Origin of the sequence: Prochlorococcus marinus str. MIT 0918, assembly GCF_027359415.1 — a bacterium.
Lineage (GTDB): Bacteria > Cyanobacteriota > Cyanobacteriia > PCC-6307 > Cyanobiaceae > Prochlorococcus_E > Prochlorococcus_E marinus_C.
The window spans coordinates 1140415-1371100 of sequence record NZ_CP114780.1 but is presented as its reverse complement, the minus strand read 5'-3'; the positions used below and the strand labels follow the sequence as shown (position 1 = coordinate 1371100).

212 protein-coding genes, 3 tRNA genes and 1 pseudogene (2 of these 216 running past the window's edge) are annotated in these 230686 nt (G+C 34.8%); 88 read left to right on the top strand and 128 right to left on the bottom strand.

Features of this window, described 5'->3' with window-relative positions; translation table 11 throughout:
* Positions 1 to 406, bottom strand: the 5' end (the start) of a protein-coding gene (locus O5636_RS07400; protein ID WP_269622168.1) for an ABC-F family ATP-binding cassette domain-containing protein. It extends 1319 nt beyond the left edge of the window; 406 of the gene's 1725 nt are visible here — the first part of the coding sequence; the start codon lies at positions 404 to 406; the stop codon falls past the left edge of the window.
* A 92-nt stretch (positions 407 to 498) separates the two neighbouring features.
* On the opposite strand from O5636_RS07400, the gene O5636_RS07395 reads away from it, so the two are divergent.
* Positions 499 to 648 (top strand): hypothetical protein, encoded by a 150-nt coding sequence (locus tag O5636_RS07395; RefSeq protein ID WP_269622167.1) that lies wholly within the window; start codon positions 499 to 501, stop codon positions 646 to 648.
* Here O5636_RS07395 and O5636_RS07390 read toward each other — a convergent pair.
* Both O5636_RS07390 and O5636_RS07385 read right to left on the bottom strand, forming a co-directional pair.
* Positions 645 to 875, bottom strand: coding sequence for a hypothetical protein (locus O5636_RS07390; protein WP_269622166.1), 231 nt, complete (start codon positions 873 to 875; stop codon positions 645 to 647). The genes O5636_RS07395 and O5636_RS07390 overlap by 4 nt on opposite strands.
* A gap of 35 nt (positions 876 to 910) precedes the next feature.
* On the bottom strand, positions 911 to 1267 hold the full coding sequence (locus tag O5636_RS07385) for a hypothetical protein (protein ID WP_269622165.1): 357 nt from the start codon (positions 1265 to 1267) through the stop codon (positions 911 to 913).
* A 192-nt stretch (positions 1268 to 1459) separates the two neighbouring features.
* Here O5636_RS07385 and O5636_RS07380 point away from each other — a divergent pair, with 192 nt between their 5' ends.
* Positions 1460 to 1759 carry a ribbon-helix-helix domain-containing protein gene (locus O5636_RS07380; RefSeq protein ID WP_269622164.1) on the top strand — a complete coding sequence of 100 codons (300 nt, stop codon included), beginning with the start codon at positions 1460 to 1462 and terminating at the stop codon, positions 1757 to 1759.
* An 8-nt stretch (positions 1760 to 1767) separates the two neighbouring features.
* Here O5636_RS07380 and O5636_RS07375 read toward each other — a convergent pair whose 3' ends face one another.
* The 5 genes from O5636_RS07375 to O5636_RS07355 all read right to left on the bottom strand — a co-directional run bounded on the left by O5636_RS07375 (position 1768) and on the right by O5636_RS07355 (position 8201).
* On the bottom strand, positions 1768 to 2907 hold the full coding sequence (locus O5636_RS07375; RefSeq protein WP_269622163.1) for an anhydro-N-acetylmuramic acid kinase: 1140 nt from the start codon (positions 2905 to 2907) through the stop codon (positions 1768 to 1770).
* Positions 2908 to 3612: a potassium channel family protein gene (locus O5636_RS07370; protein ID WP_269622162.1), complete on the bottom strand. Its 705-nt coding sequence runs from the start codon at positions 3610 to 3612 to the stop codon at positions 2908 to 2910.
* 24 nt (positions 3613 to 3636) lie between these two features.
* Positions 3637 to 5040, bottom strand: a complete 1404-nt coding sequence (locus tag O5636_RS07365; RefSeq protein WP_269622161.1) for a TrkH family potassium uptake protein — start codon at positions 5038 to 5040, stop codon at positions 3637 to 3639.
* A 55-nt stretch (positions 5041 to 5095) separates the two neighbouring features.
* Positions 5096 to 6919: an SLC13 family permease gene (locus O5636_RS07360; protein ID WP_269622160.1), complete on the bottom strand. Its 1824-nt coding sequence runs from the start codon at positions 6917 to 6919 to the stop codon at positions 5096 to 5098.
* Positions 6920 to 7016: 97 nt separating this feature from the next.
* Positions 7017 to 8201 (bottom strand): NAD(P)/FAD-dependent oxidoreductase, encoded by a 1185-nt coding sequence (locus O5636_RS07355; RefSeq protein ID WP_269622159.1) that lies wholly within the window; start codon positions 8199 to 8201, stop codon positions 7017 to 7019.
* Positions 8202 to 8257: 56 nt separating this feature from the next.
* Here O5636_RS07355 and O5636_RS07350 point away from each other — a divergent pair, with 56 nt between their 5' ends.
* Together O5636_RS07350 and O5636_RS07345 are read left to right on the top strand one after the other, a co-directional pair.
* On the top strand, positions 8258 to 9013 hold the full coding sequence (locus O5636_RS07350; RefSeq protein ID WP_269622158.1) for a phosphoadenylyl-sulfate reductase: 756 nt from the start codon (positions 8258 to 8260) through the stop codon (positions 9011 to 9013).
* Between the two features lie 19 nt (positions 9014 to 9032).
* Entirely contained in the window at positions 9033 to 9725 is a 693-nt protein-coding gene (locus O5636_RS07345) for a type III pantothenate kinase (protein WP_269622157.1), read from the top strand.
* Here O5636_RS07345 and bcp read toward each other — a convergent pair.
* Complete coding sequence (gene bcp, locus O5636_RS07340; RefSeq protein ID WP_269622156.1) at positions 9722 to 10189, bottom strand: thioredoxin-dependent thiol peroxidase; 468 nt, start codon at positions 10187 to 10189, stop codon at positions 9722 to 9724. The two genes, O5636_RS07345 and bcp, sit on opposite strands and share 4 nt — an antisense overlap.
* Here bcp and O5636_RS07335 point away from each other — a divergent pair.
* Complete coding sequence (locus O5636_RS07335; protein WP_269622155.1) at positions 10162 to 10845, top strand: 4'-phosphopantetheinyl transferase family protein; 684 nt, start codon at positions 10162 to 10164, stop codon at positions 10843 to 10845. The two genes, bcp and O5636_RS07335, sit on opposite strands and share 28 nt — an antisense overlap.
* A gap of 99 nt (positions 10846 to 10944) precedes the next feature.
* Here the strand turns inward: O5636_RS07335 and O5636_RS07330 are convergent.
* The 5 genes and pseudogenes from O5636_RS07330 to O5636_RS07310 all read right to left on the bottom strand — a co-directional run.
* Positions 10945 to 12264, bottom strand: a pseudogene (locus O5636_RS07330) (AAA family ATPase); the annotation flags it as partial.
* Positions 12265 to 12305: 41 nt separating this feature from the next.
* Positions 12306 to 13967, bottom strand: coding sequence for an alpha-D-glucose phosphate-specific phosphoglucomutase (locus O5636_RS07325; RefSeq protein ID WP_269622154.1), 1662 nt, complete (start codon positions 13965 to 13967; stop codon positions 12306 to 12308).
* 57 nt (positions 13968 to 14024) lie between these two features.
* Positions 14025 to 14195 (bottom strand): hypothetical protein, encoded by a 171-nt coding sequence (locus O5636_RS07320; protein ID WP_269622153.1) that lies wholly within the window; start codon positions 14193 to 14195, stop codon positions 14025 to 14027.
* Positions 14196 to 14212: 17 nt separating this feature from the next.
* The gene (locus tag O5636_RS07315; protein WP_269623556.1) at positions 14213 to 15322 is read right to left on the bottom strand and encodes a DUF4912 domain-containing protein; all 1110 of its coding nucleotides are present in this window, start codon (positions 15320 to 15322) and stop codon (positions 14213 to 14215) included.
* 299 nt (positions 15323 to 15621) lie between these two features.
* A complete protein-coding gene (locus O5636_RS07310) occupies positions 15622 to 15975 on the bottom strand; it encodes a hypothetical protein (RefSeq protein ID WP_269622152.1) in 354 nt (117 codons plus the stop codon).
* Between the two features lie 81 nt (positions 15976 to 16056).
* Here O5636_RS07310 and sufB point away from each other — a divergent pair, with 81 nt between their 5' ends.
* The 4 genes from sufB to O5636_RS07290 are packed head-to-tail and all read left to right on the top strand — an operon-like array spanning position 16057 to position 20760.
* Positions 16057 to 17499, top strand: coding sequence for a Fe-S cluster assembly protein SufB (gene sufB, locus O5636_RS07305; RefSeq protein ID WP_269622151.1), 1443 nt, complete (start codon positions 16057 to 16059; stop codon positions 17497 to 17499).
* A gap of 39 nt (positions 17500 to 17538) precedes the next feature.
* Positions 17539 to 18309 (top strand): Fe-S cluster assembly ATPase SufC, encoded by a 771-nt coding sequence (sufC, locus tag O5636_RS07300; RefSeq protein ID WP_269622150.1) that lies wholly within the window; start codon positions 17539 to 17541, stop codon positions 18307 to 18309.
* On the top strand, positions 18309 to 19493 hold the full coding sequence (sufD, locus tag O5636_RS07295) for a Fe-S cluster assembly protein SufD (RefSeq protein WP_269622149.1): 1185 nt from the start codon (positions 18309 to 18311) through the stop codon (positions 19491 to 19493). The genes sufC and sufD overlap by 1 nt, the downstream gene beginning before the upstream one ends.
* Positions 19494 to 19506: 13 nt before the next feature.
* Complete coding sequence (locus O5636_RS07290) at positions 19507 to 20760, top strand: SufS family cysteine desulfurase (RefSeq protein ID WP_269622148.1); 1254 nt, start codon at positions 19507 to 19509, stop codon at positions 20758 to 20760.
* Here the strand turns inward: O5636_RS07290 and O5636_RS07285 are convergent.
* Positions 20757 to 22718, bottom strand: a complete 1962-nt coding sequence (locus O5636_RS07285; RefSeq protein WP_269622147.1) for an alpha/beta hydrolase family protein — start codon at positions 22716 to 22718, stop codon at positions 20757 to 20759. The genes O5636_RS07290 and O5636_RS07285 overlap by 4 nt on opposite strands.
* A 61-nt stretch (positions 22719 to 22779) precedes the next feature.
* On the opposite strand from O5636_RS07285, the gene def reads away from it, so the two are divergent.
* The 4 genes from def (at position 22780) to O5636_RS07265 (ending at position 26257) form a co-directional block, all read left to right on the top strand.
* Positions 22780 to 23385, top strand: a complete 606-nt coding sequence (gene def, locus O5636_RS07280; RefSeq protein WP_269622146.1) for a peptide deformylase — start codon at positions 22780 to 22782, stop codon at positions 23383 to 23385.
* A gap of 149 nt (positions 23386 to 23534) precedes the next feature.
* On the top strand, positions 23535 to 23876 hold the full coding sequence (locus O5636_RS07275) for a histidine triad nucleotide-binding protein (RefSeq protein ID WP_269622145.1): 342 nt from the start codon (positions 23535 to 23537) through the stop codon (positions 23874 to 23876).
* A 133-nt stretch (positions 23877 to 24009) separates the two neighbouring features.
* Positions 24010 to 25998, top strand: a complete 1989-nt coding sequence (locus O5636_RS07270) for an ABC transporter ATP-binding protein/permease (RefSeq protein WP_269622144.1) — start codon at positions 24010 to 24012, stop codon at positions 25996 to 25998.
* A gap of 10 nt (positions 25999 to 26008) precedes the next feature.
* Positions 26009 to 26257, top strand: a complete 249-nt coding sequence (locus O5636_RS07265; protein ID WP_269622143.1) for a chlorophyll a/b-binding protein — start codon at positions 26009 to 26011, stop codon at positions 26255 to 26257.
* Between the two features lie 29 nt (positions 26258 to 26286).
* On the opposite strand, the gene O5636_RS07260 is transcribed toward O5636_RS07265, so the two are convergent.
* The gene (locus O5636_RS07260) at positions 26287 to 27330 is read right to left on the bottom strand and encodes a Ycf66 family protein (protein WP_269622142.1); all 1044 of its coding nucleotides are present in this window, start codon (positions 27328 to 27330) and stop codon (positions 26287 to 26289) included.
* A 95-nt stretch (positions 27331 to 27425) separates the two neighbouring features.
* A complete protein-coding gene (gene psbX / locus O5636_RS07255) occupies positions 27426 to 27602 on the bottom strand; it encodes a photosystem II reaction center X protein (protein WP_269622141.1) in 177 nt (58 codons plus the stop codon).
* A gap of 97 nt (positions 27603 to 27699) precedes the next feature.
* Here psbX and O5636_RS07250 point away from each other — a divergent pair, with 97 nt between their 5' ends.
* Entirely contained in the window at positions 27700 to 28008 is a 309-nt protein-coding gene (locus tag O5636_RS07250; protein ID WP_269622140.1) for a YggT family protein, read from the top strand.
* A gap of 17 nt (positions 28009 to 28025) precedes the next feature.
* Here O5636_RS07250 and accC read toward each other — a convergent pair whose 3' ends face one another.
* A complete protein-coding gene (accC, locus tag O5636_RS07245) occupies positions 28026 to 29369 on the bottom strand; it encodes an acetyl-CoA carboxylase biotin carboxylase subunit (RefSeq protein ID WP_269622139.1) in 1344 nt (447 codons plus the stop codon).
* A gap of 108 nt (positions 29370 to 29477) precedes the next feature.
* On the opposite strand from accC, the gene O5636_RS07240 reads away from it, so the two are divergent.
* Positions 29478 to 29559, top strand: a tRNA-Leu gene (locus O5636_RS07240).
* A gap of 12 nt (positions 29560 to 29571) precedes the next feature.
* The gene (locus tag O5636_RS07235) at positions 29572 to 30858 is read left to right on the top strand and encodes a glycosyl transferase (protein WP_269622138.1); all 1287 of its coding nucleotides are present in this window, start codon (positions 29572 to 29574) and stop codon (positions 30856 to 30858) included.
* A 57-nt stretch (positions 30859 to 30915) separates the two neighbouring features.
* Here the strand turns inward: O5636_RS07235 and O5636_RS07230 are convergent, their stop codons facing one another.
* The 4 genes from O5636_RS07230 to O5636_RS07215 form a co-directional block, all read right to left on the bottom strand.
* Entirely contained in the window at positions 30916 to 32010 is a 1095-nt protein-coding gene (locus tag O5636_RS07230; RefSeq protein ID WP_420063761.1) for a PRC-barrel domain-containing protein, read from the bottom strand.
* 61 nt (positions 32011 to 32071) lie between these two features.
* Positions 32072 to 35671 (bottom strand): chromosome segregation protein SMC, encoded by a 3600-nt coding sequence (gene smc, locus O5636_RS07225; RefSeq protein ID WP_269623554.1) that lies wholly within the window; start codon positions 35669 to 35671, stop codon positions 32072 to 32074.
* A gap of 77 nt (positions 35672 to 35748) precedes the next feature.
* On the bottom strand, positions 35749 to 36114 hold the full coding sequence (locus O5636_RS07220) for a hypothetical protein (RefSeq protein ID WP_269622137.1): 366 nt from the start codon (positions 36112 to 36114) through the stop codon (positions 35749 to 35751).
* A gap of 271 nt (positions 36115 to 36385) precedes the next feature.
* Entirely contained in the window at positions 36386 to 36517 is a 132-nt protein-coding gene (locus O5636_RS07215; RefSeq protein ID WP_269622136.1) for a hypothetical protein, read from the bottom strand.
* 243 nt (positions 36518 to 36760) lie between these two features.
* Here O5636_RS07215 and O5636_RS07210 point away from each other — a divergent pair, with 243 nt between their 5' ends.
* Together O5636_RS07210 and O5636_RS07205 are read left to right on the top strand one after the other, a co-directional pair.
* A complete protein-coding gene (locus O5636_RS07210) occupies positions 36761 to 37225 on the top strand; it encodes a DUF883 family protein (protein ID WP_269622135.1) in 465 nt (154 codons plus the stop codon).
* On the top strand, positions 37225 to 37614 hold the full coding sequence (locus O5636_RS07205; protein ID WP_269622134.1) for a phage holin family protein: 390 nt from the start codon (positions 37225 to 37227) through the stop codon (positions 37612 to 37614). The genes O5636_RS07210 and O5636_RS07205 overlap by 1 nt, the downstream gene beginning before the upstream one ends.
* Here the strand turns inward: O5636_RS07205 and O5636_RS07200 are convergent.
* The 11 genes from O5636_RS07200 to O5636_RS07145 form a co-directional block, all read right to left on the bottom strand.
* Positions 37611 to 38735, bottom strand: coding sequence for a THUMP domain-containing class I SAM-dependent RNA methyltransferase (locus O5636_RS07200; protein WP_269622133.1), 1125 nt, complete (start codon positions 38733 to 38735; stop codon positions 37611 to 37613). The genes O5636_RS07205 and O5636_RS07200 overlap by 4 nt on opposite strands.
* Positions 38736 to 39142: 407 nt before the next feature.
* Positions 39143 to 39979, bottom strand: coding sequence for a glycosyltransferase family 10 domain-containing protein (locus tag O5636_RS07190; RefSeq protein WP_269622132.1), 837 nt, complete (start codon positions 39977 to 39979; stop codon positions 39143 to 39145).
* A 30-nt stretch (positions 39980 to 40009) separates the two neighbouring features.
* Positions 40010 to 40933: a glycosyltransferase family 2 protein gene (locus tag O5636_RS07185; RefSeq protein WP_269622131.1), complete on the bottom strand. Its 924-nt coding sequence runs from the start codon at positions 40931 to 40933 to the stop codon at positions 40010 to 40012.
* A 7-nt stretch (positions 40934 to 40940) separates the two neighbouring features.
* Entirely contained in the window at positions 40941 to 41873 is a 933-nt protein-coding gene (locus O5636_RS07180) for a hypothetical protein (protein WP_269622130.1), read from the bottom strand.
* Positions 41874 to 41934: 61 nt separating this feature from the next.
* Positions 41935 to 43053, bottom strand: a complete 1119-nt coding sequence (locus O5636_RS07175) for a hypothetical protein (RefSeq protein ID WP_269622129.1) — start codon at positions 43051 to 43053, stop codon at positions 41935 to 41937.
* A 122-nt stretch (positions 43054 to 43175) separates the two neighbouring features.
* Positions 43176 to 44201 carry a GDP-L-fucose synthase family protein gene (locus O5636_RS07170; RefSeq protein ID WP_269622128.1) on the bottom strand — a complete coding sequence of 342 codons (1026 nt, stop codon included), beginning with the start codon at positions 44199 to 44201 and terminating at the stop codon, positions 43176 to 43178.
* Positions 44198 to 45322 carry a GDP-mannose 4,6-dehydratase gene (gene gmd / locus O5636_RS07165; protein ID WP_269622127.1) on the bottom strand — a complete coding sequence of 375 codons (1125 nt, stop codon included), beginning with the start codon at positions 45320 to 45322 and terminating at the stop codon, positions 44198 to 44200. The genes O5636_RS07170 and gmd overlap by 4 nt, the downstream gene beginning before the upstream one ends.
* A gap of 45 nt (positions 45323 to 45367) precedes the next feature.
* Positions 45368 to 47797, bottom strand: a complete 2430-nt coding sequence (locus O5636_RS07160; protein ID WP_269622126.1) for a hypothetical protein — start codon at positions 47795 to 47797, stop codon at positions 45368 to 45370.
* Positions 47798 to 47815: 18 nt separating this feature from the next.
* Complete coding sequence (locus O5636_RS07155) at positions 47816 to 48766, bottom strand: lysylphosphatidylglycerol synthase transmembrane domain-containing protein (RefSeq protein ID WP_269623553.1); 951 nt, start codon at positions 48764 to 48766, stop codon at positions 47816 to 47818.
* Positions 48767 to 48770: 4 nt separating this feature from the next.
* Positions 48771 to 50159 carry a glycosyltransferase gene (locus O5636_RS07150; RefSeq protein ID WP_269622125.1) on the bottom strand — a complete coding sequence of 463 codons (1389 nt, stop codon included), beginning with the start codon at positions 50157 to 50159 and terminating at the stop codon, positions 48771 to 48773.
* Between the two features lie 83 nt (positions 50160 to 50242).
* Complete coding sequence (locus O5636_RS07145) at positions 50243 to 51826, bottom strand: ArnT family glycosyltransferase (RefSeq protein WP_269622124.1); 1584 nt, start codon at positions 51824 to 51826, stop codon at positions 50243 to 50245.
* A 347-nt stretch (positions 51827 to 52173) separates the two neighbouring features.
* On the opposite strand from O5636_RS07145, the gene O5636_RS07140 reads away from it, so the two are divergent.
* From O5636_RS07140 to O5636_RS07120, 5 genes are all read left to right on the top strand, one after another.
* A complete protein-coding gene (locus tag O5636_RS07140) occupies positions 52174 to 52791 on the top strand; it encodes an alpha-1,2-fucosyltransferase (protein ID WP_269622123.1) in 618 nt (205 codons plus the stop codon).
* Between the two features lie 149 nt (positions 52792 to 52940).
* Positions 52941 to 54794, top strand: a complete 1854-nt coding sequence (locus O5636_RS07135) for an ABC transporter ATP-binding protein (RefSeq protein WP_269622122.1) — start codon at positions 52941 to 52943, stop codon at positions 54792 to 54794.
* A 105-nt stretch (positions 54795 to 54899) separates the two neighbouring features.
* Positions 54900 to 56264 carry an HAD hydrolase-like protein gene (locus O5636_RS07130; RefSeq protein WP_269622121.1) on the top strand — a complete coding sequence of 455 codons (1365 nt, stop codon included), beginning with the start codon at positions 54900 to 54902 and terminating at the stop codon, positions 56262 to 56264.
* Positions 56261 to 56734 carry a hypothetical protein gene (locus O5636_RS07125; RefSeq protein ID WP_269622120.1) on the top strand — a complete coding sequence of 158 codons (474 nt, stop codon included), beginning with the start codon at positions 56261 to 56263 and terminating at the stop codon, positions 56732 to 56734. The genes O5636_RS07130 and O5636_RS07125 overlap by 4 nt, the downstream gene beginning before the upstream one ends.
* A 31-nt stretch (positions 56735 to 56765) precedes the next feature.
* The gene (locus O5636_RS07120; RefSeq protein ID WP_269622119.1) at positions 56766 to 57818 is read left to right on the top strand and encodes a hypothetical protein; all 1053 of its coding nucleotides are present in this window, start codon (positions 56766 to 56768) and stop codon (positions 57816 to 57818) included.
* A gap of 435 nt (positions 57819 to 58253) precedes the next feature.
* Here O5636_RS07120 and argJ read toward each other — a convergent pair whose 3' ends face one another.
* A complete protein-coding gene (gene argJ, locus O5636_RS07115; protein WP_269622118.1) occupies positions 58254 to 59507 on the bottom strand; it encodes a bifunctional glutamate N-acetyltransferase/amino-acid acetyltransferase ArgJ in 1254 nt (417 codons plus the stop codon).
* A gap of 27 nt (positions 59508 to 59534) precedes the next feature.
* Here argJ and coaE point away from each other — a divergent pair, with 27 nt between their 5' ends.
* Positions 59535 to 60182, top strand: coding sequence for a dephospho-CoA kinase (gene coaE / locus O5636_RS07110; protein ID WP_332299718.1), 648 nt, complete (start codon positions 59535 to 59537; stop codon positions 60180 to 60182).
* An 8-nt stretch (positions 60183 to 60190) separates the two neighbouring features.
* Here coaE and gatB read toward each other — a convergent pair whose 3' ends face one another.
* Positions 60191 to 61666, bottom strand: coding sequence for an Asp-tRNA(Asn)/Glu-tRNA(Gln) amidotransferase subunit GatB (gene gatB / locus O5636_RS07105; protein ID WP_269622117.1), 1476 nt, complete (start codon positions 61664 to 61666; stop codon positions 60191 to 60193).
* A gap of 108 nt (positions 61667 to 61774) precedes the next feature.
* Here gatB and thiO point away from each other — a divergent pair, with 108 nt between their 5' ends.
* On the top strand, positions 61775 to 62884 hold the full coding sequence (gene thiO / locus O5636_RS07100) for a glycine oxidase ThiO (RefSeq protein ID WP_269622116.1): 1110 nt from the start codon (positions 61775 to 61777) through the stop codon (positions 62882 to 62884).
* Between the two features lie 51 nt (positions 62885 to 62935).
* Here thiO and ndk read toward each other — a convergent pair whose 3' ends face one another.
* Positions 62936 to 63391: a nucleoside-diphosphate kinase gene (gene ndk, locus O5636_RS07095; RefSeq protein ID WP_269622114.1), complete on the bottom strand. Its 456-nt coding sequence runs from the start codon at positions 63389 to 63391 to the stop codon at positions 62936 to 62938.
* 146 nt (positions 63392 to 63537) lie between these two features.
* Between ndk and speA the strand changes: the two genes are divergently transcribed.
* Positions 63538 to 65484 carry a biosynthetic arginine decarboxylase gene (gene speA, locus O5636_RS07090; protein ID WP_269622113.1) on the top strand — a complete coding sequence of 649 codons (1947 nt, stop codon included), beginning with the start codon at positions 63538 to 63540 and terminating at the stop codon, positions 65482 to 65484.
* 1 nt (position 65485) lies between these two features.
* Here speA and alaS read toward each other — a convergent pair whose 3' ends face one another.
* Complete coding sequence (gene alaS, locus O5636_RS07085; RefSeq protein ID WP_269622112.1) at positions 65486 to 68164, bottom strand: alanine--tRNA ligase; 2679 nt, start codon at positions 68162 to 68164, stop codon at positions 65486 to 65488.
* A gap of 190 nt (positions 68165 to 68354) precedes the next feature.
* Here alaS and O5636_RS07080 point away from each other — a divergent pair, with 190 nt between their 5' ends.
* The 6 genes from O5636_RS07080 to O5636_RS07055 all read left to right on the top strand — a co-directional run bounded on the left by O5636_RS07080 (position 68355) and on the right by O5636_RS07055 (position 77098).
* On the top strand, positions 68355 to 71525 hold the full coding sequence (locus O5636_RS07080; RefSeq protein WP_269622111.1) for a DEAD/DEAH box helicase: 3171 nt from the start codon (positions 68355 to 68357) through the stop codon (positions 71523 to 71525).
* Between the two features lie 19 nt (positions 71526 to 71544).
* Positions 71545 to 72402, top strand: coding sequence for an SWIM zinc finger family protein (locus O5636_RS07075; RefSeq protein ID WP_269622110.1), 858 nt, complete (start codon positions 71545 to 71547; stop codon positions 72400 to 72402).
* 124 nt (positions 72403 to 72526) lie between these two features.
* Complete coding sequence (locus O5636_RS07070) at positions 72527 to 74299, top strand: diflavin flavoprotein (protein ID WP_269622109.1); 1773 nt, start codon at positions 72527 to 72529, stop codon at positions 74297 to 74299.
* Entirely contained in the window at positions 74299 to 76098 is a 1800-nt protein-coding gene (locus O5636_RS07065; protein ID WP_269622108.1) for a diflavin flavoprotein, read from the top strand. Before O5636_RS07070 ends, O5636_RS07065 begins: the two co-directional genes overlap by 1 nt.
* A 47-nt stretch (positions 76099 to 76145) precedes the next feature.
* Positions 76146 to 76673: an NAD(P)H-dependent oxidoreductase gene (locus O5636_RS07060; RefSeq protein ID WP_269622106.1), complete on the top strand. Its 528-nt coding sequence runs from the start codon at positions 76146 to 76148 to the stop codon at positions 76671 to 76673.
* Positions 76674 to 76870: 197 nt separating this feature from the next.
* Complete coding sequence (locus O5636_RS07055; protein ID WP_269622105.1) at positions 76871 to 77098, top strand: hypothetical protein; 228 nt, start codon at positions 76871 to 76873, stop codon at positions 77096 to 77098.
* Between the two features lie 15 nt (positions 77099 to 77113).
* On the opposite strand, the gene mrdA is transcribed toward O5636_RS07055, so the two are convergent.
* The 10 genes from mrdA to O5636_RS07005 form a co-directional block, all read right to left on the bottom strand.
* Positions 77114 to 78904, bottom strand: a complete 1791-nt coding sequence (gene mrdA / locus O5636_RS07050) for a penicillin-binding protein 2 (protein ID WP_269622104.1) — start codon at positions 78902 to 78904, stop codon at positions 77114 to 77116.
* A 22-nt stretch (positions 78905 to 78926) separates the two neighbouring features.
* Positions 78927 to 79292 carry a hypothetical protein gene (locus O5636_RS07045; RefSeq protein WP_269622103.1) on the bottom strand — a complete coding sequence of 122 codons (366 nt, stop codon included), beginning with the start codon at positions 79290 to 79292 and terminating at the stop codon, positions 78927 to 78929.
* Positions 79293 to 79299: 7 nt separating this feature from the next.
* Entirely contained in the window at positions 79300 to 79914 is a 615-nt protein-coding gene (locus tag O5636_RS07040) for a hypothetical protein (protein ID WP_269622102.1), read from the bottom strand.
* A gap of 282 nt (positions 79915 to 80196) precedes the next feature.
* A complete protein-coding gene (locus O5636_RS07035) occupies positions 80197 to 80403 on the bottom strand; it encodes a hypothetical protein (protein ID WP_269622101.1) in 207 nt (68 codons plus the stop codon).
* A 240-nt stretch (positions 80404 to 80643) separates the two neighbouring features.
* Positions 80644 to 80814 carry a hypothetical protein gene (locus tag O5636_RS07030; RefSeq protein ID WP_269622100.1) on the bottom strand — a complete coding sequence of 57 codons (171 nt, stop codon included), beginning with the start codon at positions 80812 to 80814 and terminating at the stop codon, positions 80644 to 80646.
* A 405-nt stretch (positions 80815 to 81219) separates the two neighbouring features.
* Positions 81220 to 82023 (bottom strand): potassium channel family protein, encoded by an 804-nt coding sequence (locus tag O5636_RS07025; RefSeq protein ID WP_269622099.1) that lies wholly within the window; start codon positions 82021 to 82023, stop codon positions 81220 to 81222.
* A gap of 607 nt (positions 82024 to 82630) precedes the next feature.
* A complete protein-coding gene (locus O5636_RS07020) occupies positions 82631 to 82894 on the bottom strand; it encodes a hypothetical protein (protein ID WP_269622098.1) in 264 nt (87 codons plus the stop codon).
* The gene (locus O5636_RS07015; protein WP_269622097.1) at positions 82887 to 83063 is read right to left on the bottom strand and encodes a hypothetical protein; all 177 of its coding nucleotides are present in this window, start codon (positions 83061 to 83063) and stop codon (positions 82887 to 82889) included. The genes O5636_RS07020 and O5636_RS07015 overlap by 8 nt, the downstream gene beginning before the upstream one ends.
* Positions 83060 to 83263, bottom strand: a complete 204-nt coding sequence (locus tag O5636_RS07010; protein ID WP_269622096.1) for a hypothetical protein — start codon at positions 83261 to 83263, stop codon at positions 83060 to 83062. Before O5636_RS07010 ends, O5636_RS07015 begins: the two co-directional genes overlap by 4 nt.
* Complete coding sequence (locus O5636_RS07005) at positions 83260 to 83841, bottom strand: recombinase family protein (RefSeq protein ID WP_269622095.1); 582 nt, start codon at positions 83839 to 83841, stop codon at positions 83260 to 83262. Before O5636_RS07005 ends, O5636_RS07010 begins: the two co-directional genes overlap by 4 nt.
* A 623-nt stretch (positions 83842 to 84464) precedes the next feature.
* On the opposite strand from O5636_RS07005, the gene O5636_RS07000 reads away from it, so the two are divergent.
* A complete protein-coding gene (locus O5636_RS07000) occupies positions 84465 to 84764 on the top strand; it encodes a DUF1651 domain-containing protein (RefSeq protein ID WP_269622094.1) in 300 nt (99 codons plus the stop codon).
* Positions 84765 to 85001: 237 nt separating this feature from the next.
* On the opposite strand, the gene guaA is transcribed toward O5636_RS07000, so the two are convergent.
* Entirely contained in the window at positions 85002 to 86588 is a 1587-nt protein-coding gene (gene guaA / locus O5636_RS06995; RefSeq protein WP_269622093.1) for a glutamine-hydrolyzing GMP synthase, read from the bottom strand.
* A 36-nt stretch (positions 86589 to 86624) separates the two neighbouring features.
* A complete protein-coding gene (cbiD, locus tag O5636_RS06990) occupies positions 86625 to 87791 on the bottom strand; it encodes a cobalt-precorrin-5B (C(1))-methyltransferase CbiD (RefSeq protein WP_269623551.1) in 1167 nt (388 codons plus the stop codon).
* A 75-nt stretch (positions 87792 to 87866) separates the two neighbouring features.
* Here cbiD and O5636_RS06985 point away from each other — a divergent pair, with 75 nt between their 5' ends.
* Positions 87867 to 89015: a pyridoxal-phosphate-dependent aminotransferase family protein gene (locus tag O5636_RS06985; RefSeq protein ID WP_269622092.1), complete on the top strand. Its 1149-nt coding sequence runs from the start codon at positions 87867 to 87869 to the stop codon at positions 89013 to 89015.
* Between the two features lie 54 nt (positions 89016 to 89069).
* On the opposite strand, the gene O5636_RS06980 is transcribed toward O5636_RS06985, so the two are convergent.
* The gene (locus O5636_RS06980) at positions 89070 to 89363 is read right to left on the bottom strand and encodes a chemotaxis protein (RefSeq protein ID WP_269622091.1); all 294 of its coding nucleotides are present in this window, start codon (positions 89361 to 89363) and stop codon (positions 89070 to 89072) included.
* Between the two features lie 706 nt (positions 89364 to 90069).
* Between O5636_RS06980 and O5636_RS06975 the strand changes: the two genes are divergently transcribed.
* Both O5636_RS06975 and O5636_RS06970 read left to right on the top strand, forming a co-directional pair.
* A complete protein-coding gene (locus O5636_RS06975; RefSeq protein WP_269622090.1) occupies positions 90070 to 90435 on the top strand; it encodes a DUF6554 family protein in 366 nt (121 codons plus the stop codon).
* Positions 90436 to 90552: 117 nt separating this feature from the next.
* Complete coding sequence (locus tag O5636_RS06970; protein WP_269622089.1) at positions 90553 to 90963, top strand: HNH endonuclease; 411 nt, start codon at positions 90553 to 90555, stop codon at positions 90961 to 90963.
* Between the two features lie 4 nt (positions 90964 to 90967).
* Here the strand turns inward: O5636_RS06970 and O5636_RS06965 are convergent, their stop codons facing one another.
* The gene (locus tag O5636_RS06965; protein ID WP_269622088.1) at positions 90968 to 91222 is read right to left on the bottom strand and encodes a hypothetical protein; all 255 of its coding nucleotides are present in this window, start codon (positions 91220 to 91222) and stop codon (positions 90968 to 90970) included.
* Here O5636_RS06965 and O5636_RS06960 point away from each other — a divergent pair.
* Positions 91221 to 92114: an SDR family oxidoreductase gene (locus O5636_RS06960; protein WP_269622087.1), complete on the top strand. Its 894-nt coding sequence runs from the start codon at positions 91221 to 91223 to the stop codon at positions 92112 to 92114. The genes O5636_RS06965 and O5636_RS06960 overlap by 2 nt on opposite strands.
* Before the next feature lie 13 nt (positions 92115 to 92127).
* Here the strand turns inward: O5636_RS06960 and O5636_RS06955 are convergent, their stop codons facing one another.
* Positions 92128 to 92325, bottom strand: a complete 198-nt coding sequence (locus tag O5636_RS06955) for a 4-hydroxythreonine-4-phosphate dehydrogenase (RefSeq protein ID WP_269622086.1) — start codon at positions 92323 to 92325, stop codon at positions 92128 to 92130.
* Between O5636_RS06955 and pdxA the strand changes: the two genes are divergently transcribed.
* Positions 92324 to 93349 (top strand): 4-hydroxythreonine-4-phosphate dehydrogenase PdxA, encoded by a 1026-nt coding sequence (gene pdxA, locus O5636_RS06950; RefSeq protein ID WP_269622085.1) that lies wholly within the window; start codon positions 92324 to 92326, stop codon positions 93347 to 93349. The two genes, O5636_RS06955 and pdxA, sit on opposite strands and share 2 nt — an antisense overlap.
* A gap of 7 nt (positions 93350 to 93356) precedes the next feature.
* Here the strand turns inward: pdxA and accB are convergent, their stop codons facing one another.
* Together accB and efp are read right to left on the bottom strand one after the other, a co-directional pair.
* On the bottom strand, positions 93357 to 93875 hold the full coding sequence (gene accB / locus O5636_RS06945) for an acetyl-CoA carboxylase biotin carboxyl carrier protein (RefSeq protein ID WP_269623550.1): 519 nt from the start codon (positions 93873 to 93875) through the stop codon (positions 93357 to 93359).
* Complete coding sequence (gene efp / locus O5636_RS06940; RefSeq protein WP_269622084.1) at positions 93875 to 94435, bottom strand: elongation factor P; 561 nt, start codon at positions 94433 to 94435, stop codon at positions 93875 to 93877. The genes accB and efp overlap by 1 nt, the downstream gene beginning before the upstream one ends.
* A gap of 63 nt (positions 94436 to 94498) precedes the next feature.
* Between efp and O5636_RS06935 the strand changes: the two genes are divergently transcribed.
* Complete coding sequence (locus O5636_RS06935) at positions 94499 to 95575, top strand: peptidylprolyl isomerase (protein ID WP_269622083.1); 1077 nt, start codon at positions 94499 to 94501, stop codon at positions 95573 to 95575.
* A complete protein-coding gene (thiL, locus tag O5636_RS06930) occupies positions 95568 to 96569 on the top strand; it encodes a thiamine-phosphate kinase (protein ID WP_269622082.1) in 1002 nt (333 codons plus the stop codon). The genes O5636_RS06935 and thiL overlap by 8 nt, the downstream gene beginning before the upstream one ends.
* Positions 96570 to 96576: 7 nt before the next feature.
* Here thiL and gap read toward each other — a convergent pair whose 3' ends face one another.
* Complete coding sequence (gene gap / locus O5636_RS06925; RefSeq protein ID WP_269622081.1) at positions 96577 to 97599, bottom strand: type I glyceraldehyde-3-phosphate dehydrogenase; 1023 nt, start codon at positions 97597 to 97599, stop codon at positions 96577 to 96579.
* A gap of 181 nt (positions 97600 to 97780) precedes the next feature.
* Between gap and murC the strand changes: the two genes are divergently transcribed.
* The 3 genes from murC to O5636_RS06910 are packed head-to-tail and all read left to right on the top strand — an operon-like array spanning position 97781 to position 100490.
* Positions 97781 to 99217 carry a UDP-N-acetylmuramate--L-alanine ligase gene (gene murC, locus O5636_RS06920; RefSeq protein WP_269622080.1) on the top strand — a complete coding sequence of 479 codons (1437 nt, stop codon included), beginning with the start codon at positions 97781 to 97783 and terminating at the stop codon, positions 99215 to 99217.
* Positions 99207 to 100106: a UDP-N-acetylmuramate dehydrogenase gene (murB, locus tag O5636_RS06915; RefSeq protein ID WP_269622079.1), complete on the top strand. Its 900-nt coding sequence runs from the start codon at positions 99207 to 99209 to the stop codon at positions 100104 to 100106. Before murC ends, murB begins: the two co-directional genes overlap by 11 nt.
* A gap of 33 nt (positions 100107 to 100139) precedes the next feature.
* Positions 100140 to 100490: a YbaB/EbfC family nucleoid-associated protein gene (locus O5636_RS06910; protein ID WP_269622078.1), complete on the top strand. Its 351-nt coding sequence runs from the start codon at positions 100140 to 100142 to the stop codon at positions 100488 to 100490.
* On the opposite strand, the gene rsgA is transcribed toward O5636_RS06910, so the two are convergent.
* From rsgA to msrB, 5 genes are all read right to left on the bottom strand, one after another.
* Entirely contained in the window at positions 100471 to 101358 is an 888-nt protein-coding gene (rsgA, locus tag O5636_RS06905; protein ID WP_269622077.1) for a ribosome small subunit-dependent GTPase A, read from the bottom strand. The two genes, O5636_RS06910 and rsgA, sit on opposite strands and share 20 nt — an antisense overlap.
* The gene (locus tag O5636_RS06900; RefSeq protein WP_269622076.1) at positions 101348 to 101575 is read right to left on the bottom strand and encodes a sulfurtransferase TusA family protein; all 228 of its coding nucleotides are present in this window, start codon (positions 101573 to 101575) and stop codon (positions 101348 to 101350) included. Before O5636_RS06900 ends, rsgA begins: the two co-directional genes overlap by 11 nt.
* A complete protein-coding gene (dnaJ, locus tag O5636_RS06895; protein ID WP_269622075.1) occupies positions 101568 to 102701 on the bottom strand; it encodes a molecular chaperone DnaJ in 1134 nt (377 codons plus the stop codon). The genes O5636_RS06900 and dnaJ overlap by 8 nt, the downstream gene beginning before the upstream one ends.
* Positions 102702 to 102742: 41 nt before the next feature.
* Positions 102743 to 103486 carry a nucleotide exchange factor GrpE gene (gene grpE, locus O5636_RS06890; RefSeq protein ID WP_269622074.1) on the bottom strand — a complete coding sequence of 248 codons (744 nt, stop codon included), beginning with the start codon at positions 103484 to 103486 and terminating at the stop codon, positions 102743 to 102745.
* 93 nt (positions 103487 to 103579) lie between these two features.
* Positions 103580 to 104086, bottom strand: a complete 507-nt coding sequence (msrB, locus tag O5636_RS06885; RefSeq protein WP_269622073.1) for a peptide-methionine (R)-S-oxide reductase MsrB — start codon at positions 104084 to 104086, stop codon at positions 103580 to 103582.
* Between the two features lie 44 nt (positions 104087 to 104130).
* Here msrB and dusA point away from each other — a divergent pair, with 44 nt between their 5' ends.
* Positions 104131 to 105132, top strand: a complete 1002-nt coding sequence (gene dusA / locus O5636_RS06880) for a tRNA dihydrouridine(20/20a) synthase DusA (protein ID WP_269622072.1) — start codon at positions 104131 to 104133, stop codon at positions 105130 to 105132.
* A 6-nt stretch (positions 105133 to 105138) separates the two neighbouring features.
* On the opposite strand, the gene O5636_RS06875 is transcribed toward dusA, so the two are convergent.
* The 6 genes from O5636_RS06875 to O5636_RS06850 all read right to left on the bottom strand — a co-directional run bounded on the left by O5636_RS06875 (position 105139) and on the right by O5636_RS06850 (position 111600).
* On the bottom strand, positions 105139 to 105870 hold the full coding sequence (locus tag O5636_RS06875) for an RNA recognition motif domain-containing protein (protein WP_269622071.1): 732 nt from the start codon (positions 105868 to 105870) through the stop codon (positions 105139 to 105141).
* A 122-nt stretch (positions 105871 to 105992) separates the two neighbouring features.
* Entirely contained in the window at positions 105993 to 107381 is a 1389-nt protein-coding gene (argH, locus tag O5636_RS06870) for an argininosuccinate lyase (protein ID WP_269622070.1), read from the bottom strand.
* Positions 107382 to 107463: 82 nt separating this feature from the next.
* On the bottom strand, positions 107464 to 108840 hold the full coding sequence (locus tag O5636_RS06865) for a PP2C family protein-serine/threonine phosphatase (RefSeq protein ID WP_420063760.1): 1377 nt from the start codon (positions 108838 to 108840) through the stop codon (positions 107464 to 107466).
* A gap of 58 nt (positions 108841 to 108898) precedes the next feature.
* Positions 108899 to 110173, bottom strand: a complete 1275-nt coding sequence (gene ftsY, locus O5636_RS06860; RefSeq protein ID WP_269622069.1) for a signal recognition particle-docking protein FtsY — start codon at positions 110171 to 110173, stop codon at positions 108899 to 108901.
* 21 nt (positions 110174 to 110194) lie between these two features.
* Positions 110195 to 110830: a transcription antitermination factor NusB gene (gene nusB, locus O5636_RS06855; protein WP_269622068.1), complete on the bottom strand. Its 636-nt coding sequence runs from the start codon at positions 110828 to 110830 to the stop codon at positions 110195 to 110197.
* A 20-nt stretch (positions 110831 to 110850) separates the two neighbouring features.
* Positions 110851 to 111600: a DUF502 domain-containing protein gene (locus O5636_RS06850; protein ID WP_269622067.1), complete on the bottom strand. Its 750-nt coding sequence runs from the start codon at positions 111598 to 111600 to the stop codon at positions 110851 to 110853.
* A 136-nt stretch (positions 111601 to 111736) separates the two neighbouring features.
* Here O5636_RS06850 and queG point away from each other — a divergent pair, with 136 nt between their 5' ends.
* The 3 genes from queG (at position 111737) to O5636_RS06835 (ending at position 116157) form a co-directional block, all read left to right on the top strand.
* On the top strand, positions 111737 to 112684 hold the full coding sequence (gene queG / locus O5636_RS06845) for a tRNA epoxyqueuosine(34) reductase QueG (RefSeq protein ID WP_269622066.1): 948 nt from the start codon (positions 111737 to 111739) through the stop codon (positions 112682 to 112684).
* A 4-nt stretch (positions 112685 to 112688) separates the two neighbouring features.
* The gene (locus O5636_RS06840) at positions 112689 to 113579 is read left to right on the top strand and encodes a tetratricopeptide repeat protein (RefSeq protein ID WP_269622065.1); all 891 of its coding nucleotides are present in this window, start codon (positions 112689 to 112691) and stop codon (positions 113577 to 113579) included.
* An 82-nt stretch (positions 113580 to 113661) separates the two neighbouring features.
* Positions 113662 to 116157, top strand: a complete 2496-nt coding sequence (locus O5636_RS06835) for a DNA gyrase/topoisomerase IV subunit A (protein ID WP_269622064.1) — start codon at positions 113662 to 113664, stop codon at positions 116155 to 116157.
* Positions 116158 to 116163: 6 nt separating this feature from the next.
* On the opposite strand, the gene purF is transcribed toward O5636_RS06835, so the two are convergent.
* The 7 genes from purF to O5636_RS06800 form a co-directional block, all read right to left on the bottom strand.
* Complete coding sequence (gene purF / locus O5636_RS06830) at positions 116164 to 117621, bottom strand: amidophosphoribosyltransferase (RefSeq protein WP_269622063.1); 1458 nt, start codon at positions 117619 to 117621, stop codon at positions 116164 to 116166.
* 38 nt (positions 117622 to 117659) lie between these two features.
* Positions 117660 to 120065 carry a phosphoribosylformylglycinamidine synthase subunit PurL gene (gene purL / locus O5636_RS06825; RefSeq protein WP_420063759.1) on the bottom strand — a complete coding sequence of 802 codons (2406 nt, stop codon included), beginning with the start codon at positions 120063 to 120065 and terminating at the stop codon, positions 117660 to 117662.
* Positions 120056 to 120787 carry a PRC-barrel domain-containing protein gene (locus O5636_RS06820; protein WP_269622061.1) on the bottom strand — a complete coding sequence of 244 codons (732 nt, stop codon included), beginning with the start codon at positions 120785 to 120787 and terminating at the stop codon, positions 120056 to 120058. The genes purL and O5636_RS06820 overlap by 10 nt, the downstream gene beginning before the upstream one ends.
* A gap of 1 nt (position 120788) precedes the next feature.
* On the bottom strand, positions 120789 to 121943 hold the full coding sequence (gene dnaN / locus O5636_RS06815; RefSeq protein ID WP_269622060.1) for a DNA polymerase III subunit beta: 1155 nt from the start codon (positions 121941 to 121943) through the stop codon (positions 120789 to 120791).
* A gap of 361 nt (positions 121944 to 122304) precedes the next feature.
* Complete coding sequence (gene thrC, locus O5636_RS06810) at positions 122305 to 123420, bottom strand: threonine synthase (protein WP_269622059.1); 1116 nt, start codon at positions 123418 to 123420, stop codon at positions 122305 to 122307.
* Between the two features lie 2 nt (positions 123421 to 123422).
* Positions 123423 to 124004: an alpha/beta hydrolase gene (locus tag O5636_RS06805; RefSeq protein WP_269622058.1), complete on the bottom strand. Its 582-nt coding sequence runs from the start codon at positions 124002 to 124004 to the stop codon at positions 123423 to 123425.
* A complete protein-coding gene (locus O5636_RS06800; RefSeq protein WP_269622057.1) occupies positions 124005 to 125864 on the bottom strand; it encodes an ABC1 kinase family protein in 1860 nt (619 codons plus the stop codon).
* A gap of 76 nt (positions 125865 to 125940) precedes the next feature.
* On the opposite strand from O5636_RS06800, the gene recN reads away from it, so the two are divergent.
* The 3 genes from recN (at position 125941) to O5636_RS06785 (ending at position 132203) form a co-directional block, all read left to right on the top strand.
* A complete protein-coding gene (gene recN, locus O5636_RS06795) occupies positions 125941 to 127635 on the top strand; it encodes a DNA repair protein RecN (RefSeq protein ID WP_269622056.1) in 1695 nt (564 codons plus the stop codon).
* A gap of 57 nt (positions 127636 to 127692) precedes the next feature.
* Positions 127693 to 130620 (top strand): excinuclease ABC subunit UvrA, encoded by a 2928-nt coding sequence (gene uvrA, locus O5636_RS06790; RefSeq protein WP_269622054.1) that lies wholly within the window; start codon positions 127693 to 127695, stop codon positions 130618 to 130620.
* 185 nt (positions 130621 to 130805) lie between these two features.
* Positions 130806 to 132203: a glycosyltransferase gene (locus O5636_RS06785; RefSeq protein ID WP_332299704.1), complete on the top strand. Its 1398-nt coding sequence runs from the start codon at positions 130806 to 130808 to the stop codon at positions 132201 to 132203.
* Here O5636_RS06785 and O5636_RS06780 read toward each other — a convergent pair.
* The 3 genes from O5636_RS06780 to O5636_RS06770 all read right to left on the bottom strand — a co-directional run bounded on the left by O5636_RS06780 (position 132176) and on the right by O5636_RS06770 (position 133787).
* Positions 132176 to 132418, bottom strand: a complete 243-nt coding sequence (locus O5636_RS06780; RefSeq protein WP_269622053.1) for a hypothetical protein — start codon at positions 132416 to 132418, stop codon at positions 132176 to 132178. The genes O5636_RS06785 and O5636_RS06780 overlap by 28 nt on opposite strands.
* 11 nt (positions 132419 to 132429) lie before the next feature.
* On the bottom strand, positions 132430 to 133428 hold the full coding sequence (gene mraY / locus O5636_RS06775) for a phospho-N-acetylmuramoyl-pentapeptide-transferase (RefSeq protein ID WP_269622052.1): 999 nt from the start codon (positions 133426 to 133428) through the stop codon (positions 132430 to 132432).
* 107 nt (positions 133429 to 133535) lie between these two features.
* Positions 133536 to 133787: a DUF3134 domain-containing protein gene (locus O5636_RS06770; protein WP_269623548.1), complete on the bottom strand. Its 252-nt coding sequence runs from the start codon at positions 133785 to 133787 to the stop codon at positions 133536 to 133538.
* 56 nt (positions 133788 to 133843) lie between these two features.
* Here O5636_RS06770 and O5636_RS06765 point away from each other — a divergent pair, with 56 nt between their 5' ends.
* Together O5636_RS06765 and O5636_RS06760 are read left to right on the top strand one after the other, a co-directional pair.
* Positions 133844 to 134032, top strand: coding sequence for a hypothetical protein (locus tag O5636_RS06765; protein WP_269622051.1), 189 nt, complete (start codon positions 133844 to 133846; stop codon positions 134030 to 134032).
* Between the two features lie 26 nt (positions 134033 to 134058).
* Entirely contained in the window at positions 134059 to 135267 is a 1209-nt protein-coding gene (locus O5636_RS06760) for an argininosuccinate synthase (RefSeq protein WP_269622050.1), read from the top strand.
* Between the two features lie 24 nt (positions 135268 to 135291).
* Here the strand turns inward: O5636_RS06760 and rpsF are convergent, their stop codons facing one another.
* The 3 genes from rpsF to O5636_RS06745 form a co-directional block, all read right to left on the bottom strand.
* A complete protein-coding gene (gene rpsF, locus O5636_RS06755) occupies positions 135292 to 135774 on the bottom strand; it encodes a 30S ribosomal protein S6 (protein ID WP_269622049.1) in 483 nt (160 codons plus the stop codon).
* 83 nt (positions 135775 to 135857) lie between these two features.
* Positions 135858 to 136316, bottom strand: a complete 459-nt coding sequence (locus O5636_RS06750; RefSeq protein WP_269622048.1) for a Tic20 family protein — start codon at positions 136314 to 136316, stop codon at positions 135858 to 135860.
* Positions 136313 to 137230: a shikimate dehydrogenase gene (locus O5636_RS06745; protein WP_269622047.1), complete on the bottom strand. Its 918-nt coding sequence runs from the start codon at positions 137228 to 137230 to the stop codon at positions 136313 to 136315. Before O5636_RS06745 ends, O5636_RS06750 begins: the two co-directional genes overlap by 4 nt.
* 112 nt (positions 137231 to 137342) lie before the next feature.
* On the opposite strand from O5636_RS06745, the gene dnaK reads away from it, so the two are divergent.
* The gene (gene dnaK / locus O5636_RS06740) at positions 137343 to 139247 is read left to right on the top strand and encodes a molecular chaperone DnaK (protein WP_269622046.1); all 1905 of its coding nucleotides are present in this window, start codon (positions 137343 to 137345) and stop codon (positions 139245 to 139247) included.
* A gap of 6 nt (positions 139248 to 139253) precedes the next feature.
* Here dnaK and O5636_RS06735 read toward each other — a convergent pair whose 3' ends face one another.
* Complete coding sequence (locus O5636_RS06735; protein ID WP_269622045.1) at positions 139254 to 140360, bottom strand: NAD(P)/FAD-dependent oxidoreductase; 1107 nt, start codon at positions 140358 to 140360, stop codon at positions 139254 to 139256.
* Between the two features lie 77 nt (positions 140361 to 140437).
* Here O5636_RS06735 and purU point away from each other — a divergent pair, with 77 nt between their 5' ends.
* Together purU and O5636_RS06725 are read left to right on the top strand one after the other, a co-directional pair.
* Complete coding sequence (gene purU, locus O5636_RS06730; protein WP_269622043.1) at positions 140438 to 141292, top strand: formyltetrahydrofolate deformylase; 855 nt, start codon at positions 140438 to 140440, stop codon at positions 141290 to 141292.
* Entirely contained in the window at positions 141289 to 142590 is a 1302-nt protein-coding gene (locus O5636_RS06725; RefSeq protein ID WP_269622042.1) for an O-antigen ligase family protein, read from the top strand. The genes purU and O5636_RS06725 overlap by 4 nt, the downstream gene beginning before the upstream one ends.
* Here O5636_RS06725 and O5636_RS06720 read toward each other — a convergent pair.
* Genes O5636_RS06720 through acnB form a run of 3 tightly spaced genes read right to left on the bottom strand, consistent with a single transcriptional unit; the run spans position 142559 to position 148162 of the window.
* Complete coding sequence (locus O5636_RS06720; RefSeq protein ID WP_420063792.1) at positions 142559 to 144118, bottom strand: B12-binding domain-containing radical SAM protein; 1560 nt, start codon at positions 144116 to 144118, stop codon at positions 142559 to 142561. The two genes, O5636_RS06725 and O5636_RS06720, sit on opposite strands and share 32 nt — an antisense overlap.
* 59 nt (positions 144119 to 144177) lie before the next feature.
* Complete coding sequence (locus O5636_RS06715; RefSeq protein ID WP_269622040.1) at positions 144178 to 145548, bottom strand: ClC family H(+)/Cl(-) exchange transporter; 1371 nt, start codon at positions 145546 to 145548, stop codon at positions 144178 to 144180.
* A 4-nt stretch (positions 145549 to 145552) separates the two neighbouring features.
* Positions 145553 to 148162, bottom strand: coding sequence for a bifunctional aconitate hydratase 2/2-methylisocitrate dehydratase (acnB, locus tag O5636_RS06710; RefSeq protein ID WP_269622039.1), 2610 nt, complete (start codon positions 148160 to 148162; stop codon positions 145553 to 145555).
* 154 nt (positions 148163 to 148316) lie between these two features.
* On the opposite strand from acnB, the gene O5636_RS06705 reads away from it, so the two are divergent.
* Positions 148317 to 149390: a 3-deoxy-7-phosphoheptulonate synthase gene (locus tag O5636_RS06705; RefSeq protein ID WP_269622038.1), complete on the top strand. Its 1074-nt coding sequence runs from the start codon at positions 148317 to 148319 to the stop codon at positions 149388 to 149390.
* A 2-nt stretch (positions 149391 to 149392) separates the two neighbouring features.
* On the opposite strand, the gene O5636_RS06700 is transcribed toward O5636_RS06705, so the two are convergent.
* From O5636_RS06700 to O5636_RS06685, 4 genes are all read right to left on the bottom strand, one after another.
* Entirely contained in the window at positions 149393 to 149995 is a 603-nt protein-coding gene (locus O5636_RS06700) for a dolichol kinase (RefSeq protein ID WP_332299703.1), read from the bottom strand.
* A 57-nt stretch (positions 149996 to 150052) separates the two neighbouring features.
* A complete protein-coding gene (locus tag O5636_RS06695; protein WP_269622037.1) occupies positions 150053 to 151078 on the bottom strand; it encodes an RpoD/SigA family RNA polymerase sigma factor in 1026 nt (341 codons plus the stop codon).
* 168 nt (positions 151079 to 151246) lie between these two features.
* Positions 151247 to 153364 (bottom strand): polyphosphate kinase 1, encoded by a 2118-nt coding sequence (gene ppk1 / locus O5636_RS06690; protein WP_269622036.1) that lies wholly within the window; start codon positions 153362 to 153364, stop codon positions 151247 to 151249.
* A gap of 86 nt (positions 153365 to 153450) precedes the next feature.
* Positions 153451 to 154713 carry an MFS transporter gene (locus O5636_RS06685; RefSeq protein ID WP_269622035.1) on the bottom strand — a complete coding sequence of 421 codons (1263 nt, stop codon included), beginning with the start codon at positions 154711 to 154713 and terminating at the stop codon, positions 153451 to 153453.
* A gap of 53 nt (positions 154714 to 154766) precedes the next feature.
* Between O5636_RS06685 and O5636_RS06680 the strand changes: the two genes are divergently transcribed.
* On the top strand, positions 154767 to 155246 hold the full coding sequence (locus tag O5636_RS06680; protein WP_332299702.1) for a GNAT family N-acetyltransferase: 480 nt from the start codon (positions 154767 to 154769) through the stop codon (positions 155244 to 155246).
* A gap of 10 nt (positions 155247 to 155256) precedes the next feature.
* Here O5636_RS06680 and O5636_RS06675 read toward each other — a convergent pair whose 3' ends face one another.
* Positions 155257 to 156315 (bottom strand): anthranilate phosphoribosyltransferase family protein, encoded by a 1059-nt coding sequence (locus tag O5636_RS06675; RefSeq protein WP_269622034.1) that lies wholly within the window; start codon positions 156313 to 156315, stop codon positions 155257 to 155259.
* Here O5636_RS06675 and cobA point away from each other — a divergent pair.
* Positions 156314 to 157099, top strand: coding sequence for a uroporphyrinogen-III C-methyltransferase (cobA, locus tag O5636_RS06670; RefSeq protein WP_269622033.1), 786 nt, complete (start codon positions 156314 to 156316; stop codon positions 157097 to 157099). The genes O5636_RS06675 and cobA overlap by 2 nt on opposite strands.
* On the opposite strand, the gene O5636_RS06665 is transcribed toward cobA, so the two are convergent.
* The 7 genes from O5636_RS06665 to gcvT all read right to left on the bottom strand — a co-directional run bounded on the left by O5636_RS06665 (position 157096) and on the right by gcvT (position 165467).
* Complete coding sequence (locus O5636_RS06665; RefSeq protein ID WP_269622032.1) at positions 157096 to 157926, bottom strand: aminotransferase class IV; 831 nt, start codon at positions 157924 to 157926, stop codon at positions 157096 to 157098. The genes cobA and O5636_RS06665 overlap by 4 nt on opposite strands.
* A 6-nt stretch (positions 157927 to 157932) precedes the next feature.
* Positions 157933 to 159255 carry an anthranilate synthase component I family protein gene (locus O5636_RS06660; RefSeq protein ID WP_269622031.1) on the bottom strand — a complete coding sequence of 441 codons (1323 nt, stop codon included), beginning with the start codon at positions 159253 to 159255 and terminating at the stop codon, positions 157933 to 157935.
* A gap of 12 nt (positions 159256 to 159267) precedes the next feature.
* The gene (gene queC, locus O5636_RS06655) at positions 159268 to 159939 is read right to left on the bottom strand and encodes a 7-cyano-7-deazaguanine synthase QueC (RefSeq protein ID WP_269622030.1); all 672 of its coding nucleotides are present in this window, start codon (positions 159937 to 159939) and stop codon (positions 159268 to 159270) included.
* A gap of 66 nt (positions 159940 to 160005) precedes the next feature.
* Complete coding sequence (locus O5636_RS06650) at positions 160006 to 160686, bottom strand: 7-carboxy-7-deazaguanine synthase QueE (RefSeq protein ID WP_269622029.1); 681 nt, start codon at positions 160684 to 160686, stop codon at positions 160006 to 160008.
* Complete coding sequence (locus O5636_RS06645) at positions 160683 to 162347, bottom strand: CTP synthase (RefSeq protein WP_269622028.1); 1665 nt, start codon at positions 162345 to 162347, stop codon at positions 160683 to 160685. The genes O5636_RS06650 and O5636_RS06645 overlap by 4 nt, the downstream gene beginning before the upstream one ends.
* A gap of 93 nt (positions 162348 to 162440) precedes the next feature.
* On the bottom strand, positions 162441 to 164276 hold the full coding sequence (gene aspS, locus O5636_RS06640) for an aspartate--tRNA ligase (protein ID WP_269622027.1): 1836 nt from the start codon (positions 164274 to 164276) through the stop codon (positions 162441 to 162443).
* A gap of 72 nt (positions 164277 to 164348) precedes the next feature.
* Positions 164349 to 165467, bottom strand: coding sequence for a glycine cleavage system aminomethyltransferase GcvT (gene gcvT, locus O5636_RS06635; protein WP_269623545.1), 1119 nt, complete (start codon positions 165465 to 165467; stop codon positions 164349 to 164351).
* A 126-nt stretch (positions 165468 to 165593) separates the two neighbouring features.
* Between gcvT and O5636_RS06630 the strand changes: the two genes are divergently transcribed.
* A complete protein-coding gene (locus tag O5636_RS06630) occupies positions 165594 to 165824 on the top strand; it encodes a metal-binding protein (protein WP_269622026.1) in 231 nt (76 codons plus the stop codon).
* 61 nt (positions 165825 to 165885) lie between these two features.
* On the opposite strand, the gene speB is transcribed toward O5636_RS06630, so the two are convergent.
* From speB to O5636_RS06615, 3 genes are read right to left on the bottom strand one after another with little or no spacing between them, the layout of a single operon-like run.
* On the bottom strand, positions 165886 to 166776 hold the full coding sequence (gene speB, locus O5636_RS06625) for an agmatinase (RefSeq protein ID WP_269622025.1): 891 nt from the start codon (positions 166774 to 166776) through the stop codon (positions 165886 to 165888).
* Positions 166773 to 167651 carry a polyamine aminopropyltransferase gene (gene speE, locus O5636_RS06620; protein ID WP_269622024.1) on the bottom strand — a complete coding sequence of 293 codons (879 nt, stop codon included), beginning with the start codon at positions 167649 to 167651 and terminating at the stop codon, positions 166773 to 166775. Before speE ends, speB begins: the two co-directional genes overlap by 4 nt.
* Before the next feature lie 10 nt (positions 167652 to 167661).
* Positions 167662 to 168402: a MazG family protein gene (locus tag O5636_RS06615; protein ID WP_269622022.1), complete on the bottom strand. Its 741-nt coding sequence runs from the start codon at positions 168400 to 168402 to the stop codon at positions 167662 to 167664.
* Positions 168403 to 168556: 154 nt separating this feature from the next.
* Between O5636_RS06615 and O5636_RS06610 the strand changes: the two genes are divergently transcribed.
* Positions 168557 to 168628: transfer RNA gene (locus O5636_RS06610), tRNA-Val, on the top strand.
* A 425-nt stretch (positions 168629 to 169053) separates the two neighbouring features.
* On the opposite strand, the gene O5636_RS06605 is transcribed toward O5636_RS06610, so the two are convergent.
* Entirely contained in the window at positions 169054 to 169308 is a 255-nt protein-coding gene (locus O5636_RS06605) for a hypothetical protein (protein WP_269622021.1), read from the bottom strand.
* A gap of 69 nt (positions 169309 to 169377) precedes the next feature.
* Here O5636_RS06605 and O5636_RS06600 point away from each other — a divergent pair, with 69 nt between their 5' ends.
* From O5636_RS06600 to O5636_RS06590, 3 genes are all read left to right on the top strand, one after another.
* Complete coding sequence (locus O5636_RS06600; RefSeq protein WP_269622020.1) at positions 169378 to 169836, top strand: protein phosphatase; 459 nt, start codon at positions 169378 to 169380, stop codon at positions 169834 to 169836.
* 85 nt (positions 169837 to 169921) lie between these two features.
* Entirely contained in the window at positions 169922 to 172696 is a 2775-nt protein-coding gene (locus tag O5636_RS06595) for a valine--tRNA ligase (RefSeq protein ID WP_420063791.1), read from the top strand.
* A 58-nt stretch (positions 172697 to 172754) separates the two neighbouring features.
* Positions 172755 to 173318: a TVP38/TMEM64 family protein gene (locus O5636_RS06590; protein WP_269622018.1), complete on the top strand. Its 564-nt coding sequence runs from the start codon at positions 172755 to 172757 to the stop codon at positions 173316 to 173318.
* Here the strand turns inward: O5636_RS06590 and O5636_RS06585 are convergent.
* Genes O5636_RS06585 through O5636_RS06575 form a run of 3 tightly spaced genes read right to left on the bottom strand, consistent with a single transcriptional unit; the run spans position 173315 to position 175980 of the window.
* A complete protein-coding gene (locus O5636_RS06585; protein WP_269622017.1) occupies positions 173315 to 173482 on the bottom strand; it encodes a hypothetical protein in 168 nt (55 codons plus the stop codon). The genes O5636_RS06590 and O5636_RS06585 overlap by 4 nt on opposite strands.
* Positions 173475 to 175535 (bottom strand): NAD-dependent DNA ligase LigA, encoded by a 2061-nt coding sequence (ligA, locus tag O5636_RS06580; RefSeq protein WP_269622016.1) that lies wholly within the window; start codon positions 175533 to 175535, stop codon positions 173475 to 173477. Before ligA ends, O5636_RS06585 begins: the two co-directional genes overlap by 8 nt.
* A gap of 22 nt (positions 175536 to 175557) precedes the next feature.
* The gene (locus O5636_RS06575) at positions 175558 to 175980 is read right to left on the bottom strand and encodes a hypothetical protein (RefSeq protein WP_269622015.1); all 423 of its coding nucleotides are present in this window, start codon (positions 175978 to 175980) and stop codon (positions 175558 to 175560) included.
* A gap of 120 nt (positions 175981 to 176100) precedes the next feature.
* On the opposite strand from O5636_RS06575, the gene O5636_RS06570 reads away from it, so the two are divergent.
* Together O5636_RS06570 and O5636_RS06565 are read left to right on the top strand one after the other, a co-directional pair.
* A complete protein-coding gene (locus O5636_RS06570; RefSeq protein WP_269622014.1) occupies positions 176101 to 176649 on the top strand; it encodes a SprT family zinc-dependent metalloprotease in 549 nt (182 codons plus the stop codon).
* Between the two features lie 95 nt (positions 176650 to 176744).
* Positions 176745 to 177257 (top strand): RNA helicase, encoded by a 513-nt coding sequence (locus tag O5636_RS06565; protein ID WP_269622013.1) that lies wholly within the window; start codon positions 176745 to 176747, stop codon positions 177255 to 177257.
* A 15-nt stretch (positions 177258 to 177272) separates the two neighbouring features.
* Here the strand turns inward: O5636_RS06565 and O5636_RS06560 are convergent, their stop codons facing one another.
* The 5 genes from O5636_RS06560 to O5636_RS06540 form a co-directional block, all read right to left on the bottom strand.
* Positions 177273 to 177827, bottom strand: a complete 555-nt coding sequence (locus tag O5636_RS06560; RefSeq protein WP_269623544.1) for a chorismate lyase — start codon at positions 177825 to 177827, stop codon at positions 177273 to 177275.
* A 36-nt stretch (positions 177828 to 177863) separates the two neighbouring features.
* A complete protein-coding gene (gene mnmG / locus O5636_RS06555; RefSeq protein ID WP_269622012.1) occupies positions 177864 to 179867 on the bottom strand; it encodes a tRNA uridine-5-carboxymethylaminomethyl(34) synthesis enzyme MnmG in 2004 nt (667 codons plus the stop codon).
* Positions 179868 to 179902: 35 nt separating this feature from the next.
* Positions 179903 to 181318, bottom strand: coding sequence for a replicative DNA helicase (dnaB, locus tag O5636_RS06550; RefSeq protein WP_269622010.1), 1416 nt, complete (start codon positions 181316 to 181318; stop codon positions 179903 to 179905).
* A gap of 60 nt (positions 181319 to 181378) precedes the next feature.
* The gene (gene rplI / locus O5636_RS06545; RefSeq protein ID WP_269622009.1) at positions 181379 to 181837 is read right to left on the bottom strand and encodes a 50S ribosomal protein L9; all 459 of its coding nucleotides are present in this window, start codon (positions 181835 to 181837) and stop codon (positions 181379 to 181381) included.
* A gap of 73 nt (positions 181838 to 181910) precedes the next feature.
* On the bottom strand, positions 181911 to 182843 hold the full coding sequence (locus O5636_RS06540; RefSeq protein WP_269622007.1) for an acyl-CoA desaturase: 933 nt from the start codon (positions 182841 to 182843) through the stop codon (positions 181911 to 181913).
* An 85-nt stretch (positions 182844 to 182928) separates the two neighbouring features.
* Here O5636_RS06540 and O5636_RS06535 point away from each other — a divergent pair, with 85 nt between their 5' ends.
* From O5636_RS06535 to O5636_RS06515, 5 genes are all read left to right on the top strand, one after another.
* Entirely contained in the window at positions 182929 to 183645 is a 717-nt protein-coding gene (locus O5636_RS06535; RefSeq protein WP_269622006.1) for a hypothetical protein, read from the top strand.
* Positions 183646 to 183663: 18 nt separating this feature from the next.
* Positions 183664 to 184953 carry an aminotransferase class I/II-fold pyridoxal phosphate-dependent enzyme gene (locus O5636_RS06530; protein WP_269622005.1) on the top strand — a complete coding sequence of 430 codons (1290 nt, stop codon included), beginning with the start codon at positions 183664 to 183666 and terminating at the stop codon, positions 184951 to 184953.
* Between the two features lie 33 nt (positions 184954 to 184986).
* Positions 184987 to 185376: a glycine cleavage system protein GcvH gene (gcvH, locus tag O5636_RS06525; protein ID WP_269622004.1), complete on the top strand. Its 390-nt coding sequence runs from the start codon at positions 184987 to 184989 to the stop codon at positions 185374 to 185376.
* Between the two features lie 91 nt (positions 185377 to 185467).
* Positions 185468 to 188362, top strand: a complete 2895-nt coding sequence (gene gcvP, locus O5636_RS06520; RefSeq protein WP_269622003.1) for an aminomethyl-transferring glycine dehydrogenase — start codon at positions 185468 to 185470, stop codon at positions 188360 to 188362.
* A 135-nt stretch (positions 188363 to 188497) separates the two neighbouring features.
* Positions 188498 to 188755 (top strand): hypothetical protein, encoded by a 258-nt coding sequence (locus O5636_RS06515; RefSeq protein ID WP_269622002.1) that lies wholly within the window; start codon positions 188498 to 188500, stop codon positions 188753 to 188755.
* Between the two features lie 6 nt (positions 188756 to 188761).
* On the opposite strand, the gene O5636_RS06510 is transcribed toward O5636_RS06515, so the two are convergent.
* The 7 genes from O5636_RS06510 to rpmI all read right to left on the bottom strand — a co-directional run bounded on the left by O5636_RS06510 (position 188762) and on the right by rpmI (position 193530).
* Positions 188762 to 189910: a glycosyltransferase family 4 protein gene (locus tag O5636_RS06510; protein ID WP_269622001.1), complete on the bottom strand. Its 1149-nt coding sequence runs from the start codon at positions 189908 to 189910 to the stop codon at positions 188762 to 188764.
* Between the two features lie 5 nt (positions 189911 to 189915).
* Positions 189916 to 191112 (bottom strand): NAD-dependent epimerase/dehydratase family protein, encoded by a 1197-nt coding sequence (locus tag O5636_RS06505; protein ID WP_269622000.1) that lies wholly within the window; start codon positions 191110 to 191112, stop codon positions 189916 to 189918.
* Positions 191113 to 191170: 58 nt separating this feature from the next.
* Entirely contained in the window at positions 191171 to 191338 is a 168-nt protein-coding gene (locus tag O5636_RS06500) for a DNA-binding protein (RefSeq protein ID WP_269621999.1), read from the bottom strand.
* 66 nt (positions 191339 to 191404) lie between these two features.
* Complete coding sequence (locus tag O5636_RS06495) at positions 191405 to 192226, bottom strand: thiazole synthase (RefSeq protein ID WP_269621998.1); 822 nt, start codon at positions 192224 to 192226, stop codon at positions 191405 to 191407.
* Positions 192227 to 192246: 20 nt separating this feature from the next.
* Positions 192247 to 192804, bottom strand: coding sequence for a hypothetical protein (locus O5636_RS06490; RefSeq protein WP_269621997.1), 558 nt, complete (start codon positions 192802 to 192804; stop codon positions 192247 to 192249).
* 119 nt (positions 192805 to 192923) lie between these two features.
* Positions 192924 to 193271, bottom strand: coding sequence for a 50S ribosomal protein L20 (gene rplT / locus O5636_RS06485; protein ID WP_269621996.1), 348 nt, complete (start codon positions 193269 to 193271; stop codon positions 192924 to 192926).
* Positions 193272 to 193332: 61 nt separating this feature from the next.
* Positions 193333 to 193530 (bottom strand): 50S ribosomal protein L35, encoded by a 198-nt coding sequence (rpmI, locus tag O5636_RS06480; protein ID WP_269621995.1) that lies wholly within the window; start codon positions 193528 to 193530, stop codon positions 193333 to 193335.
* A gap of 107 nt (positions 193531 to 193637) precedes the next feature.
* Between rpmI and O5636_RS06475 the strand changes: the two genes are divergently transcribed.
* Positions 193638 to 195164, top strand: a complete 1527-nt coding sequence (locus tag O5636_RS06475) for a SpoIID/LytB domain-containing protein (protein ID WP_269621994.1) — start codon at positions 193638 to 193640, stop codon at positions 195162 to 195164.
* A gap of 46 nt (positions 195165 to 195210) precedes the next feature.
* Positions 195211 to 196521, top strand: coding sequence for a glycosyltransferase (locus O5636_RS06470; RefSeq protein WP_269621993.1), 1311 nt, complete (start codon positions 195211 to 195213; stop codon positions 196519 to 196521).
* A 10-nt stretch (positions 196522 to 196531) separates the two neighbouring features.
* Here the strand turns inward: O5636_RS06470 and O5636_RS06465 are convergent, their stop codons facing one another.
* The 4 genes from O5636_RS06465 to tig form a co-directional block, all read right to left on the bottom strand.
* Complete coding sequence (locus tag O5636_RS06465) at positions 196532 to 198226, bottom strand: DNA polymerase III subunit gamma/tau (protein WP_269621992.1); 1695 nt, start codon at positions 198224 to 198226, stop codon at positions 196532 to 196534.
* A 75-nt stretch (positions 198227 to 198301) separates the two neighbouring features.
* The gene (clpX, locus tag O5636_RS06460) at positions 198302 to 199654 is read right to left on the bottom strand and encodes an ATP-dependent protease ATP-binding subunit ClpX (protein ID WP_269621991.1); all 1353 of its coding nucleotides are present in this window, start codon (positions 199652 to 199654) and stop codon (positions 198302 to 198304) included.
* Between the two features lie 113 nt (positions 199655 to 199767).
* Entirely contained in the window at positions 199768 to 200418 is a 651-nt protein-coding gene (gene clpP, locus O5636_RS06455; RefSeq protein WP_269621990.1) for an ATP-dependent Clp endopeptidase proteolytic subunit ClpP, read from the bottom strand.
* Positions 200419 to 200475: 57 nt separating this feature from the next.
* Complete coding sequence (tig, locus tag O5636_RS06450) at positions 200476 to 201894, bottom strand: trigger factor (RefSeq protein ID WP_269621989.1); 1419 nt, start codon at positions 201892 to 201894, stop codon at positions 200476 to 200478.
* A gap of 149 nt (positions 201895 to 202043) precedes the next feature.
* On the opposite strand from tig, the gene O5636_RS06445 reads away from it, so the two are divergent.
* The 3 genes from O5636_RS06445 (at position 202044) to O5636_RS06435 (ending at position 206018) form a co-directional block, all read left to right on the top strand.
* Complete coding sequence (locus tag O5636_RS06445; RefSeq protein ID WP_269621988.1) at positions 202044 to 203072, top strand: aspartate-semialdehyde dehydrogenase; 1029 nt, start codon at positions 202044 to 202046, stop codon at positions 203070 to 203072.
* Positions 203072 to 203980, top strand: a complete 909-nt coding sequence (dapA, locus tag O5636_RS06440; RefSeq protein WP_269623543.1) for a 4-hydroxy-tetrahydrodipicolinate synthase — start codon at positions 203072 to 203074, stop codon at positions 203978 to 203980. The genes O5636_RS06445 and dapA overlap by 1 nt, the downstream gene beginning before the upstream one ends.
* 79 nt (positions 203981 to 204059) lie before the next feature.
* Positions 204060 to 206018 (top strand): ribonuclease J, encoded by a 1959-nt coding sequence (locus O5636_RS06435; protein ID WP_420063758.1) that lies wholly within the window; start codon positions 204060 to 204062, stop codon positions 206016 to 206018.
* Positions 206019 to 206022: 4 nt separating this feature from the next.
* Here the strand turns inward: O5636_RS06435 and tilS are convergent, their stop codons facing one another.
* Positions 206023 to 207054, bottom strand: coding sequence for a tRNA lysidine(34) synthetase TilS (tilS, locus tag O5636_RS06430; protein WP_269621986.1), 1032 nt, complete (start codon positions 207052 to 207054; stop codon positions 206023 to 206025).
* A gap of 84 nt (positions 207055 to 207138) precedes the next feature.
* On the opposite strand from tilS, the gene O5636_RS06425 reads away from it, so the two are divergent.
* Both O5636_RS06425 and uvrB read left to right on the top strand, forming a co-directional pair.
* Positions 207139 to 207927, top strand: coding sequence for a DUF561 domain-containing protein (locus O5636_RS06425; RefSeq protein WP_269621985.1), 789 nt, complete (start codon positions 207139 to 207141; stop codon positions 207925 to 207927).
* Positions 207928 to 208015: 88 nt separating this feature from the next.
* Complete coding sequence (gene uvrB / locus O5636_RS06420; RefSeq protein ID WP_269621984.1) at positions 208016 to 210049, top strand: excinuclease ABC subunit UvrB; 2034 nt, start codon at positions 208016 to 208018, stop codon at positions 210047 to 210049.
* A 22-nt stretch (positions 210050 to 210071) separates the two neighbouring features.
* Here uvrB and O5636_RS06415 read toward each other — a convergent pair whose 3' ends face one another.
* On the bottom strand, positions 210072 to 211832 hold the full coding sequence (locus tag O5636_RS06415; RefSeq protein ID WP_269621983.1) for an aspartate kinase: 1761 nt from the start codon (positions 211830 to 211832) through the stop codon (positions 210072 to 210074).
* A gap of 49 nt (positions 211833 to 211881) precedes the next feature.
* The gene (gene holA, locus O5636_RS06410; protein WP_269621982.1) at positions 211882 to 212880 is read right to left on the bottom strand and encodes a DNA polymerase III subunit delta; all 999 of its coding nucleotides are present in this window, start codon (positions 212878 to 212880) and stop codon (positions 211882 to 211884) included.
* A gap of 64 nt (positions 212881 to 212944) precedes the next feature.
* On the opposite strand from holA, the gene O5636_RS06405 reads away from it, so the two are divergent.
* Entirely contained in the window at positions 212945 to 213577 is a 633-nt protein-coding gene (locus tag O5636_RS06405; protein ID WP_269623542.1) for a precorrin-8X methylmutase, read from the top strand.
* A gap of 21 nt (positions 213578 to 213598) precedes the next feature.
* Here the strand turns inward: O5636_RS06405 and mutS are convergent, their stop codons facing one another.
* A complete protein-coding gene (gene mutS / locus O5636_RS06400; protein ID WP_269623541.1) occupies positions 213599 to 216343 on the bottom strand; it encodes a DNA mismatch repair protein MutS in 2745 nt (914 codons plus the stop codon).
* A gap of 160 nt (positions 216344 to 216503) precedes the next feature.
* On the opposite strand from mutS, the gene psbZ reads away from it, so the two are divergent.
* The 3 genes from psbZ to O5636_RS06385 all read left to right on the top strand — a co-directional run bounded on the left by psbZ (position 216504) and on the right by O5636_RS06385 (position 217390).
* The gene (gene psbZ, locus O5636_RS06395) at positions 216504 to 216701 is read left to right on the top strand and encodes a photosystem II reaction center protein PsbZ (protein ID WP_269621981.1); all 198 of its coding nucleotides are present in this window, start codon (positions 216504 to 216506) and stop codon (positions 216699 to 216701) included.
* Between the two features lie 54 nt (positions 216702 to 216755).
* On the top strand, positions 216756 to 217232 hold the full coding sequence (ribH, locus tag O5636_RS06390; RefSeq protein ID WP_269621980.1) for a 6,7-dimethyl-8-ribityllumazine synthase: 477 nt from the start codon (positions 216756 to 216758) through the stop codon (positions 217230 to 217232).
* Between the two features lie 86 nt (positions 217233 to 217318).
* Positions 217319 to 217390, top strand: a tRNA-Gly gene (locus tag O5636_RS06385).
* A 114-nt stretch (positions 217391 to 217504) separates the two neighbouring features.
* Here the strand turns inward: O5636_RS06385 and O5636_RS06380 are convergent.
* On the bottom strand, positions 217505 to 217963 hold the full coding sequence (locus O5636_RS06380; protein WP_269621979.1) for a GNAT family N-acetyltransferase: 459 nt from the start codon (positions 217961 to 217963) through the stop codon (positions 217505 to 217507).
* A 146-nt stretch (positions 217964 to 218109) separates the two neighbouring features.
* Here O5636_RS06380 and secA point away from each other — a divergent pair, with 146 nt between their 5' ends.
* The gene (gene secA / locus O5636_RS06375) at positions 218110 to 220950 is read left to right on the top strand and encodes a preprotein translocase subunit SecA (protein WP_269621978.1); all 2841 of its coding nucleotides are present in this window, start codon (positions 218110 to 218112) and stop codon (positions 220948 to 220950) included.
* Here secA and epsC read toward each other — a convergent pair.
* From epsC to miaA, 4 genes are all read right to left on the bottom strand, one after another.
* Positions 220947 to 221696: a serine O-acetyltransferase EpsC gene (gene epsC, locus O5636_RS06370; RefSeq protein WP_269621975.1), complete on the bottom strand. Its 750-nt coding sequence runs from the start codon at positions 221694 to 221696 to the stop codon at positions 220947 to 220949. The genes secA and epsC overlap by 4 nt on opposite strands.
* Positions 221697 to 221720: 24 nt before the next feature.
* Positions 221721 to 222707, bottom strand: coding sequence for a GntR family transcriptional regulator (locus O5636_RS06365; protein WP_269621974.1), 987 nt, complete (start codon positions 222705 to 222707; stop codon positions 221721 to 221723).
* Between the two features lie 129 nt (positions 222708 to 222836).
* Entirely contained in the window at positions 222837 to 223445 is a 609-nt protein-coding gene (infC, locus tag O5636_RS06360) for a translation initiation factor IF-3 (RefSeq protein WP_269621973.1), read from the bottom strand.
* Positions 223446 to 223508: 63 nt separating this feature from the next.
* On the bottom strand, positions 223509 to 224408 hold the full coding sequence (miaA, locus tag O5636_RS06355) for a tRNA (adenosine(37)-N6)-dimethylallyltransferase MiaA (protein ID WP_269621972.1): 900 nt from the start codon (positions 224406 to 224408) through the stop codon (positions 223509 to 223511).
* A gap of 168 nt (positions 224409 to 224576) precedes the next feature.
* Between miaA and gyrB the strand changes: the two genes are divergently transcribed.
* From gyrB to O5636_RS06325, 6 genes are all read left to right on the top strand, one after another.
* Entirely contained in the window at positions 224577 to 226553 is a 1977-nt protein-coding gene (gene gyrB, locus O5636_RS06350) for a DNA topoisomerase (ATP-hydrolyzing) subunit B (protein WP_269621971.1), read from the top strand.
* Positions 226554 to 226561: 8 nt separating this feature from the next.
* Positions 226562 to 226891 (top strand): SH3 domain-containing protein, encoded by a 330-nt coding sequence (locus O5636_RS06345; RefSeq protein WP_269621970.1) that lies wholly within the window; start codon positions 226562 to 226564, stop codon positions 226889 to 226891.
* Positions 226884 to 227279, top strand: coding sequence for a fluoride efflux transporter FluC (locus tag O5636_RS06340; RefSeq protein ID WP_269621969.1), 396 nt, complete (start codon positions 226884 to 226886; stop codon positions 227277 to 227279). Before O5636_RS06345 ends, O5636_RS06340 begins: the two co-directional genes overlap by 8 nt.
* Positions 227280 to 227325: 46 nt before the next feature.
* On the top strand, positions 227326 to 227640 hold the full coding sequence (locus O5636_RS06335) for a fluoride efflux transporter FluC (RefSeq protein ID WP_269621968.1): 315 nt from the start codon (positions 227326 to 227328) through the stop codon (positions 227638 to 227640).
* 35 nt (positions 227641 to 227675) lie between these two features.
* The gene (mgtE, locus tag O5636_RS06330) at positions 227676 to 229088 is read left to right on the top strand and encodes a magnesium transporter (RefSeq protein WP_269621967.1); all 1413 of its coding nucleotides are present in this window, start codon (positions 227676 to 227678) and stop codon (positions 229086 to 229088) included.
* Between the two features lie 66 nt (positions 229089 to 229154).
* Positions 229155 to 230195 (top strand): RpoD/SigA family RNA polymerase sigma factor, encoded by a 1041-nt coding sequence (locus tag O5636_RS06325; RefSeq protein WP_269623540.1) that lies wholly within the window; start codon positions 229155 to 229157, stop codon positions 230193 to 230195.
* Here the strand turns inward: O5636_RS06325 and O5636_RS06320 are convergent.
* Positions 230180 to 230686 carry the 3' portion of an alpha/beta fold hydrolase gene (locus O5636_RS06320; RefSeq protein WP_269621966.1) on the bottom strand. Its footprint extends 405 nt past the window's final position, so the window shows 507 of its 912 coding nt (coding positions 406-912); the start codon falls outside the window, past its right edge; the stop codon is at positions 230180 to 230182. The genes O5636_RS06325 and O5636_RS06320 overlap by 16 nt on opposite strands.

Below are 230686 nucleotides of genomic sequence, written 5' to 3'. Positions count from 1 at the left end.
GTAAAGCCTCAAACTGAAGCTGCAATTCTCCTAACTTTTTAATCAAAAAATCAAGATGTGTAGCATCTGTTTTAGCTTTAATAGAACCCATTAAAAGCTCTATTTCACGGATCTGATTTAATACTTCAGAGGCATCTGCAAATGCTTTGAAAAGTTCTTCTCTTACTGTTTGGTTGACATCAACATCAAATTCCTGCTGTAAATAAGCTATTCGAGGCTCACCTTCATATATAACTTCACCTGACGTGACTTCCTCTAAACCTGCAATGATCTTTAATTGAGTTGATTTTCCAGCGCCATTGACACCCACCAAACCAATACGTTGACCAGCTTTCAACTCCCAAGTTATGTCTTTGAGAACCTGAGCAGTAGGATAAATTTTACTAACCCGCTCAAGTCTGATCACTAATAATAAAGCTGAAGAAATACATAAAATTTACAGTGCTATAGGATAAAGAACTTAAAAGACCAACACTCCAAGTTTCCTGATCTTAAATAATGATTAGACTGGAACATATTACTGCTTTAGTTTTGGCAGCAGGATTGGCAATACCAAGCTACTGGTTCTTTTGGACTTTAGCTGGTGGTGGTGGGTATGAACAAAGAGAAATCAAAGAAATTCCTTTTAAATTAAAAAAAGAAAACTAAAGACCTCCTCTAGCTTTTATAAGCCATTGCTTCGTGTCTTTATCATCCAATTGTGAAAGATAATTTTTTACTTCTTGAGAAGTAACTGGTAAACCAAGCTCATCACCTAATTTGCAAATTGTTTTAAGCGCTCCATCTGGATCCTGAAGTGCCTGACGAAAAAGAGCTCGTCTATAAGTAGACTCTCCTTCAATACGTTTATAAAGTTCTGCAGCGTTGCTGCTCATTAGATTTGTTTTAACTCTTTTTACACACTATTCAATTACGCCACTTTTGGGCCAAAGTTTGAATCATGAAACTTAACTGATTCGGCATCTTTCATTCCTAAAGCAGAAGCATCTTTCATACTTCTTGCATCCATGCACAAAACTTTCCTTAATTGCGCAAAGTTTTCAGCTTGAAAAGCGCGACCTTCCTGATTAGCTGAATACTCTGCTTTTTGAAGTACGTGATGTAAATGGGTTAGAAGGTACGAGTCAATTACTGCAGAAACTAATACATCACTATTTTCTTTTCTTTGTCGGCATCTATTTCTAGAAACTTGATTGTTGAGTTGGTTCTCAACGATTTTGTTCTTCTGCGATCTCGTAGATGGAGGAAGAGTTGGTTTTTTAGTCATTGAAAGCTAGGAAGTGTGAGGAGCTTTTAAAGAAAAAGTTTTGCTAAATAGGCAAGACTTAAAAACTAAGGGATCAACCAATAGCGCTGAAAATCAAAAGCTAAAGTCATTGATCTTAAAATAATCATACTAAAGGATAGTATCCTTGACTATAAGTGTACACTAATTAGTACCGGTTACATTATTTGTGTCATGGCTACCCGGCAAAATTCATCCAACGGGAAGCCTAAATCTCCTAGGGTGCAAGTGGTACTTCCTGAACAATTATGTGAGCGACTAACTTTCTTAGCAGAACAAGAGTCTCGAACAGTAAGCAATATGGCAAAAGTACTCATACAAGAAGGCATAGAAAAAATGGAATCAGAAAATCTCGCCAAAAAAGAAAATATCAGCATCGAACGCAAGACCGATCAATTCCGATCATCACTCGAATCACAACCAGCACGACGACTCAGAGGAGCGCCAAAAAGAATCAGAATATATAAATCCTAAAAAAATTTTCAGTATGGATGTACCGCAATCCCAAGAACAGATGGTTTTTTTGCTCCAGTAATTGCAGAGGTCACGCAAGGTTTATTAAGAGTATGCCACCAAGCCAATAGAGCAAAGCCTATAGCTTCTCTAAATTGAACTGGAATACCAACTTCTTCAGTAGAAACAACTCTAATCCCCCTACATCTCTTTACAATTTCACTCATCAGAAAAAGGTTTTTACTTCCCCCTCCAGCCACGAACATTTCACCAGGTCTAATCAATTTCTTATTAAATAATCTTTCCAAGTCTTGAGCAACAATAGAAGCAGTAAAACTAGTAATAGTAGCTATTAAATCATTTTGATGAGATGAATTAATCACATCAATTCTACTTTCTAAATCTTTCAATCCAAATTTTTCTCGACCAGTTGATTTAGGTGGTAAAAGCTGAAAAAAAGGTTCCTGAAGCCAAGTATTAATTGCGTTCTCATCTGGAATCCCTTGTGAAGCAATCTTTCCATCACAATCATAATTTAATTTATTATGACTAATTTTCTGCACCGCAAGGTCTATCAAAGTATTTGCGGGGCCAATATCCCAGCCCAAAACTGCAGATGTAGATCCAAAACCAGATTTAGGTGGAATTAGGGAAAGATTCGCTATGCCTCCCAAATTCAGAACTGCTCTCCAAGTATTTCCTCTCCCTATTAACGAAGCATCCGATAATGGAGTCAACGGAGCACCTTGTCCACCTAAGGCAAGATCTTTAGCTCTAAAGTCATAAACAATAGTTTTCCCAAGAAGAATTGCTAATAAAGGAGCTTGGAGCATCTGCAAACTCGCTCCCCTATACAAATCTTTTGGCGGTCGATGATACAGAGTCTGTCCATGGCATCCAACAACGTTGGAAATACCAGATTGATCACAACTCTTGGCTGCTAGACAATAAGTCTCCGTAATACTCTCTGAAATTTCAAGCCATTGAGAGGATTGCAATTGCAGGCCTTGACCTACATCAATAATGGTTTTTTTTAAATTAGAAGGATATTTCAGTGAAACTGTATTGATTAATTTCCATCGTGGATTATTTGCATTGCCTTCAAAATGTACTAAAGCAGCATCTACACCATCAGCACTTGTGCCACTCATTAAACCCAAAAAATACATTCAGACTTGAGGTAATTTCTGTAAATCTTCCATTAATCCCATTACAACCAATACATGGTCTTTTTCTAAAATATATTTTGCTGGAGGATTTACTGTTAATCGTTTCGCTGGTCCCGCAGCTAAAACATTCACTAAATAATTTTTACGAAGATTTAAATCTCTTAAAGAACAGCCTACAAAGATTTCTGGAACCTTAATTTCATCTATTCCTGTTTGATCATCTAGTTCTAACCTTTCAATTAAATTCGGCCGAACAAGTTCTAACCCTAATCGCTCACCTTGCATTCTAGAAGGGAAAACAACTCGGTCTGCACCGACCCTTTTCAACATTTTTTCATGCAAATCACTAGTTGCTCTGGCAATTACTTCATTCACTCGACTGCCTTCTGTATGTTTCGCAATCAGAGTCGTAGTAATACTTGCTTCTATTGGCTCACTAATCCCTACAACTACTGTTCCCATTTCAAGAACACCTGCTTCTCTCATAGAATCTTCATCAGTTGAATCAACTACCCTGGCTTCAATCGAAGGTTCTAATTGACGTAGATCATCTATTGCTTTCTCTGAAGAATCAACAGCAAGAACCTCTGCACCATTAAGAATTAATTCTCTACAAACAGCTGTACCAAAACGACCCACACCAACAACAGCAAATCCAAGAGCATCGCCCTCTTTTCTAGCCAACCATTGCCACCATTCACTCATCGTCTTGCCTCAAAAGTAAAAGATTTAAACATAAAGATCCTCACGTGGGTAACCGATGCGATTTAGATGTTGATTTTTTCCTCTGTTCAGAGCTTGCCAAATCGCACTTAATAATAAGAGTATGCCTAATCTTCCTACAAACATACCAATAACTAATATTAATTGACCAAAATAACCCAAATTTTTCGTAACACCAATATCAAACCCCACTGTTGCAAAAGCTGAAATGCAGGTAAATAAAATTTCAAGAAAAGAAAAATCTTGATTTACATCAAAACTACTAGTCATGGTAATCATCAAAGCCATTAATAAAACAAATAAAATCGAACCAACTGTAATTCCTACAGCCTTTAAAACTATCTTGTCAGAAATTTTTCGATTCCGAATTACTACATTATCTTGTCCCCTTAAAGTTGATCTAGTTGCAGCCATCAAAGCGGCTACTGTTGTTGTTTTAATTCCTCCCCCTGTTCCTCCTGGACTGGCTCCTATAAACATTAATGTCATCAAGAGCAGTAAACCTGAATCAGAAATGGTATGAATAGAAATAGGCATGCTTGTAAAGCCTGCTGTTCTTGCACTTACAGCTGCAAACAATGCAGTACTGATTCGATTAGGGAAATCAATGCTACTAAAGAAAGCACCTTGTCCAATAGATTCAGTAATTAGCAATCCAAAACTACCCAAAGCTATAAGAAATATTGAGGTTCTTATTACTAAACGTGTATGAAGACTAAGTTTACGAAAATGCAAATTTCTTCGGTTCATCCACAAATCACTCGTCACTCTCCATCCCAAACCTCCTAATAATATTAAAAAAATAATGACAAAATTAACTACTCCATTAGTTCGATAACCTTGCATACTTTCAGACCAAAGACCAAAGCCTGCATTGTTATATGCAGAAATGCTATGAAAAAATGCTGCCCATAATCTTTCGCCAAAATTGGGTATATCAGTGAAGCCAAAATAAAAAAGAATCAAGGCTCCAAAAACAATTAATATTGTTGCCGTAAGAGCAATACCTCGAAAAGTTCTCCCTACTCCTCCAACTCCAAATTCATCAAGAGTTTTTCCACGATCTAAGCGAGTACGCAACTCTGTTCCGCTTACAACAAACCCTTGCAAAAATGTAGTAATTGCCATTAATCCTAAACCTCCTATAAGGAGCATCAAAGCCAAAACAACTTGACCAAAGATAGTTAAATCTTTACCTATATCTATAATGGTCAACCCTGTGACAGTTACAGCAGAAGTAGCAGTAAAGAAAGATTCCCAAAGCCCAACATCTAAGTCAGAACAAATAGGTGTTGCTAGAAGAATCGTACCCAAAAGTATTACCAAAATTCCTGTTAGAACAGTAAATTGAGGAACAGTTAATCTGCGGTACCAAGCAAGTTTTCGACTGACTGAATTAGAAAATGACACAGATCAATAACTATCTAAGAATTAATCAATGAATACACATAATGATTGGTCTAATTCAAATGCCACCATATTGCCAAATTATTAATAAAGGAATAACTAATGTCATGATGAACGTAAGACCAAATCCATACCTTGTTACATCAAGAAATCGATAACGTCCTGGTCCAAAAACCATTAAGTTTGTCTGATAACCCATAGGAGTAAGAAAAGACTGGCTTGCACCAAATAAAACTGTCATCAAGAGAGCAGTGGGAGGTAAGTTCATTCCTGGAGCAAGTTGTACTGCAACTGGAGCCAATAAAGCTACAGAAGCAGCATTACTAATAAGTTGAGTGAATATAGTCGTTGAAAAGAAAACTACTAATACCCCCAAATATGTAGGTAAACCAACTAACCAATAATCAAGAGCACCAGCAAAAGCATCTGCAAGACCAGTAGATTGCATTGCGACGCTGAAACTAGAAAGAGAACCCAACAAAAGAATTACATCAAGACGTATAGAACGTTGAACTTCAGCAGGCCTTAAACATCCACCAACCACCATTGCTATTACAGCAATTAAGACCGAAGCGACTAAAGGTAGCTTGGTAATAGTAGGCAATACAATCATTGCCATTGCTATTGCAATAGCAATGGGTTTTCGTTGCACAGTTGGCAAATCATTCTCAAGTTGATCAAGAACAAGCAGATCATTACTTGCTTGTAATCCACGAATCGAGTCAATTGGTGCCTGTAAAAGCAATACATCGCCTTCATGCAAAATGGCTTGTCCAAGACGTTCTTGCACAGTCTGTTGGCCTCTTCTTAATGCTAAAACAGTCGCATTATGACGCTGGCGAAATCTTAATTCTCTCAAGCTAGCACCAGCCAATGTTGAGCCAGCTGGAAGTAAAACCTCTACAGTTTTCTGTCCTTCAGCCAGAATTGGTTCAAATGCACTTTTAGAAGGATTATTTAACGAGCGCTGAGCTAATTGAATTGTATGTTCTTGCTGCAATCGTAAAAGATCAGAGCGAGTTACACGTAATAACAATCTATCTCCTGGTTCAATTGTTCGATCTGCAAGAGGGGGGAGAAGCCGTTCTCTTCCTCTTTGTAATTCAAGTACATCAACATCAAAGCGACGTTGTAAGCGACTGTTACGCAAAGATTGCCCTACCAATTCTGAATGATCAGGAATTGTTACCTCTGTAAAGTAGCCAATTTGATCAGGTCTACTACCAAACTCAGTACTTTCCCTACCTCTATCAGGCAAAAGCCAATCAGGGGCTAATAATAAATAAGATGTTCCTATCAACCATATTGGAACCCCTATTGCGGTAAAACTAAATAATTCCAAAGAACCATACCCAAGCTGAGCACTAATATCACTAACTAAAAGATTGACCGAACTTCCAAGTAACGTCAAAGTACCACCTAATAAAGTCGCAAAAGACAGTGGTAATAGAACCCTAGATGGAGAAAGATTGCGCTTAACACACCATGCTTCAATCACAGGTAACAAAGAAGCAACCACAGGTGTATTTGGAACAATCCCTGAAATAGGAGCGACAACGAAACCCAAAACCCCAATTAAACGTCGCGGTGTATTAATAGTTTCGAAAGATATTACTTCTCTCAGTCGATCTAAAGCACCACTTTTAAATAAAGCAGCAGAGACGGCAAACAAGCCCATCAAAGTAATAAGAGCAGGGCTACCAAACCCTGACAAAGCCTTTTGAGGTTCTAAAACCCCTGTTGCCATTAAGAGAGAAACACTTAAAAGTCCGGTCAGCTCAGGAGCAAGAAAACCACTAATAAAAAGCAATACAGCTAAAAATAAAACCCCTAAGGTAATTAGTGCTTGAGGATTCTCTAAAACAGCACTTAATTCATTCATATTGGTCTGATTGCATTTTGTGCATCAATGAGTATTCCTTAAGAAATGAAACTAGAAGTGAAACATAAGAATTCATCCTTAATTAATATTCTCTCAACTAAATTGATTTCTCACCATGGCTTAGTAACCAAGCTCCCACAGAACGAACGCTCAAAGATAGATTGGGCATTTTGGATAAATACGCCATACGTCGAATTTTAAAAGCAAGGGATCCAGAAAGTGTAAAACCCATTCCAGTAATCGTGGCTTCACCAATGCCTAAACTAAGCATTTCTCCACGATCAACATATTCAAAAGATTTTGAAGATTTACCTTCATTATTAGCAATAATATTCTGTGCAACTAGTTCGCCTTGTTGCATTGCAATCTGAGCATTAGATGGAAGCGTACATTCTTCACTCAAAGCAACATCACCAATAGCAAAAACATTGTCATGACCGGAAATTCTTAATGTCGAATCTATACACAATCTCCCATCCTTCGATAAAAATTTATTTAGTCCATCAGGCAAAGAAGCCTTGACACCAGCAGTCCAAAACAAACCTTGATGCCTTAAACAAGAAATTTCTGGAGGGTTAATATCACATTTTTCCATCTCGACCATATTTTCACTTAGCTTCAAAACACGTGTATTTAAATGTAATTGAATCGATCTTTTCCTTAAAGCCTGTTCCGCTTGATCCTGATTAAAAGATTTTCCATTCAGTAATACTCGTTCACTAATATCGATTAGATGAATAGTAATACGATCCTCTAAAAGATCTGATATCTTACAAGCCAGTTCAATTCCTGTTGCTCCAGCACCGACAATTACCAAATCCTGTGAATAATTTGTAGAATTGTTTATTTTGGAAATTAATTGTTTAATTTCAGATACATCTTCATATCTATTAAACGTTGAACTATATTCATTCACTCCTTCAATACCATAATTATTAGGCTTTGCACCAGTAGCAAGAACTAACTGTCCATAAGCTATCTTCTCACCAGAACTAGTTAAAACAGAATTATCTATCAAATCAATTTTCTCAACAAATTGTTCAACTAATACAATACCTCTCTGTGAAACTAAAGTTTTATAAAAAGGTGCGACTTCCCATGCTTTCAATTCATCGCTTAAGAGTTCATATAATAACGGTAAAAAGATGAACCTCTTACGAGGTTCAATCAAAATTATAGGAGGACGTTCTGAATAATTACTTAAAGTCAATGCTGTAGTTAACCCACCAAATCCTCCACCTACAACTACAACAGGATTACTATAAGAAGCATTATTAGTCATCTGAAGAATACCTAAGATGATTGAGAGAACCTAATTGAGGCTCATTGCAAGCAACAATGAATGATGATACTGACATGACACCTGATAAATCGAAAGAAATGGCATTCTCATGCATTCCCTTAAAAGATGCTAGAGAACATTTAAAACAAGTATCTCCCATAAAACGCCTAGCATGGGGTATTGAGCAATATGGAACAAAGCTTGCTTTAACTACAAGTTTTGGAATTCAATCATCTGTCTTACTACATATGGTTCATTTACTCAAAATGGGTAATCAAATAAAAATAATTTGGGTAGATACGGGATATCTTCCACCAGAAACATATCAATATGCAGAAGAGCTTATTAATTTACTTAAAATAGAGGTCACAGTTGTTCAAAGCAAACTTTCTCCGGCTAGAATGGAAGCTTTATATGGTCAGCTTTGGCAAACAAATTCTTCAAAAGATCTAGAAAAATATCATCAAATACGCAAAGTAGAACCATTAGAAGAGGCGCTAGAAGCATTTGGTATTAAATGCTGGGCCAGTGGAGTGAGAAGCAATCAAACTAATACTCGAAGTGCCATGACTCTTTTAGATCCAATTAGAGAACGTCTTTCACTAAGGCCAATTTTAGAGTGGTCTCAAAAAGACGTTTTTTATTATATGAAAGAGCATAATTTACCTGAACACCCTTTATTTAAAAAAGGATTCTCAACTATTGGTGATTGGCATTCAAGTGCACCAGATGGTCCGAATGTCACAGGGAGACAAACAAGGTTCGGAGGGCTCAAACAAGAATGTGGTATTCATATCTCAGAAAAAAAATAAAGAAGTCAAACAAAAGAAAGTGAATACTAAAAAGCATTGTCTTCTAATTGGTAATAGTCGTTGGCATTGGGCAGTCCAAAAGAACGAACATTGGCATTTCACCCATACCGCACCAGATATAAATAAAATCAATAATCTGAAAACATCCTTATGGAAATGGGCAGCAGTAGGTCCTATTCCGAAGTCCTTATTTTTAAATCCCAGTCAAGAAGTACAAATTGCAGATATTCCTCTTTTAAAGCCACCGAAATGGCTAGGTGTCGATAGAGCACTAGCAAGTTGGGCTGCATTCACTAAAGCGAAATCTAAAAACCTACATTCCAAAGGATTACTAGTTGCAGATGCAGGGACAATCTTAAGCCTGACAAAGATCACATCCAAAGGAGAGTTTGCAGGAGGCCAATTAGTTGCAGGATTAACATTACAAAGGTCTGCCATCGCATATGGCGCTGAAAAACTAAATCCAGTTACAAAAGAACACCTACCAAACAAAAAATTTCCTACATCGACAGAAGAAGCAATATTAAGAGGTAGTTTTCAAGCTCTCTTAGGAACACTCTTAGAAGCACAAAAAGACTCTCAAATGCCTCTTTGGTTATGTGGAGGAAACTCAAAAGAGCTTTTTGAAGCTCTAAAAATGCGCAATCTTGAGGTATATCATTTCCCCAACCTTGTTCTTGAAGGAATGGTCAACGTTAAAAATCTGAATTAATTCAAATTCAAATCAGAAACTATCTCATCAGCCATAGTAGCTGCTTTAACTTTTAAATAAATTAATTCCAAATTACCTTGATCATCTATGACAAACGTTTGCCTTTTCATTCCCATATACTCTTTTCCCATAAATTTTTTCAAGCCATAGCTGTCATAAGATGAAGCCACTGGACAAGGTTCTAAATCAGTAAGCAAAGTAAAAGGCAACTGATATTTATCAATAAACTTTGAATGTTTATTTGCAGGATCTTTACTAATTCCAAGTACTTTTATTTGATGTTCCTCAAAGAGGTTCCACCTATCACGAAAATTACAAGCTTCCTTCGTACAGCCTGGAGTATCATCTTTTGGATAAAAATAAACAACAACTCTCTGACCTTTAAATGATGACAGATTTACTACATTGCCATCTTGATCAGGGAGACTAAAATCCGGTGCTTTTTCACCAACTTGAAGAGACATTGCCATTAACTGAGGTATTAAACTCAAGAGTACTGCCTCTTTGGCTTATTCCTATAGAGTCCACAGCACAAGAAATTACTCCAGAGGAAACGAAAATAGCCAACTCTCTCTCTACAAAGCGGTCAAAAGAATATAAAATTACCAGAGGTTATGCACGTTTAATCTTATCTAAACTATTTAATATAGATCCTTTAAAAGTTCCTTTAAAAGCTTATCCAGGAAAAGCACCTAGTTTGCCAGAAGGGTTTGGATATATAAGTTTTAGTCACTGCAGAGATGCACTTCTAATAGCTTGGTCTCCTGAACAAGTAGGTGTGGATATTGAAAATAAGAATAGAAAATTTTCAAGGAAACTCATCGCAAGTCGATTCTATACTGATAAAGAAAATAATGCACTAATTCAATTAGAAAATAGTTTCTATGATTTAGAAGTTTTAAATATATGGGTAATGAAAGAAGCCTTGATAAAATGGCAAAGAGGGCGTTTATCTAAAGATTTAGGAGAATGGGAAATTGAACGAAAAACTAATATTGCAATTCACAAAAAACTAAATCACCATGTCAATGTATATCTAAAATCATATAAAAATTGGACAATTTCTACTGCATCTAATCAAAAAATATATAAAACTCAACCAATGCTATGTACATTTTAAATGATTGAATTCTAAATTATTGAATCAACAAAATGTATGACGTTATTTCTTATCAGACCAATGCTAAGTATTTATAAGTAAATATTAAGTTCCATTTTCTAATTGAATAGACTTCCTTTCATTTAACAGACTTTTTCTTTGCCCTTCCCAACCATTGGAACTAGGGTTCCAGAATCTTTTTTGATATAAATCTTCAGGTAAATAATTCTGAGCCACCCAATTATCTTTATAGTCATGAGGATATTTATAAATATTATCAGTTAATTTAGATTCATCTCTATGAAGATCACGAAGATGCTTTGGAACAGATTGATCATGAGCTTCTCTAACTATATTTTGCGCATCACGTATCGCCAAGACGCTATTACTTTTTTCCGTCGAAGCTAAATAAAGTGCTGCCTCAGTTAACAAATAAATTCCTTCAGGCAAGCCAACTCTATCAAAAGCACTAGCACAAGCCTCAACAACTACAATTGCATGAGGATCTGCCAAACCAATATCTTCCGCTGCGGAGATCAACATCCTTCTAAAAATATAATTAGGATGTTCTCCTGCTTCTAACATCCGAGCTAACCAAAACAAGGCTGCATCAGGATCAGAACCACGTAAAGATTTAATAAATGCGCTTATTGTATCAAAATGAGAATCTCCTTTCTTATCATACAAAATAGCCCTTTGTTGAATTGATTCTTCAGCAATTTGAAGGTCAATTTTAATGAGGCCATTTTGATCAGAAAGAGTGGTCTCCACTGCTAATTCAATAGCATTAAGTAAAGATCTAGCATCACCATTAGCAAATTCAACCAAATGATTTGCCGCATTCTTTGTAATCTCAATATTCTTATTTCCATAACCCTTATCTTCATCTTTTAAAGCTCGATCTAAGAGCCTATGAAGATCTTCTGGCTGTATCGCTTTCAAACGAAAAATTCTAGCTCGACTTACTAAAGCCTTATTAACTTCAAAATATGGATTCTCTGTAGTAGCTCCTATCAAAGTAAAAGTTCCATTTTCTACCCAAGGCAATAATGCATCTTGTTGAGCACTATTAAAACGATGAACCTCATCGAGAAACAAAATAGTCTTTACACCATATTTGCCTAATCTATCCTGTGCAGATTCAACTTCTTGTCTAATCTCCTTGACACCAGCTAAAACAGCATTCAATACACTTACATGAGAACGAGTATTAATAGCAATAATTTTTGCAAGAGTAGTTTTTCCCACACCAGGAGGTCCATGAAGAATAAGATTGCCCACTCGATCTGCTTCTATTGCCCTTCTTAAAAGGCGGCCTTCAGCAAGAATAGAGTTTTGACCGACAAATTCTTCAATGTTCCTCGGTCGAAGCCTATCGGCAAGAGGGGCCTCATTCTGAATGACTTGATCACGAGAAAAACTAAATAAATCGTTATCCAAAACAATTAAAAAAAGATCAAAAAGTAAGAACTGCTGTTAATTCAAGTAATAACTGTAGGAACCTGCATACCAGTTCTTTCCGTGATTTCTGCAAAAGAATCAATAGCCTGAATCATATCTGAAAGCGCATTTTGAGGATTTTGGTGCAAATTTCCCTGTGGAGATACATAACTTTCTAAATAGACTCGTAAAGTTGCACCTTTTGTGCCTGTACCAGATAAACGTAAAACTACTCTACTACCATCATCTAATAGAATTCTCAAACCTTGGCGAGTAGTAATTGAGCCATCCACAGGATCTTTATAAGTAAAGTTATCTGCTAATGAGACATTACGACCAGCAAAGGAACCTCCGATTAATGCAGGTAATTTGAATTCAGCTGTCTCATATAAATCATTGGCTATGTCATTCGAAATTGATTCATAATCATGTCTAGAATAATAATGACGTCCAAAGCGTCTCCAATGTAGATTCATTAGATCTTTTACAGAACACTTTTTCTCAGCCAAAATTTGCAACCAGAAAAGCACTGCCCATAACCCATCTTTTTCTCGCACATGATTGCTACCAGTACCAAAACTTTCTTCTCCACAAAGATTAATTTGGCCTGAATCTAAAAGATTCCCAAAAAATTTCCAACCAGTTGGAGTTTCAAAGCAGTCGATCCCTAAGTGCTTTGCAACAATATCTACAGCCGAGCTAGTTGGCATTGAACGAGCTACTCCTACTAATTTATTGGCATAAGCAGGAACGCAATGAGCATTCGCAGTTAATACAGCAAGACTATCACTGGGATTTACAAAACAATTGCGTCCTAAAATCATGTTCCTATCACCATCGCCATCACAAGCAGCTCCAAATGAATATTGTTCTCCATTAAGCAATAAATCAGCTAATTCTTTTGCATAAGTTAAATTAGGATCAGGATGACAACCTCCAAAATCTTCTAAGGGTATTGCATTTCTCACCGTCCCAGGCGAAGCACCCAAAATATCTTCAAACAACCTTTTAGCATAAGGCCCTGTTACAGCATTTAATGCATCAAATGCAATGCAAAAGTCATTTTTCAACAAAGAGCTAATTTTATCAAAATCAAAAGTCTTTTGCATTAACTCAATGTAATCGTCTATGCCATCAATCACGTCTATAGTCATTGAAGAAATATGATATTGGCCAGGCAAAGCAAGATCAATTGGCTGATGATTAATTATGTGATATGCATCCAGTTTTTTTGTATATGCATAAATTGCGTCTGTTAAAGATTCATTAGCTGGTCCTCCATTAGAACCATTAACTTTTACACCAAAATCCCCATCAGGGCCTCCTGAGTTATGACTAGCAGAAAGAATTATGCCGCCGACTGCTTGATGCATTCTAATTAAATTAGAAGCAGCTGGAGTAGAAAGAATGCCATCAACAGTTGTAATTATCCTTTTAACTTGATTTGCAGCTGCCATTCGAATAATGACATCAATAGCACTTCTATTTCCAAATCGACCATCCCCACCAATTACTAATACTCCTCCCTTAACCCCAGGAAGAGTTTGCAAAATTGACTCAATAAAGCTTTCTAAGTAATGAGGTTGTTGAAAATACTTTGTACTCTTACGTAAACCTGAAGTACCAGGCTTTTGATCATTAAAAGGAGTATTTAAAACTACCTTAAATTGATTATTGTCTAATGAAGAATCTTGAACAGGCATTAGAGAAAAAACATCTTACGATTAAATGAACTACTGAGAACCTTACTCAGCTTGATTTCAATGAGGCATCTCTGAGGTTCGAAGCATTGCTACAAACCATAGGATACTCAGAAACAGAGCAGCAAGAACACCAGAACTGATTCCAAAGCGACTAATAGTAATAGGTATTAGTAAAGGAAAAAGTATTGCACCTGCAAGAGGTGTAACTGCCACAAACCAACGCGCCATTTTACAGAATCAAAGCTTTAAAACCATTCTGACTTAGCCTTATCAATTGGATTTGTATTGTCTTGAGGAGTTACACGTTCAAACTTCATATTAATATTTCGCTTTTGTTCACCTTTCGCATCAGTGGCTTCAATTAGATAATTTTGTAATCCATCTCTAAAAGGAACTTGTAATCTAAAAGTTCCATCAGAAGCCAATGGAATATCTTCTCCACCTATTTTTAATTTCGCTGATGGATCTGTAGAACCATAAACAATTAATTCTGCATCTGCTATTAGCCAAAAAGACCTTTCTCTTGGTTGAACACCACCTACTCCAGATTCGTTGTGACCACTTGCCCAAAGTCCAGAGCCAGAATCACTTAATTCTGACAGAGAATCCTCAAAGGCACCGCGCTCTTGGAACTCTTCTGAACCTATACGAGATTTACGGAAATTAGTTGTAGCTGTTTTGTATAAGCGCTCATGTAATCCACTATCTCTTTGATCAGAAAAGAAATTATTTTCTTCCTCAACTACATCTTGGCTAGGAGTTGCATCCAAACTAAATGGAACAAATTGATCTAAGACCTGTTGACTAGGGTGCAATGAAGGTACTCTTGCAATTGAAGAAAAAGCTAATGAAATCCATTGTGATGAATGACGATACCCAAGCTCTACTTGATAATCCCTATCCCCAAGAGGAATAGGTAAATACCATTCAGTACTATGACTATCAACAATAATTTCTCTTAAAGTTCCTTTATTACTAAAGCCATTTTTTGTTCCAGTAGCGTCAGACAATCTTAAACAAAGTCTACTTGCACCTTGAGATTGAGCTTTTTTACGATCAGATTCTGAAATTTCCCAAAAAACATAGGCCCATTCAGGATCTCTAGGTAGAAACACAACCCTGGTTTCTTTCTTGAATTGAGAAAATGAATGGGATCCTAATTTTTCCTTTAGAGGATTTAAAGAAGAAAGAGATAATAATTTTTTTTCTGCTTGCTCTCTATCAGAATAAGCAGTGATTTCCTTAATTAATGAAGCTTTGGACTTACGACTATAAAGAGGGATCTTTAAATCACTCGCTTTAATCCGCAATTGACGAAGGGTTAAACGTGACAATAATTCTTTATCTTGGGCCACGTCTGTAGAACCTCCGTTTTTGTTCGGGATCAGTATGTTCTGATTTTCCTCATATTGGAAGTTTTTCGTGGCTGTGGTCAGCATCTACTGACTACAACAACAGATGGGGAAATTATGCAAGATCAGGAAAAGTCTTGCTATGAAAGAAGAGTTGAAAAAATCATTCAAAAAGAATAAATGAGTTTTTATAATTTATAAATAGGATCACAATCCTCCTGGAAAAGGAATTTTACTAGGAATTTTCCATATGTTTTCTTTGGGATCAATATAGAAATTTCCCTTCCTGTGCAGTATTCCGATCAATGAAGAAAATTAATTAAATGGTCAATTGTTAATTCCAAAGGAGAAATTTGATATCTCTCAGCTAATTCTTCCAATTGAGTCGCTGCTGAAGCAAATTGCTCTAGTAACAAAGCAACAAAAGGATCGTCTGGCTTGTAAGAAGTGCTAGCTAGCAACCATTCACAACGTTCTAGCTCACTAGGAAGTGCTCCATTTTCTAAGTCAGTATTCATTTCCTTGAAACAAGCGAGGCAATGTCCAAGAATTCTAAGAAAATGCTTATCACGTGAAGAAAGACTAGTATTATCAATCCGTTTAAGTTCTTCCAAAGTCAAAGGACTATTACTATAATCTTCTGACTGTTCGTACATTCTAGATCGTATCTTTGTATACTATGTAACCTAAGGTATTTATGTCATTTTTACCCCTTTTGGGTAGTGCTTTCGATAGCCATGACTAGCAACAAAACCATCTCCCAAGTTCTAGAGAAATCATATCAATATGGTTTCTTAACGGACATCGAAAGCGAAAAAATACCCAAAGGTATTAATGAAGAAATTATTCAACTAATTTCTAGAAAAAAAAATGAGCCAAGTTTTTTATTAGATTTTCGTCTAAAAGCTTTTCAAAAGTGGAAAAGCATGGAAGAACCCAAATGGGCAGACTTAGGTTATCCAGCTATTGATTATCAGGATATAATTTATTATGCAGCACCAAAAAATATTGAGAAAAAAAATAGTCTTGATGAGGTTGACCCTAAAATATTAGAAACATTTGATAAGCTTGGTATACCACTTACTGAACAAAAACGTCTATCTAATGTAGCAGTAGATGCTATTTTTGATAGTGTTTCAATTGCAACTACATTTAAAAAAAAGCTAGGTGAAGTTGGAGTTATATTTTGCTCAATTAGCGAAGCAGTACAAAATCACCCAGATCTTATACAAAAATATTTGGGCTCAGTCGTACCAATTAATGATAATTATTTTGCAGCACTAAATTCTGCCGTATTTAGTGACGGTTCATTTGTCTATATTCCTAAAGGTATAGAATGCCCAATGGAATTATCCTCATATTTCAGAATTAATTCAGGAGATACAGGACAATTTGAAAGAACATTAATCATCGCTGAAGAAAAGTCCTCAGTAAGTTATTTAGAAGGTTGTACTGCTCCAATGTTTGATACTAATACTCTGCATGCTGCAGTAGTAGAACTAATTGCATTAGATGAAGCAACAATCAAATATTCAACCGTCCAAAATTGGTATGCTGGGGATAAAAATGGTATAGGAGGAATATATAATTTTGTCACTAAAAGAGGGAGGTGTAAAGGTAAGAAAAGCAAAATCAGCTGGTCACAAGTTGAAACAGGGTCTTCTATAACCTGGAAATATCCAAGCTGTATTTTAGAAGGTGAAAATTCTATAGGTGAATTTTATTCTGTAGCATTAACTAATAACAAACAAATAGCAGATACTGGCACTAAAATGATCCACATAGGCAAAGGTAGTAAATCAACTATTATCAGTAAAGGAATAAGTGCTGGCAACTCAAAAAATAGCTATAGAGGTCTGGTTCATATTGGAAATAAAGCGGAAGGTGCAAAAAATTATAGTCAATGTGACTCACTATTAATTGGAAGCAAAGCCAAAGCAAATACCTATCCCTATATACATTCATACCAAAAAAACTCTTCTATAGAGCACGAAGCAAGCACCTCTAAAATTTCTGAAGAACAACTTTTTTATCTAAAAAGTCGAGGAATAGATTCAGAAGAAGCAATTTCAATGATGGTTAGCGGCTTTTGTCGTGATGTATTTAATGAATTGCCTATGGAATTTGCTTCTGAGGCAGATAGCTTACTAGGCTTAAAGCTAGAAGGTACTGTTGGATGAGTATTCAATTTTGTTTAATTTACTAAAAACGCTACCAAAATGACTCAAAAAAAGATCATCTTAGAATTAAAAGATCTACATGTAGGAATAGAAGGTAAGACCATATTGAATGGTTTGAATCTTCAAGTATTTGAAGGAGAAATTCATGCAATTATGGGAAGAAACGGTAGTGGTAAAAGTACATTATCTAAAGTTATTGCTGGCCACCCTTCGTATTCCATTGAATCAGGAGAAATCTTATATGAAGATACAAATATAAGTGAATTGGAACCTGAAGATCGTTCTAAGAAAGGTATTTTCTTAGGTTTCCAATATCCAATAGAAATACCAGGTGTTAAAAACATTGATTTTCTTAGAGTTGCTGTGAACGCTAAAAGAAAAGAAAAAAATGAAAGTGAACTAGATATTTTTGAATTTGAAGAATGGATAGAACATAAACTAGAAATAGTAAAAATGAGCAAAGACTTCCTCGAAAGAGGCTTAAATCAAGGATTTTCTGGAGGTGAGAAAAAACGAAATGAAATCTTGCAAATGGCAATATTGGAACCTACTCTGTCAATCTTAGATGAAACAGATTCAGGGTTAGATATAGATGCTCTGAGAACAGTAGCAAATGGAATTAATCAAATACATTCTAACAATAAAGCGACAATACTAATTACACATTATCAACGCCTTTTAAATGAAATACAGCCTCATTTCGTTCATATTATGAAAGATGGGGAAATTATAAAAACTGGTTCAAAAGAATTAGCAATAGAACTAGAAAGCAAAGGTTATGAAGAATTTGAAAATAATAGGACCGAATAATGAAAACCAACATGTTTGAAATATGGCTGGACACCCTGCCTGATAATGATGGTTATTTAAAACAAATACAAGATCAAGCTAAAGATTTACTCAAAAAACATGGACTACCAAAGAAAAAACTTGAAGGGTGGAGATTAACCAATAGAGAAAATCTTAAAGAGCTATTTAATGTGCCTTTAAACCCTCAAGGTCAGTTCATTGAAATTAAATTAGATTCACAAGAGATCTCAAATAAGTTAGATCAAAAGCCCCAAAATATTGAACAGTTAGAACCACTAGAAATTAAGCAAATCTTATACAATAAGAAATCTCTAATAGAAAATTCAGACCATGATTTTCTCAAGAATATCAATGAAGCTACGGCAAATAATATAATTGGACTAAAGATAAAGAAAGGTACAAAGTCATCATTGGAAGTAATAATCAAAGATTCGCAAGAATTATTAAGTTCATCAAGAATAATATTAATAATCGAAGAAGGAGCTTCCATTGATATTACAGAACATTTAGAAGGAGAGAAAGGATCTTCTCATAGTCACTTAATAGAAATTTTTGTTGAAAAAAATGCAAAAGTTAATCATAGGGTAATTGCTATTGGCAAAAGCTTATCAAAATTACTAGCAACAATATCAGTTGAGCAAAATGAAAAAAGTAGTTATAAATTAACTTGTTTTCAAGAAGGTTGGCAATTAAGTCGCATAGAAGAACATATAATTCAAATTAAAGGTAATGCAAAAAGTGATATTAAAGGATTACAACTTGCCAATAATAGTGAACAACTATCTACTTATTCATTTATTAAATTTAATGGTCCTAATGGGTCTGTTAATCAAACACAAAAGGCTATTTCAAGTGACAGGGCACACTCTATTTTTCATGGATTAATTGACGTTCCTGAAATAGCACAGAAAACAGAAGCATCACAATTAAGTAAAAATCTTTTACTATCCTCAACAGCTAAAATTGACACTAGTCCTCAATTGAAAATCATTGCTGATGATGTGCAATGTAGTCATGGTGCAACAGTTAGCCAATTAGAACAAGAAGAACTTTTTTATTTACAAAGTAGAGGTATTAAATGTAATGAAGCACAGGAACTACTAATTACAGGTTTCTGCGAAGAAATCATCAAAGATCTTCCTTTTAAAATTGAAAGATTTTCTTTTCTAGATAATAATTTATAGCAATACAATTAACATGAATCAAAAAAATAATTTAGCAGAAATAACCAGAAAAGATTTTGCTCTTTTTTCAGATATCAATAATCTACAGACAAATTTAATTTATTTAGATCATGCCGCAACCAGTCAAAAGCCAAAACAAGTAATTGATAAATTAATACATTATTACCAATATGAAAATGCAAATGTTCATCGAGGAGCACATCAATTAAGTGCTAAAGCTACTGAAGCTTTTGAAGAAGCTAGGCAAATAACATCTGACTTCATTCAAGCAAAATCCAATAGAGAAATTATTTTCACACGTAATGCAACAGAAGCTATAAATCTAGTAGCAAACTCTTGGGGAAGCTCACAACTAAAAGAAGGCGATGAAATCTTAATTACTTTAATGGAACACCATAGCAATATTGTTCCATGGCAAATTCTTGCAGAAAAGAAAAAGTGCAAACTTAGTTATATAGGACTAACAGATACTGGAGAGCTAGATATTAATGATTTACGTCTTAAAATCAATGAAAAAACTCGTCTGGTAAGTTTACTTCATATAAGTAATACACTAGGAACCTGTAATCCTATTCAAACAATTACTGAAATTGCTCACAGTGCAGGAGCATTAGTATTACTTGATGCATGTCAAAGTCTCGCACATAAAGAAATAAATATCAATGAATTAAATATAGATTTTTTAGCTGGATCTTCCCATAAAATTTGTGGCCCAACTGGTTGTGGTTTCTTGTGGGCGCGAGAAGAAATATTAGAAATAATGCCACCTTTCCTAGGTGGTGGAGAAATGATCCAAGATGTTTCCCTTTATAAAAGCAACTGGGCAGACTTACCATTTAAATTTGAAGCAGGGACACCGGCGATTGGAGAAGCAATTGCAATGGGCGAAGCTATTAAGTATCTTCAAAACATAGGTTTAAAGAATATTAGTGCTTATGAAAAAGAACTAACTGAATATCTTTTTAACAAGTTGGAAAAAATCGAGGGTATTAAAATTTTAGGTCCATCACCAATTCAACAAGAAAATAGAGGCTCATTAGTAACTTTTTCTATAGATGGTATACATTCAAATGATTTATCTGAGTTGCTAGATCTTAATAATATTTGTATTAGAAGTGGACACCACTGTTGCCAACCTCTGCATAAATATTATGGTTTAAATTCATCTGCTCGTGCTAGTCTTAGCTTTACAACAACGAAAAAAGAAATAGATTTATTTTCTAAAGAACTTGTTAATTCGATTTCATTGTTAAGAAAACATTCTTAAATTCCTAAATGATTAACAAAGAATTTTTCAGTAAGAGTTAGAACCTTAATATTACTAGATGCTTCTTTAAAACCATGTCCTTCGTTTGGAAAAGTATGAAGTTCAACAGGAACACTTTTTCTTTTTAGCTTAAGAGAAAAATTAGTTATCTGATCTAATTGAATAACCTTATCTTCTAAACCATGGAAGATAATAACTGGACTATTAATTTGATCAATATTATTAATTGGAGAACGACTTTTGTATTCCTTATTATTGACTGAAAAAGTACCTAATAAATAATCTAAATAATTCTCCTCAAAGCGATGGGTTGATTTTTGCATGGCTAATAAATCACTAACAGGGTATTTACATGAAGCTGCTTTGAAAATAGGGAACAAGGATAAACAACTTAAAGCTGTAAAACCTCCTGCGCTAGAACCTTCAATCGCAATATATTCTTTATCTACTTTACCTAAACGTATGAGTTCCATCGTTGCTAAATAACAATCAAAAACATCTGTTCTACCCCATTCTGCTTTTAGACGATCACGATAACATCTCCCAAATCCAGTGGATCCTCCATAATTTACATCTAAAACTGACCAGCCTCTAGAAGTCCAAAATTGAATAGATAAATTTAACCCTCTAGAGGCCATTGCTGTGGGACCACTATGAATTTTAAGTAATAGCGGTTTCTTTTCAGAAATCTCTCGAGATGGTGGATAAAACCAAGCATGAGTCAATTTTGAGTTATAACCTTTAAACCAAATAGATTCTCCTACACTAATTTGATTATCCACTAAAGCTATAGGTCTACTTTTTAATTGATGATTCCAATTCTTATTAGTTAAATCAACTTCCAAAATAATCGGTTCTTGGAAAGAATTACTAGCAACCATAACTCCCCTACCTTGATTAACATCCAAATATGCAAGATCATCAAAAGGTAAATTAATTTTTTCAACAGTTCCGTTTGGCTGCATAAAATTAAGATTCCATTGAGATTCCTTACAACTTAAAGCTAAAATTAGACCATCAGAACAAGATATTGTCGACATTCCTGCAACCCATTGAGGCATAGCAGTTTCAGCTTTTACATCCCAAGTCTTTTTGTATTTCTCAATTAATTCATTAATAATATCTACCTTTAATAACTTTAGATTCCACCATCCATTACTATCATCAGAGACTAATAAATGATAATTATCCAACCAAATTGGTTGAAAAACTGATAAGGGATTTGAAGATGAACTTTTAATCAATGATTTGATTAAATTAAAATCTCCTGACTTTGATAAAGAAGCTGCCATCAGATCACTTTGATCCCAAGGCATAAAAGGTTCTTTCCACTCCACCCATGCTAATTGCATGTTGTCAGGACTTAACTTTGGATATCCTAAAAATCCCAATGCTTCATATATAATTCTTGGATTCTGAAATTCTTTTTCCAAAGATAAAGTCACTAAATAATCTCTTCCTTCTCTTTCCATCAACCCTAACCAAAGCATCCTTTTTAGATCAATTAAACCATCTCCAAAGAATGATTGATCTTTTTTTGAAATACATAATGGCTCATTAATCGGAATTAATTGAGAGTCATTAAATGGAGAGATATCATTAATTCCTTCCCATATTTGTGACCATAAACACCCAGTAGAATCTTCTACCCAAACTAAAAGCAACCTATCTAAATAACAGGCAGCTGCCAAAGCACCACCACCATAGCCATGAACTCGACTTCTTATATTCCAAGGAGAAGGTGTTAACTCTTGCGGGGTAACGCCAAGTTGACCCCAAGGTCTTGCGAGAACTGTTGTTCGACCTGAGTCATTAGTTCTTTGCTCTTGCCAAACTACCCATTTACCTAAAATTTTAGGTTCTTTAGGCTTTGGAGAACAACTAACCACACTTGCAGCATTTAATGGATGATTGTGAATTATTTCACTGTTAGAAACTTGTTTATCTCTGAATGTCATACGAAAATTTTCTAATAGTTCCTAAAATAGGTAAAATAAATCATCTTGAAATCAATCCTCCTTGGCTAGAAGTTTTACACAACTTGCTATTAATGCTGAAAAGAAGAGGACTTCTCTTGCTATATCAAAGAAGCCAATAGATAAACCTGAACTGCAAATCCACACTCTTGGAAATTCTGCCCTTCGGCAAAATGCTCAGCGAATTAGCAAAGTAGACTCAAGCGTTAGAGAATTGGTAAAAAAAATGCTACATAGCATGTATTCTGCCAAAGGTATTGGGCTTGCTGCACCTCAAATAGGAATTCAACAGCAATTATTAGTTATTGATTTAGACATTGAAGACTCAACTTCTCCTCCAATGGTATTCATTAATCCTGAAATAACCGATTTTAGCGCATCAATAGATACTTATGAGGAAGGTTGTTTAAGTATTCCAGGAGTATATTTAAATGTTATTAGGCCTTCATCAATAAAAGTGAATTACAGGGATGAAATGGGGCGGCCAAAAAAACTAAATACGGACGGCCTATTATCAAGATGTATTCAACATGAAATGGACCATTTAAACGGTGTACTTTTTGTTGATAGAGTTACTAATAGTCAAGACCTTAAACAAGAACTGAAAGAAAATGGATTTAATGAAAAAGATGTTTTAGCAATAACATAAAATAAACTAGTTTGAATGATTTAAATGGCTATTAATAATTTCATAATGAAAATTTTTAATAATTAAAATTAACAAATATGGTTCTTAATTACAAAGTTAATTAATCACTATTCACGTTAGAATCTTAGAAAGAAAAGCAACATTCAATTATGACCCAAGAAACAGTTTTCAGCCAAATTATCAAAGGAGAAATACCTTGTGATGAGGTTTATAGCGATGAACAATGCCTAGCATTTCGCGATATTCAACCACAAGCACCTGTTCATATACTAATTATCCCTAGAAAGCCTCTAAAGAGTATTAAGGATGCAGAAGTGGAAGACAAAGAAATGCTTGGTCATTTACTGCTAGTTTCTGCACAAATAGCTCAACAAGAAGGTTTAAAAGATTGGCGAACAATTATTAATACAGGTTCTGAAGCTGGTCAAACCGTCTTTCACTTGCATATACATGTAATTGGAGGAAGAAAATTAACTTGGCCTCCTGGATAATTCTAGCGTTACAAAATAAACTAATGATCAGAGAATTTGATGAGAATTTGAAGCTTTTTCAGATTAATCTGGCTATTAACAATATAATTGGATCTATTGTATTTTTGCATAAATAAAAGCTTATGGTATTGCTATGAATGAAAAAACTATTGCTAATAATAAAAGGTTTCAAGATCAGCTAACAAGTTTAAGAAAATTAGCTCAGCCTTTTTTTCTACCACTTGAACAAAGCAGTGGATGGAATTTTATATGGCTTCTAATTTCATTACTATTTTGTGTGGGTGGCCTAGTACTGTTTTTTTTAACTACTTTAATACAAATCTTTGAAAGACTACAACCCATTCTGTTAGAAAAATATTTTGGAGGAGTCGTTGGAACAGTTGAATTTATATGGGAAAGTTGGTGGGGGGTTTTCTTTATAGGGATCTTTCTTATTGGAAGCTTAAATTTTTTCAACTTTAGACATCAATTAAGAAATAAAAGATGGGTTCATTGGGTTCTATTAGGTGTAATTGTATTAATGCTTTTAGCTGTAAATGGAATAAATGCTGGTATTGGTTTTATAGCTAGAGATTTAACAAATGCTTTAGTAGAAAAACAAGAGACAGGATTTTATAGAATTTTAGGAATCTATGCTTGTTGCTTTGCTATAGCATTACCCATTCGGGTCTCTCAAATATTTTTTACTTATAAACTTGGCATTATTTGGAGAGAATGGCTTTCCAACAGTCTGATATCAGATTATATGAAAAATAAAGCCTATTATATTCTCAATCCAAATGATGAAGAAGCAACGGATGTAGACAATCCAGATCAAAGAATTACAGATGATACTAAAGCATTTACAGGTCAAAGTTTGTCTTTCACATTAGGTATCTTCGATGCTTTTCTTACTTTCTCACTTAATATAATTATCTTATGGACTATAAGTAAAACACTTACCTTATCTCTTTTTGGATATGCAGCTTTTGCAACAAGTGTATTAATTATCGCAGGGAAGAATTTAGTAAGAATTGATTTTGATCAACTTAGATTCGAAGCTGATTTTAGATATGGTTTAGTTCATATTAGAGATAACGCTGAATCAATTGCTTTTTATTCTGGAGAAGAACCTGAGAAAGCTGAGACCAACAGAAGGCTTAATGAAGTCGTTGAGAACTTTAATCTTCTGATTATATGGAGAGTAATTATTGATGTAATGAGAAGATCCATTAATTATGCGGGTAATTTCTTTCCTTATTTAATTATGGCAATCCCTTATTTTGCAGGTGAAATTGATTATGGAAGATTCATTCAAGCAAGTTTTGCTTTCAGCATGGTAGAAGGATCTTTATTCTTTGTTGTTAATCAAATTGAAGAATTAGCTAAATTCACTGCTGGCATTAGCAGATTAGAAGGATTTCAATCACAAGTTGAAACCATTAGTAAAAAAACTGAAGAACCTTTTAAAAATTCATACTTATCAAATCAATCAATCTTAATTAAAAATGCAAACCTTTATCCACCTGGTAATAATAAACCAATAATTAATGATTTAAGTTTAAGTATTAATCAAAATGATAGCTTATTAGTTGTAGGGCCTTCAGGTTGTGGAAAAACATCTCTTTTGAGAATGATTAGTGGCTTATGGCAGCCTGCTAATGGGACAGTTGAACGGCCAAAAACAGGTGATCTTTTATTTATTCCTCAAAAACCTTATATGATTTTAGGCTCATTAAGGGAGCAACTTTGTTATCCAACTGATCAAGATAAATTTAGTGATGAGCAACTTAAATCAGTTCTCAATGAAGTCAATCTTTCCTCACTAATCAAGCGTTATCCTGATCTAACTATTAAGCAAGATTGGCCAAGAATCCTCTCGCTAGGGGAACAACAAAGATTGGCATTTGGTAGATTACTTTTAAATTCTCCAAGATTTGCAGTTTTAGATGAAGCAACTAGTGCTTTAGATATAAATACAGAAGAGCACTTATATAGTTTGTTAAAGAAAAGAGATCTTGCTGTCATTAGTGTTGGGCATAGGCCAACACTAATCGACTTTCACGAATCAATCCTGAAGCTATCAGGAGATGGTTCATGGAGTCTCAATTCATCATCCAACTACGAGTTCAATAGAGAGTAATTTCCCTTTTATGACATCCAACAATTCAGAATTATCACAAGTGGAATCTTCCAACAAAAATGCTCAAGAAAAAATTGAGCGCAATAAGAAGATTAACGAAACGCCTAGTGCAACTACTACAGATATTCCTTCATTTGGTTGGAGTGGATATGCAGAAAGAGTTAATGGTCGTTTTGCAATGATTGGTTTCACAGCAATTTTGCTAATAGAAACTTTTAGTCATTCAGGCTTTCTCCATTGGGCTGGATTAATTCCTTAATTGAAGTTTGCTTAAGGTGAATAAGCTTTCTAATCATCAAACCTTGAAGAGTTATCTCGTGGTCTAGAACGTTGCCTTGTATTCGAATTAGAAGAAGGTCTCCCTGAGCGTTGAATATTTTGATTAGATTTAAACTTGTCTGAACTATCACTCTGAACACTTCGTCTGCGTAATGATGGAGAGTTAGGAGAAGAAAACGCAGCATCTTCAGCTTTATCAGAAATAGGGTTTCCTTTAGGAGCAGAATATCTATCTGCAGTTGATTTAAAATCTCTTTCATTTCTTCTCATACCTTCATTTCTTCTAATACCTTCATTTCTTCTAATACCTTCATTTCTTCTCATACCTTCATTTCTTCTAATGCCTTTAGGAGATTGTGATGAATCATTTCTGGGTCTTGAAGTTTGAGTATTAGCTCGAGGCCTACTTCCTCGTTTACCTTCTTGACGAACTGTTCTGCGCTCACCAAAGGTCGATCGGCTTCCAATCTCGTCCTCAGTTTTATCATTTTGAAATCTGGCCATGCGTCTAGAAGCAATTCCATCATCTCTCATAGAATCCCTCTGAGATCTCATTCTTCTGCTAGCAGCCTGTTCAGGAATTGCTGGTCTAGCAGTTCTTCTAGACCGATAAAAATCTTCTTCTTCTTCCTCATAATCTTGTTCATCTCTACCTGAGAAACGACGATTTATGGGCTCTTCCTGAAATTGTTCAAAATCGTCGCCTCTTCTAGATCTAAATCCTGAATTGGGAATAGGGTTAGAATCCAATTCATCATCAAAATAGGATGATCTCCTAGCTTGATCAGTAGCAATTCCTCGAAGGCGAACACTCTCATAAGCAAAGAAAACTGTAGTGCCAGCTAACAAAAATTGTCCAAATTGCAGAATGGGATCTAATCGCCATCCCTGGAAAAACAATATGCCTCCACACAGCAAACCAATTGCTGCAAAAAAAACATCGTAATCGCGAGCAAGTGCTGGCTTAAAGGATCGTAAGAAATAAAGGCCTCCGCCACATATGGCCAAGGCAATCCCTACAATGCTGGCCCAATTCAGACTGGCATTGACCAAAGTAAAACTCCACGAAAAAATCCATAAGTGAAATAGAAAACTACGTCACTTGTTTTCAGTCTAAGAAATAAGCAGGAATTGCCTAGCCCTAGCCTTTACCTATTTCGTTGAAGTTGATCTTTCTGAGAAACCCAAAGCAAAGCAAATGCAGCAGGAACAACAATCAAGGCACCAGCAGCTAAAAAGCTGCCAATCATGCCTACAGCTGAGTTAGTCGCAGCCTGACTTGAGACAGAAGCACCGAAAATTAGATTTGACAAAATAAAAGCCATTACAGCGCTTATAAAAGCAAAAACATAATAATCTTACGAAGTAAAAGCATCTTTATACGATAGATGCACAGATGCTTAGAGCTTTGTGACGCCAATCATGATAGAAAAACTCCCAATCATCCATTTCTTAATGGGTTTTCTTTTAGCTGGATGGAGTCTGACCTTCTTGATGAGAATAGTCCTTACCTGGTATCCACAAGTCAATGTCAGTAAAGGATTTTGGGTTTTCTTTTACCTTCCTACTGAAGTGTTTTTAGCACCTACACGTCGTTGTATTCCACCAATCGGTGGGGTTGATATTACGCCAGTTATTTGGTTCGGTGTAATTACTCTTATTAGAGAATTATTAGTTGGGCCTCAAGGAATAATTGCTCAAATAGTTATCAAACAAACAATGCAAGCATAATTAAAAACCTTTTTCAATCAGATCATTTCCTGCTCTACAAATTTTGTATGAACATCACCTTTCAAAAACTCATCCCGATCAAGTAATTGCAAGTGAAAATCTATGGTGGTGGGTATCCCAGTAACAGCACATTCATTCAAAGCTCTCTTCATTCTTTTTAAAGCAGTTTCACGATCACGACCCCAAACTATTAATTTTCCAATCAAAGAATCATAAAAAGGTGGTATGTCATATCCAGTATATACATGGCTATCAACTCTTACTCCAGGTCCTCCCGGGGGCAACCAGCCAGTAATTCTGCCTGGAGAAGGTCGGAAATTATGTTGTGAATCCTCTGCATTAATCCTACATTCAATAGCATGGCCTCTGAGTTGGATTTCTTGTTGAGAGCAAAGAAGACGTTCCCCGCCAGCAATTCGAAGTTGTTCTGCCACTAAATCAATTCCTGTAACCATTTCAGTTACAGGATGCTCAACCTGAATACGTGTATTCATTTCCATAAAATAAAAATTTCCTGAACGATCAAGCAAAAACTCAACTGTGCCAGCACCTTCATAATCAATACTTTTTGCCGCTGAAACTGCAGCCTCTCCCATACGAATTCTTAAACCGTCATCCAAGGCAGGGCTTGGAGACTCTTCTAATAATTTTTGATGTCTCCTTTGAATCGAACAATCTCTTTCTCCAAGGTGAACAACATTACCAAAACTATCTGCCAAAATCTGTACTTCAACATGCCTTGGTCTTTCAATAAATTTTTCCATGTATAAACCAGAATTTCCAAATGCAGCTTCTGATTCACCTTGAGCAGCCTTGAAAAGCTCTTCAATAGATTCAGAGCTATTAACTAATCTCATACCTCTTCCACCGCCGCCTGCAGTGGCCTTAATCATGACTGGATAACCCATTTCACTTGCTAATGATGCAGCTTCTTCCCAGTTCGCCAATAATCCTTCACTCCCAGGCACCGTTGGCACTCCTACCTTAACCATAGTGGATTTAGCAGTTGCTTTATCCCCCATTGATCTAATTGCATGTGGGGAAGGACCAATAAAAACAATGCCATGGTCTTTACATATTTCTGCAAAACGATCATTTTCAGCCAAAAAACCATACCCAGGATGAATTGCATCTACACCACGTGAAGTTGCAGCAGCCAAAATATTTGGAACATTTAAATAGCTTTTATTACTTGGAGAATCCCCGACGCATACAGCTTCATCAGCAAGTTGGACATGCAAAGCATTTCTATCGGTAGTGCTATAAACAGCAACTGTTGCAATGCCTAATTCTCTACAACTACGTAGAATTCTTAAGGCAATCTCGCCACGATTAGCAATTAGGACTTTGCCTAGAGACACTATTGCAATTACTAGATAAAACGATCGTATCAGTGCTTAGCCCCATACTTTAAAAAAGCGATACGGTATATGATCAACTTTGACTTAGTTTCAAACTTTGTTTCAACTGCGGATGTGGTGGAATTGGTAGACACGCACGTCTAAGGAGCGTGTGGCTTCGGCCTTGCGAGTTCAAGTCTCGCCATCCGCATAATTAAAAACCTTGACTTCCATAAGACCTCCTACAGATCACAAACCTGCTCAAGTAGTGGTGATTATTTCTAATGGACCAGGTGAACTAACAACATGGGTTAAACCCCTAGTCGAGAGCTTACATAATCAATTAGCAATGAGACCTTGCGAAAAATTTGCCAGAATTAGCCTTAGGCTAGTTCTAGTTCCCTGTCCAAATGCAACGGGAAACGAACAAAAGGCCGCTGAAAGTTGGAATAAGTTCGAAACAATTACTTCAGCTAAAAATTTCTGGAACCTGATCTTTAATCCTAAAAAATATGGCTTTTGGCCAAATCAAGGTGTGGTTGTCTTTTTAGGGGGCGATCAGTTTTGGAGTGTTCTACTCTCCGCAAGACTTAAATATAAAAATATTACTTATGCCGAATGGAAAGCAAGATGGCCTTTTTGGAATGATCGAATTGCGGCAATGTCTCCCCAAGTCAAACAACTTCTGCCCAAAAAACTGAAACAACGTTGCGTTGTCGTAGGAGATTTAATGGCAGATCTTCAAAAAGAAGCTAAAAATAATAATCCTCTTCCAAAAGGTAAATGGATAGCAATCTTACCTGGATCAAAAAAAGCTAAGCTTTCAGTTGGAATACCATTCTTTTTAGAAGTTGCAGATCATTTATTGAGAGAAGTACCATTCTGCAATTTCATTATTCCAATAGCACCAACAACAAGTATTAAAGAAATAATATATTTTAGTGGTTTAAATAATCCTATTTCGAAACAATATAATTCTAAAATAAAAAATATAGAACAGGCTACGGGAAAACTGCCATGGAAAAAACTAATCACTAATCAAGAAACTAAAATATATTTAATTGAGGAACATCCTGCTCATGAATTTATAAGTCAATGTGATTTAGCCTTAACTACAATTGGAGCAAACACCGCGGAGCTAGGAGCACTTGGGACACCAATGATTGTTGTTGTACCTACACAACATCTACATGTAATGGAAGCATGGGACGGTCTGCTTGGAATTATTGCAAGACTCCCTATACTAAAATGGTTCTTAGGCCTACTTATTGGGCTTTGGAGATTAAGAAAAAGAAATTATATGGCCTGGCCAAATATAAGTGCTAAAAAGATGATTGTTCCTGAAAGAATTGGCAAAATTAATCCTATAGAAATAGCAATAGAGGCAAAAGGATGGTTATCTTCTCCTAAAAGATTAAAAGGGCAAAAAGAGGATTTAAGAGCTCTAAGAGGTGAAGAAGGAGCTATAACAAAAATGACAGAAGAAATTATAAATCTACTAGAAAATTAAAAAAATTCATAAGGGGTATTATTCTCGCTATTTCTTTTAAAAAGTAATTGAATCTCTTTACCATGGATCTTCGATATCATTAGAATTAGATAATTTATCATAATTAATATCATCTTGTTCTTCTCTCTTTATTTTAATTGGTTCAACATCTAAAGGATCTTCTAAGTTTTTAATTGCCTTTCGATTACTGGCTCTATTTCTTCCTTTAGAGAAATTTGAGGTCAAATCAGAAGTACTTTGAGAAGAATAATTTTCTTCCTGAGGCTCTAATTGATTATCTTGTTCAGGATAAGAATCTGCAAAATCAGAATTATTTGATCGAGGAAAATCTTCTAAATAACGTGCTTGTTTACCATAACTTTTTCTTTCATCTTCTAATTCAACATATTCCAACTCTTGCTCTTCCTCTTCCTGTTGCTCTTGCTCTTCCTCAATCACACTTATATCTTCGGAAGCTGATAAAAACTTTTGATTTTGCTCAAGTTCTTCCCCTGCAGTGAGTTGGTTTTCTACAGGCACTAAATTAACTTTATAACGCTCTCTTTCTCTTTCGTCCCATGAAGAACCACCAACTCCAATTTTTTCAAGCAAACCACTACTTAACTGCTTTAATTTCTCTTCAGCACCTTCATAAACAATTATTCGATCAGCACCACTACTAACAATCTCGTTTACTGGAATCTCCCAAGTGCTCAAAACACCTTCTCCCAAAAGTGGTACACCCATTGCTCCCATGACCAAACTAATTAATTCTCCCGTTTCAATATCAAAGGAGAAACCTAAAACTCTGCCCAATTGTTCTCCAGATTCAGTGATTACCTGACAATTAATAACTTTGCTATATCTCTCAGGAGTAAAGTCTTCACTTAAAGAATCGACAGAATCAACAAGTATTACATCCCCAACTTGACGAATACGTTCCAAGAGCATCCATTTAGGTAATCCAGGTAAAAATCTAGTTAGAGGATTATCTCTTAAACCAAGTGCTACAACTTCTCTTCGATCAATATCTACAACAACTTCACCAACCACACCTAAGCGTCGTCCTGTATCGCGAGTAATTACTTGAGTCCCCATTAATTCTGAACGAAGCCAGAGTCTTTCACTAGGGACCATTTCACCTAAATCGTTTGGAAATTGTGTGTTTGTCAAACTAGAGATTTAGATTTGAACTGTTCTATTCATTTTGACGCATAAACTGCTCAGATACATATCAAGCTGCCAAAGGCAAACCAATCACTTGGGTATTTGCCCCCCTCGCCTGAGTTACACCAATAGTTCTTGAAGCTGCACCAATCATTGGTCTACGATGACTTACAACCATAAACTGAGCATTTTCAGATTGACTTGAGATTAAAGAAGATAATCTTTCAACATTGACACCGTCTAGAAAACTATCTACTTCATCTAACGCATAAAACGGAGAAGGTCTAAAGCGTTGTAATGCAAATAAAAAACTTAGTGCTGTTAATGATTTTTCACCTCCTGACATGGCTGCTAAACGTCTTACAGGCTTACCTTTAGGATGAGCTACTAATGTCAAACCTCCTTCTAAAGGATTCTCATTATTTTCTAATTGAAGATGACCATCACCATCTGACAAACTGCCAAAAATCTCACGAAAATGTCCATCAACTGCTTCAAAAGCTTCCATAAAAGCTTCTTGCCGAAGTGTTTCAACTGTTTCAACACGAAGTAATAATTCTGAACGCTCTTCTGTCAAAATTTCCAATCTTTCAACTAAATCCTGAAGACGAACCTCTAATTTCTCAAGTTCTTCCAAAGCAAGCATATTGACAGGTTCTAAAGATTCAATCTTTTCTTGCAAGCTCTCTATTTGTTTTTGGAGACTTTCCAATCCTTCATCTCTAATTTCTTGAGAAATTTCAGGTAAAGGATCAGGCAAAACTCTCTCTAATTCTTTGAGGCGAATCTCACCACTACGCAACTGTTCATCAATAGCTTCAATCTCTTCATGCAAACGTTCTAATTTCCATTCAAAATTTTGAAATTTTTGTCTCTTATTAGCCAAATCAAGCTCGGCAGCATCTCTAGCGCGTCTTTTTTCTCCAAAACTTTCTTCAAGCTCTTTCTTTTGAAACTCTAATTTGTCTCGTTTTTTACTAAGACCTTGTTTTTCTTCTCGCCATTTTTGATGTTGCGCGGCCAACAAATTAATAGCATCTTGCAATCTCGTTTCTTCTTCCAAGAGCGCTTTTTGCTGACCATCAAGTCTTTCAATAGCTAACTCTTCATAACGTTGTTGATGAATCAAACTATCTCTCTCTTCTTTCGCTTTGGAAAGAGCTGTTTCAGCAACTTGAAGCTCTTGCTGTAACTTATGAATATTAATATTACGTTCATCTGCTTGAGGTATATTTTCTTTTGCATCTAATTCTTTTAAATGTTGTAAATATGGTTCAATCTCATTTGTAAGTGAAGTAAAACGAGTTTGATATTCTTCTTTAGACTTTCTCAAAATATTATAACGATCTAATTGTTCATTTTGTCTATTTATCAAAGGACCATTTGAACGTTTAAATGCAGAGCGCTGAGCATCCAAAGAAGCTTGTTTTTGTTCTAAGGATTTTAACTTGGGTCTCTCTTGATTAAGGGAGTTGATTAATCTATTTTCCTCACTTCTAGACTTAACCAAAGTTTCACCAAGTTCAAGTAATCTTTTTCTTAAAGGTTCTATATCATCAGAATCATTAGTTAAACCAAAACTTAAAGAACTAGCTCTATGCAAGAAACTTCCTCCTGTCATAGCACCACTCTTTTCAAGTAATTCCCCAGCAAGAGTGACAGATCTAAATGACCCTAAATGTGTACGCGCTGAGTGTAAGTTATTAAAAACGAAGGTCTCACCAAAAACATATTGAAAAACCTTTTTATAAATAGTTTCAAACCTAATTAGATCAATAGCTCTACCTAAAAATCCATTTTTTGGATTATCAGATAAACTTGGTCTCTCAAAAACACTTTTAACAGATGAAGCACTTTTAAGTTTATTTAATGGTAAAAAAGTCAATCTACCTGCTTTACGCTTTTTCAGTACTTCAATAGCTTGTGATGCAATCAAATCGCTTTCTACAACTACATGACTAATCCTTGCTCCAGCAGCAACCTCAAGAGCAAGTCGATGCTGATTATCAACTTCACCTAGATGAGCTACTGGTCCATATATTCCATCTAAGCCTGATTCTAAAAGTAATTTTAATGCACCTGTACCTCTACTTTCTTGTAAAGTGTCTCTTCTGCTTTCTAATCGCGCAATTTCTTTTTCGAGTTTAGTTTGATCATTTTCCAAACGTAAACGAGTGCGCTGTTGAACAGAAAGTTCAGAAGAATATTGGTCGATATCTTTTTGCTGGCTTTCAATCATTTTTAAAATTGAATTCCATTCATTTTCAAGAATGGCTAATTCTTTATTTAATTTTTTATTCTCTATTAAATCTCTATCTTGATCGATTTTAAGTTCCTCCAATCTTTCATTAACTTGTATCAATCTTTCTTTTAGTTGCTGACTTTCTTCTTGCAGTGGCTTCAACTTTACTTCAATTTTTTGTCTTATTAAATTTCTTTCTTTATATTTTTCGACCCATTCTCCAGAACGTCCTGCTACATCAGTTAATCTTCTCCGAGATGACTCAACAGCTGCTTGAGAAACTTTTACATTATTTTGAGCATTATCAATGTTTTCAGAAGACAATTGCTTAGTCTTTTTTAAACTATCTTCTTTAACTTGCTGTTGTAAATTTTTTAAATTTTGTCTTTTCACCTGAAGGGCTTCACCTTCATCCTTATGTTTAATAGCCTGTCGATCAAGTTCTCTAGATTGACTATCTAAACCTGCTATCTGAGCCTGAATAGAAATTAATTTATCTTCTCCTAATGACTTAACTTCCTTTTGTAATTCTTTTAATTTCAGATCTGATTTATGTAACTCTTGTTGATATTCTTCAATACGTTTCTGATCAGATACTTCTCTATCAATTAAATCTTTTTGATGTAACTTTAATTCTTTTAAATCTTGTTTAGCTAATTCAAAAATCAAAACAGATTCTTGTTTTTTAACTAATTGATATTGCTCTTTAAGTTCCTTATAAAGGCGAGCTTTCTCACAATCTTTTTCCAAGCGTTGCTTTGAAGTAAGCAACTCTTGTTCAACTATTCTACATCTTTCCTGTCTTTCATACACATCATCAAGTTTTAAACGTGCCTGATCTATGCGACTATCAAATAAAGCGACCCCAGCAAGTTCATCAATTAATCCTCTTCTATCTTTATTACTCATAGAAACTACACGAGTAACATCTCCTTGCATGACAACATTGCTACCTTCAGGATCAATTCTTAGCCGCCTTAATTGAGTTTGCAGTTGCTGTAAATTACAAGTTTCTCCATCAGAACTATATGTAGAGCTATAAGAGCCTCCAGGCATTACTCTCAAACGCCTAGTCACTATCCATTCCTTTTGACCAGTCTTAATCCAAGGTCCCTCTTCAGATTGTTCCAATCCGTCTTCAGCTGAGTCAGGCACCCAATCTCTAAGATCAAATTTCACACTTACTACTGTCTCTGCAGATTTCCCTGCTCGTAAAACAGCACTATTAACTAAATCAGGTAATCTTTCTGCTCTCATGCCTTTACTATTTGATAAGCCAAGACAAAAAAGAACACCATCAAGAATATTACTTTTACCAGAACCATTAGGCCCAGTAACAACAGTAAAACCTTCCTGAAGGGGGATAGACATAGAACCCCCAAAGGACTTGAAATTTGTTAGGTCTACTTGATTGATGTAAACCAACAGAACGAAGACTCTTGAAAGCAAACTTTAGCGAAACTTCTCAGAAGCTCAAGTGAAAATAGTTAAATGAAATCGAATCAAGAAGAAACAAACAGCTGACAAAAAGTATTTGTTAATAGCAAATTGCCTTGCAGAGTGTTCCCCTGAATTCTTATTGAGGTAGAAAGATCTTGATTCTGAGGTAAATAACCATAATAAAAACCTCTATCAACACATTTTGCCCATCCACGGTTTCCTGATACAGGAGATTCATTCCTGTTTAGCCAATAAAGTTGATGGGGGCTCGTTTTAATAGCACCAACATGAGGACCATCAGGCAAAGGAATACTCTCAAGACGCCAAGTTCGACAAAAATTTGCATCTTCTAATAACAAATCAAAATGTAAACCTTCAAGTGAATCTTTTAAAAGAGTGTGTTCTAGAAGCACCCATCTTTTCTTCAAAATTAGTTTCCTTAGTCTATTTAAAAATTAATTCTAAACTGAAAAAAGTATTGAATTAAATTTTTTAACTTGCTCTTCAAAGGAAATCTAAAGTCAAATTTAGTATTAGTAGGGAGAAATCGAATTATACAGTCCAAATCTATACACAATATTCCTAATAACTCTATTCATTAATCTGAAGCCATGTCCAAAACACTAGAATCTCTTTAAAGAGCTAAAAGCTCAATAAAGTTGGGATTCTAGATATCAAAACCAATTTTATTTTGATTATTTAATCAGTAGGGACAAATCTCAACGCAATCAATAACAAGCTACCAGCACCTGCAATTGATGCAAGAACTAAACCCAAATCGGTAGGAATGGTATTGGACGCAAAATACATTGCTGACAACCCGACGTCCATAATGACTAAAACAGTTACACAAGACCTTTAGCACTAGAAGCCTTCATATAGCAATAATTGTAAGCAAAGACGACGTCTGAATGTTATTAAATCAAAAGGAAACTCTAATCAGATTCTGTATATAGCTCAATTTATGGGTATTTTTCTATTTCTACTCTCAATATTGATTTGAAAAAATGAACCTTAAAAAGGGTTCCCTTGAGTCCAAGAGCTCATTAGTCTTTATATAGCCGTTTGGAAACCATGGAATCAGAGAATTCCGAATCCTGCGAAGCACAGGCATCAGTTGAAACTAAATTACCTGAACAGCAAAACCTTTCAAATCAGTGGTTTAGTGATCAATTTGATGAATTATTGCCAAAAATTCAAGAAGAATGGCCTGATCTAGCCAAACAAACTCTTGAGGCAACAAGAGGCAGCTTTGATGAACTGGTTAAAGTAATCTCACTTCATTCAGGAATAACGTCAACAGGGGTAATAGATCAACTTGAAAATCTATTCAACACTGCAAGTGATCACACCAAAAATATTGCTGAAAGTCTTGAACCAATAGAAAAACAATTAGAAGATCTTTTAGATGAACTAAATGACTCACTAAGACCCCGTATTGAGACACCCGTAAGAAAACGACCATTACTAGCAATTGGCATTGCTGCAGGTATTGGTGTTGTATTAGGAATACTGTTATCAGGAGGGAAACGAGGTTAATGACAGATTTTCAACAACGCTCTAAGGGATTTGGAGCAGCAGCTCGTGTAACTGCTCTTGCCAGTTCAATAATGGATCTTCATGTCCGAATAGCACTACAAGAAGTGGATCGTGAAAAAAGAAGACTAATTAGTGGTGGTATTTTCCTTGCTATGGGAGGGATATTGATGCTCTTTTCATTATTAGGCATCCAAATAATTACAATTATATGGATGCAAAGCAGCTTCAATTTCTCTTTACCATCTGCCCTCTTCATACTTGCTTGTATTGATTTGGCTCTGGCTGGTATCAGTCTTCGTTTAGGAGGACATCTAACTAAAGGTCCTTATCTTCCAGAAACATTAGAAGGAATATCAAAAACGACTAAAGCAGTACTGGGAAAAACCTAATGAATTTTATAATGTAAAAATCGACAATCAATACCTCCATTACTTATAGGAAAACGTCTCTCACTTTTCATACCTAAAAACTGACTTAATGCTGGATTGCCATTTAGCATCCAAAAGTCCCATCCTGAGGCTTTCTTTTTAAGAAATTGACCTAAATCATGATAAACAACTTCTAAGTCTGTTTTATTCCCTAGTCGTTCACCATAAGGCGGGTTGCAAATAATTACTCCAGGTTCGCTAGGAAATTCCAAATCTTTAAAATGAGAAGTTTGTATAGTAATTTCTTTTTCCAAACCTGCTTTCATAATATTTAATTGGGCTTGATTAGCTATCTTCAAGTTATTTTCACAACCAAGAAATTTAGGTAACTTTTTATAGGGTGAAAAAAGTTTTTTTGCAAATCTCTTTTCAGAATTCCAAAGATTTTGATCAAAATCAGGCCAATTTTGAAAGAGAAATGACTGTTCAATGCCAGGTGCAATACCCCTAGCAATAGATGCAGCCTCAAGTAAAAATGTTGCTGATCCACATAATGGGTCAACTAATGTTAATGAATCATTCCAATTAGAGATTTGAATTAATCCTGCAGCAAGATTCTCTTTCAAAGGTGCAATCCCAACTTGAGATTTATAACCACGTCGATGAAGACTAGTAGAGGAAGTAGCTAAACTTAGAATTGCATAGTTAGAAGAAAGATATAAATGAATACAAAAATCTGGAGAATCTAAGTTAACATTTGATCTCTCACCCCACAATTCTCTTTGCAAATCTATAATCGCATTTTTTACTTGTAAAGCTGTAAAATGTGTATGATTTAATTCATTCTTAAAACCTGAAACATCTACTCTAAAAGTTTTTGAAGGATTTAAAAAAGAAGACCAATCACATGCATGTTGAACCCCTGAATAAAGAGAATATTTATCATTGCAAAAAAATTGAGCAATCTCTCTTAAAAATCTAAATGGTAATCTTGATTGAAGATTAATTCGATAAAAGCATGCTAAATCTAAACTTAAGCTAATACTCCCTCTACTCTTTTTTTCTATTTGAGCGCCAAGACTGCTTAACTCTATACAAGCAGCTTCCTCTAGCCCATGTGGAACAATAGCTACAACCTTCATATCCCTTAGGATTCAAATCAAAAGAAAATCTAATAATTTATTTTTACTCAATATTAATAGCTAGTGAAAATCTGTAAGAATAAATATGTTCATTTTTAATGAACTAGGTGATTCACACCAGTATCTCGGACAGCGGTTCGATTCCGCTCAGCTCCATATCTCGGGGCTGCAATGGTTTCGACGGGTTACGAGGAGTATGACTGAAACCTGCTCGGTCAGAGCAAAACCATAAATGCTAACAAAATCGTTAGTTTCTCTCGTCAAACAGCCCCTGTTGCTGCTTGACCCTTAAGAGGGATGGGGTGAGTTCAGCCTTATCAACCAAATGATCCTAGGGGGTGAAATGCCCCCACATTTCACCAAAAATTGATCGAAGTCAAATCACTGCAATAGAAGCAATTAACCCTCTAAGAGGGATTTAATAAATTATTTATATCATTAGAGATACGACTAGTAATTCTTGGAATAACTTCATTTTTAGAATGAAATTTCTGCGAAATAATATAATTATTTTTCATAGAATCAAGACGGGATGAATAATCGTCTTCAGTTATATCTTCTAATATTTTTGTTAATTGATCTTGAGTCTCAAAACAAATCACACCATTCATATCAAACCAATCAGATAAGTTTGGGCATCCATAATAAATAGGAACTGTATAAGAAGCAAAACAATCAATTATTTTTTCTGTGAAATAATTAGATTGTTTACAATTCTCAACGGCTATATGAAATTTAGAAGATTGAAAAAAATAATTTCTATCTGCAAGGAATGGGGGTGATTGATGTAAAATGTAATTGAATGGATTTGAAGGCTTATAAATTAGAAGTTGTTTATATATTTCTTGCCTTAGTCGTTGTCCGGTTGTTTTCTTCTTTTTACTAGTGACAAAAGAAATAAAATTATCTTTTTTAATATTTAATGAATTAAAGTTTAACCATGACGTACCATACTCAAATAAATAAGCTGAATCAAATGAATTAATAATATCATTATCAGTTGTATAAATAAAATCAAATATATTACCTTTTTTTAATACCTTTTGCTTGAGCCTAGGGAGGACCTCTGAAGGTTCAACTAAATAAAGTATTTTAAAATCTGCATTTCTCTTGTGTTTTACCTTGTCTATTGAAATACTAACATCGTAATTATCAAAATCTGGTAGTTTTAGAGCCCAGGGCTTCCATACATCTAAGATATCATCACCCCATGGGTTCCACAGTGGGTAAATCCAATGAGACATAACATGATGATGATTATCTATTATACCATATTATTTTATGAAAAACTGTCTAAAAAGGAATTTAATTAGAACAATAATTACTACTGATATAGATTTTACCTTGGGTAATAAATTGGAAGATGAGAAAATACATTTACGAGAATATAATAGTGCTTTCTTAAAATTATTTACTCTCATATAACTAATAGCTAAAGAACTATATATATGACCTGGCTCCCTTCCTAGATAAGAGGGTAGGTATTTAATATATGTTGATAATAAATATTCAAATGCTATAATTCGTAACTTGTCATTACTCATGCTATCTAGAGCCATTTCATAGTTACCAAGACATTCTTTAATCCGTTTAAATTTATTAGTTTGTAAAGCCATCCTAAGCCAACAATCATAATCCTCACAATTTCTTAGAAAAGTAATTTCTTGAAAGCCATTAACCTTATTAAATAATACTCTAGTAAAAACGACACTGGATACATTAATAGCATTACTATTTAAAAAAAGATCTAAAAAAACATCTTTTTTTAAAGATCTAGTTTTGAGCTTTTTAAAAAAAAGAAAATTAAATAGTTTTGGCTGAGGATATATACGGAAAAGATCATGATATATAAATTGATAACCTTTATTTAATTCTTTAATAGAGAATTCTAGTTTAGTTGGAAGCCACCAATCATCTGAATCTAATAAGGCTATATATAAACCTTTGGAAGCACGAATTCCAATATTGCGAGATATACTTAAATGTCTAATAGGGTTTTTTAAATAATTAATTCTATTATCTTTAAAGGTAGAAACAATTTCATCTGTATTATCTGAAGAATAATTATCAATGATAATTAATTCCCAATTAGTATAGGTTTGATCTAAAATAGAATTTATAGCTCTGGGCAATGTATGGGCACGATTAAGGGTTGGAATAATTACTGATACTAAAGGATTCAATATTATTTTATTCATAAGTATCTTATAATTTTAATTGAGATAATATAGAGATTTTAGAATCCTTGGAAACAATCCTATGAATATTAGGCGCAAGTTCTAATAATTCTTTGGGAAAAGCCTCATTCACAAAAACATTAGCTCCTCTACATGAAGCTTCAAATGGGGCTAGTCCAAAGCCTTCATAGAGAGAAAGAAATACAACCGTATTAGAGATATGATTAAGCCATAAAGGATCATAATCAAAAAACTTAATGCTTCCTAAAGAAGCATCTAATAAGATCTGCTTAATAGACTCATGACAAAAGCCAAAGTGAATAATTTCACATTGAATATTATTATCCAAATTATACTTAGATACTTCATTAGATAGTCTTAATATTGAAGGTATATCTTTAGAAGGAGAGCCTTGTTCTAATTCAAGTCTACAAGAAAGGGTAATAACTTTTTTGGAAGATGATTTAGGGTTTATAGTTACTGCAAGACTTCTGTTATATAAATCAGAATTAAGAATAGGTAAAACTACAATCGTCTTCTTAAATAAAACATATTTACCAGTATTAGAAGAATTTACAAGGACAGTTTTAGAACAAAAATTGACTAATAATAAATAAATTAATACTGAAAAAAGATGTATTGGACGATTTCTTGTTATAGAAAGATGATAAGGAACTTGTAAATATACATCTGCTCTTCTAATACATAAAAATGCAAATATTATAATTGGTATATCCCGAGGACCAGATAAGCAAAAAGGTCGGCCATTAGTCTTCTTAAAAATGTGTCTTAATAAGATTAGTATATTTAAGCGATGAGTATAAATATTAGATTGACTTATCTTAAATAAATCGATAATTTTTTCAGCAACTATCTCCCCTCCACCTATGGCACCTAAACCGTGATAAATAATACTAGAGGGTTTAGAGATCAAACTAGGTAAATCTGAAAGATATTTCAAGGAAATAATTTATTCTAATTAATTATAGCGTGATACAAAATTTTAAAAATTCAATTTAATGCTATTCATTTTTCGTAAGCAAGCCATTTATAGATAAATAATTAAAAATAGCTTCTGCAACTTTTTGATTTCCTTTTTCTGTTACATGAATAAAGTCTAAAAATATCTCGTGAGGAAATATTTTATTATTATCTCCTCTAAATAGTTTAGATAAATCTATGGATATAATTCCAGATTCAGTTAACTCCTTGTGTCTATTTTGAAAGACTTTGGTACCTGTTGTTAGATATTCTTTTGCACCACATGGAATCATCTCTGAAGGACTAGACTCTATTAATTTAACTTCATATGGTGTATGTTTAGATTCATGCACAGAAAACAGGTTGGGTTGAAAAAAATGAATAAAGCTAGCGCCTCTATCAAGGCTAATTTTTCGTGCATTAATTAAATCATTTTTATATACATCAAAACTTTGGTTTGAACGATTTAGCAAACTAGCTAGGTTTGGTATTTGGGATCCATCACATATAATAGATTCATTATTCTGATTTTTTAACTGAGAAAAAAGTTTATAAGTTTGAAGATTAACTACTAATAGCTTAATACTATTGATCCAATAATTTTTTTTATTAGAGCCTATAATTGTACCTTTTGGATCTGCATTGGCGACACCATTCCAAATATTATTACCTCCATCATAATAAATAACAATGTCACCGCTTTTAAGAGGAGTTCTTAAAAGAAAATCATTCTGTTGACTTGTAACTACAGAGGTAAATCCTCGATTATGGACTCCATAATCTAAATAATCATTAAGGGTAAGAAAACGTTGCAAATAAGAAGGAATTGTATATTTATTTATCACCTCACTACTCTCTATAGTTGATCCACCATATATATAAATATTCCTAGAGTATTCTTTATTTTTATAAGCAGTAATTCTCCATCCATCCTGTATAGTAAACCCCTGACAAAAAGGAGTATTTTGTTGTCTTAAGTTATAACCCTTTCCATCGTGAAATTGCTTGGTCTCACATTCAGGATTATCATTGCTCCATGTCTGTTTAATAAACCAATCAAAATAATTTGAATCCTTATATGGATCAGGTCTAGAAAGGCGAAAGTATTTATGAGTCCTGTGAATAATACTTTCATTAGGGTCAATTGATTTTTGAGGCAATGACTTTAAGCCTTTATTTGATACCTTCAATAAGGAAAAAGATAATAATTCAACAACTGAAAAGGTAATAAAAGACGTTAATAATGGGATTATAAATAAAAATTTTTTTTCTATCTTATGATTCATTCTCTAATATTTTGATTAATTATTTGATTATGAAAATCTTTTAAAGTGTGATCAATCCCTTTCTCAAGACTAATCTTAGGTTTCCATCCTAAACTCATTATTCTACTTACATCTAATTGTTTTTTAGGAGTACCATCTGGCTTACTGTTATCCCATTTTATTGAACCAGAAAAACCTATCTTTTCAGCAATAATTTCTGCTAGTTCTTTAATCTTTAAATCTACACCTGTACCAATATTTAAATAAGATAATTTCTGACCATTCAAAAAAGTAGGTGCGTTAATACTTTCAGGTTTCCAAAATCGCAAAGCAAATAAACAGGCATCACCCAAATCATCTACATGCAAAAATTCACGTAAAGGGGTACCAGTACCCCAACAGGTAACAGAATCATCTCCTCTTTTATAAGCCTCATAAAACCTTCTAATCATTGCAGGTAATACATGACTATTGTCTTTATGATAATTATCACCAGGACCATATAAATTAGTTGGCATTAAAGTAATTGCATCAAAGTTATATTGCTTTCTTAAGGCTTGACAAAGTTTTAAACCTGTAATCTTAGCTATTGCATACCATTCATTAGTAGGCTCTAAAGGGCCAGTCAAAAGAGCTTCTTCTTTAATTGGTTGTTCAGAAAATTTTGGGTAAATGCAACTACTACCAAGAAAAAGTAATCTCTTTACCCCATATTTCCAAGAAGCATTAATTACATTATTTTGTATCTGAAGATTATTCAAAATAAAATCCACTGGAAAACTTCTATTAGCTTCAATTCCTCCTACTTTCGCTGCAGCAAGTACAACAATGGAAGGCCTATACTTTTGAAACCAAGCATCTACTAATTGTGAATTCAGCAAATCAAGATTTCGACGATCAATAGTTAATAGATTTTTAAAACCATTACGATTAAAAGATCTACAAATGGCCGAACCGACCATACCTCGATGGCCAGCTACAAAAATACTTTCTTCTTTATTAATTAACTCTATCGAATCAATAGTTTTTAAAGTTAAATTCACCTTGCAGAATTCGATGGGGGTGATTCCATAGGGCTAACTATGGAATAACCTTTTTTAGACAATAAAGATTCTTTAGCAGCTTCTTCTTTATCAACTTTTACCATCTCTGCAACAAGTTCTTCCAAAGATGTATTGGGTTTCCACCCTAAAATTTCATGGGCCTTCGTGGGGTCACCTAAAAGAGTTTCTACTTCGGCCGGTCGAAAATATCGTGGATCCACCCGAACTACTATCTCATTATTATCTTGACGTTTTCCAATTTCTTGAAGTCCTTCTCCTATCCATTGAAGATTACCCCATCCCAATTCTCTAGCAGTTAATTCAATAAAATGTCTAACACTTTCTTGACGGCCAGTAGCAATTACAAAATCTTGAGGTTGGTCTTGTTGAAGCATTAGCCATTGCATTTCAACATAATCTCTAGCATGGCCCCAATCTCTCAAGGATTCTAAATTTCCTACATAAATACATTTATCTAATCCAGCGTCAATTCGAGATAAGCCTCTTGTAATTTTACGCGTCACAAAGGTTTCCCCTCTTCTAGGAGACTCATGATTAAACAGTATTCCATTACACGCATACATACCATAGGCTTCGCGATAATTTACGGTTATCCAAAATCCATATAATTTTGCTACTGCATAAGGGCTTCTTGGATAGAAGGGTGTTTTTTCACTTTGAGGAATTTCTTGAACCTGACCATATAACTCACTAGTACTAGCTTGATAAATCTTAGTATGATTTTTTAAACCTAATAAGCGAACGGCTTCGAGAATGCGTAGTGTTCCTAACCCATCGCAATTTGCTGTATATTCAGGGGCTTCAAAACTTACTGCAACATGACTTTGTGCTCCTAGATTATATATTTCATCAGGTTCAATTTGCTGAATTATTCTAATCAGATTTGTACTGTCAGTTAAGTCCCCATAATGAAGAATTAAACTAGGTTCTAGATCATGTGGATCTTGATATAAGTGATCGATTCTACTTGTATTAAAACTACTAGATCGTCTTTTTAGTCCGTGAACCTCATAGCCTTTTTCTAACAATAGTTCTGCGAGATAACTACCATCTTGCCCTGTAATACCAGTTATTAATGCTTTCTTACTCAAATCACTCATTGAATAAATCGTAAAATTAAGTTTATCATATTTGTTTAAGTAGAATTAATTTGATAAATGAAATAGTTTAACTAGATCAAATGACATAAGTGATGAAACAATTTTTAAAGACTTTAGAATCTCTAGCGATTCAGAATCTTGAGCAAGGCTCTCTGCTCTATTAATGGAAGTCATAGCGAGCTTAGGCTTAAATTGGTACAGATTTACAACAGCTTTGGCAATAAAAACAAATTTATTATTTGGGTCTTCTTTAGTCAAAAGACTTAAAGTATTCAATGATTCTGGAATCTTAATTTGTAGTATTTGTGCTAAAGCTAAGGCATATATATCATCGAGTGAGGTTTGATTCTTATTTAATCTATATAGTAAAATTAACTCACCATTGCTTAAATAAGATTGATCAGCATCGCTTTGATTAGTTTGACCTACTAAATCAAACAACTCATCAAACCTCCCTAATTTTAAGAGCTTACCCATATAATATAAAGTTGCAATATGATTATTAGCTAACTTATATTGATTAAGTTTATCATTGGTTTTCTCTAACTGAACTAAATCTAATTCTATATTATCTAGGATGATTTTATTATTATTCCTAGCTAATAAGCTTATCGAAGGAATAAGGCTAGAATCATATGCTTCATCCGGCAAATCTAATTTAAATTGTTGAATAATAGAAACACAATTGTTGGAAGTGGGATCATCTATCAGAGTACCTTCTCCAATTGGTTGATCAGCTCTCCATGAATCATTTTGACCTTTTAGAGTAACAATTAGATTACTTCTATCTAATTTAGAAATTAATCCACTAACAATAGTTTTAGATCCTCCTTTGAGAGCTTCAAATTTTACATTGGGTTGAGAAGAGTCACATTCAATTGGCAAGACATTAATAGAAGCCTGATGCCTTCTATATAAAAATGCTTGACTTAAATCTGGTAAATCCCATTGGTCAAAAAGAAAGAAATCAGACGAATCTAATAGCTTATTTTTTAGTTCTTCTTGAATATGATTACTCATAGTACCTTGATCACCTGATTTGATAATAAACCAATCAAAGTTCATTAGATCATTATAAATAGATTTTTCATTGCTAACTATTTGTCTTGAATAAACAAAAGGCTTTTGATTAATACCTTCAGCTTCTAGGTTAAACGCATTTAAACCAATACTATCTGGTAAAACAGCTAGGGTTGAATCTTGGTAAGGATTAGCTGTCCTAATTGAATTTACAATTTGGTCTAAAGGCCAATAATTAATCTTGTCTGGTGAATGCTTTGGAAATCCTGTTAATGGAATTCCCACGCCAAACTGATTCCAAATCAACCCTTGAATAATTAAAGAAATAAATATTATTCTTGAATAAATATTGAAATAAGAGTAAGAACTAATAGTAGTTAGGAGTATGGACAATAAAATACATATCTGAGGAAATATAGGTAAAATAAACCTGTAATCCTTTGTAGTCATAATAATAGCTATTAGCAGTCCTCCTATTGGAAAGCTTAGAAACCATAAATAAGTCAAATGCGAATATTTAAAAATAATTCTTTTGGATCGTTTATTAGTGAATAAATAAACTAAAGTAAAGGCTATTAAAAATAAAAATGCACTGATTCCAAACATTCTTGGAATTAGATTTGGATAAAATAACCACCCATCTAAAGAGTTGGCCTCTAACCCTTCCTGATATAACACTCCCCATCTTCGAGCATTATTTAAACTAGTCAAAATAGTCAACCAATTTTTAGACAGCCAAGGGTGAGTTATTATATGAAAAAAATAAGATGCTAATAATATCTGAAAAATATAATTTAGATGCAATCTAAGCAAGGATTTTCCAACCAGGACAATAGTGATTAAAGCTGGAATCCAAAAAAAGAAAATAGAAGTCGGCCTTATAAGGAAGATAGCAGCTATAGAAGTTCCTAATAAAATAGAATAAATATAATTATAATTATCCTTATTTAAATACCAAATACATGCTATTAGCCAAGTGAAGGTGATAATTGAAGTTAAACTAAAGTCGATTAAATAATCAGTTCTTTGAGTTAACAAAGCAGGGGTAAAAGAACACAAAAAAGATGACCATAAACCTGTGGATCTATCTTTAATTAATCTTCCTAAATAAAAAATAGAAAAAATAAATACTACATTAAAAAAAAAGTTTGAAAGAATGGCATTACGATAACTAAATTCAAAAAATTGTAAGAATATAGCAGATATCATATAAGTTAAAGGGCCTCTATATGTTGTAGAAATAGACCAAATTTTTTGCCACCAATCAGAATCTAAAAGGTTGAAATCATTAAATAAATATGCCATTCTATATAATTGGCTTAAATGAAACCCTTGGTCCCAAGCAGGAGGAGCTACATGTAAAGAAGACCAGGTATAGTCAATTAAAAAAGAAAAAGTTAAAATGAATAATAAGATTAAGAAATCAGATGATTTAATATAAAAATATCTATTCATTGATTTGTGATTAATTTTTTATCTAGAAGAGATGTTAGGGATTTCAAGACTTAGTTGCTTATTTAAATTCAAAACTATCAAACCAATTAAAAAAGGAACAAATAAAGTATATAATCGAATAATTAATGTAACAACGATAGCTTCACTTCTGCCAGATCCATAAGCCAAAGAAATTGCAAGAGCTGAGGCTTCACTCGTAATTAGTCCTGCTGGAAGAAAAGATAGTGCTCCTCCTAGCCCCATTCCAGTTCTGATAATTACAGATTCCCTAAAATCAATGTTGACGCCTAATTTTATAAATAAATAATATACAAATAAAGACTCAAATAACCAAATAATAATCCCAAATAAAATAGTTAAAGGGAGTATTCGCAAAGATAATACATTCCTAAAGTTCAAAAACATATTAGTATAGCTAGGAACCAATTTATTATTCAGAAAAGAAAATATGCTGAGTTGAGATAGTGTTAAAATAATTTTTTTGAAAATATCTTTACATGGTCTTGAAAATAAAAAAATTAACATGAGTAGGGTGATAAAAATAAATATTTGTTTGTTACTGGATAAAAGAAGGAACATAATTAATAGTGCACTAATCAAATCTGAAAGACGTTCAGAGAACGTAGCTGCTAAACCTACTGATTTAGACATATGATAATTTTTATTTAACCAAAGCGCTCTAATAAGTTCTCCTGTTCTCCCTGGAGCTGCCATTAAGGCTAATCCTGATATATATATATTACATGATTGAAAAAAGGATAATCTTGAAGATAAAAATAAAAGTAGATAATGCCATCGGAATGCTAAGACTACATGGGTAAATAAAGGAAGAGATAAAAAAGAGAACCACCAAGAAACAGGAATCAATGACATTGAATTTTGGATTTCAATAAAACCAAAAATGAAAGCTGCCAAGGTATAAAGTATTATTGCTAAAATAGTTATTCTAAATATATTACTAAGACGCATCAATTTAAGGTGTAAATCTAAGTTTCTTAGCCGCAATTAAACACATTTTTCCAAGAATCAAACCTTCCTTTAAATGAGCAATATTTGAATCCCCATAAATTCTTTCTTGATACCTTATTGGAAGCTCTACAATTTTTAAATTTAATTTACTTGCTCCAAATAACAAATCAAAATCACCAAAAGGATCAAAATTTCCAAAATAACTTCTTCCCTGTTTAATAAGTTGATAATCACTATTCCACAACACCTTTGTTCCGCATAAAGTATCCTTAATGCGTTGCCTTAACAACCAAGAAAAAATAGCTGCAAAAAACCTATTAGCAAAAGTATTCAAATATGGCATTGCTATCTTACTTCTAGGATAAACCAATCGGCAACCATTAATAAAGTCTCCAGTACCTTCAGACAAAGCTTGAACAAACCTAGAAAGGTCCTCAGGCCTCACTGTCAAATCAGCATCTAAAATGATAAGTATTTCACCTTTAGCCTTTTCAAAACCAAGCCATACAGCATCTGCTTTCCCACGACCTGTTTGTTGATATTTAGAAAGCCTCAAAGGACCCCTATAATTATCTATTAAATTGCTAATAGCAGACCAAGTATTATCTGTAGAATGCCCTTCTACAAAAATAACCTCAGTAAATTTCCCTAATTCTGATAATCTTGATATCGCAGATGTAATATTTCCTTCTTCATTACGTGCTGGAATAATCACACTAACTGAAGGCTTTTCTATAGGCTTAGGGTTTGGTTTCGCTACCATCCAATGAGTTAATCCTAAATGCTCTATAAATGGTAATTGACTTATATACTGGTTAAAAAAAGAAGTGACCAAAGGGATTTGCCTAGGGATAATAAATCTATGCCCTTGCTTAAATAATTGCCAACCAGACAAATCTAAAAGATTTTTGACATCGCCAGGTGTAAGCCAACTTTCTGGAGGTTGGGGCTCCCTTTGTCCAATCTTTTCTGCAATCTTCAAAAAAGGTTGCCAAAGCCAATTATGAAAATTGATAATCAAGCGAGTACGAGAATGACTAAACTTATGTATATTTTCTAATAATGTATGAACATCCTTAGCTGTATTTAAAACATTATTTAAAATAATTATATCAAAAGGTTCTAAACATTCTATTGATTCTGGGGTCAAATTATCCGGACTTAAATTAAAGAAATTAAGCTTTTCATATTGTTCTTTAGCTCTTTGATATTTATATGTGTCAAGCTCTACCCCCACTCCATAAATGGGATCAAAGGAAGCGAGTGTATCGCCATATCTACTACCAATTTCTAAAACTCTTAACCCTGAGGGTACGAGTAATTGATGGATTTGTTGTAGATCTCTATAATATATTCTATTTATCCTCTTATAATCTCGTTTGTCTCTAGACATATCAGAAGATATCTTTACCTATTAAATATCATAGATTATTGATGAGACGAAATCAAGGACTACTTATCACTTTTTCAAAGATGTTATCTTTTTTGAATCAATATCCAAGGCCTTATAGACTCACTCCTATAAATAATATCAATGTCACTCATATCTTCTGCAATAAGAGAATTATAGTGAACCCATGCATACTGATTTCTATTAATTGAATCAACTGTTCTTAAAGCCAATCCATGAGTGGGAGTATATAAAGCTACTTTAACTAATTTTTTAAAGGAATCTTCATCAAATTGCGATGGAAGTATAAAGTTAATTGTATGGTTATTAACAACAAGACTATTTACAAGGTCAAGTTTGATTTGAGGGTCTCGATTAGTCAGAAAACCATTTTGTACTATTATGCTATATGCTAAATATGGAGCTAATAGTAGTAAAAAGATTCTCTTGCTACTAAGATTTTTTATTGAAAATAATAAAAATGGGAAACCTAAGCAATTCAATAAAAGGATTACTATTTTAGTATCTATATAATGAAAATTAAAAGCATGAATAAAGGTATTAATTAAAATAAATAAGCTGGCTAAAATAAAGATCAAGCCAAATGATATAAAGAGGATTGATAAGCACTTTTTGTATTTAAATTCACTGGAAAACACATATTGAATTCCTATACTCGCATTAATTGCCATAAAAGGTACCATCTGAAGTGAATAATAAGATGTTTTAGTTTTAAATAATGATAAGAGTAAGAATAAGATTAGGGGGTATGAAGTTAATAATAGTCTTGCTGAATGGTTAGATATTTTCTGATTCGTAATCAAACCTATAATACAAAATATAATCCAAGGAAATGTATTCGCAGGAAAGTTCCAAAAATAATAAAGAAAAGAGCCACTATAAGAATCTGAATATGAAAGGTAATAGACTTTATTAACTAATCCTGAAACATTAGACAATCCATATTCTTGAATACTTAAAATTAACCAACTAGCAAATGGTATTATTCCTAAAAGAACTCCCAACCATAAAGATAATGAAGATAAAATCTTTCTCTGACATACAATAATGTATGGTAATATAGCTAGTATAGGTAAAATTATCATAAAGCTTTTCAACATAATTGCAGGTCCTATTGACAACCCTGCAAAAAAGGTCCAAATAGCTTTAGATGTATTTTGATATTTTAATAGTGAAAATATCCCGAATAGTTCAAACGCTAATAATGACATATCTTGCGTTGCTAAATGTAAATTATCTACCCATAGAAAAGTTGTTGCTAAAATAAAAATTGTTATAATTGCATTGTTTTTTCCTTTAATAATATAGGCTATTTTATAGCTAAAAAATAAAGTTATAATTCCAGCTATTAATGATGGTAAATGCGCAGCAAATATACTATCACCAAATAACTTTTGAGAAAATGCGATCAACCATTGTATACCAATTGTTCTATCATAAATAATACTATCCCACCACATAGGTGCTATCCAATTTCCACTATCTATTATCCATTTAGCTTGAAGTGCATAATAACCTTCATCTTGAGCAATATAACTTCTTTCTTTAAAGTAAAATAATATGGGAAATAGTAATCCGATATAGAATAAAAATTTTAAAGTTATCTTGTCTAATAAATGTAAAAAGTAGTTTTTTTTATTAAAATCCATCTTTTGAAAAAAGATCAATGATATCTATGTAATATGGGAAAATAGTAGAATTTCCTAAACAACCTTTTAAAATGGCAAATAAATGCATTTTACTTTTGCAAGGAGGCTTAGGCAATCAACTAATTCAATGTGCATATTGTGAAACCCTAAGTATTTATAGCAAAAGAAATGTAGAAATTAACCCTATCTTATTCAATAGATATCTTTCTTTAGTTAGAAAGACGACTTATAGAAAATATTGCTCAATTATACAAAAGTACTTTATAGAAAGGAAAGCTTATAAACAAATTCCTGATTTAATTAGATTTTACAAGCAAAAATCAAACAATAATATAATTACTGATACAATGAATAATGAAAATATATGCCAGAAGCTATCAATTGTAAAAAAAGAAGATAATGTCTGGATATATGGTTATTTTCAAAGAAAAGAAGCTTTTAGTAAAAATGCTATTACCTTTTGGCAATTTGTATTCAATGAAATATCTTTAAATTTAATCCCTTTCAAATCTGAAGATATGATTGCTTTACATATAAGAAATGGAGACTATATCAAATCTCAAAATAAATCTATTTATGGTTTCCAATCAATAGATATGCAATTAAATAAAGCTATCGAGTATCATAATTTAATAAACTCAAAAAGTAAAGTATTTATATTTACTGATTCTAATGAGATCGTAACTGAATATCTAAAAAAGAAAAAATATGAAAAAATTAAAGATTTATTTGAAATCATGCCAACTAATAATGCTATTGACGATTTAAAAGAAATGGCTTCATTTCGACATATTATTGGAACTAATTCAACATTTTCATTATGTGCTGGAATGTTATCCTGGTTAAAAAGCTATAATCAAAAAGAGGAAAGACCATCTCTAATACTTCCAAGTACATGGTTTAAGAATCAAGAAGATAATCAAAAAATATTAAACGATTTAAAAAATTGTGATTTTACAATCTAAAATTATATCGAAATTAAAAAAAATAAGTATAATTTTTCTAATAAAATTGTACTACAAAAAATAATTCAGTAAAAATTGAAATTATAAGAACAGCCAAAGAACTGGCCTGCCTGCTGTCTAAGAAGGAATAATCATGTTTAATTTTAAGTATGGCTAAGAAAAGCAAGACAATTGAACTGCTGGGACGTCTCTATCAGGCATTACCAAAAAAAAGGAAGCGATCACTCTTTTTCATCTTGCCAATTGCTGTCCTAACTGGATTGGCTGATGTATTTGTAGTTGGATTAGTTTCAAGGTTGTTTACAGTTGTAGTTGGTGGTGAAAATAGACCATCCTTACCTATTTCGATATTTGTACCTGATGACCATAGATTAAGAATTATAGGTCTGGTCGTTTTATATATCTCAATGAATTGGATAGCATCTTTTTTAAAACTAACTCTTCGTGCAGCACAAGAGAGATTAAGAGTTTCAATTTGGAGAGATCTATCTGAACTAGCTTTGAAAAAAATATTATCTCAACCCTATGAATTCTTTATAGGGAAAAATAACTCTGATATTACAAGTAAAGTTCTACTGAATATTGTTAGAGTATCTGAAAGAATGGTTAACCCTTTATTAGCTTTAACTTGTGGTATTTTTGTTGTTTCATTTATATGTATAGCTATTGTTGCAATAGAAAGAGCAGTAGCAATATATTTAATTATAGGGTTAATAGCATTTTACGTATTGATTTCTGGAATAGTTACTCCATATGTAAGATTCGCTACACGAAGAAGAATAGAACTTGAAAAAGAAACTAATAGTATTCTGAATGAATCCTTAAAAACAATTGTTGATGTTCAACTAACAGGATCTGAATCATTTTTTCAGAAAAAATATAATGATTCTGGCAAAAAAGCATATTCTCCTATTTGGAAAGCTGAGGTACTCCCAGAATTCCCAAGGGCTTTGGTAGAACCATTTGGAATAACATTAATTTTCTGTATAGGTTTGATACCACTTATTACCAATCAACAAGCTACTTCTTTTGTAGAGATTGTTCCTTTTGTAGCAACTATTGCTGTTGCTTCTTTAAAGCTTACCCCCCCTCTTCAAGATACTTTTAGAGCATTAACTTTATTAAGATCATCTTTGCCAGATCTTGAAGAAACACTTAAAATAATAGAGCTTCCTAATAATAAATTAACAATATATTCACCAGGAGTTCCATCAGTTAAAGGTATTAATCCTAGAGAGAATATCAAATTAAATAATATAAAGTATAAATATCCTTTTAGTGATAAATATGTTCTAGATGGAATTAATTTAACAATTCCTGTAGGTAGCAGAATTGCTTTTGTCGGCAAAACAGGAAGTGGTAAAACAACTACCGCTAATCAACTTTTATGTTTAATCCGTCCAACTTTAGGTAGTCTTCAATTAGATGGAATAGATCTTACTGATAATGAAGTTCCAGCATGGCAAGCATGCTGTTCTTATGTATCACAATCATTTAATTTACTAAACACTAATGTCATAGAAAATATAGCTTTTGGTCAACCTAAATCTAAAATAGACGAAAGTCTAGTTTGGGATTCTTTACAAGCTGCTCAATTAGAAGAGTTTATAGCAGATTTACCAATGGGCTTATATACAAAAATAGGTGAAAATGGCATAAAATTATCAGGAGGACAACGACAAAGGATTGCTTTAGCTAGAGCACTTTATAGAAAATCAAGTTTCCTTATTTTAGATGAAGCAACAAGCGCACTAGATAATCAAACCGAAAGTAAAGTAATGGAAGCTATAGAATTAATTGGTAGAAGATGTACAATAATAATTATTGCCCATAGAATTTCTACTGTAATGAAATGTGATTCAATATGTGAATTTGAGAAAGGTAGAATAAAAGCCTCTGGTAAGTTTGATCAACTAATCAATATTTCTGAAACATTTAGGGAATTAACAAAACCAGTTAAAAACTCTAGCCAATCCAGTAAAGAAGAGAATTATTTAGTCTAATAATCCCGAAATAATAAAAAAATCCATAGAAAGTTGATATGGCATCAGAAGGAATTTACTATTTCCATCCTATTAGCTAGTATATAAAAAGTTGTTGTAAAACCATTGAACAATCTAATTATATTTGATCTAGACGGTGTACTTATAGATAGTAAGGATATTCATTATAATTCTCTAAATAAAGCCTTATCAGATATAGATCAAAAATATGTTATTGATAGAGAGTCACATATTAAAAAGTTTGATGGTCTTCCTACGATGGAAAAGCTGGCAATATTAAGCTCAACTATTAATTTGCCCATAGACTCTCATCAAAAGATATTTGAAGAAAAGCAAGAGTATACATTTAACGAATTCTCAATGCTCAAAGAAGATAACCTCCTTAAAGAATTATGCGTTAATATAAAAAATAGGGGTATTAAAATTGCCGTTGCTAGTAATTGCATTCGCAAATCAGTGCAAATAGCACTGTTAAGAATAGGTATCATTGAACATATTGATTATATTGTGAGTAGTGAAGATGTTTATAGAAAGAAACCATTTCCTGAATGTTATTGGAAATGTATGGTTGCATGCAATTCGATTCCTTCTTCTACTGTAATCTTTGAAGACAGCCATGTGGGCAGACAAGCTGCAAAAAAAAGTAAATCACATTTAATTCCTGTAGAAAGTAGAAAGAAGCTGAATTTAGAATTGGTTAAAACAGCATTTAACTTATTAGACTCAATTCCATCTTTACCATGGATAGATCCAAAATTGAATATATTAATCCCTATGGCTGGGGAAGGATCAAGATTTTCCAATGCTGGATATACATTTCCGAAACCATTAATAGAAGTAAATAACAAACCTATGATTCAAATAGTCACAGAAAATTTAGCTATAAATGGTCAATTTACATACATAGTAAAAGAAGATCATTATAAAAAATATAACCTGAATTATCTTATGGAGTTGATATCACCAGGTTGTAATATAGTACAAGTTAAAGAAAAAACAGAAGGCGCTGCATGTACCACATTATTAGCAAAGGACTTAATTAACAATGAAAATCCATTATTAATAGCTAATAGTGATCAATATATTGAATGGGATTCTCAAGAGTGTATGTATTACTTCTCTGATCCATCTATAGATGCAGGGATCCTTACATTTAAAGCTACTCACCCTAAGTGGTCATATGCAAGAGTCAACGATGATGGCCTAGTCAAAGAAGTAGCAGAGAAGAAGCCAATAAGTAAAAATGCAACAGTAGGTATTTATTATTGGAAAAGGGGTTCTGATTATGTGAAATATGCTGAAAAAATGATTCAAAAAAATATTAGAACTAATAATGAATTCTATGTCTGTCCTGTATTTAATGAAGCTATTGAAGATGGATTAAATGTAAAAATTTTTGAGGTTGATAAAATGTGGGGAATAGGCACTCCAGAAGATTTAAAAGTCTTCTTAGAAGAAGGTATTACATGAAAATCATAGCTCATAGAGCAAATATTAACGGCTCTAATAAAAATACTGAAAATACGTTAATTCAAATAGATAAGTGTATATCATTTGGATATGATGTAGAGATAGATCTTAGACTCATTGATGATCAATTATTTCTAGGTCATGATGAACCTTTAAATAAGATAAGCAAAGAAAAATTATTAAGTTTAAAGGATAACTTATGGGTTCATTGTAAAAATATAGAAGTTTTAAATATGTTTTCTGCTGATAAGATTCTTAGTCAAGAAATAAATTATTTCTGGCATCAAAAAGATTCTTATACACTTACAAGTAAAGGTTATATATGGTCATATCCGGGATCAGCTATCTCAACAAGATGCATTTATGTTCTCCCAGAAATGATAATAGGAAGTGAAAAGCTAATGAGTTTTTATAATTCATACTCTAATATTGCAGGTTGCTGTACTGATTACCCTAATATAATTAGGTAATATATAAGGAATTTACAGTATTTAAATAGATATGACTATAAATAAAATTTTAAAGAGAATAATCAATGTTCCACTGAACAATTCTAGAAAACAACAATTAATTTATATTATTAAATGGATGAAACAGAGGTTGAATTCTAAGGGTTTATATATAACAGAAAGATATCGAATTGCAAAGCCTCACATAAACAAATCATCTATAAACGACAAAACAAACGATGTAGCAATTTTAATGAGAGGACCTATTGTAGAAGAGGATGATTTCACAATAAATACACTAAAATATTATAGGAGTATTTATCCAGAAGCACCTATATATCTTTCAACATGGGATCACTGTTTGCAAAACAATTTGCAGAGTTTAAAAAAAATAAATATCAATATCATATCTTCACAATATCGTAAGCCATCTACTGGTTTTGGAAATATGAACTTACAAATTATTGGGAATAAAAATGGAATGGTAAATATTATAAAGCATAATATCAAATATACACTAACCACAAGAACAGACCAGAGATTTTATTCATATAATGTTTTAAAATATTTAAAAGAAATACATGCATTATTTGATGATTATTCAAATGATAATAATGAAAAAGATTTACAGATTAAAAGGCTAATAGGACTAAGTTTTAATACTTTTTTATATCGTATATATGGTCTAAGTGATATGTTTTTATTTGGATTGTCAAATGATGTTCATAATTATTGGGATTCTGATTATGACAAGAGAATATTTAAAGAAATGGATTTAGAAATTCAAACGCAAAAAGAATGGTCAGAGCAAAGAATATATGAATGTTACTTTATGACAGAATTCTTAAAAAGAAATGGGCATCAAATAACTTGGAGATTAGATGATTACTGGAAAATATTACGTGAAAGATTTATAATTATAGATAGTAGTGCATTAGATTTCTTCTGGCCTAAATATTCACATTTAGAAGAGCGGTGGAAGAACTACAATAAAAATATACTTTTCAAAGAAATAACTAATAGTGATTGGCTCCTGTTAAAAAATTTCAAATTAGAACTAGACGAAGAAATAACAAAAAGACCTTTCAATGCTCAAGATTCTTAATAAATCGATGCTATCAAAAGATCTTCTGTAGTAATTAAACATGTCTGCATATTTCCTTGATTGGAATGGCTTCTTGCAAATATAAGATTGGTGCATCAAGAACACTGCAAGTCTCTAAAGAGCAGCTGGGAACCTACAAAATTTCAAAAATATGACTTAAAATATGTTATGTTGATCCTTACAAAGTAAACCTATCGAATAAAATATATTATTAAAACTTAGATTATTAGCTAAGTAGTACAATCGGCATTGATGTTGATACAGGCAGCAAAACCCAGTGATAGCAATGTATATCAAGAAGTTAATTATCGGTATATTGGTGGTATATCGTGATTTCAGTCGCTGAAAATCCAGTCGTGGAGTTACTACCGGTATAAAAGTTGTATACTAAAACAATTGCACTCTTAAATCCCTTCCAGTGCAGTCTATCTTAGGTTACGTAGTATAGTCGGCATTAATACGAATATACTCATCTGACAAATCACATCCCCAAGCAATTGCTTGCTGACTACCTTCTCCTATTACTAATTTAATAGGCACAGTTTTGTCCTCTAATTTAACATTTTTTCCTTTTATTTTAGTTCTCATATAATTCCTAATAAGAACTGAGTTAAATTCCAAAGGTAATCCCATACCCATTAATTGAAAAGGTCCTATCCAAAGAGAAGTATTGTCAAGTTGAAAAGGAACCCCTGATCTTCCTGCTGCTGCAATTATACGTCCCCAATTTGGATCACACCCATGAACTGCTGTTTTTACTAAGGAAGAACTACATATCGTACGAGCAATAAGGCCAGCATCAAACTTGTTTTTTGCTCCTTCAACCTTTACTTCAATTACACAATTTGCACCCTCACCATCTCTTACAATTGACTTAGCAAGGTAAGTAGATACTAGTTTCAAACCTATTTCGATTTCTTCAAAATATTGTTTATCAAGAGGTGCACCTCCTGAAAAAGCCAAAACAGAATCATTTGTACTTGTATCGCCATCGACAGTAATTAAATTAAATGAATCATCGACTACTCGCTTAATCATGGAATCCCAATCAACTTTTGGAATTGCAATATCACATGTCAAAAAACCAAGCATTGTTGCCATGTCAGGGTGAATCATACCTGAGCCTTTTGCCATGCCTCCAATACGCACACATTTACCCCCAAGAAAAGCTTCAATAGCAATCTCTTTAGTTGATAAATCAGTAGTTAAAATTGCCTTTGCAGCATCTGCACCACCTGTTTTATTTAAAGCATTAACAAGAGGGTCTAAACCATTCAAAAGATTATTGATAGGAATTGGTTGCCCTATAACTCCTGTGGAACAAATCAACACCTCATTTACAGAAACCCCTAATCTGTCTGCAACACCCTTTGTAGCAATTAAGCTATCTTCTAATCCTCGACTTCCTGTACAAGCATTTGCCTGACCTGAATTAATAAGAATTGCTCTAACTTTGCCATTCTCCTGAGATAAACGTTCTATACAAACATCAATACATTTTGCTCGGACTAATGATTTTGTAAAAGCACCTGCACATAAAGCATCTGGAGGTGCAAGTATTAAAGCCAAATCCAACTTCTCAGAAGATTTAAGTCCTGCCTTAATACCAGCAGCCTTATAACCAGAAGGCGCTGTTATTCCGCCACCCCCAGGTATCAAAGACCATTTAGATGATTGAAAAAGACTCAAGTTGATCTCTGAGAAAGTAAGCTCTTTATTATCCTGCGCTATTTTGAAAAAGTTTCCAAGCTATCAGCTTCAAAACGTTGGAATGGAGTTCAACGTCGTATTGGGATAACTGGCGGTATTGCTAGTGGTAAAAGTACTGTTGCAAAATTTTTAGTTAATTCTAAAAATATACCTATTTTAGATGCAGATCTTTACTCAAAAGAACTTTTAGGTTCAGGAAGTTATCCAACCCAAAAAGTGATCAACAGATATGGTAATCTAGTAATTCAAAAAGAAAATGGTTTACAGGTAATTAATAGATTAGAGCTTGGTAAAATTATTTTTTCTAATAAGAAGGAAAGAATCTGGCTTGAAAATTTATTACACCCTCTTGTCGAAGAGAAAATTAAAAAAGAACTAACAAAACACAAAAGTTATCAAACTATTGCATTGATTATACCATTACTTTTTGAAGCAAATCTCACATATTTATGTAGTGAAATATGGGTTGTATACTGTACTCTTCAAGAACAATATACTCGTTTAATTAAAAGGAATAACCTTACCTATAATCAAGCAAAAGAAAGAATTGAATCGCAATTTTCTTTAGACTATAAAAAAAATCTAGCTGATAAAATTATAAATAATCATGGTACGATGGATTCCTTATATAAAAAAACCGAAGAATTACTGTAATGAAATATTTAACCGTTTAATTTCTTTTTCAAAATTTGATTAGCCAACTTGGGATCAGCCTTACCACTAGTTTTCTTCATTAACTGACCAACGAAAAACCCTTGGAGTTTTGTTTTACCTGCTCTATAAGAATCAACCTCTTTTGGATGCTTAGTTAACAATTCATCAATTATTTCTTGCAAAATTGCTGGATCGCTAATCATTCCTAACCCTTTCTCATCAACCAAGACTTTTGGGGACCCTCCATTTGCAAGTAGTTCGGGTAAGATTTCTTTGGCTATTTTTCCACTTATTTTCCCCTCATCAATTAATTTAATCATTTCGGCTAATTCATTCGGAGTAAAAATTAAATCATCAAAACATATTTTGTTTGCCTTTACATAAGCTGCTATGTCCCCTGTAATCCAATTAGCAGCTTGCTTACTATCAGAACCTGCAGAAACAACAATTTCAAAATATCGAGCCATCTGATGATCATCAGTTAAAACACGTGAATCATACATAGACAGGCCAAAGTCTTCTGCATACCTATGACGCTTGGCAGAAGGCAATTCTGGCAACTCATCTCTCCATCTTTCCTTAAGTTCAACACTTACTTCAATTGGTCCCAAATCAGGATCAGGGAAATATCTATAATCACTACTCCCTTCCTTAGATCGCATGCTTTTGGTCAGTTGCTTGCTCTCATCCCACAATCTTGTTTCTTGATATACAGTTCCTCCTCTTTCATAGAGCTCGATTTGACGTTTAATCTCGTATTCACACGCTTTTTGAATAGCTGAAAAAGAATTCATATTTTTAATTTCAACTTTTGTCCCAAATGGTGCATTAGGTCCTCGTCTAACAGAAATATTGACATCACACCTCAATGAACCTTCCTGCATATTTCCATCCGATACTCCTAAGTATCGGACTATCCTTCGTATCTCAGAAGCATACTCTGATGCTTCACGGCCAGAGCGTAAATCTGGCTTGCTAACAATTTCAGCTAATGCAACGCCAGCTCGATTGTAATCAACTAAAGAATATTTAGAACCTGCTAAACGGTCACTGCCTCCATGAACTAATTTCCCAGCATCTTCTTCCATATGTAATCTTTCAATTCCTATCTTCTTTAAATAAGTTTCCTTCCCCTTTTCTGCTACTTCTACTTCTATCCAGCCATCCTCTGCTATTGGTTCATCGAATTGTGAAATTTGATAATTTTTTGGAAGATCAGGGTAAAAGTATTGTTTTCTATCAAATTTCGAATGTTTAGCTATTTTTAAATTTAAAGCCATAGCCGCCTTCACAGCATATTCAAGAACTTTTTTATTTAAAACTGGAAGTGTTCCTGGCAGACCACATACCACAGGATCAATATGTGTATTCGGCTCATCACCAAAATTTGTCGAGGCTGCAGTAAATATTTTGCTATTTGTCCCTAATTGAACATGTGTTTCTAATCCAATAACTGGTTCCCAATCAGCTTGCACTGTAGTCATTGCGTATATAAAAAATCATAATGTATTTTCATCTTATGGAAAAAATGCTCTAGTTGAATAGACATCCTGAGCAAAAAACTCAAACTTAAAAAAAGGAAAGCCAAAGTAATGGCTCAAACAAGCTCTAATCCCTTACTAATCCTTGGCGGAGGTTTAATTGGTTTATCATTAGCTCATTCACTAGCCAGAAAAGGTCACTCTGTAGAAGTATTAAGTAGAAGAAGAAATGAAGCTGCTGGCTTTGTAGCAGCAGGAATGCTTGCTCCACATGCAGAAGGACTCAAAGGAACTCTTCTCAAACTTGGTCAAGCTAGTCTTACCAAAATTCCTAATTGGGTGAAAACCATAGAAGAAGATAGTGGCATTTCATGTGGTTTAAGAGAATGTGGAGTAATTGTTCCTTTTATCAATAATCAAGATCGAGATTTATATCCAACAGCTGATCTAGGACAAAAACTAAACCAAAATGAATTACAAAAAAAAATCCCAGGAATAGCATCTCAATGGCAAGCAGGATTACTTTTCAAACAAGATGGACAAATAGATAACCGAAGAAGATTAATGCGAGCTTTAGAAAAAGCATGTGTTGAGTTAGGAGTCCACTTTCAAGAAGGCATTGAGGTTTTGAATATTATTAAGCAAAAAGATGTTTTTGAAGGTGTGAATATTCAAACAGCAGAAGGTAAAACAAAAAGAATCGTTTCCCATCAAGCAATTTTATGTTGTGGGGCTTGGAGTAATTATCTATTGAATGAACTACCTATTTATCCAGTCAAAGGTCAAATGTTTTCAATTCAAGGTCCTAAAGATTCTCTTAAAAGCATTCTATTTGGACCAGGCATTTATTTAGTTCCAAGAGAAGATGGACTCATAGTGGTTGGCGCAACAAGTGAAAAAAGTGCGGGTTTTAATGAAGGGTTAACACCTAAAGGACAATCAGACTTGCAAGCAGGGTTAAATTCATTACTCCCTATGGCAAGTCAATGGCCACATATGGAGCGATGGTGGGGGTTTAGGCCTTGTACTCCTGACGAATCGCCAATCCTTGGTGGTTCTTCAATAAAAGGACTCTGGCTAGCAACAGGTCATCACCGAAACGGAGTGTTATTAGCTGCTATTACAAGTGATTTATTAGCAAAAGAAATTAACCAAGAAGTTTTGACAAAACAAGAAAGTAATTTTCTGAAAGTCTTTAACTGGCAACGTTTTACTCTCTAATCAACCCAAATACATAATCAAAGTTTTTTCTAACCTGTAAAAAATTTCGTCTTATTCTATTCGCCAAGCATTATCTGAAAGAGACCAATCGTTTAATTCAGCAATGTCAAACCATAAACCAATCTCGAATGAAGCTGTTTCATGGCCATCAGATCCATGGATTACATTACGGCCAATATTGACAGCCAAATCCCCTCTAATCGTCCCTGGTTCTGCCTCAAGAGGCTTTGTTGATCCTATTAACTTCCTTGCACTTGCAATAACACCTTCGCCTTCCCATACCATTGCAACAACAGGACCACTGGTTATGAAATCAACCAAACCTCGAAAGAAAGGTCTTTCCTTATGTACGCCATAATGTTGTTCAGCCAATTCTCTACTTGGTATTAACTGCTTAAGGGCAACTAACTTAAACCCCTTACGTTCAAATCTCCCCAAAATCTCACCAACCAAACCTCTTTGGACACCATCAGGCTTGATCGCAAGGAAAGTTCTTTCAGCACTCATAAAAGCAAAATAAACAAATCATGGAGATATCGTCTTCTGCAAAGTACCCTCTTGGCAAGTAAAACAATAGGATTAAACAAAACTTGCCTAAGATTGAACTATAAAATCAGAAATCTCTAGATTGTATTCTTTCTTCTTTTGAGAACTTGACTAAATCCAAAATTAAACATGAAGAAAAAGCATGGTCTGTTCAAAACAGCATCTCCTTGTATGGAATAGATCGCTGGGGAGAACGCTACTTCTCTATCAACCACTCTGGAAATATTGACGTCAGTCCTCATGGCAAAGAAGGCATCAAACTGGACCTAAAAGTTTTTTTAGATGAATTAAAAGGTCGCAATTTAAAACCTCCATTATTAATCCGTTTTGACGATATTCTTGAAGACAGAATGAGACACCTACATCAAGCATTTGAAAATGCCATTAATAACTATGGCTATGACAACAAATATAAAGGCGTATTCCCGATTAAATGTAATCAACAACGTCATGTTGTAGAAGAGATAGTATCCATTGGACAAAAATGGCACTTTGGTTTGGAAGCAGGGAGTAAAGCTGAACTTCTTATTGCTTTATCTCTTATTAATGACCCAGAAGCATTTCTTATTTGTAATGGCTATAAAGACATGCAATATATCGAAACGGCTATTCTTGCACGTAAACTAGGTAGGCAACCAGTCGTCGTTATTGAGCAATCAGATGAAGTAGAACGTATTATTAAATCAAGCAAAAAACTAGGGGCAGCTCCTCTTATTGGTATTAGAGCCAAACTGTCAAGTCAAAGTAGTGGTCGGTGGGGAGATTCAATAGGGGAAAAAGCAAAATTTGGATTATCAATACCAGAAATCTTGCGAGCAGTCAAACAATTAAAATCTGCAGGGCTCCTAGAAGAATTATCTCTTCTCCATTTTCATATAGGAAGTCAAATAAATGATATAGGTGTATTAAAAAATGCTTTACAGGAAGCAAGTCAAATTTATGTGGAATTACATCGACTAGGTGCTCCTATGGGGCAACTAGACGTAGGAGGAGGTTTAGGAGTCGACTATGATGGAAGTCGTACTGCTACGCCTGCTTCAACTAATTACTCATTACAAAATTATGCAAATGACGTTGTCGCAACTATTCAAGAATGCTGTCACAGCAACAAAATTAAAGTTCCTACATTAATTAGTGAAAGTGGACGTGCTCTGTGTAGCCATTTTTCAATCCTTATCTTTAATATTTTAGGAACCAGTTCTGTAGAAGAAGAAATTCCAACTAAAACAAATAATGAATGCTTGTCTGTTAAAAATCTCAGAACAACACTAAAAGGTATCGAAGACTATAGTAAAAATAATTCAATAGAAACATCAAAACTTCAAGAATCATGGAATGATGCAGTTAAATTCAAAGAAGATGCTCTGGCTGCTTTTCGACTTGGCTTCATAGATCTGACAGAACGTGCTATAGCTGAACAACTCACAAAATCATGCGCAAAAAAACTTGCAAATCTATTAACTAATCATCCGATAATACCTGAAGAAGTACAAGTACTCAATGCAGAACTATCTGAAACTTATTACGCCAACATTTCTATCTTTCGTTCTGCTCCAGATACATGGGCTATCAATCAACTATTTCCAATTATGCCTATTCACCGTCTTGATGAAAAGCCCAGTCAGTTAGGACATTTTGCTGATCTTACATGCGACTCAGATGGTAAACTCGCACAATTTATTCACAATGGAAAGGTTAAACCATTACTTGAATTACATACTTTACACCCAAATGACGATTACTTAATAGGCATGTTCCTTAGTGGAGCTTATCAAGAAGTAATGGGCAACCTCCACAATTTATTTGGAAGTATAAATGCAGTCAATATACGTCTCATTAATAATGGAAAATATAAACTTGACCATGTAGTTCGAGGAAATACTAAAAGCGATGTGCTACTTGCAATGGAGCATGACTCTGAACAATTACTAGAGAGATTAAGAATGGCTAGTGAAATAGGTATTCAAAAAGGAAACCTAAAAATAAAAGATGCTCAAAATCTAATAGAGCATATAGAAACTAGTCTCAGAAAAAGTACTTACCTCCAAGAATAGATTAACTCAATAATTCAATTAACTTCTTATTTGCGAATTCCAAAGCAGAATCTAATGTCTTAGCATCTCGTCCACCAGCTTGAGCTAAATCAGGGCGACCTCCTCCTCCTCCTCCACACAGCTTCGCTATTGGGGCAAGAAACTTTCCAGCATGTAATCCTTTTTCAATAAGATCTTTTCCAAAAGCAGCTACTAAAATTACTTTCTTACTATCTTTCGGGTCAGGTGTACCTCCCAACAATATAGCTGATTGGCTCCCTAAGTGATCTAATAAACGAGTTGCCATCGATTGCAATGAATCACCTTTCATACCATCTAGACGTTTAATTAAATATTGACTATTTCTAATCGAAATAACTTGATCAACTAATGTTAAAGCTCTAGAAGCAATAACATCATTTTGAGCTTTGATAAGTAATTTATTTAAAGCTTTCACTTCAGTTTGTAAAGCAATTACACGATCAACAACTTCATTAGATTGAGCCTTAAATAGGCTTGTTAGCCTTTTTACCACAGACTCTCTTTCATTTAAATAATTTAATACTCCCTGTCCGGCAATAGCTTCTATTCTGCGAATACCTGAAGCAATACCAGATTCACTAATTATTTTAAAAACACCTATTTCAGCTGTATTAGCAACATGAGTACCGCCACAGAGTTCCATTGAGACTCCTGGAACATCAACAACTCGTACTGTTTCTCCGTATTTTTCTCCAAACATCGCAACTGCACCAGCAGACTTTGCTTCATCTATCTTCATTTCACTAACTATCAATGAATGGGCCTCTGTGATCCAAGAATTAATTAAATTTTCTACTTGCTCTAATTGAGTAGATGAAACCGGTTCAGATGCATGAAAATCAAAGCGTAATCTATTTACACCTACTAAAGATCCTGCTTGACTAATTTCTGAATCAACAATCTGCTTTAAAGCAGCCTGTAATAAATGTGTAGCAGTATGGTTTGATTGGGCACACTTGCGGTTAAACCTGTTAACCTTGGCTTCCACAACATCGCCTAAATGTAATTTTCCAGACTGAACAACTCCTGAATGAACAAAAGCTCCTTTTATTCGACGTACATTATCGACTTCGACAATAGTATCTAAACTATCTGATGTTATGCCTGTAATAATTCCTGCATCTCCTATTTGGCCACCACCTTCTCCATAAAAAGGAGTAGCATCAAGAACCAAATCAATTTTATCCCCAACATTACATTTACTTGCAGACACTCCATTTACAACTATCGCTTTAATCTTACCTTGTTGATCTAATTTATTATATCCACAAAAGCTTGTTTCACCTATTTCATCAACCACTTTCTCAATAGCATCCTGCAGCGTTAAATCAATAGTATTAACAGCATCTTTAGCTCTTTGACGCTGTTGATTCATAGCATTTTGAAAACCCTTCAAATCAACTTTTAACGAGTGTTCATCTGCAATCTCTTCAGTTAATTCAACAGGAAAGCCATATGTATCATATAACTCAAATGCCTGCTCCCCGGATATTTGTTTTGGTTTAGAAGCCAACAAATCATTTAATAATTTCTCTCCTCTTTCTAGGGTCTCAAGAAAGCGAACTTCTTCTCTTTGAAGCTCTTTTAAAATATATTCTTGCCTTTCAAGAACTTGAGGGTAGGAAGCCTTTACAAGTTCAATGGCTACTTCAGCAATGTCAATCAAAAAAGGCTTGTTAATTCCAAGCAAGCGGCCATGCCTCACAACACGTCTTAATAGTCTTCTTAATACATAGCCTCGACCCAAATTACTAGCAGAAACACCATCACTGATCAATTGAACACATGCTCGAGTATGGTCCCCTATAATCTTCAGAGATATTTTCTTTTTTTCTTCCAACGCCTGATAATCCACCTCAATCAATGAGGCAACTTTTTCCAAAAGAGGGAATATGAGATCTGTTTCATAATTGTTAGGAACACCCTGTAATATTTGCGCCATTCTCTCCAGTCCCATACCTGTGTCAATATTGCAATTAGCTAAAGGTGTTAAACCTCCATCTGCATTACGGTTGTATTGCATGAAAACCAAATTATAGAATTCTATAAATCGATTATCATCTTCCAAATCAATGTTCAGATCACCAAGTTCAGGGTGAAAATCATAATAAAGTTCAGAACATGGTCCACACGGACCAGTTGGGCCTGAGGACCAAAAATTATCTGACTCATCCATTCGAATAATACGGCTAGGGTCTACCCCAACTTCATCCCTCCATATCTCTTCGGCTTCAGTATCTTCACGAAATACACTAACCACTAAATTTTTTGGGTCTAAGCCAAAAACTTGAGTACTGAGCTCCCAAGCCCATTGGATTGCTTCCTTTTTAAAATAATCACCAAAGGAGAAGTTTCCTAACATCTCAAAAAAAGTATGATGCCTTGCTGTTTTGCCAACATTATCTATGTCATTTGTTCTAATACATTTTTGACTAGTAGTTGCTCTCTTCGATGGTCTATCTACATGGCCAAGAAAAACAGGTTTGAAAGGAAGCATCCCAGCGATGGTTAGCAAAACTGTGGGGTCATCAGGAACTAAAGAAGCACTAGGCAAAACTTTATGCGCACGCTTCTCATAAAAATTTAAAAATGCTGCTCTTATCTCTTCTCCTGTAAGAGATTTCATTTGATAATTTGACGACACTCGTTCAACCGCCATAACAAATTTAAGGGTTTGGGGAAATCATGCGAAGCATGATACAAATTCAAAAAACAAACAAAAAATTTGCTTCTCATAGAATCTAACCAATTAACTGTCATTATTGAGCTGAGACATTTCTCAAAATCATTATTGTTATTCCTTGCTAAAAAGAAAGAAGAAAACAATTGATGTTTAATATATCCCTCTTATGAGCTTGCTACATGCTACATGGTTAACCATCTCGACAGGTTCCTCAGATAAAAACAAACCAGTTCTATTCCTGTGGGCAGATACATGGCGTTCAGTAACACCAGTAAAACCAACTATTGAACCTTCTGACCATCCATTTACTCTTTCTTCACAACAATTAAGAGCTTGGCTGAATCAGAAAAAATTATTGCCTAATGAAATATTAGACAGAAAAGCATCTTTGACTCTACCCAGCAAGTTAATAAAAGAAAAAAAAGGTAAAAACTATGGCCAACAAGACGCTTTTTTACCAATACAAGCTGGAGAAACAATCTCAACAGAGTACGAATCATGGCCATGGAAAATAGATGGATTAGCTCTCTCCCCATTAGAAGCATCAACATGGCTGTCAAACTTACCTTTATCAAATAATGATTTCGAAATTAGTGATGAAATCCTTTGGTGGACTCATATAAACCGCTGGTCCTTAAGTCTTATTGCACGCGGTTTATGGCTACCCAAAGTGGAATTACATCAAACTCAATCTTCCTCCTATAGAGCTCGCTGGGTTCCATTACTCAATCAAGAAACAGAAAGAAGACGATTGGAAGAGTTTCTAAAAAGAATGCCATTAATCACAACTTGTGGAACTCAATGGTTAGAAGTTACACAACTAAGAAGCAAATCTGATAAACCTGCAAATTCGAATTACATATCACAACTGAATCCCCTGGCATCAATTCGCCAAAGTAATAATCGGATTGAGCTATACAATCTTCTAGAAGAAATTATTGATGCACAACTGCGCCAAGACTTTGAAGCACCAACAAAAGATCTTGATCCATTATTAATAGCGTGGCAAAAGGCACTTGGATCAAAAGACGGGGCCTTGAATTTAAGCGATGAAGACACAAATCGATTAGTAAAAGCATCGACGAATTGGAAAGGGGGAATATCAAATACTTGGAACTCAGCAAAAACATGTCTAGAGCTAAGCGCACCTATTAATGATGATGATCTTTGGAACCTCAACTTTTTCTTACAAGCAGAAACAGATCCAAGCCTAAAAATTTCTGCAGAAAAAATATGGAAAATAGGCTCAGAATCCATACAAATTGGTTCAATCAATATTCAACGTCCTAGTGAAATACTTCTTGAAGGTCTAGGTAGAGCTATACATGTTTTCCCTACAATTGAAAGGGGCCTTGAAGTTCCAAACCCTAATTCAATGCAACTGTCTGCTGATGAGGCATTGCTACTGATTAAAACCTCATCCGCAAAGCTTAGAGATATAGGAATTAGTATCATACTCCCTAAAAGTCTGTCGAAAGGATTAGCCAGTCGACTTGGAATAGCTATTCAAGCCGAGCTAATAGATAGATCACAAGGAAAAATATTAGGAGAAAAGCTTAATTGGAGTTGGGAGCTCATGATAGGAGGTATAAAACTAAACATGCAAAAGTTAAACATTTTTGCACAAAAAAACAGCACTCTTTTTAACCATAAAGGAACATGGTTTCAACTACGTCCTAACGACTTAGACAATGTTGAAAAATTCTTGGCTAATCCACCAACTCTCAATCTCGAGGAGGCATTACGTCTGACTGCAAATGCAGGAAATACGCTTTCAAAAATTCCGGTGCACCAATTTATTGCTGGACCTAGACTCAAACAAGTTTTAAATCAATACCATCATAACGAAGCACCCGAGCCTTTAGCTGCTCCAGAAGGATTCCATGGACAATTAAGACCGTATCAAGAAAGGGGTTTAGGCTGGCTATCATTTCTCCATCGTTTTAATCAGGGCGCATGTTTAGCAGATGACATGGGACTTGGTAAAACTGTTCAATTACTAGCTTTTATTCAATACCTAAAAAATCAATCTAAACTTAAGGGACCAATATTACTGATTACGCCTACTTCAATTCTTACAAATTGGAAAAGAGAATCTTTAACTTTTACTCCAGGCCTATCACTACAAGAGCACTATGGCCCTAACAGATGCTCCAATATAAAGCAATTACAAAAATCTCTCAATGATATAGATATCTTTATGACTAGTTATGGTCTGCTGTATAGAGATAATGATCTATTACGCAAAATTGACTGGCAAGGAATTGTTATTGATGAAGCTCAAGCGATAAAAAATCCAAAAGGAAAACAAAGTATTCTTATTAGAGAAATGAGTCAAGCTCTTAAAGGTAATCCATTAAAAATTGCTCTAACCGGCACCCCTATAGAGAACCGTATTAGTGAACTATGGGCGCTAATGAATTTTTTAAATCCAGCAATTCTTGGTGAAGAAGAGTTCTTTAATCAAAGATATAAATTACCGATTGAACATTATGGAGATAGATCTTCTCTAAAAACTCTACAAGCACAAGTAAATCCATTTATTCTTAGACGAGTAAAAACAGATGAATCTATTATCTCAGATTTACCAAAAAAAATCGAAGTAAATGAATGGATTAATTTAACCATCGAACAAGAAATGCTATACAAGAACGCTGTAGAAAATAGTTTAAAAGAAATAGCTTCATCCCCTATTGGTCAGCGGCAAGGTAAAGCACTAGGCCTTCTTACACATCTCAAGCAAATTTGTAATCACCCAGCATTATTTTTGAAAGAAAAAAATATTAATGACGACTTTTTAGAGCGCTCCTCAAAACTTCAAAGACTTGTAGAAATAATATATGAGGTGATTGAATCTAATGAGAGAGGTATATTATTTACTCAATTTGCTGAATGGGGAAATTTGCTAAAATCATACTTTGAGAAAAAGTTAGACTTTGAGGTCCCATTTCTTTATGGGGCTACATCTAAGAAAAGTCGACAAGAAATGATAGATCGTTTTCAAGAAGATCCAAGAGGACCCAATATTTTTTTACTTTCCTTAAAAGCAGGAGGAGTAGGGGTTAACTTAACTAGAGCAAGTCATGTATTTCATATTGATCGATGGTGGAATCCAGCAGTTGAAAATCAAGCGACAGACCGTGCATATCGAATTGGTCAAAGCAAAAGGGTTGTAGTCCATAAATTCATTACTAAAGGCTCAATTGAAGAAAAAGTGAATCAAATGATTAGTCAAAAAGCCCAACTAGCTGAAGAAATAGTAGGCTCAAGTGAGAATTGGTTAAGTGATCTAAGTATTGATGAGTTAAGTCAATTAGTTGCCTTAGATCCTACTTGATGCTCCTCATTAACAAACTATGAAAAACGAAAAATTAACAACGGCAATAGGAAAAGAAGGTCTTGGAGAACAATCATGGTGGGTAGAGCAATGGATGCAACTAATCAATACTTATCGATTTAAAAAACGTTTAGAGCGTGCTTGGATCTATGCAAGAGAAGGGAATGTTTCCTCAATACGATTTGAAGGCCGTAGAGTTCATGCACGAGTGCAAGGGACAGAAAAAGATCCATACAAAGTTAAGCTTTGGCTCGATATCCTTGATGATGAAGATTGGGCGTATGTAATAGAAGCCTTAGCTAAAAAAGCCAAATGGTCAGCATTATTATTGGCTGGAACGATGCCAAAAGACATCGAAAAAGCCTTTGCTACTACAGGAAAACGGCTCTTCCCCTTCAATCTTCAAGAAGTAAAAAGTGAATGTAGTTGTCCAGATAAAGCCAATCCCTGCAAACATATAAGTGCTATTTATTATTTAATGGGAGATCAATTCAAAGAAGATCCTTTCATACTATTTCAATTGCGTGGAAGAGATAAAAATACTTTATTATCAAATCTAATTAAAAAAAGAAGTTTGCTCAATCAAACAGAATTACAGAATAATTATATAAGAAATAACAAAAAGACTTCTGATTCAAAGAGTTTGAAAAGGGATCCTGAGCTTTGGTGGTCATATCAAGAAACATTAGATGATGATCTAGTTGTTATAACTCCTCTTACAGAAGAAACATTGGAAACATTTACAACAGAAGAATTTCCTTTGGCACAAAATCCAAAATTTCCTAATTCACACAATACATTTATTAAAAATTTAATTTCACATGGTCAAACAAAAGCCCAGCAAGCGATGATCAAAGCAATGTCCATCCAAAATTGAATAAAAAGCATTCTAATCTCTAGAAAAGTAAAAAGTTCTGGGCGATCAATGGTATCTATTCATTAGAAGAACTCTCGGATAGGTCATATGCCATTTAAAATGTTCAACATGATCCGTAAAATCTATGAGCAATAACTCTGAAACTGACACCGATGATTCACAAGACAATCCAAAGCTGTCTTTGCAATGCAAGGTGATTGCAAAAAACACTACTACTTTTCGATCACTAGACTGGGAACGTAGTCGTTTTGATATTGAATTTGGTTTAAGGAATGGTACAACCTATAACAGTTTTATTATCGAAGGAAAGCAAATAGCTTTAATAGATACAAGTCATGAAAAATTTCAAGAGCTATGGTTAAAAGTTCTTAGGAAGAAAGTAGATCCTAAAAATATTAATTATTTAATTGTTAGCCATACAGAACCAGATCATTCAGGCTTAATCAGTGACATTCTGGAACTCAATAGTGAGATTGAAATTTATGGTTCAAAAGTAGCCATCCAATTTTTAGAAAATCAAGTTCATAAACCATTCAAATCAAAAGCAATTAAAACTGGTGATGAACTAGATTTAGGAAGGAATGAATCAAATGGAATACACCACAAACTAGAATTTATTAGTGCTCCTAATCTTCACTGGCCAGATACAATTTTTTCCTTTGATTATGGAACAAATATTTTATACACATGTGATGCATTTGGTCTTCATTACTGCACAGAAGACCTATTAGACGTTAAACCTGAAGTAATTGAACCAGATTTTCGCTACTACTATGACTGCTTAATGGGACCCAATGCTCGTAGTGTCATTCAAGCACTTAAAAGAATAAAAAAATTACCTGACATAAAAACAATTGCTGTAGGTCACGGCCCCCTTTTACATCACAATATTGACCTATGGTTAAAAAATTATTATGAATGGAGTAATCAACTTAATACAGGTGAAGAATATGCTGCTATTTGTTATATCAGTCAATATGGATTTTGTGATCGGCTAAGTCAATCTATTGCATTAGGAGCTAATAAAGCAGATGCACAAGTACAACTAATAGATATAAGAGCAACTGATGCTCAAGAGCTTAGTGCTCTTATCGGAGATGCAAAAGCAATTATTGTCCCAACCTGGCCAAATAATGCAAATTCTGAATTGCAAAGTTCTTTAGGCACCCTTCTCGCTGCACTGAAACCAAAACAATGGATAGGTGTCTATGAAAGCTATGGTGATAGCGATGAGCCAATTGATGTAATTGCCAATCAATTGAGGGGTCTAGGGCAAAAAGAAGTATTTTCACCTTTAAGAATACGCGACACACCTGATGCAAATACTTTTCAACGATTTGAAGAAGCTGGAACTGATTTAGGGCAATTATTGAATCGTAAAAAAAATATTGCGACTATTAAAAGCTTTGATGGTGACTTGATGAAAGCAATTGGACGTATTAGTGGAGGGCTCTATGTAGTCACTGCTAGTCAAGGCGAAGGATCAGAGAATCGTCGTGGTGCAATGGTAGCTAGTTGGGTCAGTCAAGCGAGTTTTAATCCTCCTGGTCTCACTGTTGCAGTTGCCAAAGATCGTGCTATTGAAACATTGATGCACGTAGGAGATCGATTTGTCTTAAATGTCCTAGAAGAAAATAACTATCAAAAACTATTTCGGCAATTTTTAAAAAGATTTCCACCTGGAGCTGATCGCTTTAAAGGTATTAACATAATGAACAATGTTGCAAAAGGTGGTCCTGTTTTAAGTGATGCTCTTGCATATTTGGATTGCTTTGTAAAACAACGACTAGAAACATCCGATCACTGGGTAATTTATGCATTAGTAGAGCATGGGAATATTTCTAATACAGAAGCAAAAACAGCTGTGCACCATCGTAAAGTAGGTACTTCTTATTAATGTCAAATAAACAAGTAAAAAATCTAACTATCGATGATGGATTCTTATCTCTTAGATGTCTGAGTCCAAAAAAATTAAGATTTGAAATCGAATATGCCTTGGGAAAAGGTACTACATCGAATAGTTTTCTATTTTTTAAAAACAATATTCAAAGTGCCGTTCTAATAAATCCTCCTGGAGCAAATTTTGAAGAAGTTTTTATACCAAGCATCCAAAGAATCATACCAAAAGATATTGAAGAATTATTAGTTGTAATTGGACATATCAATCCAAATCGAGTACATCTTCTTAGACATCTATCTAATGAATACAAAAACCTCAAAATCATCTGTTCTAACCCAGGTAAAAAACTAATCGAAGATCTTTGGACACAAATTAAACCTTCAAAAGAGAGTGTAAATGAAGCAAATAAATTAGTGATACCTCCAATCCCAGAAATAAAGTTAATAAAGCAAGAAGAAACTATTTCTATCTTTGATGAATATCTCTTGACATTAATACCATCACCTACAGCTCGTTGGCCTGGAGGGCTAATCACATTTGAAGAAAAAACGGGCTTATTAATGAGCGATAAACTGTTTGGTGCGCATATTTGTACTGATGAATGGGCAGAGCGTAATAGAAGCAGTACAGAAGAAGAGCGTCGACATTATTTCGATTGTCTGATGACGCCTATGATAAATCAAGTTCACAGAATTGTTGAAAAACTTGAACTCCTAAATATCTCTTCTATTGCACCCAGTCATGGCCCAGCAATAGAAAGCAGTTGGCGAAGCCTACTAAATGATTATCAAAGATGGGGAGATCAGCAAAGCAAAGGATCTATCAATATTGTTTTATTATTCGCTAGCGCATATGGAAATACCGCATCTATTGCAGATGCACTAGCTAAAGGAATTAGCTCAACAGGGGTTCACGTAGAAAGTCTCAATTGCGAATTCACCACAACAAATGAATTAGTTAACGCAATATCAAAAGCAGATGGTTATCTAATTGGTTCACCCACCCTTGGGGGACATGCACCTACACCTATTGTTTCAGCCTTAGGAACCTTACTTGCAGAAGGAGATCCAACGAAACCGGTAGGTATATTTGGTAGTTATGGGTGGAGCGGAGAAGCTTTGGATCTATTAGAAAATAAATTACGTGATGGAGGCTTTGACTTTGGTTTTAACCCAATAAAAATTAAATTTAGTCCCAATGCTGAGATGCTAAAAACTCTTGAAGAAACAGGAACTAAATTTGGACGCAAGCTGATCAAAGAAGGCCGTCGACAAGAACGTCTCCTAGGTGGAGGTATAAATGCCACAAAAAGTGATCCCGCATTATTGGCACTAGGAAAAGTAGTCGGATCTTTGTCCATTTTAACAGCAGAAAAATTAGAAGAAGAAACTAAAGTCAATAGTGCAATGGTTGCCAGTTGGATAAGTCAGGCCAGTTTCTCTCCTCCAGGAATTACTGTTGCTGTAGCTAAAGATCGAGCTGTAGAAAATCTGCTTCACACTGGCAATTTTTTTGCACTAAATATTTTGAATGAACAAAATTATCAAAAACTTTTAAAGCAGTTTTTGCAACCTTTTGCGCCAGGAGCTGATCGATTATCAGGGCTTGAACTTCTTTATACTCCATCAAGCCAACCTATCCTTCCTGAAGCACTGGCTTGGATAGAAGGCTGTGTAAAACAACGCATGGAATGTGGTGATCATTGGCTGATTTATGCTGAAATAAAATATGGCAAAGTTCTAAATCCAAATGGAATTACAGCTGTGCACCATCGACGCACAGGAGCAAATTATTAGTCTGGTCACCTCTTAATCTCTAATCACATCCTGTCAAACTCACTGCAATGAATTCTTCTAAAAAGCAATTACTGGTTATTACTGCAAGTAATGGAGAGAACCTATCACTTGCTAAACGATTTATATCTCTAGGTGCAAAGCTTCAAATAGATGGTGAGCTATTAGATCTAACTACTCTAGATTTCCCTGTGTATAACCCACGAAAACAAGCCGAGATAGATATTGCACATAACATAAAATCAATTTATGAACAAATGTCATCCATCCCTTATTGGGTGATTTGTGCTCCTGAATACAATGGATCAATTCCCCCATTACTATCAAATCTAATTGCATGGTTATCAGTTCAGGAAAAAGACTTTCGTCATTTATTTAATGGTAGGCCTATAGCCATGGCAAGTGTCTCAGGTGGTGGCTGCATGGAATTATTACTCTCAATGCGAATACAACTTACTCACCTTGGAGCACAAGTTGTAGGTCGTCAATTAGCCAGCAACAGCAAAAACCTCGCCAAAGATGAATCAATCGAAGATATTCTTCGCAGATTAATTCAAATGAAGCCACTAGAAGTATAAAAAACTTAAGTAGTCAATTGCTATATATAGGAAGGATGCAAAAGTTTTTGTCATTCCAGCACATAAACATGTAAAGCTCTAATTAAGCTGAAAATACAGTAACTGCAAATAAATTCAATTGTTTATTTTCGAACAATAAGGAACTAGGTCAATCTAATGATACACTATATATAGCGTATAGAAATTTCGGAGTGATCATGCCATTCCTGCTTTCTAAAAAAGATTATTTTTCAGCCTCAAATACTTCTTTTCGTTATAAGGGCTTTCTTCTAATAAAACAATGTAATCAAAGTTGGTTGATTAGACCTGAAAAAAGTCCACTGCTTTTACTGCCATTTCGAACTGCTATTTGCTCATTAGAAGAAGCAAAAATAATATTAGATAAAAAGCTCTCTTCAATAACAAGAAACTTACAAGTAGCTTAAACTATTACCTCTCTACTATTGAGAATGATTCTTATGCCAAGCTTTTAAAATTTCCTTAGCCATAGGCAACGCATGTACTGAACCACCTCCAGGTGTATTCTCTGCAAAAGCTACCACTACAATTTCACCCGCTTGATAAGGTGCAAAACATGCAAACCAGGCATGGTCTGTACCTCCACTACTATCTTCGGCTGTACCTGTTTTACCAGCTGTTGGTGGTAATGTTGGTAAATCCCAAGCCAAATCTCTGCCAGTACCCGATTCTACTACTTTCTTCAGGCCTTGGCGAATTGTAGATAATGTTATAGGATCTATATCTACTTTTTGTCGATATTTAGATGACATCCAATCAATATCCCCGTCGACTAAATGAGGGGTAATTAAATAACCCCCATTTGCAAATACAGCATACGCTCTGGCTAACTGTAAAGGAGTGACTTGAACAACAGACTGACCTATTGAAGCACTAGCTATATCTTCTGGTATCCAAGGTGTCGTTCCGGGCTTACCCCAACCTCTGCCTCTAGCTGCCCATTCTTCATTACCTATAAAACCTTTGCTTTCCTCTTGCGAAATCTCTATTCCAGTTTTTTTATAAAAACCTAATTGAAGTGCCGTATCATATAATTTTTTTATGCCAACTTGAACTCCAATTTGATAAAAGAATGTATTGCTAGAAACTCTAAATGCATCAACATAACCTATTTTCCCCCAACCTTTACGATTATGTTCAGGAAAACAATGATCTCCATATTTAAGGCAAGGGGCTGTTTCTAAAGCAATATCTGATCCAAATTGTCCACTTTCCATACCAGCCATGCCTGTAACAATCTTCCAGGTGCTACCTGGGTCATAAGGATTAATTGCACGGCTTAAAAGTGGCATTTTGTCCGATAAAAAGATCTTTTCATATTCTTTTTGAGTAGTAAATGCTTTAGTAAAAAAATTGAGATCGAAACTAGGTTTACTAGCCATTGCTTTAATTGCTCCAGTCCTTGGATCGAGCACAACAATGGCTCCAGCTTGTTTATCAGCTAATACCTTTTCTGCAACAACTTGCAAATCAAAGTCTAATGTTAAAGATAAATCTTGTCCGGCTTTGGGAGATCGATAACCAAGGCTACGTTGAATATTGCCACCTGCATCAACCTCCAACATTTCACCTCCCCATTGACCTCGTAAATGCTGCTCGAAAGCTGCTTCTAAACCAGTCCTCCCAATATAATCTTGAAGCTTATAGCCTTTCTTAGACAGTTGTTTATATTCATCATAAGTTATTAATTGGGTATAACCAAGAACATGCGCAGCAAATTTCTTATAAGGATAAAAACGTATAGATTCAACTTTGACATTTGCTCCCTGAAGATTTACTTCTTGTTCTTGAAACTTTAAAACTTGTAAACTAGTCATTTTAGGGATCAAAGTAATAGCTAAATCCCTATTTTTCAAACCATTCTTATAGGCTATATTAAATAAATTAATATCAATATTAAATAATTTAGATAGTTTTAAAGCAAGTAATGGCCAATTTTCTGCACTAATAAGATGTGGGTTGACAAACAACGAATATCTGAGCCTATTATCTGCTAATAAATTACCGTTGGAGGAAATTATTCTACCGCGAATAGGAGGAGTAGAAACTAATTTAATTCGATTTTCTTCGGATAAAGTTCGATAAAAAGAACTCCTAATTATTTGCATCCAAAAAAGTCTAGTGCCAATCGCAGAAAATAATATGAGAATAAACAAGATCAAGGTATTACTTTGTCTTCTATAAGAAATAATTCTAGTCTTATGCTTTTTCACTTATATAAAATAAACCTTTTCCTTAATTGTCTAATTTACGTCTCTCTAAGTAAGTATTAATCAAATCTATCCTGTGTTCTATCCTATTCAAAAGATCAATTAATGACTTATCCTCCAAAACATCTTTTTCTTGGGGTTCTACAGTAATTTTTACCTCTTGAACAGGATTTCCCAAACCTGGGCTGATCTGATCTAATTTCTCCCTAAATAATCGTGCAGACTCAGAACCTTCTACTTGAAGATTTTTAATCGGAAAATCAGAAGATCGAAAAACTTCTATTACTTTTCCAGCACCTCCTTCCTTAGCTCTATCTAATATTGCAAAACCTACTGGAAGTAAGTCTTGCATCAGTGAAAGTCGAAAATTTTCAAATTTATTATCTGACATCAAGATATCATTGTTTAATATTAGTTTGATTCGTAGAGGAAAAATAAGGGTTACAACTATTACTTGAAAAACCTAATGACCAACCACCAAAAACCGCAAGAAAACAAACTGCTACAAATGGAAGAATAGCTTTTTGGGTTGTTTCTAAGAGAAGCCATTCCTTCCATTCCCTTAGAAAACGTTCTCTGGCAAGACGTTGTTTAACTTTAGACTCTTCTCTAAAACGACGTCTGAACGATTTTTCAACCCAACGCTCAAAGGCACGTTTTTTTGTTACAGCCATCTTACGTTCTACTTCCAATAACTGACCAGCACTTAATTCAGGGTGAAAAGTGCTAACCAAGTCAAGACTTTTAAGAAACATCTCTATAGCTGCATCTTTAATGTTTCGCTCTTCCTCATCTAAAGAATTCCAATCTGTTTCTGGATAAAAACGTGAACGATTTATCGCAATTTGATCTTCACCTATTTGACCAGGCTCTCTTAACCACCTATCTGTATTGCTATCAAATCTACGCCAATAAAGAAAAGGGTTAAGAAAAATAGTTTTTCCTGACAATATAATACTGTCATGATGAAGCCTACGATCCACGTGTACTTTAGATTGATTAGCAACTGTCAATGCTATTTAAGCAGCTAATCTAAAATAGCTATTAAATGCTATTTGACCAACCCAACAAATATTTTTATAGAAAAGCAGTCTTAGTGAAAGGGGAGTGCAAATATTCAACAAAAAAATGATTGGCTATAAATTAAATAAGTTTCATAAACATTACTGAAGTACATTTCTTTCGTCCCTCTATGGAAAATCTATTGATATGAAGAACTTTGGAACATGTTTTTTCAAAGAGTAAAGTTTCGACGAGGTTTTTGTAATCTAAGTATTAAGAGTATCAATAAAGAATTAACTGTCTTTGAGTAAATATAAAATTGCTAAATCCTGAGTAGATTCAGCAATTTTTCTTCTTAAACTAATCAATATATCCTCACCCATATGCGACTCGGATATCATTTCTTCTACTTGCTTAATGCCATGTTCTAGGTTCTTAATTTTTAATTGGAGAATTCCCTTATCTTTTTTACATTGCTCAATAGTATAGTTATCAAGCATTAGTAAATCTACTTAGCAAAGAATATTTTACTTCTGGACTGATAGCTTTTGCAATATTGTGTGCATTAACACTATAGGAATTGATAATTATCTATACCATTACAACTTCTTCCAAGGTATGCAGAAAAAGCCTAAATCCCAACTCTATAAAAATGAATTAATATCAACTCAACAACTTTGCTTCTTTTTGATTGCGCTTTTCCGAGTCCAATCATTCTTGCTGCCAAGTCATTTTTTTAATTAAAAAACCTCTTTTTTTAAACGCTTGTATTCCTGATGAAGAAAACCCAGTTTCCATGCATCCATAAAACCTTTTGGTCCTTCAATTAACAATTTCACGTCCTCAGGGGTATGAGCCTTCATATCTAAAAACTCTTCTTGCCACGAAGTGTCTTGCCAATTTGTACTCATGCTTCGAATGCCTTCCTGTCCATAATCTTAAGAAGAATAGATCTTTTATTTCTACAGCTCACCAAAGTAAAAGCAAGTCAAATCAAACATAAAAATGAGTTTTTCATTAAACATGTGACAAATAAACCTTGGAAGGAGTAGAACAGAAATAGGACACTCCTCACACAATTATCCTATCGAGCGCTACTCATTGAGGGCGCTCTTTTTTTATCTAAATTACTTAGCAAGCAAAACTGTCACATGTGAGAATTTTGCTTGTTTTGTCTAATTCCTAGCTTTTAAATATCCATGTGGCATAGTCTCTCCCTGCGAGGAGTTGTGATCCTCTAACCGTCGAAACAAAGAAACACTTACTCAAGATCTCCAAAAGGACCTTTCTTTTAGGAAGGCTTTTTTATGCTTTATTTAATTGGAATTAAATTCAGTCATTGGAACATCATTTTGATTTAATTCCTTTTGATTCTTATCTTGTACACCAATTGATTCACTAAATCCTGATGCAAGTATTCCAGTAGGTATTGCTATTGCAGCAATACCCATAAGTGAAGTTATCGATGCAATAGTTTTTCCAATCGCTGTAACTGGAATTGAATCTCCATAACCAACCGCACTAACAGTCGTAATTGACCACCAAAGACATCTAGGGATTGACCCCAATAATTCAGGTTGAACTGATGATTCAGCAAGATACATAAAAGTACTGCTTATCAACAAAAGCAAAACTGTATACAAGGTGGATATTTGTAGTTCCTGACTCTTTGAGCGAAGTGCATAATTAAAATGAAAGATACTTTGTTTGAATTTTTCACTTCGGCCAATTTTCAAAATTCTCAACAGACGAATAATCCTCAAAATTTTTAATTCTGCTCTAACGCCTATAAACGATGGAATAATGGCAATGATGTCAATAATTGCCATTGGCGAAACCATGTAACGCAAAATCCCTTTCCAACCTTTGCCATATTTCCCTTCAAGAGGAGCAACCCATAAACGACAAAGATATTCAACACAAAATAAAGCCCCAACAATCCAATCTAATAGGTCTATCTGATCACCAAATTGATAATCGATTGAATTTTCAGTAACTATGACTGCAAAGCAAATCGAAATAAAAATAGTAACCCCACAGACTTTGTTAAAAAAGGAGGTTCTACCACCAGGCGTTTTATTAATTATCTGCTCATAGATTCGTAGACGAAATTCATTCATCACTACCTAAAAGCTGAAACATAGGAGAGTCACAAGTAAAATAACTTGTGGTGAATTTTTACGATTACTCAATGAGACTTATGACAAGGAATATCATATTTATACTCGAACATTACTCATAGAACAATTATCAACTAAAAAGCTACTAAGAAAATGAAAAAAGCAAGATTCTTTCTAAGGTTTCTCTGTAGAGACACTCACAACGTTCCACGGTGAAGTACCTACCTGAGATCTCTTGTCAATCTGTCACTTCAATTTTGAAAAGGTCTCACGGTGAAGTATATATTTTAATCTATACCTACCTTTTAGTAGTCAATACTACTCCCACTCAATAGTGCTTGGTAATAATAGGGGGCAAAAACGCAGTCATAAACAGGGTTTATTTCTTTAATAATAGCACGGTGAAGTCACGGTGAAGTGCTTTCTGGCAGCATTCCAATCAATAGTTATAGCAACCTCAAGAATGAAAGAGTAATCGCTCAATGATCAGAGTGAGAACAACGCCTTTAAAAAACACAAACCAAAGCAATCCATAATCGGACAAACCAAGTTTCTCTTGGTACCAAGCAATAAATTTCTTGTGCTGTTCAATTAACTGCATACGTTTTTACCAGTCTGGATAAGAGAAGTCCTTTTCATTAAGGATATAAAAGTCGCCCTTGGCAAGTCGATGCTCCCATTCAAGAAATGAACTTTGGCAATTAGGAGTCGGAGATTCTCTATACCCTTTCAACTTCTTCCAGCGTATGTACAGAGCACCTAAGTGCCAACTCTGTGCCAATGACTTTGCACCATGTCTCAACAAGTTTTCTTCCTTCTTATTGAACTTTGCCGAATCCAATAATTCTTCTCTCCAATTGATTTCATTCATTGCTTTGCCTCTTTTTCAATCGTATGTATTCCTCATGAAGAGAACCAAGTTTCATTGCATCCAAAAAACCTCTTGGTCCCTCCATGAGCAATTTCACGTCTTCTGGTTTATGTGCCTTCATGTCTAAGAACTCTTCTTGCCATGAGGTGTCTTGCCAATCAGTACTCACGCTTTCTCCCCATACTTCTTAAATTCATCTAAGTCGCTTGTAACGATGCTCTTGTAATCATCAGGAAACCTTTGCTTCATTATTGCTGGAATTTCCAAGCAATCTGGATAGGGATTATGCAAATAAAAAATAACTTCCTTCTCTTCCTTCAAAACAATGTAATTAGATAATCCACCTGAATAATTATTTTTTCTAGTCATGCTGCTACCTCCCTTTGAACAATCATCTGTACTGTAGATTTCTTCATGCCCAATGACTTGGCAATAGAACCATACCCAAGTCCTTGTTTTCGCTTATCCATAATTTCTTCAATCTGGAATTTGTCGTACTGACGCTTTCTTCCAAACTTCACTCCTCTACTTTTTGCAACTGCTCTTCCTTCTGAAGTTCTGTGTTTGATATTCCTTAGTTCGCACTCTGCTGCATATCCCATAACTCCAACGATCAGCCTCACAATCTCATCATTCATAAGTGAGGTATCAAGACGACCATCAAGCGTTTTTATATAAACGCCTCTCTCAATAAGGTTATTCACCTCAACCAACATCGTGACCATTGTTCTCCCAAGACGGGTCATGTCCTCAAGGATCAAAAGATCGTTCGGTTCAAGTAAATCTAGACACTTTGATAGTTCTTCCCTATCTCCATAGTTGCTTGTCCCCGTGATCTTGTCTCCAAAAATATTTTTTGCAGGAACACCCTCTTCCTTAAGACCAAGCACCTGACGCTCTTGATCCTGAAGGTTGGTTGAGCACCTCCAATATCCATATAACGCCATTGGTTTGCCTCCAAATCTATGACCGTATAATAAATCATTTTTATACCATGTTTCTATACCTTAAGATACCAGTTATATCAGTCCATCTCCATAGGTATAAAATATTGTGCTTTTATATACCCTCAGCAGTCGCCAAAAGTCTTTATGGCAATTTGATCATCAATTTATTTTGCTTCAAAATCACCATTTGTCTTATTGAAAATGACAAAAGACACTTAACAGGAGTAGAAAAGATAAGGACACTCCTCACATCATTGTCCAATAGAGCGCTGCTAGTTAAGGGCGCTCTTTTTTTTGTCTAATTTTTCGGGACCTATAACTGGCACATGTGACAGTTTTATGTGCTTTTAGATAATTTCTCGCACTTTTGAAGAACATGTGGCATATTTCCGTTGTGAGGAGTTGAGATCCTCCAGCAGTGGAAACTAGGAAACACTTGCTTAAGATCTCCAAAAGGACCTGCTTCGGGCAGGTTTTTTTGTGTCTTGATGAGAAATGCCTCAATAGAAATTATCCTCAAACGCTTGACCAATAAAAAACTGAGCAGTAGTATATTTGTATTAGGACACTCTTCACATAATTAGTCCTAATTGATAAGGCACCTGTGAGCATGGTGCTTTTTCATGTCCAGAATTATTTGCAGACGAATGGTTGATCCAGTCAGGAGAGCAGTCCCTACCCCATCAGGATGGTTAATTAATCCAGAGAAAAAGTTGGTGTTGTTTTTCATTAGAGATCCAAAGTCCCTTATGCGGATGCCGAAAGTCATTACTCAACTTTGGCATTCCACCGCTGAAGGCATACCCACGCAGATCAAGAACACACGAACAATGGCACTAGAAGATGCCAATGAAACTTGGTTTGAGTTATTGAGTAATGGATGGGAATTGGTTGAACATCAAATTAATGACGATGCTGCGTAATTTTTAAGTAGAGAAATCGTTAGTAAATTTATAGCAACTGAATCTGCAAAATTAAATCACAAGTGTAGAGAAAACAGACTATCTACGATTTCTCCGTAGAGACACTCAAACCTTCCCACGGTGAAGTCACGGTGAAGTGCCTACCTGAAATCCATTGTCACTCTGTCACTTCAAAATTGAAAAGATTCCGCGGTGAAGTAACTCTTTTAATCTATAACTACCTTTTAGTAGTCATTGTCATTCCCACTCAATAGTGCCAGGAGGTTTACTAGTAATATCTAAAACAACTCTGTTTACCCCTTTCACTTCATTAACAATTCTATTAGAAATTTTTTCTAATAGAATATTAGGTAAACGAGACCAATCTGCCGTCATTCCATCTTCACTGGAAACACATCTTAAAACAATTGGCCATGCATAAGTTCGTTGATCACCCATCACTCCAACTGAACGAACAGGTAATAAAACAGCAAAAGCTTGCCATATATCATGATATAAACCAGCATTCGTAATTTCCTCTCTTACAATAAAATCGGCATCTCGAAGGCAGTTCAGTTTTTCATCCGTTACTTCTCCTAAAATACGTATTGCTAATCCTGGCCCAGGAAAAGGGTGACGGCGTACAATCTCTTCTGGCAAACCTAAACTTCTACCTACTTTTCTAACTTCATCTTTAAATAATGTTCTCAATGGTTCAACTAATTTAAATTGCAAATCTTTAGGTAAACCACCAACATTATGATGACTCTTAATTTTTACTGCAATTCTTTCACCTGTCTTTGGGTCAATGTTTGTACCAGAACTTTCTATAACATCAGGATACAAAGTACCTTGCGCTAAATAATCAAAAGGTCCTAAACGCAAACTTTCTTCTTCAAAAACTCGTATAAATTCAGTTCCTATAATCTTTCTTTTTACCTCAGGGTCTATAATTCCTTTTAACTTAGAAACAAAGCGTTCTCTTGCATTAATATATTGAACATTAATATGAAACTTTTTATCAAAAAAATCCATTAAAAACTCTGGCTCGCCTTTACGCATGAAACCTTGATCAATAAACATACATGTCAGTTGGTCACCAATAGCTTTCTTTAAAAGAAAAGCTAAAGCAGAAGAATCAACCCCACCTGATAAAGCCAGTAATACTCTTTTCTTACCTACTTGATCTTGTACTTTCTGAATAGCTTCATCAATAAAAGCATCGGTAGTCCACTCAGGCTGACAATGACAAATGTTATATACAAAATTTCTTAGCATTCTCATGCCATGAGTCGAGTGAACAACCTCAGGATGAAACTGAACACCATAAAAATTTCGATCATGAAAAGCTATTGCTGCATCCGGCGTATTAGAAGTGTGTGCTAATCGAACAAAGCCATCTGGAAGCTGCTGTACTGAATCTCCATGACTCATCCACATAGTCGAACCATTTTCGACATTAGTTAATAGTTCGGTAGGATCATCAACATGTAAAGGTGCTTTACCATATTCCGCCTTTCCAACAGCTGCTCCGACAAGACCACCTAACTGTTGAACCATAACTTGCATACCATAACAAACTCCCAACACAGGTATATTCAAATTCCAAATAGCAGGATCAGACAAAGGTGCGCCCTTGTCATAAACAGAACTGGGGCCACCACTCAAAATAATTCCACTAGGAGCTAATTCACGAAGCTCATCTACAGATGTGTTATATCCAAGCACAACAGAATAAACTTCAATCTCCCGTATTCGTCTTGCTATTAACTCAGAGTACTGAGAGCCAAAATCAAGAATAACAATTGCTGGTTTACGTTGGATTTCAAGCTGAGAATCAAGCATATCTCCAAAAAAGCCTAGATCTATTAAAAATTTAGATTAGAGGAAGTTCTCTATCTCGTCTTCTAATTTCAAATTAAAAGAAGCAATGTTTTTAAACGCAGTAGGACTAGCCCAACGTAATTTTCTTTTTCGATCAAATAAAACCGCACCTATTTCCATAGAAGAAGAGAAATAATGATTAACATACTCAATACTTCTCTTTTCAACTTCTAATGCAATCCTTTCCCAAAGTTTGTTAGTACTGACAATATCCTTATTTTCTAATATTAATAGCGCAGCTTCTATAGACGATGCGTCTTGTAAAGATTGAATTAAAGGGTAAGGAATACCCTCCTTAACAGCTAAGGCTATTAAAATTTCTAGGCGGCTATCAGCTAAATGATGATGTGTATGAAAAATACCACCAGCTAATTTTATTAATTTGCCGTGATACCCAAAAAGGATTAGTTTCTTAACTTTTTCCTCAGCCGAAGCAACAAGCAAAGGTCCTATCCAATTACCTGTTTTAATAATTTGTTTACTTGGCAAACCAGATTGCAAAGCTAAGTTTAATCCATTTTCACCAATAACAAAAGTTAAATCCCCTAGAAAATCTTTGCTGGCACACTTCTTACGCAAATCATCAATTGTATATTGAAGTTGATCTGGTGAAGCACTAATTTGAACATTTGCTTGTGTACCAATTAAAGCAAGTCCATCTACAACTCCAAAAGCATGATTACTGGTGCGATCGGCTAGCTTTTTACCTTCTGGAAAAATTATTTCCAACTCCAATATATATCCATTTTTTTTAAATGAACGAAGATTATATTCCAATAAATTCTGAGCAAAATCAGAAATAGAAATAGCATTAGATGTCTGTAATTTTCCAACTCCAAATCCTGGAATAACCTTTAACCATGACTCTGAAGAGCCAGATAACGAATCACTATTAAATGTTTTGTTAGCTTCGACATATTTCAATAGTGTCCAGATTTCCAGATCGATTGTTAAATCGAGGCAATTGCCTGGATCACAAAAACTAATTCCAAGTGCCTGATGACCTCTGTGAAGTAATGCAGCAGATCTTACAGGAACCTGAATTGAGTCTTCATTATCAGAGAAATCTATAATCTGAGATGAATTGAAAGAGTCTCCATTCAAAACAAATGCAGCAGCTTTAGCCGCAGCAACAACCCAAACTGGCAGAGTAAAACCTCTCAAATCAAAAAAAAGAGTGCAAAACAAAAGTAATTCCTTTGATAGTTTTTTAAACTAACTTTTAGAAATGTTCAGTCCATGAAAGAAAAACTTACATTAATGATCCCAGGACCAACACCTGTTCCTGAAAGAGTACTGAATGCTCTGAGTAAGCATCCAATTGGACATAGAAGTCCTGAATTCCAAAGCATTGTCAAAAAAACCACTGAATCGCTCAAATGGCTTCATCAGACTGACTCAGATGTATTAACAATTACTGGTAGTGGTACAGCCGCTATGGAAGCAGGAATAATTAACACTCTTAGCAAAGGAGATAAAGTCATTTGCGGAGAAAACGGAAAGTTTGGTGAGCGATGGGTAAAAGTTGCTAAAGCATATGGCCTAAATGTAGAAACAGTAACAGCTAAGTGGGGAGAGCCTTTAGATCCAAATCAATTTAAAAAGCTATTAGATAATGATGAAGATATTCGAGCTGTTATTTTAACTCATTCAGAGACATCTACCGGGGTAATAAATAATTTAAAAGAAATAGCTTCCTATACAAAGTTACACAAAAAAGCCATAACAATTGCTGATTGTGTAACCAGTATTGGTGCATGCAATGTACCCATGGATGAATGGGGAATAGATGTCATTGCATCGGGTTCTCAAAAAGGTTACATGATACCACCTGGACTAAGTTTCATTGCTATGAATGCAAAGGCATGGGAAGCATCTGAAAAATCTAATTTGCCAAAATTTTACCTAGATCTAAAAGCCTATAAAAAAACTGCAGATAAAGATAGTAATCCTTTTACACCTAGCGTAAATCTTTATTTTGCACTAGAAGAAGCTTTAAAAATGATGCAAGAAGAAGGTCTTAACTCTATCTTTAACAGACATAAAAAACATATGGAAGCAACACAAAGAGCTATAGATTCGATTGGACTAAAATTATTTGCTTCACCTGGTTTTGGCAGTCCTTCAATTACTTCTGTTTTGACAGATAATATTGATGCAGAAGCGATAAGAAAAGCTGTAAAAAATAACTTTGATATATTACTCGCTGGTGGACAAGATCATTTAAAAGGTAAAATTTTTAGAATTGGGCATTTAGGTTTTATTAATAATAGAGATATTCTCACAGCAATAGCTGCTATAGAAGCATCATTAGATCAAATCGGAAAACTTAAATCCCCTCTTGGAACAGGGGTTGCAACAGCAACAAAAATACTCAATCAAGAATAAATTTATACTTAATCAATTCAATTATATTTAATAAATAATTTTGTGTAATGAGAATTAAGCGGCCATATTTTCTTCATTAGTTTCATTTTGAGTCTCCGTCCAAAATTCATCTGAATCTAGATTGGTTGAAGATGTATTTAAAAGACCTTTACACTCTTGTAAAAGCTGATCAACCCCATCAAGCATAACTAACTCTTCATCAGATTGTACTTCCTTAGGTTGGGTTACTTTAAGTTCCAACGCTTCCATTTGCTGTTCAAGCTTTATCAATCTCTGAGAAATAGCAGTGACAGTTTGTGCAAGATCTTCGGTTGTGCGAGTTATTCGAAATGAACAAGAAGATTCCATTTAAAAAACATTATGCCTAAACTGATAACAACACATTTAATAAAGATTCTCAAGTCTCCATTCTTCCAAAAGAAAAAAACCGCATATAAATATTCAATCTCAAAGCAAAGTTAATATTAAGTTATTCACTATTAAATTTTTAAGAGCCCAACAACTAGGATGAGCTATCTTTCGATTAATCATAATAACAACAGCAACTCCATAAACCAGGGAGCTAATTCACTCTGAAGAACTGGATTAGTCAATATCACTGGAAATAGAAATTGGCCAATAGCCAATAAGACAGGAAGAAATTCCTAAAAGTTTTATGGACATTGAGATTGGCACATCTGTTCTAAAAGCTTTCTTAAACTTCTATTAACACTTTGAAAACCTAGACTAATCCAAATACCTGAATAATCTAACCAGTACTAGCCATAAACATAAACCTGTGGTCAAGATTTTTTCGAGATAGATAATTATGTCACTTCTTTTGCCTTCACTAGGTTAACGTGACGAATATAGTTGGTTAACGATTGGGTGAGGTGGCAGCTTTATCCCTTTTAAAAACCGATAGATTAATAGCGTGTTATTCATTCTTCCTTTAGCAATCGATTTCTTAGATAAAATTACAATTTTAAATCAATAAAATTAACTAGACATTTCTAGATGAATAGATATCGTTAATAAAATATTATTCATCTGATCAATGTTGAAAAGAAAAAATTTGTTTTTAGCTACAGTATCAAGTTTAGCTTTTATAACATCAACAGTCGTTGGATCATTTGCCAATGCATCAGCTCAAGGAGTCGATATTTACTGTGTCATGCGTAATGGAGGGAATGATCACGAGTCTAGCTGGAAAGCAGCATATACAGCACTTAAAAACGAACGCAGCGGTTTATTTAAAATTTCTCCAAAACAAGCGGCAACAATAATTGTTCAACAAGTGGTTGGAAGTCCAGATAGATATCAAGACTGCATACAATATCTTGGAGAACTCTATCCAAAAAATATAAAAGAACCAAAAAACAATAATAAAGAGAAAATAAATAGAAATAAAGGATATATTGAAGATCGCTATAGCTACTAATTGAATAAGTGAAATAATAAAGAAATATAGAATTGTAATAACCTACTTAAAATGAAGTAATTGATACATTGACTAAAACAAAAAATAAGTAAATATATTAGTAACTAAAAAGCTCAGATGCAAAACAGGAATGCTGTATTCCTAGAGGATCTTTGCCCTAAATTAGGTGACAGAAGATGGAGACAGTCCATACATAATTTTACTGAGAAACATTGTATATATTGTGGAAACCACTCTGAATCAATTGATCACGTTGTGCCTCGTAGCAAGGGAGGGCTAAGCATTACAGAAAACTGCGTACCAGCATGTTTACCTTGTAATGGAAGCAAATCTGATTATGAAGCTTTTACATGGTACAGAAGGCAGCGTTTTTATGATCCAAGAAGAGCTATGGCAATAAGAGCATGGATCGATGGAGATCTGCGTCTAGCAATGAGATTGATAGAATGGGCAAAACCTAAGAAAATGAAAAACGATCAATATCAACACGACAGTGAAACCAAAGATTGGAATATAAAAGCTGCGTAAAAAATCACCATACAGAACACGCATTTACAGCATTATATTTTTCGCAAATAGAAGCAAATTGCTTTGGCTGCTCAGGAGCCAATAAAATAGTAATTCCTATTGAGCAAATAACTATGCCTAAAATGAATTGGAAGCAATTTCGTTCATCAGAACTTAAATCGCTTTGATCTACCTTTTTAGCAGAATGATCATCTACTGGATAGATATGAAGAGTAGAGCTTGCCATCAAAAAATCATGCGCTAATACATTTGTACTCATGCTAGAAGAAGTTGTCAAGCGTTCAACCTGTTTTCCTTCAAATTCAAAGGTTCTTATCTTTGGAGGCGGTTTTAGCGGTCAGCACATTGCCAAAGCAGCAAGAGAGCTAGGCGCACAAGTCATGTGCAGCCGACGTACAATACAAAGCGAAGGGGCTGATTTTGTTTTTGACAGCACAGACAGTGTTGTTCCTTCAAGTTGCATTTTTGAAAATGTTACGCATTTAATAAGCTGCATCCCTCCCTCCAAGAATGGACTTGATCCAGTATTAAATACTTTTGGAGAAGAGTTGAAAAAAATACCTCTTCAGTGGGCTGGATATTTATCTACTACAGGAGTATATGGTGATTACAAAGGTGAATGGGTAACAGAAAATAATTCAACCAATCCAAAACAAGCAAGAAGCATTAGAAGACTTTCATGTGAAAAAGCTTGGGAGGCAATGAATATACCATTACAAATTTTACGACTTCCAGGAATATATGGGCCAGGCAGATCTTCATTAGAAGCTGTAAAAAGAAAAAACAGCAAAATGGTTTTTAAATCTGATCAGGTTTTTTCAAGAATACATATTGATGATATTGCAGGTTCAATAATGCATTTAATAAATTTATTTTCTAATAATGTTAGACCTAAGATTATAAATTTATCAGATAACTTACCAGCTACTAATGTTGAGGTAATGTCTTATGCAGCAAATCTTTTAAAAATACCATTACCGCCTTTAGAGTCTTTCGAAAATGCATCTAAAGATATGAGCCCTATGGCAATATCATTTTGGGAAGAAAATCGTAGAATCAGTAATCATGTTTTAACCAATGACTTAAAGTATGACTTAATACATCCTACTTATAAATCAGGGTTAGAAGACTGTTTAAAATTAAGTAAATAATAACAATCTAAACTTAATCTTTATCTTGTTTTGATTCATTTTCTGTCAGTCTGTCAATAATAAACTCAGACCAATTCATGGGTTTTTCAGGATCAACCTGAGAAAATCCAACGTTATAAAAAAGCTGACTCCATTTAACAATCAGCCAACCATCTCGAAGACCAATGGCGATGCCATAAATCACAAGACCTAAAAACAAAAAGCGCAACATGCAAAAAATTCAAAAACAATGTGCAAGTCAAAGCCGAATAGCAATAGCATTAGGCGATCCAGCAGGAATAGGAGTTGAAGTAACCCTTAAAGCACTTGGATCTAAAGACCTACCTAAAAATATGCAGCCTTTGCTAGTTGGATGCAAACAAAATATAGAACTTACATATTCTCAGCTAAAAGCACAAGGCATTGTTTCTTTAGAAAATTTAGAAAAAATTGAAATTATAGATATACCTTTAACTGAGAAACTGATATATGGAGAAGCAAATGAAAAAACAGGTGAAGCAAGCTTTCACGCGTTAACACATGCTGCTGAACTTGTACTGAAGAAAGAGGCAAGGGCTCTAGTTACGGCGCCAATTGCAAAATATGCATGGGAAGAAGCTGGCTATAGATATCCAGGACAAACAGAGCGCTTAGCAGAAATAGCAAATGTAAAAAGTGCTTCAATGCTTTTTACAGCAGTTTCTCCACATAATTCATTGAGAATTAACACATTGCTTGCTACTACTCATATTCCTTTAATTGATATCGCGCATGTGCTTACACCTGAACTTGTAACATCAAAATTAGATATTCTTTTATCGTTTTGTAAAAAATTTAAAAGAAACCCAAAGTTAGCTGTTGCTGGTCTCAACCCACATGCTGGAGAAAAAGGGAAATTAGGATTCGAAGAAATTAATTGGCTAACTCCAACTCTTGAAAAATGGAGACATAAACATCCGGAAATCTCTCTTGAAGGACCTGTCTCTCCAGATACTTGCTGGCTCTCAACAGCCTATTCGTGGATAAACAATCAAAATTTCAATTGTCCTGACGGAATACTGGCTTTGTATCATGATCAAGGTTTAATTCCAATCAAAGTTATTGCATTTGATTCAGCCGTAAATACAACATTAGGACTTCCGTTTATCAGAACATCACCAGATCATGGCACAGGATTTGATATAGCTGGCAAAGGCGTTGCAAGGCCTGAAAGTATGATCGCTGCAATCAACACAGCCTGGGAACTCTCTGCTTAAAAAGACGTTATATAGGTTTGACTTTCATCAAAACCTGACCAAATTCAACTGGTGTACCGTTTTCAACAAGAATTTCAATAACTTCTCCATTAACCTCAGATTCCAATTCATTCATTAACTTCATTGCCTCTAAAATACATACTGTTTTACCAACAGTTATTCGTGAACCTACTTCAACAAAAACAGGTTCTCCAGGCGCAGGCGCTGTATAAAAAGTGCCTACCATAGGTGCAGTTATTTCAAGAAATTCTCCTCTAGAAGAAGCAACAGCTGGAGGAGGGTTGCTTGATGTTGCAACAGGGGAAGTAACTGTTGAATCTTCTATAGGAAAATTAGAAGAGTCGGGTTTAAGAACCTCATAAGATGGAGCCGCAGTCTGAGGTGAAGATGAATAAGCCTGGGGACCTAGATTTCTCTTAATTTCTAGACGAAAACCCTTTCCCTCCAAGCAAAATTCTTGAATGTCACTATCAGCCAAAGTAGCCAAAAGATGATCTAACTGTTCGTGATCAAGATTCATAATGATTAGTTCTCCCGACCTAGATAACTATCATTACGTGTATCTACTTTGATCTTCTCACCTACTGAAATAAATAAAGGAACCATAATTTGTGCCCCAGTTTCTAGAATTGCAGGTTTTGTACCACCAGTAGCAGTATCTCCTTTGACTCCAGGATCTGTTTCCTTTACTTGTAAAACAACAGAGTTTGGCAATTCAACCTCTAAAGGACTCTCATTCCAAGAGACTACATTAACTTCCATGCCTTCTTTAAGATATTTTCTGCTTTCACCAATTTGTTTAGCAGTCAATCTAGTTTCTTCATAACTACTCATATCCATAAATACATATTCGCCTGAATCCATATACGTATGCTGCAGTGTAGCTTTTTCTAATAAAGCCTGAGGCACCATCTCACCTGCGCGGAAAGTTTTCTCTACAACATTTCCAGCTTGCACAGATTTTAATTTAGTTCGAACGAAGGCGGAACCCTTACCTGGCTTAACATGTAAGAATTCTATTACTCGCCAAACAGCACCATCTAATTCAATAGTTGTGCCTGTACGGAAGTCGTTACTTGAAATCATTTCCGCTTACCATACAAATCGATCATAAGACTGTGCCAAAGTTGTGCATGAGATGACAAACACATGACAAAAAAACTTTTCCTCCTGATTCTTCTAACACTATTCATAAGTATAGATTTTATACCTATGGAATCTGCAATAGCAGCATTACCTAGAGGAAACCGTATAAAAGACCCATATGCGATTTTAAGGAATGCACTCCCTATTGAAGAAAAAGGTTTACGAGAAATCCAACACACACTTGAAGACACTAGTGACCTCGTTAGAGGGAATCGTTGGCCAGCAATCAATCAAGCTGCTTCAAGAAGCCAATTTTTATTAAATACTCGTACTAGTGAAATACTTAAGTTAATACCTGATAAAGATCAAAGTAAAGCGGAAAAAATTCTTGCTGAATTAAAAGAAAATCTACAAAATCTTAATGAAGAAGCAAGTAACAAAAATAAAAATAATTTTATAAAAATAAGACGAAAATCTCTTAAGGAAGTAGGTGATCTTGAAAGCCTATTCTTACCCGAAGCCTTCCCATACAATATTCCTAATGAATTTGATGATCTACCTAGACTTCTTGGAAGAGCAAAAGTAAATATTCAAACCTCTAAAGGCGATATGTATGCAATTATCGACGGATACAATGCTCCATTAACTGCTGGTGCATTTATAGATTTAGCATCAAAAGGCTTCTATGATGGTCTCCCTATGAATAGAGCAGAAGAATTTTTTGTGCTACAAACAGGAGATCCCAAAGGTCCTGAAATTGGTTATATAGACCCAAACACTAAGCAAGAAAGACATGTACCTCTTGAAATTAGAATTCCTGGTCAAACAGAAACTGCCTATAACAAAACATTTGAAGATTTAGGCCTATATACAGAAACTCCGGTGCTTCCTTTTGCAACGCTTGGAACACTTGGTTGGGCTCATTCTGATGAAGCTCTCGATGACGGTTCATCTCAATTTTTCTTTTTTCTTTATGAAGCAGAGCTAAATCCTGCCGGTAGAAACTTAATCGATGGAAGAAATGCGGCGTTTGGTTATGTAGTTGAAGGAGAAGAAATCCTTAATGATTTAGGGGTAAATGATCAAATTATCTCTATAAAAATTCTAGAAGGACTAGACAAACTCCTGTCTCATGCCTAGCCCATCATTCTCAAAAGAAACTCTCAGACAAATTGGTGAAAAAGGGGTTCTTAATAGACTAAAGAAGTTTATGGATGAAGGGCAAATAGATGATGACACAGCATTAATCAGATCTTCTTCTAAAGATTTACTTATCAATACAGATATATTTGTAGAAGACATTCATTTTAGTGAATCAACCACATCAGCAATAAATGTTGGATGGAAGGCAGTAGTAGCAAATTTATCTGACCTTGCCTCAAGTGGAGTGGATGATGTAATAGCAATAACAGTAGGCTTAGTAGCTCCTCCATCCACTGAATGGAAATGGGTAGATGACGCATATCAAGGTATCAAAAATGCCTTAGAAGAATTTGGAGGTAAATTAATAGGAGGTGATTGTTCTAGTGGGAAGCAAAAAATAATCTCAATTACAGCAATCGGCCAAAAAGGTCCTCTTCATCTTCATCGATCGAATGCACAACCTGGAGATTTGCTAGTTACTAGTGGCCCACATGGTTTAAGTAGACTAGGGCTGGGATTATTACAATCAGACAAACTAACTAATACAGTTGAGATACCTGAATCATTAAAGAATAAAGCAATAAAAGCACATCAAAAACCCTATCCTCCTATAGATTCTTTGAAAAAATTGGTTCATTGCAAACCACCTCATCTTCCTTGGAGAGCTGCAGGAACAGATAGTAGTGATGGGCTCATCAATGCAGTAGAAAACCTCTGTACAAGCAGTCAATGCAAAGCAATCCTTGAACCAAACAATCTACCTAAATTTGAAAATTGGCCATTAGGCAAAGAATGGGATGAATGGTGTTTATACGGTGGAGAAGACTTTGAACTAGTCCTTAGCCTGCCCTCTGAATGGGCCAAAGAATGGCTCCAAGAGATCCCTTTAAGTAAGTGTATTGGAACAATTGAAAAAGGTTTGCCAGAAATTATTTGGGGAAATGGTACAGCAATTAATAGAAAATCAAATATAGAATTTCATCATTTTTAGAGGAAAATTATTTCCAATTCTTAGCAACTACTTCAGCCAAATCAACAACTCGTTGACTATAGCCCCATTCATTATCGTACCAAGCTACAACCTTACCTAAATTATCTCCAATAGCCATAGTCAAAGCAGTATCAACAATTGTAGAATCATTGGTGCCAGCATAATCACTAGATACAAGCGGTATATCTCCATATTTAATAATTCCCTTCATAGCTCCTTCTGAAGCTGTCTTTAAAGCAGCATTAATTGAATCAGCTGTTATTGATTTTCCAGACTCAAAAACTAAATCTACAGCAGAAACATTAGGAGTTGGAACTCTCATTGCAATTCCTGTTAGTTTTCCCTTCATTTGGGGATAAACCAAAGCAACGGCTTTAGCTGCACCTGTAGAAGTAGGAACAATATTCATTGCAGCTGCTCTAGCCCTTCTTAAATCTCGATGACTGTTATCAAGGATTCTTTGATCACCTGTGTAACTATGAATCGTTGTCATCAAACCTTTGTTAATTCCAAAAGACTGATCTAAAACTTTAACTATGGGAGCAAGGCAGTTAGTTGTACAACTTGCATTACTAAGAACATCAAAGTCTTCGTGACGATACTCATCAGCATTTACTCCAACTACAAAAGTACCTACACCATCTCCTTTACCAGGAGCCGTAAGAATGACTTTTTTTGCTCCTACTTGCAAATGCTTACTAGCACCCTCAAAGGTATTAAATACACCTGTTGATTCGATAACTAAATCTATTCCCCAATCTTTCCAGGGAAGATTCATTGGATTTCTATCTGAATAACATTTGATCGTTTTGCCATTAATAATAAAAGTATCGTCTGTGTAATCAATTTCTGCATCTTTAATTTGACCAAGAATTGAGTCGTACTTCAATAAGTGAGCATTCGTCTTGGGGTCTGAAGTGACGTTAATGCCAACAAGATCTAAACCTGTATTGGCCCCTCTACTTAACCAACATCTCATGAAGTTGCGACCAATTCGGCCGAATCCATTAATCGCAACACGCAAAGTCATTTTAAAAGCCGTTAAATCGGAAAGGAAATGGCCTGTGATCATACAGAAAAGTTGCGCATTTACCCAACTTTTTCTGATTTTTCATGAAAAACCAACTAAAAAGCACTGATAAAGCAGAAAAATTAAAAAACATGCCGTTACAGAAAGACATGGTTATCGTTCATTCATCTAAAAAATTTATTTGACCAAAAATTACTACCATCAATGCCATTTCCACTTTATTGGTGTTGGTGGAATTGGAATGTCAGGATTAGCGCTAATTTTATTCAAACGTGGTTATTCAATCTCAGGATCAGACAAAAACAATAATCAAGCAATTACCAAATTAAAAGCACTAGGAATAACTATTTTTGATAATCAATCAAAAAACAATATTAAAGAGATTTTAAAAATAAAAAAACAAGAGGTAATCATAATAGTTAGTTCAGCAATTCCTGACGAAAATGATGAGCTAAAAGCCGCCAAAGAAAATCAAATAAAGATTTTACATCGTTCTGACATTCTGTCCAATTTAATAGACAATCAATCAACAATATTAGTCGCTGGCAGCCATGGGAAAACAACAACTAGTACTTTGATTACAACTCTTTTTGCCCTGAATAATCAAAAACCGACAGCAATAATTGGAGGGATCGTTCCTTATTACAATTCTAATGCAAATGCAGGGGATGGGGAATTTCTTATTGCCGAAGCAGATGAATCAGATGGTAGTTTGATTAAATACAAAGGAACCTTAGCAATAATAACGAATCTTGAACTTGATCATACAGATCTATACAAAAACATCAATGATTTAATTAAAAAAATGACAATATTTGGGCAAAACTCAGAGCAAGTACTAGCAAATTACGATTGCAATAATGTAAGGAAATGTAATTTAGTGAATCCAAAGTGGTGCTCAACAAAATATATAAAAGAAGTGAATTTTTCAGCAATACCTATAAAAATAACTGGATACGAAACAATCGCAAAATATTATGAAGAAGGAAGATTTATTAATCAAATAACAATACCATTACCAGGTCTACATAATCTTAGTAATGCTTTAAGTGCAATTGCTGCATGCAGAATCTCTGGAATTGAGTTTACAAAGGTAAATCAATATCTAAAAAAACTAGAATCTCCTAACAGAAGATTTGAATTTAAGGGAATATGGAAAAATCGACAAATTGTAGATGACTATGGACATCATCCCAGTGAAATTAGAGAGACAATTAAAATGGCTAGATTGATTGTTGAAAGCAAAAAAAGTATACTCCCCCTTAATTCAAATCGTTTAGTATTACTCTTCCAACCTCATAGATATAGTAGAACAAAAGATTTAATGAAAGAATTCGCTGAAGAGCTTGGAAAAGTTGATGTGCTTATACTTGCTCCTATATATAGTGCTGGAGAAAAGCCTATTGAAAAGATAAATCTTCAAACATTAAAGTCTAAGATTCTGAGTAATTATCCAAAGTTAACTATTGTAGAATTAAAAGAATTAGATAATATCAAGAATATTTTAGAAAAAGAAACTAAAAAAAATGATTTAATAGTTGTAATGGGAGCTGGCAATATAAATAAAGTTTCAGAAAAATTAACAGCTAATCAATTAAATAGAAGTTATGCAAAATAATAATTTGCTCAAACTTCCAATAAAAGCATTAACTCCCTTGTCAAAGTTAACAACTTTGAGGATTGGAGGGAATGCCCAATGGTTAGCAGAGCCGAGAACAATTAATGAACTATCTGAATTAATATTATGGGCTAAAAATAAGAATCTTTCTTGTAATGCCTTTGGAGCCGGGTCGAACCTTCTGATTAGTGACAATGGAATAGAAGGTCTAACAATATGCTTGAAAAAATTACAAGGACATCAAATAGATCCATCAACTGGGATTATTGAAGTTTTAGGAGGCGAATTCATTCCAAATTTATCAAGAAAAGTCGCACGTCATGGACTACATGGTCTCGAATGGGCAGTAGGAATACCAGGAACAATAGGAGGTGCAGCTGTAATGAATGCAGGGGCTCAGGGAAGTTGCATTGCAGATCGGCTAATATCACTTAAAGCCATTTCAATTAAAAATGGAAAAGAATTTGAAATTAGCAACCAAGATTTAAATTTTTCTTATCGACAAAGTATTCTTCAAGAGAAATCTTTAATTGTTATATCTGCACGTTTTCAACTTGATCCAGGACATGATAAGGAAAAACTAATAAATATAACTAATCAAAACCTAGCTCATCGTTTAAAAACCCAACCTTATCATCTACCAAATTGCGGAAGTATTTTTCGTAATCCAGAAAAATTCAAAGCAGGTAAGCTAATTGAACAACTTGGATTAAAAGGTCTTAGACACGGAGGTGCAGAAATCTCATCGATACATGCCAATTTTATTATTAATTCAAATCAAGCCACGGCTAAAGATGTATTAGAGCTAATAGAAATTATCCAAAAAAAAATTCAGACAAAACATGGCTTTTTACTTCAACCAGAAATAAAAAAACTAGGATTTAACTAAATCTTCTAATCTGATAAATAATCATCTAAAAACATGGCAGGATTCGGACTCCCAAACTTTGGACAAATCACAGAGGCATTTAAAAAAGCCCAACAAATTCAACAAGATGCTCAAAAACTCCAAGAAGAATTAGACAGTTTAGAAATCGAAGGGGCTAATGAAGATGGCCGAGTGAAAATATGGTTATCTGGAAACCAATTACCTCTAAGAGTAAAAATAGATAATTCACTGCTTACTGAAACAAATGATCAGATAGAAAATGCCATTCTTGAAGCAATGAAAGTAGCTCACGAGAATTCCACAAGTAATATGAAAACAAAAATGCAAGAGCTAACAGGTGGTTTAAATTTGAACCTACCAGGTCTTAGCGATTCAAATGAATAATTTCTTTTAAGAGACTCTTATAATTTTCATATCTTTCCCAATTTTTATTGATTACACAGCCTGGCTCATCTAAATGCAAGCAATTTCTAAACTTACATTGTCTCTTTTCTATTTGTTTTCTTAATTCAGGGAATAAAGAAGCAAGTTCATATTGATCTACATTCAACTGTGGCTTATTAAATCCCGGTGTATCAGCCAAAAAAGTATTATTACCAAAAGAAAAAAGTTCTACATTTCTAGTCGTATGTCTACCCCTTCTTAGTTTTTTAGACAATTCCCCAGTAGGTATGAAAGTCTTTGGAAGTAAATAATTAATTAAGCTACTTTTACCTGAACCAGATGGACCACAAAGAACCCCGAGTTTAACTTGATGCAAGCGAGTTAAGAAATTTTTTTTGCCTAAATCGTTAATAATAGAAATAACAAAAGTCTCATATCCCCATTGAATCAATCGATTTTTAAAAGTCTCCAAATCACTTTCCTCTACAAGATCACTCTTTGACAAAATTAATATTATTTTCTTCCCCGTTTCTTCAGCTTTTAATAAAAATCGGGTAGTCAGCAATGAATCAAATTGCGGATCTAAAAGCGAAACCACAACAAGAATATCAGTAAAGTTTGCTATTTGAGGTCTATTAATAAAACTTTCTCTGGGATCAACTTTAGTAATTACTCCAGTAAGGTTATTCCAAGAAATATCTTCTACATACACATGATCTCCTACACTAACTATTAAACCTTCATATTCCAACCGCCTTCTTTTGGTACAAAGAAGGCGAATTTTCTCAGAATAGTCTAATTCAACGATTAAAAAATTTGCCTTTATAGCAATAACAGTACCATTATATTTATTGCTTTTATTTATCATTAATTATCACAATAAACCTTATAAAATCATCCTCTTTAGAAACAATTTTGACATTAAAACCATCATTAATTAATCCAGGAATAACCATTTCCTCAGGCTCACCTCTATCAAGATCTACTTGTAAGGAGTCGCTATGATTTAATTGCTGGAGTTCTAAACGACATCGTACAAAGTTAACAGGGCAAGGCGTTCCACGGAGATCAATATTTTTATGCATTATTTCTAAATAATCTACTAAATAAGCCACTATTATGATGCTGATTCTGAGGGCCTTTAGCAGAGTAATGGGTTGCTAACTTTTCTAAAAGATCTTTCTCATCTTGAGTTAATCGATTAGGGATTTGAATATTGATAGAGACACAGTGATTACCTCTAGCCACAGGGTTCCCAAGTTTAGGGATGCCTTTATTTTCTAATATTAATACTGAAGTTGGTTGAGTCCCAGCAGGAATATTTAATTTAGTAGGTCCATCCACTGTTTCAATTTCTATGGTATCTCCAAGAATTGCCTGTAAATAACTCAAATTCACTTCAGAAATAACATTCAATCCTTCTCGTTTCAAACGAGGATGGCTTTTTACTTTAAGAAAAACATATAAATCGCCTGAAGGACCACCCCTATCGCCAGCATTACCTTCTCCAGAAACACGCAATCTTGTACCAGTATCAACACCAGCAGGAATATTAATACGAAGTTTCTTTCGCACTTGCTTTACTCCTTTGCCACCACAAGTCAAACAAGGGTCTGAAATAACTTTGCCTGAACCGCCACAGGCAGGACAATCTGAAACCTGTGTAAAACTTCCAAATGGTGTTCTTGTTGCTCTTCTAACTTGTCCTGCTCCTCCACATGTGGAACATTGAATAGGGCCAGTTCCTGGCTTGGAACCACTTCCTCGACAAACATCACAAGTTTCTAAATGAGGAATTTTAATTTCTCTCTCTTGACCAAAAACAGCTTGGTTAAAATCAATAGTTAAGTCATAACGTAAATCATCACCTTGTTGAGGCCCCCTACGCTGTGGCCTAGATCCCGATGGTCCAGCCCCTCCAAAACCACTAAAAAAAGTTTCAAAAATATCTGCAAAGCCACCCATGTCTCCCATATCAGGCATTCCTGCAGCACCTCCAACACCAGCCTCGCCAAACTGATCGTATCGAGCTCGTTTCTGCGGATCTCCCAGAATTTCATAAGCTCGTCCAATTTCCTTAAAACGATCCTCAGCTCCTGCTTCTTTATTAATGTCAGGATGATATTGACGTGCCAAACGTCTATAAGCTCTTTTTAAGGTGTCAGCATCAGCATCTCTACTAACTCCTAATAGGTCATAAAGATCTGCCATTAGTTCTTAAATACAAATTTTAAAAAAAAATTACCAATCATTTACTTCACCAACTCTTCAGAAGATGCTGAATCTTTATCAATTGGCTTATCTTCATCAATTGGTTTATCTTCATCAGTTGATTGATTTTCAGAATTAACATCTGGGCCTGGACCCATTGAAACTTTAACCAGTGCATGTCTCAAAACGCGTCCATTTAAATGGTATCCCCTCTGCAATTCTTCTAAAATCTCATCTTCCACACCTATTTCACTAGGTTCTCTTAAAACAGCTTCATGAAGAGAGGGGTCAAAAGACTGGCCAACAACTCTCATCGGAGCAACACCTAGTTGTTTAAGAACATCTACAAGTTGTTTATAAAGTCCTTGATAACTTCTATGTAAAGCTAAAGCTTCCTCACCTTCAGGCTGTAATTGCTGCCTTGCCCTTTCAAAATTATCCACAACTGGCAAAATTTCACTAAGAGTATTACATGTGAGTTGCATTTTTAAGTCATCTTGATCACGGCTTTGACGCTTCCGAAAATTATCAAAATCTGCTGCAATCCTCATATATTGACTTTTCAGAGTTTCATGTTCCTTTTCTAATTGTTCTAACCGAGCATCATTATCTAAAATTTTCTTTTGCTCAGAATCAGCATTACCCTCTTGATTTTCATTGACATCATTTTTTAAATCTACAGTTTCAGAGTCTTGCACAGCAGAATCCTTTATGGAATCTGATTGCTCATCATTAGATTTAGCTTGGAGATCTTCTTGATCAGATGTTGGAACTTCTTCAATCATATGAATGCATTAAAAAATCTAATAAACTAATGTTGGAGCAAGAACCAAAGATCTAACAAGATACGGAAGCCCTCACCACAAGATAAAAGTTATTCAAGTATCAGCTTTAAAAACTAAGGCGACACCATTATTACAATATCTTTTTCCTGTAGGACGGGGCCCATCATTAAAGACATGACCTTGATGCCCACCACATCTCTTGCAATGATATTCAGTTCGAGGAACTATCAATTTAAAATCTGTCTTCGTTTCTATAGAATTTGGTAATGCTTCAAAAAAGCTGGGCCATCCAGTGCCACTATCAAATTTTTTGGATGAATCAAATAATGGCAAGTTACAGGCTGCACATGCAAAAATACCTTTTCTTTTCTCATTATTCAACTGACTAGAAAAAGGTCTTTCAGTTCCTTCTTCCCTTAGAACTTGATAAGCCTCTGAAGATAATCTTTGTTTCCATTCTTCCTTGGTCAACTCCCAAGAGGAATCTCCTGCTTTTGAAGCTGCAAAAACTTTTTTAGCCCTTGTAAAAGAACTCAAAAAAATGGAAACTAATCCCATCAGAAAACTCCTGCGACTAGATAATAAAAAGTTTCTATTCATAGAATAAATGAAAATTTTATTGAAAAAAGATGTAGAGCAAAATCATGGTGACAAAATCAAAACCAATAATTACAGAAGCATATCAATTCAGCATCGCCCCAATGCTGGATTGCACAGATAGACATTTTAGAGTTCTTATGAGACAAATCAGTAAAAAAACTTTGCTATATACAGAAATGATTGTCGCCCAAGCTTTGCAATATAAAAATAAAAGTAAGCTATTGGATTATGACTCAATTGAACATCCTATTGCTTTACAGATCGGAGGAGAAGATCCTCAACTGCTATCAGAGGCTGCTCAGCTTGGAGAAATTTGGGGTTATGACGAAATTAATTTAAATCTTGGTTGTCCAAGCCCTCGAGTCCAATCAGGAAACTTTGGGGCATGTTTAATGGCCCAGCCAAGCAAAGTAGCTAAATGCGTAGAGGCAATGAAAAAAGCATGCAATCTTCCAATAACAATCAAACACAGAACTGGGGTAGATAATCTCGATACATACGATTATCTTCTTTCATTTATAGATATAGTTAATGATGCAGGAGTAGAACGCTTTTCAATTCATGCAAGAAAAGCATTGTTGCAAGGTTTAAATCCTAAACAGAATCGATCTATACCTCCTCTTGAATATGAAAAAGTTGCTCAAATTAAAAAAGATCGTCCAAATTTAAAAATCGAATTAAATGGAGGACTTACAAATTTAGAAGAATGTATTCATGGACTACAAACATTTGATGGAGTAATGGTAGGCAGAGCAATCTATTCAAACCCTCTAAATTGGAAAAACATTGATGAAAAATTATATGGAGAAAAACCTAAAATCACCAAAGCATCGCATGTAATTAAAAACTTAATTCCTTACGCCGAAAATCATTTAAGTCAAAATGGGCGTTTATGGGATATTTGCAAACATACTTTGCAATTAGTACAAGGAACTCCTGGGGCTCGTAAATGGAGAAACGAACTAAGTACAAAAGCTCAAAAGGCAAAAGCAAATTTAAATATTCTAGAAAAAGCTGCCCAGCAACTTGAAGAGGCTGGGCTTTAAAAGGATCTAACCCTCAGCTCCTCCATAATCAGCATTCTGATCTCCATCCGCAGAAGCTCCTCTTCTTCTTTTACTTCTAGTTTCATCTCTCTCAACAGATTCGGAAGAACCATAACTGCGATCTTCCCAACCTTTAGCGCCAGAAGATCTTTGATCAGAATTTGAATCAGCTTGGTCACCGCCGTAGCCGCCTTGACCACCGCCACCGTAGCCGCCTTGACCACCGCCACCGTAGCCGCCTTGACCGCCGCCGTAGCCGCCACCGCCACCATAGCCGCCTTGACCACCGCCGCCGTAGCCGCCTTGACCACCGCCGCCGTAGCCGCCTTGACCACCACCACCGTAGCCGCCTTGACCACCGCCGCCGTAGCCGCCTTGACCACCGCCGCCGTAGCCGCCGCCGCCGTAACCGCCACCGCCGCCGTAGCCGCCGCCGCCGCCGTAGCCGCCTCGACCGCCGCCGCCGCCGTAACCGCCTCGACCGCCGCCGCCGCCGCCACGTGGTTCAGCTTTGTTAATTCTCAAAGGACGTCCCATTAATTCGGCACCTTGAAGAGCTTCAATAGCCGCAGCTTCTGCTGCCTCATCAGCCATTTCAATAAATGCAAAACCTCTTTTGCGACCTGTATCGCGTTCTAAAGGCAAAGAACAGTTTGCAACCTCTCCATAAGGCGCAAACAATTGAATAACATCTTCCTGCTCAGCGCGGAAGGGCAAGTTGCCAACAAAAATACTCACTTGAAAATTGGACTGAAAAATAAAATGGACCTAAAAGGCTTAAAAGCCTAAATTAATGATTCCAAATAAAAATCATTAACAAAACAATATTAATACCTAATAGCCTAAAAAAAGAAGAATAATTATTCTTTTGGTGATATCAGAGAATTTTTCCACTTCTCCAACTGTTCACGAACACGGGTAAAACCAGTACCACCAACACTAACTCTTGAAGCAACAACTTTTTCTGGTATTAATTTTTCATATATCTCTTCTTGAATAATCGAGTTAAAATTTTGCCATTGATTAAGTGTTAAATCTTTAAGTAAAATCTTTTCTTTTATGCAAAATTTAACGGCTCTACCAACAACTTGATAGGCTTCACGAAATGGCACATTTTTAGAAACTAAATAATCAGCAACATCAGTGGCATTAGAGAAGTCAGAACCTACTGTTTCATTTAATCTCTCTATAGAAAATTCTAATCCTTCTTCTAAAAGAATAGTCATAGCCTTAACAGAATCTCTAACTGTTTTAACAGTATCAAATATTGCTTCTTTATCTTCTTGAAAGTCCTTATTATATGCCAAAGGAAGGCCCTTAATCATAGTCAATAAACCTTGCAAATGTCCAAATACTCTTCCGGTCTTACCCCTTATTAACTCAGGCACATCAGGATTCTTTTTTTGTGGCATTAAACTACTTCCAGTAGAACACCTATCTGTTAATAAAACAAAAGCAAATTCATCAGATGCCCAAAAAATTATTTCTTCAGAAAAACGGCTTAAATGTGTCATGATTAATGCTGCTGCAGAAGTGAATTCAACTGCAAAATCTCTATCACTTACTGCATCTAAGCTATTAGAATAAATAGAAGAAAACCCTAATTCATTTGCTGTAAACTCTCTATCAATTGGCAAGGAAGTTCCAGCCAAAGCTGCGGAACCTAAAGGGCATATATCTACACGCTTGCGAACATCTTTTAACCTTTCTCTATCTCTATTAATCATTTCAATATAAGCAAGCAAATGATGAGCCAAAGATAATGGCTGTGCTCTCTGTAAATGGGTATATCCAGGAATTAAAGTAAATAAATTATTCTCTGCATGTTTCAATAGAGCAAGTTGAAAAGACGTTAAATCAAGATCTAAATCATCAATACGTCGTCTTAGCCATAAACGCAAGTCAGTACCAACTTGATCATTTCTGCTACGACCTGTATGCAGTTTTTTTCCAACTTCTCCAAGAAGACTTATTAATCTCCTTTCTACAAACATATGAATATCTTCATCTTGACTGTCAGGCTTATAAGTTCCCTTAGAAGCTTCCAAACGAATTTTTTCTAATCCTAATTCAATATCTGAAGCTTCTTTTGATGAAATAATTCCTGTCTTAGCAAGCATTCTTGCATGGGCTATAGAACCATCAAGATCCTCTTGCAAAAGAACAAAATCAAATTCAATAGAGGCATTAAAGGAATCTATAAAAGGATTTAATCCTTCTTCGAATCTATCGCTCCAAGTTTTGCCCAATTAATTAAAAAGATACTTTTACCTAATTAAGCAGTTTGTAATGCTCTTGTCAGGAACTTGAATTATTTAAATGAAGAGGCGGCTATTGATTTTGTACCTTCAAAACCACCATTGACGCATCATCTTCAAGATGATGATTAATACCAACAAATCTGTCTAATCGATAAAAAAGATTATCTAAGATTTCTTGAGATTTTGAAAATTTTCTTGCAGATTCATCAAGTAAAGCAATTAAACGTTTTTCATTAAACCGTTCTCCCGTCAGTCCCATTGCTTCTGTAACGCCATCAGTGTAATAAAGAATTACATCTCCATAATCAAGTAAAACTTCCCCACAAACATATTCCGCCTCTGATTCCAATCCAATTAATAAACCAAGAGAATCTAAACGTATAATTTCTTTTTGTTTTGAACGCCATAACAAAGGTGGATTATGAGCTGCATTTGCAAACCTTAATTTCCGTGATTCTGGGTCAAAATCAGAATAGAAAAGTGTAACAAATCGGTGAGATTGAGATAAATCATCTAAAGCTAATTGATTTAAATCATGAAGAATACGATCTGGCGGCAACCCAGTCAAAACCTCAGCTCTTAACATACCTCTAAGCATTGTCATTAACAAACAAGCAGGAATACCTTTTCCCATAACATCTCCGACAACTAATGCCCAACGGCCACCTTCTTTTGCTTTACCTGTTAATTCAGGCTTGGTAGGCATGAAATCATAATAATCTCCTCCCACTTGAAAAGCAGGGCGACAATGAGCTGCTAATTCAACTCCCTTAATTACTGGACAATGATCAGGTAATAATTGAGATTGAATTTCTCCACCAATACTTACCTGCCTCTCAACACTTTCATAATATTTAATCTGTTGAAACAGCAAATCATATTCAATTGCTACACCTACAAGATCTGCAACCAATTGCACATTGCGTCGATGAATATTACTAAATACAAAAGGACTATTTAAATCAAATACATATAATCTTCCTCTTTCTTTTCCTCGTGCAACAACAGAAGTAACAAAAAATGGACTATTTAATATAAAGCTTTGAATTAATTTATCTAATTCTTTTAACCTATTTGGATCACTACCAAAACCACGTTCATGTCCTAATGGGAAATTAAGAATTTCATTTATTAAACTTTCTGAATAATTAAGTGGAACCATTTGGATTTGTTCAATAGAAACAGTGCCATCTATATGAAAAGGAATTAAAAGAGTACCTTTTACTCCAACCAATCTTGAAACAACAACAGGAATAAATTCCAAAAATCGATCTAAATTTGTAAAACTTCTAAGAACATAAGAAATAGAAGCTAATAATTCTTGATTTCTTTTTTGCTCTTTAGAAAGGTTATCTAAAAGTAATCTTAAAGATTCATATGGAGAAGATTGTTCTGAAAAATTTTTAAATGATTCTTTTGAATCAGAAATATAAGGTTTATTACTCACTGCACAATCCTTGCAGATATTGAAAAATAGCAAAAACTAAGTAAATAGACATGAATCTTCAACGATTTGACAAAAGAGCTTCTACAAATTCAAAACTATTAAAAGGTTTTAAATCCCTAATCCCTTCACCAGCTCCTATAAACCGAATTGGCAAATTAGCTTGTGACGCCACAGCAAAAGCAACTCCTCCACGAGAAGAACCATCTAGTTTCGTAATGACAACACCAGTAAGATTGGCTGATTTAGCAAAAGCCATTGCTTGACTTAATCCATTTTGACCTTGTGTAGCATCTAAAATTAAAAGAGATTCAACGTTTGCATTAGGAGCCAGTCGATCAATTATTTTCCTTACTTTTTGTAATTCCTCCATCAAATTATTTTTAGTTTGAAGACGGCCAGCAGTATCAACCAATAATAATTCAATTTCTTTTGCCTTAGCAGCACCAATAGCGTCAAAAACAATGGCAGCTGGATCAGCATTTGGTGTTTCATTCGCAATCACTGATACACCACTGCGCTTTCCCCAAATCTTCACTTGCTCAACTGCTGCTGCTCGAAAAGTGTCTGCTGCTGCAATTAATGCGGTGAAACCACTTCTCAACGCCAAATTAGCCAATTTACCTAAAGTAGTAGTTTTCCCAACACCATTGACGCCTACTAATAACCAAATATTTAATAAATTCTTTTTAGGCATTAATAAACTAATTCCACTGTCATTAATTGGTTTATCAACAATTTTACAAAGCTGCTCCTTTAAAAAACGTAATCCCTCCTTAGAGTCTAAAACTTCTTCATTCAATCTTCTTCTTAAAGCACTAATAATTTGATCAGTTGCATTAACACCTGCATCTGATCTTAAAAGTAAACTTTCTAAATCATCAAGTACTTCTGGAGTAAGGGGATCATCTCCGAATTTATCTAGTAAATCTGTAACAAACGTTTTACGAGTTTTTTCGAGCCCTTGTTGTAATTTAGATAACCAATTGATATCTTCTAATGAAACATTAGTAATTTTTTTGCCTTGTGCTTCTAAAACCTGGGCAGACCATGTAAATGCATCATCAAAATCTCCTAACTCTGGCTCAGAAGAATTAATTATAGAATTATTTTGATTAACAGTATTGTCAATAATTTTCAATTCAGTCGAATCTGCTAAGTCATTATCTTGATTAATACTCTCCTCTACAATCTTTGTCTTTTCTTCTAAAGCTAATTGTTCTTTTTTACTCTCTTCTTGTTGTTTCTTAAGCCTTTCATAGGCTTGCTTAGCCCAATCTAAACTACTAGTATCTTCTATATTTTCACCAATTATAGATTTGATGGGTTCATTCATAGAGATAAGAAAATTGTTAATTTAAGAAATCTTAGGGTTAAATGATTTTTGCAACCTACGCAAAACACCATTAATCATTTTACGCCCCTGTTCATCACTATAACGATTTGCAAGATTTACTGCTTCATTACAAGTTACTGGAACTGGTGTCTGGAGGTTATACAAATCTACAAAAGCTAACCTTAGAATGTCTTGATCAATTCTTGGCAATCTTTTCAACCTCCATCCTTCCATTACTTGATCTAAAGAAGAATTAATTAAATTATATTTTTCAATTACTAAACTAACTCTATTCATTGCTTCATCTTTAATGATTTTTTGATCTTTTAAAGCTAGTAGTCTTGTAAGTTCAAAAGTATCTGATAAAATATTTAAAATAGTTTGAAACTTTTGTAGGCAATTAGTTAAATGATCTCTAGATCTAGTAATATGATTTTTATCAGATTCAATTAGTTCACTGTTTAATAGTTCTTGTTGAGCTAACTCAATTTGCAAAGCACAATCATCTAATTGTTCTCTCCAATAATTAGAAAGAGTATCAAAACCTAAATTAAGAATATCCTCTATTGATAATGATTCAATGTTATTAATGTGATCATCAGAAATTTGTCCCAAAACTAAAAGAGCAACTTCTCTTGCTAATGATCTAGATTCCATAAAATTAAAAAATACAGCAATTAAGTATTATTTGGTAAGGAAGATTGTGAAGAGCGAGATTTTAACTGAGCGAATAAACTAGAAAAACTTGTATTAGTAGCTTTATTACGATCATCAGGATTTACTATTCCTGCAGAAATAATGGTTCTAAAAGCATCTTCTACTGATATGTTTAGATCTTTTACAGACTTCTCTGGAACCAATGTATACCAACCAGTAGTTGGGTTAGGAGCAGTAGGAATAAAAACACTCAATAACGGCTCATCTAATTCTGGCTGAAGAGATGGTCCAACTATACCCGTAACAAAACCAACACTAAATAATCCCTCTCGAGGATATTCAACCAAAACAACTCGACGAAATCTAGATGAATTATCACCTAGAAAAGTTTCTAAAAGTTGTTTAAGAGTTTTATAAACTGAACCTGCTAAAGGAATGCGAGATAAAGTTCCTTCTCCAAATTCCAAGAGCCATCTGCCAACAATATTCCTGGCCATCAAGCCTATTAATAAAATGCCTAATAATGGGACTGTTAGGCCCAAAGCAAGATTAATTAAGTCTTGAAGAATAGGGTTGAGTGTAATAAAAGGATTTAATTGCTTTGGGATAGAAGTCAAAAAAACCAAAACAAAGCGACTAACTATCGTAGAAAGCCAAATGGTTGTAGCCAATGGAATAACCACTAACAACCCTGCTATAAGGTCGTTTTTAAGATCTTGCTGCAGCCTAGAAGGTAGAGAAAGATCTTGTCTGGGAGAAGACTGCACCAAAAAGGATTAAATGGCTTGTAGATAGTTTATTAAACTAAGTTACTCATAAATGACTACATTTACTTTGGCTAAACAGAATTTTTAATGGAAATAATCTAAATATCATTTCTTAAAAAACTTCAAATGTCTCATTATCATGGCTTCCTTTAATGAAAAATTAAGCGTTGAACTAAAAGCGGAAGCTAAAAAAAGAGGTTTTAATCCAATTGGAATTGCAAAGATTCCAGGGAGCAAAAGAATTAAAATGAGATCAGAATCATTAGAAAGATGGTTAAATGCAGGAAACCATGCAGATATGGAATGGATGAAAGCTCCTAGAAGGTTCGAAGCAGAAAAACTTCTTAAAGGAGTAAAAAGTGTACTGGTAGTAGGTTTGAATTATTTTACAGGTCCTAAAATAAAAACCAAAGATGAAGTATTAATTGGTCGATATGCTTGGGGAAAGGATTATCACCAAATAATTGAAAAGAGATTAAAAGAAATTGGACATTGGCTAGAAAAAGAAAGGCCTAATTCAAAATGGAAAGTATGTGTTGATTCAAAACCTATCCTTGAAAAAGCATGGGCAGAAGAAGCTGGTCTTGGCTGGATTGGAAAAAATAGTAATTTAATAAACCAAAATCAAGGATCATGGATGGTGTTAGGCAATCTGTTATCTACTGAAAATCTAATACCTGACAGACCTTCAATACCACTATGCGGAAAATGCCAAATCTGTATTGAATCATGTCCAACGAACGCTATTACAGAGCCATTTGTTATTGACTCTAGAAAATGTATTGCCTATCACAATATTGAAAATAGAGACAAAGAAATTCCAATAGAAATTCAAAAAGCTATGGGAAAATGGATCGCAGGCTGCGATATTTGTCAGGAAGTTTGTCCATGGAATGATCGAAATATTCCAATCAGCAATGATCCTGATACTCAAGCTAAAGATTGGATTAAAAAACTAACCTGTGAAAAAGCTATAAAATGGGATGATGAAAAATGGAAAAGCGAGCTTAAAGGTTCATCATTAAAAAGAATTAAGCCTTGGATGTGGAGAAGAAATGCAAATTATATTCAACAAAATAAGACATAAAAAAATGAATATAAATATTCTAAAAAAGAAAAAATACTTGGTTATATTGTTATTATTAAATATTAATCTAAGTATTTTTACAAAGCCTGTTAAAGCATTAACTCCACATATATATTTGCCAAAAGAAAAGACATTGATAAATACTAGTATTAAACTAGGTATTATTGCATCACAATATATTAAGTATGGACAAAATAAAATAGCTATTAGCTTCGCAAAATTGGCTATTAAATTAAACCCTAAAGAATTACAATTATGGACTATTCTGAGTCAAGCACAATTAAATAACAATCTGTTAGATGAAGCTATTAAATCTATTGAAGAAGCTCAAAAGCTTAATCCTCAATTAGAAATATTATGGCGAAGTCATGCCTCTATTTTATTACAGCAAGGGAAACTTGAAAAAGCTATTTTATCAATAAAAAAAAGTATTAAACTTAATGATAATAATTCTAATTCCTATTTTTTACTAGGCAATGCAAGGCTAATGCAAAAAAATTATTCAAAAGCATTATTATCATTCAAACAAGCATCTAAAATAAATCCTAAGTTTTGGCAAGCTATAAACAATGAAGGCCTTGTTTATTACGAGCTAGGAAATAAAGGAAAAGCAATCAAAATTTGGAGAAAAGTTTTAAAACTTGAATCCAATGCTGAACCAAAACTAGCTTTGGCAATAGCGCTGTATTCATTAAATACTGACAATACTGAATCTATAGCATTAGCTAAACAAGCTCTAGAAGAAGACCCAAACTACTTTTATATACAACATCAGAAAGAGCAACTATGGGGAGAAAGACTTCAAAATGATGGAAAAAAACTTTTTAGAGACCCAAAATTAATGTCAACAATAAATACCACTTCAGAAAATACAAGCTTTACAAATAATCAATAACGATAAAACTAGAGGTAAATAAGCATAAGTTTGAATTATGCAAAATCTAGGGCTTCTCATCTTCTAAAAATTCTTTACCTAGATGTCTAAAGAACGCTTACAACCAATATCGCTACATCAAGAGATGCAGCGTTCTTACCTCGAATACGCAATGAGCGTGATCGTAGGAAGGGCATTGCCTGATGCTAGAGATGGCCTAAAGCCAGTTCAAAGGCGCATTCTTTTTGCGATGCATGAACTTGGATTAACTCCAGACCGCCCTTTTAGAAAATGTGCTCGAGTTGTTGGGGATGTATTAGGTAAATATCATCCACATGGAGATCAAGCCGTATATGACGCACTTGTCAGACTCGTTCAAAACTTTTCTAGTCGCTATCCAGTTTTAGATGGACATGGGAATTTTGGATCCATAGATGATGATCCACCAGCAGCAATGCGTTACACAGAAACGCGATTGTCTTCTATAGCGCATGAAGCCATATTGTCTGAAATTGAAGGAAACACAGTAGATTTCAATCCTAATTTTGATGGTTCCCAACAAGAGCCAGAAGTGTTGCCAGCTCAACTACCATTTCTAATTCTAAATGGTTGCTCAGGTATAGCTGTTGGTATGGCAACTAATATTCCACCGCATAATATCAATGAAATTATCGATGGATTAATCCAGTTAATAAAAAAACCTGAAATAAAAGAAGAAGATCTAATCAATATTATTCCAGGTCCAGATTTTCCAACAGGTGGAGAAATTCTATTAGGTAGTGGAACAAAAGAAACATATATAAAAGGTAAAGGAAGCATACCTATGAGAGGAATTTCACATATAGAAGAAATAACTCCAGGCAAAGGTAAACATAGAAAAAAAGGAATAATAATAACAGAACTTCCTTACCAAGTTAACAAATCAAACTGGATAGAAAAACTCGCTGACTTAGTCAATAATGGAAAAATTGATGGAATTGCAGATATAAGAGATGAAAGTGATAGAGATGGAATGAGAATAGTTATTGAATTAAGAAGAGATGCTGATAGTGAAAAAACACAAAAGCTTCTATATGATAAAACAAGCCTTCAAAATAATTTTAGTGCAACATTACTTGCATTAGTTAATGGACAACCAAAACAACTTTCTTTAAAAGAATACTTATTAATTTTTCTTGAGTATAGGGAATTAACAATACAAAGAAGAACAAAAAATAAACTTAAAAAAACTATTCTTAGATTAGAAATAGTTGAAGGGTTAATAAAAGCATTAAAAAACTTAAGAAAAGTAATTAATTTACTTGAAAATGCAGCTGATGCAGCTGATGCAAAAACAAAAATAATGGAAGAATTATTCCTTAATGAAAAACAATCAGAAGGAATACTATCAATGCCATTGAGAAAATTAACAAATTTAGAAACACAATCTCTATATAATGAGCTGGATGTTTTAAAAACAATAAAAAATGATTTACAAAAATTACTAGATAATAGAAATGTTCTTCTAAAATTAATGATAAGCGAATTTAAAACTCTTCAGAAGAAATTTGGAAGTAAGAGAAAAACTAGATTGAAAGAAGGTGGAGATGAGTTACTAGCTGAAAGAAATGCTAATTTAAGACCTAATGCAGAGCTTCAAAGAAAAAAAGCTTTTGAAGGACTTCCTAAAGATGGCACTCTATTAATTCAAAGTAATAATGAAGTAAAAATCTTAAATCCAAGAATTCTAAAAAAATTAAACTTAAATGAAAGCTGTATAATAGGGGAAGAACCAAGTCCTGCAAATATCATATGGCCGATAATAAAAAACCCAAAAATTATTGCAATAACAAATACAGGGAAAATCGCACTTCTTAAATGGGAGTTTGCAGGATTACAGCCTGGTAAAATAAATAAGTTTCTTCCATCAGGTTTAGAAGGAGAAATTGTAATCAGTTTAATACCATTAGTTAATAATAATAATCTAAGTTTAGGCTTACTCAGTAGTGATGGTAGATTTAAAAGAATTAATATTAATGAAATATTAGATTTATCTGGTAGAGCAACTACAATATTAAAATTAAAAAATAATGTATCACTAAAGTCTGCCTTTTTATGTCATTGCGAAGGGTTTTTAATTATAGTTAGTGATATAGGAAGAATAATAAAGCTGAGAGTGAATGATATAACAATGCCAACAATGGGCAAGCTTGCTCAAGGTCCAATATTAATGAAAATGTTACCTGGAGAAAATATAATAAGTGGTTTATCAATCGCAAAAGATAAAGCTTGTGATTTAATATTTGTTACGCAAAATGGTAACGTTATCAAAAAGTATAGTGATGATATAAATATTTATGATAAAGGTGATATGGGAACTATTGCGATTGAATTAATAGAAAATAAAAATAAAAAAGAAAGGGTTGTTTCAATGTATAATGGAAAATATCTTTCAAGTGTAATTACAAATACAGGAAGAAATGGTAGGGTTTCATCAAATCAATTAATTAACATAGAGTACAATATTAAACAAAATAAAGCATTTAATTTAAATAGCGGAGAAAGTATAGAAAGTATTATTCCTTTAATTGAAGAAAAAAACTATAGTTTCTTCGATTGAGAAAAACTAAGAAGAATATTCTAATTCGACCCAATCTAAATACTCATTAGTTACTTTACCAGTAACATAATTACCATTAAAGCAAGACAAATCAAGATGTTTAACACATGAATCATTTAATATAGACTTTTCTAAATCAGTTATATCCTGATATACCAATTTATCAGCTAATAATATGTTTTCAATTTCTTTAGTAGTTTTATTATAAGCAATTAATTCTCGTTTAGATGGCATATTTATACCATATACATGTGGAAATCTAATAGGAGGAGCTGCTGAAGTAAAATACACCTTATTTGCTCCTGCTAATCTTGCCATTTGAACTATTTCTCTAGAAGTAGTTCCTCTAACTATTGAATCATCTACAAGTAAAACATTTTTGCCTTTAAATTCACTTGACATAGCATTTAATTTTTGACGAACAGATTGTTTTCTTAAAGCTTGTCCAGGCATAATAAATGTTCTTCCTATATAACGATTTTTAAAAAATCCTTCACGATATTCAAGTCCCAATTGTCGTGCAACTTGCATCGCAGAAGGTCTAGAAGAATCGGGAATAGGCATAACAACATCAATATCACCAGATGATATTTTTTGCTTAACAGTATTAGCAAGGTGATCGCCCATACGTAATCTCGCTTCATAGACAGAAATCCCATTCATAACAGAATCTGGTCTTGCTAAGTAAACATATTCAAAAGAACAAGGAAATAATTGGGGGTTATTTGAACACTGTTTTGAAAATAATTTTCCTTCATTAGAAATAAAAATTGCTTCTCCTGGCTGAACATCTCTTACAACTTCAAAATCATTATTTTCTAAAACTAATGATTCACTTGCAAGTATCCATTCTGTTTTTTTATTCTCAACTATTTTCTTACCTAAAACTAAAGGTCTAATACCAAAAGGATCTCGAAAAGCAAGTAACCCATATCCAGAAATTAATGCAATTGATGCATAAGACCCTTCTACTCTTTTATGTAATGAAGTAACAGCAGAAAAAATATGTTCTGGAGATAAAGAAGAACCATGAATTTGTGCTTGAATTTCAGTTGCTAAAATATTTAAAAGCATTTCTGTATCACTAGAAGAATTAGTATGACGTCTATCAATATTAAAAAGTTGAGCTTCTAATTCTCTTGTATTAGTAAGATTTCCATTATGAACAAGAATAATTCCATATGGAGCATTTACATAAAATGGTTGGGCCTCATCTTCACGATGAGCTGCACCAGTAGTAGCGTAACGAACATGTCCTATTCCAATATTTCCACGTAAGGTCCTCATATCTCTTGTTCTATAAGCATCTTTTACGTGACCCTTAGATTTATGTAAATGAAAAACACTTCCTTCCATCGTTGCTATGCCAGTAGAATCTTGCCCTCTATGTTGTAATAACAACAAGCTATCGTAGATCCTTTGATTAATCTCAGTATTAGAAACTATTCCAACAATACCGCACATAATTATTTAATAAGTAAAATGAATTTGTAAATAATCATCTAATATAAATTTAATGAAATTCTACTAGGAATAGAACCTTCAAATACAGATTCCAACTCTTCTATTTTTAAATTAACTAGATTCTTATCATAATTATTAATTAATAGTTTCTTTTCATCAGTTACTGTTCCAATCAAGGATGCAGGTACTTTATATGAATTTTCATTATTAAAACTATTTAAAGTCATTTTAAATTGTTCATGCATTGATGAAGAAATACTGATAATTATTCTAGATCCTCCTTCTCCAAACAAAACTTTATCTATTCGATTATCACAAAAGGAAAAATTACATTTAGCTCCTAAACCGGAAGTCATTGATGCCTCTGCTAAAGCAATTGTTATTCCTCCATCACTTATATCATGTGCTGTCTTAATCAAACCTTTAAAAATTGAGTTTCTTACAAATAATTGAATAGTCTTTTCAAGATGTAAGTCTATTAATGGTGGTCGACCTGTATTAAGTTGAAAAATATTTTCTAAATAAGAACTTCCTGCCAAAGAAACATGTTCGCCTTTTTTATCAAGAATATCCAAAGGAATCCCTAATAACCATATTTCATCTCCCTCATTACTCCAGCCTTGACCGACAGTTTTGGTTAAATCTTGTACTAAACCAACCATTCCAATAACTGGAGTTGGTTGAATAGGGATTTTTTTATCATCTATTAAAGTCTCATTATATAAAGATACATTTCCACCAGTAACAGGAGTATTTAGAAAACTACAAGCTTTGGATATACCTTTACAGGACATTGCTAATTGCCAATAACCAAGAGAATCTTCTGGAGAAGAAAAATTCAGATTATCTGTAACAGCTAAAGGTGAAGCACCAACACATGAAAGATTTCGTGAAGCCTCTGCTACTGAAGCAATTGCTCCTCGTTCAGGATCTAAAGCAACCCATCTATTAGAACAATCAACAACAGCAGCAACTCCTCTGTTTGAATCAGATTTATTATTTTCAATAGGTCTCAATCTAATAACAGCTGCATCAGCAACTCCAGGAGAAATTACAGTATTATTTTGAACTTGATAATCATATTGACTGTAAATCCATCTTTTAGAAGCAATTGTTGGATCATCTAATAATTTTAATGTTATTTGATTCCAAGTTAAAAGTTTATTTTGAATAACAATCCCCTTTTCTTGATCTATTGGTAATTGATCTTCTTTCCAAAGCCATTTTAATTTTAATTCTTTAGGTATTTCAGATATTAATTCATGTTTATTAATAGGAGTATTTTCAGCTAAAGCATCTGCTGGCAAATCTACAACAATTTTATTTTTATAAAGAACACGAACAACATTATCTTTTAAAACTCTTCCTACAACAACAGCATTTAAACCCCATTTTGTAAAATGCTGCATTACATGTTCTTCCTTACCTGGTTGAACAACAAATAACATTCTTTCTTGTGATTCTGATAATAAAAAATCATAAGGTTCCATTCCTTCTTCTCTTGCTGGAACCAAATCAAGATCAAGTTCTATACCAACTCCACCTTTAGCAGCCATTTCTGAGCAACTACAGGTCAATCCTGCAGCTCCCATATCTTGCGCTGCGATTACATATCCAGTTTTAAAAGCATCTAAACAACCTTCAATTAAACCTTTCTCCAAAAAAGGATCACCAACCTGAACGGCTGGTCGATCATCTAATGAAGATTGAGTAAGTTCAGAACTTGCAAAACTAGCTCCTCCCATACCATCTCGACCTGTAGTACTTCCAACATAAATAACTGGAAAATCAATTCCTTTAGCACCTGAACATACAATTTCATCAGTTTCCATTAGACCTAAAGCCATAGCATTTACTAATGGATTTCCTGAATAACTTTTATCAAAAGAAATTTCACCGCCTACAGTTGGAACTCCTATACAATTTCCATAATGAGCAATACCGGAAACAACACCTTGCAATAGACCTATATTCTTTGGATTATCAAGAGGACCAAACCTTAGAGAATTTAAAACTGCTATTGGTCTAGCACCCATAGTAAAAATATCTCTTAAAATTCCACCAACTCCTGTTGCAGCACCTTGAAAAGGTTCAATAGCAGAAGGATGATTATGACTTTCAATTTTAAAAGCTAATCTTTGACCTTCTCCTAAATCAACTACTCCTGCATTTTCACCAGGGCCAACTAAAATATGTTTACCTTCTGTGGGAAAAGAAGATAACAAAGGCTTTGAATTTCTATAACAACAATGTTCTGACCACATAACCCCAAACATTCCCAATTCAGTACGATTAGGAGCTCTTTTAAGACGCTTACAAATTTCTAAATAATCGTGTTTTTTTAAACCCTCTTTTAATAAAGCTGTAGAAACATCATAATCTACACGATAAAAATCAGATTTTATAAGATCTTCAAAATCATTTAGATTCATATTTAAATCCATGGATCTTCTTCATTTCGAATATTAGTATATTCATCAGAAGAATAAATTTCATCTTCATTAAATTCAGAATTATCATTAAAATTCGAATCAAATAAATTATCTTTAAAATTTTGCATAGGATTATCATCTAACCACCCTTCTAACCTTCCATTAGCTATGGTAGATATTTCATTAAAATTAGTTTTTAGCTCTTGAGTTTTATTAATTAAATCTTGTTTTATACTACTTTTTATAAGTGGTAAATCATCTATAGAATTAATATTAGATGAAACAAAACCAGGCTCCTGGTCTATAATTTGATTTAAATCAAATTTCCATCTACTTGTTCCAGGAATTTTAGGATTACTTCTTGAAACTAAATAATATAATATTTGACCATTTTTAGTATCAAAAATCAAATCAGCAATAGTAGCAATTTTTTCACCATATTGACTAATTAAATCTGCATCTAATAATGTTGGAAACCTATCTAATGTAGCTTGATCAGAATCTGAAGGATTTCCTCTTACATATGCTTCTGTATTAGTCAAAGCTTTTAATTGATTCAATTGCCAAACATGGCGCTTAAGGCTTAATCTAGAAGGTCTCGAAGCCCATCCTAGTACACGATGTACAGGAGGATACATCCAAGCTATAACTCCATTTCCATGATCTAAACCTTGATTACAACGAACATTTCGTTGTAAAAGATTGCTTAAAAGATAATGTTTTGGGATATTCAAATTATGAACGCATTTGTACAGGCATTACTAAATAAATAAAATTATTATTTTGATTGTTTGGGGTAAAAATTGCAGGAGTAGTAGGAGCATTAAATTTAAGTAAGATAGTATCTGTTTGTATAATTCTTAATCCATCCAATAAATATTTAGAGTTAAATGCAATTTGTAAATCATTACCATTATATTTAATAGGAATTGATTCAGATCCACTACCTAAGTCTTGAGCATCTGCAGTAATATTTAATATTTGTGATTCTTGATTTGTAGAAATTCTTACAACATTATTATGTTGTTCTGCTAATACAGAAATTCTATCTAAAGCTGAAATAAAATCATTACGATCTAATTCTAAAGTATTAGCAAAGTCTTGAGGTACAAGCTGATTATAATTTGGATAATTTCCTTCTAATATTCTTGTAGTAACTATTTGATCAGCAGAAATAAAAACAGCTTGACCACGATCATAAAAAAAAGTAATTTCATTATCTGATTTACAATTAGAAATAAACCTTTCTACTTCTCTTAATGACCTAGAAGGAATTGTAATCTCAATATTTTGATTCGATAGTTGATGATCTTTATCATCAATTATTACATCTTTCAATTTTAAAATAGCTAGTCTATGGCCGTCTGTAGCAGCAGTTTTTAAAGAAGTTCCATCAAAACTTAAATTAACACCTGTTAAAATTTGTTTAGCTTCATCTGAACTACTAGCAAATAATGTCGCTCGTAAAGAGTTTGCAAAAGAAATTGAATTTACTTTAAGAGATAAGCCATTTTCAACCATTGGCAAATCAGGAAAATCATCTGCACTCATAGACCTGACTTGATAGGTTCCACTCTTACTTATTAAATGGACTAAATCCTCTGATTCATCACTAGAAATAGTTATTGGTGAATCATTAGATAGTTTAGAAATGATTTCGCCAAATAACTTTGCTGGTACGGTAATAGCTCCACTATTTTCAATCGAAGCAGCTAAAGAAGTCTGTATTCCTAAATTTAAATCAAATCCAGTAAGACGTAATTTTCCTGTTCCAGCATCTGCTGTTAACAATATATTTGCCAAAACAGGATGGGTTGGACGAGAAGCTACAGCCCTACTCACAAGTTGAAGGGCAGAGTTAAGTTCCGTTTGAGAGCAAATAAATTTCATTTTTACAACCTAACTAGGAATCCTGAAAATGTAATCCCAAGTTTTCATAGTTTTAAAAATCGACCTCTGTTTCTACTTTCTTATTCAAGTTTATTTAAAGAAAAACAAATACAGTAGTAGTAGGTCCTGTGGAAGTTGTGGAAAAACGCCTTTTTCTCATATGATTAAAGGATTTTTCATTAAGGTAACTTGTGAAAATAATTTTTCATTATGTGGATTTATTTTTATGTTTCCACAGATTTTTAGTTATTTGTTGAAAATTAAAAACTAAACATCGATATTATTATTGTTTTCCACAGTTTATAAGTTAGAAAAACTCAGTCTTCCTCAGCCAGAAAAATAATCGTCTTTGTGTATATGTTTAGAAGCCCATATTCTTTGCAACTATTTCTATACTCGGATCAATACCAGATTTAAAAATAGAATCATTGTTTTTGATAGCGCAATCAGGATCTTTTAATCCATTACCAGTTAACACACATACAATCTTAGAATTTTCAACAACATATTCTTTTAATTTGATTAAACCTGCTACAGAAGCAGCACTTGCAGGTTCACAAAAGATGCCTTCTTTACTTCCTAATAATTTATAAGCATTTATTATTTCCTCATCAGTGACTGATATAAACTTTCCATTACTATTTTTATTTACCTCTATTGCCTTTTCTCTATTAACTGGGTTTCCTATTCTTATTGCTGTTGCAATTGTTTCAGGATTTTCTATTGTTTTATTTAAAACTAATGGAGCAGAACCTTTTGCTTGAAAACCCATCATCTTAGGTAATTTTTTCGATATTCCAGCTTTATAATATTCATTAAAACCCATCCAATAAGCACTTATATTTCCAGCATTTCCCATTGGTATACACAGCCAGTCAGGAGCTTCATTTAATGAATCTATTATTTCAAAAGCCGCTGTTTTTTGACCTTGTAAACGATATGGATTAACAGAGTTTACTAATGTAACAGGATAGTTTTTAGCTATTTCTTGAACAATTTTTAATGCCTTATCAAAATTTCCTTTAATAGCTAATATTTCTGCACCATATACTAATGCTTGAGCTAATTTACCTTGAGCTACATAACCATCAGGAATTAAAACATAACATCTCATATTACCTCTCTTAGCATAAGCAGCTGCTGATGCTGATGTGTTTCCTGTACTTGCACAAATGACTGCTTCACAATTATTTTCTTTTGCTTTACTTATTGCCATAGTCATTCCTCTATCTTTAAAAGATCCTGTAGGATTTAGACCATCATATTTAGCGTAAACTTTTACATTTTTACCAATTAATTTATTAATAGATTCTAATTCAATTAGAGGTGTTGCGCCTTCTTGGAGTGTAATAATAGGAGTATTTTTATTAATTGGCAGCCATTTTTCATAAGCTTGTATAAGCCCAGGCCATTGTTTAAAAGTCTTATTTTTATTATTTATTTTTTTACTTAATTTTTGTAAGAGTTGATTAACCATAGTTAATAGTAATTTTTGGTTGGTTCAGCTTTCAGTTTTTCTAAAGGTGAATCAGAAAAAAATCTAACTAGTTCATTCAGTGATTCTACTTTGTTAATGACTTTAGATAACTCTGTTACATCTATTGCAATAACCTTACTAGGATAAGCTTTTAAAAAATCAATTAAAGATATTGATTCATCTTCTAAGTCTATTGCTTTTATTGCACTTGCTTTTAGAGCAAGAATGCTAATAGATTCTTCTTGAATTCGATGAGGATATAATATTTTTGATATTCTTTTTAAAATTACTTCGCCAATTTCACTATAAAGTAATCTACTTGTAAGTTCTATAGGAGCCTTATATCTTTTCTTTAAAATATTTTTTATTTCTTCTTGATTTTGATTTTTAACTGCTTTTGCCAGGAATCCTTTTGCTTTTCCTTTAGTTATAAAATCTTCCAAATCTTTAATATATATAGTTCTAGAGAAAATACTTTTTATTAGTGTTATTTCTTCAGCAGCAAAGGCACTTGATGGATAAAAACTAAATATTGTGATGCATAGAAAGCTAAACAATAATTTTTTTAGTTTATTTTTTTTCATTTATTGTTCTACACCAGCTGCTAATTTAATCGCGCGTACAACGCTTTTCTTAGTTACTCTGTTGGCTATATTTAACCCCATTTCCATTGCCATAGGCTCCTTTAATATTCTTTTGGTTTTATTGATTATCAAATCTCTGTTAAATTCTGGCATCTCTTGCAAAATTTTAAGAAGCTTCTGTATTGGTTCAATTTCGTCCATAAAGCTTTTATCATTAATTAAACTATCTTTTATACTAGTTGATTGAAATCTTTTGGGAAGTCTTTTATTGATTGTTTTCATTGTATAAAGATTAAAGATGTCAAATCTTTCAGCAATTGTGTTTACTAGCTCTTCCCTTAATAAACCACCTTTAGGAGAAAATAGAAAATCTAATACTTGATCCATTAAGTTATTTAAATCAATTTCTTTTTGTTTTGCAGCACTTAATATTAGTCCTTCAAGTCTAGTCCATTTGAAAGTATTACCTTCGAATAGCATTTCTTTTAAGCTTTGTCTTAATTGGGGATCTGGATCTTCCATCAACCTTCTTGCAAAATATGGATATGCGGCACCAAGAATTTTAAAATTTGGATCAACACTAAGTGCAATGCCTTCAAGAGTTATAAGAGATCTAATAATTAGAGCATAGTAAGGAGGGAGTTGGAATGGAAATTTATACATTAAACCAGACATGTCATCAGTAACTGTTTTGAAATCCATTTTGCTTACCCCCATATCTATAGCACTTGAAAATACTTTTTCAAATGCAGGAATAATTGGATTTAAATCAACTTCTTCAGATAAGAAACCTAACTTTACAAAATCTTTTGATAGTTTTTCAAAATCACGATTAACTAAATGAACTACAGCTTCAATTAAACCTGTTCTAGATCTCGTTGTGACTTCACTCATCATTCCAAAATCTAAATAACATAATCTTCCATCTTTTAGGGCTAATATGTTACCAGGATGTGGATCAGCATGAAAAAAACCATGCTCCAATAATTGTTGTAAACTGCAATTCACCCCTATTTCTATTAAATTATTAGGTTCAATTCCTAGTCTCTTAACACCATTTATATTTGTTAGTTTGACACCTTCTATCCATTCCATTGTTAACACTCTTTTACTTGTGAACTCTCTATAGAACTTAGGAGCAGCAATTTTTTTATTTTTTTTATTTAACTCTGCAAACTTTTCTCCATTATTAGCCTCATTTAAATAATCCATTTCTTCAAAAACTCGTTTTCCTAGCTCATCAATTAATGCAACTAAATCACTTCTTATGAGGCCTACATATTTATTTAGCCATAGAGCAATATTTCTAACAATATATAAATCTAAAGTAATTTGTTCTCTTAATCCAGGCCTTTGAATTTTTACAGCAACTTTATCTCCATTCATTAGCATTGCTTGATGAACTTGACCTAAAGAAGCTGCAGATATTGGCTCTTTTTGAAACCATTTGAAAATATTTTTATAATTTGTACCTAAATCTTCTTTTATACATTCTAATGCTAATTCTGGTTCAAACCCAGGCAATTGATCTTGTAATAGAGCAAGTTCTTCAAGAACTAATTGTGGAACTACATCTGGTCTGGTTGATAATGCTTGTCCAGCTTTAATAAAAGCAGGGCCTAGATCTACTAATAGTCGAGTAAATTCATTTGCACGTTCTTTTGCCCTTTTTTCATTTTTTAATATTCCTAATATTTTTTCAAACCCTACTCCTATTAAAAAAAGAGATATAGGAAGTAATGTTTCCCAAAGCCTTTTGAGTAATCTTTTTGGATGCTTTTTGTAAATATTACTGATTGCCAATGGATCATATGATTTCAACCCAGCTGCTTCAATAAAATCACCAAGTTCTTTTGTCATTTGTGGCATGGTGTTATTTGCCCCCTTCTAATTAATAGAGGAATTAGCTAGCGTTTGTTTGGCTACTTTAAATAATGTGCTGCTTAGTCTGCGACTCTATAACATCGCTCTTATAGATAGCTTAGAACTATCTTTAAAAAAAGGGTTTTCAGTGTTTACAGGAGAAACTGGAGCGGGTAAGTCCATTTTTCTGTCAGCGATTGATTCTTTATTAGGTAGAGGCTTTAGCAGCTCTTCTTCTCGATTGATACGTGTAGGTGCTCAGGAAGCATCAATCGAAGGAGTTTTTACTCTTGATTCCGAAGTAAAAAATTGGCTGAATGAAAATTCTTTTGATTTTGATGATCATGATGAACTCGTAATTTCTCGTGAGTGGAAGTTTAAAGATGATCGTTTGATGAGTCGAATTAGGTTTAATGGTCAAATTGCCAATAGAAAGCAATTACTTGCTCTTAGACCTTTGTTAGTTGATTTGGTAGAACAAGGCCAATCACACCATTTATATTCTTCTGGCCATCAACTAAGTCTCATAGATAATTTTGGCACTGATGAAATTGATAAGTTATTAACTAAAGTCAAACAAAAGTGGGATAAGTGGTATTCATCTCATATTGCTTTACAAATTGCACAGAAAGAATTTGATAATAGTGAGGATGAGTTTATAGCCATTCAATCATTTTTGGATGATATTAATTCAGCTAACTTGGATGATCCACAAGAGGATTTAATATTAACAAAAGAACAAGATCGTTTAGTTCATGGTGTTAGGATTTATGAGTCTTTGCTCTCATTATTTAATAGACTAAAAGAGAATTCTGATAATTTTCCGTCCGCATTAGATCATTTTTATTATTGTATAAATGAATTAAAAATAATAAGTAAATTAGATTCTTCTTTAACATCGCACTTGGATAATTTATTTGAATTATCTAATGGATTAGATCAGTTTTTAAAAACATTAGAATCATATCAAATGGTTTTAGAATCAGACCCTAATAAGTTAGACGATGTTCAAAATAGATTATCATTATTAAATAGGCTCAAAAAACGTTATGATCTTGATTTGCCAGGGATTATTAATCGACGTGATTCTTACCTAAAGGAATTAAGTTCTGGGAATACACTTAAATGCTCTTTAAAAGACTTAGAACAACAAGAAATTGCTTTTAGATTAGAAAGAGATGAGATTAATAGCTCTCTTACTAAATTGCGTATGAAATGTGCAAAAAAATTAGAAGATAATCTTATTTTATACCTACAACCATTAGGGTTGGAAAATATTCAATTTAAAGTTTCTTTTGCATCTTCTATCCCTTCATCACTAGGTGCAGATTCAGTAGAGTTTTTGTTTTCAGCAAATGAGGGTCAGCCTCTAGCTTCTTTATCAGATATTGCCTCTGGAGGAGAACTTTCTCGCTTTTTGCTTGCTTTAACAAGTGTTTTAGCTGAAGTTAGTGGATCAAAGACGTTAATTTTTGATGAAATTGATTCAGGAGTGAGTGGTCGTGTAAGTACTGCTATTGCTAAAGCATTAAAAAATTTATCTCGATACAAACAAGTTTTTTGTATTACACATCAGCCTCTTGTAGCAGCTTTAGCCGATCATCATTTTTCTGTATCTAAGACAGTTGAAAATGGCATGACTAATTCAAAAGTCTTATTGTTGCAGGGATTTCAGGAACGTAAATCCGAAATAGCTAAACTAGCTGGAGGTGATTTTGAGCAGGCAAGTATTTTTGCTGCAAGTTTGTTGGATAACAAAGCAGCATAATGAGCAACAATTTTTCTAAGATTATATGATTAACTTTCTGTAGAAAGAGGACCCTCAGTGGGGAAACAAGACGCTACTCACAAATCTTTATTATCCGATTCTTTGGAAGAAGTTATAAGGATTCGAGGTGCTAGACAACATAATTTAAAAAATGTTGATCTTACTATTCCTCGTAATAAATTTATTGTTTTTACTGGGGTTAGTGGAAGTGGTAAGAGTTCATTAGCTTTTGATACTATTTTTGCTGAAGGACAAAGGAGATATGTAGAAAGTCTTTCAGCATATGCTAGACAATTTCTAGGACAAGTAGATAAGCCGGATGTAGATGCTATCGAAGGTCTTTCACCTGCGATTTCTATTGATCAAAAATCAACAAGTCATAATCCACGATCAACAGTAGGGACAGTTACGGAAATCAAAGATTATTTAAGACTTTTATTTGGTCGTGCAGGTGAACCTCATTGCCCAGAATGTAATCGAGACATTCGGCCTCAGACAATAGATGAGATGGTCGATCAAATTCTTACTTTACCTGAAGGTACAAGGTATCAATTATTAGCTTCTGTTGTTCGAGGTAAAAAAGGAACCCATTCGAAATTGCTTTCTGGTTTGGCTTCGGAGGGATTTGCCAGAGTAAGAATCAATAAGGAAGTGCGAGAATTATCTGACAATATCGAGCTCGATAAAAATCATTCTCATTCCATTGAAGTTGTAGTCGATCGTTTGATTGCACGAGAGGGAATTCAGGAACGTTTAACTGATTCCTTACAAACAGCTTTAAAACGGGGAGATGGACTTGCAATTGTTGAAGTTGTCCCAAAGAAAGATGAGAAGTTGCCTGACAATATAGAGAGAGAAAGGCTTTTTTCTGAAAACTTTGCTTGCCCTGTTCATGGTGCAGTTATAGAAGAATTATCTCCTAGATTATTTTCTTTTAATAGCCCTTATGGTGCATGTCCTGATTGTCATGGTTTAGGCCATCTCAAAAAATTTACTAGTGATCGAGTTATTCCCGACCCTTCTTTACCAGTTTATGCAGCAGTTGCCCCTTGGAGTGAGAAAGAAAATTCATATTATTTTTCATTATTATTTTCAGTTGGTGAAACTTATGGATTTGAAATTAAGACGCCTTGGAAAGATTTAACACAAAACCAAAAAGACATTTTGTTGAATGGTAGTGAAGAGCCAATTTTGATCAAATCTGATAGTCGTTATAATAAACAAGAAGGATATAAAAGATCATTTCAAGGTATATTGCCTATTTTAGAAAGACAATTACAAGATGCTAATGGAGAATCAGTTCGACAGAAATTAGAGAAATTTTTAGAATCCGTTCCCTGTTCTACTTGCTCTGGTAAAAGATTACGTCCGGAAGCTTTAGCCGTTAAAATCGGCCCTTATTCTATTAACGAATTAACTGAGACTAGTGTTTCTGAAACACTAGATCGTATTGAGAAGTTGATGGGACAAGGCAAGTCGAGTAAATCTGAGCCTTTGCTTTCTTCTAGACAAATACAAATAGGTGATTTGGTTTTAAAGGAAATTCGTTTAAGATTGAAGTTTTTACTTGATGTAGGTCTAGATTATTTAAGCTTGGATAGACCGGCAATGACTTTGTCTGGTGGGGAAGCTCAGCGAATAAGGTTGGCAACTCAGATTGGTGCAGGGCTTACAGGGGTTTTGTATGTGTTAGATGAACCCAGCATTGGATTACATCAAAGAGATAATGATAGATTATTGACTACCCTTCAAAGACTACGTGATCTTGGTAATACATTAATAGTTGTTGAACATGATGAAGATACTATACGTGCTGCTGATTATTTAGTAGATATTGGCCCAGGTGCTGGTATACATGGTGGTAAAATTATTGCTAAAGGAACATTAGATAATCTATTAAAAAGTAAAGACTCTTTAACAGGTGAATATTTAAGTGGCAGGACATCTATTCCTACACCATTGGAAAGACGTAAGGGTGTCAATCGCAATCTGCGTTTGATAGGTTGTGATCGGAATAATTTGAAAAATGTTTCTGTTGATTTTCCTTTAGGTCGTCTAGTTGCTGTTACAGGTGTTAGTGGAAGTGGGAAAAGTACATTGATAAATGAATTATTACATCCTGCGATTAATAATCAATTAGGTTTAAAAGTACCTTTTCCTAAAGGATTAGAAGAATTAAGAGGTGTGAAATCAATTGATAAGGTTATCATTATTGATCAATCTCCTATTGGTAGAACACCTCGTTCAAATCCAGCAACTTATACTGGAGCCTTTGATCCTATTCGTCAAATTTTTGCTGCTTCTGTAGAAGCAAAGGCACGCGGATATCAAGTAGGTCAGTTTAGTTTTAATGTTAAAGGAGGACGTTGTGAGGCTTGTAAAGGTCAGGGTGTAAATGTTATTGAAATGAACTTTCTACCTGATGTATATGTCCAATGTGATGTTTGTAAAGGAGCTCGCTTTAACCGTGAAACTCTGCAAGTGAAATATAAAGGATATACTATTGCCGATGTTCTAGAGATGACTGTTGAGCAATCTGTAGATGTATTTTCCGCGATTCCTCAGGCTGCAGATCGGTTAAGAACATTGGTTGATGTTGGTCTTGGTTATATTAAATTAGGGCAACCAGCTCCTACTCTTTCTGGAGGAGAGGCTCAACGAGTGAAGCTTGCTACGGAGCTTTCACGTCGTGCTACAGGAAAAACTCTTTATTTAATTGATGAACCTACTACTGGGTTAAGTTTTTCTGATGTTCATAAGCTTATGGATGTTCTTCAAAGATTGGTTGATAAAGGCAATTCAATGATTGTTATTGAGCATAATTTAGATGTAATTCGTTGTTCAGATTGGATTATTGATTTAGGACCTGAGGGTGGAAATTTAGGAGGACAATTGGTTGTTCAGGGAACACCTGAGGATGTAGCAAATTGTGCAACAAGCTATACAGGACAATATTTAAAACAAGCTTTAAATAAATACAGATAAATGTAGTATTTGCTTTGCATTTCTATATAAATTACGTTTTGGAATTCTTTTAAATTTGATCAGATGACTTCCCTCGCAATGCTTTCAAGGAATAAAGTTTTTTTAAATTCAAAATTGTTATTCTTTCTTTAGGTTTGATTGACTGAAAATAAATTATGTAGTTATGAACTTTGGAGCAAAAAATTATGGGTTTAAAGCTCCTGCATCTTCATTTACATGGCTTAATTCGCTCTAATAACCTTGAATTGGGAAGGGATTCAGATACTGGTGGTCAAACATTATATGTTAGTGAATTAGTTAAGGAATTAGCTGCTTGTCCTGGAGTAGATCAAGTAGATCTTGTTACTCGTTTAATTCAAGATAGAAAGGTTTCATCCGATTATTCTCAAGCTAGGGAAAGGATTACTTCTAAATCCCAGATTCTTAGATTACCTTTTGGACCCAAAAGATATCTTCGTAAGGAATTATTATGGCCTTATTTAGATGATTTAGCAGACCGATTAATACACACCTTGCAAGACCATGAAAGATTGCCTGATTGGATTCATGCTCATTATGCTGATGCAGGATACGTAGCCTCATTAGTTTGTAATCGTTTAGGTATTCCATTTGTCTTTACAGGTCATTCATTAGGAAGAGAGAAGAAGAGGCGCTTGCTTCAATCGGGGATGGATCATCAACAGATCGAAAACATCTATTCAATTGGTCGACGTATTGAAGCTGAGGAATTGGCTTTATCTCAAGCTAATTTGGTTGTAACAAGTACTTTGCAAGAAACCAAATCACAATATGCTCGATATAGAAATTTTGTAGAAAAACAAGCACAAACAATTCCTCCAGGTGTTGATTTAAAACGTTTTAATAATCAAGAGTTATCTTCTTCACAGTTTTCTGAGACCTCAGCATTATTTTCTTCTTTTTTAGTTAACCCTGAGCTACCTCCTTTGTTAACAATTTCCAGAGCAGTTAGAAGAAAAAATATTCCTGCGTTAATAGAGGCTTTTGGCCGTTCTTCATTATTAAAAGAGCGATATAACCTTGTCTTAGTTCTTGGAACTAGGAGTGACTTATCTCAATTAGATAAGCAACAAAAGGAAGTTTTTCAACAGATTTTTGAATTAATTGATCGATATAATCTATATGGGAAAGTAGCTTATCCTAAATTTCATCGACGCGATCAAATTGCCTATATTTATAGATGGGCAGCTCAGTTAAAGGGTTTATTTGTGAATCCTGCATTGACAGAACCTTTTGGATTAACATTGTTGGAAGCAGCTGCTTCTGGGCTGCCTATTGTTTCTACAGATGATGGTGGCCCCAGTGATATTTTATCTAAATGTCAAAATGGATTATTAGCAGATGTTACAGACTTAGATTCTCTTAAGCAAGTTCTAGAAAAAGCTTCTGTAAATAATAAAAATTGGAATTTGTGGAGAAACAATGGTATTGAACGAACACAAAAATATTTCAGTTGGCATTCTCATGTAGAAAGATATTTATCTTTGATGACAAATCAATTTGACATTAATAACACTCATAAATTGGCTAAAGTTATTCATTTGTCTGGTATTAAAGCAAGTTGAAGGAAAGTTGATTCTTCAGTTATAAAGCCCCATTCGTTAAAAATATTTGCATTGGTATGAGTAATTATTTTTTTGTCTTTTTTTCTTTCTAAAGAAAAACCTGCTTTTGCCAATTTTCGCATTATTTTTGCAGATTCTTCAAAACGATAGGCCATTGCATCTAGAGATTCACAATCTTTAGTGAGACCAGTTTCTTTCCAGGTGAAATAGCCCATAGTAATTTTATTTAGATTCTTGATCGTAGTATCAAACCTAGGCAGACTAAGAAAATTGAAACTAGCCAAAAACTTTTAACTATTTCTAATTCTTTTTTATTCTTTAGTTCGAAATGATGGTGTAGAGGAGCCATCGCAAAAATTCTATAACCTTGACCGTTTAATCGCTTTGAGATTTTGTACACACCTACTTGAATAATTACTGAAATAGCTTCTGCAACAAAGACTCCACCCATTATTAATAAAGACCAAAGACTATTTGTTATAAGTGCGATTCCTGTTAATGCACCACCGATTGCAAGTGAACCTGCATCCCCCATAAATATTCTTGCAGGATTTCTATTATGCATAAGAAATCCTAATAAAGTTCCTGCTAATGCTATTGCAAAACGGGCGAATGAGTAGTCTTGCATTTCTCCTCTAAGTATTAATTCAATCGCTAATCCTGTGAAGACTATTGCTCCACAGCCACTTGCTAATCCGTCTAAACCATCAGTTAAGTTTGTAGCATTACTTTCTGCAATTAAAGTGAATAAAGCTATAGGCCAAATTAGAAAACTTAAATTAATCGAATTCTGAGAGAATAGCAATATATTGGAATCAAGCCACCCTTGCGTAGATATAAAATAAATAAAAATTATTCCCATGATAGTTTGTAAAAATATTTTTTCTATGGGAGTTAAGCCTTTGTTTTTATTCAATGTTAAACTACGCCAATCATCTATTAGACCAATACTCATATATCCTAAAGTAAGGAAGCTAATTGCTAACAGTTTGCCTTGAGATAAGTTGTTTAAATTTGCTAGATTACCAATAATTATTCCGATTGGAATTATTAAAATTCCCCCCATTGTAGGAGTTCCTGACTTCTCATGATGTTTTTTTGGACCTTCTATTCTAATAATTTGATGTAACTTTATTTTTTCTAATTTTGGGATAATTAATTGTATTATAAGTGTAGATATGATGAATGATATTAATAATGGTATAAACAAAACACTGCTTTTCAAGAATATATCTATACTTAAGCATATGCTGCAAAGAAGTATTATTAATAGAATATAACTTTTCTCGCTTGATTTTAAAGCGCGGACTATTTTTATTTTTTCCTTTTTAATTATTCTTCCCAATCGTCTTCAGTTGGTTCTTCTTCTGTTTTATAATCTTCCTTTTCGCCCATTAGTGCTGATAATTCTTCTTCTTCTACAGTGCTAACTTCTTGAATAGCTGATACATCATCGGAGATAAGCCTGCCACTAGTTTCAAGCCAGCTTAAAAGGTCAGGCTCTTCTCTGAGTGGCAAAACGGGCGCAGGATCTTGCCTGTGATAACGAGTGAGTGCAGGATTGATTGTATCGAGTGTGCTCATCAAAAACTTTTTTCTCGTTCTAATAAGATAATGCATTATGAGATGATTTTCTTGTTTTGGCTTATAAGATTCCATTAATTGCTTTGACTTGGGCTTTTGCCCTTTTAGTTAGTTGGTTGTTCCGTGTTTGGGGTATTAATCATCCTGATCCTTTTGAAATTAGACTCTGGATAGTTTTTGGTTTGCTTTTTGGGCCTTCACTTTTTCTATTTTTTTATTTAGCATTAACTTTTCGTCAAAACTAGGTTTTATCTTTAGGAGCTATTGGTTAATGGGAAATTTTCGCAAAGTTATTCTTGCTTATTCTGGTGGAGTCGATACTAGTGCTTGCATTCCTTATTTAAAAAATGAATGCGGTATTGAGGAGGTTATTGCCTTTGCAGCAGATTTAGGACAAGGCGAGGAATTAGGTCCTATTCGTGAAAAAGCTTTATTGGCAGGTGCTAAAGAATCTTTAGTTGATGATTTGATTGAGCCCTTTATCAAAGATTTTGCATTTCCTGCAATTAGAGCAAATGCATTATATGAAGGCAAATATCCTTTATCTACAGCATTAGCAAGGCCTTTAATTGCAAAAAGATTGGTTGATATAGCAATCGAAAGAGATGCAGGAGCAGTTGCTCATGGTTGTACTGGTAAGGGCAATGATCAAGTTCGTTTTGATTTAGCGATAGCTTCACTGGCTCCACAGTTACGCATTTTCACTCCTGCTAGAGAATGGTCAATGAGTAGAGAAGAGCTAATTGTTTACGGAGAAAAATATGGAATTCCAGCTCCTGTTACTAAAAAGTCGCCATTTTCTATTGATTTAAACCTCTTAGGTAGAAGTATTGAAGCTGGTCCATTAGAGGATCCATTTTTAGCTCCTCCTGAAGAAGTCTTTCAATTGACTTCATCTAAGGAAGAAGCTCCTGAGGAACCCCAAGAATTAGAAATTTTCTTTCAGAATGGGAATCCCATTGCTATTGATGACGAAGCATTGGATCCTGTGCGCCTTATTAGGAAAGTAAACTCTTTAGCCGGTCTGCATGGAATAGGACGAATTGACATGATTGAAAATCGAGTAGTTGGTATTAAAAGTAGAGAAATTTATGAAACTCCTGGTTTGCTGTTATTAATTAAAACGCATCAAGAATTAGAAAGTTTGACTTTGTCAGCAGAAGTTTTACGTACTAAAGCTACTCTAGAAAGACAATGGGCAGATTTAGTTTATCAGGGCTTTTGGTTTAGCCCTTTAAAAGATGCCTTAGATGCTTTTATTGATAGTACGCAAAGTGATGTGAATGGATCAGTTAAGGTTCAATTATATAAAGGTAGCCTTACAATTTTAGGAAGACAGTCTTCGACTAATAGTTTATATTTACCTGATATATGTACTTATGGTTCAGATGATAAGTTTGACCATTCCTCAGCTAAAGGATTTATTTATATATGGGGTTTGGCTAATCGTCTCTGGGCTTCAGTAAATAAGAAAAAATAGTTTGCCTTTTTTCATTAATTACCTTTACTTAGTTTCTTCTTGTTTAGTTTCTTCTTGTTTAGTTTCTTCTTGTTTAGTTTCTGAATCTTTTTCTTTTTTGACTGAGGGATCTACTTTTTCATTATTTTCTTTTTTTTCTTCTAATTCTTTGTCATTTTTGTTTGACTTAGACTCTGCATCTTGAGGTTTTGTGTTTTTCTTTGTAGGAATTGGGCCATATTGCTTTACAGTTAAATATCTTATTACGTCTTCACTTAGCCTCATGGCCTTTTCTAGAGTTTCTATATTTTCTCCTGGACCTGTATGACTTAGTTGAACATAAACACCTTCTTTATGCTTACCAATTGTATAGGCAAGTCTCCGCTTTCCTCGCATTTGATTGTCTATAACTTTAGACTTTGCTTTCTCTAGCACTTCACTATATTTTTTTAAATGGTTTTCAACTTCGTCCTCAGGTATATCTGGGCGAAGGATATACATGGTTTCGTAGTAAGTTGGCTCTGACATGAAAAATTTTCCGGCTAGGACTATATTGGCTCATAATTAAATGAGCGTCGGATCTTTCATCCTATACCTTTATGGTTATTTCTTCAAACTTGTATTCTTGCTGCATTGCTGATTCCAGGTAGATCAGGTTCGATACCTCTGGAGCACTGAATTACTGCAAAAATTATTATTGATAAAGAACTTATAAATATAATATTAGAAATTGTTTGCATGAATAATACATATTCTAATAGCTTTATCATAATATTATACCCGTAGTTTATTATTATTAACGCTATATTAATTAAAAGAGCTTGCATGGTATTAAATCTTATAAAGATCGATACTTTAGGATTTTGAGCTATAGCTAAAAGAAGAATTATAAATAGGATAAAGCTACCAAAAGGCAATATATTTTGAATATAGAATATTGGAATAGTTGGATAAATTAGCAACTTAGAGATGGGAAAATTTATGAAGAAATCTCGTCCAAACACAATAGCATAACTCCAAGGTAGCATATAGATAAATATGCTGATTATTCTTTCCTTTATTGAAATCATAGCTTTTTATTGAGCAATTCTTTGTGTGCTGCTTCTCTCATTATATCAATTGGCATTTCTTCTATTCCACTCCATAATCTTAATGATGATGCACCTTGTTGAATTAGCATTTCAAGACCGTCAATTCTTTTGCATCCATATTGGGTGGTTAGTTTTAACCATTCAGTAGGTCTAGGTGTATAGATTAAATCATATAAAATAGTATCTTTTTTTAGATTATTCCATATTTCTCGCCCTAGTGGTATTTGTTGGATATTATTATCGATTGATTTATTTGTCATGCCTATAGGTGTAGCATTTATTATTAAATTAGATTCATTGATATAATGTTTTAATGATAAATTATCTTTGGTTATTCCATTTATATTTGTTTTTTGATTAATATTTGGCCGGATTATGTTTAAAAATTTCATTAAGGATTCATTACTTCGACTTATACAAGTTATTGTTCCTAAACCTAATAAGTCTAATCCTTTAGCAACCGCCTTCGCACTTCCTCCAGTTCCTATAATTAATGCTTTTTTCTTAGCCCAATTTTTTTCATATAATAAAGGAGCTATAAAGCCATCAACGTCTGTATTAAAACCTGACCAACCATCATTATCATTTGGAACTAAAGTATTAACAGCTTCTATATTTTTTGAAAAATTATTTATATGTGTACAACAATTCATAGCCTGACTTTTATATGGAATTGTTATATTTAGTCCTTTGCAATTGATTTTTCTTAGTCCTTTCACTACTAACTCAAAATGTATTTCTTTGGATGGAATTGCTAAGTAACACCAATTTAAATTTAGCTCTAATAGTGCAGCATTATGAATCACTGGAGAAAGAGAATGATTCACAGGGTCCCCAAGTACCCCTACAAGGCTTGTGTCTCCATTAATGGTTTTGTGTTTGTTTGGTTCCATATTTTAAGAGTAGTTTAGCGGTCTGTTCGGGAACCACACCTCGCCTCTAAGTGGTTTAACTGCCGAGGATGTCTCTATTAATTAAAGACATTATTTTAGGAGCAGGAGTCCAATGGGGAAGGTTGTAGGAATTGATCTCGGTACAACTAATAGTTGCGTTGCTGTAATGGAGGGTGGCAAACCCACAGTAATTGCAAATGCTGAGGGTTTTCGTACAACTCCTTCTGTGGTTGCTTATACAAAAAATCAAGACCAATTAGTTGGTCAGATTGCTAAGCGACAAGCTGTTATGAATCCAGAAAATACTTTTTATTCATCAAAACGGTTTGTGGGAAGAAGAGTGGATGAGGTTAATGAAGAATCTAAAGAAGTCAGTTATGGAGTAGAAAAGTCAGGATCTAATGTCAAGCTAAAATGTCCGGTTTTAGACAAGCAATTTTCTCCTGAAGAAGTGAGTGCTCAAGTTTTGCGAAAGCTTTCAGAAGATGCAGGAAAATACTTAGGTGAAACGGTTACTCAAGCCGTGATTACTGTTCCTGCATATTTTAATGACTCACAGCGTCAAGCTACTAAAGATGCAGGAAAGATTGCTGGTTTAGAAGTTCTTAGAATCATTAATGAGCCAACTGCTGCTGCACTTGCTTATGGTTTAGATAAAAAAAGTAATGAACGTATTTTAGTTTTTGATTTGGGTGGTGGAACTTTTGATGTATCGGTGTTGGAAGTTGGAGATGGTGTTTTTGAAGTTTTGTCTACTTCTGGAGATACACATCTGGGAGGAGACGATTTTGACAAAGTTATTGTTGATCATTTAGCTGCAACGTTTAAAACAAATGAAGGGATTGACCTGAGACAGGACAAACAAGCCCTCCAGCGCCTAACAGAAGCTGCAGAAAAGGCAAAGATTGAGTTATCTAATGCTACGCAAAGTGAAATTAATCTTCCTTTTATTACTGCCACACCAGAAGGCCCTAAGCATTTAGATTTAACACTTACGAGAGCAAAATTTGAAGAACTGGCTTCTGATTTGATAGATAGATGTCGAGTTCCTGTGGAACAAGCTCTGAAAGATGCAAAGTTATCGACAGGAGAGATTGATGAAATTGTTATGGTTGGTGGATCAACAAGGATGCCTTCTGTAAAAGAATTAGTTAAGAGAGTAACTGGCAAGGATCCTAATCAAACAGTTAACCCTGATGAAGTTGTTGCTGTTGGTGCTGCTATACAAGGAGGCGTTTTAGCTGGTGAAGTTAAAGATATTTTGCTACTAGATGTCACACCTCTTTCTTTAGGAGTTGAAACTTTGGGAGGTGTTATGACGAAAATGATTACTAGAAACACAACTGTTCCTACTAAAAAAACAGAGACTTATTCGACAGCGGTTGATGGCCAAACTAATGTTGAAATTCATGTTTTACAAGGCGAAAGAGAAATGGCATCTGACAATAAAAGTCTTGGAACTTTTCGTTTAGATGGCATTCCTCCTTCTCCTCGTGGAGTTCCACAAATTGAGGTTACTTTTGATATTGATGCGAATGGAATTTTAAGTGTAACTGCAAAAGATAAAGGCAGCGGTAAAGAACAGAGTATCTCCATTACAGGAGCATCAACTTTATCCGATAATGAAGTTGAGAAAATGGTTAAAGATGCAGAAAATAATGCTTCTGTTGATAAAGAAAAGCGCGAACGAATTGATATTAAAAATCAAGCAGAAACTCTTGTATATCAATCAGAAAAACAACTGACAGAATTAGGAGATAAGGTTGATAAAGATGCAAAAGCAAAAGTAGAAGAGAAACGTATTCAATTAAAAGAAGCTACAGAAAAAGATGATTTTGAAACGATGAAAACTTTATTAGAAGATTTACAGAAAGAACTATATACTTTAGGAGCCTCTGTTTATCAACAAGCTAATGCTGCCTCTCAGGCAGCTGATGGTTCATCAGGGCAAGATTCTAATAATTCTTCTCAGAGTAATGATGATGTAATTGATGCTGAATTTACTGAAACAAAGTAAAAGTAATTAGGGGACATTTTCTATTTGGCTGAGTACCCATTCAGCACATGCTGGAGCTAAGAGAATTCCATTTCTATAATGGGCTGCATTAATAATTAATCCTTTTTCTAATACTTCTAAGACAGGAGCTGGTCGGTTTTTAGGTTTTGCTCTGACTCCAAACCAATGATTACTTATTTGTGCAGTTTTTATCCAGTGAGGAGCAATGCCATTCATTTTTAGCATTTCTTCGAGATGGATTTCGCTGGGCTTTATTCCAGGTTCAATTGTTGCTCCCATCAGAAGCTTATTTTTTGTTTGAGGAATTAAAGCTACTCCATTACTTATAAGTACACTTGGCCATTCATTCCAATCCCCACTTACTTCTTTAATATTAAGTTCTAGTCCTTGTCCAAGTATAGGCTCTAGAGGTATTTTATAACCAAATTTTTTTAATAAATGCTCACTCCCTAAAGCTGCACAAATAATAACTATATCTTTTTGAAATTTTTTATCATTATCCAAATGAATATTCCATATAACTTGATTATTGGTTAATTGCCTTGTTAAGAAAGAAACATTTTTATTTACACTAACTACTTTCAACTTTTTTAAATAAATAAAAAGATTATATAGTAATTTTAATGGATTAATTCTTCCATCTTTTTCTGAAATCAGTCCTCCATATAGATTAGTTGGCCAAATTCTTTCTTGAGGACCTTTGTCATTTTTATCTAATACTTTTAGTCCTAAGTCAAATCTTTTATCTGCTAAACCTTTCATTAACTCTGCTTCTTTATATGAAGTTGCTAATTGAATTAATGGTGTTTCTATATTGAATGAATATTTTGATGTAGAGATCTCTCGAATTAAATTTGGCCATAATGCCATGCTTCGCTGTCTCAGCTTCCAGCTTCGACCTGATGATCTTCGAAAGATATTGCCCATAATTATTCCTAATGAAGCTTTAGTACCTGTTAATGAATTAGTGGTTAATATTGGTTGGTTTAGCTCAGGATCAAAGATATGAATATTGTGACCTGCTTTTGCTAAATAAAAAGCAGTTGTAGCACCAATGACTCCACCTCCTATGATTCCAATATCTTTGCAATTTGGATTATGATTTTTAATCATGTTTGTTTAGTGCTTTATTCTTGATGTTGATGTAGTTATTAGTTGTTATAAATAGATAATGAGTTCATTTTAATTTCTTGGCTTTAACAAGTGTCGTTTTGCAGTTTATATGTCCTGATCGTTCCGGACTTGTCAGTGAATTGTCAGGTTGGATAGCGAAGAATAATGGAAATATTCGCCATGCTGATCATCATACAGATGAAGGTGCTGGATTATTTTTGAGTAGACTCGAATGGGACTTGCAAGGTTTTAATGTTCCTAGATTATCTATAAAAAAAGAAATTGATGATTTAGCATCTTTTTTAGGTGGTACCGCCAAAGTATATTTTTCTGATGAGCACCCTAGAGTTGCAATTTTTGTGAGTCGGCAAAGTCATTGCCTTGTTGACTTACTTTGGCGTGTGAATAATCAAGAAATGAACATGTCTGTACCTTTGATTATCTCTAACCATAAGGATTTAGAGAAGATTTGCAGACAATTTTGTGTTGACTTTAAATTTATATCTATAAATAAAGAAAATAAATTAGAATCGGAAAAAATTATTTTAGATACACTATTTGATTATAAAATTGATTTAATCGTCTTAGCAAAATATATGCAAATTCTCAGTGGAGAATTTCTTAAATTATTTCCAAACATTATTAATATACATCATTCTTTTTTACCTGCTTTTAAAGGTGCTAAGCCTTACCATAGAGCATGGCAACGTGGTGTTAAGTTAATTGGTGCAACTGCTCATTATGTTACTGAAGATTTAGATGATGGGCCAATAATTGCTCAAACCATTGCACATATTAGTCATCGTGATGAGGTCGAAGACCTCATTCGGAAGGGTAGAGATACTGAGCGAATGGCACTTTCTCAAGCTTTGCGATTACATTTGTGTAGACAGGTTATTATTTATCAAGGGCGCACTGCTATTTTTGCATGAAAAATATTTCTTTTTCTAAGATCTTCAATCTTTATCAAATAGATAAAATTGGATTAAATTGTTTTCACATTGGTTTATTATTTTTAGCATCTAGTGCATTTATATCAGCGATATTTTTATTATTTTCTTTGATTATATCTAGTTCTCACAGATTTAATGTCTATTTACATGATAAATGGAATTATCCATTACTCATAGCAGCTTTTTTAATGGTATTAGGTTGTTTTAGGGCATATTCTGGTTGGCTTGCTTGGATTGGGCTTGTCAATTGGATTCCATTTTTTTGGTGCTTTTGGGGGTTCCAACCATACCTTTTATCTGTTGATAATAGAAGGAAAGCCAGTCTTTTGTTGCTAGCAGGAAGTGTGCCTGTTGTTGTTACTGGATTAGGGCAAGTATGGCTTGGATGGAGTGGCCCTTGGGTTGCTTTGAATGGCTTAATTATTTGGTTTGTTGCTCCTGGTGGCCAACCTTTAGGCCGTTTGTCTGGCTTATTTAATTATGCAAATATCACTGGTGCATGGTTGGCTTTCGTTTGGCCAATTGCGTTGGCATTTTTATTACAACCTTCGCTCAATTGGGTAAAAAGGGGAGTTGCTTTTTTATTTGGCATGTCAATTTGTATTGCATTGATATTAACTAATTCTAGAAACGCTTGGGGTGGCATGGTTTTATCCATTCCTTTTGTATTAGGTTCTGCTACTTGGTTTTGGCTTATTCCTTTATTGTTTACGTTATTATTGCCAGTTGTTTTTGCTGTTTTGCCAATAGTTCCTTTTGAATTGCAATTGTTTGCTAGAAAAATAGTCCCAGAAGGAATATGGACACGGTTAGCAGATATCTCTCTTTCTTCAAATGGTTCACGGCCTTTAGAGACTACTAGAATTTTTCAATGGAAAGAAGCGATTAATTTATTTTTTCAAAAGCCTTGGTTTGGATATGGAGCAGCTGCTTTCTCCATTATTTATCCACTGAGACAAGGTATTTGGCATGGACATGCTCATAATTTGCCCCTTGAGCTAGTTGTTGCGCATGGTTTGCCAGTGGCAATTCTGTTGGTCAGCATGATATTAGTCCTTTTAATTATCTCTTTTAAAAAATGCTTTTTAACGGTATATCACGATAGACAGAGCGTATTTGATAGGGCTTGGTGGGCTGCTACTTTTACGCTTGTCTTTTTACATGCTTCCGATATGCCTATGTTTGATAGCCGTATTAATCTCGCTGGATGGATCTTCTTGTCAGGATTGCGCTGTTTAATAACTCCTAAAGCTCCAAAGCCTTCTTTTGATGATTAATTAGCTGTTTTGACTGCAAAGGTCCTAGCAGATGCGCCCAAGGTAAAACTTGTTCATGATCCCATTGACTATGAATTACATCTTCCCATGAAGGCAGTTGTTCTTTTGATTTTGAGTTGGTGTTTTTTTCTTGAATAATTTTGTATGCTTGCTTCCATCCTCCCAGACTATTGTGTGAACCACGTACTAATGGAATTACCTGGGCTAATCTTCTATCGCTACGTGAGATAAGAGCTTGAATAATACTCCAGCCATAGCTTTCTGGCCGGAATTGTATCCCCTTTGGTTTTAAATATTTTGTCAGTTTTTTTAGTCTATTTTTTGCTTCTGCTCGTACTCCAAACCATTGGAATGGGGTATGTGCTTTAGGAACAAACGTGCTAACACCAAAAGTGATTCGAAGGCCAGGATTTTGATCTTTTAGTTTTATTAATAATTTGATAGTCGCTTCAATATCGTCTTCATTTTCTTGGGGTAAGCCAACCATGCCATAAAGCTTGAGACCCTTTAGACCTCCTTCTTTTGCATATTTAGCAGCTGTCAATATTTCTTCCTCAGTTATTTTTTTATTGATTATGTCTCTAATTTTTTCACTACCACTTTCTATTGCAATTGTGATTGATTTACTATTACGTCGAGATAGTAATTTAGTTAGCTTGGGATTAACTGTTGTTGCACGGACAGAGCTTAAACTTAGTCTCATATCATTAAAATGGTCGTTATTTAACCAATCTATTAATTCTTCAAATTCTGGATGTTGTGTCACAGAAGCGCCTAGCAACCCTATACGTTTAGTTATTGCAAAACCTTTTTCTATGGCTGGAATGAGACTTCCCTCTACTGAAGAAGTTCGAAAAGGGAGATTAAGATAGCTTGCTAAACAAAATCTACATAACTCTGGGCAACTTCGAACTACTTCTACCATATGTATGTTTGGCCATGCGGCATCAGGTGTAATAACAGTTGAATGGCTTAATGTATTTTGTTTCCATGTTTGTTTAGTAATTGTTTCTGGAATTTCATGAGTTATTGGTTTAATTGTTAGAAGTTTGCCATTATTGTCGTATTGGGGTTGATAAAAAATGGGTATGTAAATTCCTGGTATTTGTGCAAGTTCTTTTAACTTATTAAACCGGGATAGATCCTTGATTGTATTCATTTTATTGATAAATGTCGGCATTAGATTTTCTCCATCACCCAAGAGAACTACATCTAAAAACGGAGCAAATGGCTCTGGATTTGCTGTTAGTACTTGCCCACCACCAAATACTATTGGATCTTGATCTGATCTTTCATTACTCCAAATAGGAATTTTGTTTTTTTCTAATAGATCAAGTAATACTGGACCATCTAATTCCCAACTAAGTGAAATCCCAAATAAATCATTACTTCGATGAGGTATATCACTTTGATCGGTAAATAGTCTTCTAACATCTACATCTTTTCGTTGGGCAAGTGTTGCCCAAATAATTTGATACCCAAGACTAGTAATTCCTATTGCATATTTATTTGGGAAAGCCAATGTGATTCTAAGAGCATTGCTCTCAGGAACATTTGGCTTAAAAAGAAGAGTTTCTTTTTTCAGAATTAAGTGATAGGTAATGATGGGTTCTGCATTTGTTCATTTGCTTCTACTTTAATTTGCCTTTCATATATTGATTCCTCATTAAATAGTCGAGCTATTAAAAAACTAGCAATACAAGCAATTAAAACAGGTTTGAGCATTAGCAAATCTTTTGTCAGAGCAAATGCAAGAAACATTGCTGTAATTGGTGTTCTTGAGCATGCAGATACAAATGCACCCATGCCTGCAAAAATATATGTACTTGGTACATGGCCTGTTAATAATTCTACCCAATTTCCACATGCTAACCCTATGCATCCACCTAATGTAAGCATTGGAAAAAACAAACCTCCTGGGGCACCTGATGCAGCAGCAAGTCCTGTACTAATGAACAAAACAACAAAAGTACCCAAAGCCAAAGAAATGTTTGCATTGCCTACTGCGATTAAATTTTGCAATTCTCCTACATGGTGAAATTCTTCTGGAAGAAATGAATAAAAGATGCCTAATATCAATCCACTCATGGACATCCTAAAAATTAATTTATTTTTAAACCATCTATTTCCATTTCGTTGCATTACTAAAACATATTGACAATACAATTCAGCTAGGATTCCTACAATTATACCTAAAGCAATAAGATATCCAAAGTCAATAGGGAGAAAGTGTATGAGAGGTGTATATTCTCGCTCAATAGAAAAACCTAGGCTTTGATCAAAACCTCCTGTATGGTTTGTAAGTCCAAAGTTTTGCAGTACATCTGCCCATGTATCAGCCCAGAATGTTGTTATAACAACTAATAGAAGTACTACCGGTCTTGCAGAGTTGAGTAATTCTTCAATGGCATAAATAAAGCCTCCGATTGGCGCACTAAAAATTGCTGCAATTCCTGCACCACCACCTGCAGCAACAATTACACGCCTAAAAGCTCTAGGAGCTTTCAGCCATTCAGCCATTTGCCATGCCACAGATCCTCCCATTTGTACAGCTGGCCCTTCAGGACCAAGAGGAAAACCACTACCGATTGCAATGATTCCCGATATTAATTTTACTAAGCCAACTCTTAATCCCATTGGCACCTGTCTATGTCGAAGATACGCCATGATATGCGTTACTCCTGATCCTCCGGCTGCAGGTGCAAACTTCGTGATTATCGATCCTGATAGTAGTCCTCCTAGACCTCCTAATATTGGTAAAACCATCCATGATGGCTGTTGTTTGAGAAGATTTAATCGCCAGACGTCTAAGGTATGAATTCCTGCTTTAAACAATACTCCTGTTAACGCTGCCCCTAGACCTGTAAGTATTAAAGCTAGTACAACAACCAGCCATCGTTGACGTAATAATCTTCTAATGCTTTTGCTCGAGTTGATTTGTAGATTAGTATTTTGCATTAGATTATTGAACAGTAGAATTTAAAAATTCTTTTTGAACTTCTAGACTAATAATCTGACCTTTTTGTTCAAAGTCCTTAATCTCATTAAAATTAAGATATTTATATAATGTTTCGGATAGTGGATTGATTTTTGTTGCCGCTATTTCTTTATATTCGATTACTGTTGGGATACGTCCTAGAAGAGCGCATACTGCCGCTAATTCTGCACTGCCTAAAAACACCTGAGCTCCTTTACCAAGTCTATTATTAAAGTTTCTAGTACTTGTAGAGAATACAGTTGTATTGTCTTCTACTCTTGCTTGGTTTCCCATGCATAGTGAACAGCCAGGCATTTCCATTCTGCTTCCAGCATCCTCAAAAATTTTGTAATACCCTTCTTCTTTTAAAACTTCTTCGTCCATACGGGTAGGTGGACAAATCCAAAGTCTTGCATTAATCATTCCAGCATTTTCTAGGATTTTTGCAGCAGCTCTATAATGTCCAATATTTGTCATACATGAACCTATAAACACTTCTTGGATAGGTGTACCTGCAACTTGACTCAGAATTTTTACATTGTCAGGATCATTTGGACATGCCAATACTGGTTCTAGTAATTCATCTAGGTTAATGTCTATTGTATCCGAATAAACTGCATTCGAATCTGCTTTGATTAGATTTGGTTCTTTTAACCATTTTTCCATTTCTGTAATACGTCTACCTAAAGTTCGTGCATCTTTGTATCCTCTAGCAATCATATTTTTTAGTAATGAAATATTACTAGTAATATATTCAGAAATGGTTTCTTGAGAAAGTTGAATTGAACAGCCAGCACATGACCTTTCAGCGCTTGCATCAGTTAATTCAAAAGCTTGTTCGAGCTTAAGATTTGGCAACCCTTCTATTTCCATAATCTTGCCGTTAAAGACATTGATTTTATTTTCTTTGCCTACTGTTAATAATCCTTTTTGAATTGCTATTAAAGGAATGGCATTGACTACATCCCTTAATGTAATTCCCGCTTGAAGATTACCTTTGAATTGAACTAATACTGACTCTGGCATATCAAGTGGCATTGCACCAATAGCAGCGGCAAATGCAACTATTCCAGATCCTCCTGGAAAGGAAATACCTAGTGGAAATCTTGTATGGCTATCTCCACCAGTTCCTACTGTGTCAGGTAGAAGCATTCTGTTTAGCCAACTATGGATAATCCCATCACCTGGTTTGAGTGCTACTCCTCCTCTTTCAGCAAAAAAATCAGGTAATTCTTTTTGGGTCTTAATATCTACTGGTTTAGGATATGCTGCTGTATGGCAAAAGCTTTGCATAACTAAATCTGCTGAGAAGCCAAGACATGCGAGTTCTTTCATTTCATCTCTTGTCATTGGCCCAGTTGTATCTTGGCTACCAACTGTTGTCATAATTGGCTCACAATTTGTACCAGGTTTGATACCAGGCAAACCACAAGCTTTGCCTACAATTTTTTGTGCTTGTGTAAACCCTATTGCACCTTCATTTTCTATTTTTCCTGGCCTAATAAAAACTATTGAAGGTGGTAACTTTAATTTTTCACGTACTTTGTCAGTTAGTGACCTTCCAATCATTAATGGGATGCGTCCACCTGCTTGTACTTCATCAAGTATTGTGGAAGGCTTTAAATTAAAGGAAGCTAATGGTTCTTTATTTGTTTCATCAGCTCTTGTAATAATTCCTTCATAAGGAAAGATTGTAATTACATCGCCAGTTGCTAATTGACTAACATCACATTCTATAGGTAATGCGCCTGAATCTTCGGCTGTATTGAAAAAAATAGGTGCAATTTTTCCACCAATAATTATTCCTCCAGATCGCTTATTAGGAACATATGGAATATCTTTTCCAATATGCCAAAGCACAGAGTTTATAGCAGACTTTCTAGAGCTTCCTGTTCCTACTACATCGCCTACGTAGGCAAGAGGATGTCCTTTTTCTTTTAATGAAAGAATTGTTTGAAGACCTTCAGGGACTCTAGTTTCAAGCATGGCAAGTGCATGCAATGGTATATCAGGTCTAGTAGTTGCATGTGTTGCTGGTGAAAGGTCGTCGGTATTGGTTTCCCCCTCTACTTTGAATACAGTGACAGTAATTGCTTTTGGTAATTTTGCTTTACTAGTGAACCACTCTGCTTCTGCCCAGCTTTGTACAATTTGTTTTGCAAAGGCATTATTGCTTTCTGCCAGCTCCATTACATCATTGAGTGCATCGTAGATTAATAATGTGTTGCTGAGACTTTCAGCAGCAATACTTGCTATTTCTTTGTTTTTATTACTTAGTAATTGAATTAGCGCCGAAACATTGTATCCACCCATCATTGTTCCTAAAAGCCTTGTTGATTCATTAGAGTTGATATAAGGGCTGACAACTGTTCCTTGAGCTACTGAGCTAAGCCAGGTGGCTTTTATATAAGAAGCTTTATCGACGCCTGGAGGAACTCGATTTTTCAGTAGATTTAATAAAAAGTCTTTTTTGGTATCTATAACTGGTTTTTCTAATAATTCTGTTAGTTCATGTGTTTGTTCAGGATTTAACGGTAATGGAGGAATCCCTTGCAGTGATCTTGCTTCTGCTTCCTGCTGATAATTTTTAATCATTGGGTTCATTCCAGTTTCTTTCAAAGACAAGGGTTTTACTTTATTGTGTTTTTATATAATCTAATTTTGAGTGTAGATAGATGCAGAAATGCACATGTTCGTAATGTATGTAATTTCTATTTTCTTTAATCTTCTATGTATGAGGGGGTGATTAATGGTTTATTCAACAGATTTTAATATGGCTGATCAAACTTCTGATCTTCATATTGTGGAGACTAGACCTTTGCTTGCTCCTCTTTCACTCCATCGTGATTTACCACTGGATAAGTCCTCAGCAGAGCTTGTTTCTAAAACTCGACACAGAATTCAATCGATTCTTAAGGGAGAAGATTCTCGCTTATTGGTAATTGTGGGACCTTGCTCAGTTCATGATATGAATGCTGCTAAGGATTATGCAAATCAGTTGTTATTGTTGCGAAAACGTTTTTTTGAGAAGCTTGAAATAGTAATGCGGGTCTATTTTGAAAAACCTAGAACGACAACAGGATGGAAAGGACTGATCAATGATCCTCATTTAGATGGTTCTTATGATATGAATACTGGTTTAAGAAGAGCAAGATCGTTGCTTTTGCATTTAGCGCATTTAGGTCTACCTACCGCAACAGAATTATTGGACCCGGTTGTTCCTCAATACATTGCAGATTTAATTAGTTGGACAGCAATTGGTGCAAGGACTACTGAAAGTCAAACCCATAGGGAAATGGCTTCTGGCCTATCAATGCCAATTGGGTATAAGAATGGTACAGATGGGTCTATTTCTATTGCTATTAATGCAATGAAAGCTGCATCTAAACCACATCATTTTTTAGGCATTAATAGAGAAGGTAATGCATCAATTATTAGCACTACTGGTAATCCAGATGGTCATTTGGTTTTAAGGGGAGGTAGCCATGGGACTAATTATGACTCTGAGTCAGTCAGTCAAGTTGCTAAAGAGCTTTCTAATTCTGGTTCTATTGAGAAGGTTATGATTGACTGTAGTCATGGCAATTCAAACAAGGATTTTAGGAAGCAAGGTGATGTACTTCGAGAGGTTGCAAGCCAGGTTAGCAATGGTTCGCCTCATGTAATGGGAGTTATGATTGAAAGTCATTTAGTAGAAGGCAATCAAAAGATTCCAAAAGATTTATCCAATCTTGTGTATGGGCAAAGCATCACAGATGCTTGTATTGATTTACATTCAACTGAACAACTTCTTGAAGAGTTAGCTGGAGCAGTTGCCGTATAAAATTAGTGATTTATAAAATACTGCCAACATAAGGCAACACCTATTGGAACTGTGATATTGTCAATTCCTAATGGACTTATTTGCTCCAATATTACGGCAATAGATGTTATAATAAAAATATCTAACATAGATAAATTTATACCAGATAATTGATTAATACTGTATAAAACTATTCCTGTCCCTATTGCCATAGTAAAAGTTCCAACCATTGATTTTTTTTGGTTTAAAATCATCCAACTAGGAGATATTATTTTCCGACCAATTAACCCTGCCAAACCATCTCCAAATGCCATAACAAGAACACCTGCTGTAATAGCAGCAGCATTATTGGGCCAAAAGAAAATTAGTAATAGAGTAATGCTCAAACCATATGCAATTGTACCAAAACTTTTTCTGTCGATCGATTCAATTGAGGCGATGAATCTGAATTGGTAATTAATTAATAGCCCAATTGTAATAACAGTAGCTGCTGGAATTGCAATTTTTGAAGGAATATCTAACCACCATGCTAAAGGTATGATAGGCCCAGTTCCCATATGAACAATTTTACGACCTAATTCTTTTTCTTGAGGAAAAAGTTTTTTTAAACCAACGCTTAGACTCAAGATTGTACTTAACCATCCGATCAATATTAGACTTGAGTAGACGTTATTCAAACTATTTTAAGCTGCTTTTTGATGAGTAGTCATTACTCTCAATTTTAGAATAGCTTTTGCTTCTAGTTGCCGTACTCTTTCTCTAGAGACATTTATTTGTCTACCAATTTCTGCAAGGGTTAAAGGCTCTTCTCCATCAAGTCCAAATCTTAACCGCATAATTTTCTGCTCTCTTTCATTTAATTGTGATAACCACCCACCTAAATGTTCTTTTTGCATATTCCTATCCATTCCTTCCATAGGCTCATTAGAATTTGGATCAGGTATTAATTCCCCTAAGGTACTCCGATCTTCTTCACCTCTAGCATGTGAGTCTAGAGATGCACAGGGTGCACTCTGTGAAATTAGATCTTCTAAATCTTTAGGCTCCATGTCCAAGGCCTCTGCAAGTTCATTCCTGTTAGGCTGTCTTCCCAATCGATGAGTTAATTCTCTAGTAATTCGACGCATTTTTGATAATTTTTCGCTGATATGTATTGGAAGTCGAATAGTTCGAGCACTGTTGTCAATTGCACGAGTCATTCCTTGTCTTATCCACCAATATGCATACGTAGAAAATTTATAGCCCATTGCTGGGTCAAATTTGTCTACTGCTCTTTCTAGTCCAATTGCTCCTTCCTGGACTAAATCAAGTAGCTCTAAACCTTGATTTTGATATTTCTTAGCAACACTAACAACAAGTCTCAAGTTTGCGGCCATCATCCTATCTCTTGCACGTTTACCCATACGGATTTGATGGCGTTGGCGAGGTGAAATATTCTCTTTAGGAACATCTAACAATTCCTTCATTTTTTGAACATGATGAGCAAGCTCTATTTCTTCTGCAGCGGTTAGTAAAGGAACTCTCCCAATACTACTTAGATAAAATGCTATTGAATCAGTGCCTAATCGACCATTGGGCCGTCCACGACTATTGGAGTTGACCGTAGATGTCGACCTGTTTTGTTTCTGGTCTTTGGATGTGTTCGGCAGAACAACTGTTTCTGATGGTGATGCAGAATCACCTTTTACAGATTCCAGAGGGATCCCCATCACCCTGGCCTCCTATATTTATATTTAGAAAGAACTTAGCACTGTTATGGAAAATAACAGTGAATTACACAAATCTTTTTTATTAATTGCTTTAAATTGTTTAAAAAGGCACTTAATTAGGTATTAAGACCCATTAGCTTTCCATTTTAGGCTGGCTTAGAGGTGTATCTATTTTTCAGTAAAATTTTGCAAGTTAGTTTGTGCGCATAGGATTTCTTTCTTGTCTTTCTTTTTGATATATTTTCCATCATGTTGCATTTCCCAAGAGTCAACATTGTCTTCCAAATAAATATTTAAAAGGTTTTCCAGTTCTTTTTTTAAATTGGGCTGTTCTATTGGAGTAACTGCTTCTACTCTTCTATCTAAATTTCTTCGCATCCAATCTGCGCTTCCTATAAAAACTTCTGGATTGTTATCATTATAAAACCAAAATATGCGAGAGTGCTCTAGATATCTTCCTATAATGCTAATTACTTTAATATTTTCACTAAGACCTTTTTCTTGTGGGTATAAACAACACATGCCCCTAATAATTAGTTCTATTTTTACTCCTACTTCAGAAGCTTGATATAGTAATTTAATTATATTAGGGTCAACAAGAGCATTCATCTTTGCTTTGATTAGACCTTTTTTCCCATTCTTTACATTGTTAATTTCCCTATTTATTAGAAATTCTGTACCTTGTCGAAGTGATATTGGAGCTACTAATAATTTTCTATAGTGTTGTTGCTTTGAGTAGCCTGTTAAGTAATTAAAAAGCTCTACTAAATCTTGGCCTAATTCTTGTTCAATCGATAGTAATCCTAGATCCGTATATTGTTTAGCTGTCTTGGAATTATAGTTGCCTGTACCAATATGAAAATATGTACGCAATCGTTCTTTTTCTTTTCTTATAACCAAGGCTATTTTTGTATGTGTTTTTAAACCAAGTACACCATAAACAACATGAACACCAGATTTTTCAAGTTGTTTAGCCCATTGAATATTATTATCTTCGTCAAATCGTGCTTTTAATTCAACTAGGGCCATTACTTGTTTACCATTCTCGGATGCTCTTATAAGTGCGTTAATAATTTCTGAGTCTTTAGAAACTCTATAAAGAGTCATTTTTATTCCCATTACGAATGGATCATCTGCAGATTGTTGAATAAACTCTTCTACAGAACTGGTGAATTGATGATATGGGTGGTGCAGAAGTATGTCAGTTTTCCTAATTACAGAGAAAATATTTTGGAATTTATTTTGCTCAATTGATTTCGCCTCAATTAGGCGCTTTTGACTGTTTTTTAATAATGTATGTATACTGCCTTGTTTAGTTTTATATTGAAGTTTTGGATGATTGATTTTTGATAATTGAATTAATTCATCAAGTGCTAATAAGGATTTATTTTCATATAAATCTTTTTTGTCAATAGACATTCCTTCTAATAGCAATTCTAATATTATTTTGGGCATATTTTTAGAAACTTCTAGCCTTACTATTTCTCCTCCCATACGCCTTTTCCTGAGTCCTTCCTCTATAGCGATCATTAAATCATCTGCTTCTATGTCACGAAGCTCTAGGTCTGCATCTCTTGTAACGCGAAAAAAAGAAAACTCTTCAATATCCATACCAGGAAATAACATACTAAGATTTGCAGCTATTATCTCTTCAATAGGGACTGTGTAAAAGAATGGCTTAGTTTTCTTTTCACTTAATTCATTGGGAATAGTAATAAATCTATTCATTGTTTTTTGTGGTATTTTTACTCTTGAAAATTGCTTTTTTTTCGTATCTGGATCACAAACAATTACTGCAATATTTAAACTTAAATTGCTTACAAAAGGAAATGGGTGGGATTGATCTACAGCCAATGGCGTAAGAACAGGAAATATAGCTGTTTTGAAATAGTTATTAGCCCAATTTTGTTGGCGACAATTTAATTTTTTATAATCAACTATATAAATAGATTCTTTTTTTAAAGCATTTTTTAAGTAATTTTCATAGTGATCTTCTTGTTTTATTAGTATAGGAATCAGCTTTTCTCTTATCATTTTCAATTGTTCTTCAGGTGTTTTACCATCCTCACTTTGTTTATTGATATCAGCTTCAACTTGTGATTTTAGTGAAGCCACTCTTACCATAAAAAATTCGTCTAAATTATTACTAAAAATCGCACTGAATTTTGCTTGTTCTAATAGAGGTGTTTTTGGGTCTAATGCTTTTTCAAGCACTCTTGTATTGAAGTCGAGCCAACTTAACTCTCTATTTATATAGTCGTCTGTATGTTTTAATTTCTCAGCCATTTCCTTCTCTGATTTTCAATGAGGGTTAGTTTAATGAATGATTAATTCCCAATTATTTTTTAATAATAACATTTACTTAATCCCTTTTAGACTTTGTATCTTGTTCTTTCCGTAAGTGAGCGAGTTGATATTAATGCTATAACAACGATTAATAGAAGTGTCGTGCCATAGAAAGGACTTTTTGCTCCTAGCAAGTCATAACTGATCCCTGCAGTTGCTGCTCCTATGAAAGTGCCTAAACTTTGAAGTCCTTGCAAACTTCCAAGTATTGCTCCTTGATTACTTGCATTTAGCTTTCTAGAAATAAGAGCTCTAAGGCACGGAGTGACTAAACCTGTTCCTAGAGCAAGGATTGCTACAGCAGTAAACACTGTTGGAATAGCATTATTTTTATTAGCAATTGGTAAAAGTATGCACCCAACTATTACAAATCCAATTCCAGATAGAGTTAATTTTAATTCTCCAAACGTCTTTACTAATGGACCAATTAAGCCTCCTTGAACTATCATTGCAACAATTCCAACAACTACAAAGGTGAGACTTGCCATTTCTGGAGTCCAATGAAAAGATTGCTTTAAGTAAAGTACTAAAATTGCAGTAAATCCATTAAACGCCATAAAGAAGAGAAAGAATGCCAGGCATAGTCGACGTAAGGATGATTGTTGGAAAACCAAACTTAGTTGTGTAATTGGATTTAATTCTCTTTTTCTAGGTAATTTACTCCTTGCTGATTTTGGGTGTGTTTCAGGTAAAAACCATGTGACTAAGCTTAAATTCAACAATGCGAATCCAGTTGCTGCCCAAACAGGTAAATTAACATTATATTGTGCAAGAGTTGTTCCTAGGCCAGGTCCGAGTAAAAAGCCCAAGCCAAAAGCAACACCTATCAGTCCAAATGTCTTGGCACGATTTTCGGGAGTAGATATATCTGCTAGTATTGCCGTTGCAGTAGTTGCAGTACCACCACTGATTCCATCAATCACTCTTGCTAAAAATAAAAATAATAGAGGAATGCCCATTGTTGTCCCAGGAAGAATTTTTTCCCAATTCAAGCTAATTGTTATAGCAAAGAGACTTAGTCCTATTACAGATCCCGCTACACAGGCAATGATTATCGGTTTCCTCCCAAAGCGATCACTAAGTGCTCCAATTAACGGTGCGACAGCAAATTGTGATATTGCATAAGTACCCGCTAATAGACCTAAGGTACTACCACTATTTGTAAAACGATCTAGTAGAAAGGGGAGCAAGGGGAAAACGATAGTTTCCCCTAAGCGATCATTTAACAAAGTAATAAAAGCACTTAAAAGTGTAGGGACTTTAAGTTTGTGCAATGCAAAATTAGGCATAATGCTTTAACAATCCAATAAAGTGTGATTCATTATTAATTCATGTAAATCATTTGAATTTTACTCTGCAAATTAGACCGATTAGCAATGATGACATTGATGATATGAGGGAGGTCTATTTTGATGCTATCTATTCGCAGGGTTTATCTTTGTATACTAAAGAGCAAATCAAAGCATGGGCGTCATTGGCTTGGTTGCCAGGAGTTTTAGATCGACCGTTAAAAGAAGGTATAGGTTGGCTAGTCTGTGCTGAAAATAAGGTTGAAGCATTTGCAATTAGATATCCATCGAATCGTTTAGCTCTTCTTTATTGTCGTGGACGTTCTACAAGAAAAGGCTATGCAACTAATCTTCTTTTTAGGGTTGAAATGGATGCTTATAATGAGGGTATAAAAAAAATCTTTACAGAAGCCAGTTTGTTTAGTTACCCTTTATTTTTAAAGTCTGGTTGGAAGAAAAAATATTCTGAAAAGATTTTAATTGCAGGAGTTGTTTTTGATCGATATCGGATGGAAAAATCCTTGAATTATTAATTTCCTAACTTTATTCTTTACCCCACTCTATCAATTTGTTCAGAGTATTTTTTACTGAACCTGATTTGATAGCTTGCTCTGCTTTGTGTATGCCTTCAGAAATATTAGCTGTTAATCCAGAAATCCAGAAATATATCCCTGCATTCCATAATAGTGATTTATATAAAGGTCCTGTACCATCTTCTATCGCTGCAAAACAACTAGATCGCCATTTGTTTAGATTCATAAAATCACAGTCTTTCCCTTTAAGTGAATACTCTTCAGGATTAAGTTTTAAACGTGTCTTCTCTTTCATTTTAGAAAATGTAGATATTATTGTTCTACTTCTTGGAATATCTATACTTCCTTCTAAACCTTTAATCAGTAAAAAATTTTCTTCATTTAAAATATCAAATACTTGGACATGTCTTTTTTCAGTTGGCGAATGAACAAAACCTGAGATTATCATATGCTCACCTCTGTGAGCTGACCAAACTAATTCCATACTAGCTATTGGAGGTCTTTTACCAATCTCTTCTCTATAGTTAATAAGGCTATCTGCAATAGGAAAATGATTTGGTTGATAGATAAATGCTAAACCATACTTATCAAAACCTTCTTGTACTTTGTTTATATTTAACTCTCCTAGTTTGAGTCCAAGTTCATTAAATAATTCTTGAGTTGTAATTCCATACTTAACAGGCATTCTTCCTGAACCATGAAGAATAACTGGTTGTGATGCATCTATTAGTAATAACGAGGTTAATGGATATATGGGTGCTGTTTTATTTCTTCCATCAAATGGCATGCCAAATGAAAGTGGTCGGCATTTATTTTTGCCTGAATATATTTTTGGCCCTAGATTGTTATAGGTATCTATCATTCCAGCAAGTTCTATTGGTTCTGGCCGTCTAATACGGTGAGCAATCATAAATGCTCCAATTTGAGCAGGACTAGGATCACCTTGAAGCATTAGTTGGAGAGCATCTGCTGATTCTTCTCGTGTCATTCCTCGGCTAGTGTGTTCTCCACTACCTATTTTGCGTAAGTAGCTTTTGAAGCGTTCTTTATTGGCAGATGTTTTGTTCATGAACGATCGGCAGCTAGGGACTGTTTACTTAGTAGGGTCTGGCCCTGGAGACCCTGACTTGTTAACTGTTAAGGCATATAGGCTGCTTAGTCAATGCGATGTTCTTGTATATGATGCTTTAGTTCCTCATGAAATTCTTGAAGTAGTAAAAGATGGATGTAAGTGCATTTTTGTAGGAAAAAGAAAAGGTCATCATTCGACTCCTCAATTTAAGACTAATAAACTGCTTTTAGAGTTAGCCCATAGTAATCATTTTGTGGTTCGGTTAAAAGGTGGAGATCCTTTTGTTTTTGGTCGAGGTGGAGAAGAGGCAGCTTATTTGAAAAAACATGGAGTTTCTGTAGAAGTTGTTCCTGGGATTACTTCTGGTATGGCAGCCTCGACGTATTTCGGTATTCCACTTACGCATCGTCTTGCAGGTAGTTCAGTTACCTTTGTTACTGGTCATGAGGGCATTGATAAAAAACGCCCTCTTGTTAATTGGAGGTCTCTTGCAAAAGCAAGCCATAGTTTGGTGATTTATATGGGAGTTCATAATCTGAGTTATATCGTCAATGAATTATTATTAGCTGGTCTTTCTCCAAAGACTCCATCAGCGGTTATTCAACAAGCTACAGTTATTGGACAAAGGTGTTTAACAACTTCTTTAGAAATGTTGGTCAAGGAAGTAGAAAAACAGCAATTCACTTCACCATCAATAGTGATCATTGGCGAGATAATTAATTTTCAAATAACCTCATGTGCACCACCACCAGCAAATGTTACTATGCCTATTTCTTTTTAATGGTTGACTATTAATAATGTTCGCCACAGCTTTTCTACATTGTTATACCTTTTGAGGTCAATGTTATTTACTTTTGTGATTGGATGGCAGCTCAGACTATTAATTAATATCCATTGATCATCATTTTTAGGTGTAGGTGAAATTTTTGCTTCTTTTATGATTCCTTTTTTTAACCCTTGTTCTCTCATGACACCAGGAAGGCACCCACTTTCCATTCGTGGAGTTAACCACTGATTTCTTCTAAGAATTATTATGTTAGCAGTAGTTCCGCATGAGAGCTCACCATTCGTGCTTAATAGTAAGGCATCATCATATCCATGTAGTTGAGACTCACTACGAGCTTGAATAGATTGAAGATAGGAAAAAGTCTTACATTGACTCAATCTGCTGTTGGCATTTCTTCGTTCATAACAACTAATTTTTGTAGAGATTGGAGTAAACGAAGGATTGTATTCATTAAGTTCGAACCAAAATCTATGATTAGGTGCTTCATGATCTTTATTTAAATAATTAATACCCCTATTCTGATTACTACCTCTACTCCAGTTAAGTCTAAGAACCCCATTTTTTTGCGACAATGATGCACGAATAATAGCTTCATTAATTAATGGAATTAAAGTCTCTTCTTTTGGAGGTGGTTCCATTCCAAGTAAAATTGAACTTTTTGTCCAACGTTGTAGGTGATTAGTAAGTAATTGAGGTGTGCCTTTGAGAATTAGAATCGTTTCGAAGATACCATCACCTAAAGTTACTCCTCGATCTCTAATTGGTAATTCAACCTCAGAATCACTAAGCCAATAACCATCAAGCCAACTAATATTGCTCATCAAAAATTATTGTTCTAATGCTTTTATAAGAGGCTTTAGTTTCCAATTCAACTCTTCGGCTTCATTAGAGGGATCTGAATCAGCGACAATGCCACATCCAGCATGAACTCTTAAGTTGGATTGATCCTTCAAAAGAGAACGTATGAGAATATTGCTATCAAATTGACCATTCCAATCTAGATGTAAGAAAGACCCACAATATGGTCCTCTTGCGATAGGTTCCATTTCATATAAACGTTTGCAGGCTCTTATTTTTGGAGCACCTGTAATTGACCCACCTGGCCAACATGATTCTAAAAGGTCTACCCATGTTTTGTTATGGTTTAATTTTCCTTGAATAATGGAAGTTAAATGGTGTACTTGAGCATAACTTTCTAAGCCAACTAATTGTGTAACCTTGATTGTTCCTGGCTTGCAAACTTTTCCTATATCATTTCTTAGTAAATCTACAATCATAATATTTTCTGCTCTATCTTTTATACTACTAACTAAATCAGCGGCTAAGTCAGCATCCTTTTGAGGACTAGAACTTCGTGGTCTTGTACCTTTGATTGGACTAGTTTCTACTACCTTATTTGGTAAAACCTTAAGGAAACGTTCAGGTGATGTAGATATTACTGCTTCACCAATCGCATTGCCTGTTGCAACAACTAAACCTGAAAATGGAGCAGGACAATAATTTCTGAGTTTTTGGAATAGATCAATAACTGAAAGATTTAAAGGTATTTTTGTTATACAGCTTGTAGAGAGATTCGCTTGAAAGATATCTCCTTCTTTAATGTAATTTTTTAGAATGGCTACTTTTTTACTATATTCACTTTCATCCATTGTCCACTCCCAATTTTGTTCTGGGATTGATTGAGATTTAGTTGCATTGGTTAGTGATTCATTAGAGGATATATCTTTTAATAAGTTCAAAAATGTAAGAAATCTTGTATGGTCAACTCCTTCTATCCATAGCTCATTCCTATATAAATCAAATTTGAAAATAGGATCGTGTCTGGCCATCCATAACATAGCCATTGAGTCTTGTTTCCAAGGATTATTAGGTTCAATCCAAGCGCCTGCTTCATAACTCAGCCAACCACTCCAATGGCCTGAATCAATTTTTCTTAATAATTCAAAAGGGTTTTGAGAGCGTGAACTGCTTGGCAAGCCATGGCTACAAATATGTTCAATTGGATCAGCACCTAGTATCACCCAGCGCCCATTTTTACTGCCATCACTATCTAACCAAACTAGCCCAGGCTCTCCATAATGCTGCACTAATTTTTTTGCAACAATAAGTGGATCAATCCAGTTGCAACGTTCTCTTAGAAGACTACTCATTTAGTTAATGCTCTACAAATTTAAATAGCCGGCTTTCATAAGAGCATCATTGCGTATTCGACAACTATCACATACTCCACATTCTTTATCTCTACCATTGTAACAACTCCATGTTTGTTCAATAGGTACACTAAGCCTTATAGCCTCTTGAATTATTTTAAGCTTATTCCAGTGAATTAATGGTGCCCACAGTTTAGTTCCTTTACCTTCCCTACCAGTTTTACTTCCAAGATTTGCAAGATTTTGATATTGCTTTAGGTAATCAGGTCGACAATCTGGATAGCCTGAGTAATCCATTGCGTTTATGCCAAGTACTAATTGATTTGCTTGTTTAGCCTCAGCTAGACTAAGACCAATAGCTATAAAAACAGTATTTCTGCAAGGAACGTATGTATTAGGAATAACTCCTTTTTGAACACCTTGATGAGGTATTGATTGTTTGAGATCAGTTAAAGAAGATCCGCCCCAAGTTGATAAGTTAATATCAATTATATGATGCTCTAATAACTTAAAGTGTTTAGCGAGTGTTTGAGCAGCCTTTAATTCACGTTTATGCCTTTGTCCATAATTAAACGATAAGCCAATAACATTGTTACCTTTTTCAAGAGCAATAGCAGTAGCAGTAGCAGAATCTAATCCTCCAGATAATAATGTAATCGCTGTAGGTTTGGTTATTAATTGCATTGATTTATGGATACTAATTTTAATTACTTTGAATCAAGTGATAACTATAGTTGCAGAACCCTAATATTAAAGAATCTCTAACCATTTGTGAGTTTGAAGGCTGAGTCTCCATTGAGGATGTTTTTTAATATATTCAATTGTAAGTCTTGTTCCTTCTTTGCTATTCCATCCAGGCTGAAGAAATAGATGTGGTTCGAGAATATCTTGTTTTTTATAAGTAACTGTTTGATAAGCTGTTTGCTTTTCATTTTTGGCTAATTTTGCCATTTCTTCTGCAAAGGCTAGATCTTCTTTTCTATGAATGACTACTTTTAATTCGTCACATGCTAAAAGAAGTGATTTTTTAGGATGACAATGGATTTTTGGAGAAAGAGTGATCCAATTGATTGCACCGGAGATAGCATTAACTCCACTTGTTTCTAGGTGTATTGCTATTGGATTGCTTTCTTTACGAGTTGTAAGAGCTTTGATTTCTCTACATAATTTGTTTAGGTTATGATGCAACGGTTCTCCTCCGGTGAGAACTACAAACTCTGCTCCTTTTGATTGGGCGAATTTTACTTCTTTTGCAAGATCTGATGTAGATATTTGTTTTTGAGATCGGATAGGCCATGATTCTTTTGTGTCACACCAAGGACAGCCTACTGTGCACCCTCCTAGGCGGATAAAGAATGCGCTTTTTCCAAAATGCAATCCTTCTCCTTGCAGAGAATGAAATGTCTCCACAACTGGAAGTATAGAACTCATTCATTGCCTCTCGAACTTTTGATTGCATTATTTGATTGCTTTAATGCTTCTTGTGGTGTGCTAGGCAAACGTAATTGAGCTGCTTTAATGAGCCCTTTAAATAAAGGGTGTGGTTTTCCTGGCCTAGATAAGAATTCAGGATGGTATTGACATGCTGTAAAAAATGGATGAGTTTTTAATTCGATTAACTCTATTAATCTACCATCAGGAGATGTTCCACTAATAGTGTATCCAGATTCAAGAAAAAGATTTCTATAGGAGTTATTAAATTCATACCGATGTCGATGTCGCTCATAAACAACTTCTTCTGAATATAACTTTTGCCCTAATGTATTTGAGGTGAGTCGACAAGGGTACACACCTAGTCTCATTGTTCCCCCTAGATCCATTACATCTTGTTGCTCTGGCAGTAAGTGAATAACAGGATGTTTCGTGTTGGGATCTAATTCCGAGCTAGTTGCACCCTCTAAGCCAGCAACATTCCTAGCCCATTCGATGACAGCACATTGCATTCCTAGGCATAAACCAAGAAAAGGGATTCTTTGTTCTCTAGCCCATTTAATAGCAGTAATTTTTCCATTAACACCTCTATGTCCAAATCCTCCAGGAACTACTATTGCATCTATACCTTTTAAAAGATCTTCTGGACCTTCTGCTTCTATCCTTTCTGCTGAAATCCAATGAATATCTAAAGAGGCATTGTTTTCAATACAAGCATGGCGTAAGGCTTCTACGACAGAAAGATAAGCATCATTTAATTGAATATATTTCCCTACAAGAGCTACTTTGACTGATGGACCAGGGTTACGTAATTGATGTATTAATCTTTCCCATTCTTTTAAATCACATTCATGATTAGTTAGATTGAGGATCTGCAGTATTTCTCTACATAATCCTTCTTGCTTTAAAGAAAGAGGAACTGAGTAAATACTGTCTGCATCTAAAGCTTGAATAACAGCATTGTTATTAACACCGCAAAAACCACTTATTTTATTCTTTAATTCTTTAGTGATTTCTCTATCACTTCTGCAAACCAATACATCTGGTTGAATGCCTATTGAACGTAATTCTTTTACTGAATGTTGAGTGGGTTTGGTTTTAAGCTCACCAGAGGTGTTGATGAAAGGTAAAAGTGTAACGTGAACATAGGCAATATCATTTCTTTCAACATCTCCTTTGAATTCTCGAATTGCTTCTAAAAATGGAAGTGATTCAATATCTCCAACAGTTCCGCCAATTTCAGTGATAATAATATCTGCATGACTATTTGCTCCTACACGATGTATTCTTTCTCGAATTTCTTTTGTGATATGAGGTATAACCTGAACTGTTCTGCCTTCATAGTCTCCACGTCTTTCTTTATTGATTACTGATTGATAGATTGATCCAGTAGTGACACTATTCAAGCGTGATAAAGCAGTATCAGTGAATCGTTCATAATGGCCTAAGTCCAAGTCTGTTTCTGCTCCATCCTCTGTCACAAAAACTTCTCCATGTTGAAAAGGGCTCATAGTCCCTGGATCAACGTTTAAATATGGATCTAATTTTAAAATTGATACGCTATATCCTCTTGATTTGAGTAGACGCCCAAGACTTGCAGCAACAATTCCTTTACCGATGCTTGAAACAACTCCTCCAGTAATGAAGACAAATTTTGTCATTGATATTCTTTGTATCCTTTAAATTAACTCGATCTTTGATAAAACCAAGAAAATTAATATTTTTAGAATAAATGAGAAGATATTTTTGCTGTATTAATTAGTTGAAATTTCTTCATTTTCTCTTTGGCTGGTACTTATATGAAGTTCTTTTAACTGTTTCTTTGATACTGAAGATGGTGCTTCTGTCACTAAACACCTTGCTTGTTGGGTTTTTGGGAAAGCAATTGTATCTCTAATTGATTCTTCCCCAGCAAGTAGCATGATAATTCTATCTAAGCCAAATGCGATTCCTCCATGAGGAGGTGCTCCCATTGCAAGTGCATCAAGGAGGAAACCAAATTGTTCTTTTGCTTGATTTAATGGCAAACCAATAGTTTCAAGTACTTGAAGTTGAAGGTCTGGATTATGAATTCGTAAGGATCCTCCACCTAGCTCAAGACCATTTAAAACAAGATCATATGCTTGTGCACGAGCCTCTGGAAGAGTCTTTTCCCAGATAGCTTGTTCTCCCAGATCTGCGGGATTCGGTGCGCAAAATGGATGATGTAAGGATTCTAATCTTTTTTCATCTGAATTGAATTTAAACATTGGAAAATCAGTTACCCATAAGAAATTCCATGCTGTTTGATTGTCATTTTCTAGAGGAATTAGTTTTAGTTCTTTAGCTAAATATTGTCTAACTCTATCAAGTGTCTTGTTAACTATTTCTGTTTCTCCTGCTCCAAAAAGTATAAGATCCCCTTCTTCAGCATTAGTCTTACTTAAGAGTTCTTTTTTTTGTAATTCACTTAGGTTGTCTTTAATTGCACCAATAGTATCTATTTCATTATTTTCACGAACCCTGATAAAGGCTAGACCTTTTGCACCTGCATTTTGAGCTTCATTAAAGATATCCCCCCCCGGTTTTATACGTACATTACTTATTGATTTATTCCCATTTTTTACTGTTATACATTTTACTGAACCACCTGCATTAATAGCCCCTGAAAATACTTTAAATCCAATTCCTTTAAGAATATTATTTACATTAATCAATTCCATACCATATCTAATATCAGGTCTATCAGTTCCAAAACGATCCATTGCTTCTTGCCAAGTAATTCTAGGAAAAGGTAGTTTCAGATCAATTCCTTTTGCTGATTGCCAGATTGAGGCGATTAACTGTTCATTGAGACTAAGAATCTCTTCTTCGTTCATAAAGCTCATCTCTAGATCAAGTTGAGTAAATTCAGGTTGTCTGTCAGAACGAAGGTCTTCATCACGAAAACATCTTGCTATCTGGTAATAACGTTCTATTCCTCCTACCATTAATAATTGCTTGAAAAGTTGAGGAGATTGAGGTAATGCAAACCATTCTTCTTCACATACTCTTGATGGTACGAGATAATCTCGAGCACCTTCGGGGGTTGAACGAGTGAGGATAGGTGTTTCTACTTCAAGAAAGTTTTTGCTTTCAAGAAAATTTCTTGCTGCTTTTATTACTGCATGACGAAGTAGTAGATTTTCCCTCATACGTTCTTTTCTGAGATCTAAATAACGATGACGAAGTCTGACTTCTTCTTTAACTATTTCGTCGTCATGTATAGATACTGAGAATGGCAAAGTGCCTTTCACTGCATTAAGTATCTTTAAACTAAGTGCTAAAACTTCTATATCTCCAGTTTCAATTTTTTTATTTAGAGATTCTGGAGGTCGAGATCTGACAGTTCCCGAAACTTGCAGAACCGTTTCATTTCGCAAACTTTCTGCAATAGCAAAGAGATCTGAACCTTGATCAGGATCAACAGTAATTTGTATAGCGCCAGAAGAATCTCGTAAATCGATGAAAATCACACCTCCGTGATCACGACATCGATCTACCCAGCCACAAAGTTGTACGTTGGAGTTAATGTGCTTTGTGCGCAGTTCTCCACAGCAGTTGCTGCGCATGGAAAAAATTATCTATAGATTAATGAGTTTCCCACAATGAATGTAATGAGGTTGTGCAAATTTTGATTTATGTCAGGAAACTCTGCGATAAAAAGGTTTTTTAACAACAGTAGCTTTATGTATTTTATCGCGAATTATCACACTAACTATTGTTCCTAGTTTGGTTAGTTCTATTGGTAAATAGGCCATTGCGATCCCCTTATTTAAAGTGGGTGACCAGCTACCACTTGTAATTTGCCCAACGATTTTGTCTTGATAAGTAATTGGATACTTGCTACGAGCTATTGCTTTGCCTTCAAGTTCAAGTCCTACTAATTTCTTAGTAACACCTGTTTTGACTTGTTTAGCCAAAGTCTTTTTGCCAATAAAGTTACCTGGAACTTCTAGATGTACCAGCCACCCTAAGCCTGCTTCTAAAGGGCTTGTTGATAGGTTTAGTTCATTTCCATAAAGAGGCATTGCTGCTTCAAGTCTTAATGTATCTCTTGCTCCTAATCCGCATGGCGTGACACCATTCTGAATTAATAAATTCCAGATTTGAATGCCTGTATTTTGTTCTATGAGAAGTTCATAACCATTTTCACCTGTATAACCTGTTCGGGCAATAAAGATTGGAGTTGATTTTTCTTGGCCTTTGAATTGGAAGGATAGTTCTTTATGTCCAAATCGCGGAAGTTCAACGAATGATTTACCTAATACTTTAATGAGTTGTTCTTTTGACTCTGGTCCTTGTATGGCAAGTAGTAAATTGTTTTCTTTTTTATCTGAGATTTGTAGATTTTGATTAATCAGATTCTTTTCTAGCCAAGCTATTTTTTCTTCAGTATTTGCTGCATTTATAATCATCATAATTCTATCTTTATCATCATCATTAACTCCTAAGTCATAAATAATTACATCATCAACAATTCCTGCTTCTTCATTTAGAAGGACTGTATAGCAGGCCTCCCCTGGTCCAATTCGATATAGATCTGATGGCACTAATTTTTGAAGACCATCTTTGCTATTGCTTCCTTGAATTAAAACAACACCCATATGAGAAATGTCAAATATGCCTGAATGATTTCTTACCGCACTATGTTCATGGATTAAGCCAGCAAATTGAATTGGCATTTTCCAGCCAGCAAATTCAACCATTCGACATCCTTGCTCTAGGCACACTTGATATAGAGGAGTTCTCTTGGCTTGGATCATTTATTTTCAAGTAAACGCTAAGGAGATGATGTTTTATGAATCTCCTTGAATCTATTAACTTAATAGTTTGTGGCTTATTTTCAAAACAGTTACTAACCTATGAGTCCTGGCAGATAACTATTTATGTCATCATTGGAATGCTGTCATACTTGTAAATACTGCAAGGAGATCCCCTCTTCATCTAATAGTTGGTGTTTATTGAGAAAAATTAAATTACATTCTGACTTTACTAGTTATGTCTTCTGTCATCACTGGACTAATCAACAGTCTGCTATTCCTTTAATCGATGCTACACAAGCAAATGTTAATAAACAGCTTGATTTTGGAAAAGAATTAATAATGATAGAAAATTAACTTTTATATTGTTAGTTTATATGCAGATTAGATTAATTGTCCTTTTAAATTTTTTTTTAGACTAACAAGAGTTCATTAACATTATAAGACTTCTTGTTGCTTTGGCTGCCAAGATACTGCTTATATCTGATGTGTCTAATTGAGGAGATAATTCAACAATATCTGCCCCTACTATATTGTGCTCTTTAAGAACATCAATAACATAAGCAAAGTCTTGCCATAAAAAACCACCTGGCTCCGGAGTTCCTGTCCCAGGCATTACGCTTGGATCAAACCAATCTAGATCGAGCGTTAAATAAATTGGCTTTCCTTGATGGGGTTTTAATTTCTTATAAAGCTCTTTAGCAGGTTGCCCAAACATATGATTTATTAATCTTTTCATTTCTTTCATTTCTGTGATTTCTTCTTTTGTTCCACTCCTGATAGCAAATTGCAAAATATTTTCACTTGGTATTTTCTCTAGGCATCGTCTCATAACACATGCATGACTATATTTTGACCCTAACCATTCTTCGCGAAGATCAGCATGTGCATCGAGTTGTAATAGAATTAATTCTGGAAAAAACTTTATCAATGACTCTATTGCGCCATTGGTAATAGAGTGCTCACCGCCAAGCAATAATGGTTTAACCCCTAATGAAAAAAGATAATTAGTAGCTTGTTTAACTTCTTTAATAACTGGTTCAGGAGCTCCAAAAGGAATGTTGAGATTGCCAAAATCTGTAAATTTAATATCACTTAGATCTTGATTTAATTGTGGACAAAAAGATTCAATTCCATTGCTTACTTCTTTAATTTTAGAGGGGCCAAATCTTGCTCCAGATCTAAATGAAGTTGTGCCATCATATGGAACACCATAAATACCAACTTTGCAATTATTATGATCTCTTTGTGAACACATAAAAATTGCTCCTTCATTATCAAAACCATGATTAGTAATTATTTCTTTCATGTTTTTAATTCTCTTTCTATTTGTGCAGGTATAGCTTCAAATGACCCTTTTTGCCAACGAGGACTCCAGATATTGCATTTACTCACTATTTGACTTGATCTTTCAGGAATAGGATGTAGATATCTTTGTGATTTTTTGGAAGCAAATGTCCAACTCCAGTAGCCGCTCGGATATAAAGGCATATTTCCATATAAAGGATCTGCATATTTAAATATACTTCTAATTAGTTTCACTGCATTAATATGAATTTCCTGAAAAGATTCTGGAGATTCTGTTTGAGCTGAAAACACACCATTAGTCCTTAAAATTCTATGGCAATTTCTAAAAAAAATTTGATTGAATAAACCTTTAGCTGCTCCTTTAGGATCAGAGCTATCAATTATTATCACATCATAATAGTCTTCTTTTGTATTTTTTACCCATTTAATACCATCTCCAATAATTACATTTAGCCTACTATCTTCCCAACATCCACCTCCTATACATGGTAGATATTTTTTGCTTAATTGAATTACCTTTTGATCAATTTCAACCATATCAATCTGTTTCAACTCATTGTATTTAAGACATTCTTTTGCTGTCCCACCATCACCACCGCCAATTATCAAAATTTTTTCAATTTTTTCAGCACTAGTTAATGCTGGATGCACAATAGCTTCGTGATATTCTTTTTCTTGATTCTCCGCACACATCCAGCAATGATCTAGAAGTAATGCTTTGCCATATCTGTCACTGTCAAATATTGTAATTTTTTGATATTCACTTTCTTCTTCTAATATTTTTTTCCCTCTTAAACCAAAACGAGTAGATTCATGATATTCATCTACCCAAATTTTATTGAGTTTATTAATACCACTTGTTTTTGAAAGGTTCATTTTTTTGGAGCTAATTATGATCTTTTTTAATCTTTTCCATTCCCAACTCTGATTCTATTAATCCTAAACCTTGTATCATCTTTTTATTAGTTGTATCTAAGCTGTCTTCTATATCTATACCATAATCAATACCTATGTTGATTAGTTTAAATAGTAACCGGCCAATTTTTATTTGTGAGTCAATTTTATTTCCTTTTGCTAATTTTCTTTCAAAGACATCAAATTCTTTTACTAAGGTATCATTAACAGAATTATCATTTAAAAATTTTTTTTGAATTTTTTTTGAAATATATATTGCACCATTAAACGCAGATTGTATTCTTAATTTATTTTTTATATAATCAGCAAATGGATGGTTTGTTTCATTATAGCTTTTTTCAGATTGTTTGATTTCGTCCCAAGTTTTTTTCATCTTAATAGATTTACTTTTAGCATTAAAAATTTGTGGATGACGCCTCATCATTTTTTTTTGGGCTGCTCTAGCAATATCGTCAAAAGAAAACCTTTGCTCTTCCTTAGCAATTTGTGCATGCATAACCACTTGAAGTAACAGGTCCCCTAATTCATCACAGATTTCCTGATCTGTACCATTTTTAATTGCATCAGCTACTTCATGCGCTTCTTCAATGGCATATGGAATTAAGGTTCTGTGATTTTGTTTGATATCCCATGGACAACCATGGATTGGGTCGCGAAGTTTTGAGACAACTTCTATTAGGGCTTCAATTGGGTTTTGTGAAGTAGTTTGCATTAACTTCCATTCTTACTTCTAGTGTTAGCAACAATATGCAGACAAAAGTACAATTTTTAAATCTGTGTATGTTTCTCATATTTGTTGCTCGATGCCACTTTTTATAAAGACTGGGGTATCCCTAGGTTGCCTTGATAAGGCAGAATTAAATCATGGGCGATTAGCTCAGCGGTAGAGCGCCTGCCTTACAAGCAGGATGTCCCTGGTTCGAACCCTGGATCGCCCATTATTGAAAAAGTTGTTTAATTTAAAAGGCTTTCCTATTGAGTCTTTTATTAGAACTAGCATTTTATGTGATTGGCCTGTATTTTTTGAGGGACTTTAGTAACCAAGTTAGGTCATTTCTTTCAAAATAATTGTGGTTAATAATGGATATATTTATATAAAAATGTGGAAGACAATAAGGATATTTTCTAGCAAGAAGTTATACTTTGAAGTCTTTATAGGCCTTGTTTTATAAGTAGAGTTTTGTTTTATGATCCCTGTCAATGGAGTGAAAGAGTCAATGTGAATAATGGCTTTTGGTTCAATTTAAATTTCAAGGATTAACCAATCAATCAATTAGATTCATGTATTAAATTTTTTGAGAATTAAGTTTGAATAAATTCAGATAATTTAACTATGTTCCATCAATTCGTTTTTAGTGATCTTTTAATCCTCATCAGGGTATAGCAATGAAGCTAATTCTTCAGAATCTACGTCATATACCCTTGCTAAACTTGTTTCAATGGCATTCGTCACGTCACCAGATAAAAATCTCATTGCATTGACAGCATCATCAACTATTTCTTCTGTTAACAGCTTCTCCTCATTTGTTAGTTTTTCATCATTAATCACAGCTATTACCCAGCTTTGATAAGCGTAGATTAAATCAGAAAATTCCAATTCAGGGTCGTTTAGATCCATGGTACATAATCCTATTAGTGCCCTGCGAAGGCAGTAAGTCTAATTTTATTAGAAAACGAAATTGTTGTTATGAAAAAGACAAATGAAACCCAAATTCAAGCAAAAATGTTTGATTTTGCTTTATCTGAATTAGTTAGACGTCAAAGGAATAGCTTTGCTCCTCTTTGGACGCTTGATAGTTGGGTGAAGTTTTTAATATGGCTTTCTTTGAATTGTGGGATGTCTGGAGAGAGAGAAAGCTTGGCAACGTTTGCCGAAGCTTTGGGCTCTGCTGTAACTATAAGGATGAGAAAAAATTTTTTTGAAAGAAATATTGAAAGCGATTCTTTATATCTCCTAGCAGATCCTTCTGATGAAAAGGTTTTCGTGATGCCTTTAGGCGAAAATGCTTCACTTACTCATGAAAGTTGCATTAAAGCATTTGAGCATGTTGGTTTGACTGAAAGAGTGATTACAGATGTTAGTAAATGGGAATCTTTTGATCAATTAATTGCTATTCCATGGAAGTCTTCAGAAACTGGCTGTTGATTTTTTACAAAAACAAAGAATTTCATTAGTGTTTTCTTATAAGGTTTGAATTGTCTTTGTGGAAGAGCAAACAACCTCAAAAGATATAGGAAATGCACTAGATGTATTACCTAAGACTTATGACCCGTTTGGAACCGAGCGGCGCTGGCAAAATATATGGGAGGAAGCAGGTGCTTTTCATCCAGATCCTAATGGCAAAGGAGAGCCTTTTTCCATTGTCATTCCCCCTCCAAATGTTACTGGAAGCTTGCATATGGGGCATGCTTTTAATACAGCTTTAATAGATACGATTGTTAGGTTTCAGCGTTTAAAAGGAAAAAATGTACTTTGTTTGCCAGGTACTGACCATGCTTCGATTGCTGTTCAAACAATTTTAGAAAAACAATTAAAAGAGGAAGGGGTGAATAAAGATGATCTTGGCCGGGAAGCTTTTTTAGAGCGTGCCTGGAAATGGAAGGCTCAAAGTGGGGGTAGGATTGTTCAACAATTGCGTCGTTTGGGTTACTCAGTTGATTGGCAAAGAGAAAGATTCACGATGGATGAAGGCTTAAGCAAGGCGGTTTCAGAAGCTTTTGTTCGACTATATAGGCAAGGTTTAATTTATCGAGGAGAATATCTTGTTAATTGGTGTCCAGCTTCTGGCTCAGCAGTCAGTGATTTGGAGGTTGAGATGAGAGAAGTGGAAGGTAGTTTGTGGTATTTTCGATATCCATTAACTAAAGCTTCTTCCAAGACAGGAATTAAATATCTCGAAGTTGCTACAACACGACCTGAGACGATGATGGGTGATGTTGCTGTCGCAGTTAACCCTGGAGATCAACGTTATTCAGATTTGATTGGGCAAACATTGCTTTTGCCATTAGTAGGGCGTGAGATACCTGTGATAGCTGATGATCATGTTGATAAAGATTTTGGAACCGGCTGCGTGAAGGTAACTCCTGCTCATGATCCTAACGACTTTGCAATTGGTCAGAGACATAATTTGCCTCAGATTACGGTCATGAATAAGGATGGCACAATGAATTCTGAGGCTGGTTGTTTTGCTGGCTTAAATCGTTTTGATGCTCGCAATGCTGTTGTTGCGGCATTTCACGACCAAGGCTTGTTAGCGAAGGTTGAACCATATCGCCATAGTGTTCCATTTTCTGAGAGAGGAAAAGTCCCTGTTGAACCTTTGCTTTCTACTCAGTGGTTTGTTCGTATGGATTCTATGGCTCAACGCTGTCAGTCTTATTTAAGTAAGGGACAACCTTCTTTTTTTCCTGCTAGATGGGAGAAAGTTTATCAAGATTGGTTAATAGATTTAAGAGACTGGTGTGTTAGTAGACAATTGTGGTGGGGGCATCGTATCCCAGCTTGGTTTGTAATTAGTGAAACAAATAATCAGCTCACTGATGAAACTCCTTATATAGTTGCTATTTCAGAGAAGAATGCTTTATTGGAAGCTCAACGTCTATATGGAGGAGACGTTCTAATTAAGCAGGAAGATGATGTTCTTGATACTTGGTTTTCTAGTGGTTTATGGCCTTTTTCAACTTTAGGGTGGCCTGATGAAAGCCATGCAGATTTCTCTCGTTGGTATCCAACGAATACTCTGGTCACAGGGTTTGACATTATTTTTTTCTGGGTTGCACGAATGACAATGATGGCAGGTGCTTTTACAGAACAGATCCCTTTCTCAGATGTTTATATTCACGGTTTAGTTAGAGATGAACATAACCGCAAGATGAGTAAAAGTGCAGGGAATGGGATTGATCCAATTTTATTAATTGATCGTTATGGAACCGATGCACTTCGCTTTGCCTTGGTTAAGGAGGTTGTTGGAGCAGGACAAGATATTCGCCTTGATTATGATCGAGAATCAGATACTTCTGTAACGGTAGAAGCAGCAAGAAATTTTGCTAATAAGTTATGGAATGCTACAAGATTTGCCTTGATAAACCTTCGTGGCACTACTTTTCAAGAGACATTTGAGGAAATAGATTATTCAAAGTTGCAATTATCTGATCAATGGATTTTGTCTAGGCTTTCTAAGATGATTGATGATACAGCTAAAAGATATGAAACTTATGCTCTTGGGGAAGCTGCAAAAGGTTTATATGAATTTGCTTGGAATGACTTTTGTGATTGGTATCTGGAATTAATCAAGCCTCGCCTTAATGTTTCATCCTCTTTATCTGGAAATGATTTGATTGATCAAAAAAGAGCTCAGACAGTGATGTTTAAGGTTTTAAGGGATCTATTAATTATGATCCATCCTTTAATGCCTCACTTAACTGAGGAGTTATGGCATGGTGTTACTGGTTTTTCAGAGAATAGATTACTTGCATTAGAGTCTTGGCCAGCATTTAATCCAGGTTTCATAGATGAGGAGTTAGAGTCTTCATTTAATGAGTTATTTGCTTCGATTAGAGTGGTTCGGAATTTAAGAGCAGAAGCAGGTTTTAAGCCTTCACAACAAGCCCCAGTACATTTTGTTACTAAAAATAAATATCTTTCAGATTTGTTAAACAAAGCAATTCCTGATATTCAAATATTGACCAAAGCAAATGAAGTTAAGGTTTTTGGTCCTGATCAATTGTCTGGACAATCAACTTCAAAGTCGCTAGCTGGAGTTTCTGGTCAATTAGAAGTTATTTTGCCAATTGAAGGGTTAGTAGATTTATCAGCTTTGAAGAATCGTTTAAAGAAAGATTTGTTTAAGGCAGAAAAAGAAATCTCTACTCTTTCAAGCCGTTTAAATAATTCTAATTTTATTCAGAAGGCTCCTGAAGAAATTGTTTTAGAATGCAAGGCTAAATTATCTGATGCGAATTCCCAAGCCGAATTAGTTCGCCAAAGATTATTAGGTTTAGAATGAATCTCATAGTCTTTATATGTTATATCTAAAAGATTTTTTTGAGTATCAAATTCAATTTTTGTCTACTCCTTTAGGCATTATTGTTTTTATTCTTTTCTATGCAATTTGGGTAAATATTTTGTTGCCAGGCTCTTGGCTTTCTATGTTTGCAGGATTGGTGTATGGTTCATTACTTGGTAGTATATTTGTCTTTATTGGTGCATTTTTAGGAGCAATTACTACCTTTGTTTTAGTTAGAACTTTTCTAAGACATTGGATAAACAAAAGGCTAGATTCCTTTCCTAAATTGCAACTAATCGTGCAATCCATTACTAGTGAAGGATTAAAACTTATTATATTAACTCGTCTTTCTCCAGCTTTTCCTTTTGGTCTTTTAAACCTTGGATATGCTTTGACTAAAGTTAGTTTTAAGGATTTTACAATAGGGTTGGTTGCTATTTTCCCAGGCACATTACTCTATTGTTCTTTGGGATCTTTAGCAGGAGAGATTTCGAAATTTGATTCAATAATTTCTAATAGTTCTCAATTCAATTTTTTAACATTGATAGGTACTTTTTCTACTGCTTTGGCTTTATTTCTTGTGTTAAGGAGTGTTCGTAATTCTAGTCAATCAAGTAGTTAGTTTTCTTCTTTTTGATTTTTTAAAGTTAAATCTTTAATTGTAGCAATTACAATAAACCATAATAATCTCAATTTTGAATTAAAAGTCTTTCTAGAAGCAATTTCTTGGTATTTAGCTCTACCACAATCTGTTTTAATTAAAGTGTAAATGAATGGTTTAGTCATTGGCTACTTGATTTAATATATTGATTAATTCTGTTTCCCCAATAATCTTTATGTTTAGTTCTTTAGCTTTTCTTAATTTGCTTCCAGGTTTTTCCCCTGCAATTAAAAAACTTGTTTTAGAGCTAATAGAAGAAGTAACCTTTCCACCTAAATTTTCTAGAATCCCTTTTATTTCGTTACGATTGAGAACATTAAATGTTCCAGTTATTGTTATTATTTTTCCAGCAACTTCTTGGTTTTTGATAGTTAATTTTTCTTTATAAGTATTTGCAAGTGTAATTCCTGCTTCTTGTAATAATTTAATTAATTCTTGATTATTAGGAGAAGTAAACCATTGTTTTAATGACTCTACAATTTCATTTCCTATGCCATAGATATTAGAAATACTTTCAGGTGCATTAATTATCTCTTTTTCAAGTTCTGAGACATTTGGAAAAACGTTAGCAATTGCTTTTGCATTAGCTTCTCCAATGTGGAGGATACCTAGAGCAAATAGTTGCTTATGCCATGGTTTTTTTTTCGATTCTTCAATTGCATATAAAAGTTTTTCAGCTGATTTTTCCCCCATGCGCTCGAGCTTTGTAATTGATTGTTTATCTAGGTTATATATACCTGCAATTGATGAAACAAGTTTCTTCTCCACTAGTTGTTCTATCAGTTTTGTTCCCAACCCTTCTATATTCATTCCGTTTTTGCTTACCCAATGACGTAAACCACCACGTAGGATTGCTGGACAAGAATTATTTGTACATTTAGTTGCTGCTTGTGTTTGAGCTTGCAAAAGTTTTTGATTGCATTCTGGACAAATTGTTGGAAGAAATAATTTCGATGCTTTCTGGGGTCTGAGCTCTTTTATGACACGAACGACTTCAGGAATTATTTCTCCCGCCTTTCGGACGACAATAGTATCTCCAGAATGCAAATCAAGTTCTGCAAGTCTATTTGCATTATGTAATGTTGCTCTACTTACAAGTGTTCCTGCAAGAGTGATTGGTTTAAATTTGGCTACAGGCGTTACTGCTCCAGTTCTACCTATTTGAAAAGTTAATTTTGTTAATTGAGTTGGTGACTCTTCTGCTGGGAATTTCAATGCAATTGCCCATCTAGGTGCTTTATTGGTCACACCTAAAGTTTTTTGTTGTTCAAAACTCTCGAGTTTTATGACTATTCCATCAGTTGTATATGGAAGGGTTTGACGACGAATTTCCCATAGGTTACAAAAATCTTTTACTTCTTCGAGGTCTGGGCTTGTTTTTGTATTGGGATTAACTTTAAACCCTGCTTTTTTTAGCCATTGCAATCCTTCTTTTTGTCCTTTGGGTTTTGGATAGTCTTCGTCTGTTGGTTCCCATTCATTAGGAAGATGGATTGTATAGGCAAAAAAATCTAGTTTTCTTGATGCCACTATTTGAGGATCTAATTGTCTAAGAGTGCCTGAGCATGCATTTCTAGGGTTTGCAAAGACTTGTTTTTCTTCTTTTTGACGTAATTGATTTATTTTTTCAAAAATTTCATTGGGCATTAAGGCTTCCCCTCTTACTTCAAGCCAGGGTGGTGGGTTTTTTAGTTGTAAAGATAATGGTATCGAGCCAATTGTTTTCACATTAGATGTGATGTCTTCTCCTTCAAAACCATCTCCTCTAGTAGTTGCTCTTTCTAGAAAACCATTTGAATAACTTAGAGCAAGAGCATTTCCGTCGATTTTGAGTTCGCATATCATCTTGACTTCTTGTTCAAGTGATTTTTTAATTTTTAAATACCAATTCTCTAGCTCATCTAAGTTAAAGGCATTCTCTAGACTTTGTAAGGGAATTCTATGTTTAACACTTTGGAAACCTTTTGATGGCTTCCCTCCTAAACGCTGAGATGGACTGTCTTGTGTTATGAGAGACGGGTCGTGTTTTTCTATTTCCAATAATTCTCGATATAGACGATCAAAGACAGCATCTTCCATTAAGGGAGCATCAAGAACGTAATAAGCATGATTAGCTTTATTTAAGACCTTGCGAAGCTCTAAAACTCTTCTTGAAAAATTCCCTGAAGGTTTTTTCACTGATACTTAAAGCAACTTATGGTTAGCTAGTTGATTTTGCAATTCGATTGATTCGCCAATCTTTGTCTACTTTAATGAATGTAAATTCCAAGGGTAATTGAGAACTTTTATCTTCGGATCTGAGATTTAAAGTCAGTATGACTTGATTGTCTTCAATTCTTGGTCGCCCTGATTTTAAGTTTCTGTATTTGTTTAATTGCAGGCCTCCTAAAAATTTAAGGAAATCTTGACGATTTACGTGTTGTTTATATGTTTTGGTTGTAAGCCTGTATGCAGCATCAATACGCCCCGAAGCGATTTGATTGAAGAATTGTTTTACTAAAGGATTGATTCCTCTTGCTCCTATAACAAGCTTGATGGCATTGAAGGTCCAGAAGAGAAGCAATGCCCCCCCTCCATAGAGAAGAGTTTTGATGCCGATTGCTTTAACTAGTGCCGCATCCATTGTGAAAAGTGTTTAATTAGAAGATTAGTTTTACTAACTTTAGAGATAAGAGTATTTCACAGTCACTAATTTTTAGACAGAATGTTATGGCTTGGTTAAAGATTTGCCTTATAAGAATTAATGCCACTCATTCCTCTTCTGCCTATATTTCATCGTTTGAACCGTCAATATTTTGATGGCTTGCTGGTTAAAGATTTGAAACCACTTGTTTCAATTAGGTGGAGTGATGGCAGATTACGTAATACAGCTGGGTTTTATCGTCATGGACGTCAAGCGAAAGGACAAAGAGTCTGTGAAATTGTCTTGTCTAGCCCTGTATTAGAAAATCTTCCTCAAAGCGCTGTGGAAAGCACTCTTTGCCACGAGATGATCCATGCTTGGGTAGATCTTGTTTTAAAAGTTTCTGAAGGACATGGACGGAATTTTCAAGCACGAATGAAAGCAATTAATGCTGCTCAGAATGATTTTCAGATAAGTGTCAGGCATCAATTCCCGATGCCTATTAAATTGCCAAAATGGTTGGGCATATGTCCTTCTTGTGGTTTGAGTTCAACTTACAAAAGAAGGACTAAAGGAATAGCTTGTAAGCATTGTTGTGATACTTTGTATGGAGGGAGATGGAATCCAAGCTGTGTACTTGTTTTTCAGCCTTTAAACTTAGAAAATTGATTAAGAACTTGGCTGGGTTTTTAATTCTTGGTCTAACGATTCCTTTACGTCTTTTCCAGAATGATTTTTTTTGGAAAATTCGATAAATTTATTTTATGAATAGAAGTTTTTACTCTAATTCCAGACGTCAGGGCTCTCGAGAATCTTTAGAGCGTCGTATGGATAAATGGATGGAAACAGGTAGACAGTTAGTTGATGGTGTTGCTGGAAATAGACCTGGACAAAGAAAAAAAGAAAACCGTTCCGGTGTTAGTGGTATGAGTCGCTGGGTAGGAAAAAAAATTGATTGGTTTTTTGAAGAAGAAGATAATTGGTATGAACCTATAGACTTAGAATTAGAAAGAGAGGAAAACATTCCTATTAAAAAAAAGCCTTTAACTGCAATATCATTGAGAGTGCCTAAAGCACTTTCACCATCATCCGAAGATGTGGATACATCTTTAGAACAGCCATGGCCTGATGATTCTACGTTTCGCATTGAAAGATGGGAACGTGAGACCTCCTCTGAGCGAAAATTTTCTGATTATCAAGATTCCGATTCCAGTAATACTTCTCAAGAAACAACTCTTCCTAGGCGTCCTTTACCCAGATCTAGTAGAAGAAAATAAATCTCTTTAATTTATTTATGGGCAAAGTTGATTGCGCATAGAGTCTCCCAACCAGTTTTCTAATATAGGATTAAACACCTCTCGTATTACTGTTAATTCTTGTTGATGGCGAAAAAATCTATAGTGTCTACTCCAAAAAGGACCTGTTTTTTTAAATCTATTTTCTAACCATTTAGCTTTAACTAAAGCTAGTCCATCAACTTCACGAAATAATTCAGATCGTCCTTGGGTAAGGCTTTGCCAAATTGGCTGGTCTTTGTTTTTTAGATGATGTTCTGCTTCTTGTTTATTCCACCAGCTTTCTGCCCATGCAAGAGTTTGATCTCCACATTGGAGCCAAACTTGTCTCTTTAAAAGAGGAGGGAAAAGCTCATTCACTTCCTTAGGTATTGACTTATTTGTTAACCATTCTGCTTCCATTCCAATTAATTCTATTTGAACTTCATGCCCTGTGAGTAGCGTCAGATGGCGAGTAGGACTGCCATCCCCTAATAGCATTAATTGCCATGCTCCAGATAGTTGTATTGAAAGGTTGCCAGATAATACGGATGCTGTTTTGGCTTCCCAAATTGCTTGAGGCGATGGATAAAGATTGGTGCTCAGAAATTAACTCCTGTTTTGGAAAGAAACTTTCGTCGCTGAGTTATTGATGTGTTTTTTATTAATTACTTTATTTATGCTTTTTCGATTGTGTATTTTTAACCATACGAGTAATGCGGTGAGATCTGCCTTGCTTACACCAGGAATTTTAGCTGCTTCACCTAATGTTTTGGGTCTATTAGCGTTTAATTTTTCTCTTGCTTCTTGGGATAGTGTTTTGATATTTGTATAATTTAACTCTTGAGATAATGTTCTTTTGTTTTGTTTTTTAATTTGATCTATTTGGGCAGCCTGGCGCTCTAAATACCCGCTATATTTAATATCTATTTCCACTCCTTCTTGTACACTTAGCTCTAATTGACTATTTACTAGATTATGTCTAATGAGATTAGACATATGCATTCCTGGTCGTCGAAGTAGATTGGCTAAAGTTATAGATCCTTTAATTGGAGCACCACTTTCTTCGGCTAAGATCAATGCGATTGTATTAGTTTCTTTAATCCTATCAGTTTCTAATCGAAGTTTTTCTTTAGCCAAAGCTTCTTGTTTTGCTTTAAATATTTTCCATCTTTTTTCATCAATTAATCCAAGTTGATAACCCAGTGGTGTAAGTCTTCGATCCGCATTATCTCCTCGAAGCATTAATCGATACTCGCTTCTGCTAGTTAGAACTCTATATGGTTCGCGAAGATCTTTAGTCACAAGATCATCAACCATGGTTCCTATATAACTTTCTTCTCTAGAGAAATGGATCGGATGTTTTTGTTCTATATATCGTCCCGCATTGATCCCAGCTACTATGCCTTGAGCTGCAGCTTCTTCATAACCAGTTGTTCCATTAAGTTGTCCAGCGCTAAATAATCCTTTAATTCTTTTTGTTTCTAGAGATGGTAAAAGTTGTGTAGCCGGTAAATAGTCATACTCCACTGAATAAGCTGGACGAAGCATGATACAGTTTTCGAGACCAGGTAGTGTTCTTAAAAGCTCTAGCTGTATATTTTCTGGTAGCCCGGTCGAAAATCCTTGTATATATATCTCCGGCGTATCTCTTCCCTCTGGCTCTAGAAAGATTTGATGAGATTCCTTATCTGCAAACCGAACAATTTTATCTTCTATTGATGGGCAATAACGAGGACCCTTGCTGTTGATAAACCCTCCATAAATAGGAGTTAAATGAAGATTGTCTTTTATAAGTTGATGGGTTTTTGTTGTTGTTCGAGTGATATAGCAACTCATTTGAGCTTTGCTTTTCCATGTAGATGGGTCGAAAGAAAAAAATCGATTTGCAGCATCACTTATTTGTTCTTCAAGGGAGTTGAGTGCAATACTTCTGCGATCTACTCTTGCAGGAGTTCCTGTCTTGAGCCGACTAGTTTCAAAACCAAGCTTTTGCAGTGCATCAGTTAAACCTGTTGCAGGTTGTTCACCTGCTCGACCAGCTTCCATTGATTGATTTCCTATCCAAATCTTTCCTCTTAAAAATGTTCCAGTAGTGAGAATTACTACTCTTGCTTTATAGCTACTTCCAAAGTACGTTTTGATCCCTGTTATTTGGCCAATAGTAGATTCAGATTGCGCGTCTTTTTGCGTATTAGGTGCCAGCTTCTTTACCTCTAAATCTGTAACCATTGCTTCTCGAAGAGTCAAATTAGATGTTTGTTGAAGGAGATTAAGCATTTCACGAGAATATGCTCTTTTATCAGTTTGAGCTCTTAGTGCCCAAACTGCTGGACCTCTACTGGCATTTAAGATTCGTTTTTGTATGGCTGTTGAATCTGCTAAACGGCCAATCACTCCTCCTAATGCATCTACTTCATGAACGAGTTGGCTTTTAGCTGGCCCCCCCACGGCAGGATTACATGGTTGCCATCCAATGCGATCAAGATTTAAAGTGAATAACGCGGTTGAGAACCCTAGCTTTGCAGTCGTTATAGCAGCTTCACAACCTGCATGACCTCCCCCAACAACTATTACATCAAAGGCTTCTTTAGTGTTGGATGAATAGCTCATAAACTAATAATGCATGCGTGAGTATGAACCTTTCTCTAATTAGCAAGGTTTCTAAACCTTGTAAATTGTGGTTCAAAAAGTAATTTGACTGTTCCTATTGGGCCATTTCTATGCTTTGTAACAATTAACTCAGTGACACCTCTATCTGGAGTTTCAGGATTGTAATACTCATCTCTATAAATCATTAGTACTAGGTCAGCATCTTGTTCAATTGATCCTGATTCTCTTAGATCACTAAGCATGGGTCTTTTATTTGTTCGAGATTCGACTCCTCGACTTAGTTGAGAAAGTGCTATTACGGGCACTTTCAATTCCCTCGCCATTGCTTTTAAGCCTCTTGTGATTCTTGAAAGTTCTTGAACTCTATTGTCGGGTGTAGACCCTTCCATTAGCTGAAGATAATCGATAACAATTAAACCTAGTTCTTTGCCTTGTTCAGCAATGAGTCGTCTACAAAGAGATCGCATTTCAAGTACGCCTGAATTAGGTTTGTCATCTATAAAAATTGGTAGTTGACCAAGAGTATCAATTCCTTTACCTAGCAAAGGCCATTCTTCTTGGTTTAATCTTCCTGTGCGTAGCCTTCCACTTTCAATACCAACTTCCATTGATAGCAGGCGATACGTTAGTTGCTCCTTACTCATTTCTAAACTAAAAACACAAACAGGTAGTTCATGCAGTTGAGCAACGTTTTTGGCAAGATTAAGGACAATTGATGTTTTACCCATTGCTGGCCTTCCTGCAACAATAATTAGATCACTTCGTTGAAGACCTTGAGTCATTGCATCTAGGTCATAGAAATTCACTGGTAGCCCAGCGACTGCTGTTCCTAAAGAACGACTTTCAATTTCATTAAATGTACTTGTTAATATTTCTGCTGTTGGAATGAGTCCTTTCGAGGGTTTTTCTTGACTGATTGAGAAAATTTTTTGCTCTGCTTTATCTAGAACTTCCTCCATTGGCATATTTTGATCAAAACTCAGCTTGATGACTTCGTTTCCTGAGCGAATAAGTTGCCGTCGCAGATATTTGTCCGTGATTAATTTTGCGACTTGTTCGATGGAAGCTGTAGATGAGATTTTTTCTACTAGTTCGACTAATCGATTATTTCCACCAATTCCTTCTAGTTCTCCTGTATCTGCTAGCCAAGCGCTCATTGATGTTAAATCTGTTGGTTTACCCTGGCTATGGAGCATTAGCGCAGTTTGAAAAATTTTACGGTGTGCATTTAAATAAAAAGCTTCTGGCTGAACTAAATCTGCTATACGACTTATTGCATCTGGATCTAATAAAACCCCACCTATAACAGCTTCTTCAGCCTCTAAATTTTGTGGCGGAATTAAGTCAGACTGACCGTCAAAATTTTGTGCCCGAAAGTTTTCGTACCTTTTATTTGGTAATGATTGTTTTCTTGTTTGATCTTCTTTATTAGGGAAAGGAACATTAACCATTGCAATATGAATTAGCAGAGATACTTACTGTGGCTGGTAAGTGAAACCTTGCCACTAAACTTAGTTACCAGTGACTTCAAGGTTGATTTCAGCAGTGACTTCACTATGAAGCTTGACTTGTACTTTATATTGCCCTGTTTCATGAATATCTGGAACAAGAATTGTTCGACGATCTATTTCTTTTTTGGTTGCGACTTCTATCGCTTCTGCAACATCTCCATTAGTCACTGTTCCAAATAAGACACCATCTTCACCAGTTTGTTTTTTAATAGTAAACCTTCCAATGGTTTTCAGAGCTGTTTCAAAGTCAATTGCGGCTTGTTTTTCAGCTGCTTCATGCTCAGCTTTTTTGGCTAAGCGATGTTCAACTTGTTTTAAGACTGCAGGAGTAACAGCTAAAGCCTTTCCATGAGTCAAAAGAAAATTGCGTGCATAGCCTGGAGCGACTTCAACGACATCCCCATCTTTTCCAAGACTAAGAACATCTTCTTTTAGAACAACTTTTACTCTTTTCGCCATTGTTTATTGGAAGAAAGTGGACCGCATTACTTAAATTTTAGGATTGTAAGTCGAAAACCTTAAGAGTTTCATATTAAGGCTTCATGGGCAAACGTATTTTTTTTGCAAGACCTAAAGCATTTAAAAGGCGAATATGTTGCCAAGTAAGATCTATTTGCCCTTTAAAAAGTCCTTGCTTCGCAGAGTTTGGATATGCGTGATGATTATTATGCCAACCTTCTCCAAAGGTTAGAGCAGCTACCCATGCATTGTTTTTGGATCCATCTCCACTATCAAAAGCAACTGATCCCCAGCAATGAGTAGCAGAATTAACTAGCCATGTAACGTGATATACCAAAACTAAACGAAAAGGTATACCCCAAAGAACCATGGACCATCCTCCCGAATTCGTATGACTACCTATCCAATACAGGAATGCACCGAGTGGAATTTGCAGAAGTAAGAAATTTTTGTTCAGAAATCTATAATAAGGATCTTTAATTAGATCTCCACTAAAATTTGGAACTGTTTTGAGTGCTGGTATTGGTTCAAACATCCATCCCATATGACTCCACCAAAAACCTTTATTACTATTGTGGTGATCAGCATCAGTATCAGAAAAAGTGTGATGGTGGCGATGTAAACCTACCCAATCAATAGGACCATGTTGACAACTTAAAGCACCACAAGTAGCAAAAAAACGTTCAAGCCATTTTGGTACTTTCAGTGCACGATGAGAAAGAAGTCTGTGGTATCCAAGAGTGACGCCAAGACATGCTGTAACCCAATATAGAGTTAATAAAGTAATAATATTAGGAATACTCCAAAATCTTGGAAGTAAGGCAAATATTGTTAAAGCATGTATAGCAAACATGAAACCAACTGTTCCCCAACGCCGCCTAAATTTTTGGGGGTATCTCAATTCTTTCTTGGTTTTCACTTGAAGCTTCTCAGACGCAGCAAGTGCTTTCTCCGATGATACTGGTCTTCTCAAAGGAGCCGTTGCCTCTACCACACTTGACACCACAATGACCTTGTTTAACGATACCCTATACTACAATATCTGATAAGAGTTATTATCGGATTTTTTAGTTGATCTTCTGTGTGATTTTGTGAGTACTGGATTTCGTGATCAATTAGCAAAAGGCAGGCGATCAATGGCTCACCTGATTCATGTTTGGCATGAACGCAATGGCTGGTCTCATAAGGTTTTACCTGCCATTACTGAAATATTTGATTTGGGAAAAGTTCATAATTCTCAAATTTCTAATCTACGTAATGCGAAACTTTTCTCCCCTGGACCAGAAGTTTTTCTTGCGTTGTCTCAAGTAAATCATCTTCTTTATCAAGGCATTGACAAAATCAGGGATCGTCTTTATGAAACAAATCCTGAGTTATTAAAACTACTTTTAGAGTCTGCAATTCCATTGCTGAATGATGAACAAGAACCACTCTCTGCTGGAGATTTGTTTGAAATTTTTATAGGCTTAGTGCCTTTACCATCTGTTTTTGATTGGTTTATTGAGGAAGACGAAGCAGGAATTTTGAGTGCAGCTTTAGCAGATTCATTATGTAATAGCCACCCTTGGCGACAATGTCGTGAACAAGTTATGGCAGCTTATCCAGTTAAGAAAGCTGATAGAAGAGAGAGGTTTGAAGCTGTTATGGCAGGATTAAGAGATTATTCAGCGGAAGAGTTGGATGGAGAGTTGTTGGATTTGTTCTCTACTTACCAAAGAATTTCGTCTACGAACGTTTCAAGTGCAGATATGTTTTTAGAAAGTTTAAGATCTAGAGTTTCTTTAATAGAAGAATTGGAACAACTTTGATACTGAGTTCAAAGATCAATGAAAAATATAAATCCAACTAATGATTTTCTGCATAAAAGCGTTTTCAATTTAGTTTCTTCAGTAGAAGATGGTTTAAAACAAATAATTGATAGAAGAACTAAAGGGGTGCAAATAAGATTAGAAAAGGTTCTAAAGGCTTTTTCGGATCAAGGCTTAGGCCCTCAACATTTTTCTTCGGTAAGTGGATATGGCCATGGAGATTTAGGTAGAGAGTTGATTGATAATGTTTATGCAAGTGTATTTGGGGCGGAAAAGGCTGCTGTAAGAATGCAGTTTGTTAGTGGTACCCATGCAATTGCGTCTGCTTTATTTGGTGTTTTAAGGCCAGGGGATAATTTATTATCAATTACAGGTAAACCATATGACACTCTTGAAGAGGTAATTGGCATTAGAGGAAAGAATCATGGCTCATTAATAGATTTTGGAATTAAGTATGATGAAATATCTATATTTAATGGTGAAAATATTGATTTTAAATCTTTGGAGCTTGCACTGCAATCTTCTAGAAAGATGATTTTTATTCAAAGAAGTTCTGGCTATTCTTGGAGACCATCATTATCTATTAAAAATATTGAAGAGATATGTAAATTGATTCATTTTAAGCAACCTAATTGCATATGTTTTGTAGATAATTGTTATGGAGAATTTGTTGAAGAAAAGGAGCCTAGTGAAGTAGGAGCAGATATAATTGCAGGCTCATTAATAAAGAACCCTGGTGGTACTATTGTTCCTTCAGGTGGATATATAGCAGGTCAAGATCATTTGGTGGAAAAAGCTTGTTGCCGATTAACAGCCCCAGGCATAGGTAGTAAAGGTGGAACAGGGTTTGATTTAAATAGACTGGTTTTACAAGGGTTATTCCTTTCTCCACAAATGGTTGCAGAGGCTTTAATAGGTTCAGATATAATTGCTGGTGTTTTTCAGAAACTTGGTTTTGAGGTTCAACCCTTGCCAGGAAAATTTCGTGGTGATTTAATTCAAACTATATGTTTGGGAAATGCTAAAGCCTTAAAATTAGTTTGTAAATCTTTTCAACTTGCTTCACCAGTTAGTTCTTATTTGAATCCTATCCCTGCTTCAACGCCAGGCTATGAAAATGATTTAATTATGGCTGGAGGGACTTTTATTGATGGAAGCACCAGTGAGTTTTCTGCAGATGCCCCCTTATTGCCTCCTTATAATCTTTTTGTACAAGGTGGTACGCATAGAGCCCATGTAAAAATTGCAATAATTCAAGCAGTAATTGCTTTAGTTCAAGAACAAATTGTAGATTTGCCAAAGATTTAACTCATCTTTTATCTAGACCTGTGCAAATTTTTCATGGCCTTTGATTTTCCTGAAAACTTTCGGTTTGCTGATAGTCATGAATATGCTGTTAGTGAAGGTGATTTTGTACGAGTTGGCATTAGTGCGTTTGCAGTTGATCAGCTTGGTGACATAGTTTTTGTCGACCTTCCTGATGTTGGTTCTTCTGTTTCTCAGGGAGTGAGTTTTGGATCTGTTGAGTCAGTTAAGGCTGTAGAAGATATGAATTCACCTTTGACAGGGGAAGTCCTAGAAATTAACAATTCTGTCCTAGAAAGCCCTGAGGAATTACAGAATGATCCTCATGGGAAGGGATGGCTTTTGCTAATTAAGCCATCAGATTTAACCCAATTGGATCAGCTCATGAGTTCTGAAGTTTATTCAGAAAAAGTGACTTCTGAATAGGAAGCTTGTTTGACTTTTCTTTCAAAGTACTTTTAGCTTTTCCAACATTTCTGTGATCATTTTATTTTCTTTTTAAGCCAAAAAATTCATTGTGAGTACAAATCTTTCAGGACAATTTGCTGATCGTCATCTTGGCTTGAGTGATGAGGCCCAACAAGAGATTTTGCAGTCTCTCAATCATTATGATTTAGATGATTTTATTGCTTCCGTTGTTCCTCAAGAAATTCTAGATACTGAAGATCCACTTAAAAGCTTGCCTAAGCCATGTAATGAGATAGAGGCTTTGGATGAGTTAAGTGATATAGCTAATAAAAACGAGATTAAACGTTCTTTGATAGGCCTGGGATATTACGGTACGTCGACTCCTGCATTGATACAACGCCATGTCTTTGAAAATCCTGCTTGGTATACCTCATATACCCCTTATCAAGCAGAGATTTCTCAGGGAAGATTGGAAGCTCTTTTTAATTTTCAGACTCTTATTACCGAATTAACAGGTCTCCCTATTGCTAATGCTTCACTTTTAGATGAAGGGACGGCCGCGGCAGAGGCGATGAGTCTTAGTTACGCAGTTAAAAAGCATTCTGAGGCACGCAAATTTCTTGTTGATAAAGAGGTGTTTCCGCAAACACTTCAGGTTCTTCAAACTCGTGCAGAACCCTTAGAGATAATTGTTGAGTTAGTTGATCTTCAAAATTTGGAATTAGATCAAACTGTGTTTGGTTTATTCATTCAGCTGCCAGGTAAAAATGGTCAAATTTGGGATCCTTCTTCTGTAATTTACCAAGTTCATAACGTTAATGCATTAGTAACAGTTGCTATTGATCCGATGGCACAAGTTTTAATTGCTCCAATGAGTGATTTTAATGTTGACATTGCAATTGGAAGTGCTCAGCGTTTTGGTGTCCCTATGGGTTTTGGCGGACCTCATGCTGCATTTTTTGCTACTAAAGAGATATATAAGAGACAAGTTCCAGGAAGAATAGTGGGGCAATCTCTTGATAGAGAAGGTAATCCAGCTTTGAGGCTGGCATTACAAACTAGAGAACAACATATTCGCCGAGAAAAAGCTACAAGCAATATATGCACCTCACAAGCATTGTTAGCTATTATTTCTTCTTTTTATGCGATATATCATGGTCCCATTGGTTTGCATTCAGTTTCTAAAAAGATTCTTTTACTACTCAAGGAACTTGAAACTTATTTGACAGATTTTGGATTTATAATTGAATCTTTTGATAGGTTTGACACGATAGAAGTTTATTGTGAAAATGCTGCTAAAATTCATGCAAAATTTCAAGAAAGGGGATTTAATTTACGAGTACTTCCCTTTGGTAGTTGTATAGAGGATGCTAAAGGATTTGCAATTACTTTTGATGAATTAACTACTCAAAAAGAGCTTTATCAATTATGTAAAATTTTTGCTGATATACAAAATAGAATATTTAATCCTATCGATAAAATGGACTTAAACATCAATAATTTGTTAAGTTCAATTCCATTAAGAAAGAAACCTTGGTTACAGCAATCTGTATTTAATATTTATCATAGTGAAACTGAATTAATTAGATATATTCAGAAATTAGCTTCTAGAGATTTTTCATTAGTTCATGGAATGATTCCTTTAGGAAGTTGTACTATGAAATTAAATGCTACTGCCGAATTGCTACCAGTAAGTTGGCATAAGTTTTCCTTAATTCATCCTTTTGTACCTGCTGAGCAATCCGAAGGCTTTAAATTATTATCTGAACAGCTAGAAGATTGGCTTTCAGTTTTAACGGGGTTTGAAGGTGTTTCCTTGCAACCTAATGCTGGTTCTCAAGGAGAGTTTGCAGGTCTCCTTGTTATTAGGAATTGGCATAAATCTCGCGGAGAAGACCATAGAAATATATGTCTTATTCCGAAGAGTGCTCATGGAACAAATCCAGCCAGTGCTGTAATGGCTGGATTTAAAGTTATTTCAGTTGAATGTGATCAATATGGGAATATCGATTTTAAAGATCTTGTTTCAAAACTGGAGAAATATTCCTCTAGACTAGGCACTTTGATGATTACTTATCCATCAACGCATGGGGTCTTTGAGCCAAATATTAAAGAGATTTGTGGCCAAGTTCATCTGCATGGTGGCCAAGTTTATTTAGATGGCGCTAATTTGAATGCTCAAGTTGGTCTTTGTCGTCCTGGCAAATTTGGTGCGGATGTATGCCATTTGAATTTGCATAAAACTTTTTGTATACCTCATGGAGGAGGGGGGCCAGGAATTGGTCCAATTGCCGTCGCAAAACATCTAGTTGAGTTTTTACCTAAAAAAGCCAATCTTCTTGATCATAATGATTATTCAGTAGGAAGTATTGCTTCGGCTCCTCTTGGTAGTGCAAGTATTTTGCCAATTAGCTGGATGTATATTCGAATGATGGGTGCTAATGGATTACGTAAAGCAAGTTCTTTAGCAATTCTTTCCGCAAATTATATTGCTTGTCGGCTAGAACCATATTTTAAGGTGTTATTTAAAGCTCCTAATGGAAAAGTTGCTCATGAATGTATTTTAGATTTGAGAGAGATTAAAAGTAAGACAGGTATAGAAGTAAATGATGTTGCGAAACGTTTAATGGATTATGGTTTTCATGCTCCAACAATTAGTTGGCCAGTGGCTGGTACTTTGATGATTGAACCTACTGAAAGTGAAAGTTTTGAGGAAATTAATAGATTTTGTAATGCAATGATTTCTATTCGTTCAGAAATCAAAGAGATTGAGATGGGTGAGATAGATCTAAAAGATAACCCTTTATCTTTAGCGCCTCATACTATGGAAATAGTCACTGCTGAGACTTGGGATAGATCATATTCTAGGCAAAAAGCTGCATTTCCGCTAAAAAATCAATTGAAAAATAAATTTTGGCCATCGGTTTCTAGAATAGATAATGTCTTTGGAGATAGAAATTTGGTTTGTTCTTGCAGCACAGTTGAAGAACTTTCTGAAAATTAGTTTTTTTTACCCCTAGCTTATATCTAATTTAATAGTTAAATTTTGAGCGAAAAGCAAATTTTTGGCTTTTAATGCTGCATACATTAAGGAGTTTATTTTCTCTTTAGCAGTTTTACCAATCTTTATGGGGGTAAATTGGTGAAAGTCATTTCTTCTGACCAATTAAAGAAATTAGATACCGATGGTTTGAACTTGCCATCGATACCAGGCATCATTGATGATGCTTTAGAAAAAGGGAACCTTTTACCTGTAGATGGTACAAATGTTGTAAGAGTACCATTTGGTGTTAGACACCCCAGAAAAAAAAGGCCTCACAATCCAGAAAGATTAGCTACTTTAGTTTTACCTTTTCAAACCTTTGATTCCCCTACTCCCCCACCTCACGCTGCGTAAAATGCTTTAAGCAGCTATTTGATTGTCACTTTTCTCTAGTATTTTTTTATAAAAACCTCTTAATTGTTCTGTAGCACTAGACCAACCCCATTTTTCGGCTTCTAATCGAGCAGCGTTTCTCATAATTTTCCTTTCGTTTTCATTTCCCAGTAGTTTTTGCGTAGCTTTAACTAGGCTTTCAGTACCATCATTTTTTGCATCAGGATTATATAGACAACCATTCACTCCATCAGTAATGATATCTGGTATCCCTCCTTTATTGGCCCCTACCACAGGGCAGCCTGCAGCCATCGCTTCTAGAAGAACTAATCCTAGAGTTTCAGTACTTGAAGGAAATAAGAATGCATCCCCTGATGCATATGCACTGGCCAGTGCATTTCCTGATAAATAACCTACAAATGTTGTTGCAGTATTTTCAAAGATTTTTTCAAGTTGATTTCTATAAGGCCCATCTCCTACTAAAGCTAATCTTGCTTCAGGTATTTTTTCTAGTACAGGCTTTATTCTTTCGATTTGTTTTTCAGCTGATAACCTACCTACATAAATTAAAAGAGATCCTGTATCGGTAAATTTTCCTAAAAGTTTTTTACGCATATCATCATTGCGTAATTCAGGTCGAAAGGTTTCTGTATCTACCCCCCTTTGCCAAAGTTCAGTATTTTGAATTCCTTTTTCGCTTAACTCTTTAACCATTGCACTAGAAGTGCAAAGATTTAATATTGCTTGATTATGAGCAGCTTTAAGTAGTTCCCAAAGAAGTGGTTCAAGCATCCCCATTCCATAGTGTTCAAGATATTTGGGAAGATGAGTGTGATAGCTAGCAACTAAAGGGATACCATTTGTTTTTGCTAACCAGATCCCTCCTAGCCCTAGAACAGCTGGATTCACTACATGAATTAAATCTGGCTTTAATTCATCTAGGGCATCTGAAACTGCTGCACCAGGAAGACCAAGTTTGAGCTCTGGATAAAGAGGCAAGGGCATTGCTGGTACACCTATAACTTTGGCGCCCATATATTCATTTGGACAACCTTCAGGGCAAAAGACAACGACTTCATCTCCTGCTTTTGTGAGACTCTCAATGGTTTTTGTTAGTCTTGTTACTATTCCATCTACTTTTGGGAGAAAAGTTTCAGTAAAAAAAGCAATCTTCACGTGATTTATTTAGGCTTTTGTATTGCTTGTGCTTGGGTTGAAGTCCAGGCTGAAACACATGGTATACGATTTTTGTCGCATCGATTAGACCAACGACGAGCAACATCAACAACTTCAGTTAAGAGGCCATCATCTAGTGTTGTTGGTTTGAGGCCTAGATCAATAAAGCAACGATTATCAACAATAAGATCATTTTCTACTGCTTCATTACGAGGATTAGGCAGATAATTCACTTTAGCTCCAGTTAGTGAAGCTACTTTTTTTGCTAGTTCACCCACTTGATGACTTTCTGTCATTTGATTGAAGATTTTGACTCTTTCTCCTTCCTGGGGTGGATTTTCAAGAGCTAGTTGAACACATTTTACTGAGTCACGAATATGAATAAAAGCTCTCGTTTGTCCTCCTGTCCCATGAACGGTTAGAGGGTAATTTATTGCAGCTTGCATAAGAAATCTATTGAGCACAGTTCCATAATCACCGTCATAATCAAATCTATTAGTTAGTCGAGGGTCTTTTGAAGTGGCTTCGGTATTAGTTCCCCATACAATTCCTTGATGAAGGTCTGTAATTTTCACATTATCGTTTTTGTTGTAATAAAGAAAAAGCAATTGATCAAGTGTTTTAGTCATGTGGTAAACACTGCCTGGGCTAGCTGGATGAAGAATTTCTTCTTCGAATCTGCTCCCATCAGGTTGAGGCACTTCAACTTTTAAATAACCCTCAGGAATAGTTGCACCTCTATGCGACCCATATCCATATACTCCCATTGTTCCTAAATGAACAACATGAATATTTAATCCAGATTCAACAATTGCCGCTAAAAGATTATGAGTTCCATTGACATTATTATCTACGGTATACCTTTTAGTTGCACTGCTTTTCATTGAGTAAGGAGCAGCACGTTGTTCTGCAAAATGAACTATTGCGTCAGGTCGTTCTTCTATTAAAAGGTCGAGTAACCGTTGATATTCATTGGCTATATCAAGTCTTGAAAAGCGAATTGGATTCCCACCAATTTCCTTCCATGCATCTAAACGTTCTCCAATACTGGTAATTGGAGTCAATGATTCGACTTCAAGATCGATATCTATTTTTCGACGACTGAGATTGTCGACTATGAGAACATCATGTCCATGTTCTGCCAAGTTCACAGAACATGGCCAACCACAGAAGCCGTCGCCACCTAGAACAAAAACTTTCACCCAAAACTCCTGGAGTGAAGATCTAAAGATCCAATATTAGAAAAACTACTACATGGGTTCACTTAATTATTAAAGAAACACTAATAATACTTATTAAGAATATACCTCCAAAAATTACGAATTGAGGATATTTCCAGTCATTGTAATGCTTCTCAGCAATTACTTCAATTTTTGGTTCGTTTGCAAATGCATTTAGTCTTCCCCCTGATTCTTCTGTAACTGTCATTTATTTAATTTATCTGGAGGGAGAATATGATCTCATAAGCATTCTTTTGGGATATGTTACTTAGCTTTACTGAGTGATTTTTGATTCCATTGTAGAAATATCACTTATTGGTGAGCTTGGAAGGGCATGTTGCCTTTCAGTTAAACGTCCTGCTAAAAATCCCTCCCGACCTGCCTCAACCGCTTTTTTCATGGCTTGTGCCATTGTTTGAGGGGTTTTTGCCAGAGCGATGGCGCTGTTAATTAACACGGCGTCGGCACCCATTTCCATAGCCTTGGCGGCATGGCTTGGTACGCCAATCCCAGCATCAACGATGACTGGAACATTAGCGTTTTCAATAATAATTCCAATATTTGTTTCATTTCGAATTCCTTGAGCAGAACCTATTGCTGACCCAAGAGGCATGACTGCTGCGCATCCAATCTCCTCAAGTTTTTTTGCTAAAAGAGGGTCAGCATTGATATATGGGAGAACTACAAAGTTTTCTTTGATTAATTGTTCGGCTGCATTAAGTGTTCCAAATGGATCAGGTAGAAGATATTTTTTATCTGGAATAACTTCAAGTTTGATGAAATTGTTCTCTTCTTGCCCAGCAAGTTTGGCAAACTCTCTACCCATTTTTGCTATTCGAACTGCTTCATCTGCATTTGTGCATCCAGCAGTATTGGGCAGCATCCAATATTTTTCCCAGTTAATTGTTTCCATTAAACCTTGGTGAGAAACCTCAGCAGTTTGAACTCTTCTTATTGCTACGGTGACAATTTCACATTCAGATTTCGTTAGACTTTCACTCATGTTTTCTATACTTGTGTATTTTCCTGTCCCAGTTAAAAGCCTGCTATGAAAGTCCTTTCCTCCGATAGTTAATAGAGAAGAATTATGAGTCATTGAATTAGATATGAGGATGATTAAAAGCCTTTGTTCTCATTATCAATTTGGAAGTTTTTAGGATTTCTTTTATTTATTTTTTTAATTTGTTTATTAGCAGTTTTATTATTTGGATCGAAAGTAAGAACTTCTTGATATAAATTATAGGCTTCATTTTCTTTTAAAAGTTTTAGTTTTGCAAAGGCTAAATTATTTATTGCAACCGAATACTTTACTTTGCATTTAATAGCATTTTCATAATGTTTCACTGCTTCTAAAAATTTATCTTGGGCTGATAAGGAGAAGCCTAAAGCATTTTCTATAATTGCCTTAGCTTCATCAGGTTCATCATTTAAATTCTTTAACGCTTTTTTTAAGGTATTCGTTGCTTGAGGATATAATCTTTTATTTAATTGAGCACTGCCAAGCTCATATAGGTCTTTAGATTGATTGGACTTGATTGCATCGCTCTTTTCTAGCTTTGCTAATTTAATTTCATCCCCTCTGACTTTTAAAAATTGACGGCCTACAACTATTACTAGAATTACTAATAAGCTAGTAAGTATAATTAGATAAGTTTGAGGCAGTGATGTAGTCATAAATTAAAGTTAGTATCTATTAGGTTTAGAGCTGACTTCCTTTTTTAGTGGCTATGCACATTTGCGTAGAATATATAGACTATTATTTTAGAATTTTATTGTAATTGCTTGTTAAAGTTTTAACTTTTTAACCCTGTTACGATTTGTTCAAAGTTGCGGGGGGCAATTAAAGCTAATTGAGCCAACATTTTCCTATTAATTTGAATATTTGCTTTTTTGAGCTCTCCGACTAATTTGCTATAGCTCATTCCATTTAACCTTGCTGCTGCATTTATTCTTGAGATCCATAATCTTCTGAAGTCACGTTTACGACGCTTTCTATCTCTGTAAGCATTGCAAAGTGCTTTCATTACTCGCTGATTTGCAGTGCGAAAAAGACTGCCGTTGCTTCCTTTAAAGCCTTTTGCTAATCGGAGAATTTTATTACGCCGTTTTCTAGCAACATTTCCTCTTTTAACGCGTGACATGACTAAAAGATCAAAAAACAATGGATAGAAGTAACGATTACTTCTTTATTAAAAGTAGTGTTTAGCTATATGGGAGCATTAAGCTCACATTGTCTGCATCACGTTCATCAACAACGGCTTTTGTTGCAAGATGGCGTTTGAGTTTAGAACTCTTATGATCTAGCAAGTGATTCCGGAAAGCTCTGCGACGCATGAACTTGCCAGTGCCTGTTGCTTTAAATCGCTTTGCAGCAGCTTTGCGAGTTTTTAGTTTAGGCATTTTTGGCAAATACACTAATACAATCCAACACATTACTTCCTAACACTGCCTTAGGCAAAATTGATTTTTAATTAATTGTTTTCGCTGATTTAATTTTTATGAGGTTGATGAACAGTTTTTTTGTACCCAAAGTATTTTTTTGTAGTTTATTGCTGCTGCTTGATTTTAGTAATTATGAATATAGGGCCGAGGATGCTCAAATTTTGCCAACTCATTTTTCAACTACTCAACCATTACCTTTTAAAGACTCTCAGGAACTGTTAGTTAGCTTGGAAACATATTTAGGTAAACCACGTCTGGATGGGTCTCATGCAGCAGATTTGAAGTTAGTTAGTCCTGGCAGGCCAATATTTTTGAAAGATTCCAAGGGTTTGACGCATAAAGCAGCTCAAATAACAATAAGTTGGCAAAGAGTTGATCTGCAAAGGCCTCTAAAATTTGTTAGGCAGGTTATTGGTCCATTTGCAAGTTTTGAATCCGCTCAGAGGGTTTCAGAATTATTAAGGCAAGAGGGGATTCCAAGCCTAGTTGCCTATCCATCTGACTGGGAGGTATGGATTTCTGAGGGACATAATATACCTGAAAATTTTAATTCTCGAATTGTCCAGAAAAATGTGTTCTTTAAGGTTAAACCAGTCTTAAAACTTGGTTCAATTGATTTTTTAATTTCCGGAGATTTAGAAATTTTTGCTCCTGATGGTTTGTTTTGGAAGGGAGGCTTGTATTCAGGACCTTTTTATTTGAAACCTGATGCATATGGAAGTTGGTCATTAATCGAAAAGGTTCCTATTGAGAAATATTTACTTGGAGTTTTACCTCATGAAATTGGGAGTTCATCTCCCCCTGCAGCATTAGCTGCACAAGCAGTTTTGGCTAGAACATGGGCTATTTCTAATAGAAAGCGTTTTGAAATTGATGGATATCATTTATGTAGCAATACTCAGTGTCAGGTTTATAAAGATCCTAATCAATCTAATGATGCAGTTGCTAGAGCTATTTCATCAACTGCTGGCAAGATACTTAGTTGGAATGGCCAACCAATTAATGCTGTATATCATGCTACAAATGGAGGGGTAGGTGCTGCTGGCAATGAGGCATGGTCTATGGCTTCTTTACCCTATCTTAAAACCTTTTTAGATGGGTCGACACGCTGGCGGAAGCAGTTTTCATTGCCTTTAAATGAAGATTTTCAGATACAAAGGCTCTTAAAGAAACGAGATGGTGCTTTTGGTAATAATCATCGCCTTTTTAGATGGAAAAGAGTTTTAAAAGCAGAAGAAATTAAGGAAAAATTGGCTTTAACAAACTTATCTACGTTTCTACCTAAGACTATTAATATTTTAAAACGGGGTACTAGTGGCAGAGTTTTAGCATTGGAGATTCAAGGAAGCAAAAAAAATTCAAAAATTATTCTTCGATTAGATGCTATTAGAAGAAATCTGAGAAATTTGCCTAGTACGCTTTTTTATGTTGAACAAATTGAAGAAGGTTCTTGGCAATTTATTGGAGGAGGTTTTGGTCATGGAGCTGGCTTATCTCAAGCTGGTGCAATTGATTTAGCCCATAGAGGATGGACAACCAAGAAGATTCTTAAGCATTATTACCCAGGAACAACATATGAATCTTTTGAATAGTTTTGAGAAGACCTCTTAGAGTCTTTTTCTAAACCTCGGGAATGTCATGGCCTTAGCTCGAGTAACTGGAGAAAACCGACGAGGCAAGGCATGCTTATTTTTATTTGCATGTGCTTTTGCTGGGGCTTTACCTCATTCATTTGATGCACCATACAGACTTTTTCCAGCATTACTGTTTTTGTTTTTATTAGGTAGTTATGGATTAAGAGTTGTTTTATTGGCTCGTTCTCGAGCAAGTATCTCTTCAGCCGTTACATATTCTTCGATACCAGCTGAAGATTTACCTTCTGTTGATGTTTTGGTTTCAGCTAGGGATGAAGAAACAGTAGTAGAAAAATTAATTAATAGATTGGCTAATGTTCAATATCCAGAAGAAAAAATTAATATATGCATTATTAATGATGGCAGCCAAGATAATACTGCATCAATTTTAGAAGAAAAGAGCCAAACATTTTCAAATATCAAAATCCTTCATCGAGCTCCTTCGTCGGGAGGAGGAAAATCAGGAGCATTGAATTATGCCTTACAAAAATTAAGCGGAGAATGGGTTTTTATTTTGGATGCAGATGCAGATTTCCCTCCAGATATTTTGCTGCGATTGATGCCGGTTGCCAAAGAAGGGAGCTTGGCAGCTATTCAATTAAGAAAAGCTGTTGTGAATTCTCAGAAGAATTTTCTGACTTGTTGTCAATCGATGGAAATGGCCATGGATGCTGTTATTCAAGAAGGGCGACAGAATATCAATGGTGTTGTTGAATTAAGGGGTAACGGGGAGCTTTTAAATAGAATCGCATTAGATAGTTGTGGGGGATTTAATGAGGAAACAGTTACTGATGATCTGGATTTAAGTTTTAGATTTTTAATCTCTGGAGCTTCTATAGGAATTCTTTGGAATCCTCCTGTAACAGAGGAGGGTGTTGAATCTCTTCAAGCATTATTGAGACAGAGAAAACGTTGGGCTGAAGGTGGATTGCAGCGTTTTTTTGATTATTGGTCTTTATTGATATCTAAGAAATTAACTATTGTTCAACTTATTGATTTAATTGCTTTCTTTTTATTGCAATATGCGTTGCCTGTCATATCTTTTTTTGATTTATTCATTGCACTTGTGACAAAAACGCTGCCTCTATATTGGCCTTTATCTTTGGTTGCATTTACTATTTCAGGATTTGCTTGTTTTCGTGGTGCGAAAAAATACTCATCTGGCCCTAATATTCCTTCTCCTCATTTTGTAAACTTATTAATGTTTATTATTTATTTATCCCATTGGTTTTTTGTAATTCCATTAATCACAATTAATATGGCATTTAGATCAAAAAAATTGATCTGGTTAAAAACCACTCATAAAGGATTTTAGTTATTATTATTTATTCATCTTCTAAATTAATAATCTTTCCATTAAAAAAATTTGCAAAATTTTCTGTTTCTTCTGAAACTAATTCTTCCCTACTGATTGTTTTCTTTGATTCATTATCTTTACCTTCTAATTTTTTCGTTAACTCTTGATTAGAATCCATTTTTTGTTCATTTAATATTTGTTTCTTTTCTACTTTTGATTCAATACTATTTAATTCCCCGTTCATAGATTTTAGATTTATTTGTTTTTCAAGAATTAACTCTTTACTTTCTCCTAGTGTTTCTTTAATCGCTTTTTCAATAATACTTTTTCGACTTTGAATCATCCCTATCCAATTCTCTGATACTTTTATTATGACTTGATTTTTTGTTAAAGTTGTAAGTTTGGCTTGTTGGGATAAAAGCATTTTTGTTGAAGGTAAACCAACGTTAGAAAGTATTTGTTTCCAAGTATCTGACAATTCATTTTGCGATACATTATTTTCAGCTGGAACAATAGTTTTTTTTATCCCAATTAGATTATTCAAATCTGAAGGTTTTTCTTCTGAAACAGGTTTTAATTTCTCATTGATACTTCGAGATTTAATGGGGGTTGCTTGATTGTTATTAGGTTGTGTATTTAGCATTCCTAAAAGTAAAATTTCTAGCCATAGCTTTGGCTGTAAACTTAATCTAATTTGTGATTCTGAACCTTTCAGATAAGCTTGCCACCGTAAAATATCTTCCAAATTTATTTTTGAGGAAATTTCTTCTAGTTTATCGTGAGAGTTGCTAGATATATTGCATAATAGAGCTTTATTTTTTATAGATTTGCTTACTACTAAATCTCTAAGTATAGACGCGATTCCTTGAAGAATTATTATTGGCTCTTTACCATCATCTATTAATTTATTAAGTATTTCTAATAATTTACTTGGATTTTTTATTGCTAAAGAAGCTGCAAGCTCTAGTAATTTTTCTTCAGGAACTTCTCCAAGTAATTCCCATACTGAATCCAAGTTTATTGGTGGTGGTAATAGACTTAATTGATCTAGCATGCTTTCTGCATCTCTCAGCCCACCAGCAGAACGTTTAGCAATTAAACTAAGGCATTCATTATTAATATTAATTTCTTCTTTAATAGCAATCATTTGCAAATGATTTGTTAATGAACTTAAGGAAATACGACGAAAATCAAAACGTTGACACCTGCTTAAAATTGTTTGTAAAAGCCTTTGTGGATCAGTTGTGGCTAATATGAAAACTGTTTGTGATGGAGGTTCTTCTAAGGTTTTTAATAATGCATTAAAAGCTGCATTCGAAAGCATATGGCATTCATCAATTACGTATACTTTCCAACGAGCTTGAACAGGTGCAAATTGAGCTTTTTCGATTAATTCTCGAATATTATCTACACCAGTATTAGAAGCAGCATCTATTTCAATCACATCTAAAGCGATACTATTAGTAATTTCTATACAAACGCTACATTTGCCGCATGGATTAATATTTGGTCCGTTATTTGCTAAACAATTTAAAGAACGGGCAAAAATCCTTGCACTGGAAGTTTTTCCAGTACCTCTAGGCCCACAAAAAAGATAGGCAGGTGCAATCCGATTAGTATTTATTGCTTGTTTAAGTGTAGATACAATTGATTCTTGTCCTACAAGATCATCAAATCGCTTTGGACGATATTTATGATGCAGCGGTTGGTAATTGGAAATCATGCTGCTTAATAGGTCAAAAATATTAGAAGACTAGAAAATTAATTGTTTTAGAAGCTGAGTTTTTCGATAGTTTATTTAGGCAGATTCTTGTTTAGACCTTTTATTTGATTCAGGTAGAGGAACAACTTTTCCCCCTGTAATAGATTCAACCATTTCTTTTGTAACTGTACATTTGTCTATTCCTTGTTGAGAAGGCAAGCTATACATAATGTCTAGCATTAATTCCTCAACAATTCCTCTTAATGCTCTAGCACCAGTTTTTCTTCTAAATGCTTCTTGAGCGATGCATTTAATTGCATTATCTTCGAAATTGAGTTGCACATTATCCATACTCATAAGAGTAATAAATTGCTTGACTACTGCATCTCTAGGCTCTTTTAGGATTGCTTCTAATGCTTCTGCGTTAAGTGGCTCTAATACAGCACTTACAGGCATTCTTCCAATAAATTCTGGAATAAGACCATATCTAACTAAATCATCAGGTTCTAAATTGCTTAGTAATTGTTTGTTTTCTCCTTCTAAATTTTTATATTTTTGCGTGCGATTTTCAGAATTCATAAAACCTATAGAATTTCGTCCTAATCGTTTTTGAACTATATCTTCTAAGCCAACAAAAGCTCCACCACATATGAATAATATTTGGCTAGTGTCAATTTGAATACAGTCGTGATAAGGATGTTTTCTGCCCCCTTGTGGAGGAACATTGGCTGTTGTTCCTTCAAGCATCTTTAGTAATGCTTGTTGAACCCCTTCTCCTGATACGTCTCTTGTGATAGAAGGGTTTTCGCTTTTACGAGCAATTTTGTCAATTTCATCGATATATATGATTCCTCTTTGGGCGAGATTAATATCCATATCAGACTTTTGAAGGAGTCTTAAAAGAATATTTTCTACATCTTCACCTACATAGCCAGCTTCGGTCAGTGTAGTAGCGTCTGCAACGGCAAATGGTACATCAAGTAGTTCCGCAAGGGTTTGTGCTAATAAAGTTTTTCCACTACCAGTTGGCCCTATTAGAAGGATATTTGATTTATGGAGTTTAGTTGTTGAAAGGTCTGTTTCCTCTTTGTCATTACCTGTCCAGGCTAGACGTTTGTAGTGGTTGTAAACAGCGACCGAAAGAATTTTTTTGGCATCCTCTTGTCCTACTACTTGCTTGTCTAAGAATTCTTTAATTTCTATAGGTTTTGGAATAGATGAAAGTGTAGGAGCTGGTGTTGATGGAATTGGAGAATTGCTGGGAATCTTCTCATTGCCTACTGGTTTTGATTTTCCAGGATTTTCTAATAGCTCTTCATCTAAAATTTCATTGCATAAATCGATACATTCATCACATATATAAACTCCTGGTCCAGCAATTAACTTGCGCACTTGTTCTTGTGATTTGCCACAAAATGAACATTTAAGATGGGCTTCGAATTTTGCCATCGTTTCTGAAAGGGTTCCAGGATTGGTTGTTGGATCTGATTAAGAATGATCAGCTCTTATCTATAGGATCGTCATGAATTGATGATTAGTCAGCTTTCCGTAACGATTCCTATTTAGTTGAGACTGGTAATAACTTTATCTATCAGGCCGTATTCAACCGCTTCTTGGGGAGAAAGGAAGTGGTCTCTATCAGTATCTTCAGAAATTCTTTCGACAGATTTGCCAGTATGCCTTGCTAACAAAGTATTTAAAGTGTCCTTAAGAAAAAGAATTTCTTTTGCTTGAATTTCAATTTCAACAGCCTGACCTTGAGCGCCTCCTAAGGGCTGGTGAATCATGATTCTTGAATTAGGTAATGCAAGTCTTTTCCCTTTACTTCCTCCTGTTAATAGGAAAGCTCCCATACTTGCAGCTAAGCCATAGCAAATGGTAACTACATCAGGAGTTACTTGCTGCATAGTGTCATAGATAGCCAGACCTGCAGTTACTGATCCCCCAGGAGAATTGATATATAGCTGAATATCTTTTTCAGGGTCTTCAGCTTCAAGAAACAGCATTTGCGCAACTAATGCATCTGCTACTTGATCATTTACGTCAGTTCCAAGAAAGATAATTCTTTCACGAAGAAGCCTTGAATAGATATCAAATGCTCTATCTCCTCGCCCTGATTGTTCAATGACTGTTGGCAGAACTCCTGGGCCTGAACTGGGTCGGTCGCTTTTCCATATGTTTTGAATAGGATGTGCGCAGTGTGTGTTAATCACCTTGATGGTTCCAGGCTGTTATTTAAATAATCCTATAATTAGATTTTATGATTCGCTTTAATCTTTAGTTGTTTTCCCATTGTTTGTGTTTGTTTTTTGAGATTTTTTTGGTGTTTTCTTTTCTGTTGACTTTTTCTCTGACTTGGTTGATTTATTTTTTGGTTTTTTTTCAATAATCGTATTGTGTTTTTCTAGCCATTTAAATAATTTCTCTTGAAGTAGATCATCAGCAACAATGGTACGTAATTTGTCTTGGTCAATATTTGATTGAGATGCAAGTTCTTTTTTTATTTCTTCTAATTTATTTTCAAGCTCTTGAGGCTCTACTTCAATATTTTCAGCATCAGCTAACGCATTCAGTGCAAAACTATTCCTTAAATTGGCTTCAGCTTCAGGTCTGGAAGATTCCATAAGAGAATTAACAACTTCTTGAGTAAATGTTGATTTAACATCAATACCTTGATCAGCAAAATTTCTAGCTGTTTTTTCAATTAAATTTCTTACTTCTTGATCAATTAACGATTTTGGTAGTTCAACTTCTAATTGTTCCACTAAGCTATTTAATATTGATTCCTGACGTTTTTTTTGATTTAAGTTTTCATTATCTTTTTTCAGACGTTCTGTAAGATCATTTCTTAGCTCTAACATGGTTTCTTTATCACCTGCTTGTTTTGCAAAAGCATCATTCAGATCTGGTAGTTCACGAGTTTTTAGATCTTTTAATTCAATATCAAATTTGGCTTTTCTTCCCTTCGCTTTTTCATCTTGATATTCCTTTGGGAAGATGCATTCTAAACTTTTTTTATCATTGATTTTCATGCCATAAATTCCTTCTATAAACCCAGGGATCATTTTCCCTTCTTCTAATTCGATCTCCATAGCCTCTCCACTCCCTCCTTCTATTTCACTGCCATCATCGACAAAAGTACCTTTAAAACTCACTACAGCAATATCTCCATGACTTGCAGCTCTGTTATCAATTGGAACAACAGTTGCTAATTGTTTTCTTGATTGTTCTATAAGCTCATCAACTTTGTTGGTGTTGAATTTAATTGGTTCTACTTCTGCAGTTAAACCTTTAGTAGTTTTTAATTTCGGTGTAGGTGAGATATCTGTTTCTAAGGTAATAGACAATGCTTTTTCAGGATTAAAGTTTTCTAAGACTTTGTCAAATCCATTAGCTAGTTCTGGATCACAGAGTGGTTTAATTGATTCTTCGTCTAGAGCTTGTTTCCATACTTTTTCTAAAAGTTTTTCCAATGCTGACGCTTGGATTCTCATAGCACCAACTTGTTGAAGAATAACTGCCTTTGGTACTTTTCCTTTGCGGAAACCTGGTATATTGGCTGATCTACATAATGTGGATAGTGCCTCTTCGTAGCTTGCTTTGCATTGTTTCGCAGGAACCTCAAGTTCAATTGCTAAACGACTATTAGGGAGGGGTTTGGTTTTTATTTTTAATTGAGAATTACTCATTGGTTAGATAAAAATCTTGGCTCATTGGCCTATTACACTAAATAAGAGTAAGGCCATCTATCCAAAGCTATTTGTCTTTTATCTATTTTTGGACATTTTTTCTAAATTAGATAGATCTCATTCTTTCTAAACTATTTTGTTTTTCTAGTTTGACTTTTCAAAAACCTTTTTTTGATCGACCTTTGACTGTTGCTGTTCTTGGATCCACAGGAGCAGTAGGAATTGAAATATTGAAAATTCTTGAAGAACGGTCTTTTCCTCTTAAAGAATTGCGTTTATTGGCTTCGAAAAGATCTGCTGGTCAAACTCAAATATGGAAAGGCACTGAGTTAAGAGTTGAAGAGGTTTCACGAAATAAATTTGAAAATGTTGATTTGGTATTAGCTTCTGCTGGTGGATCTGTATCTCGTAAATGGAGAACAGAGATTAATTCATTAGGAGCTCTTATAATTGATAATTCCAATGCATTCAGGATGGATGTTGATGTTCCCTTAGTTGTTCCAGAAGTTAACCCTAATGACGCCTTTTCTCATAAAGGTTTAATTGCAAATCCAAATTGCACTACGATTTTATTATCTTTGGTTTTAGCCCCATTAGCCTCAAAATTACCCATAAAAAGAGTGGTAGTTTCAACTTACCAGTCAGCCAGTGGGGCAGGGACTAGAGCTATGGATGAGTTGAAAAGATTAAGTCAAGATGTGTTAGATGGAAAAGATGCTATTAGTCAAGTCTTACCCTATTCACTTGCGTTTAATCTTTTCCTACATAATTCACCTCTTCAGTCAAATAATTATTGTGAAGAAGAGATGAAAATGATTAATGAAACTAGAAAGATTATGAGTCAGCCTAATCTTTCTCTAACTGCAACTTGTGTAAGAGTCCCTGTCTTAAGAGCTCATTCTGAATCAGTTAACATTGAATTTACAGAGCCTTTTCCGTTGCAAGATGCACGAGAAATTCTGAAAGACTCTGCTGGAGTTGAATTGTTAGAAGATATCGGTTCAAATAGATTCCCTATGCCAATTGACGTGACAGGTAAAGATGCTATTGCTGTAGGAAGGATTCGCCAAGATTTGAGTAATCCTAACGCTTTAGAGTTGTGGCTTTGTGGTGATCAAATTCGCAAAGGTGCTGCATTAAATGCGATCCAAATTGCTGAACTTTTCATACGAAAATGATAAACACTTCCTGTGATCCAGCTTTTGTTCCGTTTGGACGCTTGTTAACAGCAATGGTGACTCCATTTGATCAAGATGGTTCTGTTGACTTTGATTTAGCAGCTCGACTTGCTTCGTTTTTAGTAGATCAAGGGTCAGATGGACTTGTTGTTTGTGGAACTACAGGTGAGTCCCCCACACTTAGTTGGGAGGAACAATATCAATTACTGGAAACTGTCAAAAATGCTGTTGGTGAAGATATTAAAGTTCTTGCTGGTACTGGCAGTAACAGCACTTCAGAAGCTATTGAAGCAACAGTAAAAGCTGCTGACGCTGGCGCTGATGGTGCTTTAGTAGTTGTTCCTTATTACAATAAACCGCCCCAAGAAGGCCTTGAAGCGCATTTCAGGGACATTGCTCATGCAGCTTCAGATTTGCCTTTGATGTTGTACAACATACCTAGTAGAACTGGTTGTTCACTAGCTCCTTCTACAGTAGAAAGATTGCTTGATTGTGAGAATATTATTAGTTTTAAAGCTGCTAGCGGCAATATCAATGAAGTTACTGATTTAAGGATCCTATGTGGTTCGAAATTAGCTATTTACAGTGGGGATGATGCTCTTCTCCTGCCAATGTTATCTGTGGGTGCTGTAGGAGTAGTAAGTGTGGCTAGTCATATTGTTGGTCAAAGTATAAAAATGATAATTGAGGCATATCTCACAGGACAATGTAGTCTTGCTATTGAGCATCACGAACAATTACAACCTCTTTTTAAAGCTTTATTTGCTAAAACAAATCCTATCCCTGTTAAAGCAGCCCTTGAATTAATTGGATGGCCTGTTGGCGCTCCTCGAAGTCCTTTAACTCCTTTAAATAATCAAATGAAACAAGAACTTATGACAATCATTTCAGCCTTGCGTTCAACCTAAAAAGTTGTTTTAGCAATTGGCTTTTTTGAGAGCCTGATCTCATTAACCAATCCAGTTTGTTTTTTTACATAGTTTTCCAATGACGATGAGTTCTACAAATCCTTCAAGGAGCATTTCGCAACAATCCAATATTCAGAAACCAACCTTGAAAGTAATTCCATTAGGTGGTCTTCATGAAATTGGAAAGAATACATGTGTTTTTGAATTTGGTGATGAGCTAATGCTTGTTGACGCAGGTTTAGCTTTTCCTAGTGACGGGATGCATGGAGTCAATGTTGTAATGCCTGATACGAGTTATTTACGTGAAAATCAGCACCGAATTCGAGGAATGATTGTTACTCATGGACATGAAGATCATATTGGTGGAATTTCACATCACCTTAAGCATTTCAACATCCCAGTCATTTATGGCCCTCGCTTAGCGATGTCAATGCTTCAGGGGAAAATGGAAGAAGCTGGTGTATCGGACAGGACAACTATTCATACGGTTGGACCTAGAGATGTGGTCAAAGTAGGTCAATCTTTTTCAGTTGAGTTTATTCGAAATACTCACTCTATGGCTGATAGCTTTTCTTTAGCAATTCAAACCCCAGTTGGAACAATAATTTTTACTGGAGATTTTAAATTTGATCATACTCCTGTTGATGGAGAACATTTTGATCTCTCACGTCTTGCTCATTATGGGAAAGAAGGAGTGTTATGTCTTTTTAGTGACTCTACGAATGCTGAAGTTCCTGGATGGTGCCCTTCAGAACGCACTGTATTTCCTGCTTTAGAACGACATATTTCAGATGCACAGGGAAGAGTAATTATTACAACATTTGCAAGTTCCATTCATCGTGTAGCAATGATTTTGGAGCTTGCCCTTAAACATGGTCGTAAGGTTGGCTTGCTAGGTAGATCGATGTTGAATGTCATAGCCAAAGCAAGAGAAATTGGATATATGAAGGCTCCTGATGAGTTATTTGTTCCAATAAAACAAATTCGAGATATGCCAGATCGAGAGACATTGCTTTTAATGACAGGTAGTCAAGGCGAGCCATTAGCGGCTTTAAGTCGAATTTCGCGAGGAGAGCATCAACATGTCCAAGTGAAAACTACTGATACAATTATCTTTTCAGCTAGTCCTATCCCAGGGAATACAATCTCAGTTGTAAACACAATTGATCGCTTAATGAAGCTTGGTGCAAATGTAGTTTATGGAAAAGGGGAAGGAATTCATGTTTCTGGTCATGGTTTTCAAGAAGATCAGAAATTAATGCTGGCTTTAACTAAGCCAAAATATTTTGTTCCAGTTCATGGAGAACACCGCATGCTCATTTGCCATAGCAAAAGTGCTCAAACGATGGGTGTTCCAGAAAACAATATTTTGATTCTTGAGAATGGTGATGTAGTTCAATTAACTCAAGATTCTATGTCCAGGGGGCAATCAGTGAAAGCTGGTATAGAGCTTTTAGATGCTTCTAGAAATGGAATTGTAGATGCAAGAGTTTTAAAAGAAAGACAACAATTAGCCGAAGATGGCGTTATTACTTTGCTTGTAGCAGTTAGTACCGATGGTGCGATGGTTGCTCCACCACGAGTCAACTTGAGAGGAGTTGTTACTAGTGCAGAACCTAGAAAGATGTCTCTTTGGACTGAAAAAGAGATTATATGGGTATTGCAGAATCGCTGGAAGCAATTATCCAGACAAGTTAGTGCTAATTCTGTTGAAGTTGATTGGATTGGATTTCAAAGAGAAGTGGAATCTGGCATAGCAAGACGAATGCGAAGAGAATTTCAAGTAGAGCCTCTAATACTTTGCTTAGTTCAACCTGCACCTAGTGGAACGCCAGCGTACAAAGGTAGAGCTGATGAAGAAGTCAATAGTCAGTCAATTTCTCAAAAATCAAATTCTTCAAGCAATAAGCAAGCTAATACAATAAAAAAAAATGAATCAGAATTAGTTTCATCTGTTTCAGCCAAAAGAGAGAATTTACCTAATCAAACTGAGGAGCCAGTTGGACGGACTAGGCGCCGTCGATCAGCTGGTATTTGATTAATTATTTATTAGAAACCGAAGACTTATTTGATATGTTTATTGATTCTTTACACCATTCTATTTGACATTTTTCAGAAATTTGAATACTACCTGGCTGTTTGTTTTTTGAAACCTTTTCACTTAACTCTAGCAATTGATTTGCGGATAAAGAATTGATTTTGTTTTCTTTGATCCATTTTGCTAAGAGAGTTGCGCGTGCAGTTTTGGAAAGATTCATAATTTTTTTTCGATTTATTCCATTTGAGTTTTTTACTGCTTCAATGGCAAGACTAGTTAAATCATTTTGATCATGATTAATATTTGATAATCTATCGGCAAGTTGTGCGATTCTTATTGTGCTACCAGGATGAAGGCTTTCAAGGATTGGCATTACTTCTTTGCGGATTTTATTTCTTGCAAAAAGAGTATTGGCGTTGGATGGATCAATCCATATAGGGATATCTCTTTCTTGGCATATTTGTAATGTTTCTTGTCGACTAAAAATAAGTATGGGCCTTACGAGCTCAATATCTTCTGATAATTGTCTTTTTTCTTTTAAGCTACTTAAGCCTCCTAGATTGGTACCTCTTGCAAGGTTCATTATTAATGTTTCTGCTCGATCACTTCCTGTATGGCCAGTCACAACATGTTTGCAATGCATGGAAGGATCTCTTTGGGTAAGCTTTTTCACTTGTTCAAGGAGATTTGCATAGCGCCAATCTCTAGCTTTCTGTTCGGTTGAGATTTGTTGTTTAGTAGTCGTTGATAAATAAAAAGGAAGATTTTTTCTCTCGCACCATTCTTTAAGCTCTTTGGCTATTTGTTGTGACTGCTCATGCCAACCATGATCTCCATGCCAAACGTTTAGCTTCCATTTATAAATTCTTTGAAGATCCATCATTAATTGAAGAAGCACCATAGAATCTTGTCCTCCTGATACAGAAAGCAGAAGAGCTGCTCCAGGAGGAAGAAGTGTGCTTTTGCTTTTTAAGGTTTTATGCAATCTTTCATGCCAAATACTCCAAGGTTTTGTTAGATCGTTAGATAAAGGCATTTCTTTTTTGCAGCTATTAGATTTATTTTGTTTAGTTCTTGATCTAGAACTAATATCAAAATTAGGTTATTCAGTTTTAATTAAATGTCGCGTCTTCAAACTCTTCCTTATGAACTGCAACAGAGTTTTCATAATCATTCGGTATTAAAGGTTATTACTGGGTTAAATAATTTTGACAAAAATCTAGTTCAGAATGTAGCCAGATCAGCTGCTATTGGAGGCGCAGATTTATTGGATATTGCCTGTTGTCCTGATTTAGTTAGAGCAGCTATTGAGATTTCTGATGTGCCAGTTTGTGTAAGTTCTGTCGAACCTGAACATTTTCCAGATGCAATCAAAGCTGGCGCATTAATGATTGAAATAGGAAATTTTGATTCCTTTTATCCTCAAGGAAGATTTTTTGATGCTGAAGAAGTTTTAGAATTAACTGTAAAAAGTAGAGAATTGCTCCCAAATGTGGTGATGTCTGTAACTGTGCCCCACTTACTTCCTTTAGATCAGCAATCTAAATTAGCTTTGGATTTGATAGATGCAGGGGCTGATGTAATTCAAACAGAAGGAGGGACAAGTGCACAGCCTTCACAACCAGGTGCTCTTGGGTTAATTGAAAAAGCAGCTCCAACTCTTGCAGCAGTTCATACCATTTTGAATAGTTTTTCAGACTTAGGCTGTGAAGTGCCAGTTTTATGTGCTTCTGGCTTATCCACTGTGACTGTGCCTATGGCATTAGGTATTGGTGCCTCTGGAGTAGGAGTTGGTACAGCTATTAATAAATTAGATACCCAATTAGAAATGATTGCTATGATTCGAGCTTTAAAAGAAGCAACTATTAATTCTAAGGCTAAAGGCATTGTCTCTGATATTGTCTCATGAAAGTTTTGACATAATTTTGCTGTGATTTGTACAATTAAGGTGAATATTTTTCTGTTGTTAATAGTTAATTATTTTTTATAGCCGTAATATGTCTAAATATCATTTAAAGGCACCTTATATTCCTAAGGGTGATCAACCAAAGGCAATATCAGAACTTGTTAATGGATTGAATTCTGATAAGCAATATCAGACTCTTTTAGGTGCGACTGGAACAGGGAAAACATTTACAATTGCAAATGTCATTGCTAAAACAGGACGCCCTGCACTTGTCTTAGCACATAATAAAACTTTGGCAGCGCAACTATGTAATGAGCTGAGAGAATTTTTCCCAAATAATGCTGTTGAATATTTTATTTCTTATTATGATTACTATCAGCCAGAAGCTTATGTGCCTGTAAGTGATACATATATAGCAAAAACATCTTCGATTAATGAAGAGATAGATATGTTAAGACATTCTGCAACAAGATCTTTATTTGAAAGAAATGATGTAATAGTAGTTGCTTCTATTAGTTGTATTTATGGATTAGGAATTCCTAGTGAATACTTGAAAGCAGCAGTTAAGTTTAAAGTTGGTATGGATATAGATATTCGTACTATATTGAGAGATTTAGTTAATAATCAATATTACCGTAATGATCTTGAGATATCCCGTGGAAAGTTTCGAATAAAGGGAGATGTTCTAGAAATTGGACCAGCATATGATGATAGATTAGTTCGAATAGAATTTTTTGGAGATGAAGTAGAATCTATTAAATATTTGGACCCAATTACTGGAGAAATACTAGAAAATTTAGATACTATTAACATTTATCCTGCAAAACATTTTGTAACACCTAAAGAAAGGCTTTTGATTGCTATTAATGATATTCAACAAGAGTTGCAGGAACAGTTAGCCTTTTTTAATCAACAGGGAAAAGTGCTAGAGGCTCAAAGACTCGAGCAAAGAACAAATTATGACTTGGAAATGTTAAGAGAGGTGGGTTATTGTAATGGCGTAGAAAATTATGCTCGACATTTGTCAGGCAGAGAACCAGGTTCAGCCCCTGAGTGTTTAATTGATTATTTTCCTAAAAATTGGTTATTAATAGTTGATGAGAGTCATGTAACTTGTTCACAATTATTAGCTATGTATAACGGTGATCAGTCTAGAAAAAATGTTTTAATAGAGCATGGATTTAGATTACCTAGTGCTGCTGATAACCGTCCATTGAAATCAGCTGAATTTTGGGATAAGGCTAATCAAACTATTTTTATTAGTGCTACTCCAGGAAATTGGGAATTAGAGATAAGCTCTGGTCAAATTGTAGAGCAGGTTATTAGGCCAACAGGTGTCTTAGACCCATTAGTAGAAGTGCGGCCAACTAAAGGTCAGGTTGAGGACTTATTAGATGAGATACGAAAGCGAGCAAAGAAAAAACAAAGGGTATTAATTACAACTTTAACTAAAAGAATGGCTGAAGATTTGACAGATTATTTGGCAGACAATAACGTCCGTGTTCGTTATTTACATTCAGAAATTCATTCGATAGAAAGAATTGAAATTATTCAGGATTTAAGAGTTGGTGCATATGATGTCTTAGTTGGTGTAAATTTATTGAGAGAAGGATTAGATTTACCGGAAGTTTCTTTGGTTGTAATTTTAGATGCAGATAAAGAAGGTTTCTTACGAGCAGAAAGGTCATTAATTCAAACTATTGGTAGAGCTGCTAGACATATTGAAGGTATGGCATTACTTTATGCAGATAATTTTACAGATTCAATGAAAAGAGCAATTGAAGAAACTGAAAGAAGGCGATTTATCCAGGATACTTATAATAAAAAACATAATATTACCCCTACTCCTGCAGGTAAAAAGTCTAATAACTCTATACTTTCTTTCTTAGAACTTTCTAGAAAATTACAAAAGGATGGTTTAGATAGTGATATTATTGATGTTACAACTAAAGTAGTTGAAGATTTTACATCAGATAATAACTTTGATATCCCAATTGAGGACTTGCCACCATTAATTGATAAGTTGGAAATAAAAATGAAAGAATTAGCTCAGAATTTAGATTTCGAACAAGCAGTAAAATTACGTGATAAAATCAATAAATTAAGAGGAAGACTTCTCAATTGAATTATTTATTTAAGTAGCTAATTTATAAACCTAAATCGAAGCAATTATGTACTGCTTTAAGTGCAGTATCACCATCATTTTCATCAATAATACATGTAGTCCTTATTTCACTAGTTGCTATCATTTTGATGTTAATCTTTTCGTTTGCTAATGATCTAAACATCCGCCCTGCTGTTCCTTTACTTGTTGGCATTCCTGCTCCAACACAACTGATTCTTGCTATTCCTGATCCATCTTCTATATATGCTTCTGGCCATTTCTCTAATAGAGGAATTAGTGACTGATCAGCATTTTTCCTATCCTGTTTATTTAATGTAAAACTTATTGTTTTCTTATTAGAATTGTCTTTTTTTTCTGATTGAACAATTGTATCTAAACTAATTCCTGCATCTGCTAAGGATTGACATAAACTTGCTGCATTTCCGGGTATATCTGGAATATTAATTACACTTACTTGAACTTGATTTGGATCCAAGGCAACTCCTCGAACTTCTGGTTCATTACAGGTAGTAATTTTAGGATTAATTGTAATTTGATTATCTTTTAAATCAAACGCTTCACTTACACACCTTAATCCTTTTGCGCTTCTATTAGAATCTATTACACAACTTACTTTTACTTCACTAGTTGCTATTAGCCTTAAGTTAATACCAACCTTGGATAAAGTTTCAAAAAACTTTGCAGCAATTTCTGGCCTTCCCATGATCCCTGCCCCTCTAATACTTATTTTAGTCATTTCGTTTTGAGTCGTTAATTCCCCCCCAAATTTTTTGATTAAATGTTGACAGAGATTTTTGGCAGAATTTAAATTATCTTTCGAAATAGTAAAAGAAATGTCATTAATATTTCCTTGATGAGTTGATTGAACAATTAAATCAACATTAATATTCCCGTTTGATAATGTTTCGAATAAGTCAGCGGCAATCCCTGGTTGATCTGGGATGTGAGACAGACTTATTAATGCTTGATTGTCAACGAGCTCAACTCCATCGACAGGACGATTGAGCTCTAACCCCTCTTTCCCAAAAGATTGTTTAGATTTGCTTGTCAGAGTTGTACCTGGATTTTTGTTATCCCAACTAGAGCGAACGATCAATTTTACGCCATAATTTCTAGCTATCTCAACTGCTCTTGGATGTAGTACTGCTGCTCCAAGACTTGCTAATTCGAGCATTTCATCGCAGCTGATGTTTTTCATCAATTGTGCGTTACTTACTTTGCGTGGATCAGTTGTTAAGACTCCCGCTACATCTGTATAGATTTCGCATGCATTTGCTGTTAGAGCTGCTGCTAGAGCTACGGCTGAGGTGTCGGACCCGCCTCGGCCTAGCGTTGTGATTTCAGCAGTGTCTCCTCTGCCAAGACTTTTACCTTGAAAACCAGCAACTACTACAACTTGACCATTGTTTAAAAGCTCTAGAATTCTTTCAGTTTTAATTTCAAGAATACGAGCTCGCCCATAAGCAGATTCAGTAATTATTCCAACTTGAGATCCTGTCATTGATGTGGCAGGTACCCCAAGTTCGTTTAGAGCCATTGCTAATAAGGCTATGGTTACTTGTTCTCCCGTCGCGAGCAGCATATCCATTTCACGAGGAGGCGGATTCTTGCTAATTTCTAAGGCAAGCTTGGTTAAGTCATCAGTACTATCTCCCATTGCTGAGACGACTATTACAAGATCATTTCCTAGCTGTTTGCTTAATGCAATTTGTTTTGCAACTGTTTTAATTCGGTTGACATTGCCAATTGAGGTGCCACCAAATTTTTGCACCAGAAGGTTCATTGAGTTCTTTTAATTGTTTTGTGATTATTTCAGTGAATAGTTCACTAAATCAGCATTTTGATAAAAGACCATCTCTAAAGGCATTTTTTGGGGAAGCTCCTTTCTTTAATAATATTTCTATTTCTAAGACTTTACGAAGCAAGTCAACAAAAAATACAGGAGTTTTGCCTTTAATTTGTTTACGTATTATATATACTCTTTTTGGATTGGTTATTCCTGCTTGTTTAGCGATCAACCCAACTTCTTTTGTTTCGTTTTTTTCTAAGAGACTCACCCAAAGCCAACCCCTAATTTGTGTTGTTAATGCAGCTAGTATTCTTAGTGCTGGTTCTCCTGTGTTGAGAAGTGAATCAATTCTATAAATAGCTTCTCCCCAATTTTCAACTAATAAGAAATTACAAACCTGAAGAGAGTTTGATGAAATTGATTGAATAAGTTCATCAACGGTATTTTTACTAATGATAGTTGTTTGTAAAACATTTTTTTTTGTTTCTTCCAACAGAGCAAGTTTTTCCAATTCCAATCGAATTCTTTGAGTGTCATTTCCTAGAGCATCTACTAATGCAATAACTGCATCTTCATGGAACTGAATATTCATTTCAGATGCAATTCGTTCTATTAGCTTTCTTTGCCCTATCGAATCCCAAATTGGAGGTACTAAAAAGTTTTTCACAAAGGCTTTATTTTGACTTAGCAATTTATTAATTAGTTTTGTACTTTTTAAACGTCCATCAGGTTTATTGGAATTTCTAAGTATTAGATGAGTCTTTTCTGGAATCAAATTAATAATTCTTTCAAAGTGATTAGACAATTCTGTGGAACATCCATTGCAAATTGGACTATTTTTAAGAACGATTATTCTTTCTCCATCGCCAAAAGGAGGGCTTTGACTTTCATCGAGAGCTTGATGTGCTTCAGAAAGTTTTTGGCCATCTAAGCGACTTAAATTGATACTGGTCCAATTTGGATCAATGGCTTTTTGTATAAATTTTTCAATAAATAGATCGATTGCATCGAGATCATCTCCCCATATTAAATGTATTGACATTCTTTAATAGAGTGTGGTTTTTATAGATAATGCCTTAAATAATTCTTATTTGGGAAATAAAGTGATGACATTAGATCATCCGATTTTTACTAAAAGCCTTTTTTATATTCGCTCTAAGCTAACTACTCCAGAATTGGATCCTCTGGAAAAGCAAGTCTTAGAGAGATTAATTCATTCTAGTGGTGATTTTTCTATTCAAGGTTCCTTGAAATTTAGTCCTAGAGCTTGTCAAATTGGTATTTCTGCTCTTAAGGCAGGAGCACCAATCTTGACTGATACTTTTATGGCAGCGGCCGCTGTGAAACCAATGTCTTCAAGAACACTAAACTCATCAGTTCATTGTGTTTTGAATTGGGCTCCAGAAAAGGCCGATCATGGAGAAACTAGAACTGCACTTGGCATGGAAAAAGCTTGGAATGATTTATCAAAACAATTTAATAAGGACAATGCACCCATAGTGCTATTTGGTAGTGCGCCTACAGCCTTAAATACGTTCTTAAGGTTAACTTCTGCTAGTAGCTTTGCACCTAGCTTAATTATTGGAATGCCAGTTGGATTTATAGGTGTTATCGAGAGTAAAAAATTACTATCCAGCATAGATTTACCTCAAATTAGACTTGATGGGAACAGAGGAGGTGCTGGAATGGCAGCAGCTACAGTTAATGCTTTACTGAGAGCTGCTGTTAATGAGAATTGAGATTTGTTTAATGGTGTCAAATCAGTTTTTATTTTTTTTCTCAAGCTCATTCAGAACTTTTCGAGCCCTTTGAATGACAGGTATGGGAACTCCTGCAAGCCGAGCTACTTCAATTCCATAACTTCTATTTGAAGCACCAGGTATTACTTTGTGAAGAAAACTTATGCTTTCTCCAGCTTCCTTTACAAGCACTTGAAAGTTAGAAATATTATTCAATGATTCGGATAGAGCATTTAATTCTTGATAATGGGTTGCAAATATTGTGCGACTTCGAATGCTCCTAGCAAGAAATTCACTTACTGACCAAGCAATTGATAGGCCATCAAAAGTAGATGTACCTCTCCCAATCTCGTCTAATAGAACTAAAGAGTTTTTTGTTGCTTGATTTAATATAAATGCAGTTTCTGCCATTTCAACCATAAATGTAGATTGACCTGCTGCTAAATCATCTACCGCACCTACTCGAGTAAATATTTTATCTGCAATACTTATATTAGCTTTTTTGGCAGGGATCCAGCTGCCAATTTGTGTAAGTAATTGTATTAAGCCTATTTGACGTAAAAAACAACTTTTACCACTTGCATTGGGTCCTGTAAGTATTATCAAGTCAGTTTTGTTTCCTAGGTTAATACTATTTGGTTGGAAAAGTTCCTCTACTAAAAGTTGTTCTACAACTGGATGTCTACATTCTTTGATGTTAATTTTTCTTGAGTCAGAATCATCTTTGATTCCAATTATTGTTGGAGGACAATAATTATTAGTCGCAGCCAGCTCTGCCAAACCAGCTAGAACATCTAGTCCAGCAATTGCTTTGGCTGACTGTCTAATTGCAGGTGCATGTATGCCAACTAATTCTCTAAGCTTGCAAAATAATTCATACTCACGTGTACAAGATTTTATTTTTAATTGGAATATCTTTCCTTCTTTAGCTTTTAAATCAGGTGTTACAAATCTCTCTTCATTAGCTAAAGTTTGCCTTCTAATCCAATGGGATGGTACATCATGAGCTTTTGATTTGCTGACTGATAAAAAATAACCAAATGTTCTATGGTACTGAAGCTTAAGATTATTAATTCTACTAATTCTCCTTTCCTTTTTTTCTTGATTAGCAAGCCATTTATCTTGATCATCAAGTTGATTTCTTAAACCATCTAATATGGGATCTACGCCATCATATATTATTCCTCCTTCTGTAATATTTAATGGAGGATTGTCTATTAATTCATCCTTGATTCTCTTAGCTAGATCTATAAGTTCTGGGTTGATTTTTTGTAATTTAGTAAACCATGGGGGTAGATTTTTTGGTAGTTCATTTAAATATGATGACAATTGAGGAAGTCTTTCTAAACCTTCAGCAATAGCAATGAGTTCTCTGGCACCTGCTTGACCTGCACCTGCTCTACCAGCAAGTCTTTCGAGATCGCCCATACTTTTTAATAGGCCCCTGATAGTAATTCTTAGAGCTCTATTGCTAACTAATACAGTTATTAGATTTTGTCTTTGCAGTATTTTATTAACATCAATTAAAGGATTATCGACCCATTGCCTTATACATCTTCCTCCCATTGCTGTAAGTGTTCTATCAATTGCCCATAAAAAGGAACCTTGAAATTTTCCATCTCTTTGTGTTTTTGTTATTTCAAGATTTCTTCGTGTTTGAGCATCTATAAATAAACTATTTTTAGGAAAATTAATTTTTGGAACCTCAAGAGGAGCTTGATTATTTTTGCTTTTAAACGTAGTTTTTTGTATAGGGTTAGTTTCATAGAGATAACCAATAAGTCCTCCTGCTGCTCTTAATGCTAATTGTGATTCTTTAAATCCAATTCCTTGAATAGCCTTTAATTGATAATGCTTTTTAATAATTGATTCTGCTTCAGGAAGGCTAAAAGAAGTTTTAGATAATTGATGTACTTGAATATGCTTTAATTTTAAATTTTTTAATATATCTGGATCTAATTTTTCTGACACAATTTCAGAGGCTTCAATAGTTAATAAATTTTGTTCTAGAGAGTTAATGCCTTCTCCTTCTTCAGCTTTAAATTCCCCTGTACTTATATCTGCACTAGCTAAACCCCATTTTAATGAATCATTATTTGCTTTTGATTCAATTAAAATTGACGCTAACCAATTATTCTTTTTGGCTTGCAACATTCCTGATTCAATTACTGTTCCAGGTGTAAGTATTCTTGTAATTCCTCTTTTAATTAGTTTTCCTTCTTTGTTATGCACACTTTCAAGTTGATCACATATTGCTATTGATAGGCCTTTTTGGATCAGTATTGAGCAGTATTTTTCTGCAGCATGATGGGGAATGCCTGCCATAGGGACTCGCCCTATGTTTTTACCGCCATCTTTGCCAGTTAGAGTTAGTTCTAATAATTGTGATAATTGGATTGCATCCTCAAAAAAACACTCAAAAAAATCTCCTAACCGATAAAGCAAAATCCTTTTAGGGTTTTTTATTTTTAGTTCTACATAATGTTTAAGTGCTGGAGTGAGCTCTTCAAGTTCCACAAGACTATGGTGAGACCAGTTTGGGAGATTAGAAGGTTTGACTGAATTTGGTTCTTTGAAGACAAGCTTATTTTTTGTGTTAGAACCGTTTTTTTTTCTAGGTCTTAATTCAGCGTCTTTTGTCAAATCTTCATCTTTTATGTCGTAATCCTTATCTTCTACCGGAGTTTTTCTTGAAGTCTTTGTAACACCCTCTTCTTCTGGATTAATGAAAAAGTCCCCTTGCAAAGGCTTGCTTTCGGCAGTCATAGATGCTTTTCTGCCAACGTAATTGTTGGCATCGTAAGGCTCTTTTTGTTTTTTGGATGTGAAGCCTCGCGACAACCCTTGTCATTTTTGTAAAAAATGTCCAATCTCATGTGACAATTAGTTGATTGAAAAGAGCTTCTGCTCCATTGCTCCATTCCCCATGCAGGTACTTAGTTCTGTTGCTATTAACGCCCTTCTATTTGCTTCATTGATATTAGTTGTTGGTGTTCCAGTTCTTTATATGACTCAGTCAGATCCTCAAGATCGTCGTAATGGAGAAATTAAGAAAATTGAGATTATTGGTGGCGTTTGGTTCCACCTAGTCTTAATTAATGGCTTACTTGATTTCTTTGTTTGAACTTCAACACGTTGCATGCGAAGGTAGGTCTAAATAGGCATTTTCTAGCAAGTAATGGTTGTTATTGAAGGGCGTTTTCAAAATGCTTCAAGCTTGAAAGTTGCGATCGTTGTAGCTCGTTTCAACGATTTAGTTACTAATAAGCTATTAAGTGGTTGCCTTGACTGCTTAAATAGACATGGTATTGATATTGCGGAAACTAGCGATCAATTAGATATAGCTTGGGTTCCAGGTTCTTTTGAGCTTCCTTTAGTTTCTCAATCATTGGCTAAAACTGGACGATATGATGTTTTGATTACACTTGGCGCAGTGATAAGAGGCGATACTCCTCATTTTGATGTTGTAATTAATGAATCCAGTAAAGGAATTGCATCAGTTTCAAGAGAAACAGGGGTGCCAATAATTTTTGGTTTACTTACTACTGACACTATGCAACAGGCCTTAGAAAGAGCTGGTGTTAAAAGTAATCTTGGTTGGAATTATGCATTGCAAGCTATTGAAATGGGTTCATTGATGAATTCTTTGAATTAATCAACCCGTATCAATTAACTCAAATCATTGACCATAGGACCTTTCTTAAGTCATGCTGCTTTGGTAGGTAGAATATTTATGGACTTGCGGATGTAGCTCAGTGGTAGAGCATCTCCTTGCCAAGGAGAGGGTCGAGAGTTCGAATCTCTTCATCCGCTTTAAAAAGTCGAATTAATACTTCTTTTTGATAGATTCCAGCGTTTAAAATTTTTACTTTTTAATAAGGTTAGTCTTCTCAGGGGCTTTCCTTTTTAGTGTTATCGGGTCAATTTTTAACTTTTTGATCTAATTAGTAATTTTTGATGATTGCAATTTTTAAAGCCAAGTTGCTTGTAGAACTCATCACTATTTGTGGTCATTAGATAAATACGTTCTACTTCTTTAATTGAAGGAGATGAGAGAAGAGCTTCCACTACTTTTCTACCCAGCCCTTGTCCTTGCAAATCACCTGCAACAACTATGTCCCATAAAACAGCCCTATAAACCCCATCACTTGTTGCTCTGCCAAAACCGATTAATCTCTTTCCTCTCCATAGAGTTATAACTATTGTGCTTTTAGCAAGTAATTTACGTAGATTTTTATAATTTCTCCCTGTTGCCCAAAAAGCATGTTTTTCAAGAAGTTTTTGGAGTTTAGTAAGTCCTTGTATGGGTAGGAAGTATGGACCTAGGCCTAAAAATCTCAATCCAGGGGCCCCTGGTGCATGATGGATCAGTTTTAGGCGTTGCATAGTAAAACATCATAAATCAAATTTTCTTTGAATAACCCTTCAAATAAACTTCACATATGTCTTTTATAGCGCTTAATTCTTTTATGACGTATGTAACTCTGATCGTAGTTAGTTAGGCTAAGTAGGTATTTGTAGTTCCTGTAATCATGCTCAAGCTTTTGCTGGGAGATCCAAATGCTCGCAAGCTGAAGCGCTATCAGCCGATTTTGTCTGATATCAATATTTTGGAAGAGGAGATATCTCCTCTGACTGACGATGAATTAAGAGCAAAAACCGCTCTTTTTCGCAGTCAATTGGATAAAATTTCCAATTTTGATTTACAACGAGAGTGTTTGGATGAACTTCTCCCGGAAGCTTTTGCAGTAGTTAGAGAAGCAAGTAAGAGAGTCTTAGGAATGAGACATTTTGATGTGCAACTAATAGGCGGAATGGTTTTACATGAAGGGCAAATTGCTGAAATGAAAACTGGAGAAGGTAAAACCCTAGTTGCAACTTTGCCTAGTTATTTAAATGCTCTTACAGGTAGAGGAGTCCATGTAGTAACTGTTAATGATTATTTAGCAAGACGAGATGCAGAGTGGATGGGACAAGTGCATAGATTTTTAGGATTATCTGTAGGTTTGATTCAACAAGATATGAATCCTTTAGAGAGACGAAAAAATTATCAATGTGATATAACTTATGCGACAAATTCAGAACTTGGATTTGATTATTTAAGAGATAATATGGCTAATGATATTAATGAGATTGTTCAGAAAAATTTTCAATTTTGTATTATTGATGAAGTTGATTCAATTTTAATTGATGAGGCTAGAACTCCATTAATTATTTCTGGACAAGTAGAACGACCTCAAGAAAAGTATCAAAAAGCTGCAGAAGTTGTCCTTGCTTTACAACGAGCTGCTGAGATGGGAAAAGATGGGATTGATCCAGAAGGTGATTATGAAGTAGATGAAAAACAAAGAACCTGCACTTTGACTGATGAAGGATTTGCTAAATCGGAGCAGTTATTAAATGTTAGTGATTTATATGATCCTAAAGATCCCTGGGCTCATTACATCACTAATGCTTTAAAAGCCAAAGAATTATTTATTAAAGATGTCAATTACATCGTAAGAAGTAATGAGGCTGTAATTGTAGATGAATTTACAGGACGTGTAATGCCAGGACGTCGGTGGAGTGATGGACAACATCAAGCAATAGAAGCAAAGGAACAATTGCCAATTCAGCCTGAAACACAGACTCTTGCATCAATTACATATCAGAACTTCTTTCTTTTATATCCACGTCTAGCTGGTATGACTGGAACTGCTAAAACTGAGGAGGTTGAATTTGAAAAAACATATCAACTTGAGACAACTGTAATTCCTACTAATCGACCTCGGTCTAGAGAAGATTGGGTAGATCAAGTCTTCAAAACAGAAGCTGCTAAGTGGAGAGCTGTGGCCAATGAAACTGCGCAGATACACAATCAAGGGAGGCCTGTTTTAGTAGGGACAACCAGTGTTGAGAAAAGTGAGGTTTTAAGCGCTTTGTTATCTGAACAAAAGATACCTCATAATCTCCTTAACGCTAAACCTGAGAACGTTGAACGTGAGGCTGAGATTGTTGCACAGGCAGGTAGAGCAGGTGCAGTAACTATTGCAACTAATATGGCAGGCCGCGGCACGGACATTATTCTTGGGGGTAACAGTGATTATATGGCGCGTTTAAAGGTAAGAGAGGCCCTTGCTCCCAAATTAGTTAAGCCAGAGGATGGACATAAACCACCTATACCGCTACAACGACAAGATCAATCATCTACGGGATTTGGAGAGGAAAATGAAAATTCCAAAAATATTAAATCTCAGACAATTACCAAGAGTGTTCCTGTTAGCAGTCTTTACCCCTGTATTTTGACAGATGATACGGAGAAAGTTCTTATAGAATTGGAACGTAAGTTAGTTAAAGCATGGGGGGATAGAAAATTAAGTCCAATTGACCTTGAAGATCGTATTTCAACGGCTGCAGAAAAGGCTCCAACTGAAGACCCCTTAATTAAGTCTTTGAGAGAAGCTATTTCAACAGTGAAATCAGAATATGATGTTGTGGTTAAGCAAGAAGAAAAGCATGTTAGAGAAGTTGGAGGGTTACATGTTATTGGTACGGAGCGACATGAATCTCGTCGAGTGGATAATCAGTTAAGAGGTCGAGCAGGGCGGCAAGGAGATTTAGGCAGTACAAGATTCTTTTTGTCATTAGGAGATAACTTGCTTCGAATTTTTGGTGGTGAGAGAGTTGCTTCATTGATGAACGCTTTTCGTGTTGATGAAGATATACCAATTGAGTCAGGAATGTTGACAAGATCTTTAGAAAGTGCTCAGAAAAAAGTTGAAACTTATTATTTTGATATTCGAAAACAGGTTTTTGAATATGATGAGGTTATGAATAATCAAAGACGCGCTGTTTATTCTGAACGACATAGAGTTTTAGAAGGTATTGAACTAAAGAAACAAGTAATTGGATATGGTGAAAGGACTATGCAAGAGATTGTTTTTGCTTATGTCAATTCTGATTTGCCATCTGAAGAATGGGATCTACAACAATTAGTATCCAAGGTTCAGGAGTTTGTATATCTATTAGATGATTTAAAACCAAGTGATATTAAAGGTTTGGATATTGATGAGTTGCAAGCATTTCTTCAAGAGCAATTAAGAAATGCTTATGACTTAAAGGAAACACAAATTGAAAAAGATAGACCAGGACTTATGAGAGAAGCGGAAAGATTTTTTATTCTTCAACAAATAGATACACTATGGAGAGAGCATTTACAAGCTATGGATGCTTTAAGAGAATCTGTAGGGTTGAGAGGATATGGCCAGAAAGATCCTTTAATTGAATATAAAAATGAAGGGTATGATATGTTCCTTGAGATGATGACAAATATGAGAAGAAATGTTATTTACTCTATGTTTATGTTTCAACCTGCCCCACCAGAAAAGAATTAATCTTCTTTAATATTATCTCCAAGAAATTCAATAATTTCCTTATCTTTGAGGTTTTGTGCTTCTCCAGAAAATATTTTGTTAGGAGTAACATTACCCTTATTTAATTCATCTAGAATATTACTTAGTGTTCTCACTTCACTTTCTAAGCAGTCGATTCTATCCATTAGGTTTTTAATAATAGTTGCTTCAGCATCAGGGAGGGCAGAGTGGGCTAAAGGATTTATGCGAACACCACTTTGATGAATAATCCTCCCAGGGATTCCAACGACTGTACTGTCTGCTTCCACATCTCTTACTACAACTGAGCCTGCTCCAATTCTGGTATTAGCTCCTACTTTTATTGCCCCTAAAACTTTTGCACCAGCTCCTACCACAACATTTTCAGATAAGGTTGGATGCCTTTTCCCATGGCTTTTTCCTGTACCTCCTAGTGTGACGCCCTGATATAGAAGGCATCGATTACCTATTTCAGTTGTTTCGCCAATAACAACTCCCATTCCATGGTCAATAAAAACACCTTTTCCTATTTTTGCACCAGGATGAATTTCTATACCTGTCACGGCCCTTGTAAATTGACTAAGAACCCTTGGCAAAAGAGGTATTCTTTTGTTCCATAGTTTGTGGCTAATACGATGAAGAACTATTGCCTGAAATCCTGGATAGCAGAGTACTATTTCTAGAATTCCTCTTGCTGCTGGATCTCTTTCGCGAATAATCGCTAAATCTGAGTAAAAAGCTTTAAGCATCTTCTCAAAGAAATAAGGAAATTGTTATTTAAGAAGACCAATTTCTTTTTGAAGGCGTTCCAGAGTTGAATCGCTTAGATATTTTTCTGCACAGTGAATTTGTGGCATTCGAATGAGTTGGGAGCGATTTTGTCTAAGCGTATGTTCAACTATTGGAAGACTAGGACTATCACATAAAACATAGTTTGATGCTCTTAAAAGAGCTAGTAGTCTACTTCCTACGTCAGGATTGGCAGTCATAAGCAAGAGTTCATTTCCTCTCATGCTGTGTAAAATCACTTCCGCTGCTCTAAGTATGCCTGGGCTAATACTTACAATTCCAACACAACTTCCTGCTCGCAACTCTTTGAGTAGGTTGAGTTCTTTTTCAAAATCACTGAGATCTACTGCTATTGCTCTGACACTATGTCGTTTTGCTAACTCTTCTAATGGTTGAAGGAAATAACGGCTAGTAACAACAGTTCCTATATTGGAAGTTTCTAGAACAGCTTCTAGTTCTTCCATTGGAACAACTTCAATTGGAACATTCAGGTTTGGACCTAATTCTTCAGCTATTAGCATAGAAGCACCTAAATCCTCTCTTGGTGTACTGATAAGAACTCTTGCCCCACAACGCAGTCTCCAGTCAATTTCTTGCACAAATAACTCTCTTGTTTGTTGGAGAGTACATCCAGCATTAAGTAATTCATCAACGCTATTTCTGACCTCTTGGTCTAGATCAGTAATCCCTTTTTTCCTTTGAGCATTAGCTTCCTTTAGCTCTCTTTGCTTTTGTTGATCTCGAACGTAAATACCTGAACCAGCAATAGCTTCAACAACCCCATCGGTTTCTAATTGCCGATATACCTTGCTAATTGTATTTCTATGCAAACCAGTTTGCATAGCTAATTGACGCGTGCTTGGGAGCCTATGTCCAGGAGGATAGTGCCTAGCAGCAATAGCAAAACATATTTGATTGTACAGTTGAGTTGAGGCAGGGATGTCACTCTCCTGTTGAATATGGAATTTCACACCTGTATGCCAAGTTTCAATGTGGTCACAATAGAGAATTAATGCTTGGGTGACAATTGCTTGTTTGTCCTAAGCTTATGTGACAGGTTTTGCAAATTGTTATCTAAACAATAGTTTTTTAATGAAAGATTAAATTGTTCGCTTAGCTTTTGAATTGTTTTTTTTATCCTCACTTTCTTTTTTGATAAGAGGAGTCTTTCTTGGAGTTAGAAACATAATCATATTCCTTCCTTCTCTTTTTGCTGATTGTTGAATTTCTGCTTCTTCTTCGAGGTCTTTTGCCATTCTGGCAAGAAGAGATTCGGCAAGATTTGAATGCTGAATCTCTCTACCTCTAAAAATAACTGTGCATTTAACTTTGTCGCCAGCTTTTAAAAAACGTGTTGCTTGACCAATACGCACTAGATAATCATGCTGATCAATTTTGTATCGCATTTTGACTTCTTTTACTTCCGTTTGATGTGATTTCTTTTTGGCTTCTTTAGCTTTTTTTTCTTGCTCAAATTTAAATTTGCCATAGTTCATGATTCTGCATACTGGTGGGTCTGCTTTTTCACTTACTAAAACAAGATCTAGCTCTCTATCTTGAGCTACTTGTAAAGCTTCTTCTCGGCTTATAACTCCAAGTTGTGCTCCATCTGCATCAACTACCCTGAGTTTTGGATATTTGATACGTTCATTAATGTTGGGTAGCTCTCTGACTGGAGCGCGTCGATCAAACCGGGGACGTGGTGGCATTCAGTGTGATTAAGGAATAAAGCAGAACGAATAAGGAATCTCCAAATTTTAGATCTACTGAGATCACCCTATAACGTTTTTGATCAAAGAGAGAGCTTCTTCTAGAGAGTTCTTTTCATTTAGCCATTTTGCATTATGTTGATGGCGAAACCAAGTCCTTTGTTTTTTTGCAAATTGATTAGTGCGATTGGTTGTTACATTGATGGCTTCAACTAATGAATATTCTCCTTCAATTAACGCCAAGGCCTCTTTGTAACCAATTGTTTGAAGTAAGGGAAGCTCTGGTCCATATTTTTCAACTAATTGTTCAGTTTCTTCTACAAGACCTTTTGCATATATATTTTTTGTTCGCTCAGCAATTCTTTGATGAAGATTTGAAGGGTTTAAACCTAATTCCAAAACAGTCCAATTTGGCGCTTTCAAAGATTGTAATGAACTGATTTTTTTTCCTGTTGCAAAAAATACTTCTAATGCACGCACTGTTCGTATTGCATCTGTTTGTGAAATTTTTCCCCCTGCGATTGGATCACATTTTTGAAGTATTTGATGGCATTCTAATTGTCCAATATTTTTAAACTTTTCACGAAGCAATGGTTGTGGAGGTACGGAGGGAGGACAAAGCCCATAAATGATTGCTTTAAGATAAAGACCACTTCCCCCTACAAGAAAACTGCGATTTTTTATGTTTAGTTCTTTTTGAATACTAATTTCGGCTTCTTTTTTAAATTCATTTAATGTTATTGGATTATTAGGGGCTCTCAAATTAATAAGATAGTGATTGATTTTTTCTTGTTGCGCCAGTGTTGGCTTAGCTGTACCTATATCCATCTCTTTATAAAGTTGACGAGAATCAATATTGTGAATATTGACTTTTATCTTTTTGGCTATTTCGATAGCAAGATCAGTTTTACCACTTGCTGTTGGCCCTAGCAAAACTATTATCAGTGGTTTTTTCCCTTGCATAAATTTTTTCTAGCAGAATGGATCGTTTGAGTTGAAGAAGTCTTTTGCTTTTTTAGCAATTTCTTTCAAGCCTTTCTTGGTTACCAGTGGTAAATTGAAGATGCCAAGGAGAGGTTTTTTTGTCATTGCATCTTTTACAAACAACCTTTCCTGGGTATATCTAGACGAATGAGCGAAGAATCCAAGGTAAAGAAAGTTCAGGCTGCTTACGGCGCTGAACAAATTCAGGTTCTAGAGGGATTAGAACCTGTTCGCAAAAGGCCTGGAATGTATATAGGTTCCACTGGGCCTAGAGGATTGCATCATCTCGTCTATGAAGTTGTTGACAATGCTGTAGATGAGGCTCTAGCAGGTCATTGTAATGAAATAGTTGTTATTCTTTGCTCTGATGGTTCAGCTTCAATTAGTGACAATGGACGTGGAATTCCAACTGATGTCCATCCGAAAACTGGCAAAAGTGCATTAGAAACAGTTTTGACTGTTCTTCATGCTGGTGGAAAATTTGGCAGTGGTGGATATAAGGTTTCAGGAGGATTACATGGAGTAGGGGTTTCAGTTGTAAATGCTCTTAGTGAATGGGTTGAAGTTACTGTTAGGAGACAAGAACATATTCATTATCAAAAGTTTGAAAGAGGAGCTCCTGTAGGAACACTTCGTTCGGAAAAGCAATCAAAAGAAGAAAGCAAAACTACAGGCACTACAGTTACCTTTAAGCCTGATACTCAAATATTTACTAATGGAATTGCTTTTGATTATGGAACTTTATCATCGAGATTAAGAGAATTAGCTTATTTAAATGGTGGAGTAAAAATTGTTTTTCGTGATGAAAGAAAAACGGCAATTGATGAGAAGGGAATCGGGTATGAAGAAGTTTATTTTTATGAAGGAGGCATTAAAGAATATGTTGCTTATATGAATTCTGAGAAAGATGCTTTGCATCCAGAAATTATATATGTCAATTCTGAAAAAGATGGTGTACAAGTTGAAGCTGCTCTTCAGTGGTGTATTGATGCTTATTCAGATAGTATTCTCGGCTTTGCAAATAACATTAGAACAGTTGATGGAGGAACCCATATTGAAGGTTTGAAAACAGTTTTAACTCGTACACTTAATACATTTGCACGAAAACGAGGTAAACGAAAAGAGGGAGATTCAAACCTTGCTGGAGAGAATATTCGAGAGGGGTTAACAGTTGTGCTTTCTGTGAAAGTTCCTGAACCTGAGTTTGAAGGTCAAACTAAAACAAAATTAGGCAATACTGAAGTTAGAGGGATTGTTGACAGTCTTGTAGGTGAATCTTTAAGTCAATATTTGGAATTTAATCCATCTGTGATTGATCTAATTCTAGAGAAAGCAATCCAAGCTTTTAATGCTGCAGAGGCTGCAAGACGTGCGCGTGAACTTGTTCGCAGAAAAAGTGTTCTTGAGAGTACTACTCTTCCAGGAAAATTAGCAGACTGTAGTTCTCGTGATCCTTCTGAATCGGAAATATATATCGTGGAAGGCGACTCTGCTGGAGGTTCTGCAAAGCAAGGAAGAGATAGAAGGTTTCAGGCAATATTGCCTTTGAGAGGAAAAATATTAAATATTGAAAAAACAGATGATGCAAAGATTTATAAAAATACAGAGATTCAAGCACTCATAACTGGACTTGGTTTAGGTATTAAAGGTGAGGAATTTTCACTTAAAAATCTTAGATATCATAGAGTTGTAATTATGACAGATGCTGATGTTGATGGAGCTCATATCCGTACACTTTTACTTACGTTCTTTTATAGATATCAGAAAGAACTGGTAGAAGGAGGTTATGTTTATATTGCTTGTCCGCCATTATATAAGGTTGAAAGAGGTAAGAACCATACTTATTGTTATCAGGAATCTGATTTGAAAAAAACAATAGCAAGTTTTGGTGAGAAAGCAAATTATACAATTCAGAGATTTAAGGGTTTAGGTGAAATGATGCCTAAGCAATTATGGGAAACTACTATGGACCCTTCTACAAGAATGATGAAGAGAGTAGAGATAGAAGATGCTTTAGAAGCTGATAGGATTTTCACAATACTTATGGGAGATAAGGTTGCTCCAAGAAGAGAATTTATAGAAACACACAGTGTAGAAATGGACATGGCTTCATTAGATATTTAATACTTTTAATGAGCTCTATTTTTCGCTGGGGGTGTTTATTAATATTTGCTTTGATAGCACCTATTGCTTTACCAGCAGGAGGTGGCAATAGATCTAAAATAGAAATAATTCAAAGTCAACGTTTTGAAGAGATTTTCTTTGCTAATGAATCTTGTATTCTCTTCTCTGATCCTTCATTAATCTCAAAACCACTTCGAGAAATACAACCAGGAACACCGGTTAAAGTTGTAAGAGTTTGGGTAAATGAATCAGGTCAAAATTGGATGCATGTTAAATTAGCCACCCCTGACTTTATTGAAATCCCTTCTTCAGTTATTCGTGGTTGGATTAGTGTTTGATTTTCTAGATAATTATAATTCGTATTTATATGTTGGATTAGGTGCCGCTCCTGGATCAATAATTCGAATGCATATTGTTAGGCTTTTTATGGTGAAAAGAAAATCTTCTTTTCAAGGAATATTATTAGTCAACTTGGTAGCTACATTCTTTTTAGGATTTTTTGTTGGACTACAAAATATAAGATCATCCTTTAGTATTAATCATCCAATTTTCCTATTAATATGTATTGGTTTTTTAGGAAGCTTGAGTACTTTTTCTGCTTTAATCTTTGATTTTTACTCTTGTATTACTAATCAGAATTGGAATAATTTATTTTTAAGGTTATTTTGCTCAACATTTCTTGGAATAGTTGCAGCGGCGATAGGATATAATTTAGTCAATATTTAGATGAATTATTTTATTATTTCTGTTGGTTAAATATTTTTTTTTAGTAGTGGCTTCTATTTTAGGAGCTTTATTGCGTTGGAAGTTAGGTAATGATTTCTTGGCAAATATCTTTGGAGCTTCTTTGATTGGTTTATTATCTGGACTTGAATTTCGATCTAATATTCAAATCTTTTTGGGAATTGGTTTTTGTGGTGCTTTAACTACATATAGCGGTTGGATGGTTGATGTATGGGATTTGATGAGAAATGGCTTTTTTCTTAAAGCTTTTGCTTTGCTTTCTGTGACCTTAATTGTAGGATTTTTAGCTTTTGCTATTGCTTTTTGGATTGGTAGAAAAACAAAGCAATCTTTTTTTCCCTAATAGACATAAAATATTGATTGCATTTTGGTGCGCCGATGAACGAAACAATAGGTGCATCTATTGATGGAGATTCTTCTGTTAATGGACCTCGATTAGCAGAGGTTGTAGCTCAGCAATTGGAAGCTATGTTGTCTGCTGGTAATTATGATGGGGTTAAAACTTTACTGGAACCTGTTCAGCCAGTTGATATAGCTGATTCAATTGGAAACTTACCTTTAATCTTGCAGGCATTAGCTTTTAGATTATTAAGTAAAAATGAGGCTATAGAAGTTTATGAGTATTTAGAACCGGCTGTTCAGCAGAGTTTGCTTGATCGATTGCGCTCTGGTGAGGTTTTGGAATTAGTGGAAAGCATGTCTCCAGATGACAGGGTGAGATTATTTGATGAGTTACCTGCAAAAGTTGTTCGGAGATTATTAGCTGAATTAAGCCCTGAAGAAAGGAGAGTTACTGCCCAATTACTTGGTTATGAACCTGAAACTGCTGGGCGTTTAATGACCACAGAATTTATTGATTTAAAGGAATTTCATAGTGCAGTTGAAGCATTAACGATTGTCAGGAGACAGGCCCCTTATACAGAAACAATTTATAGCCTTTATGTAACTGATAGAGAGAGGCATTTAACTGGAATATTATCGTTGAGAGATTTAGTAACAGCAGATCCTGAAGCAAGTATTGGAGATGTGATGACTAAAGATGTAGTAAATGTTCGAACTGACACTGATCAAGAAGAAGTTGCTAGAGCCATACAGAGATATGATTTTTTAGCTTTACCAGTAGTAGATAGAGAAAAGCGTTTGGTTGGAATTGTTACCGTTGATGATGTAATCGATGTAATTGAACAAGAAGCGACTCGAGATATCTATGCAGCGGGTGCAGTTCAAGCAGGAGATGAAGATGATTATTTTCAAAGTGATTTATTTGCAGTTGCTAGAAGAAGAGTGGTTTGGTTGATTGTGCTTGTAATTGCAAATGCATTTACAACAAAAGTTATTGCTTCCAATGATGATGTTTTGCAGCAGGTTGTCTTATTGGCTGCATTTATTCCTTTGCTAATTGGTACAGGAGGAAATGTAGGTGCCCAGAGTTCGACTGTTGTCATTAGGGGGTTAAGTACTCAAAGAATCCAGGCTTTTGGTTTATATAAGGCTATTTTTAGAGAGGCTATTGCAGGGGCCTTATTAGGCCTGCTCATGCTTTTATTTGTAGTTCCTTTTGCTTGGTGGCAAGGAGAGGGGCCTTTAGTTGGCGCAGCTGTTGGTATAAGTCTTATGGCTATTACAACTTTGGCTGGGACGGCAGGTGCGGCACTCCCTTTATTGTTCCATCGGATGGGATTAGACCCTGCATTGATGTCCGCTCCTTTTATTACTACGGCAACTGATGTTGCTGGTGTATGGATTTATTTAAGTACAGCATCATGGTTACTGCAAAATATAAGAAGTTAAGCCTATAGGTATTTATACTTAAAAAAGGTTAATTTGCGGTAAGTTTCTTTGGCTTTACAGTTCTTAATGATATTCTTAACAAAACTCAACAGAGTTTCTATTGTGAATAGCACTCAAATTATTTCGAAAACAGAAACTTCTTTTCAAGGAACTCAAAAGCCTTTGGCAGACCTTGATTTAGTGAGATCTTATTTGCGCGATATAGGTCGAGTTCCATTGTTGACTAATGAGCAGGAAATTACTCTTGGAAGACAGGTTCAAGAACTTATGGTTTTGGAAAACTTGCAAAGAGAATTAGAGAGTATTCACGGTGAGAAACTTACGTCAGAAGACCTTGCAAAAAATGCAGATATTACTGTTGAAGAGTTGAAAAAAAGATTTAAGAGAGGAACTAGGGCGAAAGAGAGAATGGTTGCAGCTAATTTGCGACTAGTAGTTAGTGTTGCAAAGAAATATACAAAAAGGAATATGGAGCTTTTAGATTTGATTCAAGAAGGTACCATTGGTTTAGTTAGAGGAGTTGAAAAGTTTGACCCTGCTCGAGGATATAAGTTTTCTACATATGCTTATTGGTGGATTCGTCAAGGTATAACACGAGCAATAGCAGAAAAAAGTCGCTTAATTAGATTACCTATTCATATTACTGAGGTTCTAAATAAACTTAAGAAAGGACAAAGAGAACTTAGTCAGCAATTAGCTAGAACACCTTCTTTACAAGAACTGGCTGATTATGTCGAGATTTCTGTTTCAGAGGTCAAAGAATTAATGTTTAGGGCCAGTCAACCTGTCAGTTTAGAGACAAAGATTAGTAATGCTGAAGATACTATTTTATTAGATTTACTGTCGACAAAAAATGATTTACCTCAGCAAGTAATTGAGACTGATTGTATGAAATGTGATTTAGAAATGTTGTTAGGTAAATTACCTGAATTACAAAATAGAGTGTTAAGAATGCGTTATGGAATTAATGGTGAAGCACCAATGACTTTGACTGGGATTGGGAGAATACTTGGTATTAGCAGAGATCGCGTTCGAAATCTTGAAAGAGATGGTCTGAAAGGATTACGTAAATATGGTAATGAGGTAGAAGCTTACGTAGCGAGTTGAATTAACTTCATTAATAAAGGGTTTACTTTCTCTGGATTCTCATCGTGAGGACAATGTCCAGAGTCCTTAATAATCTCTAGAGACTTTATACATGTAATTGTATTGAACCATTTTTCTGCTTCATCAAGTGGTTCCCAAGGATCTTTTTCTCCCCAGATCATATGAACAGGCAGTTCTAAATTGTTCATTAATTCTGGAGCAAGGTAGTCGTTAAAGATATTAATGAATCCATGAAATGCTTCGTGAGCGCCAGATCGTTTCGTAGGTTTATACAGAAGATTAATTAATTCCTGATCAATGTTATTTGAAGTGGGATAAGCTGTTTTAAGTACTTTTTGAATAAATGATGGCTTTGCAGCATTTTTGAAGAGGCTTTTAGTAATCCATCTTTGCCTAGTAATAATTTTAAGAAAAGGTCGAATTGTTCTTTGCCATTCTGGTTGATGTATAAGTTGTTTGTCATCCATTAGTCGTTGGGCGCAATTAATTAA

Bases quoted from the DNA above. Each gene is read 5' to 3' on its own strand.
- O5636_RS07395 (WP_269622167.1), top strand. From the start codon at position 499: ATGATTAGACTGGAACATATTACTGCTTTAGTTTTGGCAGCAGGATTG.
- O5636_RS07390 (WP_269622166.1), bottom strand. From the start codon at position 875: ATGAGCAGCAACGCTGCAGAACTTTATAAACGTATTGAAGGAGAGTCT.
- O5636_RS07385 (WP_269622165.1), bottom strand. From the start codon at position 1,267: ATGACTAAAAAACCAACTCTTCCTCCATCTACGAGATCGCAGAAGAAC.
- O5636_RS07380 (WP_269622164.1), top strand. From the start codon at position 1,460: ATGGCTACCCGGCAAAATTCATCCAACGGGAAGCCTAAATCTCCTAGG.
- O5636_RS07375 (WP_269622163.1), bottom strand. From the start codon at position 2,907: ATGTATTTTTTGGGTTTAATGAGTGGCACAAGTGCTGATGGTGTAGAT.
- O5636_RS07370 (WP_269622162.1), bottom strand. From the start codon at position 3,612: ATGAGTGAATGGTGGCAATGGTTGGCTAGAAAAGAGGGCGATGCTCTT.
- O5636_RS07360 (WP_269622160.1), bottom strand. From the start codon at position 6,919: ATGAATGAATTAAGTGCTGTTTTAGAGAATCCTCAAGCACTAATTACC.
- O5636_RS07355 (WP_269622159.1), bottom strand. From the start codon at position 8,201: ATGACTAATAATGCTTCTTATAGTAATCCTGTTGTAGTTGTAGGTGGA.
- O5636_RS07350 (WP_269622158.1), top strand. From the start codon at position 8,258: ATGAATGATGATACTGACATGACACCTGATAAATCGAAAGAAATGGCA.
- bcp (WP_269622156.1), bottom strand. From the start codon at position 10,189: ATGTCTCTTCAAGTTGGTGAAAAAGCACCGGATTTTAGTCTCCCTGAT.
- O5636_RS07325 (WP_269622154.1), bottom strand. From the start codon at position 13,967: ATGCCTGTTCAAGATTCTTCATTAGACAATAATCAATTTAAGGTAGTT.
- O5636_RS07320 (WP_269622153.1), bottom strand. From the start codon at position 14,195: ATGGCGCGTTGGTTTGTGGCAGTTACACCTCTTGCAGGTGCAATACTT.
- O5636_RS07310 (WP_269622152.1), bottom strand. From the start codon at position 15,975: ATGTACGAACAGTCAGAAGATTATAGTAATAGTCCTTTGACTTTGGAA.
- sufB (WP_269622151.1), top strand. From the start codon at position 16,057: ATGACTAGCAACAAAACCATCTCCCAAGTTCTAGAGAAATCATATCAA.
- sufC (WP_269622150.1), top strand. From the start codon at position 17,539: ATGACTCAAAAAAAGATCATCTTAGAATTAAAAGATCTACATGTAGGA.
- sufD (WP_269622149.1), top strand. From the start codon at position 18,309: ATGAAAACCAACATGTTTGAAATATGGCTGGACACCCTGCCTGATAAT.
- O5636_RS07290 (WP_269622148.1), top strand. From the start codon at position 19,507: ATGAATCAAAAAAATAATTTAGCAGAAATAACCAGAAAAGATTTTGCT.
- O5636_RS07285 (WP_269622147.1), bottom strand. From the start codon at position 22,718: ATGACATTCAGAGATAAACAAGTTTCTAACAGTGAAATAATTCACAAT.
- O5636_RS07275 (WP_269622145.1), top strand. From the start codon at position 23,535: ATGACCCAAGAAACAGTTTTCAGCCAAATTATCAAAGGAGAAATACCT.
- O5636_RS07270 (WP_269622144.1), top strand. From the start codon at position 24,010: ATGAATGAAAAAACTATTGCTAATAATAAAAGGTTTCAAGATCAGCTA.
- O5636_RS07265 (WP_269622143.1), top strand. From the start codon at position 26,009: ATGACATCCAACAATTCAGAATTATCACAAGTGGAATCTTCCAACAAA.
- psbX (WP_269622141.1), bottom strand. From the start codon at position 27,602: ATGGCTTTTATTTTGTCAAATCTAATTTTCGGTGCTTCTGTCTCAAGT.
- O5636_RS07250 (WP_269622140.1), top strand. From the start codon at position 27,700: ATGATAGAAAAACTCCCAATCATCCATTTCTTAATGGGTTTTCTTTTA.
- O5636_RS07215 (WP_269622136.1), bottom strand. From the start codon at position 36,517: ATGGACGTCGGGTTGTCAGCAATGTATTTTGCGTCCAATACCATTCCT.
- O5636_RS07210 (WP_269622135.1), top strand. From the start codon at position 36,761: ATGGAATCAGAGAATTCCGAATCCTGCGAAGCACAGGCATCAGTTGAA.
- O5636_RS07205 (WP_269622134.1), top strand. From the start codon at position 37,225: ATGACAGATTTTCAACAACGCTCTAAGGGATTTGGAGCAGCAGCTCGT.
- O5636_RS07200 (WP_269622133.1), bottom strand. From the start codon at position 38,735: ATGAAGGTTGTAGCTATTGTTCCACATGGGCTAGAGGAAGCTGCTTGT.
- O5636_RS07190 (WP_269622132.1), bottom strand. From the start codon at position 39,979: ATGTCTCATTGGATTTACCCACTGTGGAACCCATGGGGTGATGATATC.
- O5636_RS07185 (WP_269622131.1), bottom strand. From the start codon at position 40,933: ATGAATAAAATAATATTGAATCCTTTAGTATCAGTAATTATTCCAACC.
- gmd (WP_269622127.1), bottom strand. From the start codon at position 45,322: ATGAGTGATTTGAGTAAGAAAGCATTAATAACTGGTATTACAGGGCAA.
- O5636_RS07160 (WP_269622126.1), bottom strand. From the start codon at position 47,797: ATGAATAGATATTTTTATATTAAATCATCTGATTTCTTAATCTTATTA.
- O5636_RS07155 (WP_269623553.1), bottom strand. From the start codon at position 48,766: ATGCGTCTTAGTAATATATTTAGAATAACTATTTTAGCAATAATACTT.
- O5636_RS07150 (WP_269622125.1), bottom strand. From the start codon at position 50,159: ATGTCTAGAGACAAACGAGATTATAAGAGGATAAATAGAATATATTAT.
- O5636_RS07145 (WP_269622124.1), bottom strand. From the start codon at position 51,826: ATGGATTTTAATAAAAAAAACTACTTTTTACATTTATTAGACAAGATA.
- O5636_RS07140 (WP_269622123.1), top strand. From the start codon at position 52,174: ATGAATAATGAAAATATATGCCAGAAGCTATCAATTGTAAAAAAAGAA.
- O5636_RS07135 (WP_269622122.1), top strand. From the start codon at position 52,941: ATGGCTAAGAAAAGCAAGACAATTGAACTGCTGGGACGTCTCTATCAG.
- O5636_RS07125 (WP_269622120.1), top strand. From the start codon at position 56,261: ATGAAAATCATAGCTCATAGAGCAAATATTAACGGCTCTAATAAAAAT.
- O5636_RS07120 (WP_269622119.1), top strand. From the start codon at position 56,766: ATGACTATAAATAAAATTTTAAAGAGAATAATCAATGTTCCACTGAAC.
- gatB (WP_269622117.1), bottom strand. From the start codon at position 61,666: ATGACTACAGTGCAAGCTGATTGGGAACCAGTTATTGGATTAGAAACA.
- thiO (WP_269622116.1), top strand. From the start codon at position 61,775: ATGGCTCAAACAAGCTCTAATCCCTTACTAATCCTTGGCGGAGGTTTA.
- ndk (WP_269622114.1), bottom strand. From the start codon at position 63,391: ATGAGTGCTGAAAGAACTTTCCTTGCGATCAAGCCTGATGGTGTCCAA.
- alaS (WP_269622112.1), bottom strand. From the start codon at position 68,164: ATGGCGGTTGAACGAGTGTCGTCAAATTATCAAATGAAATCTCTTACA.
- O5636_RS07080 (WP_269622111.1), top strand. From the start codon at position 68,355: ATGAGCTTGCTACATGCTACATGGTTAACCATCTCGACAGGTTCCTCA.
- O5636_RS07075 (WP_269622110.1), top strand. From the start codon at position 71,545: ATGAAAAACGAAAAATTAACAACGGCAATAGGAAAAGAAGGTCTTGGA.
- O5636_RS07070 (WP_269622109.1), top strand. From the start codon at position 72,527: ATGAGCAATAACTCTGAAACTGACACCGATGATTCACAAGACAATCCA.
- O5636_RS07065 (WP_269622108.1), top strand. From the start codon at position 74,299: ATGTCAAATAAACAAGTAAAAAATCTAACTATCGATGATGGATTCTTA.
- O5636_RS07060 (WP_269622106.1), top strand. From the start codon at position 76,146: ATGAATTCTTCTAAAAAGCAATTACTGGTTATTACTGCAAGTAATGGA.
- O5636_RS07055 (WP_269622105.1), top strand. From the start codon at position 76,871: ATGCCATTCCTGCTTTCTAAAAAAGATTATTTTTCAGCCTCAAATACT.
- O5636_RS07045 (WP_269622103.1), bottom strand. From the start codon at position 79,292: ATGTCAGATAATAAATTTGAAAATTTTCGACTTTCACTGATGCAAGAC.
- O5636_RS07035 (WP_269622101.1), bottom strand. From the start codon at position 80,403: ATGCTTGATAACTATACTATTGAGCAATGTAAAAAAGATAAGGGAATT.
- O5636_RS07030 (WP_269622100.1), bottom strand. From the start codon at position 80,814: ATGAGTACAAATTGGCAAGACACTTCGTGGCAAGAAGAGTTTTTAGAT.
- O5636_RS07025 (WP_269622099.1), bottom strand. From the start codon at position 82,023: ATGAATGAATTTCGTCTACGAATCTATGAGCAGATAATTAATAAAACG.
- O5636_RS07020 (WP_269622098.1), bottom strand. From the start codon at position 82,894: ATGAATGAAATCAATTGGAGAGAAGAATTATTGGATTCGGCAAAGTTC.
- O5636_RS07010 (WP_269622096.1), bottom strand. From the start codon at position 83,263: ATGACTAGAAAAAATAATTATTCAGGTGGATTATCTAATTACATTGTT.
- O5636_RS07005 (WP_269622095.1), bottom strand. From the start codon at position 83,841: ATGGCGTTATATGGATATTGGAGGTGCTCAACCAACCTTCAGGATCAA.
- O5636_RS07000 (WP_269622094.1), top strand. From the start codon at position 84,465: ATGTCCAGAATTATTTGCAGACGAATGGTTGATCCAGTCAGGAGAGCA.
- guaA (WP_269622093.1), bottom strand. From the start codon at position 86,588: ATGCTTGATTCTCAGCTTGAAATCCAACGTAAACCAGCAATTGTTATT.
- O5636_RS06985 (WP_269622092.1), top strand. From the start codon at position 87,867: ATGAAAGAAAAACTTACATTAATGATCCCAGGACCAACACCTGTTCCT.
- O5636_RS06980 (WP_269622091.1), bottom strand. From the start codon at position 89,363: ATGGAATCTTCTTGTTCATTTCGAATAACTCGCACAACCGAAGATCTT.
- O5636_RS06970 (WP_269622089.1), top strand. From the start codon at position 90,553: ATGCAAAACAGGAATGCTGTATTCCTAGAGGATCTTTGCCCTAAATTA.
- O5636_RS06960 (WP_269622087.1), top strand. From the start codon at position 91,221: ATGCTAGAAGAAGTTGTCAAGCGTTCAACCTGTTTTCCTTCAAATTCA.
- O5636_RS06965 (WP_269622088.1), bottom strand. From the start codon at position 91,222: ATGAGTACAAATGTATTAGCGCATGATTTTTTGATGGCAAGCTCTACT.
- pdxA (WP_269622085.1), top strand. From the start codon at position 92,324: ATGCAAAAAATTCAAAAACAATGTGCAAGTCAAAGCCGAATAGCAATA.
- O5636_RS06955 (WP_269622086.1), bottom strand. From the start codon at position 92,325: ATGTTGCGCTTTTTGTTTTTAGGTCTTGTGATTTATGGCATCGCCATT.
- efp (WP_269622084.1), bottom strand. From the start codon at position 94,435: ATGATTTCAAGTAACGACTTCCGTACAGGCACAACTATTGAATTAGAT.
- O5636_RS06935 (WP_269622083.1), top strand. From the start codon at position 94,499: ATGACAAAAAAACTTTTCCTCCTGATTCTTCTAACACTATTCATAAGT.
- thiL (WP_269622082.1), top strand. From the start codon at position 95,568: ATGCCTAGCCCATCATTCTCAAAAGAAACTCTCAGACAAATTGGTGAA.
- gap (WP_269622081.1), bottom strand. From the start codon at position 97,599: ATGACTTTGCGTGTTGCGATTAATGGATTCGGCCGAATTGGTCGCAAC.
- murB (WP_269622079.1), top strand. From the start codon at position 99,207: ATGCAAAATAATAATTTGCTCAAACTTCCAATAAAAGCATTAACTCCC.
- O5636_RS06910 (WP_269622078.1), top strand. From the start codon at position 100,140: ATGGCAGGATTCGGACTCCCAAACTTTGGACAAATCACAGAGGCATTT.
- rsgA (WP_269622077.1), bottom strand. From the start codon at position 101,358: ATGATAAATAAAAGCAATAAATATAATGGTACTGTTATTGCTATAAAG.
- O5636_RS06900 (WP_269622076.1), bottom strand. From the start codon at position 101,575: ATGCATAAAAATATTGATCTCCGTGGAACGCCTTGCCCTGTTAACTTT.
- dnaJ (WP_269622075.1), bottom strand. From the start codon at position 102,701: ATGGCAGATCTTTATGACCTATTAGGAGTTAGTAGAGATGCTGATGCT.
- grpE (WP_269622074.1), bottom strand. From the start codon at position 103,486: ATGATTGAAGAAGTTCCAACATCTGATCAAGAAGATCTCCAAGCTAAA.
- msrB (WP_269622073.1), bottom strand. From the start codon at position 104,086: ATGAATAGAAACTTTTTATTATCTAGTCGCAGGAGTTTTCTGATGGGA.
- dusA (WP_269622072.1), top strand. From the start codon at position 104,131: ATGGTGACAAAATCAAAACCAATAATTACAGAAGCATATCAATTCAGC.
- ftsY (WP_269622069.1), bottom strand. From the start codon at position 110,173: ATGAATGAACCCATCAAATCTATAATTGGTGAAAATATAGAAGATACT.
- nusB (WP_269622068.1), bottom strand. From the start codon at position 110,830: ATGGAATCTAGATCATTAGCAAGAGAAGTTGCTCTTTTAGTTTTGGGA.
- queG (WP_269622066.1), top strand. From the start codon at position 111,737: ATGGCTTCCTTTAATGAAAAATTAAGCGTTGAACTAAAAGCGGAAGCT.
- O5636_RS06840 (WP_269622065.1), top strand. From the start codon at position 112,689: ATGAATATAAATATTCTAAAAAAGAAAAAATACTTGGTTATATTGTTA.
- O5636_RS06835 (WP_269622064.1), top strand. From the start codon at position 113,662: ATGTCTAAAGAACGCTTACAACCAATATCGCTACATCAAGAGATGCAG.
- purF (WP_269622063.1), bottom strand. From the start codon at position 117,621: ATGTGCGGTATTGTTGGAATAGTTTCTAATACTGAGATTAATCAAAGG.
- purL (WP_420063759.1), bottom strand. From the start codon at position 120,065: ATGGATTTAAATATGAATCTAAATGATTTTGAAGATCTTATAAAATCT.
- dnaN (WP_269622060.1), bottom strand. From the start codon at position 121,943: ATGAAATTTATTTGCTCTCAAACGGAACTTAACTCTGCCCTTCAACTT.
- thrC (WP_269622059.1), bottom strand. From the start codon at position 123,420: ATGGTTAATCAACTCTTACAAAAATTAAGTAAAAAAATAAATAATAAA.
- O5636_RS06805 (WP_269622058.1), bottom strand. From the start codon at position 124,004: ATGAAAAAAAATAAACTAAAAAAATTATTGTTTAGCTTTCTATGCATC.
- O5636_RS06800 (WP_269622057.1), bottom strand. From the start codon at position 125,864: ATGACAAAAGAACTTGGTGATTTTATTGAAGCAGCTGGGTTGAAATCA.
- O5636_RS06785 (WP_332299704.1), top strand. From the start codon at position 130,806: ATGGGTTTAAAGCTCCTGCATCTTCATTTACATGGCTTAATTCGCTCT.
- O5636_RS06780 (WP_269622053.1), bottom strand. From the start codon at position 132,418: ATGGGCTATTTCACCTGGAAAGAAACTGGTCTCACTAAAGATTGTGAA.
- O5636_RS06770 (WP_269623548.1), bottom strand. From the start codon at position 133,787: ATGAGCACACTCGATACAATCAATCCTGCACTCACTCGTTATCACAGG.
- O5636_RS06760 (WP_269622050.1), top strand. From the start codon at position 134,059: ATGGGAAATTTTCGCAAAGTTATTCTTGCTTATTCTGGTGGAGTCGAT.
- rpsF (WP_269622049.1), bottom strand. From the start codon at position 135,774: ATGTCAGAGCCAACTTACTACGAAACCATGTATATCCTTCGCCCAGAT.
- O5636_RS06750 (WP_269622048.1), bottom strand. From the start codon at position 136,316: ATGATTTCAATAAAGGAAAGAATAATCAGCATATTTATCTATATGCTA.
- O5636_RS06745 (WP_269622047.1), bottom strand. From the start codon at position 137,230: ATGGAACCAAACAAACACAAAACCATTAATGGAGACACAAGCCTTGTA.
- dnaK (WP_269622046.1), top strand. From the start codon at position 137,343: ATGGGGAAGGTTGTAGGAATTGATCTCGGTACAACTAATAGTTGCGTT.
- O5636_RS06735 (WP_269622045.1), bottom strand. From the start codon at position 140,360: ATGATTAAAAATCATAATCCAAATTGCAAAGATATTGGAATCATAGGA.
- O5636_RS06725 (WP_269622042.1), top strand. From the start codon at position 141,289: ATGAAAAATATTTCTTTTTCTAAGATCTTCAATCTTTATCAAATAGAT.
- O5636_RS06715 (WP_269622040.1), bottom strand. From the start codon at position 145,548: ATGCAAAATACTAATCTACAAATCAACTCGAGCAAAAGCATTAGAAGA.
- acnB (WP_269622039.1), bottom strand. From the start codon at position 148,162: ATGATTAAAAATTATCAGCAGGAAGCAGAAGCAAGATCACTGCAAGGG.
- O5636_RS06705 (WP_269622038.1), top strand. From the start codon at position 148,317: ATGGTTTATTCAACAGATTTTAATATGGCTGATCAAACTTCTGATCTT.
- O5636_RS06695 (WP_269622037.1), bottom strand. From the start codon at position 151,078: ATGGGGATCCCTCTGGAATCTGTAAAAGGTGATTCTGCATCACCATCA.
- ppk1 (WP_269622036.1), bottom strand. From the start codon at position 153,364: ATGGCTGAGAAATTAAAACATACAGACGACTATATAAATAGAGAGTTA.
- O5636_RS06685 (WP_269622035.1), bottom strand. From the start codon at position 154,713: ATGCCTAATTTTGCATTGCACAAACTTAAAGTCCCTACACTTTTAAGT.
- cobA (WP_269622033.1), top strand. From the start codon at position 156,314: ATGAACGATCGGCAGCTAGGGACTGTTTACTTAGTAGGGTCTGGCCCT.
- O5636_RS06675 (WP_269622034.1), bottom strand. From the start codon at position 156,315: ATGAACAAAACATCTGCCAATAAAGAACGCTTCAAAAGCTACTTACGC.
- O5636_RS06665 (WP_269622032.1), bottom strand. From the start codon at position 157,926: ATGAGCAATATTAGTTGGCTTGATGGTTATTGGCTTAGTGATTCTGAG.
- O5636_RS06660 (WP_269622031.1), bottom strand. From the start codon at position 159,255: ATGAGTAGTCTTCTAAGAGAACGTTGCAACTGGATTGATCCACTTATT.
- queC (WP_269622030.1), bottom strand. From the start codon at position 159,939: ATGCAATTAATAACCAAACCTACAGCGATTACATTATTATCTGGAGGA.
- O5636_RS06650 (WP_269622029.1), bottom strand. From the start codon at position 160,686: ATGAGTTCTATACTTCCAGTTGTGGAGACATTTCATTCTCTGCAAGGA.
- O5636_RS06645 (WP_269622028.1), bottom strand. From the start codon at position 162,347: ATGACAAAATTTGTCTTCATTACTGGAGGAGTTGTTTCAAGCATCGGT.
- aspS (WP_269622027.1), bottom strand. From the start codon at position 164,276: ATGCGCAGCAACTGCTGTGGAGAACTGCGCACAAAGCACATTAACTCC.
- O5636_RS06630 (WP_269622026.1), top strand. From the start codon at position 165,594: ATGTCATCATTGGAATGCTGTCATACTTGTAAATACTGCAAGGAGATC.
- speB (WP_269622025.1), bottom strand. From the start codon at position 166,776: ATGAAAGAAATAATTACTAATCATGGTTTTGATAATGAAGGAGCAATT.
- speE (WP_269622024.1), bottom strand. From the start codon at position 167,651: ATGAACCTTTCAAAAACAAGTGGTATTAATAAACTCAATAAAATTTGG.
- O5636_RS06615 (WP_269622022.1), bottom strand. From the start codon at position 168,402: ATGCAAACTACTTCACAAAACCCAATTGAAGCCCTAATAGAAGTTGTC.
- O5636_RS06605 (WP_269622021.1), bottom strand. From the start codon at position 169,308: ATGGATCTAAACGACCCTGAATTGGAATTTTCTGATTTAATCTACGCT.
- O5636_RS06600 (WP_269622020.1), top strand. From the start codon at position 169,378: ATGAAAAAGACAAATGAAACCCAAATTCAAGCAAAAATGTTTGATTTT.
- O5636_RS06585 (WP_269622017.1), bottom strand. From the start codon at position 173,482: ATGACTAAACCATTCATTTACACTTTAATTAAAACAGATTGTGGTAGA.
- O5636_RS06575 (WP_269622015.1), bottom strand. From the start codon at position 175,980: ATGGATGCGGCACTAGTTAAAGCAATCGGCATCAAAACTCTTCTCTAT.
- O5636_RS06570 (WP_269622014.1), top strand. From the start codon at position 176,101: ATGCCACTCATTCCTCTTCTGCCTATATTTCATCGTTTGAACCGTCAA.
- O5636_RS06565 (WP_269622013.1), top strand. From the start codon at position 176,745: ATGAATAGAAGTTTTTACTCTAATTCCAGACGTCAGGGCTCTCGAGAA.
- mnmG (WP_269622012.1), bottom strand. From the start codon at position 179,867: ATGAGCTATTCATCCAACACTAAAGAAGCCTTTGATGTAATAGTTGTT.
- dnaB (WP_269622010.1), bottom strand. From the start codon at position 181,318: ATGGTTAATGTTCCTTTCCCTAATAAAGAAGATCAAACAAGAAAACAA.
- rplI (WP_269622009.1), bottom strand. From the start codon at position 181,837: ATGGCGAAAAGAGTAAAAGTTGTTCTAAAAGAAGATGTTCTTAGTCTT.
- O5636_RS06530 (WP_269622005.1), top strand. From the start codon at position 183,664: ATGAAAAATATAAATCCAACTAATGATTTTCTGCATAAAAGCGTTTTC.
- gcvH (WP_269622004.1), top strand. From the start codon at position 184,987: ATGGCCTTTGATTTTCCTGAAAACTTTCGGTTTGCTGATAGTCATGAA.
- O5636_RS06500 (WP_269621999.1), bottom strand. From the start codon at position 191,338: ATGACAGTTACAGAAGAATCAGGGGGAAGACTAAATGCATTTGCAAAC.
- O5636_RS06495 (WP_269621998.1), bottom strand. From the start codon at position 192,226: ATGACTCATAATTCTTCTCTATTAACTATCGGAGGAAAGGACTTTCAT.
- O5636_RS06490 (WP_269621997.1), bottom strand. From the start codon at position 192,804: ATGACTACATCACTGCCTCAAACTTATCTAATTATACTTACTAGCTTA.
- rplT (WP_269621996.1), bottom strand. From the start codon at position 193,271: ATGTCACGCGTTAAAAGAGGAAATGTTGCTAGAAAACGGCGTAATAAA.
- rpmI (WP_269621995.1), bottom strand. From the start codon at position 193,530: ATGCCTAAACTAAAAACTCGCAAAGCTGCTGCAAAGCGATTTAAAGCA.
- O5636_RS06475 (WP_269621994.1), top strand. From the start codon at position 193,638: ATGAACAGTTTTTTTGTACCCAAAGTATTTTTTTGTAGTTTATTGCTG.
- O5636_RS06470 (WP_269621993.1), top strand. From the start codon at position 195,211: ATGGCCTTAGCTCGAGTAACTGGAGAAAACCGACGAGGCAAGGCATGC.
- O5636_RS06465 (WP_269621992.1), bottom strand. From the start codon at position 198,226: ATGATTTCCAATTACCAACCGCTGCATCATAAATATCGTCCAAAGCGA.
- clpX (WP_269621991.1), bottom strand. From the start codon at position 199,654: ATGGCAAAATTCGAAGCCCATCTTAAATGTTCATTTTGTGGCAAATCA.
- tig (WP_269621989.1), bottom strand. From the start codon at position 201,894: ATGAGTAATTCTCAATTAAAAATAAAAACCAAACCCCTCCCTAATAGT.
- O5636_RS06435 (WP_420063758.1), top strand. From the start codon at position 204,060: ATGACGATGAGTTCTACAAATCCTTCAAGGAGCATTTCGCAACAATCC.
- tilS (WP_269621986.1), bottom strand. From the start codon at position 207,054: ATGCCTTTATCTAACGATCTAACAAAACCTTGGAGTATTTGGCATGAA.
- O5636_RS06425 (WP_269621985.1), top strand. From the start codon at position 207,139: ATGTCGCGTCTTCAAACTCTTCCTTATGAACTGCAACAGAGTTTTCAT.
- uvrB (WP_269621984.1), top strand. From the start codon at position 208,016: ATGTCTAAATATCATTTAAAGGCACCTTATATTCCTAAGGGTGATCAA.
- O5636_RS06415 (WP_269621983.1), bottom strand. From the start codon at position 211,832: ATGAACCTTCTGGTGCAAAAATTTGGTGGCACCTCAATTGGCAATGTC.
- holA (WP_269621982.1), bottom strand. From the start codon at position 212,880: ATGTCAATACATTTAATATGGGGAGATGATCTCGATGCAATCGATCTA.
- O5636_RS06405 (WP_269623542.1), top strand. From the start codon at position 212,945: ATGACATTAGATCATCCGATTTTTACTAAAAGCCTTTTTTATATTCGC.
- mutS (WP_269623541.1), bottom strand. From the start codon at position 216,343: ATGACTGCCGAAAGCAAGCCTTTGCAAGGGGACTTTTTCATTAATCCA.
- psbZ (WP_269621981.1), top strand. From the start codon at position 216,504: ATGCAGGTACTTAGTTCTGTTGCTATTAACGCCCTTCTATTTGCTTCA.
- ribH (WP_269621980.1), top strand. From the start codon at position 216,756: ATGGTTGTTATTGAAGGGCGTTTTCAAAATGCTTCAAGCTTGAAAGTT.
- O5636_RS06380 (WP_269621979.1), bottom strand. From the start codon at position 217,963: ATGCAACGCCTAAAACTGATCCATCATGCACCAGGGGCCCCTGGATTG.
- secA (WP_269621978.1), top strand. From the start codon at position 218,110: ATGCTCAAGCTTTTGCTGGGAGATCCAAATGCTCGCAAGCTGAAGCGC.
- epsC (WP_269621975.1), bottom strand. From the start codon at position 221,696: ATGCTTAAAGCTTTTTACTCAGATTTAGCGATTATTCGCGAAAGAGAT.
- infC (WP_269621973.1), bottom strand. From the start codon at position 223,445: ATGCCACCACGTCCCCGGTTTGATCGACGCGCTCCAGTCAGAGAGCTA.
- miaA (WP_269621972.1), bottom strand. From the start codon at position 224,408: ATGCAAGGGAAAAAACCACTGATAATAGTTTTGCTAGGGCCAACAGCA.
- gyrB (WP_269621971.1), top strand. From the start codon at position 224,577: ATGAGCGAAGAATCCAAGGTAAAGAAAGTTCAGGCTGCTTACGGCGCT.
- O5636_RS06345 (WP_269621970.1), top strand. From the start codon at position 226,562: ATGAGCTCTATTTTTCGCTGGGGGTGTTTATTAATATTTGCTTTGATA.
- mgtE (WP_269621967.1), top strand. From the start codon at position 227,676: ATGAACGAAACAATAGGTGCATCTATTGATGGAGATTCTTCTGTTAAT.
- O5636_RS06325 (WP_269623540.1), top strand. From the start codon at position 229,155: ATGATATTCTTAACAAAACTCAACAGAGTTTCTATTGTGAATAGCACT.